189 protein-coding genes, 2 tRNA genes and 1 riboswitch (2 of these 192 only partly in view) are annotated in these 230686 nt (G+C 53.7%); of the genes, 92 read left to right on the top strand and 99 right to left on the bottom strand.

Annotated features, from left to right (window positions below; translation table 11 throughout):
• The 3 genes in view from RBB63_RS01190 to RBB63_RS01180 are tightly spaced (at most 42 nt apart) and all read left to right on the top strand, a layout consistent with a single transcriptional unit that may run on beyond the window.
• Positions 1-8332: the 3' portion of a choice-of-anchor D domain-containing protein gene (locus tag RBB63_RS01190; protein ID WP_309380272.1), read on the top strand. Its footprint begins 314 nt before the window's first position; only the last 8332 of its 8646 coding nucleotides appear in the window; its start codon lies beyond the left edge, outside the window; it ends in the stop codon at positions 8330-8332.
• A gap of 42 nt (positions 8333-8374) precedes the next feature.
• Positions 8375-8839, top strand: coding sequence for a hypothetical protein (locus RBB63_RS01185; protein WP_309380269.1), 465 nt, complete (start codon positions 8375-8377; stop codon positions 8837-8839).
• A gap of 16 nt (positions 8840-8855) precedes the next feature.
• A complete protein-coding gene (locus RBB63_RS01180) occupies positions 8856-9947 on the top strand; it encodes an integrase core domain-containing protein (RefSeq protein ID WP_309380267.1) in 1092 nt (363 codons plus the stop codon).
• A 250-nt stretch (positions 9948-10197) separates the two neighbouring features.
• Here RBB63_RS01180 and RBB63_RS01175 read toward each other — a convergent pair whose 3' ends face one another.
• The 8 genes from RBB63_RS01175 to RBB63_RS01140 all read right to left on the bottom strand — a co-directional run bounded on the left by RBB63_RS01175 (position 10198) and on the right by RBB63_RS01140 (position 23431).
• Positions 10198-11199 (bottom strand): hypothetical protein, encoded by a 1002-nt coding sequence (locus RBB63_RS01175; RefSeq protein WP_309380265.1) that lies wholly within the window; start codon positions 11197-11199, stop codon positions 10198-10200.
• A 324-nt stretch (positions 11200-11523) separates the two neighbouring features.
• Complete coding sequence (locus tag RBB63_RS01170; protein WP_309380263.1) at positions 11524-12321, bottom strand: IS630 family transposase; 798 nt, start codon at positions 12319-12321, stop codon at positions 11524-11526.
• A 65-nt stretch (positions 12322-12386) separates the two neighbouring features.
• Positions 12387-14132 carry a hypothetical protein gene (locus RBB63_RS01165; protein ID WP_309380261.1) on the bottom strand — a complete coding sequence of 582 codons (1746 nt, stop codon included), beginning with the start codon at positions 14130-14132 and terminating at the stop codon, positions 12387-12389.
• A 57-nt stretch (positions 14133-14189) separates the two neighbouring features.
• Positions 14190-14954 (bottom strand): hypothetical protein, encoded by a 765-nt coding sequence (locus tag RBB63_RS01160; protein WP_309380259.1) that lies wholly within the window; start codon positions 14952-14954, stop codon positions 14190-14192.
• A 19-nt stretch (positions 14955-14973) separates the two neighbouring features.
• Positions 14974-18201, bottom strand: a complete 3228-nt coding sequence (locus tag RBB63_RS01155) for a pilus assembly PilX family protein (protein WP_309380257.1) — start codon at positions 18199-18201, stop codon at positions 14974-14976.
• A gap of 131 nt (positions 18202-18332) precedes the next feature.
• A complete protein-coding gene (locus tag RBB63_RS01150; protein ID WP_309380255.1) occupies positions 18333-20213 on the bottom strand; it encodes a sodium:solute symporter family protein in 1881 nt (626 codons plus the stop codon).
• Between the two features lie 224 nt (positions 20214-20437).
• The gene (locus RBB63_RS01145; RefSeq protein WP_309380253.1) at positions 20438-21445 is read right to left on the bottom strand and encodes a glycoside hydrolase family 130 protein; all 1008 of its coding nucleotides are present in this window, start codon (positions 21443-21445) and stop codon (positions 20438-20440) included.
• A gap of 204 nt (positions 21446-21649) precedes the next feature.
• Complete coding sequence (locus RBB63_RS01140; protein ID WP_309380251.1) at positions 21650-23431, bottom strand: hypothetical protein; 1782 nt, start codon at positions 23429-23431, stop codon at positions 21650-21652.
• A gap of 173 nt (positions 23432-23604) precedes the next feature.
• On the opposite strand from RBB63_RS01140, the gene RBB63_RS01135 reads away from it, so the two are divergent.
• On the top strand, positions 23605-24666 hold the full coding sequence (locus RBB63_RS01135; RefSeq protein ID WP_309380249.1) for a LacI family DNA-binding transcriptional regulator: 1062 nt from the start codon (positions 23605-23607) through the stop codon (positions 24664-24666).
• Between the two features lie 31 nt (positions 24667-24697).
• Here the strand turns inward: RBB63_RS01135 and RBB63_RS01130 are convergent, their stop codons facing one another.
• From RBB63_RS01130 to RBB63_RS01120, 3 genes are all read right to left on the bottom strand, one after another.
• Positions 24698-25537, bottom strand: a complete 840-nt coding sequence (locus RBB63_RS01130) for a helix-turn-helix transcriptional regulator (protein WP_309380247.1) — start codon at positions 25535-25537, stop codon at positions 24698-24700.
• A 184-nt stretch (positions 25538-25721) separates the two neighbouring features.
• Positions 25722-26582, bottom strand: coding sequence for a PEP-CTERM sorting domain-containing protein (locus tag RBB63_RS01125; protein WP_309380245.1), 861 nt, complete (start codon positions 26580-26582; stop codon positions 25722-25724).
• A 95-nt stretch (positions 26583-26677) separates the two neighbouring features.
• The gene (locus RBB63_RS01120; protein WP_309380243.1) at positions 26678-27829 is read right to left on the bottom strand and encodes a GntR family transcriptional regulator; all 1152 of its coding nucleotides are present in this window, start codon (positions 27827-27829) and stop codon (positions 26678-26680) included.
• 235 nt (positions 27830-28064) lie between these two features.
• Here RBB63_RS01120 and RBB63_RS01115 point away from each other — a divergent pair, with 235 nt between their 5' ends.
• The 3 genes from RBB63_RS01115 to RBB63_RS01105 are packed head-to-tail and all read left to right on the top strand — an operon-like array spanning position 28065 to position 33681.
• On the top strand, positions 28065-30599 hold the full coding sequence (locus RBB63_RS01115; protein WP_309380241.1) for a glycoside hydrolase family 38 N-terminal domain-containing protein: 2535 nt from the start codon (positions 28065-28067) through the stop codon (positions 30597-30599).
• A gap of 14 nt (positions 30600-30613) precedes the next feature.
• The gene (locus RBB63_RS01110) at positions 30614-32911 is read left to right on the top strand and encodes a hypothetical protein (RefSeq protein ID WP_309380238.1); all 2298 of its coding nucleotides are present in this window, start codon (positions 30614-30616) and stop codon (positions 32909-32911) included.
• A gap of 59 nt (positions 32912-32970) precedes the next feature.
• On the top strand, positions 32971-33681 hold the full coding sequence (locus RBB63_RS01105; protein ID WP_309380236.1) for a prepilin-type N-terminal cleavage/methylation domain-containing protein: 711 nt from the start codon (positions 32971-32973) through the stop codon (positions 33679-33681).
• A 141-nt stretch (positions 33682-33822) separates the two neighbouring features.
• On the opposite strand, the gene RBB63_RS01100 is transcribed toward RBB63_RS01105, so the two are convergent.
• Positions 33823-36054 carry an alpha-L-rhamnosidase-related protein gene (locus tag RBB63_RS01100; RefSeq protein WP_309380234.1) on the bottom strand — a complete coding sequence of 744 codons (2232 nt, stop codon included), beginning with the start codon at positions 36052-36054 and terminating at the stop codon, positions 33823-33825.
• A gap of 382 nt (positions 36055-36436) precedes the next feature.
• Between RBB63_RS01100 and RBB63_RS01095 the strand changes: the two genes are divergently transcribed.
• Positions 36437-37453 carry a vWA domain-containing protein gene (locus RBB63_RS01095; RefSeq protein ID WP_309380232.1) on the top strand — a complete coding sequence of 339 codons (1017 nt, stop codon included), beginning with the start codon at positions 36437-36439 and terminating at the stop codon, positions 37451-37453.
• 42 nt (positions 37454-37495) lie between these two features.
• On the opposite strand, the gene RBB63_RS01090 is transcribed toward RBB63_RS01095, so the two are convergent.
• On the bottom strand, positions 37496-38521 hold the full coding sequence (locus RBB63_RS01090) for a LacI family DNA-binding transcriptional regulator (protein ID WP_309380230.1): 1026 nt from the start codon (positions 38519-38521) through the stop codon (positions 37496-37498).
• A 125-nt stretch (positions 38522-38646) separates the two neighbouring features.
• On the opposite strand from RBB63_RS01090, the gene RBB63_RS01085 reads away from it, so the two are divergent.
• From RBB63_RS01085 to RBB63_RS01040, 10 genes are all read left to right on the top strand, one after another.
• Positions 38647-39390 (top strand): hypothetical protein, encoded by a 744-nt coding sequence (locus tag RBB63_RS01085; RefSeq protein WP_309380228.1) that lies wholly within the window; start codon positions 38647-38649, stop codon positions 39388-39390.
• A 202-nt stretch (positions 39391-39592) separates the two neighbouring features.
• The gene (locus tag RBB63_RS01080) at positions 39593-41440 is read left to right on the top strand and encodes an FAD-dependent oxidoreductase (RefSeq protein ID WP_309380226.1); all 1848 of its coding nucleotides are present in this window, start codon (positions 39593-39595) and stop codon (positions 41438-41440) included.
• Between the two features lie 153 nt (positions 41441-41593).
• Positions 41594-42754: a glycosyl hydrolase family 28 protein gene (locus RBB63_RS01075; RefSeq protein WP_309380224.1), complete on the top strand. Its 1161-nt coding sequence runs from the start codon at positions 41594-41596 to the stop codon at positions 42752-42754.
• A gap of 240 nt (positions 42755-42994) precedes the next feature.
• Positions 42995-43603 carry a Gfo/Idh/MocA family protein gene (locus RBB63_RS01070; RefSeq protein WP_309380222.1) on the top strand — a complete coding sequence of 203 codons (609 nt, stop codon included), beginning with the start codon at positions 42995-42997 and terminating at the stop codon, positions 43601-43603.
• Between the two features lie 51 nt (positions 43604-43654).
• Entirely contained in the window at positions 43655-45937 is a 2283-nt protein-coding gene (locus RBB63_RS01065) for an FAD-dependent oxidoreductase (RefSeq protein ID WP_309380219.1), read from the top strand.
• Between the two features lie 87 nt (positions 45938-46024).
• On the top strand, positions 46025-46366 hold the full coding sequence (locus RBB63_RS01060; RefSeq protein ID WP_309380217.1) for a hypothetical protein: 342 nt from the start codon (positions 46025-46027) through the stop codon (positions 46364-46366).
• A 7-nt stretch (positions 46367-46373) separates the two neighbouring features.
• On the top strand, positions 46374-46721 hold the full coding sequence (tnpA, locus tag RBB63_RS01055) for an IS66 family insertion sequence element accessory protein TnpA (protein WP_309380215.1): 348 nt from the start codon (positions 46374-46376) through the stop codon (positions 46719-46721).
• Between the two features lie 4 nt (positions 46722-46725).
• Entirely contained in the window at positions 46726-47121 is a 396-nt protein-coding gene (tnpB, locus tag RBB63_RS01050; RefSeq protein ID WP_309380212.1) for an IS66 family insertion sequence element accessory protein TnpB, read from the top strand.
• Between the two features lie 5 nt (positions 47122-47126).
• Positions 47127-47267, top strand: a complete 141-nt coding sequence (locus RBB63_RS01045; RefSeq protein WP_309380210.1) for a hypothetical protein — start codon at positions 47127-47129, stop codon at positions 47265-47267.
• Positions 47268-47332: 65 nt separating this feature from the next.
• Entirely contained in the window at positions 47333-48427 is a 1095-nt protein-coding gene (locus RBB63_RS01040; protein WP_309380208.1) for an integrase core domain-containing protein, read from the top strand.
• A gap of 480 nt (positions 48428-48907) precedes the next feature.
• Here RBB63_RS01040 and RBB63_RS01035 read toward each other — a convergent pair whose 3' ends face one another.
• Both RBB63_RS01035 and RBB63_RS01030 read right to left on the bottom strand, forming a co-directional pair.
• Entirely contained in the window at positions 48908-49333 is a 426-nt protein-coding gene (locus RBB63_RS01035) for a hypothetical protein (RefSeq protein WP_309380206.1), read from the bottom strand.
• Between the two features lie 174 nt (positions 49334-49507).
• A tRNA-Pro gene (locus RBB63_RS01030) sits at positions 49508-49584 on the bottom strand.
• 115 nt (positions 49585-49699) lie between these two features.
• On the opposite strand from RBB63_RS01030, the gene RBB63_RS01025 reads away from it, so the two are divergent.
• Positions 49700-50386, top strand: a complete 687-nt coding sequence (locus tag RBB63_RS01025) for an acyltransferase (RefSeq protein WP_309380204.1) — start codon at positions 49700-49702, stop codon at positions 50384-50386.
• On the opposite strand, the gene hisN is transcribed toward RBB63_RS01025, so the two are convergent.
• Positions 50383-51159 carry a histidinol-phosphatase gene (gene hisN, locus RBB63_RS01020; RefSeq protein ID WP_309380203.1) on the bottom strand — a complete coding sequence of 259 codons (777 nt, stop codon included), beginning with the start codon at positions 51157-51159 and terminating at the stop codon, positions 50383-50385. The genes RBB63_RS01025 and hisN overlap by 4 nt on opposite strands.
• A gap of 114 nt (positions 51160-51273) precedes the next feature.
• Between hisN and RBB63_RS01015 the strand changes: the two genes are divergently transcribed.
• From RBB63_RS01015 to RBB63_RS01005, 3 genes are all read left to right on the top strand, one after another.
• Positions 51274-52800: a sulfatase family protein gene (locus RBB63_RS01015; RefSeq protein ID WP_309380201.1), complete on the top strand. Its 1527-nt coding sequence runs from the start codon at positions 51274-51276 to the stop codon at positions 52798-52800.
• A gap of 3 nt (positions 52801-52803) precedes the next feature.
• Positions 52804-53475, top strand: a complete 672-nt coding sequence (locus RBB63_RS01010) for a 3'-5' exonuclease (RefSeq protein ID WP_309380199.1) — start codon at positions 52804-52806, stop codon at positions 53473-53475.
• 75 nt (positions 53476-53550) lie between these two features.
• On the top strand, positions 53551-54279 hold the full coding sequence (locus RBB63_RS01005) for a hypothetical protein (protein WP_309380197.1): 729 nt from the start codon (positions 53551-53553) through the stop codon (positions 54277-54279).
• Between the two features lie 129 nt (positions 54280-54408).
• Here RBB63_RS01005 and gyrA read toward each other — a convergent pair whose 3' ends face one another.
• Together gyrA and gyrB are read right to left on the bottom strand one after the other, a co-directional pair.
• Complete coding sequence (gene gyrA, locus RBB63_RS01000) at positions 54409-56856, bottom strand: DNA gyrase subunit A (RefSeq protein ID WP_309380195.1); 2448 nt, start codon at positions 56854-56856, stop codon at positions 54409-54411.
• Between the two features lie 108 nt (positions 56857-56964).
• The gene (gene gyrB / locus RBB63_RS00995) at positions 56965-59472 is read right to left on the bottom strand and encodes a DNA topoisomerase (ATP-hydrolyzing) subunit B (protein WP_309380193.1); all 2508 of its coding nucleotides are present in this window, start codon (positions 59470-59472) and stop codon (positions 56965-56967) included.
• Between the two features lie 385 nt (positions 59473-59857).
• Between gyrB and RBB63_RS00990 the strand changes: the two genes are divergently transcribed.
• The gene (locus RBB63_RS00990; RefSeq protein WP_309380191.1) at positions 59858-60298 is read left to right on the top strand and encodes a hypothetical protein; all 441 of its coding nucleotides are present in this window, start codon (positions 59858-59860) and stop codon (positions 60296-60298) included.
• Positions 60299-60319: 21 nt separating this feature from the next.
• Here the strand turns inward: RBB63_RS00990 and RBB63_RS00985 are convergent, their stop codons facing one another.
• A complete protein-coding gene (locus RBB63_RS00985; protein ID WP_309380189.1) occupies positions 60320-61147 on the bottom strand; it encodes a mechanosensitive ion channel family protein in 828 nt (275 codons plus the stop codon).
• 52 nt (positions 61148-61199) lie between these two features.
• Here RBB63_RS00985 and RBB63_RS00980 point away from each other — a divergent pair, with 52 nt between their 5' ends.
• On the top strand, positions 61200-61613 hold the full coding sequence (locus RBB63_RS00980) for an RrF2 family transcriptional regulator (protein ID WP_309380187.1): 414 nt from the start codon (positions 61200-61202) through the stop codon (positions 61611-61613).
• A 25-nt stretch (positions 61614-61638) separates the two neighbouring features.
• On the top strand, positions 61639-61731 hold the full coding sequence (locus tag RBB63_RS23620) for a PEP-CTERM sorting domain-containing protein (RefSeq protein ID WP_425503857.1): 93 nt from the start codon (positions 61639-61641) through the stop codon (positions 61729-61731).
• Between the two features lie 49 nt (positions 61732-61780).
• Here RBB63_RS23620 and RBB63_RS00975 read toward each other — a convergent pair whose 3' ends face one another.
• From RBB63_RS00975 to RBB63_RS00925, 11 genes are all read right to left on the bottom strand, one after another.
• Complete coding sequence (locus RBB63_RS00975; RefSeq protein ID WP_309380185.1) at positions 61781-62206, bottom strand: DUF4826 family protein; 426 nt, start codon at positions 62204-62206, stop codon at positions 61781-61783.
• A gap of 33 nt (positions 62207-62239) precedes the next feature.
• On the bottom strand, positions 62240-62728 hold the full coding sequence (locus tag RBB63_RS00970) for an SMI1/KNR4 family protein (RefSeq protein ID WP_309380183.1): 489 nt from the start codon (positions 62726-62728) through the stop codon (positions 62240-62242).
• A 483-nt stretch (positions 62729-63211) separates the two neighbouring features.
• Positions 63212-63790 (bottom strand): hypothetical protein, encoded by a 579-nt coding sequence (locus tag RBB63_RS00965; protein WP_309380181.1) that lies wholly within the window; start codon positions 63788-63790, stop codon positions 63212-63214.
• 155 nt (positions 63791-63945) lie between these two features.
• Positions 63946-65739 carry an assimilatory sulfite reductase (NADPH) flavoprotein subunit gene (locus tag RBB63_RS00960; RefSeq protein WP_309380179.1) on the bottom strand — a complete coding sequence of 598 codons (1794 nt, stop codon included), beginning with the start codon at positions 65737-65739 and terminating at the stop codon, positions 63946-63948.
• Between the two features lie 94 nt (positions 65740-65833).
• Positions 65834-66529 carry a hypothetical protein gene (locus RBB63_RS00955; RefSeq protein ID WP_309380177.1) on the bottom strand — a complete coding sequence of 232 codons (696 nt, stop codon included), beginning with the start codon at positions 66527-66529 and terminating at the stop codon, positions 65834-65836.
• Between the two features lie 25 nt (positions 66530-66554).
• The gene (locus tag RBB63_RS00950; protein ID WP_309380175.1) at positions 66555-66980 is read right to left on the bottom strand and encodes an acyl-CoA thioesterase; all 426 of its coding nucleotides are present in this window, start codon (positions 66978-66980) and stop codon (positions 66555-66557) included.
• A gap of 59 nt (positions 66981-67039) precedes the next feature.
• Positions 67040-67837: a hypothetical protein gene (locus RBB63_RS00945; RefSeq protein WP_309380173.1), complete on the bottom strand. Its 798-nt coding sequence runs from the start codon at positions 67835-67837 to the stop codon at positions 67040-67042.
• A 110-nt stretch (positions 67838-67947) separates the two neighbouring features.
• Positions 67948-69165 carry a hypothetical protein gene (locus tag RBB63_RS00940; RefSeq protein WP_309380171.1) on the bottom strand — a complete coding sequence of 406 codons (1218 nt, stop codon included), beginning with the start codon at positions 69163-69165 and terminating at the stop codon, positions 67948-67950.
• A 43-nt stretch (positions 69166-69208) separates the two neighbouring features.
• Positions 69209-69661 (bottom strand): hypothetical protein, encoded by a 453-nt coding sequence (locus RBB63_RS00935; protein ID WP_309380169.1) that lies wholly within the window; start codon positions 69659-69661, stop codon positions 69209-69211.
• A gap of 5 nt (positions 69662-69666) precedes the next feature.
• Complete coding sequence (locus RBB63_RS00930) at positions 69667-71439, bottom strand: adenylate/guanylate cyclase domain-containing protein (protein ID WP_309380168.1); 1773 nt, start codon at positions 71437-71439, stop codon at positions 69667-69669.
• Positions 71440-71445: 6 nt separating this feature from the next.
• Positions 71446-72090, bottom strand: coding sequence for a hypothetical protein (locus RBB63_RS00925; RefSeq protein WP_309380166.1), 645 nt, complete (start codon positions 72088-72090; stop codon positions 71446-71448).
• 271 nt (positions 72091-72361) lie between these two features.
• Here RBB63_RS00925 and RBB63_RS00920 point away from each other — a divergent pair, with 271 nt between their 5' ends.
• From RBB63_RS00920 to RBB63_RS00895, 6 genes are all read left to right on the top strand, one after another.
• Positions 72362-73438: a DUF481 domain-containing protein gene (locus RBB63_RS00920; RefSeq protein WP_309380164.1), complete on the top strand. Its 1077-nt coding sequence runs from the start codon at positions 72362-72364 to the stop codon at positions 73436-73438.
• 426 nt (positions 73439-73864) lie between these two features.
• Positions 73865-75577, top strand: coding sequence for a dihydroxy-acid dehydratase (gene ilvD, locus RBB63_RS00915; RefSeq protein WP_343219109.1), 1713 nt, complete (start codon positions 73865-73867; stop codon positions 75575-75577).
• A 223-nt stretch (positions 75578-75800) separates the two neighbouring features.
• Positions 75801-77165: a GH1 family beta-glucosidase gene (locus RBB63_RS00910; RefSeq protein ID WP_309380159.1), complete on the top strand. Its 1365-nt coding sequence runs from the start codon at positions 75801-75803 to the stop codon at positions 77163-77165.
• Between the two features lie 136 nt (positions 77166-77301).
• Positions 77302-78993 (top strand): hypothetical protein, encoded by a 1692-nt coding sequence (locus tag RBB63_RS00905; protein ID WP_309380157.1) that lies wholly within the window; start codon positions 77302-77304, stop codon positions 78991-78993.
• A 78-nt stretch (positions 78994-79071) separates the two neighbouring features.
• Positions 79072-80394: a Gfo/Idh/MocA family oxidoreductase gene (locus tag RBB63_RS00900; RefSeq protein WP_309380156.1), complete on the top strand. Its 1323-nt coding sequence runs from the start codon at positions 79072-79074 to the stop codon at positions 80392-80394.
• A gap of 371 nt (positions 80395-80765) precedes the next feature.
• On the top strand, positions 80766-82034 hold the full coding sequence (locus tag RBB63_RS00895; protein ID WP_309380154.1) for an amino acid permease: 1269 nt from the start codon (positions 80766-80768) through the stop codon (positions 82032-82034).
• A 10-nt stretch (positions 82035-82044) separates the two neighbouring features.
• Here RBB63_RS00895 and RBB63_RS00890 read toward each other — a convergent pair whose 3' ends face one another.
• From RBB63_RS00890 to RBB63_RS00865, 6 genes are all read right to left on the bottom strand, one after another.
• Positions 82045-82803, bottom strand: a complete 759-nt coding sequence (locus RBB63_RS00890; RefSeq protein ID WP_309380152.1) for a hypothetical protein — start codon at positions 82801-82803, stop codon at positions 82045-82047.
• A gap of 99 nt (positions 82804-82902) precedes the next feature.
• Positions 82903-83862, bottom strand: a complete 960-nt coding sequence (locus tag RBB63_RS00885) for an AEC family transporter (protein ID WP_309380150.1) — start codon at positions 83860-83862, stop codon at positions 82903-82905.
• Positions 83863-83916: 54 nt separating this feature from the next.
• Complete coding sequence (locus RBB63_RS00880; RefSeq protein ID WP_309380148.1) at positions 83917-84717, bottom strand: peroxiredoxin-like family protein; 801 nt, start codon at positions 84715-84717, stop codon at positions 83917-83919.
• 38 nt (positions 84718-84755) lie between these two features.
• The gene (locus tag RBB63_RS00875) at positions 84756-85913 is read right to left on the bottom strand and encodes a glycerate kinase family protein (RefSeq protein WP_309380146.1); all 1158 of its coding nucleotides are present in this window, start codon (positions 85911-85913) and stop codon (positions 84756-84758) included.
• A gap of 59 nt (positions 85914-85972) precedes the next feature.
• Positions 85973-87046 carry a response regulator gene (locus RBB63_RS00870; protein ID WP_309380144.1) on the bottom strand — a complete coding sequence of 358 codons (1074 nt, stop codon included), beginning with the start codon at positions 87044-87046 and terminating at the stop codon, positions 85973-85975.
• 88 nt (positions 87047-87134) lie between these two features.
• Complete coding sequence (locus RBB63_RS00865) at positions 87135-88505, bottom strand: MFS transporter (protein ID WP_309380142.1); 1371 nt, start codon at positions 88503-88505, stop codon at positions 87135-87137.
• A 164-nt stretch (positions 88506-88669) separates the two neighbouring features.
• Between RBB63_RS00865 and RBB63_RS00860 the strand changes: the two genes are divergently transcribed.
• On the top strand, positions 88670-89161 hold the full coding sequence (locus RBB63_RS00860; RefSeq protein WP_309380140.1) for a hypothetical protein: 492 nt from the start codon (positions 88670-88672) through the stop codon (positions 89159-89161).
• 15 nt (positions 89162-89176) lie between these two features.
• Here the strand turns inward: RBB63_RS00860 and RBB63_RS00855 are convergent, their stop codons facing one another.
• Both RBB63_RS00855 and RBB63_RS00850 read right to left on the bottom strand, forming a co-directional pair.
• On the bottom strand, positions 89177-90085 hold the full coding sequence (locus RBB63_RS00855; protein WP_309380138.1) for a hypothetical protein: 909 nt from the start codon (positions 90083-90085) through the stop codon (positions 89177-89179).
• Positions 90086-90094: 9 nt separating this feature from the next.
• Positions 90095-91042 carry a hypothetical protein gene (locus tag RBB63_RS00850; protein WP_309380136.1) on the bottom strand — a complete coding sequence of 316 codons (948 nt, stop codon included), beginning with the start codon at positions 91040-91042 and terminating at the stop codon, positions 90095-90097.
• A 985-nt stretch (positions 91043-92027) separates the two neighbouring features.
• Between RBB63_RS00850 and recF the strand changes: the two genes are divergently transcribed.
• The 3 genes from recF (at position 92028) to RBB63_RS00835 (ending at position 94011) form a co-directional block, all read left to right on the top strand.
• Positions 92028-93116: a DNA replication/repair protein RecF gene (gene recF, locus RBB63_RS00845; protein WP_309380134.1), complete on the top strand. Its 1089-nt coding sequence runs from the start codon at positions 92028-92030 to the stop codon at positions 93114-93116.
• Positions 93116-93874: a sulfite exporter TauE/SafE family protein gene (locus RBB63_RS00840; RefSeq protein ID WP_309380132.1), complete on the top strand. Its 759-nt coding sequence runs from the start codon at positions 93116-93118 to the stop codon at positions 93872-93874. The genes recF and RBB63_RS00840 overlap by 1 nt, the downstream gene beginning before the upstream one ends.
• Positions 93875-93937: 63 nt before the next feature.
• Positions 93938-94011: transfer RNA gene (locus RBB63_RS00835), tRNA-Gln, on the top strand.
• An 84-nt stretch (positions 94012-94095) separates the two neighbouring features.
• On the opposite strand, the gene RBB63_RS00830 is transcribed toward RBB63_RS00835, so the two are convergent.
• The 9 genes from RBB63_RS00830 to rplM all read right to left on the bottom strand — a co-directional run bounded on the left by RBB63_RS00830 (position 94096) and on the right by rplM (position 108711).
• The gene (locus RBB63_RS00830; protein WP_309380130.1) at positions 94096-97272 is read right to left on the bottom strand and encodes an Lcl domain-containing protein; all 3177 of its coding nucleotides are present in this window, start codon (positions 97270-97272) and stop codon (positions 94096-94098) included.
• 185 nt (positions 97273-97457) lie between these two features.
• A complete protein-coding gene (locus RBB63_RS00825) occupies positions 97458-102056 on the bottom strand; it encodes a PKD domain-containing protein (RefSeq protein WP_309380128.1) in 4599 nt (1532 codons plus the stop codon).
• 279 nt (positions 102057-102335) lie between these two features.
• Complete coding sequence (gene argF, locus RBB63_RS00820; RefSeq protein WP_309380126.1) at positions 102336-103265, bottom strand: ornithine carbamoyltransferase; 930 nt, start codon at positions 103263-103265, stop codon at positions 102336-102338.
• Positions 103265-104461: an aspartate aminotransferase family protein gene (locus RBB63_RS00815; protein ID WP_309380124.1), complete on the bottom strand. Its 1197-nt coding sequence runs from the start codon at positions 104459-104461 to the stop codon at positions 103265-103267. Before RBB63_RS00815 ends, argF begins: the two co-directional genes overlap by 1 nt.
• Before the next feature lie 8 nt (positions 104462-104469).
• The gene (gene argB, locus RBB63_RS00810; protein WP_309380122.1) at positions 104470-105411 is read right to left on the bottom strand and encodes an acetylglutamate kinase; all 942 of its coding nucleotides are present in this window, start codon (positions 105409-105411) and stop codon (positions 104470-104472) included.
• Positions 105389-106618 carry a bifunctional glutamate N-acetyltransferase/amino-acid acetyltransferase ArgJ gene (gene argJ, locus RBB63_RS00805; RefSeq protein ID WP_309380120.1) on the bottom strand — a complete coding sequence of 410 codons (1230 nt, stop codon included), beginning with the start codon at positions 106616-106618 and terminating at the stop codon, positions 105389-105391. Before argJ ends, argB begins: the two co-directional genes overlap by 23 nt.
• A gap of 10 nt (positions 106619-106628) precedes the next feature.
• Positions 106629-107666: an N-acetyl-gamma-glutamyl-phosphate reductase gene (gene argC, locus RBB63_RS00800; protein WP_309380118.1), complete on the bottom strand. Its 1038-nt coding sequence runs from the start codon at positions 107664-107666 to the stop codon at positions 106629-106631.
• Positions 107667-107869: 203 nt separating this feature from the next.
• Positions 107870-108271: a 30S ribosomal protein S9 gene (gene rpsI, locus RBB63_RS00795; protein WP_309380116.1), complete on the bottom strand. Its 402-nt coding sequence runs from the start codon at positions 108269-108271 to the stop codon at positions 107870-107872.
• Between the two features lie 14 nt (positions 108272-108285).
• The gene (rplM, locus tag RBB63_RS00790) at positions 108286-108711 is read right to left on the bottom strand and encodes a 50S ribosomal protein L13 (protein ID WP_309380114.1); all 426 of its coding nucleotides are present in this window, start codon (positions 108709-108711) and stop codon (positions 108286-108288) included.
• A gap of 340 nt (positions 108712-109051) precedes the next feature.
• Between rplM and RBB63_RS00785 the strand changes: the two genes are divergently transcribed.
• Positions 109052-111928: a hypothetical protein gene (locus tag RBB63_RS00785; protein WP_309380112.1), complete on the top strand. Its 2877-nt coding sequence runs from the start codon at positions 109052-109054 to the stop codon at positions 111926-111928.
• Between the two features lie 2 nt (positions 111929-111930).
• Here the strand turns inward: RBB63_RS00785 and RBB63_RS00780 are convergent, their stop codons facing one another.
• Positions 111931-112710: a hypothetical protein gene (locus tag RBB63_RS00780; RefSeq protein ID WP_309380110.1), complete on the bottom strand. Its 780-nt coding sequence runs from the start codon at positions 112708-112710 to the stop codon at positions 111931-111933.
• Positions 112711-112959: 249 nt separating this feature from the next.
• Here RBB63_RS00780 and RBB63_RS00775 point away from each other — a divergent pair, with 249 nt between their 5' ends.
• Complete coding sequence (locus tag RBB63_RS00775) at positions 112960-114771, top strand: phosphoenolpyruvate carboxykinase (GTP) (protein WP_309380108.1); 1812 nt, start codon at positions 112960-112962, stop codon at positions 114769-114771.
• 102 nt (positions 114772-114873) lie between these two features.
• Here RBB63_RS00775 and RBB63_RS00770 read toward each other — a convergent pair whose 3' ends face one another.
• The 6 genes from RBB63_RS00770 to RBB63_RS00745 all read right to left on the bottom strand — a co-directional run bounded on the left by RBB63_RS00770 (position 114874) and on the right by RBB63_RS00745 (position 119984).
• Complete coding sequence (locus tag RBB63_RS00770; RefSeq protein WP_309380107.1) at positions 114874-115158, bottom strand: hypothetical protein; 285 nt, start codon at positions 115156-115158, stop codon at positions 114874-114876.
• Between the two features lie 262 nt (positions 115159-115420).
• Positions 115421-115822 (bottom strand): hypothetical protein, encoded by a 402-nt coding sequence (locus tag RBB63_RS00765; protein WP_309380105.1) that lies wholly within the window; start codon positions 115820-115822, stop codon positions 115421-115423.
• Between the two features lie 666 nt (positions 115823-116488).
• Positions 116489-117421 carry an IS110 family transposase gene (locus tag RBB63_RS00760; RefSeq protein WP_309380103.1) on the bottom strand — a complete coding sequence of 311 codons (933 nt, stop codon included), beginning with the start codon at positions 117419-117421 and terminating at the stop codon, positions 116489-116491.
• A 343-nt stretch (positions 117422-117764) separates the two neighbouring features.
• Positions 117765-118319 (bottom strand): AlkZ-related protein, encoded by a 555-nt coding sequence (locus tag RBB63_RS00755; RefSeq protein ID WP_309380101.1) that lies wholly within the window; start codon positions 118317-118319, stop codon positions 117765-117767.
• A gap of 21 nt (positions 118320-118340) precedes the next feature.
• The gene (locus RBB63_RS00750; protein WP_309380099.1) at positions 118341-118997 is read right to left on the bottom strand and encodes a DKNYY domain-containing protein; all 657 of its coding nucleotides are present in this window, start codon (positions 118995-118997) and stop codon (positions 118341-118343) included.
• Between the two features lie 150 nt (positions 118998-119147).
• Positions 119148-119984, bottom strand: a complete 837-nt coding sequence (locus RBB63_RS00745; protein WP_309380097.1) for a thymidylate synthase — start codon at positions 119982-119984, stop codon at positions 119148-119150.
• Between RBB63_RS00745 and RBB63_RS00740 the strand changes: the two genes are divergently transcribed.
• From RBB63_RS00740 to RBB63_RS00675, 14 genes are all read left to right on the top strand, one after another.
• Positions 119983-120501, top strand: coding sequence for a hypothetical protein (locus RBB63_RS00740; protein ID WP_309380095.1), 519 nt, complete (start codon positions 119983-119985; stop codon positions 120499-120501). The two genes, RBB63_RS00745 and RBB63_RS00740, sit on opposite strands and share 2 nt — an antisense overlap.
• A 128-nt stretch (positions 120502-120629) precedes the next feature.
• Complete coding sequence (locus RBB63_RS00735) at positions 120630-121298, top strand: hypothetical protein (protein ID WP_309380093.1); 669 nt, start codon at positions 120630-120632, stop codon at positions 121296-121298.
• 38 nt (positions 121299-121336) lie between these two features.
• Positions 121337-122350: a hypothetical protein gene (locus tag RBB63_RS00730; protein WP_309380091.1), complete on the top strand. Its 1014-nt coding sequence runs from the start codon at positions 121337-121339 to the stop codon at positions 122348-122350.
• A 509-nt stretch (positions 122351-122859) separates the two neighbouring features.
• Positions 122860-123513, top strand: coding sequence for a cytochrome c3 family protein (locus RBB63_RS00725; RefSeq protein WP_309380089.1), 654 nt, complete (start codon positions 122860-122862; stop codon positions 123511-123513).
• A complete protein-coding gene (locus tag RBB63_RS00720) occupies positions 123510-127028 on the top strand; it encodes a TAT-variant-translocated molybdopterin oxidoreductase (protein WP_309380087.1) in 3519 nt (1172 codons plus the stop codon). The genes RBB63_RS00725 and RBB63_RS00720 overlap by 4 nt, the downstream gene beginning before the upstream one ends.
• Positions 127029-127065: 37 nt before the next feature.
• Positions 127066-128550, top strand: coding sequence for an NrfD/PsrC family molybdoenzyme membrane anchor subunit (gene nrfD / locus RBB63_RS00715; protein ID WP_309380085.1), 1485 nt, complete (start codon positions 127066-127068; stop codon positions 128548-128550).
• Positions 128550-129086 carry a DUF3341 domain-containing protein gene (locus RBB63_RS00710; RefSeq protein ID WP_309380083.1) on the top strand — a complete coding sequence of 179 codons (537 nt, stop codon included), beginning with the start codon at positions 128550-128552 and terminating at the stop codon, positions 129084-129086. Before nrfD ends, RBB63_RS00710 begins: the two co-directional genes overlap by 1 nt.
• A 1-nt stretch (position 129087) precedes the next feature.
• Positions 129088-129744: a c-type cytochrome gene (locus RBB63_RS00705; RefSeq protein WP_309380081.1), complete on the top strand. Its 657-nt coding sequence runs from the start codon at positions 129088-129090 to the stop codon at positions 129742-129744.
• Positions 129741-131048 carry a hypothetical protein gene (locus RBB63_RS00700; protein ID WP_309380079.1) on the top strand — a complete coding sequence of 436 codons (1308 nt, stop codon included), beginning with the start codon at positions 129741-129743 and terminating at the stop codon, positions 131046-131048. The genes RBB63_RS00705 and RBB63_RS00700 overlap by 4 nt, the downstream gene beginning before the upstream one ends.
• 13 nt (positions 131049-131061) lie before the next feature.
• Positions 131062-131388: a hypothetical protein gene (locus RBB63_RS00695; protein ID WP_309380077.1), complete on the top strand. Its 327-nt coding sequence runs from the start codon at positions 131062-131064 to the stop codon at positions 131386-131388.
• A gap of 60 nt (positions 131389-131448) precedes the next feature.
• Entirely contained in the window at positions 131449-131655 is a 207-nt protein-coding gene (locus tag RBB63_RS00690; protein WP_309380075.1) for a cbb3-type cytochrome oxidase assembly protein, read from the top strand.
• A 3-nt stretch (positions 131656-131658) separates the two neighbouring features.
• Complete coding sequence (locus RBB63_RS00685; protein WP_309380073.1) at positions 131659-133155, top strand: cbb3-type cytochrome c oxidase subunit I; 1497 nt, start codon at positions 131659-131661, stop codon at positions 133153-133155.
• Positions 133156-133197: 42 nt separating this feature from the next.
• Positions 133198-133788 carry a cbb3-type cytochrome c oxidase subunit II gene (locus RBB63_RS00680; protein ID WP_309380071.1) on the top strand — a complete coding sequence of 197 codons (591 nt, stop codon included), beginning with the start codon at positions 133198-133200 and terminating at the stop codon, positions 133786-133788.
• Between the two features lie 4 nt (positions 133789-133792).
• Positions 133793-134455, top strand: coding sequence for a c-type cytochrome (locus RBB63_RS00675; protein ID WP_309380069.1), 663 nt, complete (start codon positions 133793-133795; stop codon positions 134453-134455).
• A 17-nt stretch (positions 134456-134472) separates the two neighbouring features.
• Here the strand turns inward: RBB63_RS00675 and arfB are convergent, their stop codons facing one another.
• Complete coding sequence (gene arfB, locus RBB63_RS00670; RefSeq protein WP_309380067.1) at positions 134473-134883, bottom strand: alternative ribosome rescue aminoacyl-tRNA hydrolase ArfB; 411 nt, start codon at positions 134881-134883, stop codon at positions 134473-134475.
• A 41-nt stretch (positions 134884-134924) separates the two neighbouring features.
• Entirely contained in the window at positions 134925-136883 is a 1959-nt protein-coding gene (locus RBB63_RS00665; protein WP_309380065.1) for an ATPase, T2SS/T4P/T4SS family, read from the bottom strand.
• A 136-nt stretch (positions 136884-137019) separates the two neighbouring features.
• Here RBB63_RS00665 and RBB63_RS00660 point away from each other — a divergent pair, with 136 nt between their 5' ends.
• Together RBB63_RS00660 and RBB63_RS00655 are read left to right on the top strand one after the other, a co-directional pair.
• Positions 137020-137757 carry a helix-turn-helix domain-containing protein gene (locus RBB63_RS00660; RefSeq protein ID WP_309380063.1) on the top strand — a complete coding sequence of 246 codons (738 nt, stop codon included), beginning with the start codon at positions 137020-137022 and terminating at the stop codon, positions 137755-137757.
• 2 nt (positions 137758-137759) lie between these two features.
• Positions 137760-139268 carry a sulfatase family protein gene (locus tag RBB63_RS00655; protein ID WP_309380061.1) on the top strand — a complete coding sequence of 503 codons (1509 nt, stop codon included), beginning with the start codon at positions 137760-137762 and terminating at the stop codon, positions 139266-139268.
• 83 nt (positions 139269-139351) lie between these two features.
• On the opposite strand, the gene RBB63_RS00650 is transcribed toward RBB63_RS00655, so the two are convergent.
• The 9 genes from RBB63_RS00650 to RBB63_RS00610 form a co-directional block, all read right to left on the bottom strand.
• A complete protein-coding gene (locus tag RBB63_RS00650; RefSeq protein WP_309380059.1) occupies positions 139352-139978 on the bottom strand; it encodes a bifunctional 4-hydroxy-2-oxoglutarate aldolase/2-dehydro-3-deoxy-phosphogluconate aldolase in 627 nt (208 codons plus the stop codon).
• Between the two features lie 18 nt (positions 139979-139996).
• Positions 139997-140785, bottom strand: coding sequence for a 3-ketoacyl-ACP reductase (locus tag RBB63_RS00645; RefSeq protein WP_309380057.1), 789 nt, complete (start codon positions 140783-140785; stop codon positions 139997-139999).
• 10 nt (positions 140786-140795) lie between these two features.
• Positions 140796-141170 (bottom strand): four helix bundle protein, encoded by a 375-nt coding sequence (locus RBB63_RS00640; RefSeq protein WP_309380055.1) that lies wholly within the window; start codon positions 141168-141170, stop codon positions 140796-140798.
• 54 nt (positions 141171-141224) lie between these two features.
• On the bottom strand, positions 141225-142376 hold the full coding sequence (locus RBB63_RS00635) for a Gfo/Idh/MocA family protein (protein WP_309380053.1): 1152 nt from the start codon (positions 142374-142376) through the stop codon (positions 141225-141227).
• Positions 142377-142415: 39 nt separating this feature from the next.
• Positions 142416-143228 (bottom strand): sugar phosphate isomerase/epimerase family protein, encoded by an 813-nt coding sequence (locus RBB63_RS00630; protein ID WP_309380051.1) that lies wholly within the window; start codon positions 143226-143228, stop codon positions 142416-142418.
• Between the two features lie 41 nt (positions 143229-143269).
• A complete protein-coding gene (locus RBB63_RS00625) occupies positions 143270-144094 on the bottom strand; it encodes a sugar phosphate isomerase/epimerase family protein (protein WP_309380049.1) in 825 nt (274 codons plus the stop codon).
• Between the two features lie 30 nt (positions 144095-144124).
• A complete protein-coding gene (locus RBB63_RS00620; RefSeq protein ID WP_309380047.1) occupies positions 144125-145498 on the bottom strand; it encodes a glycoside hydrolase family 88 protein in 1374 nt (457 codons plus the stop codon).
• A gap of 123 nt (positions 145499-145621) precedes the next feature.
• Positions 145622-146158, bottom strand: coding sequence for a helix-turn-helix domain-containing protein (locus RBB63_RS00615; RefSeq protein ID WP_309380045.1), 537 nt, complete (start codon positions 146156-146158; stop codon positions 145622-145624).
• Between the two features lie 433 nt (positions 146159-146591).
• Entirely contained in the window at positions 146592-146741 is a 150-nt protein-coding gene (locus RBB63_RS00610; RefSeq protein WP_309380043.1) for a hypothetical protein, read from the bottom strand.
• 8 nt (positions 146742-146749) lie between these two features.
• Between RBB63_RS00610 and RBB63_RS00605 the strand changes: the two genes are divergently transcribed.
• Both RBB63_RS00605 and RBB63_RS00600 read left to right on the top strand, forming a co-directional pair.
• On the top strand, positions 146750-146905 hold the full coding sequence (locus RBB63_RS00605; RefSeq protein ID WP_309380042.1) for a hypothetical protein: 156 nt from the start codon (positions 146750-146752) through the stop codon (positions 146903-146905).
• A gap of 164 nt (positions 146906-147069) precedes the next feature.
• Positions 147070-149055 carry an autotransporter outer membrane beta-barrel domain-containing protein gene (locus RBB63_RS00600; RefSeq protein ID WP_309380040.1) on the top strand — a complete coding sequence of 662 codons (1986 nt, stop codon included), beginning with the start codon at positions 147070-147072 and terminating at the stop codon, positions 149053-149055.
• A 15-nt stretch (positions 149056-149070) separates the two neighbouring features.
• On the opposite strand, the gene RBB63_RS00595 is transcribed toward RBB63_RS00600, so the two are convergent.
• Complete coding sequence (locus RBB63_RS00595; protein ID WP_309380038.1) at positions 149071-151023, bottom strand: NAD(+) synthase; 1953 nt, start codon at positions 151021-151023, stop codon at positions 149071-149073.
• A gap of 26 nt (positions 151024-151049) precedes the next feature.
• Here RBB63_RS00595 and RBB63_RS00590 point away from each other — a divergent pair, with 26 nt between their 5' ends.
• The 3 genes from RBB63_RS00590 to RBB63_RS00580 all read left to right on the top strand — a co-directional run bounded on the left by RBB63_RS00590 (position 151050) and on the right by RBB63_RS00580 (position 155219).
• The gene (locus RBB63_RS00590; protein WP_309380036.1) at positions 151050-152018 is read left to right on the top strand and encodes a hypothetical protein; all 969 of its coding nucleotides are present in this window, start codon (positions 151050-151052) and stop codon (positions 152016-152018) included.
• Positions 152019-152285: 267 nt separating this feature from the next.
• Entirely contained in the window at positions 152286-154358 is a 2073-nt protein-coding gene (locus RBB63_RS00585; protein ID WP_309380034.1) for an ATP-dependent DNA helicase, read from the top strand.
• A gap of 123 nt (positions 154359-154481) precedes the next feature.
• Entirely contained in the window at positions 154482-155219 is a 738-nt protein-coding gene (locus tag RBB63_RS00580; RefSeq protein WP_309380032.1) for a PP2C family protein-serine/threonine phosphatase, read from the top strand.
• Between the two features lie 136 nt (positions 155220-155355).
• On the opposite strand, the gene RBB63_RS00575 is transcribed toward RBB63_RS00580, so the two are convergent.
• From RBB63_RS00575 to RBB63_RS23615, 9 genes are all read right to left on the bottom strand, one after another.
• The gene (locus RBB63_RS00575) at positions 155356-155970 is read right to left on the bottom strand and encodes an FKBP-type peptidyl-prolyl cis-trans isomerase (protein WP_309380030.1); all 615 of its coding nucleotides are present in this window, start codon (positions 155968-155970) and stop codon (positions 155356-155358) included.
• Positions 155971-156145: 175 nt separating this feature from the next.
• Positions 156146-156799: an HAD family hydrolase gene (locus tag RBB63_RS00570; RefSeq protein WP_309380029.1), complete on the bottom strand. Its 654-nt coding sequence runs from the start codon at positions 156797-156799 to the stop codon at positions 156146-156148.
• 116 nt (positions 156800-156915) lie between these two features.
• The gene (locus RBB63_RS00565) at positions 156916-161832 is read right to left on the bottom strand and encodes a beta-1,3-glucanase family protein (protein WP_309380027.1); all 4917 of its coding nucleotides are present in this window, start codon (positions 161830-161832) and stop codon (positions 156916-156918) included.
• A gap of 170 nt (positions 161833-162002) precedes the next feature.
• Positions 162003-162983 (bottom strand): thiamine-phosphate kinase, encoded by a 981-nt coding sequence (locus RBB63_RS00560; RefSeq protein WP_309380025.1) that lies wholly within the window; start codon positions 162981-162983, stop codon positions 162003-162005.
• Positions 162984-162991: 8 nt separating this feature from the next.
• Positions 162992-163855 carry a CPBP family intramembrane glutamic endopeptidase gene (locus RBB63_RS00555; RefSeq protein ID WP_309380023.1) on the bottom strand — a complete coding sequence of 288 codons (864 nt, stop codon included), beginning with the start codon at positions 163853-163855 and terminating at the stop codon, positions 162992-162994.
• Between the two features lie 3 nt (positions 163856-163858).
• On the bottom strand, positions 163859-165142 hold the full coding sequence (locus tag RBB63_RS00550; protein WP_309380021.1) for a dihydroorotase: 1284 nt from the start codon (positions 165140-165142) through the stop codon (positions 163859-163861).
• Positions 165139-166092, bottom strand: coding sequence for an aspartate carbamoyltransferase catalytic subunit (locus RBB63_RS00545; protein WP_309380019.1), 954 nt, complete (start codon positions 166090-166092; stop codon positions 165139-165141). Before RBB63_RS00545 ends, RBB63_RS00550 begins: the two co-directional genes overlap by 4 nt.
• On the bottom strand, positions 166089-166628 hold the full coding sequence (locus tag RBB63_RS00540) for a bifunctional pyr operon transcriptional regulator/uracil phosphoribosyltransferase PyrR (protein WP_309380017.1): 540 nt from the start codon (positions 166626-166628) through the stop codon (positions 166089-166091). Before RBB63_RS00540 ends, RBB63_RS00545 begins: the two co-directional genes overlap by 4 nt.
• Positions 166629-166742: 114 nt before the next feature.
• The gene (locus tag RBB63_RS23615) at positions 166743-166904 is read right to left on the bottom strand and encodes a glycosyltransferase (protein WP_425503854.1); all 162 of its coding nucleotides are present in this window, start codon (positions 166902-166904) and stop codon (positions 166743-166745) included.
• Positions 166905-166989: 85 nt separating this feature from the next.
• Between RBB63_RS23615 and RBB63_RS00535 the strand changes: the two genes are divergently transcribed.
• Both RBB63_RS00535 and trxC read left to right on the top strand, forming a co-directional pair.
• Complete coding sequence (locus RBB63_RS00535) at positions 166990-167490, top strand: NYN domain-containing protein (RefSeq protein ID WP_309380015.1); 501 nt, start codon at positions 166990-166992, stop codon at positions 167488-167490.
• Positions 167491-167535: 45 nt separating this feature from the next.
• Complete coding sequence (gene trxC / locus RBB63_RS00530) at positions 167536-167982, top strand: thioredoxin TrxC (RefSeq protein ID WP_309380013.1); 447 nt, start codon at positions 167536-167538, stop codon at positions 167980-167982.
• A gap of 80 nt (positions 167983-168062) precedes the next feature.
• On the opposite strand, the gene RBB63_RS00525 is transcribed toward trxC, so the two are convergent.
• Positions 168063-168437: a hypothetical protein gene (locus RBB63_RS00525; RefSeq protein WP_309380011.1), complete on the bottom strand. Its 375-nt coding sequence runs from the start codon at positions 168435-168437 to the stop codon at positions 168063-168065.
• A gap of 322 nt (positions 168438-168759) precedes the next feature.
• On the opposite strand from RBB63_RS00525, the gene RBB63_RS00520 reads away from it, so the two are divergent.
• From RBB63_RS00520 to RBB63_RS00510, 3 genes are read left to right on the top strand one after another with little or no spacing between them, the layout of a single operon-like run.
• A complete protein-coding gene (locus RBB63_RS00520; RefSeq protein ID WP_309380009.1) occupies positions 168760-169926 on the top strand; it encodes a SpoIIE family protein phosphatase in 1167 nt (388 codons plus the stop codon).
• A 32-nt stretch (positions 169927-169958) separates the two neighbouring features.
• A complete protein-coding gene (locus RBB63_RS00515; protein WP_309380007.1) occupies positions 169959-170384 on the top strand; it encodes an ATP-binding protein in 426 nt (141 codons plus the stop codon).
• A gap of 2 nt (positions 170385-170386) precedes the next feature.
• On the top strand, positions 170387-171190 hold the full coding sequence (locus tag RBB63_RS00510) for an enoyl-ACP reductase FabI (protein WP_309380005.1): 804 nt from the start codon (positions 170387-170389) through the stop codon (positions 171188-171190).
• Positions 171191-171206: 16 nt separating this feature from the next.
• Here RBB63_RS00510 and RBB63_RS00505 read toward each other — a convergent pair whose 3' ends face one another.
• The gene (locus RBB63_RS00505; protein WP_309380003.1) at positions 171207-172496 is read right to left on the bottom strand and encodes a 3-deoxy-D-manno-octulosonic acid transferase; all 1290 of its coding nucleotides are present in this window, start codon (positions 172494-172496) and stop codon (positions 171207-171209) included.
• A gap of 113 nt (positions 172497-172609) precedes the next feature.
• Here RBB63_RS00505 and RBB63_RS00500 point away from each other — a divergent pair, with 113 nt between their 5' ends.
• The 4 genes from RBB63_RS00500 to RBB63_RS00485 all read left to right on the top strand — a co-directional run bounded on the left by RBB63_RS00500 (position 172610) and on the right by RBB63_RS00485 (position 179449).
• Positions 172610-175444, top strand: a complete 2835-nt coding sequence (locus tag RBB63_RS00500; RefSeq protein ID WP_309380002.1) for a M16 family metallopeptidase — start codon at positions 172610-172612, stop codon at positions 175442-175444.
• Between the two features lie 50 nt (positions 175445-175494).
• A complete protein-coding gene (locus RBB63_RS00495; RefSeq protein ID WP_309380000.1) occupies positions 175495-177504 on the top strand; it encodes a heavy metal translocating P-type ATPase in 2010 nt (669 codons plus the stop codon).
• 45 nt (positions 177505-177549) lie between these two features.
• Positions 177550-178011 (top strand): hypothetical protein, encoded by a 462-nt coding sequence (locus RBB63_RS00490; protein WP_309379999.1) that lies wholly within the window; start codon positions 177550-177552, stop codon positions 178009-178011.
• A 64-nt stretch (positions 178012-178075) separates the two neighbouring features.
• Positions 178076-179449: a sulfatase family protein gene (locus RBB63_RS00485; protein WP_309379997.1), complete on the top strand. Its 1374-nt coding sequence runs from the start codon at positions 178076-178078 to the stop codon at positions 179447-179449.
• A gap of 353 nt (positions 179450-179802) precedes the next feature.
• Here RBB63_RS00485 and RBB63_RS00480 read toward each other — a convergent pair whose 3' ends face one another.
• The 6 genes from RBB63_RS00480 to carA form a co-directional block, all read right to left on the bottom strand.
• Positions 179803-180615, bottom strand: coding sequence for an alpha/beta hydrolase (locus RBB63_RS00480; protein WP_309379995.1), 813 nt, complete (start codon positions 180613-180615; stop codon positions 179803-179805).
• A gap of 1 nt (position 180616) precedes the next feature.
• Positions 180617-181618 (bottom strand): 3'(2'),5'-bisphosphate nucleotidase, encoded by a 1002-nt coding sequence (locus RBB63_RS00475; RefSeq protein ID WP_309379993.1) that lies wholly within the window; start codon positions 181616-181618, stop codon positions 180617-180619.
• Between the two features lie 67 nt (positions 181619-181685).
• A complete protein-coding gene (rny, locus tag RBB63_RS00470) occupies positions 181686-183221 on the bottom strand; it encodes a ribonuclease Y (protein WP_309379991.1) in 1536 nt (511 codons plus the stop codon).
• A gap of 201 nt (positions 183222-183422) precedes the next feature.
• A complete protein-coding gene (locus tag RBB63_RS00465) occupies positions 183423-186200 on the bottom strand; it encodes a tetratricopeptide repeat protein (protein ID WP_309379989.1) in 2778 nt (925 codons plus the stop codon).
• 1 nt (position 186201) lies between these two features.
• A complete protein-coding gene (locus tag RBB63_RS00460; RefSeq protein ID WP_309379987.1) occupies positions 186202-187389 on the bottom strand; it encodes a hypothetical protein in 1188 nt (395 codons plus the stop codon).
• A gap of 198 nt (positions 187390-187587) precedes the next feature.
• On the bottom strand, positions 187588-188745 hold the full coding sequence (carA, locus tag RBB63_RS00455) for a glutamine-hydrolyzing carbamoyl-phosphate synthase small subunit (protein WP_309379985.1): 1158 nt from the start codon (positions 188743-188745) through the stop codon (positions 187588-187590).
• A 130-nt stretch (positions 188746-188875) separates the two neighbouring features.
• Between carA and RBB63_RS00450 the strand changes: the two genes are divergently transcribed.
• The 3 genes from RBB63_RS00450 to RBB63_RS00440 all read left to right on the top strand — a co-directional run bounded on the left by RBB63_RS00450 (position 188876) and on the right by RBB63_RS00440 (position 191201).
• A complete protein-coding gene (locus RBB63_RS00450; RefSeq protein WP_309379983.1) occupies positions 188876-189559 on the top strand; it encodes an exopolysaccharide biosynthesis protein in 684 nt (227 codons plus the stop codon).
• A 108-nt stretch (positions 189560-189667) separates the two neighbouring features.
• The gene (locus RBB63_RS00445; protein WP_309379981.1) at positions 189668-190570 is read left to right on the top strand and encodes a phosphatidylserine decarboxylase; all 903 of its coding nucleotides are present in this window, start codon (positions 189668-189670) and stop codon (positions 190568-190570) included.
• Between the two features lie 193 nt (positions 190571-190763).
• Complete coding sequence (locus RBB63_RS00440; RefSeq protein ID WP_309379979.1) at positions 190764-191201, top strand: hypothetical protein; 438 nt, start codon at positions 190764-190766, stop codon at positions 191199-191201.
• Between the two features lie 346 nt (positions 191202-191547).
• Here the strand turns inward: RBB63_RS00440 and RBB63_RS00435 are convergent, their stop codons facing one another.
• Both RBB63_RS00435 and RBB63_RS00430 read right to left on the bottom strand, forming a co-directional pair.
• On the bottom strand, positions 191548-192498 hold the full coding sequence (locus RBB63_RS00435; protein WP_309379978.1) for an ADP-ribosylglycohydrolase family protein: 951 nt from the start codon (positions 192496-192498) through the stop codon (positions 191548-191550).
• A 72-nt stretch (positions 192499-192570) separates the two neighbouring features.
• A complete protein-coding gene (locus tag RBB63_RS00430; protein ID WP_309379976.1) occupies positions 192571-194064 on the bottom strand; it encodes a coiled-coil domain-containing protein in 1494 nt (497 codons plus the stop codon).
• 285 nt (positions 194065-194349) lie between these two features.
• Between RBB63_RS00430 and RBB63_RS00425 the strand changes: the two genes are divergently transcribed.
• Together RBB63_RS00425 and RBB63_RS00420 are read left to right on the top strand one after the other, a co-directional pair.
• Complete coding sequence (locus RBB63_RS00425; RefSeq protein ID WP_309379974.1) at positions 194350-195339, top strand: malate dehydrogenase; 990 nt, start codon at positions 194350-194352, stop codon at positions 195337-195339.
• Between the two features lie 97 nt (positions 195340-195436).
• On the top strand, positions 195437-196513 hold the full coding sequence (locus tag RBB63_RS00420; protein WP_309379973.1) for a hypothetical protein: 1077 nt from the start codon (positions 195437-195439) through the stop codon (positions 196511-196513).
• A 6-nt stretch (positions 196514-196519) separates the two neighbouring features.
• On the opposite strand, the gene RBB63_RS00415 is transcribed toward RBB63_RS00420, so the two are convergent.
• The 3 genes from RBB63_RS00415 to dnaG all read right to left on the bottom strand — a co-directional run bounded on the left by RBB63_RS00415 (position 196520) and on the right by dnaG (position 200867).
• Positions 196520-197080, bottom strand: a complete 561-nt coding sequence (locus tag RBB63_RS00415; protein WP_343219108.1) for a sugar O-acetyltransferase — start codon at positions 197078-197080, stop codon at positions 196520-196522.
• A 67-nt stretch (positions 197081-197147) separates the two neighbouring features.
• Entirely contained in the window at positions 197148-199004 is a 1857-nt protein-coding gene (rpoD, locus tag RBB63_RS00410; protein WP_309379969.1) for an RNA polymerase sigma factor RpoD, read from the bottom strand.
• A gap of 21 nt (positions 199005-199025) precedes the next feature.
• Positions 199026-200867 (bottom strand): DNA primase, encoded by a 1842-nt coding sequence (gene dnaG, locus RBB63_RS00405; protein ID WP_309379966.1) that lies wholly within the window; start codon positions 200865-200867, stop codon positions 199026-199028.
• A gap of 156 nt (positions 200868-201023) precedes the next feature.
• Between dnaG and RBB63_RS00400 the strand changes: the two genes are divergently transcribed.
• The 5 genes from RBB63_RS00400 to RBB63_RS00380 all read left to right on the top strand — a co-directional run bounded on the left by RBB63_RS00400 (position 201024) and on the right by RBB63_RS00380 (position 205108).
• Positions 201024-201800, top strand: a complete 777-nt coding sequence (locus RBB63_RS00400; RefSeq protein ID WP_309379964.1) for an FkbM family methyltransferase — start codon at positions 201024-201026, stop codon at positions 201798-201800.
• A 495-nt stretch (positions 201801-202295) separates the two neighbouring features.
• Entirely contained in the window at positions 202296-202856 is a 561-nt protein-coding gene (locus RBB63_RS00395; protein ID WP_309379962.1) for a hypothetical protein, read from the top strand.
• Between the two features lie 75 nt (positions 202857-202931).
• A complete protein-coding gene (locus RBB63_RS00390; protein ID WP_309379960.1) occupies positions 202932-203585 on the top strand; it encodes a glycoside hydrolase family 3 protein in 654 nt (217 codons plus the stop codon).
• A 117-nt stretch (positions 203586-203702) separates the two neighbouring features.
• Positions 203703-204041: a hypothetical protein gene (locus tag RBB63_RS00385; RefSeq protein WP_309379958.1), complete on the top strand. Its 339-nt coding sequence runs from the start codon at positions 203703-203705 to the stop codon at positions 204039-204041.
• Positions 204042-204100: 59 nt separating this feature from the next.
• Positions 204101-205108 (top strand): uracil-DNA glycosylase, encoded by a 1008-nt coding sequence (locus RBB63_RS00380; protein ID WP_309379956.1) that lies wholly within the window; start codon positions 204101-204103, stop codon positions 205106-205108.
• 9 nt (positions 205109-205117) lie between these two features.
• On the opposite strand, the gene RBB63_RS00375 is transcribed toward RBB63_RS00380, so the two are convergent.
• Together RBB63_RS00375 and RBB63_RS00370 are read right to left on the bottom strand one after the other, a co-directional pair.
• Positions 205118-205711: a type VI secretion system tube protein Hcp gene (locus tag RBB63_RS00375; protein WP_309379954.1), complete on the bottom strand. Its 594-nt coding sequence runs from the start codon at positions 205709-205711 to the stop codon at positions 205118-205120.
• 11 nt (positions 205712-205722) lie between these two features.
• Entirely contained in the window at positions 205723-207225 is a 1503-nt protein-coding gene (locus RBB63_RS00370) for a hypothetical protein (protein WP_309379952.1), read from the bottom strand.
• Positions 207226-207357: 132 nt separating this feature from the next.
• Between RBB63_RS00370 and RBB63_RS00365 the strand changes: the two genes are divergently transcribed.
• The gene (locus RBB63_RS00365) at positions 207358-208278 is read left to right on the top strand and encodes an alpha/beta hydrolase (RefSeq protein ID WP_309379950.1); all 921 of its coding nucleotides are present in this window, start codon (positions 207358-207360) and stop codon (positions 208276-208278) included.
• A 17-nt stretch (positions 208279-208295) separates the two neighbouring features.
• Here the strand turns inward: RBB63_RS00365 and mnmM are convergent, their stop codons facing one another.
• The 3 genes from mnmM to RBB63_RS00350 form a co-directional block, all read right to left on the bottom strand.
• Complete coding sequence (mnmM, locus tag RBB63_RS00360; protein ID WP_309379948.1) at positions 208296-208859, bottom strand: tRNA 5-(aminomethyl)-2-thiouridylate-methyltransferase MnmM; 564 nt, start codon at positions 208857-208859, stop codon at positions 208296-208298.
• Positions 208860-208864: 5 nt separating this feature from the next.
• On the bottom strand, positions 208865-209926 hold the full coding sequence (locus RBB63_RS00355) for an NAD(P)/FAD-dependent oxidoreductase (RefSeq protein WP_309379946.1): 1062 nt from the start codon (positions 209924-209926) through the stop codon (positions 208865-208867).
• Positions 209927-210008: 82 nt separating this feature from the next.
• On the bottom strand, positions 210009-213473 hold the full coding sequence (locus tag RBB63_RS00350; protein WP_309379944.1) for a PPi-type phosphoenolpyruvate carboxykinase family protein: 3465 nt from the start codon (positions 213471-213473) through the stop codon (positions 210009-210011).
• Positions 213474-213721: 248 nt separating this feature from the next.
• On the opposite strand from RBB63_RS00350, the gene RBB63_RS00345 reads away from it, so the two are divergent.
• Genes RBB63_RS00345 through RBB63_RS00315 form a run of 7 tightly spaced genes read left to right on the top strand, consistent with a single transcriptional unit; the run spans position 213722 to position 217872 of the window.
• Positions 213722-214252, top strand: coding sequence for a GbsR/MarR family transcriptional regulator (locus RBB63_RS00345; RefSeq protein WP_309379943.1), 531 nt, complete (start codon positions 213722-213724; stop codon positions 214250-214252).
• Between the two features lie 36 nt (positions 214253-214288).
• On the top strand, positions 214289-214465 hold the full coding sequence (locus tag RBB63_RS00340) for a hypothetical protein (protein ID WP_309379941.1): 177 nt from the start codon (positions 214289-214291) through the stop codon (positions 214463-214465).
• A 24-nt stretch (positions 214466-214489) separates the two neighbouring features.
• Positions 214490-214933, top strand: coding sequence for a hypothetical protein (locus RBB63_RS00335; RefSeq protein WP_309379939.1), 444 nt, complete (start codon positions 214490-214492; stop codon positions 214931-214933).
• Positions 214930-215118 carry a hypothetical protein gene (locus RBB63_RS00330; RefSeq protein ID WP_309379937.1) on the top strand — a complete coding sequence of 63 codons (189 nt, stop codon included), beginning with the start codon at positions 214930-214932 and terminating at the stop codon, positions 215116-215118. Before RBB63_RS00335 ends, RBB63_RS00330 begins: the two co-directional genes overlap by 4 nt.
• A gap of 32 nt (positions 215119-215150) precedes the next feature.
• Entirely contained in the window at positions 215151-215921 is a 771-nt protein-coding gene (locus RBB63_RS00325; RefSeq protein ID WP_309379935.1) for a DUF2071 domain-containing protein, read from the top strand.
• A gap of 51 nt (positions 215922-215972) precedes the next feature.
• Positions 215973-216416 carry a hypothetical protein gene (locus RBB63_RS00320; RefSeq protein ID WP_309379933.1) on the top strand — a complete coding sequence of 148 codons (444 nt, stop codon included), beginning with the start codon at positions 215973-215975 and terminating at the stop codon, positions 216414-216416.
• Between the two features lie 52 nt (positions 216417-216468).
• Positions 216469-217872: an exopolysaccharide biosynthesis polyprenyl glycosylphosphotransferase gene (locus tag RBB63_RS00315; RefSeq protein ID WP_309379931.1), complete on the top strand. Its 1404-nt coding sequence runs from the start codon at positions 216469-216471 to the stop codon at positions 217870-217872.
• Here RBB63_RS00315 and RBB63_RS00310 read toward each other — a convergent pair.
• Positions 217866-218312, bottom strand: a complete 447-nt coding sequence (locus RBB63_RS00310; RefSeq protein WP_309379929.1) for an acyl-CoA thioesterase — start codon at positions 218310-218312, stop codon at positions 217866-217868. The genes RBB63_RS00315 and RBB63_RS00310 overlap by 7 nt on opposite strands.
• Positions 218313-218535: 223 nt before the next feature.
• Positions 218536-218649, top strand: a riboswitch (TPP riboswitch).
• Positions 218650-218736: 87 nt separating this feature from the next.
• On the opposite strand from RBB63_RS00310, the gene thiC reads away from it, so the two are divergent.
• Entirely contained in the window at positions 218737-220659 is a 1923-nt protein-coding gene (gene thiC / locus RBB63_RS00305; protein WP_309379927.1) for a phosphomethylpyrimidine synthase ThiC, read from the top strand.
• A gap of 121 nt (positions 220660-220780) precedes the next feature.
• Here thiC and RBB63_RS00300 read toward each other — a convergent pair whose 3' ends face one another.
• The 4 genes from RBB63_RS00300 to RBB63_RS00285 all read right to left on the bottom strand — a co-directional run bounded on the left by RBB63_RS00300 (position 220781) and on the right by RBB63_RS00285 (position 224556).
• Complete coding sequence (locus RBB63_RS00300; protein ID WP_309379925.1) at positions 220781-221608, bottom strand: type II secretion system protein; 828 nt, start codon at positions 221606-221608, stop codon at positions 220781-220783.
• Positions 221605-222927 carry a hypothetical protein gene (locus tag RBB63_RS00295; protein WP_309379923.1) on the bottom strand — a complete coding sequence of 441 codons (1323 nt, stop codon included), beginning with the start codon at positions 222925-222927 and terminating at the stop codon, positions 221605-221607. The genes RBB63_RS00300 and RBB63_RS00295 overlap by 4 nt, the downstream gene beginning before the upstream one ends.
• A gap of 22 nt (positions 222928-222949) precedes the next feature.
• On the bottom strand, positions 222950-224020 hold the full coding sequence (locus RBB63_RS00290; protein WP_309379921.1) for an autotransporter outer membrane beta-barrel domain-containing protein: 1071 nt from the start codon (positions 224018-224020) through the stop codon (positions 222950-222952).
• Positions 224021-224193: 173 nt separating this feature from the next.
• On the bottom strand, positions 224194-224556 hold the full coding sequence (locus RBB63_RS00285) for a lycopene cyclase domain-containing protein (protein WP_309379919.1): 363 nt from the start codon (positions 224554-224556) through the stop codon (positions 224194-224196).
• Positions 224557-224681: 125 nt separating this feature from the next.
• On the opposite strand from RBB63_RS00285, the gene RBB63_RS00280 reads away from it, so the two are divergent.
• The 3 genes from RBB63_RS00280 to RBB63_RS00270 all read left to right on the top strand — a co-directional run bounded on the left by RBB63_RS00280 (position 224682) and on the right by RBB63_RS00270 (position 227197).
• On the top strand, positions 224682-225458 hold the full coding sequence (locus RBB63_RS00280; RefSeq protein WP_309379917.1) for an ABC transporter ATP-binding protein: 777 nt from the start codon (positions 224682-224684) through the stop codon (positions 225456-225458).
• 67 nt (positions 225459-225525) lie between these two features.
• Positions 225526-226533, top strand: a complete 1008-nt coding sequence (locus tag RBB63_RS00275; RefSeq protein WP_309379915.1) for an MlaD family protein — start codon at positions 225526-225528, stop codon at positions 226531-226533.
• A gap of 4 nt (positions 226534-226537) precedes the next feature.
• On the top strand, positions 226538-227197 hold the full coding sequence (locus tag RBB63_RS00270; protein ID WP_309379913.1) for a PqiC family protein: 660 nt from the start codon (positions 226538-226540) through the stop codon (positions 227195-227197).
• Positions 227198-227344: 147 nt separating this feature from the next.
• Here the strand turns inward: RBB63_RS00270 and RBB63_RS00265 are convergent, their stop codons facing one another.
• Entirely contained in the window at positions 227345-228112 is a 768-nt protein-coding gene (locus RBB63_RS00265) for an exodeoxyribonuclease III (RefSeq protein WP_309379911.1), read from the bottom strand.
• Positions 228113-228450: 338 nt separating this feature from the next.
• Between RBB63_RS00265 and RBB63_RS00260 the strand changes: the two genes are divergently transcribed.
• The 3 genes from RBB63_RS00260 to RBB63_RS00250 all read left to right on the top strand — a co-directional run.
• Entirely contained in the window at positions 228451-229749 is a 1299-nt protein-coding gene (locus RBB63_RS00260; RefSeq protein WP_309379910.1) for an alginate export family protein, read from the top strand.
• Positions 229750-229851: 102 nt separating this feature from the next.
• Positions 229852-230352: an MOSC domain-containing protein gene (locus RBB63_RS00255; RefSeq protein ID WP_309379907.1), complete on the top strand. Its 501-nt coding sequence runs from the start codon at positions 229852-229854 to the stop codon at positions 230350-230352.
• Positions 230349-230686 carry the beginning of a molybdopterin molybdotransferase MoeA gene (locus tag RBB63_RS00250; protein WP_309379905.1) on the top strand. It continues 862 nt past the right edge of the window, so 338 of the gene's 1200 nt are visible here — the first part of the coding sequence; the start codon lies at positions 230349-230351; the stop codon falls past the right edge of the window. The genes RBB63_RS00255 and RBB63_RS00250 overlap by 4 nt, the downstream gene beginning before the upstream one ends.

Raw genomic sequence — 230686 nt, 5'->3', positions numbered from 1 at the left:
GACTGGGACTCGTATTACTTCAGCTCCTGTGGCCTTGCCGGCTGCAAATCCATTTTCGGGATCTGGGACTCAGTTCTACTTTGGTGTAGTTATTGATAGCGGAAATGATGTCGCCGAGTCTAATGAGAGTAATAATAAGAATTCGGGCAATGGAATCGACTACGACTCAACACCATTTACTATTCTCGACCCAGAGCCGGACATTCAGGTGACAGACTCTGACTTGCCAGCAAACGATCTCGTTCTTGATTTTGGTGAAGTTGATGCCGATGGGGTAGGCAATGATAGCGGTCTAGCTTCGATTACTATATCCAATCAAGGGGATGCGAATCTGAATGTCTCATCAATTTCGATAGCTGGTGGTGATGGGCAGTTCCGGGTTTCAGAGTCGCTCAGCAACCTTAGCAGCTCGGAGCCTTTCAATGCTCTTCCCGATGTAGTGAATCCGGGCGGCGAAGAAACTTGGGTTGGGACGATTGAGTTCGATCCTGTGGGTGTGGGTGCTGCAAGTGCGACTTTGACGATTACAAGCGATGACCCTGATGAACCATCGGTCTCGGTAACCTTACAGGGAACGGGTAAACCAATACCTGATGTTCTGATTGAGGATGCCTCCGGAGCACCAATGGATCTCTTAGTCGATTTTGGCAATGTGATCAACGATGGGATGGGAGGCGATGCTTACACTTCCGCAATAACTTTGACGAATGGGGGCACTGGTTCGCTCACTGTCTCTCAAAATGGGTTCTCACTTTTGGATGGCACCAGCTACTCTCTGGTATCGCTCGTGAGCGATGTGCAAGGGGCTATCGATCTCGCAAACGGTAGTGCTAGTCTCGCGGGCGCAAATGCCGAAACTTGGACCGCTACGCTGAATTTTGATCCCAGCGCATTGGGTCAGATTGATGATGGGCTGCAGATCTTGAGCGACGATCCGGACGAGAGTATAGTGACTGTGAGTCTTACAGGTTCTGGTGTCACGGCTATGGATATATCCGTTACTGACTCGCTTGCGCCTACTGATGATCGTATCTTATCTTTTCCTGCGACACAGGCTGATGGAGTCGGTCTTGAATCAGCAATCGGCACAGTGACGCTAACAAACTTAGGTGAAGCCGCACTCCTTGTGCCGATTAATGGTATTTCACTTTCGGACGGAACTCACTTTCTAGTGCTTTCCATTGCTGATGCCAGTGGAAATGTAATTGATCTGACATCTTCTTCAGTGGCACTTCAGCAAAACGAGTCCTGGGATGTCACCATTGCTTTCGAGCCTAGTGCTGACGGTCCACTGCTGGATACATTGGTGCTTCAAAGCGATGATCCGGATGAATCTTCGGTGAGCGTACAGTTATCGGGTGTAGGACTCGACCAGCCTGCGATTCAGATTCTTGAGCCGGACTCCTCTCCAAGTGATAGGCAGTATGATTTCAGCTACACATTGAACGACGGTTCCGGTGGACGAACCCGCATGGCGGTTTTCAGTATTTCCAATGTGGGAACACTGCCTTTAGTTGTGGATTTAGATGGGATTACATTCCAGTCCGGCACTCAGTATGTATTGGGAAGTATTAGCTCTTCTGTGGATGGCCCAGTTGTCCTTTCTGGAAGCGAGGCGCAGCGAACTATAGAGCCACTTGGCGCAGAAGTTTGGGAAGTTAGTATCGAGTTTGATCCAACTTCAACGACGGTGCTGTCTGATGTGCTGCAGGTGAGCACAAATGATCCTCAGACTACAACATCGTTAATCACGCTTACAGGAGAAGGCGAGGTCCCTCAACTGAGCAATCTTGCCAGCAATCTGACTGCGTCGATCCATCTTTCTGCCGGATCGGTTTTTGATATCTCATGGAAAGACCAATACGAAGCGGGTAACGCGCAGATTGATCTTTTCGTTGATACGGACTTTAACCCTACGAGTGGTCTTACGCAGATTGCCTCAGGTATTAGTGAAGATAGCCTTGAAGATTACTATGCTTGGCTGATTGATCTCTCGCTCGTTGGCCAGCAGCTTTATCTTTATGCAACGATTACGGATGGTGGCGTATCCGATAGCGAGTATAGCTTGGTGCCGATTATCGTAGATCCAGAAGACTCATTTAAACTCCGTTCTCCGGTGCGCACGGCAAATGCACAGTATGCCTACGAGTTTGAATACCTTGGTAGGACCTATACAGGCACAAGTTCCTTGGTCGATGGCAGGAATGTCGTTTTCATCACGATTCCGATTACTGAAGATCAAAATGCCAGCTTCCAGTTTGAAGTCGAAAAAGTGGATTCGCTTTTGGATGTCACCGCGACTCAGTACGACCAGAACAATCGGGTTGAGTCGGTCACGACTGCCAATGGCATCACGGTGACCAATATATTCAACCATCTCAATCAATTGGTTCGCCGCGAAGCCAGCAGCGGAGAAGTCGTGGAGTTTGTGTATGATGTTCGTGGTCGCCGAATCGAGATGCACGATCCCTCCGGTTCGACATTCTATGATTATGATGAGCTTGGCCGACTGGTCGGTGTTGTCACTTCGCTGAATCGCACTCGTGGCGATAGCGACGATCTCTTCCTTCAATATGGGTTCGATTTGGATAATCGGATCGACCAGATCATCTATCCGAGTGGCGAAGAAATTACCTATAGCTATGACTCAGCTGGTCGGTTGAAAATGGTTACTAATGTAACCCGTAGTTTGGCATGGACGTATACTTACAATGCCACCTCTGGGCTGTTGGAGACCCTGCTACACGGAAATGGAATTTTGACTGAGTATGGTTATGACGCGATGGGGCGTCTAGACTACATCAAGCACTCCAAAGATGGAACACTGATCGTCGAATTTGACTACGCCTTGAATGCTGCGGGGCAGGCGACAATGCTGACTACAACTCGCCCCGGCGGCATCGTCGAAAAAGAGCAATATAGCTACGACGATTTCAATCGGCTGGATAGCGTTACTTATTCCGATGACGCGGTTATTGATGTGAATGACCGTATTGTCTCCTACGAATATGACGGCAACGGAAACCGCACGCGACTTTTGGAGATTGATGGGGGGGCGGTTGTTAGGGACCACGTTTACCATTACGGTAATGAAAATCGGTTATTGGAGATATTGAGAGAGGGAGATGAAATTGGTAAGTTTAGCTACGACTTAGAAGGCAATATGACCCACTACAGCCTCAATGGTGAAGAATGGTTCTTTGACTATGATTACCGGGGGTTTCTAATACGTATTCATGGAGGAAATGAAGTTGTCGAATTTTTCTATGATGGTGATGGTGTCAGGACTGCTAGTATAGTCGAAAATCAGTCACGCAGGTATGTTGTTGCGCCAAATTCTTCTTCGTATGAAACATATGAATCATATGACCCTTCAGGCCAGAGGCTTAGCTCTTCTACGATCGGGTATTCGAAGTTAGATTATCATTCTGCGGAAGATAATCTTTTACTTCTAAAGGATAGGATTGGTTCTAGTCGGATTCTGATGAGTTCTGATGGGACCGAAAGTTCTGCTATTGATTTTGATGTTTTCGGAAAAAACTTGGGAGTAAATGCTAGGATACCGTGGCTTTTTGCTGGGGAAGAGAGTATTTCTAACAGTAATTTAGTCTTCTTAAGAGCACGTGTGTATTCTGCTGATATTGGAAGGTTCGTTTCTAAAGATCCTTTAGGAATTATTGATGGAAACAATCAATATCAATACTCTTACAGTGATCCAGTTAATTTTAAGGACTCTTCTGGAACTGTCGCTTTTTTGCCTGGAGTTGTTGGAGCTGTAGTTGGTGGAGTCGTTGGAGCTGTAGTTGAGTATAAGACCAATGATGATGCTGGTTTACTGGATTATGTTGGGGCGTTTACGACTGGAGCAATAAGCGGGGCAGTGACGGCATATAGTGGTCCATTAGGTGGCACGCTTGCGAGAGGGGCTAGCCCAATCGTTAGAAGTGCAGTTACTTCACTGCCCAGTGGTGCGCTAGCCCAGGTTGCAGGCGATGCGATTAGTCCATCTCATGATATATCTATCGAGCGTACTGTAATAGGAGCAGCGAGTAATTTTTCCGGGGGATTTGCTCCTCAATTACCGGTTAGAGGGTTTAGCTCAATTGCTCAAGCCAATGCCTTTGCTACAACGACTGTGCGTGGAGCATTTAGTCCTAACTCTGTTAAAATAACATTGAATACAACGTCGTCGATAGCAGTAGGTGCGTCGGCTCAGCATGGTTTTACTAATGCTTTTAGCTCATCGGCAGACTTCTCGCCAATACCAAATTCAAGCTCTGGAACTTACCCGCATACGCCTATTCCTGGTTCTGGAAACGGGTTGCAGACAGATTTTCCTATTAATGAGAACATTTTTGGACGACAGCCAAGTTTTGCATCACTCGACGTTGGTGGTGTCCTTATCGACAAAGCCGCCCAGTTTGTCGGCACTCAGTTGCAAGACCTACAAGGCGCAGTTTACGACCCTGAATCCAAGCAGATCATCTTTGTTGGCAACGAAGGTGCCGCGGGCACCGAGGGGATCAATATGGATTATTTCTATACGGCGATTCAAGCTGTCTATGGTTCAGCAACGCCGCCTTCTGTGACGCTTGATCCACCGGCTTATCCTGTCTCGGAATGGACGGATTACGGTGATGGCGACGGCCTCTTCGAGCCAGGAGAGTACGGTGGGTTTATACTTCGCTACCGCCCCATTTGGAATGAGGAAGACGATGTGATGGAGGTGCGCTTTTTCTCGAATGTGGGAACGTTTGCCTTGAATTTCGAATTTCAAGAGATGAGCAGCACGATCAATGGTGTGAACTGGAAGCGCCCGATCTACATCGATGCTACAGATCTGCCTAGCGGAATCGAAGTCGATGATCGTCCCTGGCTTTCGCCGAATCAGTTTAGCGGTCCGATGCAATTTAGTATCGGCCAAGATGGGCTAGATCAATATGCGTTGTTGCGCTTAGATAACAACGGTTCGAGTACGATTTCGATCAACAACGTGATTGTGATTCCCGGTCGTCAGCATCGAGGCTTTCGGGGAAGAGTTGAAAACACGCGCCTTGGTTGGGTCATGTATGAGGCCGACCGAGTGATGAAGTGCCTATCCACGGGAATCGATAATCTTACCGGGGTTCCCTATGATAGCTCTACGATTTCGATTCCAGGCTACAAGAACCTGCTGGAGTTTTCTGGCGGTGGTGGTGGTCAAAGCCGTATGTGGTTTGTGCCGAATGAGATGAATCTGAAGCGTTATGTGGATGACGAATCGGGAATGGCTTCCGTCGTTTTTGACGCCGCTTCCGTCTCTTTATTAACAGAGGCATCGGTTTTTGGGGCTGTTAGAGATGAATCGCCCAATGCCAAGGCTTTTGCGGATCACTTTAATCAGTACTATGACGATTTCGCAGCGCTTCAATTTCCCGTTCAGGACCCGGACGATCCTACCGGGCAAAACATCATCAATGTTCGCATCTTCGAGATGTTGAAAGAGGTGATGCAGGCGGTCTCCTTGGCGCGCTTTTTCCGTGATAACAATGTGCCCCTTGACACATGGTGGTTAAACAGCTGGCAGCCGCCCTTTGCATACGTTGCAAGGTCCTGCCCGACTGCTTACAATGAAAGTGGGTCAGGAGCAGCATTCATTTATGGCGGGGTTAGTGTCAACAAGCCGAATGATTATGTGCCTTCGCTGACAGCACGTAGTGTCGCACTGGATGTCTGTGGAGATCGCCCGGATACTGTAGTAAACCCCGAGAGTGATATCGACGAACAGACATGGATGGCGACGACTTCGGAGGGCGATTTGCGCGCTGTATCGCTTTCGTCTGCCGCGACGCCTCAGCACAGCAATGTAAATCTGGTCGAGGTGGATTTGAGCTTTGCCAGCCCGGGAGAGCTGCCGCTGCAATTTGCGCGCTATTATCAATCCGGATATATAGCGAGCAACTGCCTTGGCCCGGGGTGGAGGATGCGCCGCTTTGTGCTCGAGTTCAGCAGGCCCTCCTGGTTCGACGAGAGTAGCCTGATGCGCAACTCTTCAGGCGATCCAATCAATACATGGAATGACGATACCCGGCTTCGTTCCGGACAGTTGCGGGTAGTGGATTTGGCCACAGGGAGTGTAATCGATTTCGATTCTTCTCTGAATATCACTTATGCGATCGATGAAGGCGGATACCCTTACATCCTGCTTGAGGGCTTGAATGTAGATGAAGTGCCTACATTCACGTCTGGGGTTCGTAAGGATGGCTCTACTTTGACCCAGCTTGCATCCAATGGTAATTATCAGTTGAACACGCACGAGGGGCATGTCCTTGAGTTTGATTCAGCAGGAAGGCTCGTTCAAACCATCGACCGCCATGGTTACCAGCAAGTCTATGCTTATAACGACCAAAGTTGCCTAGTCTCAATTACAGACGATGAGTCGAATTCGATCGATTTCTTCTACGATTCCGAAGGGCTCTTAGAATACATCACAGGACCTGCGGGAGAACGCGTAGACTATGCTTACACGACAGAAGGCTGTTTGGAGAGTGCAACCCATGAGCGGAGTGGCGCCAGCCTCTCCTATGCGTATAACAATGACTGTCAGTTATGCGAAAAGTATATCTTTAACGGTCAGCGAACGCTCTTCACTGAGCCGGATTTAAGAGGCCGCTCCTCAATGAGTCAGGATCTGCGCGGTAATGAAGCAACCCGCTCCTTTACACGTTCCGAAACTACTGGAGAGAACAAAATGAAGGTGGTGGACCCGCTTGTGACAGACCCTGCTTTTGCGCCGCGCGAGCGTAGTATAGATGACTCTGGTCGATTGCTGATGAGCAAGGATGCGACCGGCGCAATGACCGGCTTTGGTTATGAAGCGGGTTCTTTGCTTCCGAACGAAGTGACATTACCCTTTGCAGGACGCGATCCGATCCGAATTGAACGAAATGAAAATGGCCAGCCGGTTTGCATCGAAGACCCGAGTAATGAAGGAGCACTGCCGATTGATATTCTCTATAATCTCGTTGGTAATCCGACTTCCGTTTCGAGGGAGGACGGTTCTCTAGTTGAGATGGATTATAATGGTGACAATGACTTGGCCTGCTTGAGGCAGTTTCTTGAGGGGCAAGCGGTAGAAACCTTGCTTGGCTATACAAATGGCTACTTGGACACAATTACCTCTCCGCTTGGAAATGCGACGACATTTCACCGTGACTCAAAGGGGCGTGTCGTTTGCGTGGAAGATGCGACTGGGGTTTGTGTAGATTATGAGTATGATTCACTTGGCCGCTTGTTTAGGATTGCCGATCCTAAGTTGGCCGGGCCAATTACTTTTATTTTTGATAACTTTGACCGCGTGATTCAGGTTCAGACACCAGTCGGCGATATTGATTACGTATTTGATCCGACTACAGGATTCTTAACCCAAGTTGAAGATCTTCTCGGTAAGGTAACTCGGTACGAATACGATGCAACGACAGGTGATGTGATGAAGGTTATCCGTGAAACGGTATCTGGCGATGTTGAAACCTCAATGACCTATAATCGATTTGGAGGCCTTGCTTCAGTTACTCCACCAGACTCGAACCCAATTCTCTTTGGAGTAGATGATATCGGACGTTCGACGGGAAGCGTGGAGGTCAATCTGGCTGGTCCTGGTGCTCCGAAGGCTCTAAAGAGTAACAATGCGACCAGTGGAATAGCAACAGATCGCCATGATCACGTCTTCACATGGGGTGCACCTGAAAGTGACAGGGAAATTGTTGGATACAGCGTATCGATTAATTCGCTACCCGATGAAGTCGTCGATACTAATGTTGAAGCGTATTCTTATCCGTTTATAGCCAACGGGAATCATACGATTCAAATACGTGCTGTAGATACTGATGGTATTTGGGGGGCGCCAGCGGTTTTTAATCTAATCATTGACGACACTCTAATGAACTATGAGATTTGGGTTAGAGACTATTTTAATCAGCAAGATATTGAATATGGTGTGTTCACTGCAAAGGATGCGGATCCCGATAATGATGGCTCGTCGAACTTTGTGGAATATGCCGGGGATGTTTCACCAAATGATTCTCTAGCTCGCTATGCCTCAAATATTTGGTTGGGTGAAGATGGGCATTTAAGATATGAATTCATAAGGAGAACTGATCTTTCAGTTCAGCCTGATATTAGTTATAAAGTTGAATTTGGTAACGATTTAATGTTTTGGACAGAAGCGGATGAGGCTGACTTTGAGAGTATTGAAGCCGTTTCTCCATCTGTTGAAAAAATTATTTATCGAGTGCCTAACGTAATCGATGGCCAAACATTCATCAGGTTGGAATTGGAACCTCTGACTGAATAGTTTTGGTGATTTGCGGTCACAACATCTGAAAAGGATAACGTAATGTATTGGGTTTGTTGGCTGTTTCCTGCATTGACGGTTAGCCTGATGGCATCGCCTGGGTTCGATGCGTTTGATTTGAGCTTTACGCTATTTGGCAATACGAACTTGAGTTTCGCTCGCTCAGCAGTCGCAGAACAATACAGCGAGAATTTCTCGGTCAGCTCTCAGAAGCAGGATGACTTTGACATCCCCATCGATTTTGGTGTCGAGAAATACGAATCCCAAGCACGCTGGAGTGGAAATTGGACTCAACACTATGAGGAAACTGAAACCGGCGTGACCCTAATCATCGAAGGGATCTTGGATCCCGCCAACAGCGCTTCCGTTACAACCGATTTTGAGCAGATTGCCGCCTCAGGCACAATGAATGGCTTTCTTGCTCTAGGCATTAGGCCCTCGTATCCCGTACTGCCTAGAAATTCATCCGACCTCATCCATGCAAGGATTGCGGCTTCCTTGTGGTAGCATCAAATTGATTCGAATGGAAGGAAAGGTTTTACTGGCGAAGCTGCTGGCCCTGTTCACGGATCGACTTAATCAGGAACTGTTGGATGCGATTGATTATCTGCAGGAGGAAGTTCGCGTATTGCAGCATCATCTCAAAAAGAAGTGCCCTAAATTGGTGGATGCTCAACGCAAGGTGCTCGCGGAGAAAGCTAAGAAATTAGGCAAAGCTATCGAGAAATACGCGAATCTTGTTTCGCCTGATACGCTGTATCGCTGGCATCGTCGGTTGCTTGCCCAGAAGTTTGATGGTTCCAAGGGGCGGACGTATCCAGGCCGATCGCGAAAGCCGAAAGAAGTGGAGGACTTGATTGTGCAAATAGCTCGCGAGAATCCGCGTTCTGGCTCTCTGGACATCACGAATCGCATGAACAACTTGGGCCATTCGATCTGCAAAGAAACGGTTCGCCAGATTCTGGAGCGTAACGGTATTGACCCCGCGCCAGAGCGTAGGAAACAAACGAGGTGGGCCGACTTTATTGCTCGCCACAAAGATGTGATCTGGGGCTGTGATTTCTTTACCGTTGAGGCTTGGTCTGGATTCCATCTAGCAACCTACTACGTGCTCTTTTTCATTCACTTGGAAAGTCGTCGGGTGATTTTCGGTGGTATGACCGAGAACCCAACTGGTGAGTGGTGCGAGCAGCAAGCCAGAGAACTGACCGGTTTTGATGGTCCGATTCAAGGCTTTAGGCGCAGGGGCTACCTCATTCATGATCGTGGCAGTAACTTTACCAGAGCATTCGGGAAGGTTTTTCGCAGCGTGAATATCAGGCCGCTGAAGCTTCCGGCGCGTTCACCGAATTTGAATGCGTTTGCTGAACGCTTTGTCCGATCGATCAAGCATGAATGCCTGAACCATCTAATCTTGATTGGCGAAGATTCGGTGCGCCGAGCCATTGAGCAGTATCTGGAGCATTATCACTCAGAGCGGAATCACCAAGGATTGGATAATATGATTCCATTTCCTAGCCCGGAACATGAACAATCAGTTGGCGGCGAGGGTAGGGTGGTCAAGCGCTCCAGATTAGGCGGACTCTTGAATTACTACCATCGCGAGGTGGCGTAGGCTTTTTGCCGATCAAATTACGTTGTCTACTGAAAGCGAGTTGTGACAGCTTGTTCTCTGTTGCTGTACGGATTCAATGAAAACGCTTGGTTCAGGCGGAAATTTGCAGGCGATGACTGTCAAGGAACGATGTTTCGGATGAAAGTCTGGCGATTTTTAGAAGCTCAGGCAATCGTTAAGCGCTGATGATTGTTGAGGTTAGCGGTATTTTTCGCCTCGGATGAATTTCTAGGCAGTACGGGTTCATTTTTCATTTACGGGATCTATTCCTATATACTAAAAACAGTATTAATATTAACAGAATTGCAAAAGTAATTAGTATAATTATGTAGTAGCCATGGATATGCTGACTATCCCTGTTCTCTTCTCTCAAAGAAGGTGCGTTATTTGTGTCAGACGAAATTTGTAAGGATGGTTCCCGTTTTGATTTTGGTAGGCTGTTATTTGTTGCAGGTTCTATGTCTTGAGTCTTAGGCGCAGATTTGATTAGGTTTTCCAGGTTGTCTATAGTATAGCCAATTTGCTTAGCCATGTATGCGTTGTCGGCTTGCATATACTGGCTCTGACGATTTTTAATATAATCCAAGCTTTCTTGAAGTGGAACTTTGCTTAATTCAGTAACTAGGCACAGTTGCAAGTAATCATCGCTCTCATCAAAAAAGTTTTGAAGTGCTTCATATCTTTCTTGGGCTGCTTTGTATGTGACTTGGTTTGCTTCCATTGACTGGTAATCCGCAGGGCAAGATCTGGTAATGGCATTTAATGCTAAAAATCTATATATTGGGTTCGGTGAATTAAATAGAGGTTCCCAGTCGGAAATAGTCGTCAATGGAAATTGCTCTTTATCGTGACTATGCAATTCTAACGCAACTGATTGATATCCGATCACGGCATTTGCAATTGCTATATCGCGTTCCCTGGGAGGAAGTATTCGAGATTCAGAAATGAGCATTTCAGGAACTTTACCTGGATCTCCTGCTTTAAGTTGGTTTACGAATAGCATAACCAATTCTCCTTGATCTTCTGCCGCATATTTGCTCAAGCCCGGACTATCTCTTTCATCAATAAATTCTTGGGGTAATAAAGTGCCACTAAATACTGCCGCCTCTTCAGAGCTGGCGAGTGCATCGGCATTTCCTGAAAGGCTATGAAGCTGGTTGATTGCATTTTGCGAATTCTCTTGACCAAAGCAGAATGCACTCAACAAATAGCTGGCGATGATGGGTAGTAGTATGTATGAATTAATTCTCATCTCGAGGTCGTTCAGTTCTGAAAACTAAATATGTATTTATATAATACAGTGGGTTCGGGATCAAATGCTTTTGCCCTAATACAAGCTTTGTCATTTCGCCGTCTGGATATTCAAGGTATAACCCAACAGACGTAGATCCATCTAGCATGAATAGTTTGAGGCCTCCATCTGCAAATTCTGCAACTCCCGATTGGCTTGCATCGTGGTCGGCCTATGGGGATAGATTTACTAACCGCTTTGCAGGATTTCCCCATAGGTCCAGCGATGGGGGAGTATTTGTGAAAATAGAACATCGAGACAATGTCCGTTGGCCCTAGTGTGATGTCAGCGAAGTTTAGCACATAGGTGTGCGACCTTTGCGATAATATCCTCTGCAGTTGCGGTCCAATAAAATGGCTTTGGGTTTTGGTTGTGTCGTTCGATGTATTTGAGGATGGCCAGTTTGAGTTCTTTGACGGATCGGTAGCATCCTCTTCTGATCTGGTCGTTGGTGATTTTAGCAAAGAAGCGCTCGACTTGATTGAGCCAGCTTGAGTGTGTTGGGATGAAGTGGGCGCGCCAACGTGGGTGTCGGGCAAACCATTGTTTCACGCTCGTGGTTTTATGGGTGGCGTAGTTGTCCATGACGATATGGATGTCCAAGTTTGCCGGGGTTTCTCGCTCGATCTTGCGCAGGAAGGAGAGGAACTCTTTCTGGGTATGCTTCTTTTGGCATTGGGCGTAAACTTCGCCGGTTTTGACATTGAGAGCGGCAAACAGGGTGGTGGTTCCGTGGCGGAAGTAGTCGCTGCTCATGGCCTCTGGGGCGCCGGGTTGCATGGGCAATAATGGCTGCGAACGTTCCAAGGCCTGGATTTGGCTTTTCTCGTCAACGCACAGCACCAGCGCGTTGGCCGGCGGGCTCATATACAAGCCCACGACATCCTTAACTTTTTCCACGAAAAATGGATCGGTCGATAATTGGAAGGTCCTGCTCCGGTGGGGCTGTAACCCGAAAGTGCGCCATATCTGCGAGATGCTCTCATGGGAAAGGCCTGTGCGCTGGGCCATTTTACGCGTGCTCCAATGCGTGCCATTAGGGGAGCGCGGATGGCACTTCAACGCAGGTAACCATAGAATCATTCTCAGCCAGCTTAAACACCGGTATTCTGAAACTAAACATTAGCCTTAGCCACTTCAGCCCCTATTTAATTTTGCGATCTCGGATGCCGATATGCGGTTAGCTTTAGATCGCTGCTAAGCGACTGCGCGAAGTGACTGACATAGTTTTCTTCTACTATCGATTTTAGATCGATGGATTCCATTTCACACACGTCGTGTAAGGAGAGGAAGAAGCCTATCCCGACTTTCTTCATTGATGATATTGGAAGGTGAACTTTTTTCCCTTCATTTACAGTTGCAACAACACATACTCGACCTGTTTCACATGCCACGCTCCATTCAACCGGATACGCGTCGAATTCACAATGGAGCGGATGTATGCTAATGGCATGATTGCCAGCCGATAATGTATAGGCACCGCTCTCTTTTTGCGTTACTGATACATCAGGAGCCGATAGCTCAATCGACAAATGTAGCTGATCTAGTTCAAAAGTGCCGTCTGAGGGTTTATCGAGGTGATCGTGCGAATCTCCTCGATTTGTAATGAGAGAGCAAACTGACAAAAGGTGCCCGTTTTTCTGGACAGTGCGCAATGCTCCCGATGCGAAGTCCTGCTCACCGTGCTTTAGTCTCACTCGCAGCACTGCAACATCTTCTCCCGTTCGCCAGTATCCAATAACTGGGTGCCGCTGTGTCCAGAGATTATCGATGTTGACGGAACCTATACAAGCATCGCCATCCAGCCATATCGCTCCATGGCGACAATCTTCTGGATTATCTGACCGGACATACTCTTGCTTTATGAAATGCTTCCTCGGTGTGCTGAGGATTGTTTCGCGAATAGCGCCTGGACAAGGAATTCGTGGTATCAACGCTGGGCTGAATAAATTGATAGCATCTATTTGCTGATCAAACTTATTGGAAATCGGAAAGTATAGTGGCGCCTCTAAGCCCTCCGCCAATATAAAAGTCTGCTCCGACGTGAGAAGGTCATTATAACTGCGTGCATGTGGTCCACATATTTGACGAGTGGGTAGATGAATTGCCTCCGAAAGTCTGCTCCAGTAAATTTCATGTATTTCTAGCATTAGGCGCTTTGCTTGCTCATCTCTGGAAAGAAATAGCCCACGTTCAACTTCAAGCAGCAATAGAATGCCATATGGTGGACTGTTATACTCATTAAAGCCACCATGCCTAAGGGTATGCTCAATAAAACGCTGTAAGCGCTGACGGCCATATGTTAACAGCATGGGGTGTTCAAGTTTTTCTCCAACGAGGATTGTCACCAAGGCGCCCTTTACCGCAATGTTCGTATACTCAGGCCCGACATTACGGCGAAAAATGGACTGGGCTGCTGCAGTTAATGAAGCCTTAATTTCGACTAGCAAATCCTTTGCGAGTAGTTTCCCATATCTGACATAAACGTGGACCAATCTCATACCGATGAAGTCAGCCCAATTCCAATCCGGTGGTCTCATTTTAGAGATGGGTTCCTCAAAGAACCAAGGCCAGATGCCATATGTTGGATTACATGGCTCCTGGTCCTGAGCCTCGATTACTGTATGCAAAATTCGTGAGGCATGGGCAATTGAATCAGCATTGCCTTCCTCTAGCAACGCGAGTGAAAAGTCCATCGCATCTCGAGTCAGTCTCACCATAGTTCCATTTGGAATGGTTGTATGATAATTTTGGCTTTTCGCAGCAGAGAATGGTATATCGCTCCCCTCGAGTAGTCTTGAACGGCAATTGTTTAAATATGCATTTATGATTGCCCGCTTCTGAGGTGTAGAATCTATCTTGAGCGAAGGAATTGATAAGTTTTCTGATATCATTATTAGATGATTTTATTAAATTCTAGAATCTAAAGTGCTATTGCATGTATTCGATCACTAGGTTTCAGAATTACCTTCGCTGAAATCGCTCTCTTGGTTGTTTATTGTCAGTAAGCGAAATTTTCGTGGATTGCCGTCTTTATTATAGATGAATACAATAAGACTCTCGTTTGGATTGACGGGGAGCTTCCGCGCAAAGCGTTCTTTCCAGCGCTCATCATCAATTTGGGAACCCAGGCGAACAAGGACGCTGGTTTCATTGGACGGCCCCAACTTTGCTGCGTTCGAGGCACCGGATTCCAGCAGCATTTTCTGATCATTAAAAAGGCATGCGACTGAGTTCGAGCACAGATTGTATATCCGTGCCTCACCAGATTTCAGGTTGCTGCTGCCAGCATTGACTGGGAATATCTTCGCAAAACCGTTTTTTGCTGGTGGGAAGAAGACTAGAATAACGTCCGTCAGCCCTTCGGGTAAATTGACACTCCCTATCGTTTTGCGTCCTCCGGAATCCGACCGAAAGAACTGGATTGGGCCGACGCCACGATACTCGTAAATTGGTGACATGCGATTTTGCGCCGCTTGAATCTCTTCTACCACTTCGTCGCCGGTTGGACTATATTTTATTCTGGGCGCGACATGCTCGACGCTGGAGTAGGGGTTTCCATCATCGTCTACTTTTTCAATGATTCGTGTATCGCCTCCTTCGGTTGGATACGATGGCCAAAGGAATACCTTGAACTTAACGGGTACTTCTCGTTGGGCCTGAGCCAAATGCGGCAAGATCAGGGAAGTGTAGAAGGCCAAAACTGCTGTTGCCATTCTCATGGGTTTCATCGGCTTACAATTGATTATCCGGGTTTTCAATCCAGCGGAAACCAACAATTTCATAACGGCGGCCGTGGGTGATGTTTTCTTGTTTGGTGAGATCGCTCAACGGGGTATTCGGGGCGTCACTTATGTCGAGAAATTCCGGGAGGCGCTGTATGAAAGCCTCTGCCCATGCCTGGCCTTCTATTTTACCTGTCAGTGGGTTTCGCGTTTCGCCATATGCGACGATGCGGAAAGTATCCGAACGAGCGTTGAGCACTGGGCCTAGTCGCGCTAGCAGATCGGCCTGCGTCAACCAGCCAGGAATTCCCTCTGTGCGCCAACCTTCTTCTGCCTTCTCAATAAAACCGTGGTCGGCGCGAGGAATTGCCTCAATGTATGAGGATTTCAAAGCCGCATTGATCTTTGAAGATTCCTGAGGAATGTCGAGTTCGGTAGCCTCTTCCAATGTAAGCTCATCTGCTGCCTTTATGGCCGCTGCAAGTGTTCCTTGCAGGCGAAATGCATCAACATCTTGATAGCTGGGAGCATTGTGATTTGGGTCACGGTTAACAAAGCTGGCCAAGCTGGTAAATGGGCCACGTCGTTTGACTTCTTTTACAATTTGACGCGCAAGATTAGTAATCTGATTTTGGGTGAGTGTGCGATAGCCGTGATAAGCCGTTTCGCTTTCAAAATCATCCAACTCAGTGTCAAATGCATCGCCGGGAGAAAATAAGGTCCTTACGAAAGGGGAGCCTTCGGGTTGTGTCGCATTCAAACTTTCCCCGTAGAACGAAGCCAGCAGGGCGCGCCAGGCTTTCTCAGAGGTTGAATTCACATTGAACATGCCGTCGACCAGAAATTGCGACGCAACTTCATCTGCAGCTATCGCGTTTGTGCCAATCGGGTGATGGGGCACGATACGCGAGTTTGTTGGTTCGCGGCTGGTTGCGTTGGGCAATGTTGAGAAAAAGAATCCATCCCAGAGGGCTTCATTGAGGAGGTATGAGTGGTCGTAGTGCACGCTGTCGAACTTGTAGAGGGCAGAAAGGTCACTGGGAGGGTTGTTATCCCATTGCATATAAGTGCTATCGAGCGGAATGCGCGAGTCGGCTTGGCTGGAGCCAATGGCGTATGCGGGCATATGGTTGTCGAAGCGGGCATACTCCATCCGATACAGCAATTTTTGCTTGTTGATGGTATTGTTGTCGTTCGTGAAATAGAGAGGGGCGTGCATCAATTGACCAATGCTCTGCAGGTAATTTCGGCCAGGGGGTGACTCGAATAAAATCGATTCTTCGACATAAACTTCATTGGTGTTTAAGCCGACGCCTGTATCATTCCCTATTGCTGGTAATCCGATGGCGATATCTTCACCGTCTTTGAAGACCTCGTAATACAGCGAAGGATTATTGTCATGAGCCTGATTTTGTAGATCTCGTCTATTGCTGTAGGAATTAAATGTATGCGGCGTTGGGCCTTGGGTGACTGCACGTGGGTTGTATTGTGAGATCCATTTTACCTTTGGATCATCACCATCAACAAAGTTTCGATAAATCTTCCAACCGATGCTGCCATCAAGTGAGGATACACCCAGTGTATCAGCCTGCTGGGTTGTTAGTAGATTTGCTTGTGGCGCAGCTACTCTATCTTCGCTGCTCATTCCTGTCGCTTGGCTTAACAGTTCGTTGTCAATAGTTGTGAACCGATAGCCAAAATTAATAATGTCATCGGCAGCGACCATGAAACCGTCGGGATTCAGTAACTCAGATTTTGTTTCAGTGGGAATCGTAAAGCAGGCGGATTCGCGATACCCGGGCTGCAATTCGTTTTGACCGGCTGCGGGTAGAGTATTTCTTGACAGCACGTCCAACTGAGTTCGTCCCGCTGGAGGACTAAATGCCACCGCTTGGCCTGGTTCGAGGCTCACGCTATTGATCGTGAAGCTAAGGCTGGCATCAAATGGTGAAGAGTCTGGCTTGAATACCGTTTTAGCTGAATTTGTTCCGTACTGAAAATGCTTATTGTCTTTATTTCGGACCTGCCACCACGCGAAGGTTTTTTCAAAATCATTACCTAGGGTTCCTGAATTATTACGATTTCGATAACCCTTTCCAATTTCAATCCGGTATTCTTTGCTCTCTAGTGCTCGGTCGTATGGATTCCATAAAACGACGGCAGGCAATATATCGAGCACCACTTGGTAGTAGCCGTCGGTATCTTGAACGGATGCGTCCACACGGGGCACAACATAGAACTGGACTTGAGTGACTACAGGGTGGAAGCCCGCTTGGCTGTCAGTCGTGGGTATAATCGGTAATTCGCCTTGATCATTCGGTAGGGTGGTAGCCCAGCTTTGAAGCTGTGTCCATAATGGTCCGCCAGGATCGTCGTCCGTTCCTTCAGAAATCTGAGGACCAAAGATCTGGCCTGCTGGCAGGTTGTCACCGTCGAACAGAGCACGAGTTAGGTCGAGTTTCAGGCCACCGTCTCGGGTGTTGGTTAGCAGTCCGTAACTTGCAGTCGTTAAGTCGTAACTATTGGTATCTAAAGAGGCTTTTGCGGTTTGATCTGGAGCAAGTATTTTGAGTTCACTATAGCTCTGGGTGAGGGTGCGGGCTTCATCTGGAATTTCATCGAGCCATGCCATGTTAGAGATTTGCGCGATCCCTGGAGTTTGTGCCGTAATTAGCTTTTCATATTGGTTGGAGCCGCTTGTTTTTAGGTTCGTTTTTGCTTTAATACCTTCATCGTCGATCCAGTAGGCATATCTACCATTATCAATCTCTTGTAGCGGAACATGGACCTGGTCGTCTTTTGTTAATTGAATCCAATTTTCATTGCTTGCCTCTGGTGTGATAAAATCGCCGTCATTCGGTTGGAGGCCCTGGTTTCCACTAATGAGCCATGAAAGAAGATTGCCATTCTCATCCCATACACCGGTCCAATAGGGCTCTGCTACATCATCATCAGTGAATGTCTCGGTATCGCTATCTAGCATGGATGCCCTTGCAGTAATGCGTTGATCTGGCCCGGTTAGGCGCTGGAGTTCACCGATTGCCACATTCAGAGCCATTAGTGCATTTTGCCGAGCTGAGTCACTACTTTTGGTTGATGTGGCCACTTGGCTTTCCACGGCAGTCATGCTCGTCAACGAGATCATGAGCAGGAAAAGAAAGGCCATAAGGGATAATGCAATGATGAGCGCAAATCCTTGAGAATATTTCGATAATTTATTGGGGGAGGGCGTTTTCACGACATCGCTTGGGGATATTATTGACACTGGTCTCAGGTTGGCATCCGAGTTGATCCTTCAGTTTGTACTAGATGCAGTTCTTGGGCAATGGTAGTATTTCGTTACACGTAACGATGTGCCCATCCGTGATGTTATTTTTGCTCATCTGCATTGTGGTGATCGATAACAGTGCCATCGTCACGAATATCTACCACTTCACTTTTTAGGCGTGTAAATAAGCGCCTCATGTCTCTAAGGCCTCCCCAGGTAAACCAAATACCGGTAATGAACGCTAAAATTATCGGGACGCCGACCCCTTGGATATGCCAGTAAGTGATCCAGACGCTTTCTGGCCAAGGAGCTATAAGGTACCAAATTGATCCAATGGTAACAATGAAGAACAGCGTCATGCTCCAAGCGAAAATCGAAAAAGCGATCCATTTATCTCCTGTGGTAAAGTTGCCATCGATACCTATCAGACGTTGAATAAAGGGTGGCTTGCCGTGGATGGCGTCACTTTCACCCTCGATTGCGTATTCGCCACGATGCAGCATCCGATCCATATTGAAAGGAGTTTTGCAGGTGATAAATGAAACGATCACGTAAATTACAATCGAAATAAGGGCTGTGTAGAATCCGATTTGAACGCCGTTGAGAGGAAAGTTTGATCCGTAGATCTGACGCAGTAGAATCCCGCCACCTGCAAGTATTGAGCCAGTCAACATGGATGCCCATGCTGCAGCAGTCGTTCCTCGGTCCCAGTAGAGTCCACCAATAATGGCGGATCCGGCACCACCAACAAATATGGCAGTGGTTACGCTCCACCACATTAATATGTACTCTGTTTGGCGGAAAAATATTCCGAACAGAAAAGCAAAAACGGCGACGCCTATTATGCCCAACCTAAGTGCTTTGATGTGGCCTTTGGGGCTAAATGGCTTTTTGCGCAAAGGCATCCACACGTCTTGAACAAAGATGCTACCCCACGAGTGTAAATGAGTCGAGTCGCCACCAAATATTCCCATCAACAGAACCGCACAAAATAGTCCCTTGATTCCGATAGGCAATAGGTAGGATATGGATATTGGCAGTTCCATTTGCTTAGCAATTCGAGCATCATCAATTTGCGTAATAGCTTCAGTTGCCGGTGCTGACTGTGCTGCAAAGTCTGGATTCTGAATGAAGGTGATTGCGCAAATAGCCAGGAGTGTCACCAATGCATATTTTCCCTGTTCTCGCCAGCGCCCTAAAATTCCCGCCATTCGTGATTCGTGTGGAGTGATAGATGCGGAGTTATACCCACTAGCATTTTGCCATGCCATAGTGCCATAAATCCCTGTAAACAGGACCATTGCCACAAACCATAAATTGAAATCCTTGACTTTCATTGAATCGAAGGGATTGAACATTGAATGTCCTGATGGCTTGTTGCCGAGGACTTCAACAATCTGATCCCAGTTAAACATCACCAACAGCGCAACGATGATGATGATGTAAAATATCTGAGAGAAAATTCCCTCAATGCAGTCAGTTATCATGACGGTGATCAGGCCGCCTGAGAGTGTTAGCGCAAGAGTGCCACATAAGAACACCGCCATGAGGGGTATGTATGTAGCCATCTCTAGGCCAAATATTGATATTTCAGTCGGCAGGCCCAAGATGTAGACCATAAAGCGAGCGCCAATTCCAGGTATGATGCCAAAGTTTAGAATTCCTGCCACAAAGCCCAATATCCCTGCAAATAATCGGAATCGATGGCTATAGCGTATCTCGAAGAACTGAGCTAACGTCATTGCGCGCGTTTGTCGGTAGCGGTAAACAACGAAACCAGAAATCGAAACAATCAGCAATATTGGGATGTTGAGCCATCCCCACCACGATATTGCGAAACCTGCCTGCCCGAATTTTTCAAAAAGAGCTACAAATACAACAGCGCCTGCTCCCATTTCTCCCTTAGCAACTGTCAATAAGTAGCGCCCCGCAAGTCGTCCACCAGACATGAAGTCGGCGACACTTTTCATCTGTTTGTTCATCCGTATGGCTACGGATACTAGAATTGCGATCGGAAGGATTAGTAGTATCCAGTCTACAAGGTGCATGGTCAAATAATAACTATACTGGGCCTATTTAAGTTCGGTCCGGCAGTAATGAACTAGATAAATGATTTTGCAGAAATTCTGTGTGATGCGCTTCTGTTGGGATTATTTAGATTGGCCAAGATGAATTTCTAGATATATGAAAAGAAGATTTATTGATTTCACGAACAGATAGGCTCGCACAGTGATAGTAGATCATCGACATGTGCTGTCGCCAACGCTACATGTGTATCAGCTGCGCCATAGTAAATTTTGACTTCACCATTGTCTTCTAGGATCATTCCACCTGGAAAAACTACGCTTCCCCTAAAGCCTTTTAGTTCGTAGGATTTATCGGGAGTTATCAGCGGCTTGCTGGACATGCCTATGACGCGCTGTGGATCAGATATATCCATGAGCATAATTCCGGCGAAGTATGTTTTGTTCCACACTTGATTTCCCCAAGCGTGTAACTGCTCATTCTCGTTTTTCATCACTGCATGAATCGTCGTTAGCCAACCCTGGGGTGTTTTTATTGGTGGTGCGGCGGGTCCTATTTTACAGTTGGCATATGGCACTTCTTCACTCCCTAGCACTAGTCGACTATTGCCCCAATGACGCAGATCGGGTGATGCTGATGACCAAATTTCAAATGCTTCAGGTTTCCCACGGCCATAAGTTGGAAATGGACGCTCAAGTCGATAATACTTTCCATTTATACGCTCTGGAAATAATACCATATTCCGATTATCCGGAGTCGTGATTGATAATAACTCAAAGTTTCTAAAGTCGTCAGTCTTAAGGATAGAACCGACGACGCCATGTTTAGTGTCCATGGCGGTACAGAGGATAATGTGGTTATCAATAACCGTGATCCTTGGGTCATACACGCGTATGATCTCCTCGGGGCCGAATCTATTATCGTGCGAATGACCGAATTGCTCTCGCGCTTGGTCAATGGTAAGTATTGGCTTGGGTTCGACTGTCCAGGATGTTCCATTTTTGCTGCGCGCTAGGCCGAGGCTACATCCGCCGAATATGGTTCCACCTTTATAGTCATAGTCATTCCGGAAGATCATTATGTAATCACCATCAATTTTGGCGACCCCGGCATTGAAGACGCAGTCTGCTTGATATGGGATGTTGTGGGAGGTGAGAATTGGATTATTGGGATACTTTGATACTGACATATTTTGATGGATGTGGGGTTGATGTATGTCTCAAATCCATACGCACCAATGGATTTATGCGATTTGAGTTTACTGGCATATGTATCTGCGCATTGAATTGATTCGGGTGTTCTGTGCAATTGCCCGATATCGTTAGCCGTAACGAAAAGAATGAGGGCGGCCAATTTGGCCGCCCTCGCATGTTGAATGTTTTTCTTACGCCGATTAGTATTCGCGCTCCAGATAGATTGCATCTAGGAAGAAGGCATGTTTGCCGTCCAATGATCTGGGGCTATCCACTTTGAATGTAATGGTTACTGTGCCTGCGGGTAGATTAAAACCGCCAAGATTGCGCCAGGCCATTACATTGGATGTTCCGAAGTATTTGCTGGTGGCTTCGGCTTCGCCATCTTGCATGCTTCCGTAGTCAAATGAACTTCCTATGTTGACGCGGTATTCAAATGGTGATGCCCAGTTTGTGTTTCCGGGTGATGATACGACACGTAAGTTGTAGTGTCCACCGCTTGCAAGGTCGAATGTATAGGATACATAGCGTGTTCCTGATGAGTTTGTGAAGAGTGCTAAATGTTTACCATCGTAGCTATCGCTGTGACTCCACTGGGACCAGGATGATGAGTTGCTCCATGTATAGTCTTCTCCTTCTTTCCAGTAGAGTGCTGGTCCCGTGAGTAGATACTTTTGTTCCAGCGAATACGAGAATGTTACAGCTGCTGTATTATTGTATGTGGATTCCGGGTAGGCGGGTGAACTGCCACCATGTTTTATGACTTGAGCAAAGTCGCTGCCTGTGGGGATTGTTACATGGTTCGTTGACCAGTTCGTTCGCCACGCGACGGCTACTTTCTGACCACCTTCCTTGATGTATTCGTAGCATTTTCCGCCGCTGCCAACGTTGCGCTCTTGCATGAAGCGTGCGCCATCCAGTAGGGAGAAGAGGTTCTGGAGGCCGTGAAAGTGCCACCTTTTTACTTTGCCACTGGATAGCATGCCAAAGCCGTACGGTTCGGCCGCGTAGTCTTTGAGGATGAAGGTGTCGACTCTCTCGACTGGGTAGATGTCCGCGATGTCTTTCGCCCAAAAGCGTATTAGTCGCTGTGTGTTCCAGCGTTGCTGATACCCCGAGTCGGCATAGGAGTGTGCGTATGGTCCGCTAAGTGCATATCCACCTTCTGTAATTAGTAAAGGTCGGAACGGTGCATTTGCAGCATCGACCATATCTCGCACAGCTTGAATTAGGGTTACGTAGTTGTCGTTCGCAGGATTGCTGGCCGAATTGTGCGAATAGGTGTGCAGGGAGTAGTAATCGACATATGCGCCACAACCGGCGTCGAGCATCTCTTCAAGCCAGCCATATATTTTTCCATTATGGGATGCGCCTGCCATAGATGCCATGATGATTTTGGCACCAGGGTCTTCTTCGCGAATAACCTGTGAATAGTCGATGAGCCATTCTTTGTGTTGAGCAATCGTGGTCCAAGGCTTTCCTTGTATGTTGTTGTGTTGATTGTAGAGTGGAATGTCTACTTCGTTACCAAGTTCATAATAATGAACCTTGCCTTTGTATTGTGCTACTTTTGCCCTAAATGCAGCAAGGACGGCTTCTCGGTCGGCTGTTTCAGACCACCATGAGGTATTGAAATGGAATGTGATTTTATATCCATACTGTTCGCAAAAATCCGTTACATCGGACCAAGCATTATCGTATGTGCTTTTATTCGCATTATATGTAGATCCATAAAAAGGTGGGACGCTGGTACGGATATGGCCAACTCCCAGTTCGTCTAGCCAGCCGTGAAGCTCAGTTGTGGGCGTCCCATCGCCTTGGGCTGAATTAACATATGCAAAGAATTCGTCACGCTCAATGCCTATGCCATAAACGTCCTTATCTATTTTACCGCTGAGACCGAATAGGCTAGCCGAGGATAGGGCAATGGTGCATGTTAGTAGGGCTAATCTGCTAAGTGGGGAAGCATTTGATTTATACATTCTATTATGGGGTTGTGTTGAAATCTGACTATGTTGTCTCAGTCAGAAAGGGTAGCTTTTGACCTTTTAGTAAAAAGGTTTGTTTACGGACTTAATTATGAGTGATTGATTTATTGCTAACAAGATGCTTGACTCGTTACACGTAACGAAGATGCTGATTGTAGCGGGGTGCAATGCAGGATTATTCTCCGATTGATTTCACAATCTTAATTGTTTTTATGCATAGTAGTAGACCCACCTTGAGGCAAATAGCGCAAAAATGTGGTGTGTCAGCGATGACGGTTTCACGTGCTCTGCGCAATCATCCTGAAATTCAGATGGAGACAAGGCGGCGTATATTGCGAGAAGCTGAAAAGATGGGATATCGACCAGATCCCAGGGTCTCTTCGCTCATGGTGCAGTTAAAGGGGGGGAAGCAGAATCAAGATGTAAATACTATTTGCTATCTGACCAGTTATCCGACTGCAAATAAGTGGAGGTCTTATCCCTTTACTGTAAATGCATATAATGGGGCAGCTAGTCGCGCTGATCAATTGGGCTATAGGCTTGAACATCTTTCACTGTATGATTCAGGTATGACGCCTCAGCGCGCCAGCAGTATTTTGCGCGCTAGAGGGGTTTCAGGTGTTATATTTGCACCTTTGCCAGAGCCGGGATGCATTAAAATTGATTTGGACTACTTTGCTGCGGCATCTATAGGCTATAGTTTGATTGCTCCCGATTTGCACCGTGCAGTAAATGACCAATACACTTCTGCCAGGATTGCCTATCAACAGCTTCTGAGTTCAGGATATAAAAGAATTGGCCTGGCGGTCTCAGGGGAAAGTGACGAGCGGGTCGAGCGGAAGTGGGTGGCTGGCTATGCTGCTGAGCGGGAGTATCATGCTAGTCGAAAGCTGGTTCCGGTCTGTCGTCCATTGCGTCTAGAGAGAGATGTGTTTTCAAAGTGGCTGCTTAGGCACAATATTGACGCAGTCATGGGGCTTGATGATCGCATCCCCGACTGGATTAGGGCGGCGGGATTGAAGGTTCCAGATGATGCTGGTTTTGCTCACTTGGATTGTGTGGATGCCGTCAAGTCTCACTCGGGTATCGATCAACATCCCTCTGCGATTGGTGAGCTTGCTATGGATTTAGTAGTCGAGCAAATTCTTAAGAATGAGCGCGGTGTGCCTGAAGCTCCAAAGATGGTCATGAATAGAGGGCATTGGCAATCTGGTAGCACTACGCTTTGATGTGTCCGTTAAATTCGTCTTGCAGTGCCTGTTAGTTGGGGCGCTTTTCTCTATAGCTCGCGGGGGTCATTTGCGTGTGGTCTTTGAACCATCGAGAAAAGTGAGATGCCTGTTTGAATCCAAGCGAGTAGGCGATTTCTTTAACCTTCATGTCTCCCTGTCTGAGCATATTTAGCGCAGATTCCAATCTTGTATCCTCAAAATATTGATGCGCTGTTTTGTTGTATGCATCTATGAATAATCGATTGAGCTGAAATGTGCTTAGGCCTAGTGAGCTTGCTAGGTTGCTGGCAGTGAAGGGTTCTTTGAAGCGCCAATTGTGGATCTTGGAGCTGGCGTCGAACGCAAGGGGGTCAACGTCTGGATTGCGGGCATGTATTGCGCCATCGGCTATCATGGCACTGCAATATTTAATAATCCAACTATATAGTAGCTCTTTTAATTTTAAGTACTGATCAATGTGAATTGATGTCTCGGGTAGTGCGTTTTGCGCATCAGGAAAATATCTTGCGATGTAGCTTTGTAGGGGGATTGCGGCTGCTAATAGCGTGGGGTGCTCGTGGTGATTGAGTATGTGGGCGCTTGATTCGTTGAATAGCAATTTGCCGTCTGCCCATGAGGCAGTAAAGCTTATGGACACTATATCTGCATCGTCGCTAAAGGTGCGATAGCTTGGCCCTACTGGTGGCATAAGCCACTGCTCATTGGTTGCTGTTACTCTGGCTTTGCCATACTCAAGTGTGACACTGCCTTGTCGGATGAACCATGCAACAAGACTTTTGATTTCCCTTTCTCCTGAGGATATAACTGGAACTCCTTCGTAGGACCAAATTAATCGAACGCTCAGGGAGGACCATTCGTATAGTGTCATTGGTGTTGTTTTATGGAGCGAAGGTAGGTTAGTTTGGGTATTTTATGAGCTCATTGATAATACCAAGCTGTACTGATTCACTATGTGAACTGCTTATGAGGTTGCAGCATTCCATGGCGTAATGGAATGCTGCATATTTAATGATATTGAAAACTATGGGCGAAATCTAACGACGCCCGATCTCTTACTGCTTTTTGCGTCTTATGGCTAGCGCTCCTAATAGTGTCAGGCTTGCCATCAAGGTGACGTATGTGCTTGGTTCCGGCACGGCTACAATTTCTATACTGTTTAGAAAGCCGCGTCCGTCATTGCCGGCTCCATCTCCACTGATCGCTAATGCAAGGCTCTGGCCTGCGGAGAGTGTTATGGTTAGAAAACCATAATTTCCACCTTCCTCAAAGCCTGTATAGGGCCCGCTTGATGTTGAATTGGTTCCGTTTGCGATTGAGCTTCCGGTGATTGAATTATAGTCAAATGTTGCGTCGGTATTAGAAATCGCGTCGCCAAAAACGGTGGTGGGTTGCGCTGTGAGGGTATTGGTGTTACGTGCTGTAATATATATGTTGTATTCGCCGGCAGCCAGTCCATCGAGTTTGACTCCTATTGCCCACGGTTCGGAATTAAAGCTATTAAAGATGCCATCTCTAGCTACTGAGGTGTTGGAGTATACTCCGCTGAATAGCTGGGTGCCTAGTTGACTGCTACTTGACGGTTGTGATCCAAAGTTGATGATGTTGCTAGAACTAGTTGATTCTACGCCTAGATTTATTCCGACTGCTGATGCGGTGCCTGTTGAGGTGACTAAGCCGGAGCTGATATCCGTGACCTGAACGAGGTTCCAGGATGTATCAGCTCCAGTTAATCCGCCATCCTCGTGCCCGGGGCTGTTGGTGAGGTCAGCTCCTGTGACTGTGGTTGGTCCAAAGTCGAAGAGCATGGTTTGCGAGAAGGCGGGTGCTGCGGAGATGCCTGCTGCAAGAATTAATGATGAGGTAGTTTTATTCATAACTTTATATTGTTTTATGGGAATATCAAAACTTGCCATGAGTATGGGGGGATGTCATGCGAATAGGGTTATCTGATGGGGTAAAACGCATATTGATTGGTTAAATACTAAGAGTTGGTAAGGGGGTGGTGTTGTTAATGAGTGTGGCTAGGGTGATCGCTCGTTCCGCTGGAAGCTCTAAGCTTAAGGCAGGGTTTTAATAATATGTGTTGAGCTCGTTTCGTTTCTGGCTTGCGTTCAATGCTAGAGATGAGGGCATGTGCAGCCTTGCGACCAATTTCTTCGGCGGGTTGATCAATGCTGCATAGGTTTAATCCATTGGCTCTATATATTTCACGGTTTAGGTTATCGTAGCCGGTTAGTCCAATTCCGTTAATGTTGATTGATTTGTGAGATTGGATTGCCATGTGGGCACCGAATGCCATGTTATCCTGCATGCAGGCGATCGCATCGAAAGTGTGCGCATCGCTACTTTCTAAGAGCTTGGTGATCGCTTCTTGTGCGGATTCCTCGTGGCCGTTCGTGCCAAGTTCTATCTCGAAATTTGGTTCAGGTGGGAGGTTATAGTCCTTGAGGGCAAGAAGGAAGCCCTTGCGTCTATCTTTATCGGTGACACCGCCTTCTGGTCCAAAGGAAAGTAGGCCAATTCTGCGGTGCCCAGTTAGTATTAGGTGTTCGGTTGCCATGTACATCCCTTGTACATTATCGGACATTATGGTTGTTGTGTCAGCGCTTGGCACATAGCGATCAATCATGACCATTGGAGTATTGGAATTCTTTAACTTCTGAATAAGCTTTAAGAACTCAGGGCGAAGTATATTCCCGCTGTCGGGGTATATGGCGATGCCGCTGATACCGCTGTCTAGCATTCTTTTAAGTTGGCTGATTTGCAGGTCCATGTCGCCATAGTCGTGGGCTAGCGCCATATTATATTCTGCTTCTGAAGTGTGGGATTCAAAGCCTCTGACTATTCGGGAGATGAAGGAATGTTCGATGGATGGGACGACTAAGCCTAAAAATTTTGTTGGTGTGGCAGTGTTGCTTGTGGGAGGGGCCACTTCTTTTAGGAGTATTGTGCCTCCTCCTTGGCGAGTTTCTAGATAACCCTCGCGGTGAAGCCCCTCCATCGCTTTTCGAAGGGTAACGCGACTCACGCCAAGGTCTTTGCATAGTTGGCGCTCAGCTGGTATTCGATCACCAGCATTCATTGCGCATAGGCGATGCTGTATTTCTATTGCGGCTGTTTCGTAGGCAGGGCGTTTCGCGTTTGGAGTAATGATTCCCATTGCGAGAATGACTAAATGCCAAATTGGTGTTTATGGCAATACCAAAAGTGCCATTCTTGTGCATATGTGGGCGCTTGAGTGTTGATCTGAAGGTTTGGGATTGCTCAAGTTTGGGGCACTATGGTGCTGGGAGGGTTAGAGTGTTAGTTGGCATTCGTTTTTTAGGTGTTTAGGTATTTACAAAGATACCAAAAGAGTGCATTTGTATGCTCTGAACTCTAGCAGAGTTGAAATTATGACCCCTAACTATCAAGCTGTTTCGAAGGAAGTGGGTGCTTCTTTGGCATCATCTGTATCATCTGAGCGTGCCCTTAAGCTGCACTTAATTGGCAATGCGCATCTAGATCCGGTTTGGCTATGGGACTGGCCTGAAGGTATGAATGAGGGGATAGCAACTTGCCGTGCAATGGTCGAAATGCTAAAAACCTTTCCTCGGTTTCACTTTATTCGTGGCGAGGCCGCATTGTATGACTACGTAGAAAAAAATGCTCCCCGGCTTTTTCATGAAATTGGAGAATTGATTGCTGAGGGGCGTTGGGAGATTGTTGGAGGGAATTGGATTCAACCAGACACGAACCTGCCGGCGACTGAATCATTGCTGCGCCAGTTTATCCGTGGTAAACGGTATTTTCGTGAACGCTTTGGCGTCGATGTGACAGCCGCATGGGCTGCAGATTCCTTTGGTCATTCAGCTGGCATGCCCGAAATATTGACTGCCGCAGGTATGGACAGTATTGCTTTTACTAGACCGCAGCAATCTGCATTGCCACTTCGGCAGCAGGCGTTTTGGTGGCAGGGGCCAAGTGGGTGTAGGGTATTGGCATATCGCCCTCATGACGGTTGGTATTCCAGTGAGCGGTCTGGCATCTCTGAGCGGTTGGATACCTGTTTAGCAAGGGCTAGCGTAGAAGGGTTGGACACTGCCGCAATGTTCTACGGATTGGGGAATCATGGCGGAGGCACGTCTAGGACTCATCTAATAGAGATCGAAGAGTGGGCGCAAAGACATCCTGAAGTTGAGGTAGTTCATTCCGGTTTGCATGGATTCTTTTCGGATTTACGTAGTGAGATATTAGAGAAGGGCGAAGATGTATTGGATGTGCATCAAGGTGAGTTGAATTTCTGTCTTCGTGGATGTAGTGCTTCTCTTGCTCGTTTCAAATTTGCATATCGTAGTATCGAAACATCGCTTATCCGTTCAGAGAAGACGCAGTCTGCTCTAATTGGCGCGGGTGTTCAACAGAGAAAAGTTGATCTGGATGAATCTTGGGATCGAACACTCTTTAATGCATTTCATGATATTTTACCAGGCACATCTATCGAGCGTGCGTATGTGGATCAGTTAGCGCAATTGGGGCGCGTGCATGATGATGCTAGGGCCTCAATGCTGGTGTCGCTCACTTCACTCGCTTCAAAGATCAATACACATGAAGGCGCCTGGAAGGTTGGTGATGATGCGCCGCTGCCACAGCCGGTTTTAATTTGGAACCCACACCCCTTTGCCGTTTCCAAGCATGTTGAAGTCGAGGTGTCTCTTGACTATCGGCCTTTGTGGCAATATCGGCCTGGTCAAGCTCCATTGCGTGTAACGAATGCTTCATCCGGTGAGGCGATTGTATTCCAACAATTAAATTGCGAGCATGATAGTTTGCCTGATTGTGCTTGGAGGGCTCGAGTATTAACTCCCGTATCTCTTGCTCCAATGGGCTGGCAGTTGTTGCAAGTCGGCTATTGTGAGTCGGAAAAATGTGAGGAACTTAAAGAGTTTAGTGAACCTCAGCTTTCTGTTGATGCGTCAATTGGTGATCATTCTTTAAAGTTTAAGCGTGATGGTGAAGCCTGGTTGGGCAAGGGGATGCAAGTGCGTCTATATGAAGATGATTGGGGTTCATGGGGGGGCATGAAGGAAGAGGAGGATTCTTGGAGGCTTACCAGTGAAGTTGAGCGACTTACTATTTCTAAAGTCGAAATCCTTGAATATGGTCCCTTGCGTCAGTCGCTATGGGTGCTGTTTGAGGGCGCTCTGTGCAAATCTTCTCTTGAAGCTATCGTTTCAATTTCTATCGGCTCCAATCAAGTTGATTTGAAAATGCGCGCATTTATGGCAGACCGGGGAGTTCGGATGAAGCTCATATTGCCGACAACTCGTAGTGATGGAGCAGCAGAATTTGAGGTGCCTGGTGGTTCTATTGTCCGTAAAGCATGTGGCGAGGTGCCCGGTGGGCGCTGGGTCGTGGCGGATGATGATATAGGATTTGCCAGCAACGCATTGTATGGGTTCGATTCAATCGATAGAGAATTTAGGGCTACAATTGCCCGAACCTCCAGATATGCAAGTGATGTTCGTCGTGCGGCAGACGATCAACGTTGGAGGCCATGTGCGGATATGGGTGAGCATGTCTTTGATGCGCTGTTGACGCCAAATGTTGATGCTCTTCCGCGTTTGTCTAAATTATTAGAAGAGCCCCTATGTGTGCAAACTGTACCTGCTCATCGTCCATTATTGGGACCAAATGAGCAGTTGAATCCTTCTGGCTCACTGCTGGAGATTGATGACGATAGACTGCAATTGCTCGCTATCACTGCTATGGTAAAGGATTCTCTGGATATCCGAATTCAAAATATCTCATCATTTTCGGTAGGATGCGTGGATGGCAAATGGATGGGGCAGCCGATACGTCTGGGACGAATTCTGCCCGGAGAAATTATTACATGGAGGCTCGATTTGCCCAGTTTAACTGTAACGAGAATCAACATTGTTGAAATTTAATGAAATACCCTATAATGGAAAAATACATGAAACCACTTGGCCACTGTATCGCGCTGGCTGGACTCCTTACATTGACGCATTGGACCCAAGCGAGTCCACACGATGATGCATCCATTTACGTCCAAGACACTTTTTCAGTCAAAGATGAGGCGCGGTCACCTTACACGGCTCTTCATCGCTTACAGGTTGAGCAAGGGGGGGGGCAGTGGGAAGTCATTACCTCCGATAAAACATTGGTCATCTCTGAGGAGGATCAAGTAGTGCTTGCAGCTGGTGGAACCAGTGGCGAGGCTAGAATCAGGCTAAACGAACCTGGCGACATCACTACAGTTAGTGCATTGGTAAAGCCGGAAACTGCTGACTGGTTGGCCGTCGCCTTGTTCGCAGATTCTAGTGGGAAAGATTGGTTTGCTAGTAATCAGCAAGGGGCTACCATATGGATGTTGTTCAAGCCAAATGGCCATTGGGCGCTTTACAGCGATGGTGTTAAAAACCAACTTCTGTCAGGAGGCCCGAAAAACTACCCGGAGATCATTTACCAGCAAGGTAAGCCAATTGAGATAGGTCTCAGCTATGATCGCTTAAATGGTAAAGTCTATCCATATCTGAAGCAAAATGAGACTGAAGTGCGGCTGTTTACTCATGATGATGGTTGGCTGTCGACTAGGCTGCCGGCGGGTATTGAAATAGATGCTGCGGGCTTTCGCATAAATGGTAATGCTAATACTCAGGAGAATACAGACGCTCTGGATGACTTCACGGTTTCTCAAGCTGATTCTGGTATGTTGAGGTTTAACCAATTGCCCGAAAATATTCGTAAGCAAGTGCCAGTTGGTACACCACGGAAATCCGCTGAAATTGCGGATAGTCCATTTGGCATTCATACTACGATTATGCATGAGGGCGCTGATTCATCCATGATAGAGCGTCAGGTGGAACTGATGTCGGAAGCTGGATTCAAGTGGGCAATTGATTACCATGCCAACAGTGGAGTTAAAGACCTAACACCCCATGAGGTGGGAGAAAAGTTTTCGAATGTCAGTCGCAGTATAAAATATGCTCAGTTGCTGCGAGAGGCTGACATTAATTTAATGATGCGGATCGACCCATTGCGTTGGGCGCCGAGAGGGAAGGAGGCGGATTTTGATTATGAACCTGGGTCATTGGATATGCAAAAGGCGGAAGTATTTACCCGGCAAATTGTTCGTCAATTGAAGCCATATACAAAGCACTGGCATATTTGGAATGAGCCGAATATTGGAAATGAGACACCTTATGTAACACCAGAGAATTACGTTAAGCTATTCTCGCAGATTTCTGCGGTTATTCGTGAGGAGCAACCTGATGCCGTCGTTTATGGCCCCGGTACTGCGATGCTGCAGTGTATGGCCGATAAGCCTTACCCGTGGATACCGCGAGTGCTTGATGCTGGCCTGATGGAATATTGTGATGTTTTTTCCTTTCATCCGTATCGCCAACCTGCAGTGAGGGCAAACTTGCCAGAATATGCATCCGAATTTCATCCTTGGACTACATGGGGGTCATATGAAGCGCAGATAAACGACCTAAAGGAAATGATCAGTGATCACATTGAGGATGATAAGCCAATTCGTTTGGCTGCTACTGAAGATGGGGTGCCTGACCTCATTAATGGTGCTGGTGAGCAAGAGCTCACTTGGGTGGTTGCTGCAAAGTATGAACTGCGTCGTGCGTTGCAGGATTTTAAGATGGGCATTTACCCGCGCACAATCTTCTGCCTTTACCGGAATATTAGGGATCCCTTTTACAATGAGCAATCTAGCTACAATCTTGTTACTAGCAATTTCCAGCGGAAGCCCGCGTTTAATGCAGCCCAAAACCTAAATGCTGTGCTAGACTCAACATATCAACCGTACCAAGGAGTCGATGTTAGTGTTGAGCCTACCGATGCGTCCGATAATCCTGAAGGAGATATTCAGATTCAAACTTACTACAAAGATCACGGTGAGTTTGAAGAGTTGCTTGTATTTTATTGGTCTGCCGAGGAGGGTAAGGATGTTCATCCGCATTACAATGGAAGATTGGAGATAAGGGATAGTGGCTGGGAGGCTCCCTTAGAAATTGACTTAATGGCAATGCCAGTTCGGCGCCCCTCAAAGGCTCCTGTTGAGATTATTGACTCAAAGTTTATTGATCGTCGTGATCCTCGTCCATTGGTAGGGCATGTGGTTGATGGGGGCGTCCAAATAAAAGCAATTGACGTTCGTGATTATCCAATGCTCATAAAATGGATTCGTGTGGGGGATGGCAAAATGGCTTCGTCAAGTTTGTGAGATCCTCTTGGCAATAGTGGAGAGGTGGTGGACTTGAGTAATTAAATCCGTAGATAATTATGAAAACTATACCCCGATTTAAATATCATGCAATGCTCGCAAAGGCATTTACCCTCACCGAACTACTGGTTGTCATAGCCGTAATCGCAATTTTGGCGGCGATTCTCATTCCTGTAATCGGGCATGTGAAATCTAAGGCCCATGCGGTTCAATGCTCTTCAAACCTAGGTCAGATCGGTAAGGCGGCAATGATGTGGTCAGCAGACAATCAGGGCAGAATCGTCCCCTGCTTTTCGCCGGGGGATGGTCCACAATTGCAAATGCGACATTGGACGGGTATCCTTGCGCCATATCTTGGATGGCAGAGTGACAATGGTCCGAGCAAGAGCTTTAGCTCTTATGAAGACATGCCAGTATATATATGTCCTGAAAGGCCGGGGACATTTGGCTATAGCCATAATTGGCATTATCTATCCTACATTGAATCAGTGAACAAAAGTAATCGCATGGTTGGGTCGTTTCAGGTTATTAATCCTGTTGAAACTGTTTTCATGGCTGATTCATGGGATCCGACAAAATCGGAGACTTACTGGAAGTCAACATTGAGATCCCCCAGTGAATCTACAACCAGCAGTGTTGTCCACTTTCGGCACCCTGGCAACACTGCCAATGTGCTTTGGCTGGATGGGCATGTTTCATCGGTTGAGGAGGATTCTGATTTTATGGAAAGCGATTATTATTTTCAGGTGAGTAAGGGAAAAAAGCCATAAGCAATTTCTATCTGCTGCAGGTGTTTCGCTTGCGAAGGTATGGTGGTGCAATAGCTCGCCATTTGTAGCAAACGTTAGTGTAGCGTGATGTTGAAATGCCATTCTATTTAGTGATTTGCAATTCGTGATAGCTCAATGGCACTATAGTTCAACTTCATACTCGTAGCTCCCGGTGATTGCTTTAGATTTATGATTCATTAGATGCACGCTTGCGCTCATCGTATCTGGTAGGTGTAGGTTTCCTTTTATCACTGATTTCTGACGTTGCCATTTAGAAGAGATATTTCCTAAGGGAGTGGGGATGACTATATTTGCTGAGTCTCCATAGAATAGGGGGGTATAGCGAATTGATTCCCACTTTGGAGCTGTTTGGCGTATGCCCCCGATGATCTGCATTAAATGAAAAATTGGATGCGCCGACCATGCGTGTGAATGGCTTTCGTGTCCTTTCTTTGGCTCAAAATTTTCCCATGTGGTCCCATGGGCGACCATTGGCCCCCATCTTTTGAGGATGTCTCTAAGGACATCATATGCATGTCCGGAATCGTTTAATACGGTGTAGACGTATGTAATCCAATATGCTGAAGGGTGGATACTAGTCTGGTGCGTTCCATTCAAGTAGGCTAGGAGGCGCTTGTTTATCATTGCGTCATTGTTAGCCGGGCTTAGTTGAGTCATTATGGACAACGTTTGTGCATGAATGGATGTTTCGTTGTCAATGCAACCATTTTCCGTGTATCCATCGCGTAGTAGGCCTGAATCCGTAATTAGTTTGTTCAAATGGATTCTGAGACGGTCTGCCCGTAATGTGCAAGTATTGGCCATATCGGTTAGGCCGGCCAAATTACTCAATTTTACTAGTTTATTCAGTGCATATAAATACCAAAGGTTATAAACGCTGGAGTAACCATCTTTCCGTAGTTCAGTCCAATCCAAAAAAAGCCAGAATCGATTATCGTGCTTCAGTAGTCCTAGATCTGGATCGGTCCATTTTTCAAAGTAATCTAAGGCATTTAATATCTGAGGAATGTGTTCCATGAAGGGGGCAAGTGAACCTGTCTGCCAGTAGTAGTCCCATAAGGTTATAATCCAAATCAGGGTAAAATCGGGTAAGATACAATTGTGCGCTATCGTGGGGGCATGACCGTATGTTAGTCCATCGGGTGTCGTTTGGGCGGCGATTTGCCGAATGCCTCGGTTGAATAAACGTGCATCACCGCTCATGTGAAATGTATTCCATGCTTGTACTCGAGCATCACCCCACCATTGTGCTTGTTCTCTCCAGGGGGTGTCTACATACGCATCTAGGCAGCAGACTTCTTGAGTCCATGCACACGTTTCCCATATTCTGTTGAGTTCTGTCTCTGAAGAATGAAATTTACCAGTAAGCTTATGCGGATAAACTGCTGTGCGTAAAGTTGGTTTGATTATCAATTGCTCCAGGTTATCGCGTATCGTCAGTATTAGGTAGCGAAAGCCATATGCGTGATAAAAACTATATTTGAAGCTCCCCGGTCTTGCAGTCAGGCGGTTTGCGAAAGCCATCCGGCAATGTGCATCTGGTGCATAATCTGGAGTTAGTGATTCTTCGTCTATAGTCTCAAAAAAATGAGCATCTATGATTTCCCCACCAATTGCGTTGTCCACTTGTAGCATGAGGCTACCAACATGAACTTTTTCCAAATCAAAAAGGATACTTCGCCAATGCCCTTTTTTTGTAGCTGCCACCTCGGTGTTACCATGGGCATACACAGATTTAGTGTGTTGCAATCCTTCATCGTGGCGTAGGGTGGACAGATTGTAGGCGCGAGTGTAGCTTTTATGGGATATACCCGATTGCTCTCCAATTTGCTTAAATGGTGAGATTTCGTTTTCATGAAGCAATGGGATATCTCTACTGCTCAATGAGTGCCATGGCATTGCATTCCATTCACAGCTTTGTAGGCCATTTGACCAAAAGCTGTCATCATAACCGAGTTGCATCCAGTTCGGATCTTCTTCGTTCAGATCAATGATTTCCTGGCTAAATAGCTGCATGCTTACCGGAGCGCTTGATCGTTGGATGCCAGACTGTCTTCGGCATTTCCATGTTTCATCTGAAATAATCGTTTCATTTCCAATTTTGCCGAAAAACAGTAGGCCAGCATAGCCATGGCAAACATATTGAAAATTGCTGTAGCCTGGATTGTAGGCTCTTATGGCAATCAAATTCTCACCAGTCTTTAGGTATTGGGCAATGTTGACAGCATCAATGGGCCAGTTCTGTTGAAATCCGCGAGCAGGGCCTCGACATACGTAGCGCCCATTGACGTGAAGTTGGTAAGATTGGTCTGCTGTAATATGTATGTCTGCTTTTGAAGGAGTGGTGCTCAAATTGAATCTCTTTCGGAATTGAGCATAGCAATTATGCAAATCCCAGTGCATGCTTTGGGGCCATATCCAACGCGCTGACATAGCATTGTTTATTGGGGGAGATGAGCTCATTTGTTGGGCTGTCGTTATTTTTTATATTATCTAGCTACCTGAAGGTGAATGTTGTGTCGGGTCTGGTGGCTAGGCTTCTACTAAATGACACGCATATGGGGTGATGCTTGAATTATCTATGGCTAATGTAAGCCAATGGTTTACTCAAAAGAATAACGATCTTTGCACCGATCATGTCGAGGATAGAGATATTGTTCGTTACGGATAACGGAACATTGTAGGTGCATGATTTTGGGAAACTGGTATCTTTATTTATAATAAATTTAATCCCATGACCCCAAGACGATCAAACGCTAAGAATACGCTTTTTAAAATTACAATTATCAGTCTGCTGATACACGTGATTGGGCTAATTGCTATCGGAAGTATAACGCTTATCAATGCTCACAATGATAAAGAGGAATCTCAAATGGTGGCTCCACCAATGGTAGAACCCGTTCCTCCGCCTAAACAAATTCCGGTTCAGCTATCTAATAAAAAGCCACCACAATCATCGACTAAGGTCATCGCCCTGGATCCGCGAGATATGCCGTTAGTTGATTTGGATATAGACTTTCCCGTTATTGAGCCGCGTTCAAATATTGGGAGGCGCGGATTTGGACCTGGAATTGGTTCGGGCATTGACTTGAAAAAATTGAATTTACGTTTTGGTGGAATTCGTGATCGGAGTGAAAGTGTATGCTTCATTGTCGATTATTCTAAGTCCATGAAGGATCCGTTGCTGGGAAGCAATATGATGCGAATTGATTTGTTGAAAAAACACCTAATCAGCACATTCAGTGAATTGGATAGTCAAATGATGGTTAGTGTTATATTTTTTTCAGGGCCCGCTTGGAATGCGGGTGAAAATCAACATGCAGTTCGACCGCTCTATACTGGAGGTCCCAATGATATGCATACTCATCGCCCGAAGGATTTTAATGTATTGAGTAAACCAACTTGGCACCCGCTTAATAATAATTTTCGAGCTAGAATTATAAACATTATTGATCGTGAGCCTATATCAGGTGGCACCGTTTGGCAGAATCCCATCAGATTGGCTCGAGCGTTGAAACCGGCACCAGAGGTTGTTTACTTTTTAACTGACGGTGCTACTAGTGATGAAGATATTGAAGAGACGTTGCAATTGGTCAGTGAATGGAAACGGGAAAATAGAGATTTGCGAATCCATACGATAGCACTAGGTGAGCCCAGGGCCGAAGATGGTATGCGTCGCATTGCTGGTCGAACTGGTGGTAAATTTAGACTGATAAGTTCTATTGAAGATATAGAGCATCATGATGGTTAATGCAGCAGTCTGGGGGTGGAATTGCTCTTTTGGGTATGAATGCTAGTCTGTAACGTTCGGCGTGGAGGATTCATCAACCCATCTGCCAGGAAATGAAGTTATTAGGCGATGTTCAGGCAGACCAAGTTCAAAGCGATTTAGTTGGCTTGCTATTTGATTGAATATTACTTGAGCGTAAGCGTCTGGCTCATACAGAATTCCCGGTATGATTTCAGAATTCGTTTCAAATTGCGTGTCAAGGCTTGCTACAAAAGGCCTTTCTGTTTCGTGAACTGATTTTACTGCATCAATGTAATGATGAATGGCGGTTGTGAGAACACCGTCGGCCTTGCTTTCCTTGAGCCAAATTGGAAGTTTTTGAGTATATTCAGTTCTATGGGAGCAGTAAATATTCCCGGATTGCCCCAATAATTTACTTGTTGTTGCCAGAAAGGATCCGTTTGCGTAATTGCCAACATACTCTCCGAAGCGTTTGTGGTATATGAGTATAATTCTACGAAGTCCTCGTTCAACCATTTTTCTGACACACAACTCTATATCGTGAAAGAAATCTCGCTTTATTGAATTCAAATATGGAGCACCGGACCTTGGGCTCAGTGTAATCGCAGAGAAATGTTCCCAGTCTAGTTGAATCCGAGACTCATTGTCTTTCTCTACGCCAATGATAACCCCCCGTATTCCTCTATTTCTTAGGATCTCACTAACGCGCCTGGGAGGCATTTTTTTCGGTTCAATCCAGAATGGATCGACTCTATATCCAGATTTTTCTGCAATCCTTGATAATGAGCGAAAAATAGTGGCGTAGGTTCCGATGCCTTGCCAATCGTGTGGACCATCGAAGTTCGTCAACCATGCGATTACTTCCTTGGATTTATTCTGACGCTTCGCGTTACGATAAAAATTCAATGCATCTAATCGAGCGTCACGCTGGTATCCCATCTCTTGGGCGATGATAAGAATTCTATCACGCGTGTCTTTTTTGACCCTGGGGTCGTTTTTTAGTGCACGTGATACCGTTGTCGCATTTACACCTGCCTTGAGGGCCACATCTCGTAGTGAAGGGCGCATACTAATTACGCTAATGCCACAGTTGGCATTCTATCAAGCTTCAAATTCTGTAAGATATTTAAATAATGAGATTATTCTAATGAGTTTATAAACTCACTAAAACCCAAAGCTAAAAATCGAATACCATGAAAACGTGTATCTATCCCACTATGTTTGCATCTCTTGTTCTGGCAACATCAGCTTCGGCTGCTGTTACGCTTCCCTACTTCAACGACTTCTCCAGTGACGTATCTGACTTTACGACATCTGGGACCTGGGCCCTTTCAAGTGGTGATTATGTGAATACTCTCACTTCAGCTGGCACGCGTACAAGTGCTGCTTTAGATGTTACTGGAGTTGGTGGTGGGGCACCTCAAGATTTTACTATCACTACGAATTTCACCGTCACTTCTGGTATCAATACTGATTCGTTTGGGTTGGCCCTTTTTGGTGATAGTGTAAACAGCCCGACTACAAACTACCTGATTATCGATTTTAATGCGGTGAACACACTTCGCATTCGCAACCTTGGCACTGCTCAGGACACTGTGCGTGTTGAGCAAAATGATACAGGCGTGACTTTTGCAAACGGGGAGTTGTATACCTTTACAGCTGACTTTGATTATACTGGAACAGACCTAGTTGTCTCTTTGACTGTGGCTGGAAATGGTGGTTCTGGAACAATTGTAACACCAAGCTTTGATACCATTACTACTGGCTTGAATACGTCCATAGTAGCATACACGAACCGAACCGAGCCTGGTGATTCCGATATGTCAGTCGCATATGGTGATTTGAGTATCGCAGCAATCCCCGAAGTGAGTACGTACGGTTTATTGGTCGGGATTCTTGGTTTGGGCGTTGCAGTTATTAAGCGTCGAAAGAAATAATCTAGGTGCTAGGCAATCTATTGTGATCGTCATTCTCGATCACTCCTCGGTGGCGCGCCATATGTTTTAGCAAAGTATGGCGCGCCATTTTCTTTGTTGAATGCTCTACATGGCGGGTGAATGCCAGTGCCGAGAGAATCTTTTGATGGGCTACATGTCTATTCTCTACGTAAGATATTTTAAATTATTAAAAATTTAAATTATGAAATCCGAGTCGGATTCTACATTAATGCCAGTGATAACACGGGCTCCGATCGAAACAATTGAAGCTGATATATGCGTAGTGGGTGGCGGTATATCAGGTATCTGTGCGGCGATATCAGCTGCTCGCCAAGGGGCTAGCGTTTTACTTTTACAAGATAGGCCTGTACTTGGTGGAAATGCCTCTAGCGAAATTCGAATGTGGATATGTGGTGCTCATGGTCGATACTTTAAAGAGGCGGGTATCTTGGAAGAGATTCAGTTGTTGAATTATTATAGAAATCCCAATCTTAAATATCCCATTTGGGATACTGTATTGTATGAGATGGTTGAACGTGAAGTAAATATCCAGCTGTACCTTTCTTGCTCTGTATGTGATGTATCTGCTAGCTCAGGAAGGATTACGGGGTTGCGTGCATGGCATCTCACTAGGCATACTTGGATTGATGTAAAAGCTACCAATTTTATCGATTGTTCTGGCGATTCAATCTTGAGATTTTCTGGGGCGGGATACCGATGGGGCCGCGAGGATAGTTTGGTGCACGGTGAGCCTCACGGAAAAGAAATGGCTGATCGGAAGACTATGGGAAGTTCGATTTTGCTACAATTGAGAGAAATTGATCCGAACGATCATATACCTTTCAATCCGCCATCATTTGCACGAAAGCTTGATGATGATCATCCTCATTCGGCCCGTTTTTGGCCTACTGGAAACAACTTCTGGTGGATAGAAATTGGTGGCGAAATGGACACAATCAAAGATGCGGATAGTATTCGAGATGAACTTTATTCGATCGCTTATGGAGTGTGGGACTATATTAAAAATCATACTGACGGCAGGGGACACAAATGGGAATTAGAGTGGATCGGTTCGTTGCCAGGGAAGCGTGAGAATGTTCGCTATGTCGGTGACTACACTTTGACTCAGCAAGATATTGAGTCACGCGGGCAATTTTATGACATAATTGCCTATGGCGGATGGACCATGGATGATCATGCGCCTGCCGCATTTGATAATAATGGACCATCGACAATTTTTCATGCTGCTCCCTCTCCTTACGGCATTCCTTTCGGCGTGCTGTGTAGTGCTGACGTCGATAACCTTATGTTTGCCGGTCGTAACATATCGGCTACTCATATGGCCCTGTCATCAACTCGAGTGATGGCTACATGCTCGATGCTTGGACAAGCCGCAGGCGCAGCTTGTGCAATGTCAGTAAATAAGTGTATAAAGCCGTCCGATATTAAAATGCATATTCATGAGTTGCAGAACCGACTTATGGATGATGACCAATGGCTACCTTGTTTTACGAGAGAACAGCCTACGCTGACAAGGGATGCGAAACTCGACGGGTCTGGTATTCGCTCGGGGAATCTCGTAAATTTGACCGATGGTATCGAGCGTGCGCTAAAGGATGCAGAGCACAGTGTTAAAGTCGATCAAGGTGGATATCTGGAGCTGTCTTGGCCGAGTGAAGTGGATCTGTATCGAATTCGCATAGTGGTACAAACAAATTTACATGACCAGAAGCGTTTACCTTGCTCATTCCCGAAGAAATCTAAAAACGCAAAAATGCCCAAAACTATGCCACGTGATTTGGATATTGAAGTCCTTCAAGGTGGGAAATGGGTGTTGGCTAAAAGTATCAAAGACAATTGCCAGCGATGTATTAAATTGCCATTAGAAATCGCAGGATCTAAGTTAAGGTTGAAATTGCTGACAACTTGGGGAGGCGTAGCAGGGGAGTTTTTCAGTCTGGAAGTTGGCGAACCAAATTATTCGGAGTCGCCGAAAAATACTTCATGGCCTGAAGCTCATTGGACTGGAGAACATCGAAACCATGCTTAGTATTTTAGGCATTAGGAAATTTCCTTAGAGCAATGATCTGCATGCTTTCTAGGCTTGTGGCTGTAGAGCCAAGTTTTTCAGCTGATCATGCTTTAGATGGTTTCGGCAATGCTTTTAGTTAATTGTGGCATTTGATGTAATACATAGTAAAAAATGAAAAATTATATAAGCGTATTGGAGGGGATTGAAGGGATTAAGGCAACAAATGATGGATTCACGGCATGTGCCTCTTTCCTAAATCAACTGTTTGAATCGTCTATTAGAAATTGGAGATTCCCACCTGGGACTTATATTATTGAAAAGACTTTACGACTCACATCGGATCTAAGTATTCAGTTTGACCCGGGCGCTAAATTGATCCTTGCGGATGGTGCAGCAACAGAGCCAGGAGATTACTTGATGACAAACGCCGATCACGAAGAAGGTAATCAAGATATTGAGATTGTGGGAGGTGTTTTTGATGGAAATCAAATAGGCAATCCACGTCCATCAGGTTTATTTGATTTGGGCTATACCGGTACAATGCTTCATTTTCGAAATGTTAAAAATTTGAAGGTGCAGAACGTCTTGCTGAAAAATGCCGAAGCGTATTATTTACGATTAACTTGTGTGAAGGAGTTTGAGATCGAGAATATTCATTTTGATTCTGATTTTATTCGCCCGAATAATGATGGAATTCACTTGGGAGGTAATTGTTCTTTAGGCAAAATTAAAAATATTTTTGCCACACGTGAGAATGTGACCGGAGATGATCTTATTGCGCTCAATGCAGATGACGCGTTAGACAGAACTGAGGTTCGAGGCATGACGAATGGAGATATTTCTGATATATGTATAGAAAATATACAGGCTCATAGTTGCCATACGTTTATTCGATTGTTGTGTGTTTCATCTGTGATAAGAAATGTTTCTATTAGCAAAGTTCAAGGAGGCTTTAGTCAATGTGCCATTAATGCAGATGGGGCACGAGGTTGTAGGGTGCCATTATTTGATGAGAGCGATGCTGCATTCTTTGATGGCGTCGGGTTGTTAAAGGACATAACGATCCAGGATATAAATGTCTGGAGAACATCTGAGCGAAGCACCGCACCGATTGAACTGCAGGAGCGAATGAGTAACCTCCAGATTCGGAATTTTTTATTTAGTATTCGTGATCATTCGCTGACTCAAAACATTGTCCTTCGATATAGGCACGTATTCGTGCGGAATAGTTTTATTAACGGCCAAGAGGTTTTCGCTGATACTAGGAGTGGCAATCCAGCATTCGAGTTCATTGATAATCGTATAGAGTCGGCAATCTTGAGTAGTCTGTAAGATAAAGTTATGTGGTTTGTGTAGGGAAAAGTTTTTAGATCAGTTATGATTGACACTACAGGGCTGGATAAACCGAGGCAGCAAAAATCCATTGAATGCTTGCTAGAGGAAAGCCGGGTGCATCAAACAGCAGTTGGATGCTTGGGGACTCAAACTACGTTTGACTGATGGGGTGCGCTATTGAACTTGTAGACTCGGCCACTAGCTTTAAAAAATTTACTTCAGCCTTTCGAATGGATCATGGTTAAAATTGCTCTCATTGGTGTAGCCGGATTTGGATCCGTGTACCATGAGGCGTTGAGGACGCTTCAAGATAATGGCTTGGTGCAGATTGTTGCGGCTACGGTGATTAACCGGGTGGTAGCAGTCAAATCCTGCCATGAGGTGGAAGCAGTGGGTTGTCGGATTTATGATGACTATCGAGAAATGCTCTCAGCAGAGCATGGCAACATTGACCTTTGTGCAATCCCAACTGGCATTGCCTTGCATTGTCGGATGACCATCGCCGCGCTGCAGGCTGGATGCCATGTGCTTGTTGAAAATCCGGTTGCTGGCAGTGTGGAGGAAGTCTATATGATGATAGCGGCGCGTGATCGTGCGCTGCGGTGCGTATTTGTCGGATTCCATGACCTGTATCAGAAGTCTATAATGGAGACTAAAAAGCGGATACTTGCCAGAGAGATTGGCGAATTGCGTAGTGTTCGTGTTTTAGCCAGTTGGCCTCGGCCAGATATTTTTTACGACCGAAATAATTGGGCGGGAAAATCGAAGGTAGGCGAAGATTGGGTGTATGATTTTTCGGCGAATAATGCCTTGGCTCATTTCCTCATAGCGACTCTCGTTCGCTAGCTCGGTTTTTATATTTTGGACCACCGATTAACTTAAAAAACACTAAATACTATGATTGTTTCCGAACCAGCGTTTGCGCGCTCCTTGAAGAAGAAAGAAATCGAAGTAGACCTTGCCATTGTTGGCGGCGGCATGGCAGGTGTGTGCGCAGCGATCACAGCAGCTCGCGAAGGTATGAAGGTCGCTCTGGTGCAGGATCGCCCAGTGTTGGGCGGCAATGCTTCGTCAGAAGTGCGCTTGTGGGCGTTAGGCGCTACATCCCACATGGGGAATAACAATCGCTGGGCGCGTGAAGGTGGGGTGATCGATGAGATCATGGTGGAAAACCTTTGGCGCAACCGTAAGGGAAATCCGATCTACTTTGACGCGCTCTTGTTGGAGAAGGTGCGCTTGGAGCCCAATATCACCTTGCTCCTGAACACGGCGATGGTTGGCCTGGAGAAGGACGGCGAGACTCGTATCAAGCTGTTGCATGCGTTCTGCAGCCAGAACAGTACTCTGTATGATATTAGTGCGCCGCTGTTTTGCGATGCTTCGGGTGATGGCATTATGGGTTACTTGGCAGGCGCGGCTTACCGTGTGGGAGCCGAATCCGCCGATGAGTTTAACGAGCCCTTTGCTCCTGATGAGTCCTATGGCGAACTGCTTGGGCATACAATTTACTTTTATGCCAAAGATACTGGCGCAGCAGTCAAGTATGTAGCGCCTGACTTTGCGCTGAAAGATATCAATAAGATTCCGAGACATGATCATATTGAAGTGAAGCAGTATGGATGCTCACTGTGGTGGCTGGAATATGGCGGCCGCATGGATACGGTTCACGACACTGAAGAGATAAAGTGGGAACTCTGGAAGGTGGCTTACGGTGTATGGGATTACCTGAAAAACTCAGGCAAATTCCCAGAAACGGAGAATCAGACCTTGGAATGGATTGGTACGATTCCCGGCAAGCGTGAGAGCCGCCGCATTGAAGGCGACTACATGTTGCGCCAGTCGGACATCGTGGAGCAAAAGCGTTTCGACGACGCGGTGTCATTTGGTGGTTGGGCGGTTGACTTGCACCCTGCTGATGGCGTTTACAGCACGCAGTCTAGCTGTACCCAGTTCCATAGTAAGGGCGTTTACCAGATCCCATATCGCACGATGTATAGCCGTAATGTGGAGAACCTCTTTACCGCGGGACGCCTCATTTCGGTGTCGCACGTTGCGTTTGGTTCAACGCGGGTAATGATGACATGTGCGCACAATGCACAAGCCGTAGGCATGGCTGCTGCAGTATGTCTCGAGAACGATTTAATGCCCCGTGACTTGGTAGAGACTGGCCGAATGGGCGTGCTGCAGCGTCGTCTACGTCGCAAAGGACAGTTCATACCGCACTTGTCGCCTCTGGAAGATACCCAGGATTTGGTGCGTTCGGCACGCTTGTCGGCATCGAGCGAATCGAAGATTACGGGCTTTTCGGCTAATGCTGGCTATGCCAAGTTGGATTGTTCGCGCGCATTGTTACTGCCAGTTCAAGCGGGATCGATGCCTGGGTTGACATTCTACTTTTCTTCGCAGGATGATAAGGAGTTGACGTTCGAATTGCGTCGCTCAGTTCGTGAAGGCAACTTTACACCAGATCAAACCTTGGAGATATTGAAGATTCCGTTGGCTAAGGGCGATGGCGTTCCAGTGAAGGTTGAGTTCCAGTCAATCGTGCATCAGAGCGAGTATGTGTTTGTTTGCATTCACCGATGCCCTGGTGTGACGATTGCGCAGTCGGAAGAGCATCACACTGGCGTAATGGCTTTAATACATCGAGCGAATAAGGCGGTGGCCAAGGGGGCGGTGCAAATACCAGATGAAGGCAGTGGGTTTGACCGGTTCGAATTCTGGCTCCCGGAGAGACGCCCAGTTGGGAAGTTGCTAGCAGTGAAGTTTGAACCGCCTTTATCAGGTTTCGGTGTGGAGCAGTTGAAGAGTAAATACGTGCGACCATTCATTCAGAGCAATGCCTGGGTGGCAGATGCCAATGACTCCAAGCCAACGCTACAAGTGCAGTGGGAGGCACCACAGCGGATTTCTGAATTGGTGTTGTATTTCGACGTTGATTACGACCACGCGATGGAGTCCGTACAGTTTCAGCATGCAGATAGTGTAGTGCCATTTTGCGTTCGGAGTTTTCGCTTATTGGATCAAGCTGGCAACTTGTTGGCTGAGAACGAGGAGAATTATCAAGGCCGCGTAGTTATTACTTTGGAGGAGCCTGTGAGCACCAGTGGTTTAACGCTTGAGCTGTTGGCGACGCATGGCGCTCCAGCTGCGTTATTTTCCATTCAAGCTTTTTCCTGATCGAAGAGGCCGTACTGCCTAGTAATTCATTCGACCGCATAAATGCAAGGATTGCGGACGTCATGCTTTAGTGTCAAATTGATAGGGATGGTAGGAAAAGTATTGTTGGCGAATCTGCCGGCGTTGTTCACCGATCGACTGAATCAGGAACTGTTGGATGTGATTGATTATCTGCGGGAGGAAGTTCGCGTATTGCAGTACCATCTCAAAAAGAAGCGTCCTAAACTGGTGGATGCTCAACGCAATGTGCTCGCGGTGAAAGCCAAGAAATTAAGCAAAGCTATCGAGAAATACGCTAACCTTGGTAAGCGTCACGCCAAGCACCGTCAGATAAGACTCCCGAGCAAGCTTTGGTCGTCATATTCTTCGTATTATGACGGCTACGACATCTATGACGGAGTGCAATGCCCCGCAACTAATAGCTGCTGAGTTAGAGTTGCTGAAAACTGATGCTCTGGGGCGGGTGAAGGTGCCGCCGAAGAAACGTGAGACCATCCTGGACGCCTTTGAGCAGAGCGGGATGAGTGGTTCTGCGTTTGCCTCGCACATCGGAGTTACGTATCAGACCTTTGCAACTTGGGTGCAAAAGCGTCGGCGTCAGCGGGAAGCTCCGATATCGACTGCTGAGCGCAAGCAGCCTTTGGAACTGATTGAGGCGGTGATCGATACGGGCTCAGCAGATGCGTTGCTAGAGATGGAGGTGCTGGGCGGGATTAAATTGCGCCTGAGTCGCCGCGAAGACATCGCCTTGGTAGTCGAGTTGCTGCGAGCATTACAGGATTGAGGACGTGCTGAGTTTTAGCGGCAGTATGCGCGTGTTCGTGGCGCTGGAGCCCTGCGACATGCGCAAGGGCTTCAATGGACTGGAGGCGTTGGTGGCGGACCACTTGAAGGAGTCGGTTCGCGGCGGTGCGTTGTTCGTGTTTACGAACAAGCGGCGCACGCGGCTGAAGGCGCTTTACTTTGATGGCAGTGGGTTGTGGGTTTTGAATAAACGCTTGGAAGAAGGTCGTTTCAGTTGGCCGTCCTCAACGGACTCCAAGGCGGTAAAGCTGCGTCTGCGCCCGGAGGCTTTTGCGCTGCTGTGCGATGGAGTGGATATGAAGGTGCCAAGTTTTTGCCCTGGTATGAGCGCGAAAAGCGATTATCTGCTGGACATGATTTATGGGACAACGCATGGATAACGGCCATGACCGAACGCGAAGCCCAACTCGAATCCGAGCTCAGCGATGCGCGTTTGAAGATTAAGCTATTGGAAGAAAAAATCGATGCCCTGGCGCGGATGATTTACGGTCACAAAAAGCGAGCGGCTCGACCCCGTACTACCTAGAAATTCATCCGAGCGCATAAATGCTAGGATTGCGGACGTCATGCTTCAGCGTCAAATTGATTCGAATGGAAGGAAAAGTATTGTTGGCGAAGCTGCTGGCGCTGTTCACTGATCGATTGAATCAGGAGTTACTGGATGCGATTGACTATCTTCAGGAGGAGATTCGCGTGTTGCAACATCATCTGAAAAAGAAGTGTCCCAAATTGGTCGATGCTCAACGCAAGGTGCTCGCGGAGAAAGCTAAGAAATTGGGCAAAGCCATCGAGAGATACGCTAACCTTGTGTCGCCCGATACACTGTATCGCTGGCATCGTCGGCTGGTCGCGCAGAAGTTTGATGGTTCCAAGAAGCGGACGTATCCAGGTCGACCGCGAAAACCGAAAGAAGTGGAGGACTTGGTTGTGCAAATAGCTCGCGAGAATCCGCGTTCTGGCTCTCTGGATATTGCCAATCGCATGTGTAATCTGGGCCATGTGATCTGCAAAGAAACGGTTCGCCAGATTCTACAGCGTAGCGGCATTGATCCAGCGCCTGAGCGTAGAAAGCGAACGAGTTGGGCTGACTTCATTGCTTGGCACAAGGAGGTGATCTGGGGCTGCGATTTCTTTACGGTTGAGGCTTGGTCTGGATTCCATCTGGCAACCTACTACGTGCTCTTCTTCATACATCTGGAAAGTCGTCGGGTGATCTTCGGTGGTATGACCGAGCACCCAACTGGCGAATGGTGTGAGCAACGAGCCCGAGAATTAACTGGTTTCGATGGCCCGATTCAAGGCTTTGGCCGCCGGGGTTTCCTTATTCATGATCGTGGTAGTAATTTTACCAGAGCATTTGGTGAGGTTTTTCACAGCGTGAATATCAGGCCGCTGAAGCTTCCGGCGCGTTCACCGAATTTGAATGCGTTTGCTGAACGGTTTGTCCGATCCATCAAGCATGAATGCCTGAACCAGCTAATCTTGGTCGGTGAAGGTTCAGTGCGCCGAGTGATCGAGCAGTATCTGGAGCATTATCACTCTGAGCGGAATCATCAGGGCCTAGATAATGAGATTCCGTTTCCTGATCCAGAGTGTCATGGGCAATCGGACAGCGGCGAGGGGAGGGTGGTCAAGAACGCTCGATTAGGTGGACTCTTGAACTACTACCATCGCGAGGCTGTGTAGGTTTTTTTGCCTGATTTGATTCTGCTTGAACAGTAAGCAAGTTGGTTCAGCTTGCTCGTTATTACTGTACAAATTCGGTGAAAACTTCTGGTTCTGGAGGAAATTTGCCAGAGATGACTGTCAAGGAACGATGCTTCGGATGAAAGTTTGGTGGTTTTCGCGGTCTCCGGCAATCTTCATTGCATGATCGTTGCTACGATTGTTGACATTTTAAGCTTCGGATGAATTTCTAGGTAGTACGAGAAATATTCGCGCTTGCGTCTTCAAGGCACCATTTTGTAGAGTTTCGTAAAAGGCTGTCAATCAGCTTGTTCATCCTGTGCGGCCTAAGTTTGAACCCACCACGATGTTTCGGATGAAAGTTTGGCTATTTTCGGATTCTCAGGCAATGCTCAAGCATCGATGACTGTTAGGTTTGCGGTATTTTCCTTCTCGGATTAATTTCTAGGTAGTACGAGTACGACCACCACCAGTCAATATTCAACCCTCTCCCTTTGGCCAATACAACATCCAAGCAGAATCATGCATCTCTAAATAAAATATCCGCTGCGTGGGCAGATCATTAGCTCTACCCGTAGCTACCACCATTATAATATCATGATACTTTCCTCTCCGCATCTTAAACTCCCTGAATCCAGATTTAGCTACATCTGAAAAAAAATTATTTATATCTCCAATGTATCGATTCTGCTCCATGCGAACAAGTGAATCTTCAGTCCAAAATGTTTGAGCTTCGTCATAGTCCCTAATTTGGCAAGATTTCACAAACGATTGAACAATATCCGTAGGAGTTCTGCCTAATGCATCGACCTCCTCATCAAGATAAAAAAATATAATCGATCTGTAGGCAACAAACGTGATCCCTACAATCAATATCAGAGCGATTAATTTATTTCCTACCTTCATATGCCAAACCATCTATTGGAACATCCTCACTGCATAAACACCGCGCAGGGCTGCCCATCTGATAAGTTCTCCCACGTTGTATACTAGTTGCGCCATGATATTGATTAGCTTCAAATCTTTTTAAGTCCTCCTCGAGCCATTCTTCAACTGTCTTTCCATCAATAATTTTTCCCGTGGTCGGGCTGCAGGGATTCGAACCCTGGACCTCGTCGTCCCGAACGACGCGCGCTACCAGACTGCGCTACAGCCCGTAAATGGGAAAACGATGCTTCTCCCGTAAAAGCTTCATACTGGCAAGAAGAAATTAAGAATTTTCTAAGAACAGGATTTCTCGACAGAAAATGCGGATGCTGGCAGCGTAGGGCGATGATTGCCTCAGACGTATTAACTCTTCCCGAGTCACTGGCTCATTTTGCTGAATCTTTTGTCGCTGATGCTGCTCCGTGGGCGTGGATTCCCATGGTGGAAAAGGCTTTGGCTGCTTTTGATTGGGAGAAGGCGCAGGGGCTTGGAGAAATCCCCTCCGGAGTGCATATTAAGGGCAAGGTCTACATCCACCCGACTGTGAAGCTGCCTCCGATGGCGGTGATTGAAGGTCCGGCGTGGATTGGGCCGGGGACTGAAATTCGTCCCAACGCCTACATACGAGGCAAGGTGATTATTGGCGCCAACTGTGTGATCGGCAATGCCTGTGAGCTCAAAAACTGCCTAGTGCTCGATGGCGCGCAGGTCCCGCACTTTAACTATGTGGGCGATTCGATTTTGGGGCAGGGGGCTCACTTGGGCGCTGGGGTAATCTTGGCGAACCTGAGGCTCGATCAGGCAAATGTTCCGGTGCGGTTGCCCAGTGGCTCAGTCGATAGTGGCCTGCGTAAGTTTGGCGCGATCTTTGGGGATCATGCGGAGGCTGGCTGTAACGCTGTTATCCAGCCAGGGACTATCTTGGGGCGCAAATCCGTAGTGATGCCCTGCATGCCTTATGGCGGCTATTTGCCAGAGGGAAAAATCGTCTATGGCAAGCTTGAGACACGCGTGATCGACCGCCGTTTTTAGTCCGGCTTACGAAGCGCCCGGATGACTTCCTGGTGCAGATAGGGGTGGGCAGCTACGGCGGAGGATGAATGCTCAAGATTCGGGGAGCGTCCTTGCCAGTCGGTGATCATGGCTCCTGCGCCTCGGACGACCGGCACGAGGGGCAACAAATCCCATGGCGCCAGAATCGGATCGAGCATGATGTCAGCTCGTCCAGTCGCGATGAGCAAGTAGCCGTAGCAGTCTCCCCAGGTGCGGCGAAGGTAGACGTCTTTCACCAGCTTTTTTAAGCCTGGGATGTCGTCCGTCATCTCGATCAGGTTGGGGTCGGTGGTCAGGAGAATTGAGCGATCAATTTTGCTCTGCGGGCGCGCTTTGACGGGTTTCCCGTTCAACGTAGTCGTTTGGTTATCGCCGATCAGGCATTGACGAAGAATGGGTTGGTTGATGACGCCGACGATTGGTTCGCCATGGCGCAGCAGGCCGATGAGCGTTCCAAACAGCGGCACATGGGACACAAAGGATTTCGTGCCGTCTATGGGATCTAGTATCCAGACAAACTCGGCATTTTCGTTTTCGTTGCCGAACTCCTCGGCGATGATGCCATGCTCAGGGAATTTCTTTTTGATCATGGCGCGCATGATTTCCTCAGCCTCGCGGTCGGCGCGGGTCACAGGGGTGTCGTCTTCCTTGAACTCCAGGCCAACGTCATCTTGTTCCCACACTTCGCGAATACGCAAGGCGCTGGCGTCGGCCAACTGCTGGGCAAATTCTTTGAAAAGCGCAATGTCCATGGGCGGTATTTTTAGTGAATGCGGAAAAAACACACGCATAATTCTACAATTCGACAAATTTTAACCTGACAACTCGCCTTGACTCACTCAGTTGCCTCTTGCTCAATGAGGTCGATGAAACGCCCGAACATACTCTTCATTACGAGTGACCAACAGCACTGGAACACGATCGGTAAGCATTTTCCCGAGGTTAAGACGCCAAATTTAGATCGTTTAGCGGATGAGGGAATGCTCTTCAAGCGCGCCTATTGTCCGAACCCAACATGCACGCCAACTCGTGCTTCGCTGATCACCGGGCAATATCCCAGCCAGCATGGCGCCTGGTCTCTCGGCGCTAAGTTGCCTGAAAATAAGACGACGATTGGTGAGCTGTTGCAAGGCGTCGGTTACGATGCTTCGCTCATCGGTAAGGCCCATTTTCAGCCATTGCTTGGCACGGAGGAATACTCCTCGCTGGAGTCCTACCCCTTGCTGCGCGATCTGGATTTCTGGCGTGGTTTCAATGGGCCTTTTTACGGTTTTAATCACGTGGAGTTGGCGCGTAATCACTGCGACGAAACGCATGCTGGGCAACACTATGCAATCTGGATGGAAGAGAATGGCCTGAAGGATTGGGAGCAGCATTTTCAAAGTAAATGGGGAGATTTCAATTTCGTCGATCCACCTACATCGCCCCAGGAGCATAGCTGGTCTTTGCCCGAGGAATATCATTACGACAAATGGATTACCGAGCGCTCCATTGCGCGTATGGAGGAATGTCGCGAAGCAGGGAAGCCTTTCTTTTGCTGGGCTAGTTACTTCGATCCGCATCCGCCTTACCTTGTGCCGGAGCCGTGGGCGTCCATGTATGACCCCAGTGAAGTGACGGTGCCGCAGGCTACGCCGGGCGAACATGAAGACAGCCCGCCCTATATCCAACTAACCCAGACAGAAAATCCTGACTTTGGCTTCCCGCCAGGTGAAGAAATGCACAACCATGGCATGGGCAGTCACCTGCAGGATAAAGAGTCTCTGGCCAAGGACATCGCTGTTTACTATGGGATGATTAGCATGATGGATCATTACATTGGCAAGCTGCTGGATTATCTGGATGAAACAGGGCAGCGGGACAATACCTTGATCGTCTTCACGACGGACCACGGGCATTTCTATGGCCATCATGGGCTCAACGCGAAGGGGCCGTTTCACTACGAAGATGAAATTCGAGTGCCGATGATTGCGCGTTGGCCAGGGCAAATTCCGGCAGGGGCGGAAAGCTCTGCGTTGCAAAGTTTGGTCGATGTGCCGGTGTCATTCCTGAAGGCCACTGGCGTGCGCGTGCCGAATGATTGGCAAGGCGTGGATCAACTGCCGGTATGGCGTGGGCAGGAAGAAGCAGTGCGTGACCATTGTGTGGTGGAGTTTCGTCAGCAGCCGACCAGCATCCATTTACGGACTTACGTGGACGAGCGTTATAAAATCACGGTTTACTATAACCAAAACTACGGCGAAATCTATGACCTGCAAGAGGACCCGGGTGAGATCAAAAATCTTTGGGCGGCGCCGGAAGCAGCGTCTCTGAAAACTGAACTTTTGCAAAAGTTGATCTTTGCCGAAATGGGCAAGGAGCCGATGTGGATGCCACGTATGGCGGGTGCTTGATGAATGGCTCACTGGGCGGACATTCCGATTTACGTAATCGATTTCGAAGGCGCGACCAAGACAGGCGTTGTAGAATATGGAGTCGTTGAATTATGCAACGGGAAGATTGCGTCGACCGCTACCAGGCTATGCGCCCCAATGGCGGAGTTGACTCTTCGGGACACGCGTTTACACGGCATCGCCCAGCGTGACGTGTCTAACTGTGCGCCTTTTGCAGACGAGTGGGAGCGTTTTCGCAACTGGCGTGGGCAGGGGGTGTTTGGCGCTCATCATGCCAGCGTCGAGCAGGGCTTACTCAAGCAGCAGTGGAGCTATCCGCCGACGTCACCTGATTCGCTGCATGGCGGGAAGGTTGCCGATTGGGGGCCTTGGGTGGATACCCGTCGCCTATATGAAGTCGTCTATCCGGACTTGGAGAGTTACAAGCTGGGGGCGTTGGTGGCTTGCTTTGCACTGCAAAGTAAGCTTGAAGAGCTGGCGCATGAGCATTGCCCAGACAGCCGTCGCAAGGCTCACTGCGCGCTCTACGATGCGCTGGCGTCAGCGTTGCTGTTACAACGGTTGGGGGCAGAACCGGGCTTTGAGGCGATGACGATTGCCTGGCTCCTGGAGCATAGTTTGCCATCTCATGAAAAGCGTCAAGCGGCCCAGCAGCAACAATTGTTCGACGAATAGCCGAGGGGATTTGCACTCCTGAATTGACGCACCGAAGTCCTGCGGGTATGTTTAGCGGCAACTTACCCTTTATCTATGAAAATACCCCCTTTGGTTTACTTGGCAGTAGCTGCGCCAACGGTTGTTTGTGCTCAGACCATTTATATTGATTTTGGCGGCACTGCGACTGCGGCTGGAGCAGATACTTGGAACCCATTTTCACTTAGTTCCACCGTGCGTGATAGCGTTGGCAATGGCGATGGCACGCCGCATGTCTACACGAGTGATTTGTTGGATTCCAGCGGAGCCAGCACAGGTATTGGTTTCACCATGACCGATACGATGAGCGGAACGAACAATAACGGCTCCACCGACTCAGGAGTCTATCCGAGTGATGCGACGTCAGATTCCTTTTATGGAACTGGTGATGGTATAAGCTTTAGCGGCTTTACGGACAATGGCCAAGGCGTCTTTGTCTTCTCCAATATGAGTGTTGGCCAGACATATAATTTTACGTTTTATGCGTCGCGCATGGGAGTTTCCGATAATCGGGAAACGGTCTATACGCTGGATGGTTCTAACTCCGGTAGCGTGAATTTGAATCCTGCCGGTAATATCGGCAATACCGTTAGCCTGCTGGGAATTGAACCAACTGCTGGTGGTGATGTTACGCTCACGGTGAGTGTTGGCCCCAATAATACGAACGGAAATGAGTTCTATTACGTTGGGGGCGTGGAGATTGTGGCCGTGCCAGAGCCTGGCGCTTACGCTCTACTGGCAGGTGTGCTCATGCTGGGCCTCACGATTGCCTACCGTCGTCGTTGATTCGATTTTTTAAAGATAACATGAAGTTGCCGGGTTGAGCAAGTGCTGGATCCGGCAACTTCATGTTATCTTTAGGGATAAAAAAAAGGCCGCTCGATGTGAGCGGCCTTTTGCTTGAAATGAATTGGCTTACTCTTCGCCGTCGCTGTCGGCATCGGAGTCTTCGACCTCTACCACGCGGCAGAGTCCGACAAGCTTGTCACCGTCAGCCAAGTTAATCAGACGGACGCCTTGAGTGGTGCGACCGATGACGCGCACGTCCTTGACGGGGCTGCGAACCGCTTGACCGCCGACAGTGAACATCATGATCTCGTCACTCTCGTGAACGCTCAGTGCGCCGGCCACCTTGGAGGCGGTCTTGAGCGCAATGATGCCCGAGCCGCCACGGCTTTGCGTGCGGTATTCCGAGTATTCGGTGCGCTTGCCGATGCCGTTCTCGCCTGCAATGAGCAGTGTCGCATTTTCGTCTACGACTTCGATGGCCTTCACCGCGTCGTCCGCCTTCTTCAAGGTGACGCCCTTGACACCGCGGGTTGCGCGGCCCTGGTCGCGGAGGTCGGTTTCCTGGAAGCGGATGGACATGCCTTCACGGGTGACGATGACCAGCTCGTTTTCGCCATTGGTCAGCTTGGCGCCGATCAACTCGTCGTCGTCGTCGATCTTGATGCCGATAAGGCCGCCCTTGCGGTAGTTTTGGTATTCCGCGAGGTTGGTCTTTTTAACGATGCCTTTCTTCGTGCACATAACCAAGTGGTTGGTGTCTTCGAAGTCCTTAATGCAGATCATCGAGGCGATCTTTTCGTCCTTCTGCATTTGCAGCACGTTGACAATTGAACGGCCCTTGGAGGTGCGGGTGCCTTCGGGAATTTCGTAAACTTTTTCCACGTAGACGCGGCCATTGTTCATGAAGAACATAATGTAGTCGTGCGTCGATGCCGTGAAGAGGTGCTCCACGAAATCGTCGTCGTGCTGACCGCTGCCAATGACGCCCTTGCCGCCGCGCTTTTGCGAGCGGTAGCTGCTGACCGGCGTGCGTTTGATGAAGCCGTTGTGGGAAATCGTGATGATGCAGCCTTCGTTCGCGATGACGTCTTCCATGCGGAATTCACCTTCGGCGGCGAGGAGCTGCGTACGGCGCGGATTTTCGAACTTCTGGGTGAGCTCGTTGAGCTCGTCCTTGATGACGCCGAGTAGGATCGATTCGTTCTCGAGGATCGACTTGTAGTACTCGATCTTCTGCATGATCTCGCGGTACTCTTCTTCGATCTTTTCGCGCTCCATGCCGGTGAGCTGATAGAGGCGCAGGTCGAGGATCGCGTTGGTCTGGCGTTCGGAGAGGGGATATTTCTCCATCAAGCGCTCACGCGCTTCGTCGCGGTTCTTGGACGCGCGGATGATCTTAACGATGTCATCCAGGTTCAGCAGCGCGATCTTGTAACCTTCGAGAATGTGCGCGCGGTCTTCAGCCTTGCGGAGAAGATATTGCGTGCGGCGGTAGACGACATCGCGGCGATGCTCGATGTAGCACTCGAGCATTTCCTTGATGTTCATCTGCTTCGGGCGACGTGAGTCGAGCGCGAGCAGGATGACGCCAAAGGACGATTCAAACGGCGTGTGCTTGGCGATCTTGTTGATAACCACGCGGCCCGGTTCGCCCCGTTTCAGCTCAATGACGATACGGGTGTTTTCGTCCGATTCGTCACGCAAATCGCTGACTTCGTCGAGCACCTTGTCGTGGACGAGGTCGGCGATCTTGGTGACGAGGTTCGCGCGGTTGACGTTGTAAGGAATCTGCGTGATGACGATTTGTTCCTTGCCGTTCTTGAGCTCTTCGGTGTGCGCAGAGCCTTTGACGCGGACAATGCCGCGGCCAGTGCGCATGTATTGGTCGATGCCCTTGCGGCCGGCAATGGCGCCGCCAGTCGGAAAGTCGGGGCCGGGGAGGACCTTCATGATGTCGTCGATGTCGCAGTTGGGCGTATCGATGATCATGTTGATCGCGGCGGTCAGCTCGGTCAGGTTGTGCGGCGGAATGTTCGTCGTCATGCCGACGGCGATACCCGTGGAGCCGTTCATCAAAAGGTTGGGCAAACCACAAGGCACGACGGAGGGCTCGGTCGTTTCTTCGTTGTAGTTGGGGACGAAGTCGACGGTTTCCTTGTCGATGTCGCGCATCAGCTCTTCGGCGATGGCGGCCAGGCGGCTTTCGGTATAACGATAAGCAGCGGGCGGGTCGCCGTCGACAGAGCCGAAATTACCCTGTGGATCAATGAGCGGATAGCGCATGACCCAGTGCTGGCCCATACGGACGAGTGCGTCGTAAACGGATTGGTCACCGTGTGGGTGATATTTACCGAGCACTTCACCCACGACAGCGGCGCACTTACGGTGAGCGCGGTTGTGGGCGAGGCCGATCTGGTTCATCGCGTAGAGGATGCGGCGCTGAACGGGCTTCAGGCCGTCGCGTGCGTCAGGCAACGCGCGGGAGACAATGACCGACATCGAATAATCGATGTAGGCCGTCTCCATAATCTCGGTGATTGAACGGGCTTCGAGGCGTTCTTTATCAGTATACATGGGATTTCGTAAAAATTATGAATTATGAATTCTGAATGATGAAAAAACGAATTACGAAACAGGCCCGGAGACTCATTTCATAATTCATAATTCTGCATTCATCATTACTTACACATCCAGATAGCTGGTGTTCAGTGCGTTGTCTTCGATAAAGGCGCGGCGGGAGGGGACGTCTTCGCCCATGAGCATGGAGAAGGTTTCGTCGGCCTTCGCGGCGTCGGTTACGTCGACCTTGAGCAGTCGGCGCTTTTCCGGGTCCATCGTGGTTTCGTAGAGCTGCTTCGGGTTCATTTCACCAAGACCCTTATAGCGCTGGAGGGAGAGACCCTTGCGACCAAATTCACGAATGGCGGTCACCAATTCAAGGATGGTGGACATCTCGCGAACCGACTCGTTTTTCTGGCCTTTCTTTTCGGTCAGCGTGTAGCGCGGCTCTTCGGTCGGTGTGAACTGTGAGAGCTCAAGGCCAGTCTTGGACAGCTCACGAAGCACCTTGGCGATTTGTGGCGCCTCAAAGATTTCGTGAACGGAAATGCGTTGTTGGACAGTGATGCCATTGAGCTCCGTTTCGCGGACGACCATACCGGCAAACATGTCTTCGGTAATATCCTGCTCGACGTAAAAACGGCTGCGAGCTTCATCCCCCTTAAGGAAGACGAATTCCTCCTGATTGCCGGTGCGAATGCGCGCCATGTATTTGGGTAAATCCATGGTGGCGGAGTCGTGCTGGTCGAGGAACAGGTGAGCCGGGCAACCATAGCGGGTGACGCCGCGCAGCAGGTTTTCCATGCGCGAGAGTGTTTCCACCATCTTATCCACTTTGGAGGGAGAAAACTCGTGACCATCGCGCAGGCGGGTCAAGACGACGTCTTCACTGCCTTGATTGAGCAGGTATTTACCCATCTCCGCATCATTGTCGATGTACTGCTCCTTCTTACCGCGCTTGACTTTGTAGAGCGGTGGTTGGGCGATGTAAACGTAGCCAGCCTCCACGAGGGGGCGCATAAAGCGGTAGAAGAACGTCAGGTAAAGCGTCATGATGTGCGAGCCGTCGACGTCCGCGTCCGCCATCATGATGATCTTGTGGTAACGCACCTTGGAGATGTCGAATGCGCCGTCTCCATCGGTGCCGATGCCGGTGCCCAGCGCCGTGATGAGCAAGCGAATGTTCTTGTTGCCGAGCATCTTGTCGAGGCGGGCTTTTTCTACATTCAGCGGCTTGCCGAAGAGGGGGAGAATCGCCTGATAACGGCGGTCGCGGCCTTGCTTGGCGGAACCACCTGCAGAGTCACCCTCAACGATGAAAATCTCGCACAAGGACGGATCTTTCTCGGAGCAGTCGGCCAAATTACCGGGGAGACCGCCGCCGCTCATCACGCTCTTGCGAACGGTTTCGCGGGCCTTACGGGCGGCTTCACGGGCGCGGGCGGCGCTGGCGCACTTGTCGACAATGCGTTTGGCTTCCTTCGGGTTTTGGTCGAAGTAAAGCTTCAGCTTGTCGCCCATGACGCGCTGCACGACGCCATCGACTTCCTGGTTCAGAAGCTTATCCTTGGTCTGGTTGTTGAAGCTCGGGTTGAAGAGCTTCACGGAAATGACTGCGGTCAAACCTTCGCGGACGTCGTCACCCGAGATCTTCGGGTCCTTGTCCTTCACCAGCTTGTTGGCGTTGGCGTAGGTGTTGACCGCGCGGGTGAGGGCGGTGCGGAAACCGGAAAGGTGAGTGCCGCCGTCGCCGTTGAAAATCGAGTTTGCGTAGGGGTAAATCGCCTCGTTGTAAGAGTCGTTGTACTGGAGCGCAACGTCGACGGTGATGACGTCTTCAGGATCATCGTCCTTGGGGGCAATTTCACCGGTGAACTGGACGGGCTCAGAGGTCAGCGTCTGCTTGTTGCGGTTGAGCCAGGTGACGTATTGCGCCGCGCCTTGGTCGAACTTGAAGGTCTCACCGCGCTCATCGCGCTCGTCCTTGAAGTTGATGATGATGCCCGGGTTCAGGAACGCGAGCTCGCGCAAGCGCTTGGCTAGAATGTCATACTTATATTCGTGCTCGGTGACGAAGATTTCCAGGTCGCGCAGGAAGGTAATTTTCGTGCCAGTCTTTTGGCTCTTGCCGACGACGTGGAGCTTTTCCGTGACGTCGCCGCGGGAGAAGGAAATCTTGTGAATTTCGCCTTCGCGGCGGACTTCAGCTTCCATCCACTCCGAAACGGCGTTCACGCAACTGGCGCCCACGCCGTGGAGGCCGCCGGACACCTTGTAACCGCCCTGGCCAAACTTACCACCCGCGTGCAGGTCGGTGAGCACGAGCTCGACGCCGGACTTGCCGTGCTTGGTCATTTTGACCGGAATGCCGCGGCCATCATCCTCGACCGAGCACGAGCCGTCGTTGTGGATGGTGACGTCGATTTGCGTGCAATAGCCCGCCAGGTGTTCGTCGACAGAGTTGTCGACGATTTCGAATACGCAGTGGTGAAGTGCGCCGCCGTTGGTCACGTCGCCAATGTACATGCCTGGGCGCTTGCGCACTGCTTCGAGCCCTTCGAGCTTACTCAGCGAGTCTTCGGTGTATTCGGTGGGCTTTTTCTTTTTAGAGTCGGAGTTTTCTGATGCCATAAAATCTGTAGATTAGTAAGGGGTTTTTGGCCCTTCGCCAACTAAAAAAATGACCAATTCGACCACTAAATGTAGTTTTTAGGCCTTTTGCTGCCCCTACATCTAGCAGGAAGACCCCGGAAATGCCGACTTATTCACAATGCCTTAATAAAAGTCGAAAACCTCACTTTAAAAAATCCCTTTTAGCGACTTGTTTGGATTTCTGAATAAGCCAGCGAATTACCCCTAATTTGTAACTTGAATTAGCACTTCATTCGCGATGTGAATCAAGTGTCAGTGGCGCTGGTTAGATGGCAAAAGAGATCATGTGAATGGTTGAGCGTTTAAACAATATGTATTTTTCTATCCTTGCGGGCTGCTCTCGCCAGAGCTTGAATTTGGCTTAATGAAAAAGTGGCTTAATACCTACTCACGGATTGACGGTGGAAAGTTTCTGGTGGCCTACCTGATGTTGCTGGCAATTGCCGACCCGTATTGGTTTTGCCTGTTGCCGCTGCTCATTCTTTCCGGACCCATCAGACTCATTTGGAGCAAGCCAGTGAATCGCCGGAAGTGGAGGTTCGCAGTGCTGGCCTGTTTGTTGCTTTCAGCCGGCATCGCGTATTTCTGTGCGTTTCACCTCACCTATGTAAAGGATGGGCTGGTGTATTGCAGCCTGCCCGTCAGCTATTCTTTCGGTGAGATCGATCAAGATCCTTCCTATATGAATTGGGTTATGAGCCGGTGGATATCGGCGATCAACTTCTCGTCCGTCTTGGGATTGCTCATGCTACCGCTGACGATGGCTTCGTATGTGGAGACCAAATTACGCATTCGCAGCCTATGACGCCGCTGAGTGGGAGTCTGGCTACTGCTTTACCTTCACATCCAACTGCGGGAACGGAATATCCGCGCCGCAGCCCTTGATGGCCGCGTAGACCGCGCGGTTCACCTTGAAGCGCGTGGCGTGGTAAATCTTGGTCGGGACCCAGCAGCGGTAGGCGATGTTGACGGATGAGTCCGCAAATTCCTCGATGCCGACCTGGGCGGCGGTCGTTTGACTCACCTCAGGGATGCCCGCCAGGGCCTCGCTAACGGCGGCTATGGCCGCGTCAGGATCGCTTTCGTAGGAAATGCCGATCACGCCCTCAATGATGCGATTCTCGCGCGAATTGACGAAAATTTCGCCCATGATCTGCTTATTCGGGATCGTGATCACCTCGCCGTCCTCGTTTTCGAGCTGGGTGTAGGCTAGGCTGATGTCCTTCACGAGACCATACTGACTTTGGACGGTGAGGGTGTTGCCGACCACGAAAGGCCGCGTCAGGATGATCATGAGGCCAGCGCCGTAGTTGGAAATCGGCGCCTGGAAGGCCAAGGACGCGCCGAATGCGCTGGCCCCAATCAACGCCACGAGCGGCGCGATGTCATAAAATTTGGCGAAGGCGAACAGGCACGCCATCGTCAGGATGAGTAGCTTGACTAAGCCTGCAACAAACTTGGCCAGCGTGATGTCGGTGCCTCGCTTTTCAAAGCGCCGCATCAGGAAGCCATGCAGCCACTTGGCGATGTAGAATCCAATCGCGAGCACGATCAGCGCCGAGGCGATTTTGGCGCCGTTCTCGATGAGAAAAGCGACAACCATTTCGGTTGTCTTGCTGATTTGTTCGATTTCGTTGTCGATGGGTGTAGCCATGGTGATCGCTTTTCGTTGCCAAAGTTTGGTAACTAACTCAACTTTGGCAACGTTGAAGCTATCACTCAAAGTCGAATATGCCCTGCGCGTCCTGGCGCAGTTGGGTCGTTATCACGGGAGCCCTAAGCTGGCGCACATCGAGGACCTCGCCGACGCCGAAGAGGTGCCCTCGAATTACCTCGTGCAAATCTTAAACGAGCTGCGCAACGGTGGCGTGATCACCAGCCGTCGCGGCAAGCAGGGTGGCTATGCGTTGGCCAAAGAACCGGAGACGATCTCGCTTTTCGATGTGATGATGGTCATCGATCCGGGCTTGTTTTCCAATGCGCCATCGCGGGCTGGTCAGTCGGGGCCGCTCGTGGCGGAATCCTTGAATAAGATCGGCGCCGCATTCGAAGCCAGCGCCAAGGAATACACCATCCGCGACCTCATGCCCCGCGACGCCGGACCGATGTATTATATCTAAGCTGCGATTGGTCAGCTGTAACGCGATGATCATCGCCGTCGTCCCTGAGCCCGGAACTTGGGCCTTGTTCGCCGGCGCGATTGCTCTGGGCCTCGTCGTGTGGCAGCGTCGGGGGTGAGTGGGTCGGGGCAAGTAAACATCTGTTTTTCGTTGGGGGGGCTGAAAGCTCAGCGATTATCCCAAAGGTCGTTGTCGTTCAGCCAGTCTCGCAGGATCGAAACTCGCTTCTCCAAAAGATCCCCGAGGTCGGGAAGGTTGGAGCCATTTCCAATTTTGCATTCTGCAGGCTGTCGTCCCTCTTTCATTTCAGGAATGTAGCTATCCCAAGTCTTTAGTAGATCACGGAGAGCTTCACGTGGGTGACATTTTCCATTTTCGGAAACATAGTCTGTAGGGCAATCACCGGCGAACACCCACCATCCGATTTTTCCTTTCACCTTCTTGGATTCAACGCACCAAATTGCAAAATTGGGCGCCATATCGAAAGCAGGCCAAGGCGCTACTTGTGGGTCATCAATTCCCTGAGCCTCTAGATAGCTGATACAGCGATTGCGATTTAGGCTATTCCATTTACTAAATTCTTGATCGGTCATTGCGGTCGAGAGGAGTGTGTTGTTGTTCTGGGCCTACTTTGATCGGTTTGAGATTAAGTGCTCTAAGAAGTCTGAAAAATCTTCGAAGACCTTTGTGACTTCTTCGAACTCTGGTTCGGCGCCATGAACAATGACACCAAAATCCTCCTTCCTGAGTGACGCTGCATAAAACTGATATTCGCCATCTACTGAGAAATAAAATGGAAAGTATTCGCTCCAGAATCTTGTGATCTCAGTGGTCAGGTCTGTATCACCATCAGCAGCTTCTAAGGACATATTTTCCCATTCGTTCCAACTAAATGAGGCGTCGCTTGTTTCTGCAAAGTCAGCTTCACAGAGAAACCATGATTGTTCAGAAGGAGAGACACATTCAGAGATTCCACTTAGGAAATTCTCAATTGGTTTGGGGATCTCCTTGTACCTGTCTGCGACCTCGCCGTCGATAAACCTATTTCTATTTGTCCTCGGACGGATACGCCAACCAAGGGCGCTTAACGATTTATAGGCATCCTCGTAATGCATCTTCTAAGAATTAAATATCTCGTTGTATCAATGAGCTGCGGATCATTTCTCAGTGAGGTTGTTGGATAAAAATTACACTGTTTGAAGTCGGTCAGGGCGTCAAGGTTTGGGTATGCTTTAGCGTGTTTGTTAATGATGGTAGCCGATGGCTAATGCTTTGCATCTGTATGCAGTATTGCAGGAAATTTATCCGCTTAGTCCTGCCCCAACCATCCCCATGGTTCTGCTGCAAACAACCACTTGGCTGTGACCAAACCCTTACTACGTACGTGCGGAAACGTCGGCGATGCTCCGGGGAAGTGTCGGCGACGCTTCGTGCTACAGTCGGCGACTCTTGGTCGCGCAGTCGGCGATACTTAAGCGCCTCGGAGATCGTCTGGCGCGCCGACTTTTACGTTGGAAATACTGTCAGAAATGCTGCGTGGAGGCGACACAAAACGGCCAAATTCAACCCTCTGCCGCAGTTGGTATTTGCTTTGCTGGCTAACTGCGGTTTTTCGCGCGGAATTTTTTCCACATGACAAACATGAACAGCGGGGCGGCCATTAGCGCTGCTGAAACGGCGGGCTCCGGAACCGGAGTAAAATCAAATGTGCCCTCAAAACTGGTCACGTAATCGCGCTCAACTGAGCCTTCACCAAAGAAATCGTCGTTGTAGATGCCATATTCCCAAGCTAATTCATTTAGCGTAAACGAGATTGATATCTGCTCCATCTCCGCTGCGCTTCCGAGGATTGTAGATTCTAGGGCGGAAAAGTAAATGTATCCGCCATCAGCATCAACCGAATTGACTAATAGGGCGTACAGGCGGCCATTATTCCCATCCGTTAGGACGGCGTTGAAGGCGGTCCAATCGGGTTGTTCGCTGCCAACAACGATGGTTGACCCAAGGTCCAACTTATCCAGTGTGCCAAAGCTCAACGAAATGAGTTCCGATAAGTCGGGATCTTCAAAGTAATCAAAATCCATGTCAATATCCACGACTAAATACACCTCAATGTAGTTGGGGTTTAGCATTTCTTCGACAATATCGCCGGCGATTACGGGAATGGTATAGCTCATCTCACGAAAAATACTTAGGCTTAACTTTGAAGATGTAAAGTACGATTAAACGCTTATCATTACGGGTTGGCTTTTTTCGAATTAGTAGCAACAAAAAAACGGCCGAACACATCGTCCGGCCGCTTCTTTAATTTTTTAATTTGCTTACTTTAATCTCAATACACGTCCCGCTGGTAACGCTTGTCTTTTTGGAGCTGCTTGACGGCGGCTGCTGCGTCTTCGGGGGAGAGGCCGCCATGTTGTTGGTAAATCGAGATCAGCGCTTCGTTGACGTCGTGCGCCATGCGGGAGGCGTCGCCGCAGACGTAGAAGTGCGCGCCGTCCTGGAGCCAGGCGTAGACGTCCTTGCCTTCTTCGATCAGGCGCTGTTGCACGTAGATCTTCTCGGGCTGGTCGCGGGAGAACGCCGTGTTGAGCTTGGTCAGGACGCCATCCTTGAGGTAGTCCTGCCACTCGAGCTGGTAAAGGAAGTCGTAGGAGAAACGCTGGTCGCCAAAGAATAGCCAGTTCTTGCCCTTGGCGCCGTCGGCGGCGCGGTCTTCCACAAAGGAGCGGAATGGCGCGATGCCGGTGCCCGGGCCCACCATGATGATCGGCGTGTCGCCGCTGGCGGGCAGCTTGAAGTTCTTGTTGTGGTGCGTGTAAACGGGGAGCGTTTCGCCGATGGCCACGCGGTCAGCGAGGAAGGTCGAGGCAACGCCCTTGCGCTTGCGCCCGTAGGCGTCGTAGCGAACCGCGGCCACCGTGAGGTGGACTTCGTCTGGATGCGCCTTCATGCTGGAGGCGATCGAGTAAAGGCGCGGCGGCATCTTGCGGAGCAGGCCCACGAAATCCTTGGCGGACAGGCCGATCGGGTAGTCCGCGAGAAGGTCGCAGATCTGGCGGCCCCATAGGTAATTTTGCAGCTTTTCCTTGTCGTCGAGAAGGGCAGTGAGCTCGGCGCTTTTGGCCAACTCGTTGTACTTCTTAACGATGTTCTTGGTGAGGCCGGTGATGTCGTAGTACTGCGCGAGCACTTCGTTGAGGGGGCCTTCGCTGCCATCAGGCGCGGCCACGGCGTCGTCCGCCTTGAACTTGCCCGATGCGATCACGTGTTCAACGTCGTCCGGGCAGTTGGTCGGGATGACCGCCAACGCGTCGCCTGCGTCGTAGGTCAGGCCACTGCCGGCGAGGGACATTTCCAGGTGGATGGTTTCCTTGATGGAACCGCGGCCATTGAGGAGCACGCGCTCCAGGAGCTCGGACGGGAAAGGATTCTTCTTGCCGTATTCGATGGCCGGCGCGGCGGGGGCCAGGACGGCGGCGCCATTGGTCGCGGGAGCCGCCGGGGCAGCCAACTCGCTCAAATCGTGGAGTGCGCCATCGAGCCACTTCTTGAACGGGCCCTCGTAGTCGAGGTCGCAATCGGTGCGCGGGTGAAAGCGCTTGGCGCCGAGCTTTTCGAGGCGGGCGTCAAAGTCTTTGCCGGTCTGGCAGAACTTCTCGTAGGCGGTGTCGCCGAGTGCGAGCACGGAGAAGCGGGCGCCTTCGAGCTTGGGGGCCTTGTCGCCCATGACGAACTCGTAGAAGGGGACTGCGCGGTCCGGCGGCTCACCGTCGCCCCAGGTGCTGCAGATGACGAGGAGGTTCTTCTCCTTGGCGAAATCGCCCGTCTTGTAGTCGCCCATGTCGACGATCTTCGCCTTAAAGCCCTTGGCGGCGGCGGCCTTCTTGGCTTCTGCGGCGAGGGTCTCGGCGTTGCCGCTTTCGGTGCCGTAGAGGATCGTCAGCGGGATGCTGGATGGCGCGGCGGGGACTGGCGCGGCTTCGGCGGATGCGCCGCCTGAGGCTTGAGCGCCCGCGAGAAAACCACTCAGCCAAGTGACCTGCGGATCAGTCAGTGTCGGCAGGATTTGGTTAAGGGAATTGCGTTGCGGTTCGCTGAAAGGAGCGTGTGACGGGATTTTCATTGTGCGCAAAACTCATTAGTAAGGCTGCTCCCGCCGTTGAGTTCAAGTATTACTTCGACGTAATTAGCTGGGCTGATGGGCTCCCGCAGGCGCGCTAACGGGGCGTAACGTCAGGCATTACAAGAGTTTGCAGGGACTTGAGCTTAAATTTGCCGCCGCCGTAGAGGCGAAGCTTCGGGGGAATCTTCTCGCGATTGCACCACCATGCCGCGCCGAAACTTATTATGGTCAAAATCAGAGGCGCGAGGAATGCCCACTTGGTCTGTGGCGGGGTTACGTTGTCCAGCAGTTGAATTAATTCAGCAAGCGTCCAGAAGAGAGAGCAGACGCCGATAACCTGAGCGAGCGCTTCGCCGATTGCGAGTTTGAGGCGTCGTTTTTTGAAGTTATTGACCACTCCTGCGGGCATGCGGTGGACGGATAGAAATGTGATTTCAGTCGTTCGATCACCACGGGTAACGTAGCTATACAGAATACCAAAAATTCCAAAGAAAAACATGAACAGCTGATCGCCTTCGCCAGGCTTTTCTTCGTGTCGGGCGACCCATTTCGCCTGGCAAAGCATGCCGCTGCTTTCGGTTGACGTTTCGATATCCGCTGTCCTTTGCGCCACGTCAGCAAATTGACGCAAGGCATGGGGCTTGAAATGAAACTGCTTTGTCAGGCGCTTCATCAACTTGCCGCGGGTAAGCAGCGCTGAATATTCCGCAAAGCGTTCCTCTTCCCGGAGCGCCGCCGCGTCGATGACCTGCTGTGGGAGTTTGGTGGGAAGCTTGGAGGGCGGTTTCATCGTAACTTAAGGTTACGATAAACTATCATTGTTCCACCAGCGGATAGCAAGCCCGCACTGCTTCCGGGATTGGAATGGGGCGGCCGGTCTGGGCGTCGACGTACACCCAGTCCGTCTCGCCACGGGCAATCAGGGCGTCATCGCCCTCACGGTAAAAGTGATACCGGCGCCGTGAGCGCACTTTGGTGGCGTCGCACACCCAGGTTTGCGCACGGATGACATCGCCCTCGCGCGCGGGTTTTAAATACTCGATGTGATGTGAGCGGGCGACCCAGGAACCATCGGCGGCTTCCATCGCCGCGTAGCCGCCACAGGCGCGCGAATGGGCAATCGCCACATCTTGCATCCACTGCACGTAGACGACATTGTTCACGTGCTGCTGGCGGTCGATCATGTCCGCCGTCACGGGAAACTCGTGCGTGAAAACGCCTTCTGGGCTCGGTGTAGGCATCGGGTGCGATTAAAGCTCGTTGCCCTTTGTCTGCGCGCATCCTATCGGACGCAATGTTTTTAACTGCGCCGCCGAGCGATCAGGACAATGAAAGCCGCCAAGCCGCAAAGGACGGCGTAACTCGACTGCTCTGGCACGACCTCGATTTCCAAAGCGGTCCCATGGTAAAAGCCGCCGTAAACATCGACGCCATCGACCACCTGATCCGTGGTCTTGTTCATGAAAATCAACTCGGCTTCATAATCGCCCGCGCTTGCGAAGGGGAAATCGATCAGGCCGGTGGACTGGGCATCGCCGTCGTAGAGGCCGTAGAAGATCAACTGGTAGTCTGAATCGAACAGGGTGAGCAACACGTCGGTCACGGAGCCGCCCGGGTCATTCCAGTCAAAGCTGATTTGGCTCGTGGTGAAGGGGATCGACAGCTTGCCGTCGACAAAGCTGGAACCGGTGACGGAATCCAGAGCGGGAATGGCGTCTGGATAGGCGTCGGCATAGGTCGGGGAAACGCCGATGGCGACTTCTGCAGTGGTTGGCGTCCCGTTGCTCGTAATGGAGTAGGGGCCATTGGGGAAGCTGGCGTCCATGTCGTCCTGCTCCGAGAAAAGCTCGCTGTAAGACCAATTGTTGGCGACGCCGGTCATGGTTTCGGTTTCGGCGCCTCCGGCAACGCTGGGCGCCGCAGTGGCCCCGGTTTCCAGGGCCCCGGAATCAAAAAAGTAGGAGTAGGGTGTCGTGGAGCCGAAATCGCTTTGGAAAAATATTTGCGACTTCAGCGCCCAGGTGGAGTTGTCGTTCATCAGGTCCGCCTGGCTGCAGAGGGGGAGTAGGGCGATCAGCGAGAGGGTGGCGATTCTCATTCGTTTCGATTCTGTTAAGTTGGGATTCAGTAATCGAAATTAATATATTCGGTTCGGAACTGATGCAAGCTCCAAAAGCGAACTCGCAGCGAATACGCTTCGCTTACGGTCTAAAATTTAATCACCAGTTGGCCGGCTAATTGGTTCACGCCGTCCTGAAAATCGGCGAACTGGTGTTGATACTGATACTGGAGCTTGAGGAGCAAGTGGCGGTCAAAACGGTAGCCCACGGCGGCTTCGGCGCGGAGCATGTCGTTGTCCCAGCGCTGCTTGCCAGCGGGCGTGTCGATCTCGTTGTAAAACTGCATGCCATAGCGCAGGGCGCCGTAAAACTTGGGCGTGAACTTGTATTTGCCCTCCACGTAAAAACTATAGATCTGCGCGGGGTCGCTGACGTTGGGCACGTCGAACTCGGAAAACATCGCCTCGGCCCAGACTTGCCACGGTCCGCTGGCCCACGATGCGTCGAGCCCAACCGCGACTTGCTCGTAGTCGCCAATGCTCGTTCCGGGCGGCAGGGTTGATTGGGCGATGTCTTTTAAATATGCGCCAAATGAGCCCGACAGGCCAAAGCTCCATTCGGTGACCGGCGTCCAGCCAAGTCGACCGGTAAAGGTCGGGTCGCTCCAGTCGTAGTCGTCCCAGAGCGAGGGGCGCGAGGAGATGGCGCGGTTGGTGAACGAGGCGGCGAGGTCGAAGTCGCGCCAACTGCCAAAGCCCGCCGCGCCTTGGGTGTAAACCGGCGCCCAGATGATGGGCAGCCAGGTGTGGTTATTGGCGACCACGTTCCGACGATTGGCGAATGCGGTGGCGTTGGGCGGCGCGGCGTCATCGGTGACGCTGGTCGCCTGATAGTAGGGCAGGGGCGGCGAAATGAACGGGTTGTCCCACGAGCTTTGCCGTGGAATGTAGTTGCCGAAGATCGTCGCAAACCGCCCGATGCGCACATCGAGATTGCCCGGCACAATGACGGTGTCGAAGAACAACTCATCGATGCGGACCTGGTTGTCCATGTAGCCGGGGTCGATGCCGTCGTCCCAGCGAAATTTAATCGAGCCGGAGAGACGTTCGCCGAGCCAAGCGTCGGCGGTCAATGTAAGCCGCGGGCTGAAAAGCGTGTGGTCGGTGGGCGGATTGGGGAACACGAAACCAACCGGTTCTTCGTTAAAATAATAGCCCGAAATGTCGATCGACCCGCCACCTTGAATCGCGAAAAATCCGTCTTCAGTTTCGTAGAAGAGATTGTTGCTCAGTTCTTCCAGAGGGTTGACCAAGGCGCTGGCGTAGAATGGTATCAGGGCAACTGTAGTTAGTAGGCTGGCTTTCATTGAAGGTCGATTGGGGGGGCGGATTTATCGCAGCGATGTGGTGTCATGCATTATCTGGCACTAGCTCTATCATAGAGCAAAAGGTAGAAAATGTAGGTGCGATTTCTCTCCACATACACTCATTCTCTGACCAGTCAGATGCGATAACTCTAGGATCATCAGAACTCGTTCGATAATCTAGAGCTATACCTAGATCGTCACCGATGGATCTATTGACTGCGATCATAATCGACTTTTCGACATCAATCCAAGGCAAGTCGCGAACGTCTGAAAATGCTGAGCCTCGATATTCATGAAAAAAGCAGCTTTCTGTTTCATTATTATCCATCAGTGGACCGCTATTAAAATCCATCTGTTCTTTCGAATACAAGAAATCGATCGGCTCACCTAGAAATGGAACCAACTCTTTCAACTTATCGTCGCCTGGATGCTTCCACGCACCTTTTGAAATCAGATAAAGCAGTTGGGACGGCAGCTTGAGTGATTCCTCATTCATTATGATCAATCCACGGAAATGACTTTGAACACAGGCACGGGGTCTTTAAAACCTTTGAGCTGCACGCTGTCAATTTTCTCTACCACGGCAGTTTTGGGCAGGCGGTTGCGGATGGCTTGGTCGATGATGACTTCGCCGGGGCCGGCCTTGGAGCAGAGGCGGGCGGCGAGGTTTACGCGGTCGCCCAGCACGGTGTAATTCCGCCGTCGCTCGGAGCCCATGTAGCCGGCCACGACTTCGCCCGCGCCGATGCCGACGCCGATGTTGATCGGGCGCGCGACGTCGTCGTTGAGCTGCTTGCGCATCGCGCACATGGCGAGGCCGCAGCGCACGGCGTTCACCCAGTCATCACCGTAGGCGTGGGGCGCGCCGAAGAGCACCATGATCTCGTCGCCCACGTATTTATCGACAACGCCGTTGTGCTCTTGAGCCAGGTCGGCCATGACGCCCATGTGCGCGTTGACGAGGTCAACGACATCGCACGGGTTCATGCCATCGGTCAGCGGCGTGAACCCGCGGATGTCGCAAAAGAGCGTCGCCACTTCGCGCATTTCACCGCCGAGCTCGATCTTGCCTTCGAGCATTTCTTTGGCGACGGCGGGGTCGGTGACCATGTTGAGCGCCTGGTGAATTTTCTCCTTCTGCGCGAGCTCGCTGGCGGCGCTTTTGATGGTCGTGGAAAGCTGGCCCAACTCGTCGTTGCCGGGTGGTGGGCTGACGTCGAAATCGCCATGCCCGATCTGCCGCATAACGCCAACGAGTTTCTCGATGCGATGGGCGAAGCTTTGCGATACAAAGTAACTCAGCGCGAGGCCGAAGAGCAGCGCCGCGCCGAGGAACCAGACCGCAAGCTGACGAATGCGCTCCACCAGCGCTTCCAGACCCGCGAGCGAATAGAGCTGCACGCGCCAGGCGCCGGGCATGCCTTCGGTGGATTGCAGTTGGTAGGCGAAGACCAGGTAGTTCACGCCGCTGAGGCGGTATTCGGGCAAGTCGCCCTCGCGGCGGTTCTCAATGATGCGCGCGATGTCCGGGTCGGCATTGTCGGGAATGGACTGCGAGAAGAGATGCCCGTCGGCGAATATGCCGCTCTCAATCGTGGCGCTGTCGGTGTCGAGCATGTCGCTGCCGAGGTGTTGGCCGAGCACAATCCAGCCGACAAAATTGTGCTCCGCGATCTCGCCGCCCAGGTAAACCGGCGCGACGAGCAGCTCGTAAAGGCTAGGCTCACTGGCGGTGGGAAAACTGACGTAGCCGAGGCTGAAATAGTGGTCCAGGTCGGCATCCTCTGGCGGCATGACGAGACAGGGCGCAAGCAACTCCGCCACCGTTGCTTCGCTGACTCCGTTTACGGCGCCGGCGTTCATCTCAGGTGGAATCTGCATGACGCCCTCGGCGTTAAACAGTCGGAAAAACGCGCCCGTCATGCCGCCGGAATCCGAGCGCAGGGACGACTCCAGCTCCACGCTGAAGTCCAGGTAAGCGCGGTCAGCGGCGCCGGACATGAGGGCGGCTTGCGGGCGCACGGCGTACTGCGAGGCGCTGATGATGTCTTGCTCCAGCTTGCCGCGGCGGAGGTTAAATTGCTTTTCGAACGACTTGATCTGGTCGTTGAACCGCTCTGTGACAAACTCGCGGTAAGCGGCGTTGAAGCGCGCCTGCACAAGCGTAATCAGCCCAAGCGTCACCACGGCCACAATGCCGAGAATGGCCACCGTCAGCCGAAAGCTGAAGCGATGCCAGAGCGGCGGGCGGGAGAGGGTGGCGTCGGCGGGCATGCGAGTTTACGGCGCGACGGGCTCAACGGTCAGGGGTTCATCGCCAGCGGGCACGGTGATTGGCTGGCGGCTGCTTTTGCCCGGTCCGTACCAGACCACGAGCTCGTAATTGCCTGCGGGCGCGTTGGGCAGCGTGAATTTCCCCTCGCTGTCGGCAATGGCGAATACCGGCGTGTCGAGCACGAGAATCGTTGACCGCATGTGGCGGTGGATCTCGCAGAAAACAGCGATCTCCCCCGGCTTTTCAAAGACCACGGTGCCGGGCTCCTCGCCCTTGCGATAGCGGCCGAGATCGAAACTTTTTTCCGGCGAATAAGAAAAGACATTGTGGAACGTTTCGTCCTCATTGGGAAAGACGACCATCGCGCCCTTGGCGACCGGCATCACGCTGACCTCAAACTGCAACCCGCGCTGGATCAGCTCGCCGGACTTCGGCGCGTTGTCCCACAACTCCTGCGGGAACTCGCCCTCCAGGTAAACCACGGCTTGCGGCTCCGGCGGCGGGGCCACGGGCTCGGATGCGCCGCGCTGGTAGCGGTTGGCGGAGCGCTTGGCGCCGGGCAGCTCATCCACATCGATAACCCCCGTCACCGTGGCGGCGTGGGCGTGCATCGCGAGCAGGCAGGCGAGGGGGAGCAGCAAATGTTTCATGGCATTGATTTTAACGAAATAGAACGGGAGGACGCGTCGTTAATGCCGCACAATGTGGTCAAAATTGCGCCTGACGGCAATACCTGGTTCGCAGGAATGTTCGGCGCGTCGGCGCCCGTCTTCTGCTTGGACCCCAACGCTCAACGGACAGCGCAGACTCAAATGCACCCCAGTTCGTAAAGCCTGGCCAATAGACATTTGACACGCCGTCGCTGGCCGATTCGATCTGCCTACGGTGGAATCTACTATACATTTTCGTGTCTTGAGGACTATGGCGGCGCTCGTATTGGCGTTGACGGCAACCCCGATGTGGGCCGCAGATGCTGCGCCCGACCAGGATCAAAGCTGGATGCCGCCAGCGGCGCGCAACGATACCCAATACGACTGGATCGAGCTCAAGTCCGGCGAATGGCTCAAGGGCACGTTTTCCCACATGTATGAGGATTCGGTGGAGTTCGACAGCGACGTGCTGGACGACTTGACCATCGACTGGGACGACATCAAGCAAATCCGTTTTCATCAGCCGATGGGCGTGCGACTGGACAATCGCACCGTGCACTACGGAAAAGTCGAGATGGTCGACGGCGTCATCACGTTTGAAGAATCCGGCGAAACGGCGCCGCGCGACCAGGTGGTCTCCATCATCCCGCTCTATCACAAGGAGATCGACCGCTGGGAACTGGAGGCCAAGCTCGGGCTCGATTTCCAATCCGGCAACACCGACGAAACCCGCTACACTGCTACGATCAACGCCGAGCGCCGCACTGTGAGCACGCGTCTGAACCTGGATTACATCGGCAACTACACCAAGACCGATGGCGTTGAGTCCGCCAATAACCATCGCGCAGGCTCCAACTTCGACTACTTCTTTGATGAGCGCATGTTTATCCGCGTGATCGATATCGAGTATTACCGCGATAAATTTCAAAACATCGACACGCAGTTGACCGTCGGCGCCGGCATCGGTTACAAGGTCATCGACACCAAGAATCTGGACTGGGAAATCCAGGCCGGACCCGCTTACCAATATACGGAGTTCTCTCAGGTGCAGGCGGGCACCGGGAAAACCGCGCAAAGTCCGGCGGCCATCTTTTCTTCGAGCCTGGACTACGACATCACCGACGACCTTGAATACAAGCTCTCCTACCAGGGCGTTTTGACCAATGAAGAATCCGGCCTGTTCACCCAGCACATTGTCACCTCGCTGGATTATTCGCTCACCAGCATCTTCGACGTCTTTGTCATGCTTCAACTGGACCGCGTGCAGGACCCGCGTCAGCGCAGTGATGGCTCCACGCCGAAGAAAAACGACATTACGCTGTCCTTTGGCCTCGGGGTGGACTTGTAACGCCCCACTGGCGCCGCCGAATTTTTTTTGAAAAAATTTTCCCAGGCAGGGATTTGAGGCGCATTTGAGGCCAAAATACTTGTGGCTAAGCACGAGTGAAAGCCACTGAGTATTAGCCAGAGCCAGTGGCTAATAATTTTCGGCGCCAAAATCCCCGCGAAGGCGGCTCAAAGCAGCCAACTGAGCCAATCAAGCCAACTGAAGCAACTGAGCCAACTGAGCCATTTACGGATTCGGGAGTCTGCGGTATAATGATGAGCATAGTCAGGAAAGCTCCTGAATGTGAACCTCCCACCATCTATAAAACTCTATCGACTCATGAAAACCACATCCCCCCATCCCTCCGTTAAACGCCGCCAGGTCCTGGACGACACGCAATATTTTTGCTCGCCTCACGCCTCTGCGCATGGCCATGTTAATCCCGCTATGGCTTTAGAAAACACCCGAAAGCATTCCTCCATCGTTGTTGACGGCACTGATCGCGCCGCCGCACGCGCTATGCTGCGCGCCGTTGGCTTCGACGATGAGGACTTTAAGAAGCCGCAGGTTGCGGTGGCCAGCTCGCCCAGCGACATGACCCCCTGCAATGTTCACCTCGGCGAACTCTCCGACCACGCCCGCAAGGGGATCGACGCAGCTGGCGGCAAAGCCGTCTCCTTCAACACCATCACCGTCACCGACGGGATCAGCATGGGCACGAAGGGCATGCGCTACTCGCTCGTCTCGCGCGATGTGATTGCGGACTCCATTGAAACCGCCTGCGCGGCGGAAGGCTTTGACGGCCTTGTGGCCATCGGCGGCTGCGATAAGAACATGCCCGGCTGCATGATCGCCATTGCGCGCCTAAACCGCCCGGCAGTCTTTGTTTATGGCGGCACCATTCTCCCGGGCTTCCTGCCCTCCGACGAAAAGGAGTGCAACCCGATGGACGTCGTTTCCGTGTTCGAAGCCGTGGGTAAGCACGCCAAGGGCGAGCTGACTGACGAGCAACTGAAGGAAGTTGAAAAATACGCCATCCCTGGCCCGGGTTCCTGCGGCGGCATGTATACGGCCAACACCATGGCCAGCGCCATCGAAGCCCTCGGCATGAGCCTCCCCGGCAGCAGCGCCCAAGTCGCCGTCGGCGAAGCCAAACGCAAGGACTGCGAAAACGCTGGCGCCGCTGTTTGCAACATGCTCGCCAAGGGCATCAAGCCGCGCGACATCATGACGCGTGACGCGTTCATTAACTCGATCACCACCTGCCTCGCGCTCGGCGGCTCGACGAATTTAATTCTCCACATGCTCGCCATCGCCCACAGCGCCGAGGTCGAGCTGTCCATCGACGACTTCAAGGAAATCGGCGAACGCATCCCGCTGCTCGCCGACATGAAGCCCTACGGCAAATACAGCATGAGCCACCTGATCCGCATCGGCGGCATCCGCCCGATGATGAAGATGCTGCTCGACCGCGGCCTCCTCAACGGCGATTGCCTGACCGTGACCGGCGAGACCGTGGCCGAAAGCCTCAAGGACGTGAAACCTTACGGCGCTTACCCGTCTGAGCAGGACATCGTCCGCCCGTGGGATCAGCCGATGAAGTCCACCACGCACCTGCGCATCCTGCGCGGCAATCTTTGCCCCGGCGGCGCGGTGGGCAAAATCACCGGTAAGGAAGGCACGTATTTCAAGGGCGTGGCCAAGGTTTACGAAGGCGAAGAAGAAGCGCTGGTTGGCATCTTGAAGGGCGACGTTGTCAGCGGCGACGTGGTCGTGATCCGCAACGAAGGCCCCGTTGGCGGCCCCGGCATGCGCGAAATGCTTTCCCCGACTTCCGCTGTGGCCGGTCGCGGGCTGATCAAGGAAGTCGCGCTCATCACTGACGGACGTTTCTCCGGCGGCAGCCATGGTTTTGACGTGGGTCACATCACGCCGGAAGCCGCGAAGGGCGGCCCAATCGGCATTGTGAAGAACGGCGACATCATCGAGATCGACGCCGTGAAGAATCAGATGAACCTCCTCATCGACGACGCGGAATACGACGCCCGCATGGCCGCCTACACTCCCCCCCCTCCCAGCGAGACGCGCGGTGTGTTGGCCAAGTATGCGAAGCTCGTCGCCACCGCCTCCGAAGGCGCCGTAACCGACAAAAACCTGTAAGCTTTTAAATTAACCACGAAGGACACGAAGAGCACGAAGCCGAAAGGTTGGCTTTGACCTCACGCCAAGACCCGAAGACCCAAAGTTTTTAATTTCCTTTGCGCCTTCGCGAGAACAACAACTTTGCCTCTTCGCTTTCCGGTCTTCCCGATCTTCCTGTTTAAATCAAGTTCGCTGGCTTCGCGTTCTTCGTGTCCTTCGTGGTTTAAAAAATCCTGATCCAATGAGTAACGAAAATTTCATCTGGGGCGTCGCGACAGCCGCCCACCAAATCGAAGGCGCCTGGCTGGAAGGCGGCAAAGGCCTCAACACGTGGGATGTGTTTTCGCACACCCCGGGCAAGATCGCCAATGGCGACACCTCGGCCGTGGCCTGCGACCACTACCATCGCTACGAGGAGGACATCGAGCTAATGGCCCAGCTTGGCGTGAAAGGCTACCGCTTTTCCATCGCCTGGTCGCGCATCCTCCCCCAAGGCAAGGGCGCGGTGAACGAAGAGGGCATCGCGTTTTACAACAAGCTGATCGACGGCCTGCTCGCCAAGGGCATTACGCCGTTCATCACGCTTTACCACTGGGACCTCCCCGCCACGCTTCAGTTTGAAGACGATGGCTGGCTGAGCTACTCGACCGCCGAATACTTTGCCGAATACGCCGACGTCTGCTTCAAGGCCTTTGGCGACCGCGTGAAGCATTGGATGACCTTTAACGAAAACTGGTGCTCCGCGGTCCTCGGCCATGGCATCGGCTGCTTTGCGCCAGGGCGTGTTTCCCGCACCGAGCCCTATATCGCGGCGCACAACCTGTGCCTCGCGCACGGCCTCGCGGTGCAGAAGTTCCGCCAGGGCGGCGATTGGGGCGTGATCGGCATTGCCAACAATTGCGACTTCCGCGCACCGCTCACCGACAAGCCCGAAGACATCGCCGCCGCGCAAGAGGCGTTGGAGTTTTTCTTTGGTTGGTTGACTGATCCCGTCGTCTTCGGCGAATACCCGGCGATCATGGTGGAGCGCCTCGGCGACCGCTTGCCGAAGTTCACCCCCGAGCAAAAAGCAATGCTCAAGGGATCGTGCGACTTCCTCGGCCTCAACCACTACACGACGCACTACGCCTCCCGCGAAAAGCCTACAGCGAACCTGGTTGGCGGTGACGAAGGCAATGGCGGCATCGACGAGGATCAGCAGGTTTTCCTGAGCCGAGATCCCGACTGGCTGCAAACCAGCAACGGCTGGTTCGTCGTGCCGTGGGGCATTCGCAAGATGCTCAACTGGGTTTACGACCGCTACAACCAACTGCCGATTTACGTGACCGAGAACGGTTGCTGCGTTGCTGACAACGACGAGAAATCGGCGATCAGCGACAGCTTTCGCGCGGACTTTATCCGCGGCTACACTGAAGCCGTCGTGCAGGCGCGCGAGGAAGATGGCGTCGACGTGCGCGGCTACTTCGGCTGGACGCTCATGGACAACTTCGAGTGGGCCAAGGGCTACGAAATGCGCTTTGGCATGATCTTCTGCAACTTCGACACCCTGGAGCGCACGCCCAAGGAATCCTATTACGCCTACCAGGAGATCATCCGCAACAGTTGACCTCCCCCCCGGAGCGCGTCACGGCCACCCCGTGAAACCGATTGCAAAATCTTTATCGTGACGCGCTTCAGCCCATCTACACGTTAGCTTGATTGAGGGGCAATGTCAGTGAGCATTGCCCTTGCATCCCCCCATCATGAAAAAGCGTTCCCAACTCTACGCCGCCATTGCCGACAAGCTGGCTGCGACCTGTGACACAACGATCGACCCTGAAGGGCGCCAGCATGGCGACCCCGCCGCCCATGGCCCGCTGTGGGATGGCACCGTCTATTATTGCATTGGCGAAATGATGCGCGTGCGCGGGGTCCCCCCCCACGAGATTCAGGGGCGCGATTATGTGGCGATTGCGCAGGCGCTCATCTCGCGTTGGGAAGCGTTGGATGCGCTGAAGGGCTGCTTTGCCGCCATGGGCCTGGCGATGCTGGGTCCGGATGGCCCGGAGCATCCGATCCTCGGCGGATTGTCCGCCGAACAGCGGGCCAAGGTCGAGCAGACGCTCCGCGTGACCCAGGAGTTTCCACACAATTGGGAAGTCTTCAATGCAAGCCTGCGCGTGGCGCGGCACATCCTCTGGGGCGATGATCCCGCGCTGGCTTTACCGCATCTGCGCAAGCTCGTGAAGAAGTACGAGGAGTCCGGCTATTTCGACGATTCCGCCGCCAGCGGGGATTACAACAACTACGGCTTGATGACGATTAACTTCGCGCTGCGCCTGTCGGAGTTCCTCCCCCCCCACCATGCAGTGCGCGAAGAGATTGAGGCGCTCTTTCGTCCGCATGCATTGCGTTACTTCGAGTTGCTCAAGCTGTTCATCGGCCCGCGTGGGGAAGGGTGGTTCTTTGGTCGCAGCTCGGGCGTGCTGGGCCAGATGCAATGCCTGTCGTATCTGGAGCAATTGCTGAGCAAGGGCTGGTTTTCGGCTGATGACGCCGCTTGGGCGCGCCGCGCCTGCCGTTCGCTTTTGCAGTACATGGAAGATGTTTTTTGGGACGAGGAAGGGCAGTGGTTTTTGTTTCGCGACGATCATCGCCAGTGCTACGTCTACCGCACCACGCTCCCCATGAACTGGGATCTGTGGCGCTACTTCCTGCAGCTCGAAGCCTACGCCAAACTCGACGAAGAGCTGCCCCAGGATGCCCCCCCCAGCGTGCCCTGTGAGCCCGTGTGCCAAGAGGTCATTACCAATGCCGAGCGCCACACGACTTACCTCGTTTGGAGCGATGGCGAGATCAAGTGGCAAATGCCAGTTATGGGCGGCCCCAAGGTCATGGCGGGTGACAATTTGCCGCGGCCTTACCTCCCCGGTCTCTTCGAATGGGTGACTGGCATGGACGTCGTCCCCGCGCTTTGTCCGGAGTTCGTGTTCGACGGCGTGAAGGGCTGGCCTGCCTGGTGGCCTGCCTCGACCAAGCTGACTGCCGATGGCGATAACTGGCGCTACGTTGTGGAGTATCCATCGCTCTGCAACGCCGATGGCGAGGCGTTGAGCTGGCCCATCGCGATCACGGCTGAATACCATTTCGGTAAAGGCTTTTTCGAGCGCATTGACCACATCCATGTTCGCGATGATTTGACGCTGGACTCCATGCGCATCGAGGTTTTGCAAGGTGCGCCGCACCCGAAGTCGAGGCGTTACCCGACGGTCTATCCGCTTAACTCTGCGATGCAAAGTAACTTGCCTGGAGTCGCAACGAGCGAAGTCGATGTTTCAGCCGATCCGCGTTACCGCAACTACTATGCGCATCCGACCAAGAGCTACGTGCTCAGCGGTAAGGGTGTTGTGTTGGCGCCTGGTGAATACGAGCTGCGCACGCTAATTCGCTGGTAGCAAGATGGTGAGCGAAAATGTCAACTGAATGATCGTTGGCGTTATTCCACTGTGCGCCATAATCTGTTAGATTAAGGCATGCCCAAGAAATCCCCAGTGAAGAAATCGACCGCCAAGAAACGCTACGCCATCGTTGGAACAGGCAGTCGCTCATTCATGTTTGCTGAAGCGTTGCTGCGCACTTACCAGAGCACGAGCACGCTGGTCGCCATCTGCGATCTCAATGCGCAGCGTATGGCTTACCACAATAAGCGATACGTCGAAGAGTGGGGCTGCAAGCCCGTTAAAGCCTACGAATCAGCGGATTTCGATCAAATGATCGCCAAGGAAAGGCCGGATGTTGTCATTGTCACGACAATGGACCGGACGCATCATTTGTACATCATCCGCGCCATGGAGTTCGGCTGCGACGTCATCACCGAAAAGCCGATGACGACCGACGCTGAAAAATGCCAGGCGATCATCGATGCCGCCAAACGCACGGGGCGCAATGTGCGGGTGACGTTTAATTATCGCTATGCGCCATCGCGCAGTAAAGTGAAGGAACTGATCCAGTCCGGCGTGATCGGCGATGTCAAGTCGGTGCATTTTGAATGGCTGCTCGATACACGTCATGGCGCGGATTATTTCCGTCGTTGGCATCGTGATAAACGCAACTCCGGCGGCTTGATGGTTCATAAAGCGACGCATCACTTTGACTTGGTTAACTGGTGGTTGGGCAGCGAGCCGAAGGTCGTATTTGGGCTGGGACAACTCGGCTTTTATGGCCGAGCCAACGGCGAGAAATACGGTAACTACCGTCCATATTATCGCGCCAGTGGGTCGGAAGCGGCAAAGGATGATCCCTTCGCCAAGACAATGGATGACCACGCAAACTTGAAGGGACTGTATCTGGACGCCGAGCATCTCGACGGCTACATCCGCGACCAGAATGTCTTCGGCGACGGCATCAGTATAGAGGACACGATGAACGTGAATGTTCTCTACCAAAATGGCGCTCAGATGTCTTACTCGCTGACTGCCTTTTCGCCTTGGGAAGGCTACCGGGTCGCGTTCAATGGCACGAAGGGGCGCATTGAATTGGATGAGCTGGAGAGCTCTTACATCAGCGCGGGAGACAGCCATATTTCCGACGGCTGCACGCACAGCACGCGCCTTACGTTGATGCCTTTGTGGGAGAAACCCACCCATGTTGAGTTTCCCCAGGGCGAGGGTGGTCATGGCGGCGGCGACATTAATTTATTGGCGGATTTGTTCGCCCCTCAAAAGAGCAAGGACCCGCTGGGCCGCGCGGCTGGATTCCGCGATGGCGCGATGTCGATCCTGACAGGCATTGCCGCGAACCAGTCCTTCGCGACAGGGCAGGCAGTGCAGGTGAAAGACTTGGTGCAATTGGACTAGAGCACTTTTCATCTAGATTGGCCGATTCAGGTGGGGTAGAGATTGGATGCAGCGCAAGGCGGCTTTGATTGAGCGGGCTGGAAGCCCGTGATTGAAATGCCAACGCCGCGAACTTCCAATCTGGCCCCAAGCCCAAAACCGAGTGCTTTTCCGCGCCAGCGTTGTTGGCTTTTCGCTCACAGGCTTCCAGCCTGCGACGCTCAAGCCGCCTTGCTGAACACGAAAAATCACTGCGGCCTGAATCGGCCAATCTAGATGAAAAGTGCTCTAGCCAAGCTGGCTTGCAATGTGCTTGTGGGGAGCGCAGTTAGGCGACAAGCTGGCTACGCTACTTCATGCACGTTACCGGAAATAAAAAGTTGGGCCTTTTCATGGCCACGATGCTGGTCACCGTCAATATGGTGGGCACGGGTATTTTCCTGCTGCCGGTCACGATGGCCAGTGTGGGCAGTATTTCGATCTGGGGCTGGCTGGTGGCGGCGGTAGGCGCGGGCGCGTTGGGGCTGATGTTTGCCTACCTTGGCGCCACCGATCCTCAGCCAGGCGGTCCCTATGCCTATGCGCGTTCAACTTTTGGGCCATACCTTGGTTTTCAGACAAACTACGTTTACTGGACCGCAAATCTGGTTGGCAACATTGCCGTCGCAACGACCGTTACGAGTTACTTTACGGAGTTCATTCCCGTGCTCAAGTCACAGTGGATGGGGGCGGGATTTACGATTATCCTGATCTGGCTCGCGACCGCCTGTAACATTATTGGGCCGCGCTGCGTGGGCATTGTAACTGGTTGGACAACGGCTATCGCCATCATCCCCCTAACGGCGGTTGCAGTCTGCGGGTGGTATTGGTTCGAGCCTAAAATCTTCCTGGAGGGATGGAACCCCAACCACATCAGTAACATGGATGCGCTGGCGACGAGCGCGACGTTTGGCCTGTGGGCTTTCATTGGCATCGAGAGCGCATCGGTGGCGTCGGGCGTCATTGAGAATCCGAAAAAGAATGTCCCGCTGGCGACCTTACTGGGGCTCTTGATCGCCACGGCGCTTTACGTGAGCACTTGCACGGTTTTGATGGGTATTATTCCCGCCGAGCAGTTAGCCAAAAGCGATGCTCCATTCAGCATCGCGGTCAAGCAGGCAATTGGTCCGATTGGGGCGATGGTGATCGGTGTCGCCGCCATTTTAAAGGCGGGCGGGTCCTTGGTTGGCTGGACTTTGACCATCGCGCAATCGGCGGAATCCGCCGCCAAAGACGGGATCTTTCCCGGCATTTACGGGCGACCCAATCGCTTTGGCGTGCCGGTCTGGAACTTCATTATCTCTGCGGCGTTGATGAGCGTCATCGTGCTCTTAACGGCTTCGCCTTCCCTGACTCAGCAGTTTAACAAGATCATCGACACCGCTATTATTTTAACGCTCTTGCCGTATCTCTACTCGGCGGTTTCGTTCATGGCGAGCTGCCGGAATCGTGAGTTTAAGGGGTGGCGCGGCGTCGGCGCGTGGTTGGTCACCATACTCGCGATGAGCTATTGTCTGTTTGCCTTGGTCGGCTCAGAGAATGAGCTGGTGCACGATGCGATGTTCCTGCTGTTCCTCAGCGTGCCGATTTACTTGGCGTTCCTACCGCGTAAGGGGTGCTAAAAAACACTACCTAATTTTTATTCAACAGACTGGAGGGGTCGGCGAAGCTAGCGATTTGAATGCCCTGATAGTAGAGGAATACCGTAATGCCAATGAGCTCCTGTCGGCCGCTGCCGCCTTTGTATTTGATCCCGTCGATTTCCATCTCGGTCCGTGAGTTATAGAGAGACTCGGACCTTGTCTGGAATTCAACGTCTTGATTTGGTCTAATGTGGGTCGTATTGGAGGCGCCTCTTCCGAAACGCATGGGAGATCGATCATGGCTGGAAAGTGGCGTATCGACATGGCCTGTGGTGGAGATGTGATAGTGATATTGAACATGCACGCCAGGTAAGTCGCGGTTAGTCAAGTTCCTCAAGCGCAGGACGTAATGAAATGAACGGCTTTTCCCTTTGGTGTCGATATCAGTGTAGCTTTTAGTGTCGCCTATGACTTTACTCGCGGAAATGCTCACGAGCTGATTATTTGCCCCGAGGTCCTGCAATTCCCACCGGGTAAAGTAGGCCTGGTCTTCATCGGAGAAAAGGTCGATTGGAGCACGAAAGACGACGTAATCTTCACGCATGAGCCGAACGGTGTCTTCGGATATTTGCAGCACTTTGGCTTTGATCGTGACTCCTTCTTTGTTCTGGAGATTGACGAAACCATTTTCGTCGACCTCCTTGCCTAATGACTTCTGGGGGCGGTCAGGGGCGATGGCTATCGTTTCGGCATTCGTTGGAATCATCGCCCAGATTACCGAGAGCCAGATTATTAGAAATAATCGCATCGGAAGGCATCATAATATAAAATCTGAATCGGCAAAGCCTTTTCGTCATGCTTGGCATGGAATCCGATGCGAGCCCTGCGCATGCGGCTTATTTAAAAATCAGTTCCATCCGTTCCAGGCCAGCCCCAGTTGAATCCAGAGCGGGATCGTCAGAAGGCTGAGCAGGCAGGTCGGAATCACGGTGCGCAGGGCTATGTCGGTGCGACCGCCGTAAACGCTGGTCAGCACTACAGGGAATACGCCACATGGCATGACGGCATGGACTAGTGCGGCTTCGCGAAGGGGGAGGGGTGCTGGGATCACGAGGTAGGCGGACACCAGGATCAGCGGTAAGATCGCCAGTCGCGTCACGCAGGCGCCGATTGCCACCGATGGGCGCGTAAAAACCGGTTCCCGCGACATGAGATCCCACATCGTGGCGCCGATCATCATCAGGCCGATGGGGATGGCGCAGCGTCCAAACAAATCAAGGCTTTTGCTGGCAAATTCCGGAATTACATCGGTGAGCCCAAGCAAGTTGACGGGGATTGCGAAGAGAATCGCCACGAGCGGGGGCGATATGATGCGCTTCAGACTGTTGCGGTTGAATTCACCGCTGACGATCAACACGCCGAGGCTCCACATCGCCAACTCCACCCCAACGCTGATGACCAAAAGCACGCCGGTCGTATCCAGGCCAAAAAGCGGTTCGCAGACCGGAATAGCGAAGTAACCGTAATTATAAATGCCGCCGGTAAAGCTGAAGGTCCGCCGCTCGGCATTATCTTTGATCCCGAACAACGGGCCAATGCCATAGAAGACCGCGTAGCCAATGACGACGAAGATGAAGCCGGTGAGCACCGCGCTGATGATCAGCCCCTCGGTGCGCAGCGATTCGTTGCGCGATACCATCCAAAACAGAAATGATGGATAGAGAATATTGACGACCAGCTTGAGCAGGGTTTTCTCACCTGCGTTGGTGATCCACTCTAGCTTACGCGCCAGCCCGCCAGCGCCCATGATCAGGAACACCGGAACGATTGCGAAAAACAAGTCCGTAAAATCGAGCAAGCCACTCACCCTGTGCAGGGATGAGTGGCTGTCGAAATAATTTTTCAGCCTGACGGCTGTAGATTAGCTGGCGGGGGCGGCTTCCTCGCCATCCAGTGCTTGGACAGCTTTCAGGATATCAGCGGGTTCGGCGCGCTTCTTGTAGTCGGCATCCACGAAATCCCAAGCAATGGTCCCATCCTGCTTGATCACGTAAGCGACTGTGAGCGGGAGTTCCTTGGATTCGCTGTCATTGTATTCTGAGAGGTGAAGACGGCTTTCGAGGATGTTATAAGTGTCGTCATCCAGTGAGTAAACGATGCCGTATTGATGGGCGACGGCGTTGCCGTTATCACTCAACACATGGAATTGCAGGTCGTTCTTTTCGGTGGTGGAAAGCGAATTGTCCGGCGTTTCCGGGCTGATGGCGACGAGCTGTGCGCCAGCTTCCTTGAGCTGTGGGAGGATGCCCTGCATGGCGTGAAGCTGCATGTTGCAGTAGGGGCACCAGCCGCCGCGATACCATACCAGGACAACGGGGCCTTCCTTGAGCAGATTAGAGAGGGACACTTCCTCGCCCTTGGCGTCGGGCAAAGTAAAGTCGGGCGCCTGGTCGCCGGTGTGCTTGGCCGACTCGACTGCGCCAGAATGCGCGACATGCTCGATGCCTTTTTTGAAGGTTTCCTTCATTGATTCTGGAGCGGTTGCCGCGAACTTGTTGGCTCGGTCATCCAGCTCTTTTTGCAGGCTGGGCACGTCTGCAGTCTTTGTTTCGGCCGAGCAGCAGGATGGTGCTGCGATTGCTTGGCTACTCGCGTAAATTAGGCCGAGGACGGCTGCGGCGACGACTTTGATCGTCAGGCATGGAGAAAACATTTTTAACATGGCGCAGTAGTCGATAGGAGATCAGTAAACCTTACGGTTTATTTTGAGAAAACTTCGAAAATCTTCTTAGCGAGCAGCTTCTTGCCGTCGGCAATGGAGCGCTCACGCGTGTAGTTGGCCGGGGCAAGGACGTCGCCAGTCGCTTTGTCAGGCAGCTTGATGCCGCTTTCGATGATGCCGGCCATGATTTTGGCTGGCTTGCCTTGGCGGGCGGTTTCCTTGAGAATGGAGCCCGGGCCCTTACCTTGGAGGGACGATGAGTCAAAGCGACCTTCGCCCGTCACTACCAGGTCTGCGGCGGAAATTTTCTTTTTCAGATCCAGCCAGGCCTCCACCAAGTCAAATCCGGGCACGAGTTGGGCGTCGCAGGCCACGCTGAGGCCAAAGGTAATGCCGCCAGCCGCGCCTGCGCCGGGCTGCATCATTTCGGTGCGCTCCTTGTCGAAAAAACCACAGAGCTTCTTTGCCATTTCGCCAAAGCCCTTTTCAAAGTTCGTCATGTCACTGGGCTTGAGGCCTTTCTGCGGGCCATAAACACTGACGGCGCCGTTTGGCCCAAGGAGTGGGTTTTGGACATCGCAAGCAATGTAAATGGGGGGGATGTGCGGCCAGATCTCGCCGCGCAGGCGGGATACACGATGCCAGTCGCGCGGGACGGCGTGGTCCATGAGGTCCATGCCTTCGTCGAGCAACTCCAGCCCAATCGCCTCCAAGGCGCCCAGGCCGAGGTCGATCGTCGCGCTGCCGCCTACGCCTAAAATAATGGCGCTGGCGCCAGCGTCCGCAGCTTCGGCGATGAGTTGTCCGGTGCCATACGAGGTGGCGATCCATGGGTCACGCGCAGGCTCCGGGATGGCTTCCAATCCACTGGCCTGGGCCATTTCAATGATGGCTATTTTGCCAAAGGAAGGCAGCCCCAGCATTTTCTTGACTGCGGCAGGGACCTTGGCGGCTTCCACGTAGCCCATTTCGGCGCGCATGGGCTCCAACTGAGGGCCGATGATGGGCTTGGTGACGATTTCGCCATAAAGAGCGCGCGTGAGTATCTGGCAAAAGCCTTCACCGCCGTCTGCGAGCGGAGCCACGGTCACCTCCCAACTGGGGCGGGCCTTCAGGAGGGCCTCCTGGGCAATGGCGCAGGCCTCGAAGGCGTTCATCGAGTCTTTAAATTTATCGAATGCGAACAGAATATGCATGGCGTGGCAGGCTCCGTTTGAGGGGGGTAGAAAACGGGTCTACAATCAACGAGTTCGGCCTATTCCTCCTCTTTGTCGCCAAAAAGGATGGTTTCGCTTTGGGCCAGAAATTGTTCACGTGCGCGAATGAGCTTTTCAGTTTTGGCGAGGGACTTCTCACGGGCGGCGAGTTCGTCTTCCTTCTCCTTGATTGCCGTGCGCATGTTTTCAAGCTCGCTGAGCTCTTCGGGGGAGAGGCCTTCGCCGCCACCACCGCCAGAGCCGCCGCCTTGCTTTTGCAGGTCTTCGCGCATTTGCTCGAGCTCGGTTTCGATTTCCTGCAGGCGCTGACCTTTTTCGAACAGGCTTTCCTCGCTTTCCTGCAGGAATAGTTCGCGCTCCTGGATGTTGGTTTCCATGCTCTGCAGCTCGGTCTCCTTCATCTCCAGCTCTTCCTTGAGGCGCTGAAGCTCAGCTTGCGCATCGGCTGAAAGTCCGCCGCCGCCTTGCTCCTTCTCGGCGCATTTGAGGGCTTCCATGCGCTCTTTCATGACGTTTTCCATCGTCTTCATGGCGCCTTCCTTCAGCTCAAGCTCGGTCAGCTTCTGCTTCAACTGCTTGTCCTGCTGTTTGCGTTGGGTGAGCTCGCTGCGCACCATTTCCAGTTCAGCGGCGAGTTGCTCGTTCTGCGCTCTGGTGTCTTCGAAACTATCGAGCTCATGCTGCAGACGCTCCATTTCCTCGATCAGATCTGGATTCGCCCCGTCGGCGGTGGCGACTTGCAGGCGCTGTTGGCGCTCCTGAATGCCCTTTTGCACGATCTCGATGAGTTCGTCTTCGTCGTAGGGCTTCTCGATGTAATCGTATGCGCCGAGTCGGAGAGCCTTGAGCACAAAATCACGGGATTCGGCGGCGGTCATCATAACTACGACAACGCGCTCATCCATCTTCTTGAGCTCGGAAAATAGCTCCAGGCCAGACATGCCGGGCATTTCAATATCGGTCAGCACCAGGTCGATCGTGTTGTTGCAGAAGACTTTAACCGCTGCTTCGCCGGAGAGCGCATGCAGCAGCTCAATCCCTGTCTCCTCAAAGACCAGATCGAGCATTTCATGCACGCCTTCAATGTCGTCGACTATTAATACCTGTGCCATTGCAGTAATTTCGTAATTGCCACACTAGGAAAACCTTCCCCCTGACGGCAAGCGTTATGATGAATCCCTTTTCACCGAAAAACACGAACTATTTACGGCGTTTGATGATCGGCGCGACGAAACTGGCGTTGGCCAGGAAGTTCAGGCCTTGAATCTGTAGCATTTGGCGGACCATGCGCATGGCGCCCATGATTGAGCCTTCGCCATAGATTTCCGGCTCCTTAATGCGCCGCAATATGAACAAACCGAGCAGGATGGCGGTTGGGCTGATGGCGAAGCCGATGCGGTAAACCATGAGCGTGGACCAGCCGTTTACCTCGCTTAGCTCGATAATTTGCCCCGCCAGGATGGGCGCCAGGCCCGAGGCGACGGACGTGATGGCCATATTGGCGCTGATGGCGGCGGCGCGGCCTTTTTCCGGGATGACTTTAAAGAGCAGATTGAAAAGCCCGAGCATGTAAGCGTTGCCGACCATGCCGCCCCAGAACCACATCGGGTAAAGCAGCCAAACAGAGCCCGGAGTCAGGATGCACCACAGGAAATTCTGCAATTGCCAGAGAAACATGCCGAGCAACATCACCGGAATGCAGCCGTGACGGTCGATCACCTTGCCCCAGAGGGGGAGGGTGAGGGCGCCGGAAAGCGTGGCTAGGATGTTCATGAGGGCGAACTGCCACGGCGCCACGGACAAGTGCTCGTAGACAAAGCGCGGGATGAACGGCCCAGTCAGGCTCATCCAGAAGCCGCACCAACTGGCGAAGACCAGCAGCCAAATGAATGTCTTGTGCTGGCGCAAACTGAGGAGGTCACGCATCCAACTGTCAGTAACCAGCGAAGTGTTGGCTTCCGGCGGGATGACGATCAAATGTTGCCAGAGGAGCGAGAAAAACCGGCAAACGAGCGCGAAGATGATCAGGGATTGGTAAGCCCAGATCGAATCGGAAAACCAGTTGAGCACGCCCATGGCCACGAGCATGAACACCACCGTCACAATGCTGATCAGGCGGTTGCGGTTGCCAAAGTAGGACCCGCGAACCTTGGTGGGCGTCCATTGCTGCACCCAGGCGGTCCAGCCCACGCCGATCAGCGATTGGCTGAGCGAGGCCAGCGCAAAGAAAATGAGAAACAGTTGTCCGGCGGCCTTGGGATCATCGGGCGGCAGGTAGCCGAGCACGGCGGTCATCACGGCCCAGAGGCCAAGGTTCATCCAGCCGGGGGCCAGCGCCAAGTCGCGCGCGTTCAGGTATTTCGCGACCACGGGCGTGAGCACGATCTGCAGCGCATTACTCCAAGCGGGCAGCGAGGCGATCAGGCCGTAGACGACTGGCGAAATTTCGTAATAGAGCGTCAGTAGGGCTGAGATGAGAAATCCCGCTGGCAGGCAGAGCAAAATCCAGGGGGTAGCCAACAGTCCTTCCAGAACGCCCAGGCGCAAATTACGTTGCTCCGTGGTTTCCATCGTTTCACCCGTTTCTCATTTTGCCAAATGCGTCAAGACTGTTGGCGCGCATACGCTAAGAAAAGTGGGTTGGTTAATGAGCTTCATTAAAGGATCGCCTGAGCAGGGTGGATAATGACGGCGAAGGTTATATCATTATCGCATAACCCTAAACTTGTTGCGCCATGATGAAAAAGTTGATGCTTCTGGCCGCATTGTGCGGTTGCCTGATGAACGGGTTGGCTACGGTCGCCGTTGCTGATGACGAGGTAAACCCCAACACCGTCACGAACCAGAAATTGCAGACCATCCGCATTCCCTACCTGAAATTTAAGGATGCGCCGCTATCGGAAGTCTTGAACTACATTGCCGCGGAATCCGTGAAGGAAGACCCGGGGCCGGTGGTGACGGGCATTGAGTTCATTTACATGCCGCCCAAGGGCGAGGAGCCGACGGTGAAGCTTTCGCTGCGCAACATTAAGGTCGGCATGGCGCTGGAAATTATCTGCGAGCAGACCGGCATGCAGTGGGATTTCAATAAGGGGCTGATCGTTCTGAAGGCAGATCCCAATCCCGGCAGTAAGACTGCCCCTGACCAGACGATGAAAACAGAGGTCTTCGATTTCAGCCGCCAAATGGTGAACCGCGCGAAGTATAGTCAGCCGCAGTCAGAGTAGTTGAAAGGCTTTGGGCTAGGTAGTGCGACGCCGGAAATGCATCGCAGCGCCCAACGAAAGTACGGCGATCCACACGGCGTAAGTAGATGGCTCAGGCACGTTGGGGATGACGAGTAGATCATCGCCGTCCGAGGAAGTGGCAAATATCAGGTCGTAAATATCGTCCAACTGATCATCGGAAAAATCGCCACTCAGTTCGATGACGGATTCCAGAAATATGCTGCTGCTGACTTCTGCGAGATAGAATTCGTAGTATTGCGTGCCATCGTCGACGCCGGAATCCACTTTCCATTTGAAGTGGTAACCTTCAGTTGTGATCGTGCCATCATCACCATAGGCAACTTCGAATTCCTCATAGTAATCACTGTACCCGCTGGTGACGCCGACATCATCGAGTGTGTAGCCGGTTGCCTTGGAAAAAAATGCCATTTGGCTGCCACCATAGCCGCTCTCGGTGGAAACTACGAGTCCATATCCACCTGCGTCGTCTGTGGGATCATATTTATAAAGTGAAGAAACTGAGGTGGCGTATGTGGATCCTGAATCAAAGATGATCTTGCTGCCTGATCCGAAGTCTGTATCGCTTGAACCGTCTAGCTCATCACCATGAAGTACATTCGAGATGGTATTCGTGGCGCCGGTTTCCCAAATATCAGTGTTAAAGGAATCAGCTGTCTCGGATGAGTCGAGAAAGGCTACTAGTCCATCTGAGGGAATTATGTAGGTAGTGAAGTTCGTGAGGGTGCCACTTCCACTAAAGAAATTGCCAGCGATGATGTCATCCACGGTTTGCTGCTTTCCATACATCGACAGGTATAAATTACTGTCGTATTCGATGATGTAGAAATAGGTATAGTGATTGGCCAGGCAGCTCGCAGCTCCCAGGAAATGGGCAATCGCGATTGAGTAGTAAGACCTTTTCATGATGTTTACCTAGCATTTGTTGGCGCGTTTATTGTGGGAACGAAGGAGCGTGGTTGTCACCACGGATAGGATGCCAAAACACAGGGCATAGGTGGATGGTTCTGGAATGCCGGGGAGCTCTATCAGGTCATCGCCGCCGCTCGATGTGCCGGTGGTGATGAGGGCGTAGATATCGTCCAAATCGTCGTCCTCAAACTCCCCGCTCACCGCCGCAAAGTACTCAACGATATCCCGGCTACCGGCATCAATGATATATATTTTGTAATGCTGTTCGACGGTGCCAAAAAAGTCTTCCATTGAGACTGAATATTCGTAGGCGTAGAAGGTCAGCGTGGCATCGTCGTCATAGGGAATGGTAAGCTCGGTAGTGGTGTAGAAAGTATCGCTCACATCCCAAAAGCCGACGTCATCCAGGGTGTAGCCAGTTGCTTTGGCGAAGAACGCCATGTTATCCTGCGCATAATCCGTCTGGGTTATGGCTATGGTATAGTTGAGATACGTATCGTCTGAAGGGGTGTAGTAGCCGTTGACTAAGGTGTATAGGCGGGAGCCAGAGGTCGAGTAAGTGGAGCCTGAGTCGAAGATAATGCTATCTGCAGTGCCTACGGGGATGCCGACAATATCGCCATTATCCAGGCTCGGATCTATTTCTTCCTCGATATCCAGACTGGTGTACCATTCATCCACGTCGTAGGAGTCATCGGTTTCTTGAGAGTCCAAAAAGCTGAACACGCCAGATGATGGGTAGAGCGCTGTTTGCAGGGTGCTGTTGGAGTAGGTGTCATTTTCCTTATTGAAGGCGCCGAACAGTCCATCATCGGTGCTTTGCCGACCATACATCGTCATGTAGAGGTTGCTATCGTACTCGATGACGTAGATGTTGGTGGTTTCGCTCGCCGAACAGATACTGACGACGGAAGTTAAGGTTAGGGCTAGTGTGAGAACTTTGCTTGTCATGTGTGCCTCCAGTCGTTTCGTGCGCGTTGGTGTGTTTCTATGGCCGCTGCGACTGATCGCCGAGCCATGTGCAGTAAAAGTAGGATTTATGCATAGCCGTATTATACACCATAGAGATGAAGATAAACTTAATGGTTTTTTGGGCTTGGCCCTAATGCGGGATTGTCTTGGTTGTCGGAGCATGAAATCAAAAGCTTGCTCGGAGCTCGGTCAGAATACTTTTCCTCGCATTTCCTTTGGGGCTTCGCGTCTTTGCGTGAGATTTAATAACGCATGAGTGGTTCACGCCAAGACCCGGAGACCCCAAGCCACTCTAATACAGAAAAGGTATTCCTATCGCTCTGAGGGATTGCCATCTGCCTGAAATTCACCTACAAACAATTCCACTCCTCCAACTTGCAAACGCAACCAGCAACCGGACCAGGAGAGATCGCTGACCCTTCATTCCGCGCCTTACCGCGCTCCATGACGGTCAGCTACTCTTGAAACTAGGTGGAATGGCTTGAAAGGGCCTAAGGTCTGGTTTGTGGGTGCCGTTTTGCCTTGTTTTGAATAAATTAACCACATTAACTATCGCTTAACTTTCGATATGGTAGGCTTAGGACCGAATACGAAAGGAAGCGGATATGAACATTAAATATTTTCCTATAGCCATACTGGGACTACTCGTCGCATTGCTGGCCTACCGCTCTTGGGTTGGGCCCAATTCGGAGGCGACTGAGTCCTCGATTCGGCGTTCCATTTCGAGCGAATCCCTGGCCCCTGTTAGTGCGACACAACACTTCGTGTATAAGAGCTCCGATCAGGCTGCCTAATTGGTTAGTCCTTGGTCATCGGGAACGCGCTGTATCGTTTAAAACATGACAAGTGCTCCTGACTAATCGGCCGGCATGATTTCGCTATAGATGGATCGATTGACTACTCTCAGGCGCTGGAGCTAAGACTCGGCTTGCATTCACAACGCGGCTTGTCACGTTGATGCGGAATGCGCCTGCTTCGCTTACACGCTGAAAATTTCCGCAACATCGCCCTGGCCGCTGTGGTGATGGAGGCGGATAGTGTGTTCCTGCTTGGGCCGAACGGGCAGGGGAAAAGCAACCTGCTCGAAGCAGCGGGACTCGTGACGGCCGCGCGATCGTTTCGCACCACCGAAACGCGGCCACTCATTCGGCAAAACCAGCAGCAAGGTCGCGTGTTTTTCCAACTGGATCATGAGCAGCGGGGCGAAACGGAAATAACGCTGACTTTGGCGAGTGGCGCGAAACAGATCGAAGTCGATGGTGAACGGGCGCCGCGACTGGCGGACTTTATCGGGCAATTTCCGACCGTCGTGTTTTCGGCGGAGGATATCCAGCTACTACGTGGATCGCCTGGGCTGAGGCGACGTGCGTTGGACCTGACCCTTGCCGCCACGGACCGGGATTACTTTACGGCGCTTTCACGCTATACGCGCGCTTTGCGGGACCGGAATAAACTCCTGAAGGATGAGGCGCCAGCGTCGTCGCGTCGACCGTTTGAGCGTCTATTGGCGGCGGAAGCGGTGAGGCTGATTGCGGCTCGGGCCAAAGGCGTAGAGCAGTTGTCGGCATCGCTGGTGGAGTGCTATTCCGAATTGTGCGGGGTGGATGAATCTCCGGCCCTGCAATACAAGGCGGACTGCCAGGCCGACACTGCGGAAGCATTCCTCAAAGTCCTGGAACAGAATACCCGCCGCGACGAGGCGATGGGGTCTACGCAGAAGGGGCCGCATCGTGATGATTTAGCGTTTAAGCTCAAGGGGCGGCAAGCGCGCGACTTTGCTTCAGATGGTCAGCAACGCGGGCTCGTGGTGGCGCTGCGGTTAGCGCAGTTGCGCTATTTTCAAGCGCAAACGGGCTTGGCCCCCGTGGTGCTCGCGGACGATGTGCTGGGCGAGCTTGATCCTGTGCGCCGGGCAGGCTTCTGGCGAGCGGTCGGGCCAGATTTGCAGGTTATCGCGACGGGCACTGAACCGCCTGAAGGCGATGCGCGTGAATGGAAGATTGTCCATGTAAAGGATGGAGCATTCAGCGAGGCGATGGAGGAAGCAAACTAATGGAATTTCTGGGCTTCACCATGCATGAGTGGCTGTTTGCGGCGTTGGGCGCGGCTTTGATTGGCCTTGCCAAAGGGGGATTGCCTGGCGCCGGCAATGTCAGCATTTGGATTTTTGCTGAAGTCTTTGGGGCCAAGGAATCCGTGGGCTATTTGCTGCCGGTATTGGTGTGCGGCGACATCGTGGCGATTATCATTTACCGTCGCAATGCAGAGTGGCCGTACGTGTGGCGGCTATTGCCACCCATGGCGATCGGCGTTGTGGCGGGGTGGATGCTTTTTCATCAAATTCCGGCCCAAGAGTTTAGGATAGTGATGGGCTTTCTGTTGCTGGTGATGACTGCGCTGCATTTTGGGCGTAAATGGATGCTGCGCAAACAGCAGGCAGGAGAGGACAAAGTGCCGCATAGCAAGTGGTTTATCTGGAGCACTGGCGTCGCAGGCGGCTTGGCCACGATGCTGGCCAATGCGGCTGGCCCGGTGGCGGCGTTTTACCTGATGGCGGTCAAGTTGCCGAAGTTTGCGTTCATCGGAACGACGGCGTGGCTATTCTTCATCATTAACCTGTTCAAGCTGCCGTTTCAGGCGGAGCTTGGGATGGTGAACATCACTTCGATCCGCGTTAGCCTGATTCTAGGCACGGTGGCGGCCTTGGCGTGCCTGGTGGCGCCCAGAATTGTAAAATACATCCCACAGAAGCAATTCGAGTGGCTGGTGTGGGGCGTGATTATCTTTGCGGGGCTTCGTTTAATTTTTTAGAAAAAATCTTTCGATCCATGCTTGACGAGCATGGTCTCAGATGTAGTTTACAGCGCTTACGTTAGGCCCATGGTGTAATGGTAGCACAGAGGTTTTTGGTACCTTTAGTTGGGGTTCGAGTCCCTGTGGGCCTGCCATCCAAAGCAAAGCTTTGGAAATGAGATGCGCGTGCATCTCACGCGGCGAGGACAGATATGCGCTCAACGCGCCGTCTCACCGCATCACTCGTTGATGATGCGATAAAAGACGACGCTCGAACTTTGTTCTGCCGGGGTATAGCTGTTGAGCGGAGGTGTGGCCAGTATGTTGGACTGGAGGTCGGTGAACGTTTCAAGGTCCGTTGAGTATTGCACCGTATAGGTCTCGTCCAGCTCGCTTGTCCAGGTAATGGTTGGGCTGGAACCGTCGAAAGCAATGGTGAGCATTTCAAAGACCGAGGCGCTGTCAGTTGGGTCGGTTCCTGCGCGGATTTCGTCCTCATTGGTCATGCCATCGGAGTCATCATCGTTGCTGGCTGCCAAGCCGGTCGTGCTGCCGGTGTATTGGTATTCCACCCAATCAGAAATGCCATCGTCGTCGGAGTCCGTCGCTGGCGCTTCAGCAGCTCCACGGACGCAGCGGACGTAGTTGTAGAACCTCATTGCATCGCCTTGCGGCGCGATGCTTGAATAGTAACCGTTGTCCTGAGCAACCACGTTATCGAGGGAAAAGACTTTCTCGTCACTACGCTGGGCACCAGCCCCATGGACATCCAACCAAGTGTTGTTCATGTAGCCCATCGCGCGGCCGAAGCAGACATAGACCGCGTAGTGGGCGCTGCCGCTCTCACTCATGTGAGTGGTGCTGCTCCAATACCAAGGGTAGTCGACTGCGTAATCTTCATTTAAGATCGAGGTGCAGTTGAAGACCGGATCAATGGCTGCCGAGGAAGTCGTATCTGGAGAGCGACTGTAATCCAGTATGCTTTGCAGCTCCTTGGCGTTGGGGAGTCGCCAGTCAGTGTAGCCGCCCAGTTCAAGATCTTCGGCATAGGCCAATGCATCTTCCCAGATCATGCCAGCTCCGCTGTCGTCCTGCTGCCACATGAGTCCCGTAGCGGAGTCAGTTACTGTGCCATCCCCGTTTTCGGTAAAGCTGTTCTGGCCATATCCCTCGCCTCCACGAACATAATACACATAGAAGTCGAGTACAAGCGGATATCCCTTAATGCGCCCATCGGCCATATTCAGTCCAAACACGCCTGTTTCGCCAGTTAAGATTTGCGCCACGGAAATAGACGTTGTGGCGAATTGAGAGTCGATAATGCGCTCGCCAGCGTCGGTGTCGCCGTAGCCATAGTCGAAATAGTCGGTATCAATGAAGGGCTGGGCGCTGCTGGCGTCGAGATCATCAGTTTTGATTTCCGTGCCCGCAAAATTCATCAGCGAATAGAGCTCTTTGATGGAGGGGAGGCGCCAGTCATTATAGCCGCCGAAGTTTTCGTCGTTCAGCGTCTCGGCGTAGGACAGTGCTTCAGATTGGGTAAGCTTGTCATCGACATTAATGACTCCATCTCCGTTCAGGTCGGGCGTTTGGGTCCAAGTCATGCCGGTAATGTTATCGTAAACCGTTAAGCCATCGTCGCTCAGTGTATAGCTTGTGCCGTAGCCAGTGTATTGCGCGTCCTGTCCTGCAAACGATTCACCAGGAGCGGGTTCACTGATTTCATCACTGGCGTCATAGCAGTCCACTTGATCGGTGTCGACGACTGCGTAAGTGAGGTATTGATAGACCGCAGCATCATAGTACCCGGTGCCGATGAATCCTGCATAGGTTGGGCTGTAGCGTTTGACGCGAAAATCTGACGAGCCTTCATCATAAGCCCAGACAGTCTCGCCATCCTCAGTAACTTCAAAGAAATAGCCAGCGGGTCCATTGCAGATCAGGGTATTCCCGTTGGAGAGGCGTTGAGCGCTGGAGGTGCTTGCCGCATAGAAATCGGTAGGTTCATCGGCCGTATAAGTCCAGGTGCTGTTTTCGGGATCATAGGTTCCCGTTACATCATTGAAGCTGTAGCTGCGGTCTGGATTGATCGGCGTGGTGATTTGATTGATCGATGAGTAATCACCATCTGGACGGCCTTTGCCGTTGTTGAAAATGAGTACGTCGTTCGCGCCGGGATAGCCTTCGGGTATCCACTCCGCGTCGTGTTGGACAAAGAGGATTTGGTCGTCGTCATCACCAGCGTCATAGGTTTGTGGATTCCCCCAGCGGTAAAGCAGGTCTCCGCCAATACCGAGATCGCCTCCTGAGTGGCTTGCGGCTTCCGCCGTAGTGGTGCTGTGGTCGATGATCCAAATCTCGCTAAAGTTATGCACGGAAAGAAGGATTTGATCCAACTCCTCATTGTAATCGACCGAATTGATGTGCAGCCAGTCGGCCTTGTCATTGAGGACGTAATTTAAGTCGATTAGCTCAGGATGATCCCCGACTGTTCCATAGTTGGCTTGGCTGGAATCGTAATCCTGGATGAGGTGATCCCATGCGCGCCATTCCCAGACGATGGTGGCGTCGGAATCGCCCGAAGGCTCCAGTTCGACAATCTTTTCGGACCAGAGTTCGCCTTCGCCAAGCACATCGGGATCACGCCCTGCCGCGATGGCGTCTGATTCGCTGATCAACTCCCACGAGATGAGGAGCACGTTGCCATTGGGCATGACTTCTATGTCGTGATGCTGGCAATACTCGTCACTGTAGTAATCATATTCCCAGATCAGGTTGCCATCCCAGTCATACTGTTCGACGCGGCCGCCTGAGCCGCCAGAATCGAAGTCTTCACTACTGACGTTGCAGGTGCGAATCAAGGAGCCGTCTTCCAGAAAATAGACGGATAGCCCCGGACGGTAGCTGCTGCTCCACGTGTTGATCAAGTTGCCGTCGTTGTCCATCAGGTAGGTGTCGGTATCGCCAATGGGGGCAAAGAGATTGTAGCCATCTTCTGCTTCACTCGACGTAAATGTGCCCGTACCCGTGACCGTGAACGCGTCATCAAGCGTAAAAGTAAGTGTGTTACCGCTGATTGTAAATACGACTTCAGCATCCAGCGCGCCGACTGTTGCGTCGTCCGGTATCGAGAATTCCGCAGTAACGACAGTCTGGGACTGATGCACTAACGAAGAGCCACTGATGCTGCCCAGCGTGACACTGGTCGGGGAAACATTGGATGGAGGAGGGGCAGGCGTATCGTCATCCAGGGTAAAGGTAACCGTGACGGTATCTCCTTGCGCGGCGGTATCGGGTGAAACGGTGAGGATTTGGTTTTGCGCGGACAGGGAGCCGCTGAGGCCAAATAAGGTGAGCGCGCTTGCGCACAGCAGTGAGCGCAGACGGCTGGGGGCCAGATGATTACTAGGGAGCATGGTATAATGGCTTTCCGGTTGATCGGTTTCAGCGCAATCGACACAGCAATCGCGACTACGGATACCCCCTTAAAAACTGCTCAGCGTAATTAGTTTCAGTCGCCGCAATATTATGAAACTCTTTTCATGTTCGCGTGCGTAAATCACGCCAGCTAGCCATGCCAACGACCCCAGTGAGGTCCATGTTACTCCGTATAACTTGCCTCAACGAGCAGGAAATACTGGTTCTCGCTGGTGGTGAAGTTGAAGGAAAATTCCCACAGGCCCGTTTCAACCTCAGTTGCGCTTGCAACGGTGAGCAGTGAGGGGTGGTCTGATTCCCATTCACCGCTGCCGCTGTTGTAGCTGAGTGACACATCAGTCCACGCGATTAGGTCATCTGAAACGTTGATTGTGATGGCCACATTGGGATCGTCCATACGCAAACGCAAGCCGCTCGCAGTTAGACCAGAAAAATCCCAGGAGAGTTCGAATGTATCGGCCGTTTGCGGGTCGAGCCCGAGCACATATTCAAGGAGATTGCTCAGCGTATCGTAGTCCGGATTAGCGGTCGGGGTGCGATCAGCCGGATTGGCCACATTGGCCGTCATCCAGTCTTCCAGTTGGTCGACAGCTGCGCTAAGTAATCCAGAAGTGCGAAAGTAACCGTTTGTCCCAACGATGTAGAGCTGGTCGTTGGCAAACGTTGATCCGCGCCGGGTAGCGGTTGAGTCAATTTCGAGCTGGGTGAAGCTTTCACCGTCTTCACTGAAGAGGTCAAAGTTCACCCAGGACCCGATGTCGAAATCGAAATCTCTCGCCGAAAAATAGAATAAGCCATCTGCATAGGAGCCCGTGCGTATGGAGCCATTCGTTAATGGTTCGTAGACGTACTGCCAGGTGGCGCCATCATCGGTCGAAACGCTGATGCCCTGGCTTCCAATATAAAGCGCGCCATTGAGCAGCGTGATGCTGTAGATCGTGTCGTTTTCATCGAAAGGAGTGTTGCCCGAAATATCCGTCCAATTCTGGCCGTCCGTCGAGCGGAGCAAAGTGCCTTCGTAGCCGCCGACAAAGAAGAAGCCATTCGCAAAGGTGACGGCGTTAAGGTCCACCGTGGTTTGTGCGGGGCTGATCGTAGTCCAACTGCCAGCCGAAGATTTATACAGGATGAAACCATCATCGCCAACCGCCACCCATACGTCGTTGCCGTAGGCAATGTCATTGAGCGGGGGGAGGGCAGCAGGTACGGTTTCAGAAGTCCAGGTCTGGCCATCATTGGAAACAGAAATGCTGCCGAACCACCCACCGTTGTAACTCTCTCCGGCGATTCGGAAAACGCCGTCGCCGCTCTCGATGCGGTAGTAGTAGCCATTCGTGCTGTGCGGCGTCCACGTTGTCCCATCGGTTGAACGATAGACGCTGTAAGGCAAGAGTATTAGGAACTGCGAGCCGTCGTAGAGAATGTCATACATGCTGGAGCTCGTGCCGATGTTTGGATAACTCCAGGGCTCGAGCGGTTCTTCGACGCTGATGTTGAGCGAGTCCTCGACGATGTTGCCCCGGGTGTCCGAGACGACAACCCGCAAGGTGTAGTCGCCACCGTAGACATAGTGTGTCGAAAAGGTTGAAGCGCCTGGCCGCAAGATGCCATCGCCGGTATCCCAGAAATAGTAAAGCGTATCGCCATCTGGATCACTGGCCGTGCAAGTGAAGGTCACATCGCTGCGTGCATGAATTTCTGCTGGGGCGGTGAGGTCGACGCTGGGTGCCTGGGAGTCCCTGAAGATGCTGGAAACCCAAAGAGTATGAGTCGATCCACCGGTTACAATGCGCCCATTGCCAAAAGCCGCATGACGTTGAGCGCTCGATGACGGGTTGGCGGCTTCGCCAGTGCTTAGTGTTGCTTGATCGGTGATGGTGTAGAAATACTCCCATAGGCCAGATCGGTAATCCTCCTGAGATACGAAGAGAAATTCATCGCACACGCTGAATGCCAACACGCTTTGGTTAATGGATTCCGCATTCAGCTCAAGCGCCGTCCAACTGTCACCGCCATCATTTGAAATGGCGACGTCTTCTGATACTAGATAAAGCACGTCATCGACCAATTCGAAATCGGTGAAGTAGGCATAGCTGCCATAGGGGTTGGTGTCAGAGACATCCTGCCAACTGAGGCCGTCAGCGGATTTGAGCAAGGTGTTGCCGCTGCCGCAGACGAGGAAAGCTCCGTCGACGTAGATGATGTCTTCCAAATACTCCGTGCTCAGCCCATGGCTGATGTTGCTCCAGACCCCATTACTGTCACGGCGGATGATGGTTCCATCATAGCCAACCGCCACCCAGACGTCACTGCCATAGGCGGCGCCGCGTAGCTTGGGTAATCCGGCGGGAATCGATTCTTCGGTCCAGGTCAGGCTATCGTCGGAAAAGTAGATGCTTGGCGTTAAAGTCCAGTACTCATATACGATCGCACAGAATTGATCATTGCCCGTGGTGATGCGAACATCCTCCATGTTGGGCAGGCCTGAGATGCCGTCGTTGCTCCACGTCACGCCGTCTAAGGATCGATACAAGCCTCGGTAAAAACTGCCGAGCAGGAATTGTCCATCATGGTAGATGATATCTTTCGTAGTGTAACCAGAGCCTACGGTGGTCGAGGACCAGGGAGTGATCGGGTCGGCTACGGTGATTGCGAGTGTGTCACTGTCGACGCCGCCACGTCCGTCCGAGACGCTCAGACTCACCGTGAAATCGCCGCCTGCCGGATAGGTATGCTGCACACTGCTGCCGCTGCCGGTATTGCCGTCGCCAAAGTCCCAACTGTAGGTGAGGGTGTCGCCATCGATGTCGGAGCCGCTGCCCGTAAAGGTGATTGGCTCACGCGCTTGCGGCGAGCTGACGGGATCGATGCTGACGCTGGGCGCAGTGTTGCCCGGCACGCCGACGATGACGCGGACGTCAATCCACTCGCTGGCGCCCGAACCACCGCGAGCAGTTGGCGTTATGGAGACAAGTCCGGTAGGGTCCACGAAGGTGTCGCCGACTTCAAGGGGCGCATCAACTCGGTCGTTGTAACTGGAGGCGCTGGAGTCCGGCGTCATGTCGATGAGTCGCGCGCGGTCCGTCCGGTGCGCCCAAATGACGTAGGCGCCGTTGCTCAGGTAGCTGTTGCTGCTGAGGTTACGCCGATGCGAGATCCAGTATGTCTCGGATTCGTTGATTTGCACTTTAACCGCGAGCGTGGGATTCGCGTCTGCGTCGGGATCGTCGAAGCGATAAATGCGGATAGTCTGATCGGACAGGCTGTCCAATTCAACCACTTGGTCGTCAGTAACCCAATTCAGGCGGTTCTTGGCGAAGGCATGATAATCGCACTCATCCGGCCCGCTCCCCATGATGTCGAAAATATCGCCATACTCGTTGTGCTCGGGGGCGTCGTCAGAGGTGTCTTCACCGGGGGCGGGGACGATGGAGCCGTCGTCGGCATCCCACGAGCTCGCATGCCAAAGCCCGTAATTGTGCCCGAACTCGTGGATGTAGGTGCCGGTCGAACGGTCGCCATTGATCCAATGTTTGGAGCCACCGACTGAGGCGCGCCCGGACCAATCGCTGTAGATGTAATCGAACACAATGCCCACAATGTCATAGCTGTCTGGATTGTACCCTGCGCTCGTTGCGGCGGCAAGCGCGTCGTCATAAAGTAATTGGTAGTCTTCGGAATACGTGGTGCTGGGATTGGCCAGGGTGATGGCCGTTTCGTTAACGGTGATCGTCGAGAACGTTGTTTTGCCGTAGGAGTTGTTTTCGATCAGCGCTTGGCAATCGGTGAGCTTGGACACGACATCGGCGTAGCTGTCGACCGTTGAGTTGTCGGGGAAATTTATGCGGATGAACAGGATGTCCTTCGGAGTCTCGGACCACGTCGAGTCGGCATATTCCAGTGCTGCATAGAAACTCTGCTCGGAGTAATCACCGCCATCCATCAGCGCCATGGCAGCTGTCACTGCATTGGGGGTGATGCTCCGCTCTGCTTGCACGATGCGCTGGCTGAGATCTTCAGCGGAAATATGGTAGGCATCGACAAAACGGTCGCCTAGCAGGACATTGCCTGGCGCCGGTGAATCGAGTTCGAGAACATTGATGGCAGCCAGCCTTTCACTGCGCGACAATTCCTGAGCCGGGTCATTGACCAGCGCGGCGATGGCGCCAACGCGAATGCCCAGTACGGGCAGGCCTTTTTGCGAAGTCAGGCCCACCCGCGTAGAAGGCAGGTAAAGCGTTACTTGGAAGCCCGGCAGTTTGGCAAAGTATTGCGTGCTATGCTCATGATCTTCGTGATGGTCATGTGCGCCTGGATCGGCGCAAAAGGGCAGTGCGCTGATGTCGGCCTGCCCCGCGAACGGCAGCTCGATGATGTTGGCAATTTCCTCTGGCAGCGCTTCGTACTCGGCAAAGGAAAGCATCGCATCAATGGCGCGGTCGGGATCGTTTTGAATCCAGTTCAGCATTTGGGCGCGTCGGCTCTCTGCGATTTTCTGGCCTTCAGCCAGCAGTTGTGGCGTAGGCTGTTGGAGATAGTCAGCTTGCCACTCAGCGAAAGTTTTACTGGGGGGCGTCGTGTTTTCCGCAGCTGAATCAGCAGAGGTTGCCGGTTTCGGCGTTTTGGAGTGTTCGACCTGCGTCTCCGCCAGTGGCGTACTGGGTTGCGCATTGTTTTCGGAAGGCTGTGGTTTCCAGAGGGCGAAATAGGCAAGGGCTAAAATGGCTAACGCCGCTAGGACCAGGGACTTCCAAGGTTTCATATGAATACACCCTAAGATATCCAGTAATTCCGGGCGAATACTAAATGCTTAACCTTGAGGTTTTAACAATCTTTGAAAATAGGGTGTCTCCTTGTAAAAGCCTTATGCTGTGTTTCGAAAAAGCCTACTCGGTTGTTTTGAAAAAGCCTTATGCTATGTTGGGGAAACAACCGGTGCTATGTTGAGGCAACAACCGATGCTATGTTGGACCAACAACCGAGGCTGTGTTGCGCTAACATCCGCTCGGTTGTTTTGAAAAGACGTCTAGACTGTTTTGCCTTACTTCGCGGTCAGAACCGTGAGGATTGCCTTTTGGACGTGGAGGCGGTTTTCCGCTTCGTCGAAGACGATGGAGGCCGGGCTGTTGTAGACGTCTTCGCTGACCTCCTCGCCGAGGTGAGCGGGGAGGCAGTGCATGAAGTAGGCGTCCGGCTTGGCGACGGACATTACGTCGGCATTCACCTGATAAGGCTGGAGCATTTTCAGGCGGTCTTCCTTTTCGTCTTCCATGCCCATGCTGACCCACACGTCGGTGTAAACCACGTCGGCGTCCTTGGCGGCCTTCAGCGGATCGGTGGTGAACTGCTCCGTGAGCGGCTTGCCCTGAGAGGCGAGGTCGTCGATGACTTCCTGGCCGGGCGCGAGCTCTTGCGGTCCGCCGAGAGCGATGTCGATGCCCAGGTGCGCGCCAGCAAGGAGCCAGGAGTTGGCCATGTTGCAATTGGTGTCGCCCATGAAGGCGATCTTGCGGCCCTGCACGGCGCTCAGGTAGTCGCCATCGGTCACCTTTTCGGCGAGCGAGAAGATGTCCGTGAGGATCTGGCACGGGTGCGAGTAATCCGACAACGCATTGACGATCGGCATCGTGCCGAACTCCGCAAAGTCCTCGAGCAGCGAGTGCTCGTAGCAGCGAATGATCATGCCATGCAGGTAGCGCGACAGCACCTTTGCGGTGTCGGCCACGGTTTCGCCGCGGGAGATTTGCGTATTGCTCGCGCTGAGGATCACCGGATGCGCGCCAAGCTCATGCAAGCCGACTTCGAACGACACGCGTGTGCGGGTGCTGTTCTTGTAGAAGAGCATGCCCCAGCTTTGCCCGTCGAGGGGCTTCGGGGTGGCGGTGCGCTCGCGCTTGTATTGGGCAGCCAGCTTAAAAACCTCGCTGATTTCCTCGACGCTGAGGTCGGTAACTTTCAGGAAGTGCTTCATTACAACTCAGAGAATACCTTGAAGATAATGTCGGTCGCGGCCTGGAGGTCGTCCTCGGACGCGATGAGGGGTGGAAGTAAGCGCAGGACGTTGCCGCCGGCGGGGATGGTCACTAGGCCAGCTTCCCGCAGCTTCACGACGATGGGCCGTGGATCGGTTTTAAGCGCCAGGCCAACCATGTAGCCCCGGCCCCGGACTTCGTCCACGAGGTTCGGGTAAGACCGGATCAAGGTCTGTAGCCGGGCAATCCACGGCTCGGAAAACTTCTGCACGTGGCTGAGCAAGTCTTCGTCTTCAATGACGTCGAGCGTGGCCAGCGCCGCAGTGCAGGCGAGGGGACCGCCGCCAAATGTGGTGCCATGCGAGCCCGGTGTAAAGAGGCCCGCGTGCGCGTCGGCAATCCACACTGCGCCAATCGGGAAGCCGCCGCCGAGGCCCTTGGCCATGCCGATGGCGTCCGCCTTGATGCCAGCTTCTTCGAAGGCAAAGAACGTGCCGGACCGCGCGATGCCGCATTGGACTTCGTCGATCATGAGCAGCAGGTTGTGCTCGTCGCACAGCTTCCGCAGACCCTGAAGGAACTCTGGAGTGCACGCGTTGACGCCGCCTTCGCCCTGGATGGTTTCCACGAGGATGGCCGCAGTCTGCGCGTCAATCTTGTCCGCAAAGCTGTTCAGGTCGTTGAGCTTGCCGTGGGCAAAGCCGTCGAGCATCGGGCGGAAGCCGCCTTGAATCTTCTCCTGCGGAGTCGCCGCCATGCCGCCAAATGTCCGGCCGTGGAAGGCGTTCTCAGCAGTGATTACTTTGTAACGCAAAGCTTCCTGGCCTTCGCTGAGCTTCCGGCCGTGAAGGCGCGCCAGCTTGAGGAGGGCTTCATTGGCTTCGGCGCCGCTGTTGCAGAAAAACGCTTTGCCCGGGCCGGCCTTTTTCACGAGGCGTTCGGCGAGCAGACCTTGGGAATCGTGCGCATACAGGTTGCTGATGTGCGCGAGCTGGGCGACTTGCTTCTGGACGGCGTCGACCCAATGCGGGTGGCAGTGGCCGATGTTGGTCACGGCGATGCCGGAGCCAAAGTCGAGCAAGCGGCGGTTGGCGTCGTCGTACACATAGACGCCTTCACCCCGCACAAAAGTGGTGCTGGGCGGGCCGTAATTACCAAGAACGTATTGTTCGTAAAGTGATGTTGCAGTGGTCATTAGGGGAGTTAGCGGTTCACGATTTCGGTGCCGATGCCCCGATCCGTGAAGATTTCCAAAAGAATGCTGTGTGGCTGCCGGCCATCGACGAAGTGGACGCGATGGACGCCGTTGTGGAGCGCGTTGACGGCGCTGTCGACCTTGGGGATCATGCCCTTACCAATGGTGCCATCGGCCTTGAGGCCGGCGACTTCATCGACGTGCAGCGTGGAGATCAGCGAGCTTGGGTCGGAGGGATCGCTTAGGAGGCCGGGCACGTCGGACATGTAAACTAATCGTCGTGCTCGGAGGGCCCCGGCCACGGCCGCAGCGGCCACGTCGGCATTGGTGTTGTGCGGCTGGTCGTTGTCGTCAACGGCGACCGGGGAAATGATCGGCGTGTAGCCGTCGGTCAGGGCCTTCTTGATGAGCTTGGCCTTGACGAACTTGATGGAGCCCACGAAGCCGAGGTCGATCTCGTTGCCGTCAGCGTCTTCGGAGAGCATCTTTTCGCAGTTGAAAACGGAGTTACCGGGGATGCCGAGCGGACGTCCGTTCTTTTGCTGAACGAGCTCGCAGATGTCGAGGTTGACTTGGCCGTTGAGCACCTTGTCGACGATCTTCACCGCCTCGGCGTCAGTCACGCGCAGGCCGTTCTTGAAGACCGGTTCGAGGCCGGCTTCTTCCATGCCCCTGGTGATAGCCTTGCCGCCGCCATGGACGACGACCACCTTGATGCCAACTGCGGCGAGGAAAACGATGTCCGTCGCGACCCGCATCCGGGTTTCCGGATCTGGATCGTCCATGAAGCTGCCACCGTATTTGATGACGAAGATCGAGCCGCGGAAGCGCTGGATATAAGGGAGCGCTTCCAACAAGACTTTGGCCTTGGTGGTGATGTCGATTCCGTCGAGGGAGGGGGTTGCTGCGGTGGGAGCCATGGTGGTGTTATTCGGATTTATTAAAGTCAACGTAGCCGGTCGAGAGGTCCGTCGAAAGCAATTCGTAGGCCCCTTCGCCGACATTCAGGTTCAGCGTGATGGAAAATTCCTTATTCGCGACAATCGCCTTCCATTGCGCGAGGTTGTCATCCTGCGGCGTGCCCTGAAGCAGGGCGGGGACGTCGTTGTAGTGCAGGTCAACTTTGGCTTCGACGAGGCCCACCCGGGCGTAGCCTGCGGCGTCCATCAGCCGGCCCCAGTTGGGGTCGCTGCCGAACCAGGAGGTCTTGACCAGCAAGGAGTTGCCAATCGTCCGCGCCACCTTTTCGGCGGCTTGATCGGACGGCGCGCCCTTGATGTAGAGCCGGACAAACTTCGTAACCCGCTCGCCGTCGCCGACGATCTTTTCCGCGAGCTTTCGGCAGACGATGCCAACGGCTTGCTGGAACAGCGCGAGTAGTTCGGCCTGATCTTCGGTCACTTCGATGCCGCTCACGCCGTTGGCGAGCAGCAGCACGGTGTCGTTGGTGCTCATGTCACCGTCGACTGTAATTTGGTTGAATGATGTTTGGTTGGCGGTCGAGAGAACTTTCTGTAACAAGGGTTTCGCAACGGCGGCGTCGGTCGTGACGAAGGCAAGCATCGTGGCCATGTTGGGCTCGATCATGCCCGCGCCTTTGCCCATGCCGGCGACGGTGATCGTCTGGCCCTGCCAGTCAAACCGCGTGGTGACGGTCTTCGGCTTGGTGTCGGAGGTGAGGATCGCGTAGGCGGCCTTTTCACTTTGCGTCGCAGAGTCTTCCAGCGCCAAACCCGCATCAGCAATGCCCTTCCGTAGGTTGGCCATCGGCATCTGCCGACCAATCCGGCCGGTGGAGCAAACGAAGAACGAGCCCGCTGGCGCGCCAGCAGCTTGTTCGGCGAGGGCGATCATTTCCTTGGCGTCGGCCATGCCTTGAGCGCCGGTGCAGGCGTTGGCGTTGCCGCTGTTGGCGACGAAGCCGTGGATCGGAGCGCCGCTCTTTAAAACTTCCATGTCGAGGACGACGGGCGCGGCCTTGACGTCATTCGTGGTGAAAACGCCCGCGGCGGTGCACGGTGTTTTCGAATAGACGAGCGCGAGGTCGAGCCGCTCCTTCCCATTGCAGCGCACATCGCACGCTACGCCTGAGGCGACGAATCCAGGGGTGTCGCCGATGCCGGGGGAAGGGTTGGTGATTTGGATAGCGTCGCTCATGGTCGGATATTTAGAAAAGGCCAGCGGTTTCGGGATAGCCCAGCCAGAGGTTCATGAGTTGAACCGCTTGGCCGCTGGCGCCTTTAAGCAAATTGTCCTCGGCGCTCGTGATGACCACGTTGCCGGTCCGCGGGTCGTAGACGGCGGAGAAATCGATCCGCGACGTGCCGGTGACGTGGGCGGTGTCGGGCGTCTTGCCGCTGGGTAGCAGGGAGACGAGGGGCCGGTCGCCGTAGGCTTTTTCCCACTCGGCGTAGATGGGCTCGATGCCGGCTTGCTTCGCCTTGGCGACGATGGTCGTGGCGATGCCCCGCTTCATGGGGGCGAGGTGCGGCGTAAATTGGATGATCACCTGGTCGCCAGCGGCGGCGCTGAGCTGCTCCTCGATTTCGGAGAGGTGCCGGTGCTTCGGCACGCCGTAGGCCTTGGCGGACTCGTTCCGCTCGCAGTAAATGTAGTCTTCCGCCACCTTCTTGCCCGCGCCGCTGACACCGCTCATCGCGTTGACGATGATGCCGTCTTTTTCGAGCAGGCCTGCCTTGAGCAGGGGGGCGAGGGGGGTGATGACGCTGGTGGGGTAGCAACCCGGGCAGGCGATCATTTTGGCGTTTTCCCAACCGCTGCCATGCACCTCGGGGATGACGTAGGCGGCGTCCTTAAGTAGTTCCGGGGCAGGATGTTCCGCGCCGTAGAATTCCTTGTAGGTCTCGGTCGAGCTGAGCCGGAAGTCCGCGCTCAAGTCGAGCACCTTCTTGCCTGCGGCGACGAGGGCCTCTGCGTATTCGGCGGCCACGCCGTGGGGGAGGGCCAGGAAAAAGACGTCGATATCGTCCCGCGCGGCGAGGGCCTGGGGATCGGATTCCGTGAAAACAAAGTCTTTGGGCAGCAGGCCCCGGAACCGCGGCATGACTTCCACTACCGGCTTGCCCGCGAGGGACCGGGAGGTCACGGCGGTGAGGTTGGCGTAAGGGTGCCCGGCGATAAGCCGTACGATCTCTTCGCCGGAGTAACCGGCGGCGCCGACGATGCCTACATTGACTTGTTTCATAGCGGTGGTGGTGGTCGGTTAAATTGTCAGTGGTCGATGGTCAGTTTTCAATCATCAGTTGGAAATGAGTAGGAATTGAAAATCGAAAACCGACCTTTGATAATTGAAAAATCTTCGTAACGGTCGTGGTAAAAACGCAAAAACCCTCCCAGGCAACGGCCACAGAAGGGTTTCGAAAGTGAAGTAAACCTTCGCGGGTTGCGTTAGCGCTTGGAGAACTGGAAACGCTTGCGAGCGCCGGGTTGACCGGACTTCTTACGTTCCTTCATGCGCGGGTCACGGGTGATGAGACCAGCCTTCTTGAGGGTGGGGCGAAGCTCAGGATTGAACTTCTGGAGAGCGCGAGCGATGCCGTGCGCCATGGCGCCGGTTTGACCGGTCGGGCCGCCACCTTCTACGAGGATGACTACATCGAAGTCTGCCTTGGTCTCAGTGATGTCGAGGGGGCGTGCGACGCCGCGCTGCATCATCTCGGAGTAGCAGTAGTCTTCGAACTCACGGCCGTTGATGGTGATCTTGCCGCTGCCGCCCTGAATCAGGCGAACGCGTGCAGAGGAGGTCTTGCGACGGCCAACGGCGGTAAAAACTGTTTGAGTCTCGGTCATGGTAGGTAACTAAATTACTTGCTGAGCGGTTGCGGGTTTTGTGCAGCGTGCGGGTGCTCGGAACCAGCGTAAACTTTCAGCTTGCTCATCATGTGGCGAGCCAGCTTGTTGCGGGGGAGCATGCCCTTGACGGCATTTTCAATGAGGAAGGCTGGCTTCTTGGCGCGGAAGTGCGCAACATTGCGGCGGTATTCATTACCAACCCAGCCAGTGTGGAACATGTATTGTTTGTCCTCTTCCTTCTTGCCGGTCAGGACTACCTTCTCGGCATTGATGACCACTACATAGTCACCTGCATCGACGTGCGGCGTGAAGGTGGGCTTATGACGGCCGCGGATGATATTGGCGATCTCTACGGCGAGGCGGCCCAGGACTTTGCCCTCGGCGTCTACGAGCACCCACTTCTTGTCGGCGTCTGGTTTTGCTAAAGTTGTCTTCATCGAAAATAGGGAAAAGCGGAGAAAGTAGGCTAACCGGGCCCTCTGTCAACCACTTTTCTGATAGAATTTAGATTAATTTCAGCGTCCATGCGACTAGTCGTGAGCAGCCAGTGTTGGGCGCCTGATTGCGGAAGCGGCACACAGAAGGCAAATTGTGAATAACTTGCCAGCAAATTTTTTCATTAGTGGCGTTTTTTTCACCAAGAAGTAAATATGAGCGCTGTTATCTCTAAGGAAATGTAAAAGTTAGATCAGGCGCTGTCACACCTTGACCGACTGTAGGTGGGGGAATAATTGTCAGTGCCATCCAGATCTGCTGATTATGTGTTTTCGCTACTCCATGTTTCGCTCTCTGATGTTGGCCGTGCTCTTGGGCCAATCTTCAGCTTGGTCAAATCCGCCGCCGTCCGAGTGGCAAATCATTACTCCGGCTGGCGCGGGTGCGGTGACCGGCGGCGCATACTTTCCGTTGCAAAATGCTTTCGATGGCGAACCGACCTGGGATGGCGTTGCTGCGGAGGTTGGCGGGGCGGGCGGGGCTAACTCAGCGCCTGGCTACAACGACCGCTATGGCTACATTGATTTTGGGCCAGACTACGATGAGGTCCACATTATGGAGACGTGGACGCGCTACTGGACTTATTCCGGCGGCACGCACTTGGGCTACGTGCAGATGTGGTGGGACGATGATACCGACGCAGTCAATGATGACGGCGTGGTCGAAACGCGCCTCAATTTCAACAATGGCCAAGGCGTCCCCCACCTGAATGAAGTTCTCTGGTATCGTGATAAGCGGATCAACGATTTGGGCGGCGTTATCCCGCAGCGGCGGTACCTGATCATGCAGTTTTCTTCAGTCTACGATGGGCGGTCCTATGAGTATGCGATTGTCGGCTTTCTCTATGATGGGCTGGTTCCGCCGGAATATGCGGACCTGCCGCAGCTCACGCTGAACAATGACGAACTGGAGGAAAACGGTCCGTGGGAGCAGTTGGTGGGGACGTTGAGCTTGTCGGGCGGGGAAGTTGGCGAGACTTACACCGTGGAATTCGATAACTCCAGTGGCGACAATCAATACTTCCGCTTGGAGGGAATGGACCTCTGGGCCACGCGCTCCTTCGACTTTGAATCACAGGCGGGTTACAATCTGGATTTGCAAGTCGTGGACAGCGGGGGGGAAGTGACTGACATTCAGCTCGAAGTGCGTATTTTGGATCGCTCCGGAAAATGGGATACCAACGGTTATGCGGACGCCGAAGTTGCCGCTGCCTATCCCGAAGTGAACGAGGGCGATTTCATCATCTGGAGCGCCACGGATTCGAGCGGCCCGCATATCTATTATAATAGTGGCATTGCATTAACGCCGCCGAACAAGCTGCTCATCAAGGCTGGCATTTATAAAAAGATCAGCATCGATCTATCAGATGTGAACGGGACGAGCGCCAGCAATCGGGTGCCGATTACGAATTTTCTAGGGCAGGTTTATGCCAATCAGGTTGGGCTGCGTAATGGGCAGTTCTGGCGATTGACAGGGCAATACGATACCGCCAACGGCCTGGGCCATGAAGACTTCCCCGGCTGCGATACGGATGTCAGCTCGGTCGATTTCGGGTTCTCGCACCAGCGTTATGGTATTTGGGTGGCGAATGAGTGGGTCAATGAGAGCGATAGTTGCGTGTATGTGAATGGGCAGGCCTATGGCTGGGAGATTGATCACATCGAGGTGTCGGATGGCGGCTTTGCGGGCATGTTGCTCAAGCAGGACAGCGGTTCGTTCGACATGAACGAGGTCTACCTGCACCATCTATATATACACGACACCGGATCGGAAGGCATTTACCTGGGGTCCACGCAGGGTGACCCGCAGCATATGTTTCACGATTTGACGGTCGAAAATTGCCTCATCGTGCGGACCGGAACCGAGGCGATGCAACTCGGGCAGCTCGGTGCGAACTGTTTGATTCGCAACAATGTGCTCTGGGGCGCATTGGACTGGATGTCGCCGTTTCAGCGCTACCAGGACAACACCGCGCAAATCGGCACGCGGCAGGGCGGGGTGACGTTCCGTGGGAACGTGCTGCTAGCCTCGGCGGGTAACTTCTACAATGTGTCCAATGCCGCAAAGTCAGGCGTCACGCCAAATGGCGATCCGTTTCTCTTTGAAAACAATGTGCACTGGGCCAGCCGCAGTGGCAGCGGGGGGTATCAGTTTGCCAACACCGATGGCGTGACGCCTTGGATCTGGCGAGACAACTTCTTTGGCGGATTTGAATTTACCTACGACTTGGTGATTCCCTCGTCTTGGGATACGGGCAGCATACACCTGATTCCGACTGCGAGCGTCGATGTGACCGTGGAAAATACCGTTTACGACGACACGCGAAGCAGCGCCTATCTGCGTTGGGCCAGTGGCACGGCGAATATCATCGCGAGCAACAATGTGCAGAAAACGGTGCTGCCGCCAGCATTTCGTAATTTCCTGGGGTTGGGCGAGGTGGACGACTTTTTACGCTGGAGTCGTTGGTCGGCAACCATTGGTGAAGAGAATGGTTTTCCTGCCAGTGGCACCAACAAGGGCGATCCCATCACCTACGCGGTGGGCGACATCGTGCAGCACCATCAGAGTGGTGAAACGCGATTCTACCGTTGCTTGCAGGAGCATACCTTGCATGAGCCTGCCGCCGATGGCGATGCTTATTGGGAGCTGCTCACTTGGACGGACGGGGAGCGCACGCAATACATTCCGCCCGATGACGCGCGGCTAGCGGCGGGTAGTTTCTATGACCAACTGGGCATCGGACTCGGAGGCGAGTCGACCTATGACGCCGATAGCGATGGGCTGCCCGCGAGTTGGGAGCGGGAGTATGGCCTGAGCGATGCAAATGGAATTGCGAACTCGGGGCCCGATGGCGATCCCGATGGCGACGGTATGAGCAATTGGGATGAGTTCCTGTATGGCGCTGACCCGCTGAAGCCCGACTTGCCGCCTGCCATGGCGCTTCTATGGACCGGAGCAAGTTTCCAGGTCGATTGGACGCCGCCCAATGGTCGCTTGTGGAAACTGCAGATTAGCGAAAACCTCACGGGCTGGACCGACCTGACGGAGTTTGCGCAAGGCAGTCATGGCCCCATAAGCGAAACGGGACCCGTTTCCGGATCCCGTTTGTTAATTCGTGCGGTGGTTGAGGATGAGGCCGTTTTAGACCTGCTTCCGTAGCCTTAGCTGCCCGGCTGCTGAGGCGCGTTTTCCTGCGCGTAGCGGCCGACCGACTTGAATAAGGTGTCGAGGAAAGAGCCGACTGTCAGCACAAGCTGCTGCAGCTCGTCCTTGCTGAAGTAGACTTTCTCGCCTTCACGGAGGACTTTGCGCTGGTCGACGAGGCGCGCTTGGCCCGGTTGGCCTTCAGCGGGCGCCTGTAGGATTTCCACGGTCTTGAGGTCGAAGGCGAGTTCGCCGCTGTCATCAAGGTGGGCCTGTTGGATGATGCCGCTGTGCTGCATCATGGCCTGGATGGCAAAGCCGATCGAGATGATGGTGTCCTCCAGCTCGCAAAGGATGCCGTAATTTTCCTCAAGGGTGTTAAACTTGGCGTCGACTTGGGCCTGGGCAAATGCCTGCTGGGCCTGCTGCATGTTTTGCTGACCTTCCGGGGTTTGACCGAAGTCCTTCTGGGTCTTGATGGCGGCCAGGAACATGTGGAAATTGTTCAGGCCGGCAATGCAGAGGTTGATCATGTCGCCGAGGACATTGCGCATCATGATGTCGGCGGCAAAGGCCTGCATCTGCTCGAAATTCTGGTGCGCCGGGGGGGCGGGCATCATCTTGGTCGCGTGCGTGCGTGTATTGTAGGCCTCTTCTGTGACGCAATCGTGGGCAGCGAGATTGAAGGACAGCATGTCGTAGTGACGCTGCAATCCGCCCATCAATTGCTGGGCCATTTGTTGAAGATTGATCTGGCGGGGTTGACCGCCGGGTTGGTTGGGTTGCTCGGGATTCATGGTCGGAAAGATTTAACTACAGCGCCCGGTCACCGGGCGGGCAAGATTTTCTTCAGTGTTTGGCGGTTTACGATTGTGTGACGATATGGAGAGTTATTCGGAAAACAGTGATGAATGGATGGATGATTGGACAAATCTTATGAGCGCGCCTAATGGTGGCTAGTAGGGTATTTTTCGGAACTAAAGGTTGTTTCGCTGCGCGCTTTGATGCACGATAAGCTTTTCGAATCAAACCTAGCGTTCTTCATAATGTCACCCATCCTCGCGAACTCGGAACCCAAGACTAATCACAAGGCCCTGCTCAAGTGGGTCGATAAAATGATCGCCATGTGCCAGCCGGACAGTGTCCACTGGTGCACCGGATCGCAGGAGGAGGCGGATCAGCTTTTTGCCGAGATGATCGAGAAGGGGAGCTGCATTAAGCTCAACGAGGAGAAGCGCCCGAACAGCTACCTGTTCCGCTCCGATCCCCGCGACGTGGCGCGCGTCGAATCCCGCACGTTCATCTGCTCTTTTAACAAGCACGACGCCGGCCCCACCAACAATTGGGAAGAGCCGCGCAAGATGCGCCGCAAGATGAAGAAGCTGTTTGACGGCTGCATGAAGGGACGCACGATGTACGTGATCCCGTTCAGCATGGGCCCGATCGGCGGCAATATTTCACAGATCGGCGTGCAGGTGTCCGACTCGCCATATGTGGTGGTCAACATGCGCATCATGGCGCGCATGGGCGACGCCGCGCTCGAAGTGCTCGGCAAGGACGGCTTCTTCGTGCCGTGCTTGCACTCGGTGGGCATGCCGCTGGAGCCCGGCCAGAAGGACGTTGCCTGGCCCTGCGACCCGGACAACACCCACATTGTTCATTTCCCGGAGGAACGCACCATTGTTTCCTACGGCTCCGGCTACGGTGGCAACGCCTTGCTCGGCAAGAAGTGCTTTGCGCTCCGCATTGCGTCCACCATGGCGCGTGACGAAGGTTGGCTCGCCGAGCACATGCTGATCCTCGGCGTGGAAGAGCCCAACGGCAACAAAACCTACGTGACGGCGGCGTTCCCGAGCGCCTGTGGCAAAACGAATTTCGCGATGCTCATCCCGCCGGAAGGCATGAGCGACTACAAGGTGACCTGCGTCGGCGACGACATTGCCTGGCTCAAGCCTGGCCCCGACGGCCGCGTGTATGGCATCAACCCGGAGGCCGGCTTCTTTGGCGTGGCGCCCGGCACCTCGGCCGACACCAACCCGAACGCCATTGCCTCCTGCGCCAAGGACACGATCTTCACCAACGTGGCGTTGACCGACGACGGCGACATTTGGTGGGAGGGCATGACCAAGGAAAAGCCCGCGCACCTGATCGACTGGAAGGGCAAGGACTGGACGCCAGATTCGGACACGCCCGCTGCGCACCCGAACAGCCGGTTCACCGCGCCTGCCGCCAATTGCCCGGCCATTGATCCGGACTGGGAAAAGCCCGAAGGCGTGCCGATCAAGGCAATCATCTTTGGCGGCCGCCGCATGACGGATATTCCGCTCGTCTTCCAGTCCTTCAACTGGAGCCACGGCGTCTACCTCGGCGCCACGATGGGCAGCGAGCGCACCGCCGCCGCCGAAGGCAAGCAGGGCGAACTCCGCCGCGACCCGATGGCGATGTTGCCGTTCTGCGGTTACCACATGGGCGACTACTTCCGCCACTGGTTTAACTTCCAGAAGGGCCTCGACCAGACCCCGCGCATCTTCCACGTCAACTGGTTCCGCCGCGACGAAGACGGCAACTTCCTCTGGCCGGGCTACAGCGACAACATGCGCGTGCTCAAGTGGGTCGTCGACCGCTCCAGCGGCCAAAGCTTTGCCCAGGAAACGCCGCTTGGCTGGATGCCTCACTACGAGGACATCGACTGGCGCGGCATGGACTACAGCGAAGAGCAATTCAAGAAAGCGATGTCCTACGATCGCCAGCGCACCCGCATGTCCATCCTCCAGCACGAAGCGCTCTTCCTCCAGCTCTCCGACCACCTGCCCAAGGAGCTTATCTTCGAGCGCGAGCTGCTGATCAGCAGACTCTAAGCAACGGACTCACCGGATTGCGGAGCTAGTGCTCTGTGATCTGGTGGAACGTCGATGAGTGCTGGGACGGCGTTAGTCGTTCCTAGACACATCTGGTTAGAATCATTTACTTTTCCCCAAATCTAGAAACTTTCTGAACTCAAATTCAATATTTTTGAACTCTGAGTTGAGAGACTTTTTCAAATCCCCAATCTCTCTAGCAAGTCTTGAGCGTTCTTCACCAACCGGTAAATCTTTCATTTCGAATTGTTTAGTTTCTAAGTCTATTGCTCGCTCCCATATGGACTCTACTACTCGAGAAATTTTTTCATCAAAGAGAAAGCTTGCTCCCTGTATACCGGTCCGAAAATCAGCTTGAGCTTCCAATGTTGCTTTTCCTTCTCTCATGATTGAACCCAAGAACTCACTTACCGATTTAAATACAGCGAACCTTTTCTCGAAGAGCTCATGCCTCAATCGCAGTTTGTTTATTCGCATTTGTACTAATGCGATATAAACTCCTAGTAAGGCAATTACTGGAGTTACCAATGATAGCGATAGCTTAGTCCAATCCATTTATTTTTGATAACGTGGAGGTGATACGCGTAGGTCAGCGCGGAGCGATGGCCGGAGTTGTATGTGCCGCCTGGTTGGAAATATTCATTTTTTCCTATCGCACATCTTTGATGTTTGTTGGACTGACATCCATGTAAGGAAGGAAACGTTTTGAATAACCCTTCAGGAATACGAAGGAGCTAGGTGATCCGATCTTCTGAAAATGGTATGCTGCCCACTCTTCATTCATTCCCCAGTTTTCAATGGCTAGATCAATTTTTTCTTCATTCGTGAGGTTTAAGATTCTGACAAACGTATCATCGTAATCATCCCAATTTTTATGTTTTAGAACATCTTCGATATCGAGTTCGCCAATGTCGGTGAGCGACAAGATCGTGTATTCGCCATCTGTTTCGACCAAGAAGGTTTCTTTGTCAGATTTCGCTATTACTTGTGATTCTATCATTTTGATTCTTCCAACAGTATTTTTTAAGCGACGCGAACGTTCACTGAACAAGGGTGGTCTTGTTTCGGGTTATGCAGTGATAATAACAAAGGCGCCATGGATCGCGAGGCTTGTTGGAATGAGGGTTATGGGACGGGAGGGTTTAACACCGTTCCATCCAACGTGGTAAAGTACTTTACTGTTGTTTCCGGCAAAGATGACAAGAATGAAATATGAGTAACCGCAACAATTTAACACAGGATGCGGTTTCAAGTGCCTGTCGTGTCACCGCCAAAACCTACCCCGTGGTTCTGCCCCAACCCTCCCCATGGTTTAGGTGCGAACAAGCACTTGGTTGTGAGTAAACCCTTACTAGGCTTTGGTCGAAGCGTCGGCGACGCTCCCAGGAAGTGTCGGCGACACTTCGAGCTACAGTCGGCGACGCTGGGTCGCGCAGTCGGCGATACTTGGCCAGCTTTGGGGGCTTCTGGCGGGTCGACTTTTCATGCTGAAAGTATGCCGATCTTGTGCGCTGAAGGCGAACCAAAAAGGCGGAGTAAAAAGATTAAAGGTAAAAGGGGAGGCGGCTGGATTGCTTGGAGGGCTACGCTCCGTCGTAGCCGTTGTGGTAGAAGCGGCTTCCAGCCGCTTTGGTTTCAGTTGGATTGGGCAAAGCGGCAAGATGCCGCTTCTACGTTTGGTGAGGCAAACGCTGCGGAAGGACAGAGCAACTGTGTCTTAATCAAGGTCATAATTGATGTTTTTGACTATTGAGCTGAGGTGCAGGAGGAGCTTTCGCATGGCTGCGGTGATTGCGCATTGGAAGGGTTTGTTTCGCTCGTGCACCAAGCGACTGACATAAGCCTTGATGACGGGATTGTGGATGGCGGCGGTTCGAGCGGCCATGTAGAGACAGCGTCTGACTTTGGCTCGTCCGCCCTGGATGTAGCGCTTGCCTTGCTTCTTGCCGCTGTCGCGATTGTAGGGCGCTAGCCCTGCTAAGGCTGTGAGTGGGCCACGCTGCAGGAAACGTATTTCGCTCAGGTAGGCCAGGATGGTCCATGTGGTGACCGGGCCGACGCCGAGGACTGTTTGCATCGCCTTGGCTTCAAGGCGCATTTGCTGGTCAGCTTGGATGATGGTTTCAATGGCCTCGTCGACTTCGGCCAGTTGCTCTTTAAGCACGTCGATCATCGTCTGGATTTGGCGGGCGATGGGCGAGGCGGCCTTTTGCAGTCGGTTTTTCTCCCGTGTGAGCTGTTCACTTAGATGCGCCCGGCGATCCATCCAGCTGGCCAGTTCACGCTGGCTGGCCGAAGGCTCCGGTGTCGGATCCAAGCGCTTTTCCTCGGCAAACTTCAGGATCAAACGCGCATCAATCGGATCGCTTTTAGCTCGCAACCCTTCGCTCTGGGCAAAGCCGCGGAGACGCCTTGGGTTGAGCAGACAATGCGGGATGCCGCAGGATTGCAGCGCTTCGAGCAGGGGGCGCTCATAGCCGCCGGTGGCTTCCAGCGCCACGAGCGGGTTGGCCAAACGGGCAAGGCGTCCGGTGAGTTTTTTCAGAGACGCCGCATTGACGTCGACTTGCTCAGCGCCATCGGCGCTTTGCACTTGCAGGGTGTCCTTGGAGACATCGATGGCGATGTAGGTGTAGGCTTTGGTGGGCATGACTTTCAATCGGGCTTGTTGAGTTGAACTCGGCGTGCTAGCCTGTTCGGGCAACTGTTTGATATAGCGCCAAGTGGCCGAAGAGGATCACCGCTCCGTCATGAACTCCAAAGGTTCGAGCATCGCACCAGATCTCTCTAAGACCTGCTTCGGGACGGTTAGGCTCGTCCCGAAGCGCCTTGGCTGCTGCCAAGCATAAGCCCAGCAGACGCCATTTCGAGAGATTCCTCCGACGAGTTGTAAACTTACATTCTCGGAATCTCTCGAAAAATTGACGATACGTTGAACCTACAAGCGTCACCCCTCCTGCTCGGGTGGCACAGTTCCTGACTGCGGGTGCCTTTTAGGAGTCGGTTTGGAGCTCGGGGTAGGCTTCGACGATGTCGAGGTTTGCTTCGCTGAACAGTATCCAGGTGTCGCCGTCGCATTGCGGGTCCATGGAGCGGGCGATGTTCAGGCTGCTTTGGAGTTTCTTCAGGGAGGTGTCGAAGCGGCTCTTGGTGGTGTTGAATTCGGCAACGGCGTGTTTGCGCAGCGCGGTGGTGGTCCACGGCTCGATGCGCACGCATTCGTAGATTTGTTGGCAGAGCAGGGGAAGCTCGCTGACCGGCTTGAATGCCTGTGGGTAATGCGTGGTGCGCAGGTATTCGCGCTCCATGAGGACGGCGTCGCCGTTGGGCAGCTTGCCGTAGAATATCTCGTCGGGAAAGGTTTCCGGGATGCGCGTTTTCCAATCCCAGACGGCAACGACTCGCGGGCTCCATCCGCCGCCCTTGGGCTTATCGGCAGAGAGGTCGGTGTTGTCCCAGAGCGAAGGATGCGGAGACCCCTTGCTGCCAAACACCGTGACCACCTTATGCTTGAGCACAAACTCGGTCGCTTCTTCGAAGGTTTTCATGTTTTTAGACTGTTGTGGCAGTTATAGCCTATCTTGAAGGACTTTCTCACTATCGAGCATCTCTTGGTGATACTCTCTGTAATCTTTGAAGTAAGCTTCCTTTGTGCTGATTTGGTCTTGGTAATAGAAATTCAACTTATCCTTTGCCCAGAAACTATTATTCGGCCAAAGTGTCATGAACGATTGGGGATCGGCTTCCTTGATTATTCTGCTTAGATAAAATACTTTTTCGCGATCTTTGCTGAAGTGTTTCGAGAGCTTGTGCCACGTTTTAGCGTCTGCTCCATTCAAAGCATATCTCTCACGGAACACATTTTTATGGTCGCGGCCATAAGCGCCGTCGATGCTTACAAAGGTATCCCGATTTGCTCTCTTAACTATACAGGGCTTTCCGCTCGCAGAATTGCAGAACCATACTGAATTCTTATCCCTCCCGTAGCCTTTGTGGGAAATGGTGTTAAAGCCTGGGCCGTTGCAATAGATGCCAGAGTCGCAAGCTTCAAATGTCTCAGCATCGACTCCCTTTATTCGACCTTCGATGTAGAATACATCTAAACCATCAGTGGCGAATACTTCACTGAGAACCCGAAAGCTTTCGGCAGATACATTTCGAAGTTTGGAGCCCATGGCATAGACATGCTTTTCATCTATCGACCAAATGCGGCTTAGTTGTTTCATGTGCCTTAGGCTATTGCGCACAAATATTCTGGAAAGGTTAAATTATATTTTTCGATATCAATTTTAACACCTTCGTTGCCAGTTCGAATTACTTCGCGAATTGTGTGTGTTGGCCCCATGGTAAATCTCTCCGGTCCAGCCAGAGGCTGGTTAAACCGCGATGGGGGCTTTGATGCCTTTGTGGGGGTCGTAGCCGATGAGCTCGATGTCGTCGAAGTCGAAGTCTTCGAGCTTGGTGATGCTTGGGTTGAGCTTTACCTGGGGGAGGGGGCGCGTGTCGCGGGCGAGTTGTTTTTCCACTTGCTCGAAGTGGTTCTTATAGATGTGGAGGTCGCCGAAGGTGTGGATGAACTCCTTGGGCTGAAGGCCGGTTATCTGCGCGACCATGCAGGTGAGCAGGGCGTAGGAGGCGATGTTGAACGGGACGCCGAGGAAGAGGTCGGCGCTGCGCTGGTAGAGCTGGCAACTGAGACCGCCGTCTTCGGACACATAAAATTGGAATAGGGCGTGGCAGGGCGGGAGCGCCATTTTGCCTTCGCGGGCGTTGTCTTGCGGCGGGCGTGATTCGTCGGGCAGGTCGGCGGGGTTCCAGGCGCTGACAATGTGGCGGCGGGACTGCGGCTTTTTGCGGAGGCCTTCGACGAGCTCATCGAGCTGGTTGATGCGGCGTCCGTCGGCGGTTTGCCAATCGGTCCACTGAGCGCCGTAAACGCGGCCGAGGCTGCCGGTTTCGTCGGCCCACTCATCCCAGATGGAGACGCCGCGCTCCTGGAGCCACTTGACGTTGGTCTCGCCACGAAGGAACCAAAGCAGCTCGTATACAACGGACTTCCAGTGCACGCGCTTGGTGGTGACCATGGGGAAATCCGGCGAGAGCGAATACCGGGCCTGCGCGCCGAAAACGGATCGCGTGCCCACGCCGGTGCGGTCTCCGCGGTCTTCGCCGTTTTCCATTACGTGACGGAGCAGGTCCAAGTAAGTCTTCATGCGCTGCGACTATTTCGGGGCAGGGGCGGGGAGTCAAGTTTGGCGTGGACAAGAGGATGGGGACGGTGTTTGGCTGAATGTGATGGCACGTGTTGCGCAATATTTGGGGTTGCTGGTTGCTTTGCTGGCAGCCTTGTATTTTGGAGCATTTTTGGTGTTGGGGCACATGGCTTCGCGTTATCCAGCAGTGAATCGGTTTTACTCTGATTTTTACTATCCCATGCGCGAATGGAAGGAGCGCAGATACTTGGATGCGGTTTCTACGTATCGTGGGCAGTTTTATTTAGGTGAGGAATTTGGGAAAGGCAGTATTTCGACCGGACCAGGTAAAGGCGTGGGGTTTCTTGTGCCGGATGAGCTAGTGGACAAGGTTTACTCGATTGAAGAGCAGTCGACTGTCGAGGTGGAGATTGGAATGCAGTTAGATCGCGAGACGATTGGCGTTTATCATTATGAGCTCAGGGCAATTCGTGTAATGAGTGGCCCTGCTGGGCAAAAAGCGGCTCCTGGCGCTTAGTGAAAAATCGGTCAACGTGGTGCGTGCTCGTAAAAAGGGTTCTCAGATTTCGACTGATGTGATACACTAATGTGTTTATGACTTTTCACCGTGTGCATATCGTTTGGGCTGTAACTGTTCTTTTGTCCTTGGCGACGCTTGACGCCGCCCCGCGTCGGCTGGCCGACCTTGGTGGAACCAACAACCTGACAGACAAGAAGTTCGATGCTGGCAGCCTGTCTTCGCCACGCTCGGATGAGATGTTTGGCACGGACAAGGAGAAGGTGCGTTTTCAGGAGTGGCACGGGACGTATTCCAGCATTGGCGATAAGCGCATGAACAGCTTGCAGGGCCGAGGCGGAAAGGAATTCGCGACTTCGGAACTCTCCTATGACAATATTCCCCGCAAAGAGGCGCACATCACGTTGGATTCCGATGAGCGCAAAATGGCGAATGTGCAGAACTGGAACCGCTTGCGCGACAACGTGATGTCGCATAAATTTAGCGGCACGGAGCTGAATACGCCGGACGCCAAACATTTTTCGGAGATGGTGGATGAGGTTTCCCTGCGTGACATCAATCGCTACCAATTTTGGCAAAACAAGACGAGTGAAGGCATTCCAGTGCAGACCGCTGGTTCCACCGAGGGGCCACAACTCAGCTCCGAACAGCGCCGCGTGATGGCGCGCATTAAGGGCGACGAGACTGAGGTCGGTAGTTACCAGACGCTTGAAGGCCAGACAGTGAGCAAACAAACGGCTTCGTCCAAATCCCAGGCGAATGAGCCGGGCTTTTTCGAAAAGCTCTTTGACTGGTAGGGCTTGCCCCTCACTGAGTCTGGGCTTTTGATGCCTGAATGGCTGACCAGATTCCTGCTGCTGACCTGCCGTCCCATGTTACTTTTCCTCCGTACTGGGAGCATGTCGCGACCCATCGAGTAGGCCCATTCATCACCCGGGTCGTGCATCGCTTGCCAGATGGCTCGCTGCATGTGTGGTCTTCGAGGCGACACCGCAAACGCCGAGGCCCGGAGATGCATCCCAGCGAAAGTCCGTTGGCGCAGCGGGCAGATGGGCATCAGGTTGATCAGGTTAACCAAGCGGGGAGTCCGCATGCGTTGCGTTGGAAACTCTGGGGGTGGCGCTTGCGTAGTCTCTCCTGGTGGTTGGGCTGCATTTTTATCGTTGGCTCGCTTTGTTTCGTGGCGGGCACAGTGCCGATGGCTTATCCTGTGGTTTTGGATTGGTTGGGCATCAGGCCGTTTAACTACGCGCTGACTTGTTTCATTGGTTCGCTCTGGTTTACGATTGGCAGTTACTTGCTCTTGCTTGAGGCGCTGAATGCTGATCTTGACGCAACGGTGCAACTGAAGGCGCATGAGTTGGAGCGCTATGTAGAGCGAAAGCCGCAAGATCGGCGCGACCGGCGAATTCGCTGGATAGGCTTTGCGCCGAACCGACTGGATTTCTGGATTGCGTCCGTGCAATTGATCGGCGCCCTCACGTTTAACATCAACTGTGGGATGGGGCTGGTGGAAGGCATGAACTGGGTGTTTGCGGATATATTGGTTTGGACTCCCAGCACGGTGGCTTCGTGTTTTTTTGTGACTGCAAGTTATTTGGGACTGGTGGAGGTTTCCCACCGTAAGTGGGCGTGGCTCTGGTGGGACATAGCTTGGTGGATTAATTTTTTCAGCCTGCTTGGATCCTTTGGCTTTCTGACATCCAGCGTGGTTGGTTACTTTGGGCAAGGTCCGGTCGAACTTCCGCAGTGGTTTGGTAATTATTTCGCGTTAATGATGGGATCGTGGTTTTTTCTGTTTGGAACCTATTTGATGGTTCCTGAGTTGGTGATCGATGACGCGGGCTAAGTTTGATTGCGCATCGGCCAGTGAGTGTGAGTGTCGATTTCTTCAGCCAGCGTTGTGTGAATCCGATGGGGTTGGGCTGTAGCCCGTATTATAGAGGGTTTTTTAGGGCGCCTTGCACGGAATATTGGCATAGGGGAAGCGAGGCGTACTGAAGCACTTAAGCTAATACGCAGATCAACGATCGCTAATGAATGCCATCTTCTGCAATAAAGTGACGTTTTGCACTCATTTTGGGGTTGATTAGAAAAACGAATCCGCCTTCTATGCTTCCTTTCTTGCTCATGGCTGACTCGAATACGCATCGGAAAACCTTTTTACAGGCTCTTGTCGCGGCAGCGGCTGGTTTGTTTTTATTGCCCCGGAAATCGGGCGCAGCCCCTACGCGTGACCTAGCGTCGGCTGAACCCGAACGCGCGCGCTTCCCAGTGGAAGCTCGCAAAGCTCCTCGCGCAGTCGAGCGCATGAGCAGTTAGTCCGCGACTCTTTAGACGCAGATTCCGGTTCAAACAATGGCCAATATCTTTCCTAAATGGAGCAACACAGCGCCGATCAAAATAGTGATTTGCCTGTGCCTGGCAGTCGGCACCGTCGTGGCCGGCGTCACCTATTACGCAACGCCCAAGTATTTGCGCGTCGGTTATCAACCGATTCAGCCGGTGTCGTTCGAGCACTCGCTGCACGTTGATCAATTGGGGCTGGACTGCCGTTATTGCCATACCTTCGTGGACCGCTCGGAGCACTCAAATGTTCCAGCCGCATCTACTTGCATGAACTGCCACAGCCTCATCAAGACGGACAGCCCGAAGCTTGCGCCGATCCGCAACAGCTATGAGTCAGGCGAACCAGTGCCGTGGGTCAAGATACACCGCACGCCGGACTATGTATACTTTAACCACTCGGTGCACATCAACCGTGGCGTATCCTGTGTTCACTGCCACGGCCAGATCAACGAGATGGAGGAAGTTTACCACGCGAAGCCGCTCTCCATGTCCTTCTGCTTGGAGTGTCACCGCAATCCCGAAAACTTCATTCGTCCAGTCGACGAAGTCACTAACCTTAATTTCCGCTACGATAGCCGCGAGGAACAGATCGAGCAGGGCACGAAGTTCGTGCACGATTGGAAAGTTAACCCGCCACAGAGCTGTTCCGGTTGCCACCGATGAAGCGCAAATTCCACCATCCCGAGCCCACAGAACGCGAGCTGGCCGCGCCGAAATACTGGCGCAGCCCGGGCGAGCTGGCGAAAACACCCGAATTCCAGGAATGGCTCGAACGTGAGTTTCCTGAAGGCGCCACTGAGGCCAACGAAACAGATCGCCGCAGCTTCCTGAAGCTGATGGGCGCATCCGCTGGTCTTGCAGGCATTGGCCTTGCCGGTTGCCGCATGCCCACGCGCCACATCCTGCCGTATTCCAAGCAGCCTGAGCTGATGGTGCCCGGCGTGCCGATGTATTATGCGTCATCGTACCCCGGTTCGGCAGAGAATATTCCGTTGGTCGTAGAGACCAATGACGCCCGTCCCACCAAGATCGAAGGCAACCCTTCTGATCCTGGTTATGGCGGTGGATCAGACTCCTATGCCCAGGCCAGTGTGCTGGATCTTTACGATCCTGATCGGGTGCAAAAGTCTTTCGCCAAGGGTGGTAAGCCGATCGATCAGGCCCGTGTCCGTTCCATGCTAGCCGAGCTGCAAAAGAAGTATGCTGCGGCGAAAGGCAAGGGGCTTGCGGTTCTTGCTCGTCCATCCACTTCTGACACCCGTCGCCGCTTGGTGGCTTCGCTGAAGAAGCAATTCCCGGAAGCAGTCTGGGCTGAATACGAGCCAGTCGACACCTCGGCGCCAATCCGCGCCATGGCCAAGGTCATGGGACAGCCAGCGCGTCCATTCTACCAGCTCGACAAGGCGAAGCGCATTCTCGCGCTGGATAGCGATTTCCTCTCCACCGAGCCCGGTCAATTGCACTACAGCAAGGGTTTCGGCAAGAGCCGGAAGGTGACAAATTCTTCCGAAGCCGACCAGATGAACCGCCTCTATGCGGTTGAATCCAATTTCTCGCTAACTGGTGGTATGGCTGACCACCGTCTGCGCGCCGCTACCGCTCATATTCCGGCCTTCACTGCCGCGATCGCGGCTGAGCTGATGAGCCAAACCGGCGGCAGCAGCGCAATCGTCGCCAAGCTCAAGGACCAAGCCAAGGGCATTTCAGGCAACGAAAAGTGGATCAAGGAATGCGTCGCTGACTTGGCGGAGCATAAGGGTGAGTCACTGATCATCGCCGGACCGCATCTTCCTGAGGAAGTGCACGTTCTCGTCTATGCGATGAACGAAGCCCTTGGCGCCGATGGACACACGATCAAGTACATCGAGCAGCCTGAGTTGGTGGATGCGGGCATCGCCGACATCGTTGACGGGCTGAACGGCAAGTCCATCGAGACTTTGGTTATTTTGGGCGGTAATCCTGTTTATGACGCACCGGCGGATTTGAAGTTCGGCGAAGCGCTCAAGAACGCGGAAAACGTCATTCGCCATGGCTATTACGACGACGAAACGTCCGAGGCGTCCTCTGTTACCATCGCCGCCAATCACTACCTTGAAAGCTGGGGGGACGGGCGCGCCATTTGCGGTGACTACCTGCCGGTGCAGCCGATGATCCTTCCCCTGTTTGACGGGTTCTCGGAAGTCGAAGTCATTGCGCTCATGCAAGGTATCGATCCGGCAGGCGAGGGGTATGATCTCGTCAAGGAGACCTTTAGCCTAGTCACCGGAAAGACCGACACCATTACTTTCGAAAAGTGGCTCGCTGAAGGCGTTTGGTTGGATGCGCGTTATTCGACAGTAGGCGCAACTTCAGCTGGCAAAAAAGCTCTGGAGCTTGTTTCTGCCGCAACGATTTCGACGCCTGCTGTTACCGCAGAAGCGCTTGAGGTCCGCATCATTCCCAGCACGCATGCCTATGACGGCAGCTTCAACAACAATGGTTGGCTGATGGAGTGTCCGGATCCGATGACCAAGCTTACTTGGGACAACGCGATCATTATCAGCCCAAAGCTGGCGAAGAAGCATGGTATTTTGCCTCAGCAAACGTTGTTGAGTGATCCGCCCGCGCTCTTGGCGAAGCAGGCCATTAAGCCGAATGCCAACGACTTTAAAATCGGCAAGGAGCAAGCCCGTCTTGGCACGCTCGAGGTCGGCGGCCAAAAAGTTACTGGACCAATTCATGTGCTGCCCGGCTTGGCAGACAATACGGTGGTCGTATCCCTCGGCTTTGGCCGCAAGAAGACTGGTCGCATCGGCACAGATGTTTTTGCGCCGAACGTTGGCAAGGGCATTGGCTTTGACGCGTATCCGCTGACCACTACAGGTTCGATGGGACTGGCGACTGGCGTGAAAATCAGCGTCACTGACGAGCGTTACCAACTTGCGAACACCCAGGAACACTGGTCGATGGAAGGCCGCGCGATTATCCGCGAAGCCAACAACACCGAATACCAGGAAGATCCGGAATTCGTCAATAAGCTGGGGATGGAGTCTCACTCGCCGCCAGTTTATGGCACGGCGCGTAAGGATTCGCTTGCCGAAAAGGCGCTCGATATTCCACGTGGCGGCTCTCTCTACAAGACACCTGATTTCGGCAAACCAGCCCCCAATGTGGACGTCTGGAATTCGGAAGAAGGGCTTAAGCAATTTAAATCTCCACAGCAGTGGGGGATGAACATTGACCTCAACACCTGCACGGCTTGCAACGCTTGCGTTATCGCATGCCAATCGGAGAATAACATTCCGATCGTGGGTAAGGATCAGGTGCTCCGCGGCCGCGAAATGCACTGGATTCGTTTGGATCGTTACTTTGCGTCGGACCCAAGCTTGCCGAATACTGAGCTGCCGGAAGATCCCCAGGTCAATTTCATGAGCATGTCCTGCCAGCATTGTGAGCTGGCGCCATGTGAATCGGTTTGCCCGGTTAATGCAACGGTTCACGACGAGCAGGGGCTTAACACCATGGCATACAATCGCTGCGTTGGCACGCGATACTGCGCAAACAACTGCCCATATAAGGTCCGCCGCTTCAACTTCTTTGATTACAACAAGCGCGAGCGCAACAGCCTCTACGCTGGCCCACTTGGTCCCAACAAGTATAAGACTGAAGCCAGCCAACTGACGCGCATGCAGAAGAATCCGAACGTCACTGTCCGCATGCGCGGTGTGATGGAAAAGTGCACTTACTGCGTTCAGCGTATCGAATCGGCGAAGATTAACCAGCTCAACAAGGCTAAAGATTCATCCGACACCCACGTGCCGGATGGAACGATCAAGGTGGCCTGTCAGCAGGTTTGCCCGACCGACGCGATTACTTTTGGCGACATCAGCGACCCGAACAGCGCCGTTTCGAAGGCGAAGGAGTCAGACCGCAATTACGCGGTGCTCGGCTACCTGAACATTCGTCCGCGCACCACATACTTGGCCAAGCTGCGCAATCCGAATCCGAAGATGCCGAAGGCTGGCAAGCCGCTTTCGCGCCAGGAATACGATTACAAGAGTGGTCACGGTGCAGATCATGGCAGCCATGACAGTCACGACTCTCATGCAACCGAAGGCGGACACGATTCGCATGGCGATTCACACGCCCCGGCAGCCGAGTCTCACGACAGCCACAGCCACGAAGAACACACTCACTAACTCTTTCTAACCTGAAACCTTTACATCTGACCAAACCATGTCCGATTCCACCGCAGAATTGACCCTCAGCCCCGAAGCCGCGCGCCGTCGCGACGAGGTGCTGGCGAAGGTCAAGCCGGTCGAAGTGCCACGCCCCGAGCTGGTCACCGGCGATCGCGACTTCCATTGGGTCACCGAAAAGATTTGTGGCATTCCTGAGTCCAAAACCCCTCGCTGGTGGTGGATCATGTTTACGATTGCTGCAATGATGGCGACCTTCACCCTGTTCGGCTTGACATGGCTTGTGTCTTCCGGCGTCGGTGTTTGGGGTTTGGCCAATCCGGTTAACTGGGGTTGGGCGATTGTGAACTTCGTGTTCTGGATCGGTATCGGCCACGCTGGCACGCTGATCTCCGCTATTCTTTGTCTCTTGCGTCAAAAATGGCGCACATCGATTAACCGCGCTGCGGAAGCGATGACCATTTTCGCGGTGGTTTGCGCAGGTTTGTTCCCGCTCTTTCACGTTGGTCGTGTTTGGTTTGCCTGGTGGCTCTTCCCGCTGCCGAATAGTAACTGGATCTGGCCGCAGTTCCGCTCTCCGCTGGAATGGGACGTGTTTGCGGTTTCCACTTACGGAACGGTTTCGGTGCTCTTCTGGTACATGGGCTTGATCCCTGACCTCGGCACCATGCGTGACCGCGCCTTAAAGGGCGGACGTAAGATCAAGGCGCTGGCCTACGGCTTGTTCGCCATGGGATGGCGCAACAGCAACCGCCACTGGCGTAACTATGAAATGGCCTACTTGCTGCTGGCCGGTCTTTCGACGCCGCTCGTGCTCTCCGTGCACACCATCGTTTCGTTCGACTTCGCGGCTGCGAATTTGCCCGGTTGGCACACCACGATTTTCCCTCCATACTTCGTTGCGGGTGCTATTTTCTCCGGCTTCGGTATGGTGCTGACCCTGATGCTTCCAGTGCGCGCCATCTATGGTTTGCACGACCTGATTACGCAGTACCACATTGACTGCATGTGTAAGATCATCCTGGCGACTGGCTCCATGGTGGGTTACGCATACTCGATGGAGTTCTTCATCGCCTGGTATGGTGCGAACAACTTCGAAGTCTTTGCCTTCGTCAACCGCGCATTTGGTCAATATGCCTGGGCTTACTGGATCATGATCGGCTGTAACGTGATCTCGCCTCAGCTCTTCTGGTTCAAGAAGATCCGCGAAAACACCTGGCTGGTCTGGATCATTTGCGGATTTGTGAACGTGGGTATGTGGTTTGAGCGTTTTGTGATCACCGTTACCTCGTTGGCCAATGACTTCCTGCCGTCCAGCTGGGGTTACTACTCGCCCACCATCGTTGATATCTTTACGTTCTTTGGGACATTCGGACTGTTCTCGGTTCTGTTCCTCTTGTTCCTGCGCTTCCTGCCTATGATGCCCATGGGTGAAATCAAGGCGGTGATGAAGCAGGGCGATGGACACGGCCATGGAACTGGAACTCAAGGTCAAGGTTACGCGGAAGGAGGCCACCATTAATGAGCTCTAAAGCCACATATGCTCTGCTGGCCACGTTCAGCAAGACACCCGAATTTTTCACCGCAACCGCGAAAGTTCGCGATGCTGGATTCAAGAAATGGGACACGTTCACACCGTTCCCAGTGCACGGACTTGACGACCAGATGGGAGTTGGGCGTTCGAAAGTGCCTATTTTTACCCTGTGCGGCGGTCTCTTCGGCTTCTGCCTGGGCATGCTGATTACTTTCTACATGAACGGTTTTGACTACCCGCTGATCGTGGGCGGCAAGCCATACTGGAGCCCTGTGTTCCCGTTCCCCGTCATGTATGAGCTCACTATTCTCAATGCGGCGTTTGGCACGCTGGGCGGCATGTTCATCATGAACTTGCTACCCCGTCACAATCACCCGTTGTTTGAGTTTGAGGACTTCATTAAGTCCGGGGATGATACCTTCTTCATCGTAATCGAAAAGGCGGATCCGCAGTTCGATCTCGATAAAACCAAAGCTTTTCTAACTGAAATCGGGGCCGAAGAGGTCCACGTCGTCGAAGCTTAAAATGCGCATATTTCTGGCAGTCTGGTTATTTGTGGTCGTCGCAACGGTCTCCATTCTTGGATTCCGTGGCGAGAAGTTCCGCAAGCCTCCGATCTGGTTGTTCCCTGACATGGACATTCAGGCCAAGTATTTGCCCCAGGGGCAAAATGAATTCTTCGCCGACGAGCGTAATGATCGCCCGATGGTGCCGGGTGCGGTGCTCCGCGGCTACAACTGGGATGTGAAGGACGTCTTCGACGGCGAGTATGAATTCGCCAAGGCTGAGAACCCCAGTGCTTGGACTGGTCAAAGCGAAAGTGGGGACTTCGTAAAGGACATCCCAATTGAGGTTACTTACGACCTGGTTCAGCTGGGTCAGAAGAAATACACGATTTTCTGTCAACCATGTCACGGCAAAGTGGGTGATGGCAACGGCATCACCAAGAAGTATGGCATGGCTGCAACGCCAAGTTATCACGATGATCGTTTGCGCGACATGCCTGACGGCGAAATATTTAACACCATTACCCACGGTAAGAACACGATGTTCGCCTACGGTATGAAGCTGAACCCTGAAGAGCGTTGGGCGGTAGTTTCCTACGTCCGTGCGCTGCAACTGGCTCAAAATGCAACTGTGGAAGATGTTCCTGAGCAATACCGGAAGGAGCTTGGACTATGAGCGCTAACGCTACAACCGCTACCGCTAGCGTCGCCTCATCCTCAGGCGGCAAGAAAGACTTTTCGACCATTGCGCTGATCATCGGCGTGCTGGGCATTGTCATCGCACTCGTTGGCTTGGTGATGGACCTGAGCCATGGCCATGGTCGCGTGGGCCAAAGCTGGCTGATCGGCTTCGGTTTCTGGATGGCCATGCTGATTGGCATGCTCTTCCTGACTCAGCTGACCTACCTGTTTAATGCCGGATGGGCGGTTATTATTCGCCGTCAGTGGGAGAACGCCTTTGCCGCGTTCCCGTTCATGGCGCTCCTTATCATTCCTGTCGTCATTCTCCCTTTCTTTGTTGGAGATAACAGCTCTGGCGCCATCTGGAAGTGGATGGACCCGACCTATATGCTGCCGGGCATCCACGGCCACACTGTTGAGCATGATGCGCTTTACATTGCCAAGGCGCCATACCTGAATACGCCGTTTTTCATTGCGCGTTTGATCGCTTACTTCTTGGTTTTCTGTGGACTTGGCGCCTTGCTTCGCAAGCACTCCATCACCAATGACACGCACCCGGACCCGAAGCACTTCCTGGCTTGCCGTAAGATTTCCGCCGTTGGCATTTTCTTGACCGCTTTTGCCACGACCTTCATGGCCTTCGACTTGTTCATGAGCTTGAGCTACCACTGGTTCTCGACCATGTTCGGTGTTTGGTTCTTCGCAGCATCGATGCGCGCTGGCTTGGCTGGCTCCGTTCTTCTTTGCAACTTCGCTGCCTGCAAGGGGTGGCTGCAGGGCTTCTATAACAAGAACCACAACTACTTCTTGGGCTGTCTTTGCTTGGCGTTCACGGTGTTCTGGGCCTACATTAGCTTCTCGCAGTATTTCTTGATCTATAACGCGAACATTCCTGAAGAAACCTTCTGGTTTAACATACGCGAACTGAATCTTGACGGCAGCAAGAGCACTTGGTGGTGGGTGTCGATGGCTCTGATTTTCGGCCATTTCCTGATTCCGTTCCTGGTTTTGCTTTTCTATAAGACCAAGGTCATCCGCAGCCGCCTGATGGGCATCTGCACCTGGATCTTACTTTTCACGCTGCTGGATATGTATTGGAATATTCTGCCGAAGCAGAAGAACGCCGATAACATCCTCGGCTACGATGTGCAGCAATTTGTTCCCAACGGATGGGACCTCGCCGCAATCATCGGTTTTGGCGGTATTGTTATCTGGGCGACACTGCGCAGCGCCGCCAAGCATATGCCGATTCCTGTTAACGATCCCCGCATCAAGGAATCGCTCCACGCTCACCAGTAATTAATCAACGATCATGAGCGACGAACACGATTTACACGGAGCACCTGAGACCAGCCATTCGAACTTTACGCTGTCGGTTGTCGGCGCGTTGGGGACAATGCTGCTCTTTGGCCTGCTGATCTACATTGCCTACTATGTGCCTGCCAGCGATCGCGAACCGGCGGACGCCGAGATCGTGGCTCAACGAAAAGCCACTTTGGAGGAAATGCAAGCAACGGAAGCCAACACTGCTTCCAGCTACAAAATGCTCAATAAAGAGACCGGGCAGGTCCAAATACCCATCGACGAAGCCATGAAGCTCGTCGTTCCAAAGTTGAGTGGGGACAAAGAAGATAAATAAACCCTAATTGCCAATTGGCGTATACGAGTTGTCTAGATGTTTGAATGGAACCTATACCTGATGATTATCGCTGCTTTTGGCGGAGTGTTCTTCGCTTCAGCAGTGTGTGCATTGGTATGGGCCGCCAAAAACGGGCAACTTCGCAATTTTGAACAAGGCTCGCGCGTGGTTTTTGACGAAGAAGAACCTGAGGGTGTGCATACAGACTACTTTCCCGGCGAGGCCGCCGATGCCGCACGGAAGCTGCGTGAGGCTGAAAAGAGCTAAATAATGAGTCCACTTCTTTCATTTTTCAGCAATATCGATCCACAAAGGGAGACGCAGGTCTCGCCGAAGGTCGCGTTGAGCGAGGTGGACCAGCAGATGCGCGCGCCTGCCATCATGTTCACGACCTGTGCCGTGCTTTGGTTGTTGGTGGGGACATTCTTCGCCATCGTTGCGTCGTTCAAGTTGCATAGCCCAAATTTTCTGGCGGACTGGGAATTCCTGACCTTTGGTCGCGCACGTTCCGCCCACTTGAACGCGATGGCATACGGGTGGTCAAATAACGCAGTATTTGGTGTCGGCCTGTGGATTATGGCGCGTTTGTGTAAGGCGCATATTCGCTATTCCAGCATGTTGATCATTGCTGGTTTCTTTTGGAATCTGGCAGTCTTTGTGGGCATTGTTGGCATTCTCAGTGGTGGATTGACCTCTATTGAATGGCTTGAGATGCCGATGCAGGTTGCGCCGTTGCTGGCTTTCTCCTATGTGCTGATTGGCATGTGGGGAATTCTGATGTTCCGCTACCGTGAGCGTGGTCATGTTTATGTGTCACAATGGTACATTTTGGGCGCTTTGTTTTGGTTTCCCTGGCTTTATGTCGTGGCCCAAACCATGATTCTCTTTGAGCCCGCGCGCGGCACAATCCAAGCACTGACTAATTGGTGGTTCGCGCACAACGTGCTTGGTCTTTGGATGACACCCATGGGCTTGGCTACGATCTATTACCTGATGCCTAAGGTGTTGGGTCGCCCGATTTACAGCTACTATCTGTCGCTGCTCGGTTTTTGGTCACTCGCTCTATTTTACAACTGGGCTGGCGTGCACCACTTGATTGGTGGTCCCATCCCAGTATGGTTAATTTCCTGCGGCATCGTGGCCAGTGTGATGATGGTTATTCCTGTCGTGGTGACAGCGATCAACCACCACATGACTGCGGTCGGCAACGCCCGTGCGGTTTGGTGCAGCCCGACACTGCGCTTCATCGTTTTTGGCGCAATGAGTTATACGCTCGCCAGCTTCTTTGGGTCTTGGATGGCGCTACGTGATGTGAACGTTGTCACGCACTTCACGCAATTTACCGTAGGTCACGCTCACCATGGCGTTTATGCCTTCTTTGCGATGACGATGTTTGGAGGCATTTACTTCATGATGCCTCGCTTACTTGCTCGCGAATGGCCGTCGGCGAAATTGATCAAAGTGCACTTCTGGTGCTCCGGCCTTGGAATTGGCATCATGATTGTCGGCCTGCAATTGGGCGGTTGGATTCAAGGTTTGAACCTGAACAATCCAGACATTCCATTTACTAGTTCTGATCCGGAGGCGATTACGGTCATCAAGGCGCTTGTTCCTTGGCTGTTTTCCCGCTCAGTTTCGGGTATCTTGCTCACGATTGGTCACTTCGCGTTTTTTGTTAATTTCCTTTGGATGCTGATAGGCCCACGCGCTGTCCGCTACAAGGAAGGCCCGACGCTACTCGGTAAAGTTGAAGGGAAGGGCGCCTAAGCGATGAAAAATCTCCCACTGCTTTTCTTTGGAATTTTCTTCATGCTGGCCTTTTCCTGGTCTGGCTTGATCCTGAGCTCGGTTATTCAGTTTGGCGACCTTAAGCCAATCGCGTTGAACGAGGGTGAAACCCCGATGCCAATTGCCCGTGTGGGTGTTGCGCAGCAGGGAAAACAGATCTATATCAATCAAGGTTGTTTGTATTGCCACTCTCAGCAGGTGCGTCGTAAAGGTTTTGGCGCGGACTGGGAGCGTGGCTGGGGTGATCGACAAACTGTGCCTCGTGATTACATTTTGCAGGAACGCGTGCTCTTGGGAACAAGCCGAACCGGGCCGGATTTAATGACGATTGGCCAGCGCCAGCCGAGCGCCGATTGGCATCACCTGCATCTTTACAACCCGCAGATTACGTCACCAGGTTCGATCATGCCTCCATTCCGCTATCTGTATAAAACACAGAAAATAGGCGATGCTCCTTCACCGAATGCGTTGACCATACCAGACACCTTCCCTGAAGAGCAGCCACCGGAAGGCTATGAAATTGTGCCTACTGAACGTGCTAACCAACTGGTTGAATATCTGCTGAGCCTCAAGCTCGACTACGAACTTCCCGAATCCCGGTTTGCCCAATAACTCAATGAGCGACACCCAAAAAGAGCGTCTACCCGGAGACAGCGTTCCTTACGAGGACGATGATATTCACATCGTACACTCCCAGCTGTTACGTGAGAAAGACGAACCAAGTGAAGGTTTTTCCCCGGTGCCCATGTTGTTGCTCTTCCTCTTTGGAGGGTTGGTTTTTTGGGGTGGTGTTTACATTGCCAACTATTCTGCGGAATTTCGTTGGGACGTGTATAATCCACATTGGAAGCCAGGCATGACTGAGGCGGTTGCGGAGAAACCGCCATTGATGGTGACTGGTGAGCGACTCTTTAAGACCAATTGCCAAGCTTGCCACCAAGCGACTGGCGCTGGCGTTCCGGGGGCGTTTCCTCCGCTGGCTGGCTCTGCCTGGGTCGTTGGAGACGAGGCTCGTGTTGTGAAGATTGTCTTGCGTGGTCTTTCCGGACCAATCGAAGTCGAGGGTGGCTCTTACAATGGCAACATGCCGTCCTACGGTGAAAATGGCGCCGGTTGGAATGATTACCAGATTGCTTCGGTTGTTACGTATGTTCGCGCCTCTTGGGATAATGGAGCCTCTGAGGTTACCGAAGAAAGCGTTGCAGCGATTCGAGCTGAAGTTGCTGATAAGTCAGGCGCTTGGTCTGGCGAGGAAATCCTTGGCGCGCACCCACTATAGTCAATCGGAGACTCTGCTTAGTCGAGCTTTCGACGCATAGCCTTTTTTTCTCCCTGTTGTTTCTTCTTGTCGATACGACGCTTTTGCGAATTGCGGGTTGGCCGAGTAGGTCGACGTTTCTTTTGAACCTTCGTTGCTTCGAGGATTAAGTCGCGCAAGCGTTCCAGAGCTAACTCACGGTTCATCTCCAGCGAACGTGTCTCTTGCACCTTGATAACCACTTTGCCTGCTTCAGTGATGCGCTGGTCATTTCGCTGTAAAATTCGTTCTTTGTAGTAAGGTGGCAATGACGAGGCTTTAACATCAAAGAAAAGCTGAACTGCTGTTGAGGTCTTGTTGACATGCTGGCCGCCTGGACCTTGCGCCCTGACCATATTCCACTGGATTTCATGGGCGGGTATTTCAACTCTGGCGGATATTTTCAACATAGTGACGAAGTTACTGTCTGGGTTGCGATTGGCAAGGTTCGCTATACCGGCTGCACTGTGGGCGATTCAGGGAAGACGCTTAAAATTGTCGCAGGAGATACCAGTTGCTCCAGTAGAAGGTAACGAGCATAGCGTTTCATGCTGATAAAGTTGCGAGGAGTCAGGCACGCTTCCAATTGCTGGCTGGTTGCAGTGGTTTCGATTGCGTTACGTATGGCTTGATCCACTCCCAGCAATTCAAACAAGCCGACTCGACCAATTTCCGCAGGTACTTCCGGCGAGTTCAGTGAACCTCGACAGATGTTGCCGGTTACTTCTTCGAGCACATCGATTTGTAAGAGCCGCTTAATTTCTTCATCGCTCTCCTCCACCTTGATGAGCGCTTGAGGATTGAGTCGTGGCAGCAGCCGTTGGCTAATCACGCCATTCAGCGCAGTTGCGATCAAATATGGTTCGCCGCCCAGCTTGCGAAGCCGCGCAATGGATTCAGTCGCGCGTTTTGTGTGTAAGGAGGAGAGCACGTTGTGGCCGGTGATCGCAGCCTCCAGTGCAATGGAGGCTGATGCTTCGTCCCGTATTTCGCCGATTAAGATCACGTCTGGGTCTTGGCGTAGCAGTCCACGCAGGACAGCTGGGAAGTTCAGACCAACTGTAGGGAGGATCTGGGTCTGTGTTGCGAAATTGAGACGCTGGTCGATGGGGTCCTCTGCGCTCACAATATTGAGGAGTCTGTTCTGCTCCCAGATTGTGCGCAGTCCGGCATAAAGCGTGGTTGTTTTCCCTGATCCAGTTGGGCCCGTAACAAGTGTGAGGCCTGCGGCTCGTGTGAAGAACTCGGTCGCCATGGCGTAGACGGGTTCACTTGATATTATCTGATTCAAGTGATGTAGCTGTGCGCGTGGATCAAGCAAACGGACAACTGCTTTTTCGCCGTATTGAGTGGGCATCAGCGAAAGCCGTGCATCGATTTCCAGATCGTCTGCTTGGATGACGAAATTGCCGTCTTGAGGTAGTCGGCGCTCAGCGATGTCGAGGTTGCCCAAGACTTTGATCATCGAGGTTACTTGGCGGATGAGTTTGTGGGGCACGTCATCACGGACCGGGAGGAGGCGCCCATCTACACGCGCCCGAATTTCCAAATGATTGCGCTTGGGCTCAAAGTGGACATCGCTGGCCTTGAGGTCGATGGCCTCTCGCAATGCTTCGCGTAAAACCTTGGCTGCATCGTTATCTGTGATATCTATCAGTTGCCCATCAGGGCCGCGAAAGTCTAATTTTACGCTGGTTGGCTTCTTTGTGCGGTAACCATGTTTCGCGGCCATGCGCGCAGTAAAGGTGGCCATATCGTCTGCGTTCGTTGCGGCGAATTCTGGTTTTAGCGGTCTTAAGGCCTGTTCGAGGAAGTTGCGCTTCTGTGTGTCTTCGGGATTTACCATGACCACGGTTACCAAGTCTCCCTCGCGATCGATCGCGACGGCTTGGCAAACGTTGGAAACTTCGTCTGGTATCAAGCGAAGGACACCAGGCTCTGGGTTCGCGTCGGTGAGCCTGATGAACGCGATGGTGGAACGTTGGCGGGCACTTTTTTGAATGTAGCCCGTGAGCGCCTGGCATAGTTTAAGCGTCAGTTCGGGCGAGCGTTTGCACTGCTCTAAAAATATGTCGCGAGGTAGTGAAAGGAGTTTGCCGTTCGTCTTGGCGCGTACGGATGCGGTGCGCTTCTTGCCAGAAATGAGTGCGATTTCGCCAAAGTATGCGCCTGGCTCCAGGAGTCCGATTTCTTTTTCAAAGCCCAGTGATTTCTGGCTCAGGAATACCTCAAACTCGCCTTCGATAATGAAGTGCATTTCGTCGCCCTCACCATGTTGCTCGACGACTAGTTCGCCAGCTTGAACACTGATTTGTCGGCAGCCTAGGCTAAGCGCTGTAATCTCAGAGTCGTCTAAATCACGGAACAAGCGGACATTGCGAAGCCGTTGCTTTTTCTCATCTGGGGTCATGCTTTCGCACTATAAGTTTCCGCGAGTGTTGCGCAAAGCAAAAGGAATTCATTTTTCCTGTTTGAGATGCCGCAGATTGAGTCTTGATTTATCTGACGAAGTTCCCAGTATGAAATATGAATTCTATATATAGAACATGGAGTTGATCGTTGAAACACCTCGTAAAGCTGATCCGGCGCCGGCATTGACGCGTGGTTTAGAGCTGCTCTCATTGATTTGTCGAGATGGGCAGATTTCACTGGAGGCGCTGGTGAGAAAAACTGCATGGCCGAAATCCTCTGTTTGGCGTTACTTGCAGGCTCTGGAGGCCTTTGGCGCAGTACAGCAAGATGCGACCACTAAACTTTGGGGGGCGCGGCTCACTTTGCGTCCTGTCGATGTTGCCTCGTCGGCCGCCATGATTGATGCGAAAAAGCTGTTACCTCAATTGGCGACCAGCGTTCATTGCTGCACGGAACTTTACAGCGTAGAAGGAAGAAGAATTTGCCTAATTGATAGAGCGGAACCTGATGATGAACTGGTGGCGTTGCGCGCACGTATTGGCTTTGAGCGGGAGTTGAGCGAACTGGATTCTACAGCGCTGATATTCTTTGCATTTCAAGATGAGTTTCAACCGTTGGCCAAATCGTGGATCTGGCGTGAAGGTCGCCGTCATAAGCTCGGGCAGCGCATTGTCCAAATGCGTATTCAGGAAGCGCGTGAGTGTGGTTGGGCGCTGGATTGTGATTTCAACGAGAATGGTTTCCGCCGCTTTTCACGACCCGTCCTCGAAGGCCAGAAGCTGACTGGCATCCTCTCTATTGTGCAACGGCAGACGCCATTGGCGGAGAGAGAAAAAGTAGCAATTATCAAACACCTAAAAACAACCCTGTAAGCATGAATATCCTCTACATCGATATCGACTCGCTGCGGCCTGACCATCTCGGCTGCTATGGTTACCACCGTAAAACCAGCCCCAACATTGACGCTTTGGCTGCCGAAGGACTGCGTTTCACCAACTGCTACGCGCCAGATGTGCCTTGTCTACCAAGTCGCACGGCGATGACTACGGGCCGATTTGGTATTCATACGGGAGTCATTAACCATGGCGGCGTTGCCTCGCAGCCTTTCCTTTGGGGCGAACAGCGTGGCTTTAGTTGCAACATGACCGACCCCAATTGGGCTAAACAATTTCAAGACAAGGGCTACCACACCGTGGCGTTTAGTCCCTTCGCGCAACGCCATGGAGCCTGGCACTGGTACGCCGGTTTCATGGAAATCCACAATACTGGCGGCAATGGTCAGGAAACTGCGGATGCAATCGCACCGCAAGTAACCGATTGGTTGGAGCGTAAGGGAGGAGACGAGAAACCTTTCTTCATGTGGCTCAACGTTTGGGACCCCCACACTCCGTATCGCACGCCTTTGGATTTTGGCAACCCATTTGAAAACGATCCCATACCGGACTGGTATACCGAGGAAACGCGTCAGTTGCATTGGACGCAGCCAGGGCCACACTCAGCGCAAGAGGTAAATGAGTTTGTCCCTCTTCCAAAATGGATGGAGAGACACGTAACTCCCTCGGTTGTGGAGCGTCAGCCGGTTTCCATTTCTAGCATGGAGCAAGCTAAGCGCATGTTCGATGGCTACGACTGTGGTGTCGCTTACGCCGACTACTATGTGGGCCAAATTATCCAGTCCCTGAAGGATCAGGGCTTGTATGAAAATACCGCCATCATCATCTCGGCTGACCATGGTGAAAACCTCGGCGAGCTGAACGTCTACGGCGACCACCAGACCGCCGACCAGTTTACCTGCAACATTCCGATGATCGTGCGCTGGCCGGGCGTTACGGACAGCCGTGCAGGCGAGTCCGATGATCGCCTCTTGTATTCGCTCGATATGGCCGCGACGTCGCTTGAGCTTTCCGGCATGGAAGTGCCAGACGTTTGGGACGGACAAGGTTTTGCGCAGAACCTGAGCGAGCCGAACAAGGCGCACCGCGAGCACTTGGTTACCTCGCAGGCAGCTTGGTGCTGTCAGCGTGCGGCGCGTTGGGATGACTACATCTGCATCGAGACTTACCATGACTCCTGGCATGACTACCCGGACCTGATGGTGTTCGACTTGGCCAACGATCCGCATGAGCAAAACAATCTCGCGAAATCCAATCCGGAGCTTGCGGCGAAGGGTAAGGCGATGATCGCCAAGTGGAAGCAGGAGATGATGGAGAAGTCCCGCTACGACGTTGACCCGATGGATACCGTGCTCAGTGAGGGTGGTTCCCTGCATTCTAAGACAGACCCCGTCACTTACCTAAAGCGTCTACGGGAAACAGGCCGCAGTGAGGCGGCAGATCGCTTAGCAGCCAAACATGGTGTGCAAGATACAACGCCTACCGCATAAGCTTTCTACCGCAAAGTAACTTTGCGAAACAAAGCGCCCGGGTGAATGACCCGGGCGCTTTGATGTTTATCTGAAAAGTTGGACTACGCTTCAGCCGCCTTGGCGAGCGCTTCCTTCACTTGTTGGGTGATGCCGGACCAATCCTTGTTGGCGATTTGATCTTTGGTCGCGAGCCAGGAGCCACCGATGGCGAAGACTTCCTTCATCGATAGATACTCCAGCATGTTGTCGAGCGATACGCCGCCTGTTGGGCAGAATTTAATGCCGAGATTTCCGTAGGGAGCCGACATCGCCTTGAGCAGCTTGGGGCCGCCAGCCGCGCCTGCCGGGAAGAACTTCAGCCGCTCACATCCAGCCTTGTAAGCTGCTTGAATGTCCGACGGCGTCATGATGCCGGGGATGAACGGGACGTTCTTGCCCTTGAAGTAGGCGATGGTCTCCGGATCGGTGCCCGGCGCGAGGCCGAACTTGCTGCCCGCGTTAATCGCACGCTGGGCCTGCTCGTGGGTGACGACGGTGCCGGCGCCAACGAGCATTTCCGGAAACTTGTTCGCGATGCGCTCAATGGCGTCTGCCGCCGCCGCAGTGCGGAAGGTGACCTCGATAATGTTCAGGCCGCCGTTGAGCAGAGCTTCGGCAAGGGGTTCGGCGTCGTCAGCATGATCGATGACGATGACCGGAATGACAGGGAATTGTTCTAGATTTACCATGGCTTTAATCTTTCCATATTAAAGACGTGGCATCGTCAAGGCGCCGTCAATCATGATTACCTGACCGGTCGAGTAGGGGAAGTCGCCCTTGGCGAGCGAACCCACAGCCTTGCCGATGTCTTCCGGGAAGCCCCAACGCTTGGTCACGCAAAGGCCATCGCCGATCAACTTGTCATACTTGTCGGTGACGCCGCTGGTCATGTCTGTCTTGATGACGCCCGGGCGAATTTCGTAAACCGGGATGTCATACTCGCCGAGGCGCGCGGCAAACAACTGGGACATCATGGCGATGCCAGCCTTGGAGACGCAGTATTCGCCGCGGTTGGTCGATACGACGGTTGCCGAGATCGAGCCGACGTTGATGATCGTGAAGAACTCGTCCGCGTTGGCGGCCTTTTGCTCGATCATCCAATTGGCCGCACTTTGCGATAGAAAGTAAGGCCCCTTGACGTTGGTGCCAACGACGTAGTCGAAGCTTTCCTCGGTGGCTTCCAGGATGTCCTTACGTTCCTTGGGCGCGACGCCTGCGTTGTTCACGAGGACGTTGAGCTTGCCGAAGCGTTCCTTGATCTTGCCAAGCATCGCAGCGCGGGCATCGGCGGAACCGATGTCACCCTGGCAATAAAGCACCTCAGCGCCGAGCGCCTTGAGCTTTTCGATTGGCTCCGAAACAGCGGATTCGTCGCGCATCCCGTTGATGGCGACATTGAATCCCAATTCCGCCAGCTTGGCGGCACAGCCGAAGCCAATGCCACGCGAACCACCGGTCACCAGTGCGACGGGTTTTGAAGATTTTTCATTACTCATTTGAAATTGGTCATTTGTCATTTTTCGAACGCAGGGTTTTTATCGAGGCTTGGATGATACGGGAAAGCTCGTGCGCTTCGGTAGTTATTGGTTGTAGTCGATCTGCGGAAAGTAGTTCAGCTCGTTCGATTATTCTAAGCCACACCTTGGATTCATTAAGCTCTTTTTGAACGATGCCCAGCTTGTGAATGAAATCTGCCCGACTTTCAGCGCCCCTAGCTTCTGCATAATTTGGCGCTGGAGAAGTGCCTGAGCGCATCAATTGTTTTGCAATGTGTATTCCGACTTCATCTCTTGGTAGCGCCTTGGTCAGGCGAATAATACGCACCGCAAAGTCAATTAGTCGTTCCTCGATTTGATCCGCAAGTTTCTGGTCCTTAGCCATTCTTCAATTGGAAATGAAAAATGACTAATGACCAATGAAAAATGCGAAGCTAATTTAGGCCTTCAGTTCCGGCAGCTCCAGCCACTTGCGCTCTTCCGAGCTCTTGAGGCCGTACTCGGCGAGCTGTACGCCCTTGGCGCCTTCGAGCAGGTTCCAGCGGAACGGCTCGTCGAGCACGACGTGGCGAAGGAACATTTCCCACTGAATCTTGAAAGCGTTGTCGTAGGTTTCCTGTTCTGGAACCTTCTGCCAGCCGTCAAAGAAGTTGATCGGGTTTTCGATGTCGGGATTCCAGACCGGGCGGGGCGTGTTGCCATAGTGCTGGGTCCACACGTCGCGCAGGCCGACGATGGCGCTGCCCTTGGTGCCGTCGATCTGCATGGTCAGCAGGTCGTCGCGGCGGACGCGGACATTCCAGGAAGAGTTGAAGTGGCAGACGACGCCGTTTTCCAGTTCGAAGGTCGAGTAGGCGGAGTCGTCAGCGGTGCACTTGTAGGGCTTGCCTTCTTCGTCGATACGCTCGGGAATGTGGGTTGCGGCGAGGCAGGACACGGCCTTGACCGGGCCAAAGAGGTTGTCGATCACGTAGCGCCAGTGGCAGAGCATGTCGATGATCATGCCGCCGCCGTCTTCTTTGCGGTAGTTCCAGGAGGGGCGCTGCGGCGGCACCGTGTGGCCTTCAAAGACCCAGTAACCGAACTCGCCACGGACAGACATGATGTCGCCGAAGAATCCGTTTTCCATGAGGCGCTTGGCCTTCACGAGGCCGGGCAGCCAGAGCTTGTCTTGAACCACGCCATTCTTTACGCCAGCGTCGCGGCAAATTTCGTAAAGCTTGTGCGCGTCCTCGGTGGTGATGGCGGTCGGCTTTTCGCAGTAAACGTGCTTGCCTGCGGCAGCGGCTTGCTTGACGGCGTCGAAGCGGCGCAGCGTGCTTTGTGCATCGAAGTAAATCGGGTAAGCCGGATCGTTCATTACGCTGTCCAAGTCGGTCGTGTACTTGGTGACCGAGGTCTTCTCGATGAGCGCCTTGAGCTTGGTTTCGTTACGGCCGACGAGGATCGGATCGGGCATGATGACTTCGGTCGGGGAGACCTTAACGCCGCCTTGCTTGATGATCGCGTCGATGGAACGAAGCAGATGCTGATTGGTGCCCATGCGTCCCGTGACGCCGTTCATGATGATGCCGATGTGGTGAGTTTTCATAATAAGTTGGAAGGTTTGGAGGTTGGGAAGTTGGAAGGTTTAGACGTGGGTTTTGTAAGCGGTGATGATTTTTTCGAGATACTCGTCCTGGTCAGTTGCCCAGTGGCGAGTGGAGAAAACTTCGACTTCGATCGGGCCGTCGAAGCCAGTCGCGTCGACGAGTTCGCGGATGCCGCGGTTGTCGATGCAGCCTTCGCCCATGAGGCCGCGGTCGTTGAGCATGTCGGCGGTGGGGGTCATCCAATCGCAAACATGGAAACCGATGATACGCTTGCCCGCGCGCTTGATTTCCTGCTCCAGCTGCGGGTCCCACCAGATGTGGTAAACGTCGGCGGCGATGCCGACCCACTCGTCGCCTAGTTGGTCGATCATGTCGTTGCACTGGCCGATGGTGTTCACGGCGCTGCGGCAGTCGGCATACATCGGGTGCAGGGGCTCGATGGAAAGCTTTACGCCGACCTTGCTAGCGTGGTCGATCAGTGAGGCGATGCCATCGGTGATTTGCTTGCGTGACTCTGTGATGCAAAGTTCGGGCTTGGCGCCACAGACTAAAACAACTTGCGGTGCGCCAACGGCAGCGGCTTCGTCGAGCGCCTTGATATTGTCATCGAACGCGGCCTGCTTTTCGGCTTCGTTGAGATACGGGTAAAAGCCGCTGCGGACGAGGGACACCGCCTTGAGGCCGTGGTCGTCGAGCATCTTCTTGGATTCGGCCAGTGGACGGCCTTCGAGCCACTGACGCCAGAGCCCAACGCCGGGCACGCCGACGGCGGAATATTTGGCGCAAGCTGTGGGGAGGTCCCAGGGCTTGGTGGTCATCGTGTGAATGGCGAGTCGGTCGAGGTTTTCCATGCAAGTTGCGAGTTGTGAGTTACGAGTTCGCGAGTTGGTAGTTAAGCGTCGGCGATGAGCTGCTTGAGGACTTTGGCGTCGGCGCGGTATTGGTCAGGCGTGTCACCGGCGACGAATTCTGTGATGACGTAGCGGTCGCCGTCGGCTTGTTGGATGAGCTTCAGATATTCGGTCCACGGCGCGATGCCGTCGGCCAGTGGACGCTTGTCGTTCCAGCCGCCGGGCCCCCAGTGGAAGCAATGCACGTGCGCCATGACGGGGAGGGCGGCCTTGAGTTGGACGAGGTCGTCTTCCAGCGTGCCACCGGAACGCGGCTGCCAATAGAGCTTTAGCTCGTCGCGATCAACTTCCTTGAGCAGCTGATGCGCGGACGCCTGCGTGTCGGTTAGCGTGTTGCCATGGTATTCCAGTGCAACGGTGACACCCGCAACCGTGGCCATATCCACCGCCTTGCGCAGGGACTCAATGACCTCGGCGCGGTAGGCGTCATCGGCGACATCGGACCCCTTGCGGCCAGCCCAAACGCGGACCACCGTGGCCCCCAGGGCTTGCGCGGTGGCAAGGTCGTCATCGAACAACCCGGCCTCGATGTCGCAGCGGTAATACGAGCCGAAGGACGGGCAGTCGATGCCAGCGGCATCGCACTTAGCCTTGATTTCCTTTGCAACGCAAAGTTCGCCGGGCTTGGCGTGGACGTCGCCCCCCCACTCAATGCCGTCGATGCCGCACTCCTTGACGAGTGCAATGATTTCATCGACGGGTAGCGGGCGGAAGGTGATGGAGGTGAGGCCGGTTTTAAGCATGACTGCGGTGTTGAAGTTGGGAGGTGTGGAGGTGTTGAAGTTAATAGTGGAATCAACTTCCACACCCCAACACCTCAGCACGTCTACACTTTCTTAAGCGAAGAACGTGTAATACGGCTTGTCGTTGATGAGGCGCTGCAGGTAAACCGCCAGCTCCATCGCGTGGTAGTCGCCCCACATGGAGGACTCGCCGTAGGCCGCCTTGCCGGCTTCGGGCTTGTGGTCCCAACCGTTGGGCTCGTGGTAAATGGAGTGCAGCAGGAGGCCGTGGTGCTTCGGGTCGGTGGAGAGATACGGCTCGCTGAAGAGGCTGGACGCCATCTTGATGCCGGCCTTCGTGTATTTCTCGGCAGCGGCGGTGTCGCCCTTGGCTTCGAAGTATTTGCCGAGGCGGAACATGCCTTGCGCGCTGATTGCGGCGGCGGAGCTGTCGACGGGCTCGTAGGCGTTGTAAGGATCGGCTGGGCGGTCCATGTAGTCGCCGAGCAGGTGGAGCTTTGGCGCGCCGGTGTCCCAGTAAGGGATGCCGCAGACGGGTGAATTTTCGATGCAGTGGTCGGCCGTGGCGGTGGCGCCCTTGAGCATCATGGCTTCGATCTGCGCGCGGCCGCCGAAGGGCTCCAGCTCTGCATCGGAAAGTTCGGCCAGCAGCTCCAGCTCTTCGGCGAAGCCGACGATGGCCCAGGCCTGACCACGGGTCCAGGTGGAGAACCCGGTGTAGCCCTGCTGGCTGTTCGGGCAGCGGTAGGCGCCATCCTTGGTGTTGAACACGGCTTCGTGCGTGGTGCGTCCGCGCTCGTCGTAGCTGTCGCGGCCTTCACCGTAGAACACCGAATACTTCGCGGTGGAGTCGATGTGCTGCAGCGCGCGGTCGAGGAGGGAAATCGCCTTGTCGCCTTCGCCCATGAGGACGTGGCCAAGGCGGTGCGCCACCATTAAAATGCGGCAGCTGCGGATCGTATCGACAAACAGCGAGTGCGGTCCGTTGAAAGAGTGAATGAAGCCGCCGCCTTGGCGCTCGGTCCAGCGGGCAGCCTGGACGGCGCCGGAGACCTTGATCGCGAGCTCATAAAAATTCTTTTCCCACTCGTTCTCCGGGATGCGGCCTTCGAGCATGAGGCGGCGCAGGTTGCCGTAGGTCGAGAGGTTGTTAAAGCCGTGGTCGTGAACGCCGATGTGGCTCACGTGGTTGGCCATCTTGGCGACGGTGCGGTCGCGGCCAGACTTGAGGCTTTCTTCGTCGCCGGTGGCGTCAAAGTGGAGCACGGAAATGCCGTAGCGGAAACCTTCGGTCCACTCGGTCCAGCCGCGGGTGGTGTATTTGCCCTCAACGGTGAAAACGGGCGAGCCTTTGGCGTCGTCGTATTCGGCGTCGATGGCGGCGATCTTGGTCTTGGCCAAGTCGAAGAATTGGTTGAGCTGCGGCTCGAGGGACTTCAGTTCGGGAGCGGAGTTTAGGTCGATCATTGTCGGTAAGGTGTGGAGGTTTTGAAGTGTTGAGGTGGGGAGGTGATGGCCGCGAAAAGGCGCAAAAAACTCAAAATTGAAGGTGGAAAGTTTTGTGTGTTTTGTGCTTCTTCGCGGCTATTCTTAAAAGCGGTGGGATTTGTTGAGGTGGATGATGGTGATTTCGCTGTCGTCGAGGATCTCGTAGGTGTGCTCCAGAGCGGCGTCGAATTTGAGCGCTTGGCCGGGCTCAAGGAGGTGCTTCTCGCGGGGGAGGTTGATCTGCAACTTGCCGGACTTGAGCCAGCAGATTTCAAAGTCGTCGCCGTGGGCCTCGGGCTTGGAAAGCTGTGCGCCGGCCTTGGCGGTGGCGTGGTAGCACTGGATACCCTTGAAGTCGACGCGGTCGAAGTCGAAGGGGCCGGAAATGTAGCTCTCCTGATCCTTCTTCGTGGCGGAGCAGGATTCGGCGAGGTTGAGCAGGTCTGTCGCGGAGAGGCCAAACACCCGCGCGAGGCGGTACAGGGTGTCCAGCTCGATCATGTTCTGGTTACGCTCTAGCTTGGACAGACCGGCAATGGTGATGCCGCAGAGCTTGGAAACGTCCTCCAGCGTCATGCCGGCGCGCTTGCGCATATCGCGGACGACGGAGAAATCGAGGGTGGTTTCGTTAGAGGCCATGGTAAATGCAACTAAGGAGTAAAAAAGCAGCTTAAATTTATTTTTCAAGCTAAATAATGAGCCGTTTTTGCGCGCAACGAAAATATTCGGCTGTTTTTAGTGCCCACGAGTAAATCCATGCGACGGATCGCCGGTGGTCCATCTCACACCAGAGCAGGGAGGTGTGCTCAAAGTCAGTCGGTGGTTGGTTTGGCACAACTAACTGTGTTGCAATAACCTACGCCCGGTTGTCGGTCATTACGTCCGTGGACGTAAGGGGTCTACGTCCCGGGACGTAACTATGCTACGCCCACCGACGTATGACGGCTACGTCCATGGACGTAGCATGCAACATAGCAGGGGATGTCACTGCGACATCCGGACGTAAGTTAACCCAACAACCGGTTGGGTATGGGCCACAAGGCTGTCCGTTATTGATTGGACAGCCTTAGCCTTAGCGTGCCTGCAAGCGGACTTTGCCCAGCTCGACTTTGCGCGATTCGTCCATCACGAACGTTACGTGCTTGAGCGGGACGTCCTCATCGGCCTGGACGAGGATATTGGGCTTGTTTTCCTGACGCGCGGCCTCCCAGCTCTTATACATACGTTTCCTTGGTCGCACATCAGCTTACGCTGCGCATCCGACCATGCGGCGCTCCCAGCGCTTCGTGGCTGCGCGTGGCGCCAGGCCCAGCCAAAGTAGCTATCGAGCAAGTAGCAGGCAAGAAACAGGTCCGCCGCGCCAACGAAGATCCCGTTGTCGAATAAATTGCAGGTAGGACTCGGAGAGGTAGAGATCGGGCATCCCACTATTCGATGCGGTGGCGAGTGCGAATGTAAGGATAGCTAGTTATATATCGAGTTTTTACGTTGATATAGGCTAAGAATGTTATTGTATTGAAAACGTATAAAATATTAATTTGTTATTAATCATGAAAGCCATCTCAACGATTTTACGTAAGGAACTATTTATTGGAGTAGTTGCCTTTTTCACGCTGAATACTCATGCTGACACCACTATTGGAAACGATACGGAAGCGACTATTATCAAAGGCACTTCGATAACTTTTGAAGGTCCGGCGGTTGCGGATCTTGGTGTTGAGCATCAGAAGGAGGCTTTTTCGCTAAGTGGCAGCTCCAGCACGTATTATCCGGTCTACTTTGAAATGTCTGGCAACGGAGGAAGTCCGAATAATCGGCCCATTCAGGAATTAATCATTTCACAAACTGGCGCTGCTTCTAACTCACCGGAATTTAGATTGATAGCGCAATTTCGTTTCCAACCACACGGTTGGGGACATGGGCCGCGCTTTGCTGAGATGTTTATCAAAACTAAGAGCACCAACACTGCTACCGATTACTTGGTCGCCGATTTTCAGGAAACAACGTATGCAGCTGGTATTGTTGTTTGGTTACAAGGAGGCCGAAGCTATAGTTTCTCGAGCCCAACCTACATCACCGAATACATTGAAAATTCTGATGGCGCTCTTGGTGGCACTACTGGCGAGATCATTATCGATAATGGAGAGACATATTCTCCTCGGACGGATGTTGCAGATGGGATTATCAACAATGGACGGGTTTACCGCACGCCAATCTCGTTTCAGGATTCTTCTGGAAATCCTTCTGTAATCATAGACCCAGAGACGGGAATTATTACCGCAAGCGAAGTCATTATTGATGGCCCTGATAATAAATTTGTATTTCAGGACTCCTCAGCCACAGGCAATGCCTCAATCGAAGTTGGAAGCGGTAATCCAATTATTCAGATTACTGGCACCAATTTGGCCTTTGGCCATAACGCGGGCAATGCATCGGTAGTCACTGGAACTGGTAATGTTTCATTGGGCAGCAATGCTGGTTCTAATTTTGGAACAAATTCAAGTGACGTCGCAATTGGTTTAAACAGTCAATCTGTGAGGACATCTGGTGGTGGGAATGTTGCCATTGGCGTTGACTCAATGAAAGATGCGGACATCGGATCAGACAGCGTGGCGATTGGCGATCGTACGCTGCGTTTCTATGAGGGCGACTTTTCTGTGGCCATTGGGCATGTGGCGCTATCAAACTACGTAGGCCCAAGTGATTTCCTTGTAGCATTAGGTAAAGATGCAATGGCCATGAGTGGTACGGGCACGAATCCCGATCCTGCCGGTAGCCCATTGACTCCTGGAGCTCTGAATGCGAGTGCAGCTTTGGGATATCGCGCGCTATGGCATATTAATGATGGATTGCAGAACACTGCAGTTGGAAGTAATGCTGGGGTTAATTTTACTAGCGGAAATTACAATGCATTTATGGGGAATCACTCTGGTGCTACCCTCTATACAGGAGGTCATAATACTTTTATTGGCCCTTTTTCTGCGTCTAATCTTACGACGGGCAGCCGAAATATTGCTATTGGTGAGAATACGATTATGCCCGATTCTGAAGGTAGCGATCAGCTAAACATTGGAAATACGATTTACGGGGATTTGGCCAACGGACAAATCGGTATCGGCGTTACAGATCCAGTTTCAGCGCTTCAAGTTGCAGGAAATGTTAATGTGGGGTATTCTGGTGAGAACATTGATCGTTCAATACTCATTCACGGTAGTGCTGGGGGAAAAACTGGGGTGATCGAAATGAAAGCTGCAGAGTTTACTATCAGAGGTTCAGTCTCATATCAGAAGTTGAGATTAGGAGGTGATAACAGCGTATTTAATAACATCTATTTTGATATAACAGGCGATAATCCGACTAATCTTGGAGAATACAAGTTTAGGGCCAATGGAACCGATTTACTGGTGCTTGATGGAGATACTGGTAACATGGATGTGAGCGGCAAACTCACCGCCAGTGATCTCGAAGTAGCGGGAGCTATTACGCTTGCACAACCAGCCGGAGATATATCGATGGGTGTATTTGGTGCGCAGTAAATTCAAGGGTCCCAATCACGCTTCCCAAGCTTCCACTTCTTCCAGCCAGAGCTTGCTGACGGCGTCGCTGGGCATGCGCCAGTCGCCGCGGGGGGAGAGGGAGACGGTGCCGACCTTGGGGCCGTCGGGGACGCAGCTACGCTTGAATTGTTGCGAGAAGAAGCGCCAGTAGAAGGTCCGCAGCCAGTGCTTAATCGTGGCTAAGTCATAGGCGCCGTCGAAGGCGTGCGTGGCCAGGAAGAGCACCTTGCTCGGGCGGTAGCCGAAGCGCGTGATGTAATACAGGAAGAAGTCGTGGAGCTCGTAGGGGCCGACGCTTTCCTCAGTCTTTTGGGCGAGCTGGCCTTCGTCGTCGAGCGGCAGGAGCTCGGGCGTGATCGGTGTGTCGGCGATGTCGTGGAGCAGGTCCTTGGCGACGTCTGCGTAGCGCTGGTCTGCGCACCAGTCGACGATGTAGCGGACGAGGGTCTTGGGCACGCCGATGTTCACGTGATACATCGAAATGTGGTCGCCGGCGTAGGTGCACCAACCGAGCGCGGCCTCGGAGAGATCGCCTGTGCCGAGGACGAAGCCGCCGACCTGGTTCGCCACGTCCATCAGGATTTGCGTGCGCTCGCGGGCCTGGGTGTTTTCGTAAACGACGTTGTGCTCGGACTCGTCGTGGCCGATGTCGGCAAAGTGTTGGCGGCAGGCGGCGTCGATGGAAATGGTGCGCAGCTCGGCGCCGAGGACTTCGATCAGCTGGGTGGCGTTGTTCTTGGTGCGCGTGGTGGTGCCAAAGCCCGGCATGGTGATCGAGACAATGCCGCTGCGGTCGAGGCCGAGCTTGTCAAAGGCGTCGACGGCCACGAGGAGCGCGAGCGTCGAGTCGAGCCCGCCGGAGATGCCGACCACGAGCTTTTTCGCGCCGGTGTGGCGGAGGCGCTTGGCGAGGCCGGTGGACTGGATGGCGAAGATTTCCTGGCAGCGGTCGGCGCGGCGCGCGAGGTCGCTGGGCACGAAGGGGTGGCGTTTCACGCGGCGCTGGAGGGGCAGGGGGCTGTCGCCGTCAAACGGCGCGGCGCGGATCACGCGGTATTCACTGCCGACGAGGCTCTCGGTGAAGCTGCTGTTGCGCAGGCGGTCCTGGTTGAGGTGGTCGAGGTCGATGTCGGCGACCAAACTTTGCGTTGCAAAGTTAAAGCGCTCGGTTTCGCCGAGCAGGTGGCCGCCTTCGGCAATGAGGCAATGGCCGCTGTAAACGACGTCGGTGCTCGACTCGCCGGGGCCGGCGCTCGAATAAAGGTAGGCGCTGTAGGTGCGCGCGGATTGCTGCGCCACGAGGCTGCGGCGGTAGTCGGCCTTGCCGAGTAGCTCATTGCTCGCCGAAGGGTTGACGATCACGTTGGCGCCCGCGAGGGCGAGCTTGCTGCTGGGCGGCTGAACGCTCCACAGGTCTTCGCAAATTTCGACGCCGACCACGCATGGCGTTTCGCCGCCTAGGTCGAAGAGCAGGTCTACGCCGAAGGGCACGTCGTCGCCCTCGATTTCCACGATGTCGGCCAGCGTCTCGGTGGCCGCGGCAAACCAGCGTTGCTCGTAGAACTCGCCGTAGTTCGGCAAATGGGTCTTGGGCACGAGGCCGAGTATTTCCCCGCCGGCAATGACGGCCGCCACGTTGTAGAGGCGGTTCTGGCTGGCGATGGGCAGGCCGACGACGATGGCAGTGGGCAGCTTGACGCTTTCGGCGCGGAGGTGGCTCAGGGCCTTGAGCGCGGCGGCGCGGAGGGCGGAGTCGTAGAACAGATCGGCGCAGGTGTAGCCCGTGAGGCAGAGCTCGGGGAACACGGCGAGGCGCACGCCGGAGTCGGCCAGCTGACGCCATTCGGCGATGATGGCGTCGCGGTTAAAGGTGACGTCGGCCACGCGCAGCTCGGGCGAGACGGTGGCGACGCGACAAAATCCATGCTTTTCTAGTTGGTTGGACACTGTTATAGCTGGCTGTAAATTAATTGATGAAGTTACTCAAAAAACACGGAAATTCGGTGTTTGTCCATAGTCTGTGGCGGACGGCGAACACATATTTTCTGGGTAAATTCTCGGGTTTGGATGAGACGATGGTATTCGCCGAACCCTTTAATTATCAACTGTCTATTGTCGACGAATCGATCTGCGCTGCAAGCGAAGATGATGGCGTAGGGCTGAGCGCTTATCGAGGGCTCGTGGATGCGCGGTCCAAGATTGGCGGCGTGGGCATTCAGTTTTATGACATCCGCTACGCGCTCAACTTCTGGTTTGATCATAAAGACCACGGGCAATTGCGCTACATTCAGAGCCTGATCGATTACGCTGCGGACAGGGATAAAGCGGCAGTGCTGGGCTTTGTGCGTTCACTGGGTCGATTGCCGCTTTTGCGTGAAATGAGCGGGGTCCACATTATGCTGATGCGTGATCCGTTTGACCTCTTTTGGTCGAATTACTTAAAGCTGCGCGATGAAGACACCTCGTTTTTCGCCCTGCAATACGTGATGCTGGCGACGCTTTGCCGCGAAGTTCCCGCTCTTGAAGCCCTGGCAATGAAGCATAATTTGCCGAAGCTAAAAATTAAGGGAGCGCACGACACTTTTACGGAAGCATATGCGCAAATGCGTTCTATTTGCTCAGATAATATCGAGCTGTTGCGTGAGTCCTTTATTCTGGTTTACCTGCTGTCTTATGGCGCGGCGATGACGCATGCGGATCTTGTGATCAACGTGGATCGCCTGTCGGTTGACGCTGCTTATCAGGCGCGCCTCAGTGAGCTGATAGCGGACCGGACGGGGCATGAACTCGATTTCAGCGACTGTGCTTGCACCCGCTACGCTGAGCCCGGCCCGCGCATGGAGTTTTACGAAACCTACCGAGCCGAACAATGCACGCTGGAGGACTCCAAGCAGGCGCGTTGGCTCAGCGGCGGACGGTTGATTGATTCGCTGTTGGCGTAGGGGCAGGCGAATTATTTAACCACGAAGAGCACGAAGGACACGAAGTTGGATATTGGTTTTCTACCACAGAGACGTGGAGAAGCAGAGGAAGAATTAAAAAACACCGCATCTTTGCGCCACTGTGGGAAACTATTTTTCGTCCTGTAGGGGCTTCGGGTCCTTCGTGCACTTCGTGGTTAAACAGCGTTTGGCTGGAAATTGGATTTTTGCTCATTGGAGAGGTTTTCCTTGGCCTTGGGGCGGGGATGCCTGAGACTGCCTTGCTGAATGATATCCTTTCGGGAAAATGCGGAGGCGCCCAGCGCTGCTGAATACGCGGGGGCGCTGGTCAAGGCCTGCGACCATGTGTTTGCGCCCGATGGTTGGCTTGCTGAGAATCTCGATCTGGAGCATCGTCCACAACAGGAGGCCATGGCGCAGGCGGTCATTCGGAACTTTATCAGCAACCGCTCACTGCTTTTCGAAGCGGGGACGGGCGTGGGGAAATCCATGGCCTACCTCGTGCCGGGCATCATGCGCGCAGTGCTGGCGAAGCGGCCGTTTTTGGTGTCCACGCACACGATCGCGCTGCAGCAGCAGTTGCTGAACAGCGACATCCCGCTCGTGCGTTATCTGTTTCAGCAGACGCCCGAGTTGGCGGACTACCGGAATTTCAAAGCGACGCTGCTCGTGGGGCGGGGCAATTACCTGTGTGGGCATCGCTTGGCGCGGGCCATCGCCACGAAGAGCGATTTGTTTGGCGGACCGCAGGTGGAGGACCTGCAGCGCATCGCGGAGTGGTCGACCGTGACCAAGGCCGGGCTGCGCGACGAGCTAACCCCGACGCCGGACCCTGAAGTCTGGGAGTGGGTGAACGCCGATTCCTCCTCATGCAACAAGAAGAATTGTACGCCCGACACCTGCTTTTATCGCAAGGCACAGCAGGCGCGGCGCGAGTCGCAGCTCGTGGTGATGAACCATAGCTTGCTGTTCAGCCTGATTGCTGCAGGTCTGGCTCCGGGGGATGGTGTGGGCGTACTCTATCCTGAGGATTATCTGGTGCTCGATGAGGCGCACACCGTGCCCAGTATCGCGACGGATCACTACGGGCTGGGGATTAGCAGCTACGGCATCGACCGTGCGCTGAAGCTGCTCTACAATCCTACCCGCAAAAAGGGCAAGGGTTTGCTATCGAAGGTGGGGACTACTCAAGAGCAACGCGCTGTGACCGAGGCTTTGGAGGCGAGTGAAGGGTTTTTCAATGACCTGCGTTCGCGCTTACTGCGCCGCCGGGACATTGTGCGCTTGCATGAGCCGAATTGGGCGGAGCCGGTGCTGCATCGACCGTTGGGACGAGTCGTTGATCGTCTGGGCATGCTTCGTGCGAACGTCAAAGACGACAACTTGAAGGACGAACTGGGCGACCACCGTCGCCGTCTACACGAAATGTTGACGGGTATGCAGCACGCGCTGGAGCTGAAGCACAGCGAGCATCATGTCTACTGGCTCGAATTGGCAGGGCGGAAAAAGAGCATCGTGCAGATCCGTTCGGCGCCGCTTGATGTAGCTGAAGCATTACGGAAGACGTTGTTTGATCGTGGGACTTCGGTCGTGATGACCAGCGCGACCCTAGCCAGTGGCGGTGACATGAGCCCTTTTGCGCGCCGTGCGGGCGCGGATACCGAGGATTTTTCAGTCGAAAGTTCGCCCTTTGACTTTGAGAGCAAACTTCAGATTTACATCGCCGAAGACGCACCCACGCCAAGTCGAGGTGAAGGCTCGTTGGATCATAAGTTCATGCAGGAAAACATAGCCGCGTGTGTGGACCGTGTTGTAGGAGGCACGCTAGTTTTGTTCACGAGCTACGCGGATTTACGCGCGATGGGCGACGCGCTGGGGCGGCATTTTCACAAAGCTGGCCGGGAACTGCTGATGCAAGGGCAGGGGCTTTCGCGAGCGGAGATTAAGGAGCGGTTCATGGAGGCGGGCAATGCGGTTCTTTTCGGAACGGAGAGTTTCTGGACGGGCTTTGATGCGCCGGGGGACGCGTTGTCACAGGTCATCATTACGCGCCTACCGTTTGACGTGCCGACGCATCCGGTGTTGGAAGCGCGCGCAGAGTGGATTCGGGAGCGTGGGGGCAGTCCGTTTGCTGAAATGACCTTACCCGATGCGATCATGCGCTTTCGCCAAGGGGTGGGGCGACTTTTGCGGAAAAAGACTGATCGTGGGCGGCTAATTATTCTCGATAGTCGGATATTGCATAAGGAGTATGGCCGATATTTCCTAGGCGCCTTGCCTAAACGTGAATACGTGCGTTATTCGCGCGAAACCCGGGATGATTTGCTAAAAATCTCGTAACACCCTTATTAAAGATGTGTAATCTCAACATTAGAAACTTCAGCGGCTTTACATTTGGTCGATAATCGTCTATAAGATTGATTTTAAACACATTGTGCGACCACTGCTGCCCGTGTTTTAACTATGTCTACATCTGTATCCAGCTTTTCTATTCGTGCGTTTGGGCAGACCGATCAAGGTCTCATGCGTAGTGAAAATGAAGACAGTTATTATGTATCAGAGGCGCATCAATTGTTTGCAGTTGCGGATGGATTGGGCGGTTTACCCGAGGGCTCAGTAGCGTCTGGTCTCGCGACGAGGGTGATCGATGAGTTTCTCGCGGACTTGGCTCCGGGCGAGGCCGTTGATTACGCGCGTCTGTTTGAGAAGGTGAATACGCGCGTTTTTGAAAAGGGCCGTACAATCAGCGCCGATATGGGCATTGGCACCACGCTGACTATTGCACAGTTCCTCCAGGATCGTTTTCGCATCGGCCACGTGGGCGATACCGGTCTCGTTGTCTTTGGCCCGGATTCCTGGCGTCAAGTAACACGTGACCACACGATGGCCCAGGATATGTTGGACCGTCTACGGCCCGGCGAGCATGCGTATATCCCGGAATATTTCTCGCATACGTTGACGCGTTGCATTGGTCAACTGGCGACGATCAAGGTCGATACCTATGAGGACATCATTACGCCTGGTGAACGCGCGTTACTTTTCTCAGATGGTGTAACCAAGACCATGGAAATGGACGAAGTACATGAGAAGATTCTGAAATCCGCCTCGCCGAAAGAGCTGGTTAACGAAATCATCGAGACCGCTAATTATCGCGGAGGCCCGGACAATGTCACTGCGATTGCGGTCTACTTCGACGAGTAAGCTAAAGTAGCACTGGCGTCTCGCCTGTGTTGTTTCAATAAGCTGGAGTCGGGGTAAGTCAGGTGAGACGCCTGTGCTACGACAACAAAAAGGCGGCCCCACTGGAGCCGCCTTTTAAAGTAACCGGATACTCGGATTAGGAGCCGGGATTAACTTCGATCATTTCGACTTCGAAGATCAAAGTGCCGTTCGGCGGGATCTGGCTGCCTTGTGGCGGGCGTGGGCCATAGCCTAGGTTACCAGGAATGTAGAGCTTCACTTTGCCGCCTGCACCCACGAGGCGAACACCTTCGCCGAAGCCAGGCACAACGCCAGCAACCGGGAACGTAGCGGGTTGACCGCGCTTGTAAGAGCTATCGAATACAGTGCCATCGATCAAGCTGCCCTTGTAGTTGACTTTCACTGAGTCAGCTTCACCTGCTTTAGTGGCGTCGCCTTCCTCGATGATTTCGTAGTAGAGGCCGCTTGGGCTTTGCTTGACATTCGGGTTCTTCGCCAATTCTTCAAAAAAGCTCTTTGTTTCAGCTTCTTGAATGCTGTTGAAGCGCGTTTGCAGGTATTGCTGCACTTGCATGGCGGCGGCTTGCTTGTCTTCCGGGCCTCCTTCGTTATTGAGCGCATTTTTGACGCCAGTGAGGAATGCTTCCTTCTCGGAGTCATTCAGTTCCAGCTTCTGCGTGCTTTCAGCGACGAACCAGCCAAAGTTTTCCAGAGTTTCCATATTATCATTGCTTGCTGCGTCCTCTGCCATTGCGAATAGGGGCAAAGAGAGCAGGGTGGCGGCTGCGAGGGGACGTAGGTGCTTTAGTATCATAAGCGGGCGATATTTGTTAATACGGCGGGGAGGTCAATGGAATTCCCCTGTCCGTTTTCGGGTTAATTGTAGGGGTAAGAGAGGCGACAGGCTGTTTTGTTCCCGGAAAAATCTATCTGACGAGGTCCAACATCGCTTCGTAATCAAGCTCATTCAGGCGGTAAACCTGCATGTGGGCCGCGCCTAAATCTTCGATTGGGTTCGTGGTCGCGACAGCGACGACTTTCATGCCGCCGCGGAGGCCGGCCTCGATGCCGTAGTGGGCGTCTTCAAAGACCAGGCAGTGTGCGGGGTCACGTTTGATTTTCTGTGCTCCTAGGAGGAACACTTCAGGGTCTGGCTTGCCGTGCGTGACGTCTTCTGCGGAGACAATCCCGTCGAAATACTCACGCACGCCGAGCGCGTCCATGATGGTTTCTACGTTGATGCGGGGCGTGGAGGTGCCGACGACGCAGGGAATTTCCTGTTCATTGAGGAATTTGAGCAGTGCGTGGACGCCGGGCAGGGCTTCGATGCCTTCCCTTTTAATGATTTCCCGGTAGAGTTCTTCTTTGCGGAAGCTAAGAGCTTTGATTTCGTCCGTATCTTGTGTCCAATTCAGCAAATTGGGGATGATGTATTCGTTTTTCCGCCCAAAACCCTTTTTGAAATGATCTTCGGGTAGGAAGAATTCTTTTTCTGCCGCCAGGAGTTCCCAGCTACGCTCATGCGCCGATGAGGAATCAATCACCACGCCGTCCCAATCAAAGATCGCTCCAATATTCATGGTCAATGAGCTAGCAACGCCAGTGGCAAAGCGCTACCTAAAAACGGTCGCGTGTTAAATTACCCGGCAATATGGCTGAGTAAAGCTGTTGGCAGGTGGGGATGCCTGCTGACCGCTTATTCGGAATAGGACAGGTTTAGCTTGAGGAAGAGTTGTGTGTCGTCGTCATTTATAGGTACGCGTGCGGTGCGCAGGATATAGCTGCCCATATCGACGTCTGCTTCATAATAGACATCGAGGTCATACCAATTTTCCATATCAACTGACCAGACAACTTGGTCGGCCACGTCTACGACTCCCTTGCTGACCTTGTATTGCATCAGCATGTCCGTGTAGCCAAGGATACTGGGATCGGGCGCAATGCCTACGAGTTCGAAGGCCGTATTACTGCCAGGATTGCCCACAGTGGGATTATAGCCATGGAAATACTCCTCCAAATTGGTGAAGTGGTCCGAGTCTTGGTCAGCCGATGGGTGGATTTCAGTTAGACCTGGGTATAGCCCTAGCCAATCCAGATAAGTCCTGGTGCTCCCTGCTCCACCACCGGAGATCGGCGACACCGCATAAAAGGCTTTGAGCGGTTCAGGATTAAAGGCGATCGTCGCATTGCCAGTTTCAGACGAAGTGATCGTGCCGCCAGATACGGAGACTGGCCCACTGCTGCCATGCAGTGTGGAGTCGCTGGAAAACTGATATCCATTGGTTTCGGTGATTAATGGAATCGACAGGATGTTCTGAAAGGCAGTCTGGGAAGTTCCACCTGCGGTTGAGGAATAGGTGACCTTCAGTGCGTATTGATTATTGTCGCCGATGACGCCAGTCAGCTCCGTGTCAGTCCAGCTGGTAGCCTTGGGGCCACTGTTCTGGTAGTTCATCGTGCCTGCCACGCTGCCGGTAGCGTCGGTCACCGTTGCAGATACGTAAGAGAAGTCATCGGGTGGGGAAATGGTCACCAATGGGCCCGTGTAGCCGCTTCCGGTGTTTTGCATAGTAACGCCCGTAAGCGCCCCGGTCGAAGTTATCGAATTCGGGTCGATCACAGCCACCGCGCCGTTCCCATAGGGGCTTTGAATAGTGATGGTCAAGTCCTGTGTCGTCGTGTAACCTGCTCCAGCATCCGTTAGCAGCACTTCGGCGAGAACCCCGCCCACGACAACGGGCACCGCAGTTGCTTGAACAGAGGTGATGCCGCTAATGCCAGCAGGTGTAGGCATTTCAACTTTCGGCAGTGAGTAGCCACTGCCTCCGCTGACTTTGGTGTAGCCGATCACACTGCCATTGGCAATGTTGGCGGTGTAGCTGGCGCCACTACCAAGGGACTGAGTCACGCTCTGGGTTGGCGAGCTTGTGTAGCCACTGCCGGGGACGGTTATTATCGGGATGTTGAGGGCGCCGCCGTTGACGCTGTAGTAAACTTTGCCATTCCCGCCAAAATCGGCAGACGGGTTGTCCAGATAGCCGGACCCCTGGTCGGTTATTAAAACGCCGAGAATGTTCTTTTCCGAGTCCACTACCAATGTGCCACTAGCGCTGGTGTTACTTTGGCCGCCAGAACCTTGGCTGATGGTCACCGTCGTGCCGTTGGTATAGTTAGTTGGATCGGGATTCGTGGGGCTTTGAGTATATACCCCTAAAACTTTGCCGCCCTCAATGACCGGCAGCAGCGTTGCGACGTCCACCCCTCCGATTTGGGCCGTGGCTGAAGTGTAACCGGAACCGGGCGAGGTCGCGGGCGCTGCGGCGATGACGCCATTGCCGACGGACAAGGTGGCGCTGGTGGTCGTTGGTAGCGTTGTCGTTCCATCTTTGAAGCTTACGGTAGGCACGCTTGATGGATTAAATGGACCGCCATTGGTTACGAAGACATAAGCGCTGATCTGTCCATTGGCGACCAACGGCTGGATTGAATAGCCTGCGGCGGTCGTGTCGCTAATGACAACGGTGGGAATCGTTGTTAGTTGAGTCGTGAAAACGGGCAGAGATAAACCAGAAATGTAAGCGTCGCTGCTGGGCGTGCCATAGCTGTTTACGGTCGCCGTCGCCGTGCCGCCGCTGGCGCCGCCGGAAATAGTGACAGTGGGCGCCGTTTGATAGCCGAATCCGGCGCTGGTTGGGAATATCGAGTCGATTTCACCAGCGTCTGACACCGTTAGCCCGGCAGTTGCCATGGCGGTGGGAATCCAGCTGAAATTCTGTTGAAAGGTGACGGTGCTGCTGGTCGTCGCTTCAGTGCTGGAGGTTCCGGTCAATGTGCTGGCTTGGATTGCTTGAGCAGGAGTAAAAACAGTTTTGCTGCTGTCACTTGTCTGCTTCCCGAGGGCTGAGACTTCGATGGTGTAAGTCCAGTCTGAAACCAAAGGGGACGTAATGCTGGTGGATATGACTGCTCCATTGCCCACCCGGCTGGCGATTTGCACCGTGGGTTCGCTCTCATAGCTGCTGCCTCCGTGGATGAGGTTCACGCCCACGATTACGCCGTCCACAATGACTGGCTCAGCAAGGGCGCCATTGCCGCCTCCACCACTGACAGTGATTTGAGTGCTGCTGGGATCATAACCGGAACCGCCATTGACGACTTCAAAAGAGGACACCTGTTTGCCGAGCGTGTAACTCGTGGCCGTGCTGGCGAGGGTCACGTCATCAATGCCTTGCGGGTATTTTACGGAAACCTTGTAGCCCGTTACTGTGTAGTTGGTCGTGTGGGGCACTGCGTTCCATTGGATTGCGATAGTGTCGTCGGTGGTGGAGGTCACCCATGGTTTGGGTGAGTCGAGGCGCTCATCCGGCAGAATCGTGATGCGCATGATGTATGTTTTATCCGTGGGCAAGGTCAGCAGGGGGGAGGGACCGCTGCGGTCACTGAAGGCAAATCCATAAGCGTCGCTGCTGTTATACATGATGGCCGCCCACGGATTATAGTACCCATCATTGGAGGTCAGTTTACCCGTTGTGGTCGAGGGAGACGGAGTGCTGGTCCGTGCGCCCCCGAAAGGATAGGCAATGGGCGCTGCGGAGTACCAGCGAACGCTGGTGTCGTCCCAGACCCCATTGAGGTACCCGAAATTTAAAGCGGCCAGGACATCGCGAACGATTGCGCCGTAGACAATGTTGGTGTCTTTGTTCAGGTCCGAGTTGCTGATGCCTGCAACGGAAAATGATTCGCTGCTGAGCGTCGCGCCGTAGATGAAGAAATCACCACTTTGCTTGTTTTTCCCCTGAGAAGGGCCGCTTTGATAGACAGGCGGGGTAATTTCGACAGTGGTCCCGTCCGGGTAACCCGTTCCACCGCCACTGACGGAGATGCTGCTAACTGCGCCATTGCTAACAGTTGCAGTCGCGGTAGCGGCCGATACGCCAGCAGTGTCTGCGATAGTGATGATCGGAGAGGAAAAACCTGAGCCGCCATCAATTACGTTAACGCCAGTGACTTTACCGCTGGTTGCGTCCACCACCAGTTCACAGGATGCGTCTGTGCCGCTAGAAGGGCTGATGGTAAAGGTCGCGCCATAATCGCTGCTGGTGTAACCTGTGCCTCCACTGGTAATGTAAAAATAGCCCAAGCTGCCATCGGCAGTTGCAGAAGCGACTGCTGTAGCGGTTGTCCCGCTGCCGGACGATGGTGCTGGCAGAGAAATCGATGGCATGCTGTATGTCGCATTGGCATTGTTGTTTGCAGTGATGCTTTGGATCGCACCTCCATCTTCAGTGAGGGTTGCTGTGCCGGTTGCCTGGTCTTTGGCGGCTACGCCGGATTGAACGAACTCAATGGTCAGGTTTTCTGACTTGGTGTAACCTTCACCGCCATTGATGAGGTACACATTAGAAATGCTGCCGCTCGTTACATCGGCGACCGCAATGGCGCCACTGCCGCGAGGATACTGGAAACTCACGGTAGGCGGCGAAGAAGTGTCATAGCCTGCGCCGTTATTAGTGATGTCGACTGACTGAATCACGCCTCCGCTCACCGAGGCCGTACCTTGGGCTTGCAGGATGTTAGGAAAATTGACCGTGACCTTGGCGTTCGATGGAATAGAAAACGAGAAAGGCGCCCCATCATGTGTGCCAGACACGACTGAAGGCGCGGGATAGGTGATGCCAGGATTGTCCGTATCGCCTAATATTGCTTGATAGCCACCGTTGCCATCTGACTGAATTTTACACGGATAGAAGTAGTTGCTGCCATTGGCGTTGCTGCTGACGGTGAAGGTGTAGCTGCTGTCCGAAAGCTCTTTCAAGTAGCTGAGAAAGCTCGGGTAGGGGGCGGGAGCGCCAGCTTTGCTCGCCACCTGATTGGGGCCCAAGGCTCGCACAAACTCAGACATGCCATCCGTGGAGGCCCAGCCGGGCTCCGGCAAGTTATCGTTGCCCAGTTTAAAGAGCGCGTTCTCAGCGCCGTAAGTGGCGAAGTCCTGAAGAATCGATTCAGTCGATTTATAATATGTGCGCGTCCCCAGCACCTCGTTGGTGTCGGGGTCGATTAACTCCAGTTGCATCGGCATACTGAAGGCGTCGATGCTGGTTAAGTCTGCGCCGCTAACGATGGCTGTATTGTAGGTAAACTCACACAGATCGAAGCGGAAATTGCTGGTGACGTCGCTGGGGTTGGCGTTGTTAATATAGGTATACGGCAATTCGCCTGAACCATCATTGAAAAACGTATAAAAGCCGCCTGAGCCAATCGAGATGATGTCGAATCCGTAAACGGTTCGGCTCTCCCCGGTAAACTGAGAGGTGATTGTTTTATTGCTGCCGCTATCCTGAATGACTGGCAGGAAGTCGACTGGGAGTGGCGTTACCGCGTTGGTCGCGTTGTCCGCATGCGCGATGGCCAATTGGCCTCCATCGACGGTGACGTTCAGGGCGTCGCCATTGGCCTCCTTGCCAACGAGCATGACGTAGGGAGGGTGCGTAAAGCCGGTATCGTTAACAACTTCGACTTGTAGGTGGGTCACAGCGGTTGTTGCTGCATTTGCTAATGTGCTGATGGCGCCGATGGCGGCAAGCAGGCTCATGCGTTGAGTAGAAAAGTGCATGTACGTCTATGAGTAGGGTTTCGTTATGCCGTAAGCTATGCTGAGGTGGCCATTATCGTAATTAAGACGCGTGAGAACAAGGAATATTCCCTAGTCGTGTCTCGGGCATACCTCAAAATCGATGAATATTAGTGCGCTTAATCCCCCGATGGCGGGCCATGAAATGTGCACTAAGCCTTGAAGTGCTGGAAAGCGCTCAGGTCGATCAATTGACCAGTTGCGGCGTTCAGCAGCTTCCTGTTCTGGTCATCGGAGGCTTCGGCCAAAGTTCCGATCAAAGTCAGAGGAATGTCGTGAGCCTTCGCCCACTCACCAATCATCAGCGCCGGATCGACTTCACGGTCAAGGATGATGAGTAACTCGTAGTCCTCACCATCACATAGCGCGTGCTCCAGTGCGGACTTTCCGGATACTGCCGCCAAGTTTTTTGCCGCCGAGCTAATCGGGAGCTCATCCAGTTTGAGCAAGGCGCAGGCCCCATTGGGTAACAGTGCTGGCAAATCTTTTGCCAAACCGTCGGTCACGTCGATCATGGCCTTGACGACATTCTGTTCGCCGAACCATTGCCCTTCACGAAGCCGCGGCAGAAAAGTCTTCTCCTTGCCATGCCTGGTGCCGCCCAGCTCGCCAGTGACCAGAATGTGATCCCCAGCTTGCTGCCCGCCCTGTCGGCGGATTGCACGTGTGGCGCTGCCCATCAAGGTCAGGTGCGAGCCAAAGAAATCACGGGCGCCGCCGCGGGTTACATCACCGCCAACGATCAGGAAATAGTTGTGAATCGCCGTTTCGCGAATGCCGACGTAAAAACGCTCCAGCCAGCTAACGCTCACATTATCAGCCAGCGTCAGGGCGATGACGGCGCCAGCGGGCGCGCCACCCATGGCGGCAATGTCGCTCAAATTGCGTTTGACGAGTTTGGCGCCGGCTTCTTCGGGGGTGAAGGTGTCATCGAAATGCTCATTCCAGATCAGCGCGTCAACGGTGGTAATGATCGTGCCAACGTCGCCGGAATCCATCACCGCGCAATCATCGCCAATGCCGAAGGGGGGGGGAGGCGAGATCGGCTCCATCCACTCGGTGATTTTTTCGATCAGGCGCACTTCGCCCAAATGGGCGATCTGATCTTCAGGTTGTTCGGTAAATGGTGTCACGTGCGTAGTTAGGAAATGGCGTCCAGATCTGGGGCGAGAAAGATGATCATAATCGTATTCGCATTAAAGACTGCGTGCAGGCAAATGGGCACCAGTATGTTTGCGTTTTTTTCATATGCCCAACACAAGATCATGCCAAGCAGGAATAATGGCGCCGCGGCGAGCCAATTGAAGTGGATCAGCGAAAAGATGCCCGCGCTGACCACCATGGCGACCACCATGGGCATCCGCCCCTTGAGGTAGCGATAGATGAACCCACGAAAAAGTAACTCTTCACTGATGGGCGCCACGATTACTGCCAGCGCGATGAGGCTCAGTGTCGCGAATGAAGTTTCGCTACTCGTAAACAAATCAACTTGCGCCTGTCGCTCCAGCGAAAAATTGAAGCCATGTTCATTGAGCAAGATCAGCACTTGCTCCCAACCGGTGCTCGCTAGCCCAATGATTGGGAACGCGGCCAGAAACATGATCACGGCACGCAGCAGCGCTTGGTGAAAAGGCAATTGGTTGACGATTAATGTGAGCGGCGTTTCGACTAGCTTGATCTCATTCCACTCGCGAAGCGGCCGGTAAAACAAGAGCGCCATCAGCAGGAGAATCGAGCCATGTGCGGCGTAGCCGATGGCTGTAACACGCCAAGGGTCGAGTGCTGGGTTATTTGCCCAGTCTTTGGTCGCTTCGGCGGCGATCAGGCTGCTCATGAAATACAAGGCAATCGCCAGAGCAAGCAGCTCTAGGAACTTGATGAACGTGATATTCCAAGCGAGCAGGGGAGGCTGCCGGTAAGTTCCCAGGTCCCGCACCTCTTTGATCAGACAGGCAATGCCAGCTAAAAAAAGGAAAATAAGGTATGGGGTGATGAGCGATTCCACTGCTTAGTCGGCAAGTGAATATGCCAGGCGTCCTTCCGAGTAGGTCGCTTGGACTGCGCCGCGTAGGGTCAGGCCCAGCCAAGGAGAATTATGCGACAGACTGGCCAAGTTCTGCCGCGAAACTTCCCAGGTCTCCTCCGGGTTGAAAATGGTGATGTCCGCAGGAGCGCCGACGCTCAAAGTGCCACGGTCGAGCCCGAGAATGTTGGCAGGCTTGCAGGTCATCAGGGCAATCAACTTTGGCAGGTCGAGGAGTTGAGAGCGCACCAGCGTATCCAGGCAAACGGAGAGCGCAGTTTCGAGGCCATTCATGCCAAAGGGCGCGTAGTCGAATTCTTTATCCTTTTCGATCTCGGTGTGAGGCGCATGCGCCGTGGAAATGCAGTCGATCGTGCCGTCCTGCAGCCCCTCGATGAGCGCCTGGCGATCCATTTCGGTCCGCAGTGGCGGGACTACCTTAAAGTGGGTGCTGTAATCTTTGAGCGCTGCTTCGGTAAGCGATAAGTGATGTGGCGTCGCCTCGCAGGTTATCTTCAATCCGCGTTGTTTGGCGCGGCGAATAATGTCCACCGAATAGCCTGATGAAATGTGCTGCAAATGGATATGCGCGCCATAATGCGCGGCCAAAACGACGTTGCGCGAGACCATGATGTCTTCGGCTGCCCGTGGCATGCCGCGCAAACCGAGTCGGAGCGACCAGACGCCTTCGTTCATGACGCAACCATCGGTCTGGGTAATGTCTTCGCAGTGATCCATCACAACCAAGCCAAACATCGCGGCATACTCCACGCCGCGCCGCATGATTTCGTTGTTCTGAACGCAATGGCCACCGTCGGTAATCGCCACAGCGCCAGCGCTTTTTAACGAACCGATTGGCGCAAGCGCCTTACCTTCGCGATTCTGAGTCAGGCAGCCTGTGGGCAGCACGTTGATGACTGCGTCCCGGTGAATCAGGTCCACTACCTGACGAATGGCGCCAACGGTGTCCGTTGGCGGCTTGGTGTTCGACATGGCGACGACGGTGGTGAAGCCACCCTTGGCCGCCGCGCGGCTGCCGGAGGCAATCGTTTCCTTGTGCCGGTCTCCAGGCTCACGTAGGTGGCAATGCAGATCAACGAAACCGGGGCAAACCACGCAGTCTTTGGCGTCGTAGACTGTGGCGTCGTCCTTCTGTTGCTGGCTCAGCGAGTCGACGATTTTGCCGTCCACGGCGTAGACGTCGCCTTGGGCGTCGCGGTTGTTGGCGGGGTCGATGACGCGACCGTTTTTGATCCAAAGTATGCTCATGCGGAACGTTTTTTCGCTGCGTAGGAGGCGCAAAGGTAAAGCACGGCCATGCGGACAACGATGCCGTTGGTGACTTGTTCGAGGATGACGGACCGGCCTGAATCGGCGAGCTTGGAGTCTAGCTCGACACCGCGATTGATCGGCCCTGGGTGCATGATGATGGCGTCATCTTTAAGCCATTTTTCTCGCTTTTCATTCAGGCCAAACATACTCGTGTACTCGCCCAGAGATGGGAAGTGGGTGGAAGACTGGCGCTCGTGCTGAATGCGCAGAAGCATGACCGCATCGGCGTCGTGCAGGGCTTCCTTCAGATCGTGGATCACCTTGACTCCGAAGTGTTCGAAATCGTGAGGCACTAGAGTGGAAGGGCCCGCCAGCGTGACTTCAACCCCCAGCTTGCGCAGCGCCCAGATGTTGGACCTCGCCACGCGGCTGAAGAGGATGTCGCCCAAAATCGTGACTTTTTTGCCCGTCAGGTCTTTGCCCAGTTTTTCGCGTAAGGTAAAGGTATCCAGAAGAGCCTGTGTCGGGTGCTCGTGAGCGCCGTCGCCCGCATTGATGACCGGGATGTCGATCTGGCGTGATAGGTAGCGCGCCGAACCAGCGGCGGAGTGCCGCATAATGATGATATCGGCGCTGAGCGCTTCGATATTCTTGGCGGTGTCACGCAGGCTTTCACCTTTTACGAGGCTGCTGGCGTTGCCTGAAACGGTGAGCACATCGGCGCTCAGGCGGGTTGCGGCGACTTCGAAAGCCAAGCGCGTGCGGGTGCTCGGCTCCATGAAGAGATTGACGACTGTGTAACCGCGCAGCGTAGGCAGCTTCTTTTGGGAGCGGTTGAGCGTCGCCTTAAATTCTTCGGCCTTGGTGTAAATAATTTCGAGTTCCTCGCGGCTGAGCTCTTCAATTCCCACGAGGTCCTTGCGTTTCCACTCTGCTTCAGTGCTCATTGTTTGGGGGAAATAGTAATGCGATTGCGTGAATGATCCATTGGGTCGAGTTCGACGGAGACGCTTTGTGAGCCGTCGACGGTTTCGCAAAAGCCAGTGCTGTCAGTTTGAATCGGCAACTTGCGGCCACCGCGATCAAACAGAGCGACCAGGCGCACGCAGTCGGGGCGCCCTACATCGAATAATTCCGCCAGCGCCGCCCGCACGGAGCGGCCAGAGAATATGACATCGTCCGCCAGGAGCACCGTTTTGCCCTTGAGTTCGAAGGGCATGTTGGTGCGGTATTTTTCCGTGGGAATGGGATTAGTCGCCAAATCGTCTCGCTGAAAGGTAATGTTTAGCTGCCCAAATGGAATTTGCGCCCCATAGCGCTCGCTCAGACGTCGTGCGATTATTTCGCCGAAGGGGACGCCGCCATTGGCGATGCCGGCTACGATCAGGTCGCTCGGAGAGGGCGTGAAGGCCACAATGTCATCGACAACGCGCTCGATGGCGGCGTCGATCTTTTCCGGGCCGATGCAAACTTGGGTTTCCATTGGCGGCGAAGTTTGCAATGCCCCTAAGCGACGCGCAATGGTTTTTCGCACTAACTGACGAGAATATAGCGATCAATTTCGTCCAAGTAACATGCGCAATCGATTTGATACGTTTCAAGGGCTCCAACAGTAAGCAACAGGCACCTTTGGGGATAATGAATCGTCGTCGCCAATTAGGATTTCAAATGCCTGCTTATCCTGGCTGAACACAGAATTCAGGGCTTCCAGAAGCATTTCAGGACGCTCATAAGTCGGTATGCAAACGCTGATTTTCATCTAGTGGTTAGGGTCCCAATGCTCTATGCGTATTAGGTAGTTTTGGAGCGTTGCAAAATCAGGTTTGCACGGCAATGAATAATTAATGGCAGGGCAAAATCATTTGCTGATCGACGGCTACAATGTGATTCATCAGTGGCCTGAGTTTGCCGACCGCTTTAAGCGTGACCCAGCGGGCACCTGTGACCACTTGGTGGAATCGGTGCGTGTGATCCACGACGTGGACAACTACCGCGTGACGATTGTTTTCGATGGGCGTGGGGCGATGGTTGATGTGCAATTCCCCGGTGAAATCTCCACTTTTGCCGTGCTGTATTCGCCCAGTGATCTCTCGGCCGACGGTCTGATTGAGCAGATCGTGAAAAACGCCAAGAACCCGAAAACATGCACGGTGGTCAGCCGGGACAACTTGATCGCAGAATCCATTCGCGCCAGTGGAGGCTTTGCGATTCGTCCGGAGGAGCTGCTGGACTGGGTGCGACGCTGTGAGTCGCGCAGCCAACAGACTATCCGCCAGCGGCAGAAGCAGGTGAAGCAGCAGTGGAAGGAAACGAGCCCCTGGGATGCGCTTGATGGGCTGAAGTGAGCTTTGAGCTTTTCTTGCAGGCGCGCTTCGTTCAAAGATGCGGTTATGTCTACCGAGCCTGTTCAAATCGTCTGCCCAAGTTGCAACGCGATCAATCGCGCGCCTCAGGAGAAATTGGCCGCCGGTCCCAAATGTGGCAAATGCCAGGCGCCGCTTTTACCGGGAAAGCCAATTAACGCGACTGACGCAACATTCGGTCGCTATCTGGGCAAGTCTGGCCTGCCGGTAGTCGTGGATTTCTGGGCCGATTGGTGTGGCCCGTGCCAAATGTTTGCGCCGGACTATGCGGCGGTTGCAGCAGAAATGGCGACGGAGGCTGTATTCTTGAAGGTGGACACCGAGGCATGTCCGCAGACTGCCAGCCTGTTTCAGATTCGCTCGATTCCGACATTAATGCTTTTCTCGGGAGGCAACTTCGTCACCAAGCAACAGGGGGCGCTGCCCAAAGCGCAGTTCATTCAGTGGCTTCGCGGTCATACTTCTGGACGATAGCTCCTGAAATGCGTACACAAAAAACGGGTGGGTTGACGGCCCGCCCGTGTTTCCGCTAACTGAACTGAACCTTATTGAGGTCAGCCTTTGTTGTCTTTACTCCAGAAGAAGCACGTCCCCTTGGTCTCCAGTTGGAATACGGCGGCCTTGTAGAGGGGGAGGATGATGTGGTTAACGATCGCGAGTAGGTCCTCTTTGTTGTCGGCTTCTACTTCATAGGTTTCAATGTCGATGGTGGCGTTGCGTGGCTTGAAGTTGTCTGCAAGCAGCGTCCAGCGTGCATTGAAATCATCGGGTTCGCTGATTACGATGTTCAGCGGCACATTTGCTTCGTCGCACTTGGTGATGGGCCATTCGCCTAGATCGTCAACGCGGTCAACGATTTCAGCGAGTTCGGGTGACGTCTTGGGCTTGGGGGCCTGACGGGCTTTTGGTGTCTCGAGTGTTGCTGGCATGGTCTTGTTTGGTTTAGTTAGTTAACGGCGCTCAGCCGACAGGTATACAATCGTATGAAAGTGCTTCTGCGTCAAATGATTTTTGGTCAATTTTACGTGAAAAACTAGTAGCTAGGCCCTAAATATAGTAAATTCGTAAATGCCTAAGTCAATATGTTGTGGTATTAAGCACCCAACATGCCATTAGTGCACTATTTTAAAAATCAGTGCTATTCTGCACATTTTTCGAGTGGATGAGCCAATTTTTAGCGCTTTATCTGCTCAATTTGTGACTGAACGCTTGTGCTGGATGCGAAGGGCGCTATGGTGAGCGCATATTGCTATGAGTGAAGCCCTCGAAGCTGCGAAACAGGATTTTAAAATTAAGGTGCTGATGGTCGATGACCAGGGCATGGTTTGTGAGGCGGTGCGCCGGATGCTGGTGGACGAGCCGGGCATCGAATTCCACTCCACGACCGAGCCAACGAAAGCCATCGAGTCCGCCTTGCACATTCAACCTACGGTCATTCTGCAAGACCTGGTGATGCCAGACGTAGATGGTTTGACGTTGGTTAAATTTTACCGTGGCAAACCCGAGCTTCGCGACGTGCCAATCATCGTTCTATCTTCCAAGGAGGAAGCCGAAACGAAAAAGAAGGCCTTCGAACTCGGAGCGAACGATTACATGGTCAAGCTTCCCGACAAGCTGGAAGTTATTGCCCGCATTCGCTATCACTCTACGGGGTACATCCGCCTCTTGGAGCGTAATGCAGCGCAGGCCGCCTTGCAGGCTGAGCTGGATGAAGCTGCCCGCTACGTACAGTCTCTTTTTCCCGCCAAGCACGAAGACGACATCGTCAAGACAGACTGGGTGTTCATTGCGTCAACGGATCTTGCGGGCGACACCTTTGGTTACCACTGGCTCGACGACGAGCACTTCGCCATTTACCTCCTCGACGTTTGTGGCCATGGGGTAGGGGCGGCCTTACACTCCGTTTCGGCGATTAATGTCATGCGCGCTATGTCTTTGCCGGGAGTGGATTTCCATGATCCCGGCGCCGTGTTGGGCGGCCTCAATGAGGCTTTTGACATGGAGAAGCACAACGACATGTACTTCACCATGTGGTACGGCGTCTATAATAAGAGCACACGCGAAATGGTCTATAGCTCCGGCGGACACCCTGCGTCGGTCCTCGTTCGCGAGGGAGCAGAGCACCAGCGCCTGTCGACGCCAGGGATGATTGTCGGCGGTATGCCGGGCCTGACCTACATGACGGAAACCGTGAAAATCGAGCCCGGCGACAAACTGTATGTCTTCAGTGACGGCGTCTACGAAGTGGATTACAAGGATGGATCTGGCATGATGACTGACGACGAGTTTGCCATCGAGCTCGACAAGCCAGCTGGGGGCAAGTCCAAGGTTCAGGCCATGGTCGACTGGGTGCGCGCGGCGCAAGGTCGGGACGCCTTTGAAGACGATTACTCCCTCGTCGAAGTCATTTTCAAGTAAACGCCATCTCTCGACAACCCTGACACCTGCTGATGCATTTTACTTATCACAATGATTTGTCTGAGCTGGAAAAGCTGGCTGCAGACCTCGAAACTTTCGGCGACGAACACATGGTCAACCCGGCCGTGGTGCACGCCTTTAACCTGTGCCTGGACGAGATCCTGACCAACATCATTTCCTATGGATTTGAAGACGGTTCGGATCACCGTGTCGATCTCGATATCGAGATGCAAGACGACTTAGTCGTCGCAAAGATGACCGATAACGGGAAGGAATTCAACCCATTGACAGACGCCAAAGACCCGGATTTGGACGCGGCGATTGAAGACCGCGAAATTGGCGGCTTGGGCATTTTCTTTCTCAAGCAAATGATGGATGAGCTGGAATACGAACACGTCAATGGTTGCAATTGCCTGACGATGAAAAAGAAAAACGTCGCTCTACCCCTCGACGATTAATCATGTCTTTGTTGGATCTCAAAAACCGGCGCTACCTCGTGTTCGGCGTCGCCAATCGTAAGAGCGTGGCTTGGGCCATTGGCAAATCCCTGGAGGAGGAAGGGGCGGAAGTCGTTTACTCGGTTCGTTCCGAGTCGCGCAAGGAGTCCCTCGCCAAGCTGATGGCCGACCGCTCGGTTCACCTTTGTGATGTTGAGCGGGGGGAGGAAATTGCTGCGCTGGCTGAAGCCTTGAAGGAAGGGGGGGGGGCGCCGTTCGACGGCATCGTCCATTCCATTGCCTTTGCGAATTACAATAAGGGCATTCGCCCGTTTCACGAAACGGATCGTGAAGATTTCCTGCAGGCTACCGCGATTTCCAGTTTTTCGTTGGTGGAGATTGCCCGCGCGTTTAAGCCATTGCTCAAGCCGGATGCCTCAGTGGTGTCCATCGGCATATCCAGCCAGGTTTTGGCGGAGAATTACGGCTACATGTCGCCCATTAAGGCGGCGCTCGAAAGCACTTCGCGCTTTTTGGCGAAGTCCTTCAGCGCAGATTCACAAGTCCGCTTTAACACCGTCAACGCCGGGCCGCTCAAGACGAGCGCCAGTGCTGGCATACCCGGATACTTGGAGAATTATCTCTACGCTGAAAAGCTCACTTTGCGCGGCAAAGCAATCACCACGCAGGAAGTGGCGAATACCGCCGTGTTCCTGCTCAGCCCAATGAGCAGTGGCATCAACGCGCAGGGGATTGTTGTCAATCAAGGCATGGACTTGAACTACTTCCAGAAGGATGTTGTTCAGGCTTCAACGCGATTGGATTGACGCCAAGGACGACACCTTACCGGTCTAGTTTCGCAATGATGCCCGCGATGACCCGATCTGCGGCGCCTCTGTTTTTCGTGTGCCAGCGTTGGGCGGATTCTGTCATGGCTTTACGCTCTGCGGGCTCGTAGAGCAGCGTGAGAATCTTCTGCTTGGCGTCGTCAGCATCTACTGCCCGACGTGCAGCCGACTCCGCTTCCAGTGACTGACAGACTCGGCGGAAATTGCCCATTCCCGGACCGTAAACGATGGGGAGACCCAATGCAGCGGCCTCAATGGGCGTCTGGCCCTCGGTATGCGGGGGCAGGCTTTTGCCGATGAATGCAACGTCTGCCGCCTGGCTTAGCATCGCCAATTCGCCAGTCGTGTCGCCCACGTAGATATCCAACGACTCGGGCGCATCCTTTGTCTCAGTGCGGAAAGCGAATGAAAATGCGAACTGCTCCAAGTCGCGGCGTATTTCTTTCCGGCGCTCAGCGTGACGTGGGATGATGAGCAGGCGGGTGTTAGGATTGGTTTTCCTAATTTCCTGTAATGCTTGCGCCAGCATGATTTCCTCGCCTGGCCAGGTGGATGAGCCGAGTAGAATTAGCGCATCGGCAGGGAATCCCAATTCCATGCGCAGCTTTTGGAGCTCGGCTTCATTGAGGAGTGGTTTGACTTGAACGTCGAACTTGATGTTGCCGGTCGTTTCGAGCCTCGATTCCTGAACGCCCAATTGGGCAAAGCGATCAGCGTCCTGACTTGAGCCAGCGTAGACCGTGTCCAATTGCGTAAAAACCCATTGAGCGAGGCCGCTGACTTTTTGGTAACGCTTGAATGAGCGGTCGGACATACGGCCGTTGATGAGCATCACTGGCACATTTCGCTTTTGTGCTTGTTGTAAATGCTCCGGCCACAAGTCACCTTCCATTAGGATGGCGAGATCGGGATCTATACGCCGCCAACTTTTTTTTGAAAAAAGAAACCAATCGATGGGAAATAGGCCAACCTGTAGGCAACTCTTACCGTAGTGTTCACGGGCTAGTTGGTAGCCAGTACTCGTGGTCGTCGTGAGGACAAGCTCGATGTCGGCGCGCTGGCTAAGCCCATCGATAATCGGTTGCATGGCGCGAATTTCCCCCACACTGACGGCTTGTATCCAGATGCGTTTGACGCCGGGATCAGGCCGAGGGAGGGGGGGGATGGCTCCGAAGCGATGACGCAAATCCTTCCCATACCCGCCGCGCTTAAGCATGCGCGCGCCATAATACGGCAGCGCCAGCAGCAGCATGAAAGGGAAAAGTATGCGGTAAAGGATGATCATCGTTACGGTAAAAGACGCTAAAAGGGGAACTTGATAACGTCCTGGGCGTCAAAGGAAACACAAACTTTTTGGCCTTGGCTTGTGATCCAGGTCTGTGCGTGAATATTTCCTTTATGCCAATTCTCAAAAATCCCATTCTCGTTGCCTTAATTGGCTGGTGCGCCTTGAGCATTGGTCTGATCGCCGATGAACCGCAAGCCAGCGATTTGCCTGCCGATCAGGCTGTAACCTTTGGTCAGTTGGACAACGGCCTGAAATACGCGATCATGCCTAATAACGAACCGCCTGGCCGCGTGAGCTTGCGGCTCTTGGTTGAGGCCGGTTCGTTGCAGGAGACGGAGTCACAGCGTGGTTTGGCCCACTTCCTGGAGCACATGGCTTTTAACGGTTCTGAGCACTATCCGCCCGGGGAACTGATCGAATACCTGCAGCGCCTGGGGATGAGCTTTGGCGCCGACACCAACGCGCACACCGGCTTTGACGAAACGGTCTATAAGCTTGAGCTGCCGGAAAACACGCCTGAGCTCTTCCACGAAGGCATGCAGGTTTTGCGCGACTACGCTGGCAGTCTGTTGCTTCGCGAACAGGAGATCGATCAGGAGCGCGGCGTTATTTTAAGCGAAAAGCGCGATCGCGATTCGGTCGACTACCGTACTTTTATCGCGTATTGGGAGTTCTTGTTCCCCAAGGCGCGCATGCCGCAGCGTTTTCCAATCGGCCTGGAGGAAGTGATTAAGGAAGCCCCGCGCGCGGAATTCGTGTCATTTTATGAAACCTGGTATCGCCCCGATAATATGGCGGTTGTCGTAGTGGGTGATGTGGAGGTTGAAAAAACCGCTCAAGCCATTCAGGCGATGTTCGGCGACCTCGTTAACCCCAAGTCGAGTCTTCCTGAGATTGACATGGGCGAGCTCACCACGCCGGAGCTTGAGGTGTTGCTGCATTCCGAGGCGGAAGCGACATCCACCGAAGTCTCCCTGATGACGCTGCGTGCCTATCACGGTGATCCCGACAGCCGTGCGGTGCGGGTCCGGGATTTAATCACCAGCGCCGCTAATCGCATTATCACGCGACGCTTGGAAATTCTGGCTAAAAAGGAGAACGCGCCCTTCACCTCTGGCAGCGCCTACTCGTGGGATTACCTGGACTATTTTGAAATCGGCGGCCTCGACCTGACCTGCAAGCCAGAGCAATGGAAAGACGCCGTAACCGTCATTGAGCAAGAGTTGCGGCGTGCGCTTGAGCATGGCTTTACCGACGCCGAAGTCGCCGAAGTGAAGGCCAAGATCATCAACGATTACCAGGAGGCCGTTAAAGCGGCGCCGACGCGAAAGTCACGTGACCTCTCTGCCGGACTGGTGCGCAGTTTATCGCGTGCACAGGTTTTTACGTCGCCAGAAACGGATCTCTCCATTGCTGAAGAAGCAATGGCGCAGCTTACGCCAGCTACAGCGCAGTCCGCTTTGGAAAAACTCTGGGATGGTGGTGGCCGCTTCCTATTTGTCAGCGGCAACCTCGAGCTGGATGACGCGAATACACAGTTGAAGGATGCTTTCGCCTCAAGCGCGCAAACTGCTGTCGAAGCACCTGCTGTCGGTGAAGAATTATCTTGGCCGTACACCGACTTTGGTGAACCTGGCGAGGTCGTGAAAAAGGAATTCATTAAAGACCTCGGCATCTGGCAGGTCGTCTTCGCCAACAATGTCCGCTTTAATTTTAAGCAAACGGACTTTGAGGCAAACTCGGTCGGCGTGCTAGCTCGATTTGGCGGTGGCGAAATGTCCATGAAGCCCGAGCAAAAGGGCATCGCCACGTTTGCGAATATGGCGTTTTCCGCAGGTGGACTGATGGACCTCTCAGTCGATGAAATGGAGCGGGTGCTCGCCGGGCAATCCGTCGGCGGCGCTTTCTCTGTGGGTGAGGAAAACTTCACCCTCGCCGGCGGCACCACGCCCAAAGATTTGGAGCGTCAGTTGCAGTTGCTCACCGCTTACTTGACTGCGCCGGGCTATCGGGAAGAAGCCGCGCGTCAGGCGCGCAAGGCATACGACGAAATGTCCATTGAAATGGCGCGCACTGTCGAAGGCGTATGGAGCGATCAAGTCGGGAAGTTCATTGCTGGAGGTAATTTCCGTTTTGGCTTTCCAACCGAAAGTGACTTTGCATCGCAGAGTATGGAAAAGCTGCGTGAATGGTTGGAGCCCGCGCTGACGAAGTCCTACCTCGAAGTCAGCATCGTCGGCGATGTCGATTTTGAGACAGCGCTGCCCCTCGTCCAGAAAACAGTCGGCGCATTGCCCGAGCGGGAGGCCAAACAGGATCTCTACAAGTCCGAGCGCACCGGCGTCAATTTTCCAACGACAACCGATCAGCAGGTCTATACATTCGACTCCGATATTCCGCGCGCAATGGCGACGGTCTACTGGCCCACAACGGATTTCTGGGACATCAAGCGGACTCGCCGTCTCAATGTATTGGCCAGCGTATTTCGGGACCGCTTGCGCCTCGAAGTGCGCGAAAAGCTGGGGGAAGGTTACAGCCCCTATGCACGCAATAGTTCGAGCGAAATTTACGATAACTATGGCTATCTCTTTGGCCTGAACTTTGCGGATCCAAATAAAGTGGAGACTGTGGTCGACATCATCCGCGAGCTCGGGGTCGATCTGGGCAAGGGCAATGTCACGGAGGATGAGCTTCAGCGCTCGGTGTTGCCGATGGAGAAATATGTCGAAGAATACGTTCGCAAAAACAGCTACTGGCTCAGCCGGGTGCTTGCGGGCTCCACGGTCTATCCTCAGCAATTCGATTGGGCGCGGACATTGGCCACTGACTACAGCACAATCAAACTTGATGAAATCAACGAGCTGGCGTCGGAATTCCTCGGTGCTGGGCCTGGGCTCCCGATCATAATTAAGCCCGCCTCCGCCGCACCGGCTGGCGCTGAGTAGTGAATCGCATGGTTGCCATTTCCCTTTAAACCAGTTCGCTTATTGGTGTTATGGCTGACGAATTGCCCAATAGCTGTTGCCACACCGATGCCGCGCCCGGGGTAACGGAGGATGAGCGCGCGTGGACGATGACTTGGCTTAAGGTCGGCATCGCCGCCGTGATGGCCGGGCAGGGAATGATCTTTGGGCTCGGCCTGAACACTTCGGAAACACCACTCACGCGCGAGCAGGCCATCTACTGGGTATTGCATGGCGGGTTACTGATCTCCGCATTGGTCGTGTTGGTGCTCTTGGCGCCTCCTCTAATCCGGAATACATGGGCTGCCTTGCGCGAGCGGCGCATCACGGTGGAGGCCTTGTTCCTGATCAGCGCGCTTGGAGCGCTTGGCGCATCACTCACCGCAACATTGACTGGCGAAGGCTCTGTTTATTACGAGGTCGTCGCCATCGTGCTCGCAATTTACACCGTTGGCAAAACCCTGGGTTCGCGCTCTCGGGAGCGTGCGTTGGATGCCGTGCGCGAATTGCGTGACGCCTTCGATTTCGCCTATTTGGAGACCTGTTGCGGGCAGCGACGACGCATTCCGGTGGCCGAGCTCGCAGCAGATTCTGCGATCTCGGTTGCGCCTGGTGAGCCGATTCCCGTTGATGGCGTGATTCGCTCCGGAATTGGTGACGTCACTGACACCGCCGTAACGGGAGAACTGACGCCAACGCGACGTCAGCCTGGCGATCAAGTGTGGGCTGGATCATATTCGGTGGATGGCGCCTTTGTGATCGAGCCACGAGCGCTGCTGGGCGAGCGTCGGATCGATGGTGTGCTTGAGGCTGTTGAGCAGGCCCGCTTAAAGCCATCAGAGTTACAAGTTCAGGCGGATAAATTGATGCGCTGGTTCGTGCCAAGCGTCATTGCCATCGCGTCGTTTACGTTTATCGGTTGGGCCGCCGTCGGGCCATGGACGACGGCCTTGTTTAACGCCATGGCTGTGCTGTTGGTGGCGTGCCCCTGCGCTCTTGGGCTGGCAACACCGATTGCGGTGTGGAGCCAGTTGCTGCAATTCTCACGGCTTGGTCTCACGGTGCGGACTGGAGATTTTGGCGATCAACTCGCCCAGGCAGATCGGATCGTTTTTGATAAAACCGGCACCCTTAGCTTTGAGTCGTTGAAGGTGGAAGATATTGAAGTGTCGCCCGACTTTGCATCGCAAAGTAATGAGCTGCTGGCTGCAGTGCGTGATGTGGAAAGCCTGAGCCCGCATCCGGTGGCGCGTGCGCTTGCGCAAATCGAAGCGCCCGCATTGGACGTAGAACCCTTGGAGATCACTCAGCATCCCGGGCGCGGCGTCGATGCGCAAGTGCGTTTGCTAGGTGGTTCTGTTACGGCGCTGCGTATCGGTTCGCGCGACTTCGTAGAAGAGACTTTGGGTGGCGGATTGCTAACGCGCACGCGCAGCGCCAACAGTAAGCGCGAAGTCTTGGTGAGTGTAAATGGTCAGTGGGCCTTGGCTTTTGACCTAAGCGAACAACTGCGTCCAGATCTCGAACCCGCTTTGACGTCGTTACGATCACAGGGAGTTGCTCTGTCTATATTGACCGGTGACCCGGAACCCGTTCAACGTGAGTTGGCTGGCGTTGAGATCGACTTTGGGCTGAGTCCAGAGGAAAAGCTTGCGCGTGTGCGAGCCTGGCAAGCAAGCGGGGAGCGCGTGGTGTTTGTGGGGGACGGCTTGAATGACGCTGCCGCCATGAGTCATGCGGACGCCTCCATTGCGATGGGGCAGGGGGCGGACCTGAGTCGCGCGACATCCCCTGCGGTGCTGATGGGAGACTCGTTGACGCCGATTGCGCGTGGCCTGACTTTGTCTCGCAAAGTTCGCCGCGCGGTACGCGGCAATTTGTTATTTGCTGGCGCATACAATTTTCTGGGAATGGGTTTGGCGGCGGCTGGTATATTGCACCCTGTCGTCGCTGCGCTGCTGATGCTGTTTTCCAGTGTTGGCGTTTCGGTGAGGGCGGCGCGCAGCGCCCGCATGGAGCCTGTTGCCGCCGCAGCACAATAGGCATTGCGCGCGAACGTTATTCCGATAAGCTAATCTTTTTCTTACATGAGCCAATTAGTCCCCCCCGCAAGCGAAGAGCAGCCAGTCAGCGAAACCGCCGAGCCAGACACCACGCCCTGGATCGGCGTTGACTTGGATGGCACGCTTGCGAAATTCAATTCGTGGCGCGGCATAGGCCACATCGGCAAGCCGATCAAGGACATGATGGAACGCGTGCGGCGTTGGCGGGCAGAGGGCCGAAAGGTGAAGATCTTCACGGCGCGCGCCGCCCATGAGGAATACTTGCCGCCCATTCGTAAGTGGCTCAAGAAACACAAGCTTGAAGACATGGAAATCACGAACGAGCTCGACCCTTACGTGATCGAAATCTGGGACGACCGCGCGATTCAGGTGATCTCGAATACCGGTCAGATTTGTCGCCATCCTTCAGTGACCGCCCGGCCCAAGGCCCCATTACTTGAAGAGGCTTTTCCTCATGAGGGACGCCCGACACTGAGCTTCATGTGAAGCAAGGAAACTGGTTACAGTAGAATTTGTTTGAACCGCTTGAGCTTGGTTATTGATTTAAGGGATGACCAGTTCCGCTCGCCCCAATATCATTCTCATTAATTGCGACGATCTCGGCTATGGAGATCTTGGCTGCTACGGTTCTACGGTGAATCGCACGCCTGCTTTGGATCAGATGGCGGCAGAGGGCTTACGTTTTACTGATTTCTACATGGCTTCACCGGTCTGTTCGCCATCGCGTGGGGCGATGATGACTGGATGCTATCCGCCGCGCATTGGCTTTGGCGAATTCAATGGTCGGCCAGTATTATTCCCAGGTGATGACTGTGGGCTTAACCCGGACGAAATGACCATCGCCAAGGCGCTTAAGCAAAGTGGTTACAAAACGAAGATGGTGGGCAAGTGGCACTGTGGCGATCAGCCCGAATTTTTACCCACCGAGCACGGTTTCGATAGCTACTTTGGCATCCCCTACAGTAATGATATGGGACGCCAGTTCGAGGATGACAAGTATCCGCCGTTACCTCTGATTCGCGATCAGGAGGTCATACAAGAGCAGCCGGATCAAGCGGGTATTACGGAGCGTTACGTTGAGGAGTCTGTTCGTTTCTTGCGTGAAAATAAGGATGAGCCGTTCTTTCTTTATTTCGCCCACATGTATGTCCATGTGCCGATTTACGCGCCCGAAAAGTTCATGCGCGAGTCGCAGAATGGGCGTTATGGCGCCGGCGTCGAAATGATCGATTGGGCAACCGCCGCAATTCTCGATGAACTAAAGCAGTTGGGCATCGACGAGAATACCCTGGTCATCTTTACCAGCGACAACGGTTCACGCGCTCGAGGCGAGGGCGGCAGCAATGGGCCTTTGCGTGGGCATAAAGGGCAAACTTGGGATGGGGGACAACGCGTGCCTTGTTTGATGCGTTGGCCCAAGGGCATTCCAGGCGGCCAGACCACGAGTGGCCTCGCGACATCGATGGACTTCCTGCCAACGCTTGCTAAACTTTGCGATGCAAAGCTTGCAGAAGGTCGGATGATCGATGGCAAAGATATCTCGGTTTTATTGGCGGACGCCACTGCGGACTCGCCGAATGAGGTGTTCTTTTATTACTGGAAAAATCGCATCGAGGCGGTGCGCGATCACGAATGGAAACTGCATTTCTGTAAGCGAGATGAAGAAGGCGCGGTAGTAGAACTCTATAACCTCATCGAAGACATTGGCGAAACGACCAATGTCTTCGATGAGCACCCAGACATCGTCGCCTCACTCATGGCGAAAGTAGAGGCTTGCCGTGAAGACATCGGCGACAGTGAACTGGGCATCATTGGCGCCAACTGCCGCCGCATCGGTCGCGTCGACAACCCGGACACGCTCACGCATTACGATCCGTCACACCCTTACATCGTTGCAATGTATGATTTGAAGCAGCGCGGGTAGAAGGCAAGAGCTTCGGCATCTGCTCGGGGCTAGCGACCACGAACTCCGAATTTTTTCTCAGCGTGATTCGCTGGACTTGGAGCACGGTGAATAGGCCCTAGCTTCAGTGGACTGGTGCGGGTGCAAAACAAACTTTATGAGTTTCTCTGGGTTCACCCGCAGTATAAGGGTGAGTATTAAGGCGCTCGGTTGGCCTCAAAAAAGGCACATGGTCGTTTTCAAAAACAACCGCTCGGTTGTTGTGCAAACATAGCATAAGGCTTTTTAGCGAAGCGCCTAGATTGGTGGGCTAGCCTGGATAGCGTCTGAGAAGCTTGTTGCTTGCTTCACCTTTCTGCCTGTAGCGGCTGATCCTAAAGGCGGTTCTTCAACCAACTGAGGAACGCGGGCCCCCAAGGGTGATTATGAGCCAGTCCAATGCCGTGGCCGCCTTTTTCGTAGATGTGTAACTCGGCGGGGACGTTGTTTCTGCGCAACGCCTGGTAAAAGGTAATGCTGTGCTCGGGCACAACCACCATGTCTTCGCTGGTGTGGACCATGAAACAAGGCGGCGTGGTTTCATTCACTTGGCGCTCTGGTGAAAGTGCGGCGACAAGCTCCATATCCTCCGCCTTATCTCCCAATAAATTTTGGCGGGAACCGAGGTGAGCGTAGGGTTCAAAAATGGAGACGACGGCGTAAATAGGAGCCGCAAAATCCGGGCGGGAACCGAGCTGATCGATTTCGTCGTCGACCATGCCTTCCTTGATTGGTTTCATCGTGGCGGCGCAGGCAGTCAGGTGTCCACCGGCGGAGAAACCCATGATGCCGACTTGCGTCTGATCGACACCCCATTCTGCGGCGTGGTAACGCACCATGCGGATCGCGCGCTGAGCATCGATCAGTGGCACAGGATGCCGGTAAGGCGAATAACGATACTCCAAAACGGCGGCTAAGACGCCTTGGCTGCTCAGAAAGCGCGCCACGCGATGGCCTTCGTGAGCAATGGCCAGATGCCCATAACCGCCGCCCGGGCAGACGACCATCGCTTGACCGGTGCGGTGTTCCTGACTGGGCAAATAAACCGTGAGGCGGGGCAATCCGGGGAGGGCCTCATCCGCAAAGGGAATGTCTTTTTCCCAGAGCGGAATGGTAACGGGTAAGCCCGTTTGGAGGATGTCGTGCATGCTATTTGGGGGCGTACTCGTCTTGGGTCTCTGCGATTGCCTGCAGGACGAAATCATGGATGTGGAGATTGGTGGCGACGACGCCCTGATTGAGGCTCAGGGTTTGGCCTTGGCCGAAATCGAGTGGTTGGCCATTAATATCCGTCACCCGTCCGCCCGCTTCCTGAACGGCGAGCATGCCTGCCGCGTGATCCCAGATCTTCTCCTGGTAGCCGGGCCGGGTCGGTAGGCGTAAATAGACGGAGGCGTCACCACGGGCGACTGCGGCGTATTTGCACTGGCTGTCCATGCGGACGGATTCCGTTGTAACGCCAAGCTTTTCGGCGATCGCTGCGGCCCAGTCGTGCTTAGAGTGTCCACTTTCGACGGACTCGCAAATCGTCGCCAGAGCTGGGTTAAAATTATCATCCACGACCGCGCCGGAAATCATTTTGCCAGCCATGTCGTAGATTTCGGCGCCATGGCCTTTTCTTGAAACCAACAGGCAGCCAACTTGGCCATGTGGCATGTCGAGAATCTGGGGCAGGGCGGGACAGCCGAGCACACTCAAGACAACTTGACCGTCTTCGATGAGCGCCAGAGCCACGGCATACTGATCTTTCCGGAGAAAACCTTTGGTGCCGTCAATCGGGTCCAGCGTCCAAAAACGTCCGTCCTTGCCGCCATAGTTGCCTCGGTCAATCGCCTTGATGACGCTGCCTTCGTTCGCAGTTGGGTCAATGGCCTGCACTTCTGCGACAACCTTAGCCCGTAGCTCAGCCTGGGCGTCGCCAGACAGCTCAGTGGCGTCTTCCTCGGCAACCACAGGGTCGTTTGGAAAATGCTTGGCCAGGTGGGCTAGCACGATGGCTTGGGAGCCGTAGTCGGCAATCGTTACCGGAGAGCGGTCTTCCTTTTGCGCGGAATCGCCAGCGCCAAGCTTTTGGCGGACATTCTCGCAGAGCTCGCTGGCCGCAATGACGGCCTCAATGGCGGCCGCTTTTTCTTCGTTCCAAATTTTCATAGCAGAGTTATTTGCTGACGTAGCTTACGCCCAAAGACCGCAATGAAAACCTTAAATCAGTAAGAATTTACTTCGCTGTTTCGACGAAGCGGCTTTCGCGAATAACCGTGACCCTGATCGTACCGGGATATTGCAGCTCTTCTTCGATACGACGGCGAATGCTCCGGGCCAGCCGACGGGCTTCCTGGTCGTCCATCCGGTCCGGCTCTACGATGACTCGGATTTCCTTGCCCGCCTGCACGGCGTAGGCTTCCGAGACGCCTCCCATGTCACGGGCGATGTCTTCGAGGCTACGGACGCGCTGCAGATAGCCCTCCAATGCATTGGCGCGCGCGCCTGGGCGGCTGGCTGAAAGTGAGTCCGCTACACGCAGCAGGCCCGCATATACGCTGGTCGGCGCGATTTCATCATGCGATGCGGCCACGGCGTTGACGACGCGCTCGTCTTCGCCATAGCGCTTGAGCAGCATGGCGGCGCTGGAGGCGTGGCTGCCTTCATAGTCGTGGTCAATCGCCTTGCCCAGGTCATGGAACAAGCCGCAGCGCTTCGCAATATCGGGGTCCAGGCCAAGCTCGGACGCCAGCAGCGAGCAGAAATACGCCACTTCGATTGAGTGCTCCAGCGTGTTTTGATTGTTGGAAAGCCGGTAGTGCAGCTTACCCAGCAAGGAAACGATTTCCGGATGCACGCCATGAAGACGCAGCTTGAGCAGCGAGCGTTCGCCGAGCTCGATGACGCTGTCTTTGAGCTCATCGCGAACTTGGGTCACGGTGTCTTCGATGGAAACCGGGTGGATGCGGCCGTCCTTAATGAGGCGCTCCAGAGCGATGCGGGCAATTTCGCGACGAACGGGATCAAACGACGAAACGAGCAGGGTGCCGGGTGTTTCATCGATCATCAGGGTAACGCCGGTGCAGGACTCGATGGCGCGAATGTTGCGGCCTTCGCGCCCAATCAGGCGGCCCTTCATGTCTTCATTGGGCAGGTCGACGAGGGTGGCGCTGATCTCATTCGGCGGCGTAGCCGTGATGCGCTGCATGACGTCGATTAAAATTCTTTGCGCTTCACGGCGGTAAGCCTGCTCACTTTCCAGCATTACTTCGCGTTTGATTTCCTGCACGGCCTCATCATCACTCGAACGAACTTCCTCGCGCCAGGCTTCCTCCGCTTGCTCTTTCGTCAGGCCGTTGATTTTACGCAGGCGATAACGGTAAGCGTCGCGATAGCGCTTCACGCGGCGCATTTCTTCGGCTAATCGTTTGCTGGAAGCAACTTGCCGGTCTTCACGATTGATGACCTGCGTTTCTTTTTCGAGCGTGGCGTTATCGCGATCGCGCAGCTCATTTTCGCGCTGTCGCAACTGGTCTTCGCGCTCGATGATCTCCTTTTCCAGATCCTTGCGGCGGACCTGTTGTTCTTCGAGCAGCTCTAGTTTCGTGAGGCGGGTGGATTCCTGAGCGTCGCGCTCGACTTTTGCCAGCTTCTCTTGGTTTTGCTGCCGTTCGCGTTTCAGTTTTTGGCCGAGCAAAGCCCAAATCAAGCCACCAAAAACGAGCGCTCCTAGTAGGAACGCAAAAAAAATCTGCGAAGTTAGATCAAACATGCGAGGTTTGCCAGCAAACCTGCGGGGATGGGACGTGCAAGGGGTAATCGCAAAGTTGTGACATAATTTTATCAATAGCAAGCAAGATTCGCGAAGAACCCACTGACCAATGAATTAGGCTCATGCTCTTGCTCATTGGGTCGTTCGCTAAGGGGCCCCTTGGACTTGGATACTGAGAAGCGTAGCATGGTCTGAAAACGTTTATTCGGCGCCTTCGGTGGTGGATTCCAGGCCCAACGCCTGGGCGAGGATGCGGCGCTCTTCGGAGGGCAGATCAAGGAGTGCGGATTCATCTTCGCCCTCGACGAAGTAGTTGATCGCGGTGTGCAGCAGGCGGGCGGGGAGTTCTAGTTCCGGATGAATCTTTGCCCGCTCAGCCCAAAGGGCATGCCATGCTGACAGCCCCTTCGGGGAGAGGCTGGATTGGCGCAGTCCAGCGAGGCTATCCACCAAGCCCGCCGCGAATTCCGTAACCGCCTCATGCTCAGCGTAGACGCCGAGCAGCATATCCAATCGCGGCGCCCAGGCGTCGGCGTGTTGACCAGAGTTCAAGACAGCGCCGATGTATTGAGGAATCGGGCCCAGATAGGAAGATTCAGCAGGCTCTCTCTTAGAAAATCCGGATATCAAGTGCTCTTCTGCTTCGGCCCAGTGGCCACGCTGCATTTCGAGGTTAGCGATACGGAAATGGGCATTTGAAACGATCGCTTGAGGCACATGGTTGAGGGTGGTTACAGCAGTATAATCAGTATTCGCCGCCTCACGGTCGCCGCGCTCTTCATGAGCAAAACCACGGTTTACTAGCGTCTTGGCAACCAGTTCGGCGGGGGTGTTTTCGCGGTTGATCACCGTGGTGTAGTCGGCAATTGTCGCCTTGATCTCTCCCCGCCATCTGTAGGTGGCACCGCGGTTAAATAGCGCTATGGCGAGCTGCTCGGCGGGGGCATCTTCGCGATTGATCACGGCGGTGTAGTCGGCAATCGCCGCTTCGATATCGCCACCCTGTCCGTGGGTGAAGCCTCGGTTGACTAGCGCTAAGGCGAGTTGCTCGACGGGAGCGTCTTCAAGGTGGATCACCGCGGTGTAGTCGGCAATCGCCGCTTCGGTATCTCCTCGTTTTCTATGGGCAACACCGCGGTTAAACAACGCCAAGGCGAGCTGTTCGGCTGGGGCGTCTTCGCGATTGATTACCGTGGTGTAGTCGGCAATTTCCGCTTCGATATCGCCAACCTGTCCATGGGCGACACCTCGATTGACCAGCGCCAAAGCGAGTTGTTTGGCTGGGGCGTCTTCGTGGTTGATCACGGCGGTGTAGTCGGCCATTTCCGCTTCGATATCGCCGCGCTGTCCATGGGCTATGCCGCGGTTGAATAGCGCCTTGAAGAGCTGTTTGACTGAAGCGTCTTCGTGGTTGATTGCGGCGGTGTAGTCGGCAAGCGCCGCTTCGATGTCGCCCCGCTGTCCATAGGCTAGGCCGCGGTTAAATAGCGCCCAGACGAGCTGTATAGCGGGGGCGTTCTTACGTTTGATCAAGACGGTAAATTCATGAATGGCTTCGTTGAGCCTAGTCGCGTGGGCTAGGGCAACTCCGTAATTAATCATGTCTTGCGCATCGTCGGACTCGTCCTTGACGTCACGAAGGAGATCTAATTGCTCTTCGTCGCATTGGGTGAGGTCGATCCCATCAGCTTCGTCCCGAAACAGTTGCAAGCGAAGATTTCCAGTTGCCTCAAAGTGTTCGTAAGCCTCACTGAGATACATGCGGGTGATCGCGGCTTCATGGGGCGCCGCTTGAAGCCGGTCTTTCAGCTCTTCTTGGTCGTACCAGACTCGGAGGAAATCGACGAGAATACGGAGTGGGGTGCGGCCCTTGGCCTCCTTGACCTCGTGGCTGAGCCGCATGAGTGGTTCGGCGAGTTCGTAGAGCGATTCTTTTCCGCGTTTCCGGCTTTGGACGTATCCCATCCGTCGCAGGCTGACCAGTTGGCTGGAGATGGTCTGGGAACTGGAGAAGAGCTGCCGGGAGATCGCCTTGACCGGCTGAGGTTTGGCAATGGTGCACAGGAACTCAACGATCTTGCGCTGCAAGGTCGGGAGCCAGCGCAGGCGTTCCTGGTAGTAGGGGGTGAGTTGTTCGTCGACGAGCTCCTCGAATGGCCTGACGAGCTCCTCGAGTGTCTTCCGGTTGATGAATTCGGAGAGGATGATGAAGAGGCGTTGGTTGCCGCCGGTCAGGTGGTGCAGCGCCCGGATGCGCGCCCGGCCTCGTGGCGAGGCGATGAAGACGGCCAGCTCAGCGTCGTCCTTTTCTCGAGCGACCTTGACGAGGAGCTCGGTGGCGTGTTCGACCGAGAAGGGCTTGAGGTGATGCACATCGAAGAAGCCGAAAAACGGGGCGTCGCGGTCCGAGACCCCATCAAAGAGCCGTTGGGCGGTGGCGACCGTGCAGAAGTGCGGGTGATTCTGGATCAAGGCCCGCCAGCGTTTTTGCTCCACATCGTTGAACTCGGCGAAAATCGCATCCAGGTTCTCGACGAGGATGAGCAGGGTGTGCTCCGCGAGTTGTTTCAGGACGAGTTTGGTAATGGCGTCGCTTGCTGCATTGACATCAGAGAGATCGTAAATGGCCTCCGTGGAGTCCGCCGGGAATTCCTGCGGATATTCCCGCGCCAAAGCGCGGTGAACGCGGAGGAGGAGTGATAGCAGCGTGTCGCTGGTTTCGTCCTCATTGAGCCACGCAATGCGCAGCTTTTTCATGACCTCGCCCATGCCGCTGATCCGGTGATGGACCAGGGTGATCAAGTGGGTTTTCCCACTGCCCCGGGGCCCGACAAAAAGGAGGTGATGCTTGTTCTTGGTCAGGCTGCTGTCGTGAACCGCGTCTACGGCTTTGGAGATCAGTTCCTCCCGCGCTACCGTAATTGCTTCGAGCGCGGACGGGTCGGACCAGTTGGGGGAAAATCGGGAAATGCGTGGCATGCTAGGAAACTTGTGGGTTCAACAGGTCGCGGTCGATTGCCCACCAGCGACGGACGATCTCGAGCCGGAACACGTAGCCGCCATTGGCGTCACGTGTCAGGTAGTGATCGGCCAGGAGCAGTTTGAGCAGGCCTCGGATCTGTTCGTCGTCGGCGCCTGCAACGATCGATTTGGCTTCGTTCGCTAGTTCACGAAAGGGTCGGGGAGCCTGCGATACCGCGAGGGAATCGAGCAACGCGAGCACAACCGCTTCGTCGTTTCCCTCCGGATAGTATTTGGGAATCCGGTTGCGGTAATGAGCGAGGTCCCAGTCGCTGTTGGCATCGATCAGTTCATTGACGAGGCAAGCATCCAGTGAGTCGGGCGTCGCGCCTTGGCTTTTCGGTATCCGGGCAATGAGCCGGTGAATGTAGAAGGGGACGTCGCCAGTGAGCGAGGCGATCGATTCCGCGGCCAGGTCGGGGTCGTCGGTCTTTAGCTTGGCGCCTAGGATGAGCTCCCTCGCGAGATCGACGGCTTCGGGGTGATTCAATGGGCCGGGCGCCACCCGCTCAAAGGTGTTCAGCGGGGAGTTGTTGTAGCCTTCTTTCCGGAGTTGGGAGAGCACATGATGAATGCCGATGGACCCAGTAAAAAGAAAGCGGATGCTGGGGTAATCCTGGCTGAGAGAGCGTAAGGTATCGAGCACTTCCATGGCGCGTTCGGCGCCTTCTGCAACACGAATGTTGTCGAGGAGGAAGGGGACCTCATCCCAGAAAAATACGACGCGTTCATTGAGGGTCTGATGTTCCTCATGAAGGTCGGCAATGGTACGGGTAAGGGTTTCCTTCCAAGGCGCAGCAGAACCATCCTTGAGCTTAATTACGCCAGCAACTTCGTCTATTCCTCCTACTAATTGCTCCATTCTCCGCAATGCTCTCTTTTTCTTGCTTAATAGTGCGTGGGCATCTCGATAGACCTGCGATGCGAATTCCGCCCCGGTTCGCAGGCCACCCAAGTCGCGTTTCAGGACCAGCCATCCTGCTGGGGGATGTGCCGCCATCTTATTCAGGATCATCGTCTTTCCAATGCGACGAAGGTCATTCATGTAGATGTTACGCCCTTCGAGAATCTCCCAAAGCTCATCAATGAGCTCGTCGCGCCCAACGATATCATCCGGATCCAATTGACCACCAGGGTTTGGTTTCATGGAATCATACTTACGTTAAATTTAACGTGCGTCAAGAAAAACGTATGTTCTAGGGTGGGCATCGCGTCAGAGCGGTTACGTTGTGAAGCAAATCAGTAGACGCTCCCCCCCCCCTGATGGACTGGCGCCAAAATTGTACAGGGTCAAACCAGGAGCTTAATTGCTCCCAGCTTGGAGCGTGAAATGCTTTCCGGCGACTTAGCCTTTTGTCTTAGCGACCATGTCGTAGAAGTTGGCGAACAGTGGGTCGGCGTCATTCGGGCCGGGTGCTGCCTCCGGGTGATACTGCACGCTGAAGACCGGCAGATCCTTGTGGCGTAGACCTTCCACGGTGTCGTCATTCAGGTTGATTTCCGTCACGACAGCGCCACGGGCTTCCAGGTCTTCGCGCTTGGCGGCGAAGCCATGGTTTTGTGCGGTGATGGCGACTGCGCCGGTTTCTAAATTCTTGACTGGCTGATTGCCGCCGCGATGGCCGAATTTCAGCTTGTAGGTCGGGGCGCCGAGGGCATGTGTGATGACCTGATGCCCGAAGCAAATGCCAAACGTCGGGTAGTCTTCCATGACGTTGGCGACCGTCTTGTGCGCGTAGGTTACGGCGGCAGGATCGCCTGGGCCATTGCTGAGGAATAGGCCATCCGGGTTGAGTTCGCGGATCTGCTCCGGAGAGGCGTCCGCAGGCAGCACCCAGACATCGAAGCCATGCATCCGCAGCTTGCGGAAAATGGAGCGTTTGGCGCCGAAGTCCAACGCTGCAACCTTGAAGATTTTTTCTTGATGCGGGTCCGGGTAAAGCGTGGTGCCGGGGACAGTGAACGGGCTGCGGTCCACATTGGGCTCAAACTGGTAAGCTTCCTTGGAGGTCACCGCCTTCACGTAATCCACGCCAACCAGACCGGTCCACTCGCGGGCGCGCTCGACGGCTTCACCGTCGGTCAGTCCCTCGGTGGAGAGGCATGCGTTCATGGCGCCGGCTACCCGGAGGCGCTTGGTGATGGCGCGGGTGTCGACGCCGGAAAGACCGGGAATGTTATGGCGCGTCAGGTAGTCGGGTAGGGATTCCACACTGCGCCAATTACTGACCACCGGGCTCAAATCGCGCACAACGAAGCCGGACGCCTTCGGGCCGTCCGATTCCTCATCGTCGGGATTGATCCCGTAATTGCCGATCTGCACGGCGGTCATGGTGACGATTTGCGCAAAATAGGAGGGATCCGTGAGGATTTCCTGATAGCCGGTCATCGATGTGTTGAACACGGCTTCGCCCACTACGGTGCGGGCGGCTCCAAATGCGCGGCCCCGGTAGACGGTGCCGTCTTCCAGGGCGAGAACTGCGGGCTGCGGGTCGCTTGACATTAACCGGCAGACACAAGACAGGCCCCGCCCATCCCGCAAGCGGAAAAACGGATTTTTCGTCGCTTTGCTAAAAAATGACGAAATCCCCTGGTCGTTTGACGAATAGGCGAACGCTCATTCAGTGCCCAATATGAGCCGCCTCTTCATAAATCCGCCTGACGATATCCATTTATCGCAGCGATTCGACGTGGAGTCACAAACGGAGACGCCGTTTAGACCGAAAAAATACCTCAAGGCGCCCCAAAACCTGTGCCAGTTGCTTGATCGGCTGGAAGATAACGCCAGCGGATGTGAGCGGGTGACGCTCGACACCATGTTCAACGCTGTAGGACGCCGGTCATTTGGCGCATTAATTCTTTTGCCTGGCTTGATCGCCATGTCGCCGCTGAGCGGCATTCCCACGCTGCCTTCAATTCTCGGGCTGCTCATTGTACTGATCGCAGGTCAATTGCTCGTTGGGCGATCTCATTTTTGGCTGCCCGACGCGATTCTCCAGCGTTCTGTCGACTGCGATAAATTTCTACGGGGAATCAGCGCCATAAGGCCGATTGCGCGCTTTGTTGACCGACTGATTGGCCCGCGCTTGATGCTGCTCACTCGCGGCGTGAGCGTATATGTCATTGCCCTGATCTGCGTGGTGATTGGCGCGACGATGCCACCGCTGGAGATTGTGCCGTTCCTGGCCACCACGGCTGGCGCCGCGCTCACGGTATTTTCACTTTCGTTGATCGCGAGGGATGGCCTGCTTGCCCTGATTGGCTTCGGCTTCACCGGCGGCGCGCTCTACTTGATCGTGACTCAGTGGCCTTTTTAGGCTGGGAGGTGATAGGGAGAGCATTGCCTAACGCTACCGGTTCGGATCATTTTCCGATCGTGGTTGATTTCCTGATGCGGAGGCCGTAGGCATGATTGTTTGCGCGGCATGGAACCCATTGAATTTTACAATCGCTACACTGGAGAAATTGAGACCGAGCAGGTTTTTGGCGAGGCCTGGCTGGCTTGGGCCTACGGCACTCCGCTGGGGAAATTAACCGTCGAACTTGCCGCCAAGCGCGCGCTCTTTTCCCGATGGTACGGCTGGAAAATGGGGCGCAAGGCGAGCACCGCCAAAGTTGTGCCGTTCATTCAGGAGTATGGTCTGGATATCGCCGAGTTTCTGCGCCCGCCGGACTACTTTGAGTGCTTCAATGATTTCTTTACGCGTCAGCTCAAGCCCGAGGCGCGGCCCATTGATGTTGATCCCGAAAGCGTGGTTTTTCCCGCTGATGGTCGGCATTTGGGTTGGCAGGATTCATCGCAGATCGATCAGGTATTTGTGAAGGGGCAAAGCTTCGATCTCAATGCCTTGCTGGGTAGCGCATCGCTGGGGCAGCAGTTTCGGGGGGGAGCATTGGTGCTTTCCCGCCTTTGCCCCACGGATTACCACCGCTTTCATTTTCCCGCCGCCGGCGTCCCGGGGACCCCGCGTGAAACCCCACGCGAGATTTGCGGACCGTTGTATTCGGTCAATCCGGTCGCGCTGCGCCAGCGCATCGATATCTTTTGGACTAACAAGCGCGTGGTGACCATCCACCACAGCGATAGCTTTGGCGATATGGCGCTGATTGAAGTCGGCGCCACCTGTGTGGGCACGATCCAGCAAACCCACGTATCTGGCCAGTGGACCGAAAAGGGGGGGGAGAAGGGCTACTTCGCTTTTGGCGGATCAAGCACGATCACGCTTTTTGAGCCCGGAGCCGTCGCCCTTGATGCGGACTTGATCGAACACACGGCTGCAGGACGCGAACTTTACGCGCGCATGGGTGATCATCTGGGCAAAAGATAAGAGTAAGGTCGTTTTCCTGATGAAATAGTTGGGGGCATTCCACTATTTAGTGGGAATATTTTGTCTGGAAAGGCGTCATACCTTTACTATGCAAAAGTATGTCACCCTGTCTTCTTTACGCCGGGAAATGGAGTTTCATAATCGGCGAGATTGTTGGCGATTGGCCCGAGATGGCCAAGTGATTCAACGCCCCATGTCCTTATCTTTAATCGAGGAGTCGGTGAAATGGGACCACGATGCCGTTTACTGCATCCGCCATGCAGATGAGCCGGATGAGCCCGTTTCCAAATGGCGTAAAATCGCCCAACGCAGTGGCCCAGCGATGCCGTCAAAAGGCCACACGAGCTTCTTTCGCGCACCGAAACCACCCACGCCGCCAGCCAAAACCAATAATAGCCCAACCGCCAGTCAGGAGCTGGAGCGACGCATAACAGCTTGTGAAGCGCATTACGCCTCGATCATTGAAAGCATTCAACGCATGCAGCAGGACATTGCATCGATGCGCGAATTCGCCGTCATGAAAAGCGATTTGGAGGACGTCCGCAAACAGCTGGATGATGTCACGGATTTCGTCGAACGTCGGCATTATGACCTCTCAGGCGTGCGAATGGAGGTTATTGGCGCGGCCTAGAGCACTTGTCATCTAGATAGGCCGATCAGGCCGCAGTGATTTTTCGTGTCCAGCAAGGCGGCTTGAGCGTCACAGGCTGGAAGCCTGTGAGCGAAAAGCCAACAACGCTGGCGCGGAAAAGCACTCGGTTTTGGGCTTGGGGCCAGATTGGAAGTTCGCGGCGTTGGCATTTCAATCACGGGCTTCCAGCCCGCTCAATCAAAGCCGCCTTGCGCTGCATCCAATCTCTACCCCACCTGACTCGGCCAATCTAGATGAAAAGTGCTCTAGACATTTTGGTCAGAGAATTGATCATCTATCGGATACTGAGTTGGCGGGCTTCGGCGTATTGCGTCGGAGCCCGCATTTACTTGCCCGCAAGTTCCCTGGAGGTCAGGTAGAGACGCTCAGCCAGACGCAGTATCTTCTTGCGATAGAGAATGGCGTCGCGCCATTGGTCCGGTATGCCGCTGATGCCATAATATGCTCCGGCGAGCTGGCCGTAAACGGCGGCGGTGGTGTCGGCGTCTTCACCCAGATTAACCGCTGCCAGAACGCCGTCGGCAAAATTGTCTGTGCTGGCGAAAGCCCACAAGGCGGCTTCCAGGCAGGAAACGACATCTCCTCGGCCACGAATGGCGGGGGGGGCCTTTTCCCAATAAGATCCGCGCGCCACGGTTTCTATTTCGCCCGTCAGCGGCTGGCAGAGCCAAACGCCACGCACTGGCGCGTAGCCCGGCAGGAGAAGCTCTTCCTTGTCCACACCGTGGACAGCGCCAACGATCAATGCGGCAAAATAACGGCATGCGTCGATGCAAAGGCGAGTCGCATGGGTCAGGCGGCTACTTTCCCCGGCAAATTCCAAGGCTTCCCTCGGTGTTTCGGCGTAAAACAACGGTACCGGCGCCAGTCGCATCAGTGAGCCGTTGCTGGAACTGCCTTCGCTGGACAATCCGGCAAAGGGCGCTCCCTCAGCTTCGTAATATTCAATTGCGGCCTTGGTCGTGGAGCCAATGCCGAAAGCGGCTTCGCGGCAGCTCCAGTAACCGGCGCGCCACCATTGCCGAATGCGGTCCATGGCGTCAGGCGCGTCAAACCCGCCTTTGGCGACAAGGCTTTCGGCCAGGCACATCGCCAGTGCGGTGTCATCGGTCCATTCGCCGGGTTCGATTTTATGAAAACCGCCAGCGGCGAAATTCGAAACCGGGGGGAACATGCCGGGGGCAAGACCTTCTACTGGGGCGCCCATGGCGTCGCCAATCGCCAAACCCAACAAGCTTCCGTAATAGCGTTCCAATGGGTCCATCTCTCGCGACATGCCCGAAGACTAAGCTAGCCGCGCGCCAATTCAAGGCCGGAAATCGAAGAAGTGTCCGCTCGCCGAGACGCGTCAGCGCAGGCCCGGGGGGAGGGTGGAGGCATTGGCTTGTATGCGCTGCTGGTAGGCGCGGTAATCTGTCTCCGAAAATTTCGAACCCAGCGTGACTTTTGTCGTCGTACTGGCCGTTGGCGCGATGACGGCGTATTGGCGATTAACCATCGCGCCGATGACATCCCCGGTTTGCGAGAACACGAGGTCTCCTTCGCGGGGGTTGAACTCGCCAAACAGCTCACTGAAAATCGACGTATCCATGTCCAGATACTCTGGGTGGTCGGGGACGACCTTAAAGCCGACCTCGCCGTATTTTCCCTGGTTGCTGACAAGAACTGCCTGCGGAAATTTCAGCGGTTCCTTGGCTAAATTGAAGGCAGTGACCCCCCATGTCTCGGGGAAATTTCCCGGCAATCGTAGGGCGAGGATGCGCGGATCGGCGGCTAGGGCATTCAGGGTTTCAAAGCGGCCAACTTTGCCGCCAAAGCGAATCGTACCTGTCACCGCTTTGAGCCCGCTCTTGGTGAAGGGTGTTTTGTTGGCCGGTATCAGGGCGTAAATATTGGCCCCGTCGCGAATCAGGATAGTGTCGAGTGTGTATTTTTCCGAGGTCGCGCCAAAGACCCCTGATTCGGTGGCGTCGAACTGAATGTTGATACGGTTCTTCTGATAACGGTCAAAAATGGTGTTCATTGACAGCGGTTGCGCGCGCTTCACTTCCTCGCGAATTTGGTCAGTCGACTCAGCCAATTGGCCCACGCCTTGCGCCAGCGTTTGCGTTGTTTCCTGGAGCGATTGCTTTTCCTGCCGGGTAATCTCGATATCGCGCTGGGCGAGGGCGAGTTGCTCTGCCTTGGTCCGCGCCTCTGCCTTGGTCACTTCCAGTTCTGTGGTCAAAGTCTGCTTTTCCAGCTCAGCGGTTTTGACCTCCGAGGCAAGCCGCTCGCGCTCTGCGGCGAGCTCTGCGGCCAACGTCGCCTTTTGCTCCAGTTCGGATTGCAGCGAACGCAGGCGCTCAGTTGAAGTCGCGGCGGTTTCTTTGACTTCGGCCAAAGTCTTGGCCAGCTCAACCCGATCTTGCTCGGCGGCGGCGAGCTTTTCCTGGGCGAGTTTACTTTGTTCGGCGAGCTTGGCTCTTTCCGCTTCGGCGGTGGCGTTTTGAGCGGCAAGCTCCTCGCGCTGTTTTTCGAGTCGCGCTTTTTCTGCGGCGAGTTGCTCAGCGGTCTGCTGAGTTTCTTCGAGCTTGGCCTCACGCTCGGCAAGCGCTTTGGCGCGGGCTTCAAGCTGCTCCTGGGTTTCCGCCAGCTCCGTGGAAAGCTCATCACGGTTCACCTGCTCGGCGTCGAGGGACATTTTCAAGACATCGATGAGGTCTTGATTCGCCACGGCGTCCTGCTCAATCGTCTGCTCGGCCTCGGTCGCTGTCTGGTCCGCAGGCTCGTCAAAGCGCGCCAGCGCCAGCAAGCTGAGCAGCAGGAAATCGCAAATGACGAGAAGGAGAGAACGGTTCATGGTTTTAAGTTAAGGTGTATGCAGCCTTACTGACAACGCAATCGTGGAATCGGCTTCCTCGGATTACTATCGCTGTTGGCGAGTGACGTTTTTGCTAATATGGCCAGCGCATCAGAGTTTCTGCTTTCCGTCGGGCCCAATTAGCGGCATTAATGCTCATTCGCTCGAGGTGGGTTATTGACATGCTAGAATGAAATCTCTCATATTCTTTCAAAACCTCTCAACCCGATCTCGGCTATGAGCGCTTACGTTCTCTATAAAAACAACCCTTATCGCACTAAAAGCATGAGCAAGAAACCCATCCGTGTCGCCGTAACGGGCGCAGCCGGCAACATCGGCTATGCACTCCTATTCCGTATCGCATCCGGCCAAATGTTTGGCCCGGACCAGCCCGTCGCGCTAAACCTCATTGAGATCGAACCCGGCATGAACGCCCTCCGCGGCGTCGCCATGGAACTGGATGACTGCGCCTTCCCGCTGCTCACCGAGATCGTGCAGACCTCGGACCTGAACGTTGGCTTCAAGGATGTAAACTGGGCGCTGCTCGTTGGCTCGGTGCCGCGCAAGCAAGGCATGGAGCGCGCTGACTTGCTCGGCATCAACGGCAAAATCTTCGTTGGCCAGGGTAAGGCAATCAACGACAATGCAGCGGACGACGTGCGCATCGTCGTTGTGGGCAACCCCTGCAACACCAATTGCCTGATCGCCCAAAAGCACGCGCCGAAGATCCCGGCTGACCGCTGGTTCGCAATGACTCGCCTGGACGAAAACCGCGCCATGACACAGCTTGCGCAAAAGGCTGGCGTTCAGGTGAAGGAAATTTCCAACCTTGCGATTTGGGGCAACCACTCGCCGACGATGTTCCCGGACTTTTACAATGCCAAGATCGGGGGCAAGCCCGTCACGGAAGTCATCACCGACGAAGCCTGGCTCAAGGAAACCTTCGTGCCGAAGGTCGGCAAACGCGGCGCCGAGATCATCGCTGCTCGTGGCGCTTCCTCCGCTGCTTCCGCTGCGAATGCCGTGGTCGACACTGTGGTTAGCTTGACTACGCCGACTGCGCCGGGCGATTTTCACAGTGTTTGCGTGCTTTCCAGCGGCGAATACGGCGTGCCGGAAGGCATCATCACCTCGTTGCCGATCAAGAGCGACGGCTCGAAGTGGGAAGTCGTTAAGGGCATCCAGCTCAACGAATACGCCAAGGAGCAGATCGCCAAGTCCAACCAGGAACTGCTCGACGAACGCGAAATGGCGTTGGCCGGTCTCCAAGGCTAAGCAAAACAACTTTGCAAGACAAAGCCCGGCCAATGCGGTCGGGCTTTTTTGTTTCGCCAAATCCCATCCTCCGTGGCATACCAAGAACCTGATCAGCGTGAAAGCAGAGCACGACATCGGCATCTACATCCTCACTTATCCGGGTGATTTTTATATGGCGCAGGCGCTCATCGAAAGCCTGCGTTACTTTAGCCCGGGAACGCCCATCCAGATCATTCCGGGGGATGGCTTTGTCCGCAGGCAATCGCCCTTTGGCGACGTTCCGATCATGGAGGAACCAGGCGGCTTTTGGAGCGAGCTGCGGGCGATCGATAAGAAGTTCTGGGCTTTCGCCGGGCCCTTTGAGCGGTTCCTTTACCTGGATGCCGACATCCTCTGTTTGAAACCTTTGGAGCCTTTCTGGGAACGGCTGCGCGCCGCTAGCGACGAGAAATTTCTGTTCGCGAATCTTTACTATGACGTCGCTGAATGGCAGGCGGTTATGGCTAATCCCGGAGACCCGCGCCATGCGGATTGGCGAGCTTGGGTGGCGCGCGGGATGGGCAACCCTGAGCAGGCGATGGACTTTGATCCAAGCTACGACCCTTACGCGCGCAGTCCGTTCAACGCCGGTATTTTCGCCGCTTCGAAAGCCGCGATTACCGAAAAGATGCTGCGCGAGCAATATGAGGCCGAGGTGCGTTATTACCGCGAAGTGCTGGGCAAAGAATACGCCTGGCGCGCGAACGATGTCTTCTATGCCGATCAGGGGCGGCTGAACTACTACGTGGATAAATTCAACATTGCTTTGCATCCGCTGGGCAAGGAAGGCGGCGACTTATGGTCAGGCGACTTCGATGCGCAAATCGACCTCGATGCCGTGCTCGCTCGACGCTGCGAGCATGCATTCATTCATTGGGCGGGGCGTCGGCGTCCGTCGCCATCATACTTTTCGCAAGGACCGCTCTACCGCTTCATCGCCAACACGGAGACTGACGGACATTTGGTCGCTGCTGGGCAGCAGCGTTTTCAGGACGTAGTGGGCAATGACGTGTATCGACATTTCGCCAAGCAGGCTGGCGTGAACATGAGCTTGGGGACTCGTTTGCGGCACACTTGGCCGGATGCGGTTCGCTTGGCCAAGTATCATTGGTGGGAGCTTAAAAAGCCGTTCGTGAAAAGAACTGGTCGGTAGTTCGAGTTAAGGGGTAATTGCGCGGATGACTTTTGCCGGGACTCCTGCAACGACGGTCCTTGAAGGCACGTCTTTTGTGACCACAGCCCCAGCGCCAATTACGGCGGCATCGCCGATTTTGACGCCCGGGTTGATGATCGCGCCAGCGCCGATCCAACAGTTGTCTCCAATGGTGATGGGCGAGCCGAATTCGAGACCGCTGTTGCGTTCGGTGGGATCGAGCGGGTGGGTGGCCGTCAGGATTTGTACGCGCGGCGCGCACATGCAGTTCTTGCCAATGTGCACTTCGCAAACGTCGAGGATGATGAGGTCGAAGTTGGCGTAAAAATCTTCACCCAGGTAAATGTTGCTGCCGTAGTCGCAGCGAAAGTTCGGCTCAATGTTGAAGCGCTCGCCCGTTGCGCCCAATAATTGGCGTATGGTCTCCTCGCGCTGGCTGAGCTCCTCGGGCGGTAGGAGATTGTAGCGGTGGCAGAGTTGGCGAGCGCGCAATCTTGCCGCGGCCAGTTCGGGGTCAGCCGGCGCATACAGTTCACCGGCGAGCATCTTTTCTTTCTCGGTAAGCATTGTGCTCATAAAACAAAAACAGCGCCGGTAGGTTCCGACGCTGTTTGATTAAAAGGGTGAAGCTTGCCTACTTTTTGAAGTGCTCGAAGCCGGGGCCGCTGGTGTCCATCTCGCCTTCGAAGAAGCCGTGGAGCTGGCGAATACGCGTCGGGTGACGCATCTTGCGCAGGGCCTTGGCTTCGATTTGGCGGATACGTTCGCGGGTGACCTTGAACTGGCGACCGACTTCTTCCAGCGTGCGGCTGTAGCCGTCAACGAGACCGAAGCGGAGCGAAAGTACGCGGCGTTCGCGCTCGGTCAAGGAGTCGAGGACGTCCATGATCTTCTCACGCAGAAGCGAGTAGGCGGTCATGTCGTAAGGGTTTTCCGCGCCCTTGTCTTCGATGAAGTCACCGAAGTTGGTGTCGTCGGAATCACCTACCGGGCTTTGCAGCGAGATCGGCTGCTGGGCCATCTTCATGATCGCTTGCACGCGCTCGACCGGCAGGTCCATTTCGTCGGCGACTTCTTCCGGGGTCGGCTCGTGGCCGAGTTCCTGAAGGAGCTGCTTCTGCACCTGCATGACCTTGTTCAAGGTCTCGATCATGTGCACCGGAATACGGATCGTGCGGGCTTGGTCAGCAATGGAGCGGGTGATCGCCTGGCGAATCCACCACGTGGCGTAAGTGGAGAACTTATAACCGCGGCGGTACTCGAACTTTTCAACCGCCTTCATGAGGCCCATGTTGCCTTCCTGGATCAGGTCGAGGAAAGAGAGGCCGCGGTTGGTGTATTTCTTGGCGATCGAGATCACGAGGCGGAGGTTGGCTTCGACCATTTCGGTCTTGGCGCGGTGGGCCTCACGCATGTTGCGGCGCACGTCGCGGATGAGCTCCAGCATCTCGGCGGCGTCCAAACGATACATCTGGGTGATGTCGTTGAGGCGCAGCTTGATGGTGGCCGGGTCGTGCTTCTTGTGCTTGCGCTGCTGGACCTTCTTGGAAATTTCGAGGTGATCGAGGTGGTCCTCAATCTCACGCAGGGTGGGGGAGAGGTTGTCCAGGAACTCTTCGAAGACCTTCATCTTGAAGCAGAACTTCTTGAAGATCGGCTTGAGCTGGCCTTCGTACTTTTTGAAACGGGTGACGGCGCGCTTTTCGTTGGCGGACTCGTCGTCGTGCTTCTGAATGTCGGCCCAGGCCTTTTCGCAACGGGCTTCGATGTCTTCGGACTTCTCGATGAGCTGCGGCAGGGACTTAAAATACGCTTCTCGGCTTTCGATCTTCTTATCGAGGACGACGCGGTCAAAACGCTCTTCGCGGTCGATGAGCTTTTTGGCGAGGTCGATCTGGTAAGTGGTCGTGAGGCCAACGGAGAACAGCAGGTCCATCGCCTTGGACTCGGCCTTCTCGATGCGCTTGGAAATGGAGACTTCCTGCTCGCGGGTCAGCAGCGGCACCTGGCCCATCTGCTTGAGGTACATGCGAACCGGGTCATCGAGGATGTCCTGGTTGGCCTGGCGGCTTTCCTCTTCTTCCTCTTCTTCAAGGCGGGCCTTGTAGTTTTCGACTTCTTCGTTGTCGAGGATGTCGATCTCGAGGTTTTCGAGGATGGAGATGACGTTCTCGATCTCTTCCGGATTGTTGATGCTTTCCGGAAGGGCGTCGTTGATGTTCTGCACCGTCAGGTAGCCCTGCTCCTTGGAGGTGCGGATCAAGATGCGGATCTTGTCGTTGAGGTGCGCGGTGGCTTCCGCAGCGGCCTCAGGCGACTTCGTTCCGTCTGATTTTTTGGTGGCGCCGGTCGCCTTGGTCTTCTTGGCGGGATCGGTAACCTCCTGCGCCTTGGCGGCAGCTTTTACCTTCGCCTTGGTGGCGGAGGCAGTCTGCGGCTTGGTGGATTTAGTGCTACGGCTTTTTGCGGTCTTTTTAGCTTTGGACGGCATGTTGTTGCTGGGTGGACTTACTTAGGTGGGCAATTCTATGGTGGGCGGGTGAAGCTTGAGTCGGCGGAGGCGAATACGCTCCTGATGCAACGCTCGCGTCTCCTCGGGGGGGGAGGCGTTCGCGTTTAAAATACGCTCTTCCAGGTTTTGTTGCGCGCGGCGCAGGTAGAGCTCGAATAAGCGGCGAATGCACTCGTTGATTGCTTGAACCGGGTCATCAAAGTTGAGCTCACGCGTGAGCAATTGGTAAATGTAATTTCGTTCGTCCTCATTTTCAAGCAGCGGTTCCAGTGTTTCGACGCCTTCCCATTGATCATTCTCTGCTTCGGCCAGGACAACGCCAAGCAGCCTCCCGTCCTGACGAGAGGCATCAAGCCATTCATGGTCAATGGTTTGTGCATAAAACTGGGCCAGATCTGGCCGATGTAAAGCGATGAACAATAGCACCGACTCGGCGCTTGTCAATTTTTCAGTGGACTTGTTTTCAGGTTGCGGTGGAGGCGGGGGCGCCCCTGCCGCGCGTTGATCGCGTTTGCGGTGGCTACGGAAATCCGTCTCCAGCGCGGTGCGGTCAGTTCTGGTTAGATGCGCTAGCTCATCCAGATATTCCCCGCGTACAACGGCAGAATCGCAGCCGGATAAAGCGCTAAACATCGTTTCGAGCACGGCGGCCTTATCCCGGGGGGTGGCTTGTCCCGGGTTGGGCATCAGCGAATTGACCGCAAAACGGATGGCGGTCAGGCGATTTTCACGGAGCTCATCGAGGGCTCCGGCGCCTTTTTCGCACAGGAGATCGTCGGGGTCCAGGCCGGGGGGGAGGGGGAGGAAGTGGACTTCAAGCCCGGCGGCGAGGGCGAGGGGGAGCATGCGCATGGCGGCTTTTTGGCCGGCGCGGTCGCCATCGAGCAGGACTTCAACCTTGGGCGTGTATTTGCGCAGCAGAGAAAGCTGGTTTTCGGTGATCGCCGTGCCCTGCGGCGCGACGGCTTCGTGGACGCCCTGTTGGAAGCAGCGCAGGCAGTCGAGCTGTCCTTCGACGAGGACGAATGGCTTGGTTTCGTCGATGTGCTTGCGTGCGTGATCGAGGCCAAAGAGCACATTGGACTTCGAAAACAGCGGCGTCTCGGGCGAATTGACGTACTTCGCCTCCTTGGAATTGTCGTCGTCGGGGACGAGCTCGGTCTGACGCGCGGTGAACGCGATCACGCGCCCCTGAATGTCGCGAATGGGGATCATGAGGCGGCCTCGGAAGCGCGGGCGGGCGCGGGAGGCGTCACGGGCATTGTCGTAAATATACAACAAGCCGCAGGCCTTGAGCGCATCGATGGAAAAGCCTTTGCCGACAATGTATTTGACGAAGCCTTCGCCGGAGGAGGGGGCCAGGCCGATTTTGAATTCGTCCGCGAGCTCCAGTGGGAATTTCCGCTTCTCCGTCCAGTAGTTGCGGATGAACTCGGCCTCGGGGTGCTCGGCGTGAAAGGCGCGGTGAAAATAATCCGTGGCGACTTCGTGGATTTGGAACAGCTCTTTGCGCAAGGAGGCGCGTTCGGGCGTCATGCCGTCGCTGTCATACTCCAGGGGGACGTTGTAGCGTTCGGCCAGGAACTCGATCGATTCGTTGAAGCCGAGGTTCTCCTTGAGCATGACGAAGCGAAATAGATCGCCCGCATTGCCGCTGGAGTAGTCGTGGAAGACGTTCTTTTCGGGGTGGACGTAAAAGCTCGGCGTTTTCTCGGTGTTAAAAGGCGACAAGCCGCGCCACTGCGCGCCAGCGCGCTTCATTTGTGTGTACAGCCCCGCAACGTCCACCAAGCTGACCTGCTGGCGGATGGTTTCGATGCAATTGCGGGAGATTCTCGGCATAACGGGTAAAGATGGCAAATATCGCTTCGAGCGCCAAGCACGCACGGAAGTTTTTTTAATGGTTGGGGATATTATCGGGAATTTGGTTGGCTGGGGGGAGGGCTTGGGCTTGGCATTGTGCTGGCAGGCGTTAGTGGTTGAGTCAATCACACTGCTATGATCAAAAAAATCGCGAAGCTGCTCGCCCCCAGTAAGTTATTGGAAGAATTTCGCCAGGTGCGGCATTTCTACCGCTACGCGCGCTACGATCCGTTTCGCGGGTTTCCCTCGCAGGCCAAAACTTTTCAGGCGCTGAGGGACTTGGGCTGGCGGCCAGGCTGCTGCATCGATGTCGGCGCTTATGAAGGCAAGTGGGCGGAGTTCTTTGTTGGCTGTTTCCCGGATTCGCACGTGCTAATGGTGGAGGGGCAGCCAGGAATGTCCGCGCAGATCGACAAGGTCGTGGCGGAGCATCCAGATCACTTTGGCTACGAGATCGCACTGCTGGGGGCGGAGGATGGCGCCGAGGTTGTTTTCCACGAAATGAAAACCGGGAGCTCGGTGTTTGAGGAAAATAGCAGCGTGGCCCGCAATTCGGTGAAACGCTCATTGACGACTTTGGATACATTGCTCGAACGACACCCCGACTTCCAGCAAGCGCAGTGCCTAAAGCTGGATACGCAGGGCTATGAGCTGGAAGTGCTCCGGGGGGCGGCCCGACTGTTAAGGCAGGTGGAGGTGGTGTTGATGGAAGTTTCATTGGTGGCGGTGAATCAAAATGCCCCGCTTTTGGCGGAGGTCGTGGCGTTTATGGATGAGCGAGGGTTCAAGGTGTTTGATTTTTGCAGTCAGATTCGACGAAAGGACAAAGTGCTTTGGCAGACGGACCTTTTGTTTATTCGAAAGGGTTCGGCGCTGGAGCCGGAGGCGCGCCTGACGGAGATAAATTGGTGATTTAACTGCCAGAGGGGAGGGGGGGGCTGAATGTGAATTTGAGCCGTGGATTGCGGGATTTGGGCGCAAAGAGAGGCACGCGACGCTTTGTTGGGAGCATTGCGGAGGAGCTGGCGCAAGCCAGTGGCGGCAACGTTTCGGGTGAAACAATGCAATGATTGACTAGGTAGTGTTTGGATTCGGGGCGATGCTGGGGGAGCGGCGATCATGGCCGGCCGGATTTAATCCCGCACAGCGGGACCAGCAACGCGCTCGCGAATGGCGCGCTAGGCATAGGAGGAAGCGGGCTAACGGACGCTACGGCGGCCGCCCGCCAAGGGAATGTTGGCGATAATGAGATGGCATGATGTGAACAATATAGCATTGTCCGGCGGCGTCAATAGGTTTGTGGTAAAATGTTCACTTTTTTATGCTCATGGACTGTCCCTTTGCAACACTCCCGAAACGACGTTTTTGTTGGTTGACGCATGTTGGGCGTCACCTTTTCATACGAAAATGTATTTCCGCCCACTCTCTTATTTACTCGTATGGCTGTTGTGTAGTCAGGCGGGCGCGGTGCTCAATTTCACGCTCTATCAGTACGCCACGGATGTTGTGCTGGAGGTTGAGGGGAGCGTCAATTTAAGCGGTCTGGATTTTGAGGCAGTCGGTGTGATTAGCGCCTCGATCAATCCTGGCGAAGGCTCTCTCGGCGCCACGAGTGGCGCGGTCTGGGGCTATTCCGGGATGACGGGGCCTGACAACTTCGGCTCCGGAACGTCCATTGGCGCAACGAATTTCGATGGTGATGTGGTGGGCATTCTGGGCGGCTATGGCTTACTCGTTCCAGAAAACTACGACAGTGGCGATCCAATCGCCGCGCAGGCAGTCTGGGAGTTAACGACTTTGGCCGAATTAGGCGTAACGCCGGGAACCTATGAATACACATGGTCGGGCGATTCGGTCATCCTGACGATTGTCCCCGAGCCAGCTTACTCCGGGTTGGGAATCGGCTTCGCTATGGCGGGTTTGTTGATTTGGCGCTGTCGGCGTAAGGTGGGGGAGTATTCAGCGTAATCGTTGGCATCGCGCATTTCTTTCTTTTAAAGCTAAGGAGCATGACCTGTACTAGTGGAAATCTCTGGTTGCGTCATGATAAGATACCTCCTGTTTACACTCTCGACTTTATTGTGCTGGAATGCGCTGTGTGCCCGCACGTGGACGGACGCGCAGGGGCGCACATTTGACGGCGAATATATCAGCGCCGATGTCGACGAAGTGCGCGTGCGGCGAGGCGTTGATGGCATGGTGTTTCGTTTGCCGATTGCTCAACTATCACAGCAGGATCAGGATTTCGTTTACGAAAAATTGGGACTGCATTGGCTAAAGATCGATTCCATGAAGGGAAAGGGCGCCTTTCGCGGGGTCATTGACGCCTATTGGGTCGCCCATGAAGACCGGATAACGATTACCGTGCGCACTTGGAGTGTCCGCTTTCCGGGTGGCCAGCACAGCGATGAAACGTTGGTGGCGGTTTACTTTGCCTTCGCCGCCTACCGTTACGGACATTGGACGACCGTCGAGGAATCCGAGCGTGTGAAGCTCGATCTTCGCAACCATACAGGTGAACTGCTTATGCTCAAGGACCTGAACTTCACGCTGGATCTGAATGATCCTCAGCGTAAAGGCTATGCATTAGACGAGCTCTGCCTGGTGGCAAATTACATCGGTGATGACAATGGGCAGGAGTTCTTCAACTCCGATTACGCGGACACCTATGCTTTTTCCGGCAAGCCCCGGAAATGATAGCGTTGTTTTCCCAGCTGTCGGAACGCGCATCAGGATGGAGCATGACTATTAGTAGCCCGCCTACTGGTCCGGCTTGGATTTTGATTTTGCCGCTGATGGAGTTTGATTGGCAGGATGACTAATTATCAACCGCCCGTCTTACTCGACTCACTCCGTCCACTGCGTTCGGTTTTTCTGATACTCGCCATACTTGGCTTCTGTCTGATCAATGGCCCATTTCTCTATGTCGCGCTCTTTGATCGGGCGACTTATGACGCGGGCATGAGCAATGGCCTGGCTCAAATCTTCATGGCTGAGGCGTTCTTGCTGATGTTTTTCTTTGCCTTCCTGATGGCCAAACTTGGCCTGAAAAAGCCGGGCTGGGTATTTTTTATCGTGATGTCATTACTTGGCAGCATGGCCTTCAGCATTCCGCTGCAGATCTACCTTTGGCTACGACCACGAAATGCCTGATTAAAAGAGTCCGCGCGTTTTTCCTTTAATCTTTTTCCTTTAATCTTTTTCCTCTTCCTATGCGTGCGCAGTTGGAAGCAGTCATTGATGAGCTCAAGCGCTGGCGGGATGCCGGTCAGGGGGCCGTTTATTTGCAGCCAGGCACGATGGAGGCCATCAACGCCAAGGTGGAGGCCATTCGGGCTGCGGCGCCGCCGGAATCCCTGCCAGAAAACCAACGACGCGAGATTGAGCCTGCCTTTGAGGGGCGGCATGCGCCGGGCCGTCGCCCCCGGATCAAACAGGATGCCGACCTGATTAAGAATTTCATCGCTGAGGCGGAGAAATCTCCTGGCTCAGCGCCAGTCAAAAAGAAGGCCGCCAAGAAAACCGTGCAAAAGGGACAGGGCTTGCCGCCGGGCGTGAAGGAAATCCCTGCGCCCTCGGCCTTTGAGTTGCCCGAGGGCGACAAGCAGGCGCAGTGGGATTGGCTCCGTGAAAAGGTCTTGGCGGACGAAGTTTGCAACGAGCACCTGCGCCCGGGCAAAAAGGTCGTCTTCGGCGTTGGCAATATTGATGCGGATATTTTCTTCTGCGGCGAAGCGCCGGGCGAGGACGAGGAAATCCAGGGCGAGCCGTTTGTTGGCAAGGCCGGGCAACTGCTCGATAAGATCATCGGCGCCATGGGCGTGAAGCGCGAGCAGACCTACATTGGCAACATCATGAACTGGCGGCCCGAGCACGATAAGCCCTATGGCAACCGCGCCCCCGTCGAAGCCGAGATCAATTACTGCCTGCCGTACCTGATCGGCCAACTGGAGATCGTGAAGCCCAAGGTGATCGTGGCCCTCGGCCTAACTGCAGCCAACGGTTTGCTGGGCTACGACCCCGACCGCCGCATGGGCAAAGTTCGCGGGCAGTGGCTGGAGTTTTCCGGCGTGCCGCTGATCATTACCTACCACCCTAGTTACCTGCTCCGCAACCAGACCAACCAAGCCAAGCGCCTCGTGTGGGAGGACATGCTCCTGGCGATGGAAAAGGTCGGCCTGCCGATCTCGGAGAAGCAGCGCGGGTTCTTTCAGAGCTGATTGATCAGCTTATTCCACTGCGTATTCGGCAGCATTCTTTACCCGGCTCCAGATGGCAGATGGATTGGCTACGGGCTCGCCGGTTTGTGGATTGGTGCTGAACGTTTTTAAATCCATGGCGCCCCATTCAAGGACGACATTGAACACGCCGCGATCACCCTCGACGCCTTCCAACTGAATTTCACTCACGTAAACCAGCAGAAGCTTCAGCTCCAGGAATACTTCCAAATTAGAGGTAGTGTTGCTGGAGTCATTGTCACGAACGCCTCTCAAGATGACTTCAGGGATATGGGTGCCGCGCAACATGTTTTGAAACAGACCGGGCAGGGCTTTGCTATCGGTTTGAATCAGCAGATAAATAGGCTCCAGGGCAACCTTGCCAATTGGACTTCCGCTGGCCGCTGCGCCGATATCGACCGGCAAATTCCCGCCAAAGTTAAATGTGGTGACCTCAACCTGTCCTTCATAGTCTGCGGCGGTCACCGATCCCTGGACGGTGTCAGTTGGGAACTCCAGATAGTAGCTGATGCTTTGCGCGCTGAGCGCCGGGCATAGCAGGCCGAGGAGGAGGGCGGATAGTGGAAGTGCTTTGCGAATATTCATGAGCATAATGATTAGTTGGAAATGGGTGGCAGGTATTCGATGATGATGCGACCGAAGCGGGTGGGGCCAGGGGATGGATCATCCACAGCGAAAATGGCGCGTCCGCTGTCGGACTCATCCCGATAGGCGATGCCGATGTCGGAAACGCGGTCCCATTGGACCATGTCGTTGGAGAATTCGGCGTGGTAAAGGACGGGCGCGTCCGTGCGGGCGCCCAGCGCGATGCGCAGCGCATTGCCCTGCAGAAAACCGTTGGGCGCAAACGCGAAGTCCTGCGGCTCGCGGTTTTCGCGGGTCGGATCATGGCCGTAGGCGAACTCCTCGAGGAGGGTCAGGCCATCGCCGTCCTGATCGCTGTCGAGTTCGGCATTTTCGCCGACCAAACCCATGGCCGCAACCCATTCCAGGAATGCGAGGCGCTGAATGTGGCTAATGCGGACAGAGAGCGGGCCGCCCTCGGCGACTGGGATTGCTTTGGAGAAGAAGACATAGCGGGCCCTCGGGGGAACGGTGACAATGGATTGGTCGCCGATGAGGAAATCTTGCGCGATGTTCGTTGGCGTGCTGATGGTTGAGTCCTCACCCTGGACAAAGGAGGTGTAGAAGCCGACGCCAGCGGCGATGGCCGTGGGCAGGCGTTGAAACTGATCACTGGGCCGCAGCTCTTCGGTCGACATGAACACGCCGAGCAGATTGTTCAGCCGATCATTGTAGAGCGATACGCCCAGGCGCTCAAAGAGCAGGATGTCACCCGCCCGCAGAGCTGGAAAATAATCGAGCAGGTCATGGGCGTTTTCGTGGTCTTCCGTGGCGGTCAAGGTGGTGTTGGTTCGGTAGCGTGCGCCGAGTCCTTTGTGCAGATAGGTGTCGGTGGGGGAGATTTCCACTGTTTCGGAACTGACAATTGGCAGCTCGGGCAAGGGCAGGGTCTCGGGCTTGAATTGAAACTCCAGATCGCCAATGAAAAACGGCACGCGCTGCTGTGTCGTTTGGTCAACCGCGTAGATCAGGATCAGGAAAAGCTGTGAGTCTGGGTCGATGCCGCCGACGTAAACCGGTTCGCCATCGCTGAAAACATTGGTGCGGTAAACGAATTGGTAAGAGGGGCTGAAGAATTCGATGACAAAGCGGGTGCTGCCGACCGTAGCTGGCTCCATGACGGCGCCAAAGCCCTGGACTGCACTGGAAAGGTTGAGCTGAAAGCTGCTCTGGGAGCCGTTGACCACATAGACGCCGGGTAGCGGCGCATCGGAGCGGTCAATGAGTTGTGGGACGTCGCCTCCGTTGGCGGGAATGGTGACGGTTGGCCCGCCTATGTCGGTGGGAAAGGGCTCAGTGAGCGGCAACGTTTGGCTGGGAGGCTCTGTCAGGTAGTCCGCCCAGATTATCACGCTGTCCGAGCGCAGGTTATTGATGTTGGAGACTGCAAACGGCTTGCCGAAGCACTGGCATGATAATGCCAGGAACAGCATTATCCCCAAAAAACGCGGACCAAAAACGCGGTGGGAAATCATAGAGTAGTGTTAGCGAGTAGTTAGTTACTTTATACCTTAGCTAGGTTTTGGCTAATCACGAGCTTTTTCACGCGCAAAATGTATAGTATGATTGACAATCATAGGCTTGATTGAGTTAGTCGTGATATCTACATGAAGTCCCCTTGCTTGTTCATTTTGCTCCTGCTTGTAATCCCCGCCTCGATGAATGCCCAAAGCTTTCAACGTTCAGATGTGCAAACGGAGATCAGTGAGCAAGGCTGTCAGGTGGATCGTTTTACGCTCTACTCCCGATCGATGGAGCGGGACATCAAGGTGGTCGTTGTTCTGCCACCGGTCTATAATCGCGAGCCCGCTGCGCGCTTTCCGATCCTCTATACGCTGCATGGCTACGGTGCGCCCTACGACACCTGGGCGGTGATGTCGAAGCTGCAAAAGGAGCTCAAGACCAAGCCATTCATTTACACCTGTTTCGACGGTGATGTCGGCTCGTATTACATCGATTCGTTTTATCCAGCGAAAACAGCGCGCAATCAGGAAGCGCGTGCGGACGAGACGCCGAAGAAATCGCTGTTCAAAACGTTTTTCTTCGACGAGTTTATGCCCGCAATCGACGAATGGTATCGCGTTAATCCGGACAAGCGCGCGGTCACTGGTTTTTCGATGGGCGGCTGTGGCGCAATGAGCTTTATGCTCGAAAAACCGGCTCAATTTTCCTCGGTCAGTGGGCTGTCTTCCACGTATTTTGACTACATGGACCCCCATGCGAAATCGACAAGGATCATGCTCGAATACCTTGGGCCACAGAATGAGTTTCCCGAGCGCTATGCTGCGCACGACCACTATCAGCGGATAGAGAAGCATCTGGCTGCCGGTGGAACGTATCCGCCGATTTATCAGCACATTGGGACGGAGGATTTCCTGCTGGAGCAAAATCACAAGTTCCGCGACTACGCCGAGGCGCAAGGGCTCGACCTGACTTACATGGAATCACCCGGTGGGCATGACTGGAAATTCTGGCATCCGGCCAGTGTCGGCGTCGCCGAGTTTCACTGGGCGCATTGGCAGGACTGAGCCCTTGGACCTGCTACTCAGCGGTAGCAGGAAAGTAGACGTGGGCTGGTTTCGGTGGGGAATTCGCCGTCGTTCCACTCTACCTGGGCAAAGGCGCCATCGACTTCGGTGAGCCAGCGGGTAATCATGCGCTCCTCGTCGTGACCGCCCTCGTGGCCGCGATAGATTAGCACGGACAGGAGCCCGCCGGGCGCCAGTAGCCTGATCGATGTATCCAACGCCATGCGGGTCGACTCTGCCTGCGTGATGACTTCTTTGTCCGAGCCTGGCAAGTAGCCGAGGTTGAACACAATGGCCTTCACGCGGTGGAGCCAATTTCCGGGCAGCACTTCGAGCATGTCGGCGTGGTCCGCCTGAATCAGCTTAACTTGCTCCGTTTGCTGGGCGTCTGTCAGGCGCTGCGCGGTAGTCTTTAGGGCGGCATTTTGTCGGTCGATGCCGAGCACCAGTCCGGTTTTGCCGACTTTCTGGGCGAGGAAAAGCGTGTCGTGGCCGTTGCCGGCAGTGGCGTCGATGGCGTAGTCCCCAGGTTGCAAGACTGCGTCCAGTTGCTCGTGCACGATGTGGGTGAGGCGAGGCATGGTAATCATTTTTTCTTCTTGTAGGGCGGCCTTTGGCGGAAGTCGCATTCTTCCGGCAGCGGGGCGCCGTTGATCAAGTTTTCCGTAAACTGAAGGGCCAACCAGGGGACAAACACGTTGCCCTTGGAGCCGAAGCCATTGAACACGCCGAGGCGTGGATGCTCTGGATGAAAGCCTGCGCGTGGCACGTGATCTCCGGTGGAGCAGCGCACCCCAGCGCGTCGGTTAACGACCGTTAGGCGATGCTCGGGCAGGGTGGCTGCGACTTTGCTCAGGATTTCCTCACAGCCTTCGTCGGTCGTTTCGAAATCCGTCTGACCACGCCCATAAGTGGAGCCGCACCAAGCTGTGCCGTCGGGTTGCGGGATGATCCACTTGCTGCGGTTGATCGGGTGTGTGGGAAATGCCTGATCGGACGACACCGTCAGGATTTGGCCTTTGTTGGGCTGGAAATTGAAGTCTTTAAACCAAGGGTTTTCCAGAATGCGGAACCCCTCGGCGAAGATGATGCGCTCGGCGGATTCGTCGCGCCAGCGGACGCCATTATCGGTCAATTCCAGCTCCTCGTAAACAAACTCTGCGGCGCAAAGCATGCCTGCGGAATCAAAATGATCCCGCAAACAATCCAGCAACGGATTCATCTCGACGTAGCCGCTGCGAAAAATCTTCAGGCCGCCGAATTCGTCGCTGAGAGGCGCGTTGGAGCCGGGTGGTTCGAAAGAGCCGAGGAATGGCTGAAATCGCTCATCCGCCTGCCGTTGCTCGAGGAAGGCGGCTTCCTTCTCGTTGTTCACCAAGCGGAGGATGGGCGTCTGGTGGAAAAAGGTCCGCCCAAATTCATGTTCCATCCGGGCGAAGAAATCCAGCGTGGCGGGCAGGCAGTCTTCGATGCGCCAGGCAAGGTTGAGCCGTTGCCCCTGGACTGGGTTGACCATGCCTGCCGCGACGCGCGAGGAACTGGTCCGATGCCCGTTATCGATGATGCGCACGTGGTGGCCACGCTGAGCGAGTTCCCACGCGAGAACGCTGCCAGCCAAGCCTTGGCCGACGATTAGGGTTTGAGTCATTGGGATTTTGAAAGTCTCTTGCCGAGCCCTCAGCTAGGGTCATTCCTGGACTGAGGGCAGGGCGAAAGACGGGGGCTGATGCTTACTGATAGAGGTAAGGATCAGCGCCAATGGTGCCTTCGAGCTGCTTGACGCGGCCTTCCGCGCGGAAGACGCCCAGCGTTTCGATGGCGTGTTGCAGGCGTGCGTTGAGCTCCGTGCATGCCTCGGATTGGTTGTGAGGGCAGAGTTTTTCGATCTCGGCCTTCAAGTAAGATTCGTGGCGCTCCCAGAGCTTGACCTCGACGTCCTTGCGCTGTTTCAGGCGGGCCTGATACCAGTCGCTCTCCATGAGCGCCTTGCGCGAGAAGAGGTTGCGGATATCCGGATCGGATAGGCCTTTGCCCTCGAATTCACCGTCCCTCATGATGTGAAGGAGGGCTTTGAGTGGTGGGCAGGCGCCTTCGATGGAGCCGTCCTCAAAGTAGAGTTCGGCGACGCGCTTGTGGACGCCCAAGATGTTGTCCATGCCGTCGGCGTAAACGTCGAGGCCTTGCAATTCGGGCTTGAGCATTTCATCGGTCAGCACTGCGGCCGGGTTGCCGAAGACGCGGCCAAAATAATGGCGCACAAAGCGGTCCGTAATGCGGTAACCGAGGATGCTGGACTTAATCGTTTTGCCTTCGAACTCGACGTCCGGCACCGGCTCAAGCATGCCGTCTTCGATCAAGGCTTCCGGGTCGCGTTCGCGTGGCTTCATGCGGCTCCAGACTTCGGGCACGAGCAGTGAAATGTCGTGGTCAACGCGGTTCTTCGGGCCAACGTATCCGGCGGCGGTGATGAACGGCTGATAGCCGGTGAGGATGAAGGAAACGAGCGCGTTGTTCAGGTCGACAATCGGAGGCAGGCAGTTGAAGGGGCCCTTGGTCAAGGCGCCTTCGGAACCGGCTCCAGTTGTTGACGGGCTCTTGCCAGTCATCGAGGAGATGACTTCCATGAAGAACTCCGGCAGCGGCAGGAAGTGAATCGGGTTGAACACGGCCAGCGAACGAATGCCTGGCTCCGGTGGATTGTTGCGGCGGCCCGGCAGTACGGCGTTGACCGGCATGGGGATTTGCTTGCCGTTTTCGATCCGACGGAACAGGCGCACGCCGATGTTGCCAAGGTAGAAATGGCGCGGATCGACCAAATCGTCGCGGTCCTGCAGGTAGCGTGGGTTCTTGGTCGGCTTACCGTCGACTAGGCGCGGGTTGGAGTTGACGACCATGTATTGGCTGCGCTCGTCGGCGAGGAATTCCTTCATTGCCGTTTGCATCGGCTCGGTGAATTGCTCGAAGCGAATCGCGTCTTCGGTCATGTCCTGCACGAATGCGCGGCTCAAGCCCTCGTAGTTCGAGAAGAAGTTGCCGGCCTTGGACATGTCGAGCTCGGTGCGCTTGTCATAACCACGGGTAATGGCGTCATCCGGACGCTGGAACAGGCGGAACTCGCAGTTTTCGATGAACTTGACGGACGAGTTATTGTAACGCGTGTTCAGGTTCTCGATTTTGTCTGCGGGCATGACCACTGCGGCGGAAATGTCGTCTTCGGTCTGGAGCTTGGCGGCGGGGTGGAAGTCCTTGCGGAGCCCAAAGATACGCCACGAACCATCGGCATTGTAGCCTACGCGCAGGTATTGCGTGATGAGGCGCATATCCTTGTATTTGAGCCAATTGCCGGAGGAACCATTGACCGAGTCCACGCTGAAGCGGCTGCGCCATTCGCCTTCCCAGTCTTCTTTATAGAAGCGCTTGAGGATGAAGACGAGCTCCTTGATGTAGAAGGGAATCTCGCGGAGCCACTCGTTGTAATCGTCGGTGTATTCCGGCGCGGGGGTCAGCAGTTTGATGACCGAGCCAAGCGTGCGCTCTGGGCCGAGGATTTTGCGGCCATGCTCGCGATTCTTGGAATCGTCCTTGAAGCGCATGCCGTATTCCTTGCTGATGATTTCCTCCACGCGGTCGAAGTCGGCCTCGAAGTCAGCCACGATCACCGGCGCGTAAATAATCGCGTCAGAAATGGACTTGGAAATTTCGGATTTACCGCCGCCCGATACGGTGCAGGGCTTGTGGCAGAAAGTGCCTTCGGCGGAGGTGCCCACTAAACGCCAACGACGGCCTTCGGTTGCGGGACGCAGCATCTCAATCTTGTATCCGGAAGGCAGGACGTAAGTGACATGAGGTTTCAGGCGCATGCAGACGCGGCCGTCTTCCTTGCCCCAGCAAACGGTTTGTTCAGCCAGGGAAATCTCGGTGTCTTCGGGCACGTAATGGATGTCCGGATACTCCTTGTCGACGGCGTAACCTTCGGGTTGACGAATGACCTTGTCGCCGAGGAGCTGCATTGCCTGCTCAAAGGTGTGGTCGAGCTCGGGGATGAACTTCGCCAGTCGAAATTCTTCACCAAGGTCATAGCTGGGGAAGGCGATGGCGCCGCCTGCGTGCTCTTCTTCGGCCAGACCATAAAGGTTGGCGGCAAAGCTGATCTGCGTCTTCACCTCCTTTTTGCAGTAGCCGAAGTAATTGTCCGCAATGATGGTGATGACCACGCCGGAGGCATCGCGGCAAGTCAGCTTGAAGGCGCCGCCGTCATTATAGAGTTCATCTTCCTTTTCCCAGCACATGCCGTCGCGCTTTTGCAGGTCGGTTGCCTCTTCGATGTGGGGCAGGCCGAGTTCGCGCTTGGTGAGGGTAATCAGGTGTGGTGCGAGGATTACGCAGCCAGTATGGCCAGTCCAATGGCGAACATCGAGCGCGGCGTCATTTTCCGGCAGGAATGGGTCGCCGGCATTGCCGAAAATGGATTCCACGAAGTCGAGGTTGGCGACCATGTTGCCCGGGGCGAAGAAGCGGACTTCGTAGCGCTTTTCCGAGATGATGCCTTCGACGCCGGGGCAAACGACCGGACGCATGAGCAGCGAGGTCCAAACTTCGGCTGGCTTGTCCAGCGAGGACGTGAAGGGAAGCTGTTTAAGCGCTGAAGGCGGCTTGAGCGCCGCAGTCAACATGCGGGCGAAGGTGACCTTGGGGACGGACTTTTTGTCGGCTGGAATGGGCAGGCCGCCTTCGGTTACGTGGAAGACGCCTTTGGTGGTGCGGCGATCATTCTTCGGGTTGTGCAGCACGCCATTGTGGACGCGGTAGCTATTAATGATGTCTGAGGCGAAGTCTTCCTTGTCCGGCGGGATCGACAGCACGCGGGCGAGGCCATGGCGGTCCAGGCAAAGGGTGTTGGAGGGCAGGCGTGGGCGCGGCTCCTCGGCTGGCAGGTCTTCCAAATACTTGTCGATAAAGTCCTGCGCGCGCTGATCAACTGGGCTCAGGTGGCCGGAAAGCAGGCGCGATTGCTCCTGATACTCAGCCAGGATGCCCTTGGCCAGGCGCATGAACGGGTAATTCGACAAATCGCCAACGATTGGCTGCTTGAGCGCGGCGAGCTTCAGATTGGCGTACTCAATCAGGAAGGGGTCGCGAGAAATGGCGCGGCGTTCTTCATTCGGTAATAGTCCGATAGCGGTTTCCAAGTTCATTAGGCAGCTAGGTTGGTGGTTTCTTCGGTTACAGTGAAAGTCTTCGTCGACAGAGCAAAAACAGGGCCAAGTATCAGCACAATGATATTCGAAATTGCTTCAGAATTTTTGCTTTTGCATAAGCTAAAGTAATGCATTAAATGCATAGAATTAGGTAAATTGAGTTCATGTCAACCTTTCCCGACGAGAATTTCTGAATTAATTGCGCTTGACGAATTTGTATTTTCGGTAAATATTGAAAATGAAGAATGAAAAAAGAAGAGACAGTCGTAACAGAACTTGAACAGGCTCGCGAAGACTTCATCCGCCAATGGGGCGCGATGGGCAGCGCCTGGGGTATTAATCGCACGATGGCGATGATTCATGCGACGCTCATGACCAGCACGGGGCCGATGAATACGGACCAGATTATGGAATTGCTCCAGATCAGCCGTGGCAACGCCAACGCCAATCTGCGCGAATTGGTAGGGTGGGGCTTGCTGCGCCCCACCGCGCTCAAGGGCGAGCGCAAAGACTATTATGAGGCGGAGAAAGACGTCTGGAAGATGTTTTGCGCGATTACACGCGAGCGCAAGCGCCGGGAGATTGAGCCCGCGATGGCGGTGCTCGATGACTGCGCGGCACGCACCAGCAAGCTCCCCGGAGCCGAGGCCAAAGAGTTTTCCCAAATGATGAAAGATCTCGGAGAATTCGTTTCCGTCGCGTCTTCCGTAATGGATCGTATTTCTCGATCTGAGCGCAGTAAAGTCGTTCCCACCGCCCTGAAGTTCTTCGGATAAGGGTTAAAGCATCAACATTCTATTGAAATCAACGTCATGAATATAATTTTCAAAATTAATCGAAAATACGAAAACAATGAACGCCCATTGGATCGCGCCATCGGCATTGCGCCAGTCGCGAATCGTAAGCGTCGACGTCGTCTTGGGCATGCTCTGGGCTACTTCAACGGCGACAACTGGGTAACCTTTTATTTGAACTTAATTTTCAGATAATCCTGAAAATATAGAACTAAAATTTTGGAGGAAAAGATGAAAGACAATTTTGATATTTTGGACCTACGAGCCCGCCGCATTGCACTGACAATGGCCATTGCGAACACTTTGCTGGGGATCGCGATTGTGGTTCATGCGCTCTACCTGGTGGCAACGCTGGTCTTAGCGATTGTGCCGATCATGGGTTATGGGATGCTGATCGGCTATTGGCAGCGCTTCGCTCATAAGGGTGCGCCACGGAACTGGCTGTGGATCAACACGATCTGGTTTAATCTAATCCCGCTCTTGCTGCCACTGTTAGCGCCGGAGCTGTTCGGTGAGCCATGGCTTTACGCTGTGCTTGCCTGGAACGGATTGATGGTCACCGGCGCCTATTTTGCAAAGAAATGGGACGCCAGATTAATCACGCTGCTGACCGCGCCCAAAGCCGGTTGGCTGGAACGCATCGAGGAGGAACTACCGGCATGAGAGCGCTTCCAGGCATGCTGTTGCTGATGGTCGGCGCGGCCTACATGGCCTTTCCAACGATTCTCGTCACCGGGGCCGCGCAATTGCTCTTTCTCGGCATTGCTGGTCTCGGGCTGCTTCCGGTTGGTTTCTTGATCGGAGCCCTGCTGATGATGGCGGGCGCCCGAGCGTTGAAGACCAGATGAAGCAAAAACCAAACGCTTAACGAATACTCGCCATGCTACTGAAACTAACCGAACCACCCCGCCACAATGCGCCTCCTCACGAGCGCGCGGTGGAAACCATGAACGCAGAAGGCGGCCCGCTGATGTATGCTGGCTGGCGTGACGTGTTGATGCTGCATTTTATCATCGAGCCGGAGGAGTTGCAGCCTCACACGCCGTTTCCACTGGATTTGTTCGAAGGACAAGCGGTGATTACGCTGGTCTTTTTCCAGATGACAGATTTGCGACTGGCGCGTTGGCCAAACTTGCCGCATTGGCTGCTCAAGCCTGGCGAGCACATCTTCCTGAATGTGCGAACTTACGTACGCGTAAATGGCGAACCCGGCATTCATTTCTTGCGGGAATATGTGCCCAAGCTTCTGGCCCGGATTGCGGGCCCGATTACCTATGGATTGCCCTATAAGTGGACCACGATGCATTATGCGCACGAGCAGCATAACCGTCGATTTCAAGGCGAACTGGCTCGCGGCGGCATCGCAATTGTCGCCGACTATGCGTTCGCGCCGGACCCTGCTGACGAGGACGGCTTCAACGAATTTGTCTTGGAGCGGTATATTGCTTTCAATCGCCGGTTGAGGCAGACACTGCGTTTTCGCGTTAAGCACCTGCCGTGGCAAATGCATCGGGCGCGGCTAAACGTTTGGCGTGATGACTTGTTGCGCGCGGCGCTGCCTTTTTGGACAAAAACAGAGTTTGTACGGGCCCACTTCACGCCTGGATTTCCCGACGTTGGAATGGGGAAGCCGCAACGCATCGCAGCCTGACTTTGTTAGATAAAAACAACTGAACTAAGCTTTGCATAACACCGAAGAACCATGAATACGACACTGACCACAAATTTGCTTTATGTCGCGGGAACGGGGCAAATCTTCATCGCCCTGATCTATGAATGGGTGCGCCGCATTCTGTATTGGGATGCAGGCATTGCCGCGATGCCGACTAGGCTGAATCAGCAAATTGCGCACACCTACAGCCGCTACATCCAAGCCTTGAATTTCTTCTTTGGCGCCATCACCATCTTATTTGCAGACGCTTTTTTGCAAGAACCCCGCTTGGGCGCTGCGTTGGCGGGTCTGTTGACACTCTATTGGGGTATTCGAACAGTCATTGCGCTGACTTATTACGACATTGGTCCAATCGTTAAGCAACGGACGTTATTCCGCTATGGGAATTATGGCTTTAACTTGTTGTTTGCCATGCTGGCGGCGATCTACGGTTGGACAGTCGTAAATGCATGGTTCATTCTGAAATTGCAGTGAATTTTACCGGTTGCCTTGTGTAAACTGACTCCTACGTTAGGGTATAGTTTCTATGATTGATCGTCGCTCTCAGGGACTATTGACACTCCATGGATGCGTGGTAATCGCGGTGCTTAATGCGCTGTTCGTCTGCCAGGCAGTTATTGGCGTCGAATATACGGAACGCTATAACTATGAGCTGATTAACTTCCCGCTCTACTTGATGGGGATTACCGCCAGCGGCATTATTTTTTTCCAGTTCTACACGCTGTTGGCGCCTGGATTGTTCCGCCGACATCAGGCGCGGATATTTCAAGTGACGAATCTGCAAACGGCCGTGTTGCTGGTCATGATGTTTGGCATTATTTTCGCAACGAAAGACAAGGGGATTTCCCGTATCTTCGTAGGCGCCTACCTCGTTTTCAGTTACTTGCTGCTGTTTGCGCTCAATTCTATGCTTCCGCGCATCATCTCTCAGCTTCTGTTTAAGCGTGGCAACACGCGCCGCTGCCTCGTGGTGGGCAGCAGGCAGAACTTTGACCGCATGAGCGAGTGGATTGAGGGGAAGAAATCACTGGGTGTTGAGCTAATCGGCCTGGTGGACACTGCGGTGGAGCCAAGTGCGGAAGTCGCCGAGGGCTTTGTGGGTAATGTTGGGCAATTGGAGGAGCTGGTCTCGAAGTATTACGTGAATCAGCTAATCCTATTGGAGACCAAGCAGTCCAAACTCTGGGTCCAAAAAATCATGGGTGTGGCGGAAGAGCAGGGCTGTCAGGTGCTCATTTACAATCCCTGGGCCGAATTCTTCGAGCAGCCGTTGACCTCGGTCAAGGACGGGCCGCACACTTTTTTCATTCCCCGCGAAGAACCGCTGGAGAATCCCTTTAACCGCATAGTGAAGCGTGCGCTGGATCTGATCATCGCGACGCCGGTCCTGCTCCTCATCCTGCCGCCACTGATCTTATGGGTGCGCAGTCGTCAGCGTAAGGAGTCGCCGGGCTCCGTCTTTTTCCGCCAGGAGCGTCGCGGCTACAATAAGACCATTTTCACGATCTATAAATTTCGCAGCATGCATGTGAAAAACGACGATGAAGCGCGCCAGGCCAGCAGGGGAGACCCGCGCGTTTTTGCGTTTGGCCAATTTCTTCGGCGGACCAGCTTGGATGAGTTGCCGCAATTTTGGAACGTATTCAAGGGCGAGATGAGCATTGTCGGCCCCCGCCCGCATTTGCCGCAACATGACAAGCTATTTGGCGAAGCGGTCCGCATCTACCCTCAGCGCCATTTCGTGAAGCCAGGCATCACTGGACTGGCGCAGTGTAACGGCTTTCGGGGAGAAATTACCCAACCGGACATGATTCGCGACCGGGTGCAATACGACCTGGAGTACATCACGGAGTGGTCACTCTGGCTGGATTTGGAAATCATGGCCCAGACGTGCAGGATTCTGCTCCATCCCGACGAGAAAGCTTACTGATCAACCGCTTCGGCCAGCTCGACCAATGCTTTGGCGAGCTCGGGGGAGATTTCTGCCGATTCGATGGCGCCGGTATCTGGGTTTCGTTTAGCGAAAACGGTGGTCATTGAGGCCGTGGCGACATGGACTGGCGCATCTTCCCCTAGGCGATAAATGCGGAAAGCATACTCCACAGCGCGGATTTTTACCTGCTTAACCGTGAGTTGCACCTCGACAATGTCTCGAAAATGCACGGGTGCATGAAACTCTGCGCTCACGCGAACGCGCGGCCAGCCGGCCGTGACGCCGTTCTCGCTCTCAATCATTGGCGCGCCCAGGGACTCGAACAGTTCAGCTTCGGCGGCCTCCATCCAGCAGAAGAAATTCGTAAAATGCGCAATGCCAGCCATATCGGTTTCACTGAATTCGACTTTCTTCTGAAAGGTAATGGATGCGCTCATACCGTTAGTGTGGCGTAAAGTTTTTACTGCACAATGGAAATTCCCCTTTAATTTAACGGGGAAAAGCCGATTAAATAGGTATGCAAGATAGTGATAAAGGCAGTGAACGAGTAACGCCATACATCCTCCAAGGCATTGCTTTGGCTGTAATCGCGGTTATCTTACTGGCGTTGATGCCAGGCTGATTTTTCCATTGCCTAGTTCTGTTAGTTGATTTTCGCTAGTAGCACAATTGGGGAGCCCGGCGCGACGGGCTGAGATGGCAGGGCGAGCGCCCGCCGAACCCTTGGAACCTGATGCGGGTAATGCCGCCGAAGGGAAAAATTATGGAACTCACTCTGCGACAATCGACCCATTGCGAATCGGCGACGTGCCGGGGCGTAGCGTTGTCGTCCAACGAAACTTGCAACCGGCTTTAATTACGATGAGCGAAAATAACGGCGCCGCCAAAACTTCTCTGTTCCCGAACTCTCAGCGCGTCTATGTGACGGGCTCCCGCGAAGACATCCGCGTGCCGATGCGCGAGATCACCCTCAGCGACACCAAGCGCCCCGACGGCTCCACCGAGCCCAATGCGCCCGTCCGCATCTATGACACCTCCGGCCCTTGGGGGGACCCCGATTTCCATGGCGACGTGACCCAGGGCCTGCCAATCGTGCGCCAAAAGTGGATCACGGAGCGCGGCGACGTTGAGGAAATCGAAGGCCGCGAATTCCGCCCGATTGACGACGGTTACCTGTCCGAAAAGCACCGCGAGCGCGCCGAAAAGGAAGGCGCCCGCAACCGCATCGAATACTTTGCCCGCGGCAGCCGCAAGGTGCTCCGCGCCAAGCCGGGCGTGAAGTCCGTCAGCCAGTTGCATTATGCGCGCCAGGGCATCATTACGCCCGAGATGGAATACATTGCCATCCGCGAAAACATGAAGCGCCAGCAGTTGCGCGAGGAGATGATGTCGTCCGCCGAATGCGCTGGCCTGCCGTCCACCGACCTTCGCAAGCAGCACCCGGGCGAAGGCTTTGGCTGCTCGATCCCAGAAGAGATCACTGCTGAATTTGTCCGCGACGAAGTGGCCCGCGGCCGCGCAATTATCCCGGCCAACATCAACCACCCGGAGCTCGAGCCGATGATCATTGGGCGGAACTTCCTGGTGAAGATCAACACCAACATCGGCAACAGCGCCGTGGCTTCCTCGATCGAAGAAGAAGTCGAGAAGATGCGTTGGTCGGTCAAGTGGGGCGGTGACACGCTGATGGATCTTTCCACCGGCAAAAACATTCACCAGACCCGCGAGTGGATCCTGCGCAATTGCCCGGTGCCGGTCGGCACAGTGCCGATTTATCAGGCGCTGGAAAAGGTCAACGGCAAGGCCGAGGACCTGACTTGGGAAATTTACAAAGATACCCTCATCGAACAAGCGGAGCAGGGCGTTGACTACTTTACGATCCACGCCGGCGTGCTCCTGCGCTACGTACCACTGACCGCCCGCCGTATGACGGGCATCGTGTCGCGCGGTGGCTCGATCATGGCCAAGTGGTGCCTCTCGCATCACAAGGAAAACTTCCTCTACACGCACTGGGACGAGATTTGCGAAATCTGCGCCGCCTACGATGTGTCGTTCTCCATCGGCGACGGCTTGCGTCCAGGCTCCATTGCCGACGCCAACGACGCCGCGCAGTTCGGCGAGCTGAAGACCCAGGGCGAGCTCACCGAGCGCGCTTGGGAATACGGCGTGCAGGTCATGAACGAAGGCCCTGGCCACGTGCCGATGCACATGATCAAGGAGAACATGGAAAAGCAGCTGGAGTGGTGCCACGAAGCGCCGTTCTATACGCTCGGGCCGCTAACCACCGACGTCGCTCCGGGCTACGACCACATTACCTCGGGTATTGGCGCGGCGATGATTGGCTGGTACGGCTGTGCGATGCTTTGCTACGTGACTCCGAAGGAGCACCTCGGCTTGCCGGACAAGGACGACGTCCGCGAAGGCGTGATCACCTACAAGATCGCCGCCCACGCTGCCGACCTCGCCAAGGGACACCCAGCGGCCCAATTCCGCGATAACGCACTCTCCAAGGCCCGCTTTGAATTTCGTTGGGAAGACCAGTTCAACCTCTCACTCGACCCGGAAAAGGCCAGAGATTACCACGACGCCACTTTGCCGATGGAAGGCGCCAAGACTGCGCACTTCTGCTCGATGTGTGGCCCGAACTTCTGCTCGATGAAAATCACGCAGGACGTCCGCGACTACGCCGACAAGCAAGGCCTCTCCGAACAGGAAGCCCTCGAACAAGGCATGCAGGAAAAAGCCAAGCAATTCTCCGAAAGCGGCGCCGAAATCTACCAGTAGGCAGCGTCCCGGCAACGTCCGGTTGCATCGAAAGATTTTGCTGCGCAAAATGGCTGTGAGGCAGGCTTCGGTTGGATCATTGCGCCAACCGAAGCAGCAGCTGTATTGGATGAAAAGTGCTCTAATAGGCGCGTTGGAGGTCGGAATTGGGGTTCCATGGGCCGTTCCAATCAATGTCACCGAACCAACCAACGCTATGTGGGGAGTTATCGTCCGAATAGACATTGTGTTCAGTTGAAACATCATTTTGTTCCTCGAAGGTGACGTGCCCATCGCCCCAAGCCACGATTGCCTGGCCGCGAAAGCGAAAATGGCAGGTTGGGGTGGCGATTTCGCCGAGATTGCCGTTTTGCAAATGTCGGTAGGGCACAGCGTTGCCGGTTTCCACGACACCGCCGCCTTTGACAATCGCGGTGGAAGTAAACATGACCGTGTTCGTGGCGTTTTCGATTCGGGACGGCAGGTTTCCACGGCAATACCAGGGAATGTAATCGTCGCGGCTTGCGCCGACTGCGACGGGGGCGTTCCAGAGATCGGCGCGCGCGCCATAGTAGGTGGCATTGTAGCCGTAACCGCCAGTGCCTTCGTCAAAATGATCGCCCGCGCTCGCTTCCAAAATGTCGGCAAAGACCGGGCAGATGCGCACTTGGCCTCCGTCAAGATAAGGGCTTAAATAACCGTCAGTTCCATCAAACTTGCTTCCATATCGCTTGCCATGCCAGTGAACTACATCACGGAAATCTGCATTGGGCGCAAAGCTTCCATTATCATTGGCGTAGAGTAAATTTGCGGAGGCAAGCTCACGAATATTGCTGGCCGACTCTGTTTTCTGCGCGGCAAAACGCGCCTCGCCTACGGCCATGGCCACCAATCCAGATAGTATGCCAATCACCGCTACGGATGTCAGCAGCTCAATCAGGGTAAAGGCCGGTTGGCGTCGGGACGTCATTCAATTGGCTCCAATTTGAGTCGGAAGAAGCGCCCGCCTGCACCAGCTCCAGGCATCACGACTTCCAGGTAAACATCTTGTAAGACCCCAAGACTGGCTTGCGGGGACTGGTTGATCGTTTGGTAAGCTGCAATCACGGTGTCGTCGAAATTCACAGCAGTCAACGGGCCAAAGCGAGCGGCTTCAATCCAGCTCTCTGCATCGAGATTCGCCAGTTGAGTTTCAACGACATAGATGACGTCTGCGTTTCGTTCGTCACGTGGGAAAACAAAGTGGAGGACGCCATCTTCAGCTTGCTCGATTCGCGTAACGGCATAGCCATCGGTTGTTTCGGGATCAAGCCGGAAGGCGTATTCAGCAAAATTGTTCCAACCGTCACCGTCGGGGTCTTCGCTGGCGATGAGTCCGCGGCCGTCGTTCCACTCATCATAGGTCAATGCTTGGCCAATGGCGCCGAGGGCCTCGATGTCTGCGCCACCGCTCCCCCAAGTCACCCAGCCATCGTAGATCGGGTTGCCCAAGCTATCGAGGAAATCACCGCTGCCGGGCACGTCCACCAACTTAATATGGGTGATCGCATTGATATCCAACTTGCCTTCGGCGACTAGCTCGTGATCGGCGAGCTCGGACAAGTCAAACGGCGTGCCCCAGCTATTGCCATAGGCATTTACATGCTTGCCTGCTAGGTTATAGACGTTTCGCGCATCGATGGTTCCGTAGGCGCCGACGGCTGACTCCGTTAGCGAGACACTGGGGAAACGGGCGAAATCTACGCCATTACTGGATACTTCGACGTAAGCCAGTTCCGCCCACACGCCGCCAATACCAGTACCGCCAGTATTATAGTTGGAGATGAATCCGTTTTCAAAGACAGCGAAATCGGCCCCAGTGAAATCCCGGATCGGCTCGCTAAAGCTCACGATCAAGGAGCCCGGTTCAAAATTAGCGCTAATGGCCTCGGCGTCGAGATCTCCCAGGGATGCGATGGCGAAATTGTCGCCCGTCACGGGGCCCAGTGTTTCGCCTGAAAATTGCCAAAACGGATCCACGACGGTTGTGCCGTCGGTGTGCGTGCCGAGGGCGGGGGAGTAGTTGACCACATCGTCCGCCCAGTTCAGGAAAATTGGATTCACGTAGGTTTCACCATTTGGGTTTTCATAGCCCGGCAGGTCGACCTTGCCTTCACCTCCAGGCCCAGTGAAGCCTGGTATCGGCGCATCGTATGGGTTGCTGTTGTCGTCAAGCCCAAGCGAATAGGGCTGAGCCGCCAAAGGCGCGCCCAACCCTATAAACAAGACTATGTGATAAAAGGTCTGCATCACGTTAACCATTTCTATCGTCCTACATACTAGTAGCAGAAGCACTACTTTTCTTGCGCTTTCGGCAGTAAACCAATCCGAATACCGATAAGCCGCCCACCAGTGCGTAATGCGCAGGTTCTGGCACCTGCATGGTGACTTCGATTATCGAGCCATAGGGTGAAAAGTAGAGTGGGTCGCCCTCGGTGAAATCACCTTCGATTGAAATGGGGCCATACCATCCATAGATGCCATCATCGGCGCTGCTCACAATGGTTTGATAGCCATCGGGAGAAGAGTCATCCACCATTCCCAGGATCGAAGACGAACCATTGGTAGTGAAAAATACATTACCCGCATCATCAACTGCGACCCCATTGCTGGTGCCTGGAAGCTGAAGAATAACTTCGGCATTGGCTAGTGTGAGGAAGGTGTCTTCTGCCCCGCCGGCTAAGTCGTTGAAGACGTTGGCGACGTCAGCTGCATCCCAGCGATAGAGGATGTTGTTGCTGGCTATCGCGTAATCGAACCTTGCATAGTATATGTCTCCGTTGGGTGCGATTGCCATGTAGGAAGAGTTGCCTCCAGTCTCGATGAGCGCGTCGTGCAAGCCGTCTTCACTGAAGCCAAAAATGAACGTGGACTGCCCATAGCCACCATTCCAAGGTTCACCCAAGCCGCTAACGTACAGCGTGTTATTATAGGTGGCGCCGCCGTAGGCATTGGTCATCTGCACACCGTCGCTCCAAGTGCTGGTCGAGGTGTTGTAGCTGTATATGTAGCTGTTGCCACCGTCCAAATAGGTTGCTCCGTAAAACATGCCTGATGCCGAGTCGTATATGCCAAATGGATCGCCAAACCCATTCGTCAATGCTCCATCTGGCTTGCCGATCGTGTTGGTCACGCCGGTGGCGACATCGTAGGTCGAGTAGCCTTGGCTGCCAGTCCAGTAGTGGATCAAGCCGCTACTGTAGGTGAATTGTCCATCAGCGCTTACGGATAGGCTTTGTGTGCTAATGAGACCGAAGGCCGATGATGATGATGCGGCTAGCGCTGCAGTAGCGGCAAAGAAGCGGCGTGACTTATTGAAGTTGAATGGGTGTAGATGTTTCATTGCTTTCATAATGGCAGTATTGTGCCAATAAGAAAAGATTCTGAACCTCATACGGCTAAGTCAACTTAGAATCATTGCGTTAGGCGCCCCTGCTGGAAATCAGTAGAACTGAATTAACGGTGCGTAGTTTTACTTATACAAAATTCTCTCAGAATAAGGAGTCGACTGGTGGCTCATTGAGCTTTACTGCCTGGCGCTGGTAAAAATCGCACGACCAATAAACAGACGAGGATCGATTCGATGACAAAAAACGAATACTCTTCGAAGGGGATATGTCCCAGCCAGGTTAGACCTTGTGGATTCTCCGGGCCAATGGCCATGCTACTGGCAGGGTAGCCCAGGCTGACGTCATCGCCAAACCCCCATACGCCAAGCCATACCGCATAGTTATCCCAGGGCGTGGTGAAGATAAAGGCAACGAGGCAGACGATCCCCATGCAAACCCAGTGCGCCCGCCGCAAACGAGGCCAGTTCCAGGCGAAGAGCGCCGCCACGAGCGGCAGGGTGAAGATTAAGTGGTAACTCCAGTAGGTCATGTTGGCGAGCCTGAGCCAAGAGAATGTTGCACCCTTTGTCGATGTAATGTGGGCGTCCTGGCAATTTGCGCATCAAAAACCTTGCCTTGCAAGGGCTTAACGGTGATGTTTGAGCGTGTTCTGCTATGGCTACTGGTGAACCAAAGATACGCGTCGAGCATCTGGATATGGCTTATGGAAGCTTTGTCGTGATGAACGATCTCAACTTCGAGGTCAACAAAGGCGAGGTGTTCATCATCATGGGTGGTTCTGGCTGTGGCAAGAGCACGCTGCTCAAGCACCTGATCGGCATCAAGGAACCTGCACGCGGAGAAATTTTCTACGATGGCGCCAACTTCACCTCAGCCGATGATGATGTGAAGAAAGAAATGCTCAAGGGCTTTGGCGTGACTTACCAAGGGGGAGCTCTCTGGAGTTCGATGACGTTGGCGGAAAATGTGGGTTTGCCTCTGGGCGAATACACGAATCTGAAGCCCAAAGAAATCCGCGAAGTCGCCAGTTATAAGCTATCGCTCGTTGGTTTGCGCGGGTTTGAAGACTTCTACCCTTCGGAGATTTCCGGCGGCATGTGCAAGCGCGCAGGGCTGGCGCGCGCAATGGCGCTCGATCCGGACGTTTTGTTTTTTGACGAACCATCTGCTGGCTTGGACCCGATTAGTTCACGTTTGTTGGACGACTTGATCCTTGAGTTGCGCGACTCTCTGGGCGCCACGTTTGTCGTGGTGACGCATGAGCTGGCCAGCATCTTTGCCATCGCTGATCGCGCGATCTTCCTCGACGCCAAAACGCGCTATCAGCTTGAGGTGGGAAATCCCAATGAGATGCGAGATCACAGCGAATTTGAAACGGTTCGCAATTTCCTGCTGAGAGGGGAGCTGGAGAATTCGGGCGCCGCTGTATAGATGAGATATTTTTCATGAAAATCTTTGCCAATCAACGCACGATCATTAATTACCTATCCATCTTTCTATGAGCAAGAAAGCTAACCCGGCAGTAATCGGAGGATTCGTTATCACGGCTATCGTTTTCGCGATTGCGGCGGTGGTGGTGTTTGGCTCAGGGAGTTTCTTTAAGCAACAGGCGGAGTTCGTCCTTTATTTTGACGACTCGGTCAATGGCTTGGCCATCGGCGCTCCCGTTAAGTTCAAGGGCGTGCCGATCGGACAGGTTAAAGACATCCTCATCCGCTTTAATCAAAAGGATAGCTCGGACGACAGCATACCCGTCATCATCGAAATCGACTTGAGCCGTTTACGGACGAATCTCGGCGTGGATGTCGATTTGGGTGACCCTGAGGTGTTAAAAGGGCAGGTGAACGACGGGTTGCGCGGAACGCTTCAGCAGGCCAGCTTTGTAACCGGTCTTTTGTTTGTGGAATTGAATTACGTCAACCCGGCTCCCCCCCCTCGGTACCGACAAGAGGGTGGTCTCGATGAAGAGTATCTTGAAATTCCCACGCTGCAATCGGGCCTCACTGAGATCATCAAGAAGGTCTCCTCGATGGTGAACCAGATATCGCAAATTGATTTTCGCGGACTTGGCATCAAGCTCAACGCGACCTTGGACAAACTGGATCGCGGCATAGGCCAAGTTGATTTCAAGGGCATTAGCGACCAAACCAAGCAAACCCTGAAGTCAATTGAAGATTTAGCGGATAATCCTGACCTGAAGAAAGCCTTTACCAGTCTCGATAAGACACTGGACGACCTGCAGGTGCTAATCAACAACCTGGACGGAGATGTCAGCGAGTTGGTGGCGGATATCCGGGTAACGCTCACCAGCGCACGTGGCACCTTGGATAAATTTAGTGTGCTGGCGACGGATGCAGACGGTATGGTCGCGCCGGACTCCAAGACGCGGTACGAGCTGAACAGTGCCTTGTCTGAATTTGCTGGCGCCATGCGTTCACTGCGCGTGCTACTTGATTATTTGGAGCAGAATCCAAGCGCAGTCCTTACCGGCAAGCAGGAGAATTAAGCATATGAGAGAGTTATTCTTTAAGTTCGCACTCCCAGTCATCGCTCTAGGTCTGCTATTCACCCAGCAGGGGTGCAGCTTGGGTAAGCAATCAACGCCATCCAAGTTCTACGTTTTAACTTCCTTGCCTCAGGCTACGGAGCCGCTTCCCGTTTTTCAGGATTCGCCACCCGATGTCGGCGTCGCTCAAATTGAGATTCCTAAGTATCTTGACCGCCCGCAAATGGCGTATCGCGTTAATACCAACGAAGTCAGGTTCAATGAGTTTGCTCGTTGGGCTGAGCCAATCGGCTCCGGCGTTACCCGTGTGACGCGTGAAAACCTGACTCAATTGCTTGGCCCAGGGAAAGTTGCCGCATTCCCCTGGATGCAGCCATTTCCTCGCAAATACATGATCAGCGCTGTAGTGACTGATTTTTGTGCGAACGACGAAGGCGTCGCGGAATTAAGAATCATCTACCGTATCGCAGATCGCAAAAATGATGAAACCTTCTTGATCAGCGAGGCCACATATACGGATTCATCAGGATCAACGCTATCCACCACCAATGCAGTCAATGCACTGAGTGATACGCTGACGCAGTTTTCCTATGCTGCTGCCAAGGATATCGCCAAAGTTGACGCCGAGCAATTGGCCAAAAGCAGTAGCGCGCCTAGCAACTAAAGCACTCGGTTCGAGCTTTGGAGCCAGATCGGAAGTTTGCTACGTTGGCATTTCAATTACGGGCTTTCAGCCCGCTCAATCAAGGCCGCCTTGCGCTGCATCCAATCTTATCCCCACCTGATTCGGCCAATCTAGGTGAAAAGTGCTCTAGATTTTCAGGGTGATCGCGATGGGGCAGTGATCGCTGCCCATTACGTCACTGAGAATTTCAGTCTTTTCGATGTTCGGCGCCAAGCGTTTCGACACCAGGAAGTAGTCAATTCTCCAGCCGACATTCCGCCCCCTGGCTCCGCCTCGATAGCTCCACCAAGTGTAGTGGTCGGGTTCGCCTACATGTTGCGCCCGGAAAATATCAACGAGCCCTGCATCTAAATGTTTGGTGAATTGTTCGCGCTCTTCATCGGTGAAGCCAGCTGTGCGACGGTTGGCTTTAGGGCGCGCGATGTCGATTTCCTGGTGCGCGACATTGAAATCGCCACACACGATCACCGGCTTTTTTGCATCTAACTCCTTTAAGTAATCGCGGAAGGCGGGGTCGAACTCGGTAGTCCGGTAAGGCAATCGGCGCAGCTCATCCTGTGAGTTCGGCACGTAGACATTGACCAGGTAAAAAGCCTCGTATTCAAGCGTCAGCACTCGGCCTTCTCTTGGGTGGTCGGGCAGTCCCGTTGTTTCATCCAGAAATGGCAGCTTAGAGAAAGTTGCTGTGCCTGAGTAGCCCGCACGGTCAGCGCTGTGGTAGCACTGTTGTTGAAAGGGCATCTCCAGTTTCGGTATCTGATGCTCACTCGCCTTGATTTCCTGCAAGCAGACAATGTCTGGACCACGCTTGGCGATGAAATCCAGAAAACCCTTCTTCAGAACCGCGCGCAAGCCGTTCACATTCCACGAAATAATGTCTATTGTTTGACTCATATGATCAAAATTGGGGCAAAATTTGATCAATCAGTTTCAATAAGCGAGGAATTAACCGAAAACCGGGGTAACTTTTCCAGTTGGCTAGATTCATTGGCGCCATGAAGGAAATCAATGGACCTCGCGTCGCCAGAACCGACGCCAGTATGGGATGGCTATAGAAAGCTCTGTCCATGTCGAGCAGCTAGCAATCTAAGTCATGTATGAATTTAGCTCATGTATGTAATTACTTTTAATCACTGGCATAAATGACACATTCAGCATCTTTGGCACGGTCGGAGCTTAAATGGCATGCGAAAGGTCATTTCTGAACAATCTTTACAACTTACTAACTGAAAATGAAAAACACACTGAAACAACTCACTACTCTGGCGTTACTTGGCGTTACTACGGCCACAGCTGATGTCATTGACTTTGGCGAAGCGCCTGAAAAATGGGAAAACGCCAAGCCAAACACCGAACTTGGGCAGGAAATCCTTGGCTACGCCGGGGAGCCGGCTACGCAAGGTCGCTTGCTGTTTAATCAAAGATTGCGCTACGAGTATGCGGACGTTCAGGGGCCGCTCTCTTCGTCTAACGCATTAACTTTACGCACGCGCATCGGCTACGAGACGCCCAAGCTTTATGGCATGTATTTGCTGGGCGAGTTCGAAAACACCTGGGCGATTAACTATTCTGACTACCAGGCCTTTCCGGGGCCAGGCACCCAAACGCTGATTCCAGACCCACGCAACAATGAGCTGAATCAACTTTTCTTCGGTTTTGCCGGCTGGAACAGTGACTTTAAAGGTGGGCGACAGGAGATCAATTTAGACAACCAACGCTACGTAGGCGCAGTTGCCTGGCGTCAGAACGAGCAGACGTTTGACGCGCTTCGCTTTCAAACTGAGATCATCCAAGACACTTGGTTTTCCTATGCCTGGGATTGGCGAGTAAATCGCATTTTTGGGGTGTATGCTCCGACCGCGAACCTTGAGCGTTTTCACTCGAACAACCACTTCTTTAACGTTCATTACAAGGGCGTGCCCTATGGAACGCTGGCGGCATATTTCTACTATCTGGATCTGGATGGCGCTGCAGCTGCTTCCGGCAACACCTTCGGCCTCTATTATGACGGCAAGGTAGAGCTAAGCGATGGCCTGAGCATGCCTTTCCGGGCTGAGTACGGCTTCCAAACCGAGAATTCTGCCTCAGGCGCAAATTCTGACTTCTGGTTGAATTACTTCCACACGGTTCTTGGATTGAACTATGAAGGTTACGAAGCCGGGTTCGGATTTGAAAACCTGGGCGGCAACGGCACGCGTTCGTTCCAAACACCTCTCGCCACGCTCCATAAGTTCAACGGTTGGGCCGACGTGTTCCTAAACACGCCAGCCGCTGGCTTGCAGGATTTCTACATTTATTACAAGGCCAAGCTTCCCTACAAGTTCGGTCTGACTGGCGCCGTGCACTACTTCACTGCGGAAAGCGCTAATAACACTTATGGTAAGGAGTTCGACATTGGGCTTTCACGCCCGATCACGGACAACCTTACCGCATTGGTTAAGTTTGCCTACTATGATGGTCATGGTGGCCCATCAGTTCCTCTCGGGGCTGACGTCACCAAGCTTTGGGTCCAAATCGACTTCAAGCTCTAGTTTAGGTTTGCTATAGGTTAGAGAGAGGCTGTCGGCGAGGAATACTTGTCGACAGCTTTTTTCTGTAGTTGAATCATCATTAGCGATAAGTATCGTTTCTCAATGCTATCCGAGCGCACCATGGTGAAGGTTATGGCCATCTGGATTTCGCCTGGTCATGACTTCCGCGGGCGTCATGGGCTTGGGCGTGAGGACCACGGAGTCGTGAAAGCAGACTTCATCGATTGCCACGCAGGCAAGGGAATCGCAGGTGACCGCTACTACGACTACAAGCCGGATTATAAAGGGCAGTTGACTTTTTTTGATGAGGCCGTCGCCCGTAAATTGGAGCTGGCGTTTCAGTTACCCACATTGGATAGATCGCTTTTTCGTCGCAATGTGCTCTTAAACGGAGTCGACCTCAATTCGCTCATCGGTAGGGAATTCCGCATGGGTGACGTAGTTTTCTCGGGCAGCGAAGAATGTAGCCCCTGCTATTGGATGGACGAGGCTGTTACGCCAGGAGCGTTTGAGTGGTTGAAGGGGCGGGGAGGTCTCCGTGTCCGTATCTTGGAATCCGGAAAACTATCGCTGGGCGAACAGACGTTGGAGGTGTTGTCATGAGCGATCTAATCAGCGTCACCACTGCCGACGAATTGATTGCCAGCTTCGGCGACCAAAGTCCCGCCATTAGTTGCCCGCTGGGAAAAGCAGCGGGGCGCATTCTACGGGAAAATATTTATGCCGATCGTCCGCTTCCACCGTTCGACCGGGTGATGATGGATGGCTATGCGGTTCGATTTGATGATGTGGCGCCGACGACAGGAAAATTCTTAGTCTGTGGTCAGCAAATGGCTGGTGATCGCGCATGCGGGCTGCCTGATAAATCTGGAGCGGCGATTGAAATCATGACCGGGGCCAGTTTACCTGTGGGCGCCGATGCAGTCATCCCCTACGA

Origin of the sequence: Cerasicoccus frondis (genome assembly GCA_031296915.1) — a bacterium.
GTDB lineage: Bacteria > Verrucomicrobiota > Verrucomicrobiia > Opitutales > Cerasicoccaceae > Cerasicoccus > Cerasicoccus frondis.
The sequence above is the reverse complement of the archived record's forward strand: the minus strand, read 5'-3'. Positions and strand labels throughout refer to the sequence as shown.

Coding starts and splice junctions, on each gene's coding strand:
- RBB63_RS00525 (WP_309380011.1), bottom strand. CDS start 168,437: ATGCCAGCAACACTCGAGACACCAAAAGCCCGTCAGGCCCCCAAGCCC.
- RBB63_RS00315 (WP_309379931.1), top strand. CDS start 216,469: ATGATTGATCGTCGCTCTCAGGGACTATTGACACTCCATGGATGCGTG.
- RBB63_RS00480 (WP_309379995.1), bottom strand. CDS start 180,615: ATGCACGACATCCTCCAAACGGGCTTACCCGTTACCATTCCGCTCTGG.
- RBB63_RS00425 (WP_309379974.1), top strand. CDS start 194,350: ATGAGCAAGAAACCCATCCGTGTCGCCGTAACGGGCGCAGCCGGCAAC.
- RBB63_RS00280 (WP_309379917.1), top strand. CDS start 224,682: ATGGCTACTGGTGAACCAAAGATACGCGTCGAGCATCTGGATATGGCT.
- RBB63_RS00905 (WP_309380157.1), top strand. CDS start 77,302: ATGAAAAAGCGTTCCCAACTCTACGCCGCCATTGCCGACAAGCTGGCT.
- hisN (WP_309380203.1), bottom strand. CDS start 51,159: ATGGACATTGCGCTTTTCAAAGAATTTGCCCAGCAGTTGGCCGACGCC.
- RBB63_RS01145 (WP_309380253.1), bottom strand. CDS start 21,445: ATGTCAGTATCAAAGTATCCCAATAATCCAATTCTCACCTCCCACAAC.
- RBB63_RS00320 (WP_309379933.1), top strand. CDS start 215,973: ATGAATACGACACTGACCACAAATTTGCTTTATGTCGCGGGAACGGGG.
- recF (WP_309380134.1), top strand. CDS start 92,028: ATGCGCCTGCTTCGCTTACACGCTGAAAATTTCCGCAACATCGCCCTG.
- gyrB (WP_309380193.1), bottom strand. CDS start 59,472: ATGGCATCAGAAAACTCCGACTCTAAAAAGAAAAAGCCCACCGAATAC.
- RBB63_RS00500 (WP_309380002.1), top strand. CDS start 172,610: ATGCCAATTCTCAAAAATCCCATTCTCGTTGCCTTAATTGGCTGGTGC.
- argJ (WP_309380120.1), bottom strand. CDS start 106,618: ATGAGCGACGCTATCCAAATCACCAACCCTTCCCCCGGCATCGGCGAC.
- RBB63_RS00880 (WP_309380148.1), bottom strand. CDS start 84,717: ATGTTAAAAATGTTTTCTCCATGCCTGACGATCAAAGTCGTCGCCGCA.
- RBB63_RS00485 (WP_309379997.1), top strand. CDS start 178,076: ATGACCAGTTCCGCTCGCCCCAATATCATTCTCATTAATTGCGACGAT.
- rpsI (WP_309380116.1), bottom strand. CDS start 108,271: ATGACCGAGACTCAAACAGTTTTTACCGCCGTTGGCCGTCGCAAGACC.
- RBB63_RS00840 (WP_309380132.1), top strand. CDS start 93,116: ATGGAATTTCTGGGCTTCACCATGCATGAGTGGCTGTTTGCGGCGTTG.
- RBB63_RS00970 (WP_309380183.1), bottom strand. CDS start 62,728: ATGCATTACGAGGATGCCTATAAATCGTTAAGCGCCCTTGGTTGGCGT.
- RBB63_RS00450 (WP_309379983.1), top strand. CDS start 188,876: ATGAGCCGCCTCTTCATAAATCCGCCTGACGATATCCATTTATCGCAG.
- carA (WP_309379985.1), bottom strand. CDS start 188,745: ATGTCAAGCGACCCGCAGCCCGCAGTTCTCGCCCTGGAAGACGGCACC.
- RBB63_RS00590 (WP_309380036.1), top strand. CDS start 151,050: ATGAAGTTACTCAAAAAACACGGAAATTCGGTGTTTGTCCATAGTCTG.
- RBB63_RS01060 (WP_309380217.1), top strand. CDS start 46,025: ATGGTAGGAAAAGTATTGTTGGCGAATCTGCCGGCGTTGTTCACCGAT.
- RBB63_RS00385 (WP_309379958.1), top strand. CDS start 203,703: ATGACTAATTATCAACCGCCCGTCTTACTCGACTCACTCCGTCCACTG.
- RBB63_RS00330 (WP_309379937.1), top strand. CDS start 214,930: ATGAGAGCGCTTCCAGGCATGCTGTTGCTGATGGTCGGCGCGGCCTAC.
- RBB63_RS00875 (WP_309380146.1), bottom strand. CDS start 85,913: ATGCATATTCTGTTCGCATTCGATAAATTTAAAGACTCGATGAACGCC.
- RBB63_RS00620 (WP_309380047.1), bottom strand. CDS start 145,498: ATGATCGACCTAAACTCCGCTCCCGAACTGAAGTCCCTCGAGCCGCAG.
- RBB63_RS00730 (WP_309380091.1), top strand. CDS start 121,337: ATGGCTGACCAGATTCCTGCTGCTGACCTGCCGTCCCATGTTACTTTT.
- RBB63_RS00565 (WP_309380027.1), bottom strand. CDS start 161,832: ATGCACTTTTCTACTCAACGCATGAGCCTGCTTGCCGCCATCGGCGCC.
- RBB63_RS00445 (WP_309379981.1), top strand. CDS start 189,668: ATGGAACCCATTGAATTTTACAATCGCTACACTGGAGAAATTGAGACC.
- gyrA (WP_309380195.1), bottom strand. CDS start 56,856: ATGTATACTGATAAAGAACGCCTCGAAGCCCGTTCAATCACCGAGATT.
- RBB63_RS00825 (WP_309380128.1), bottom strand. CDS start 102,056: ATGAAACCTTGGAAGTCCCTGGTCCTAGCGGCGTTAGCCATTTTAGCC.
- RBB63_RS00775 (WP_309380108.1), top strand. CDS start 112,960: ATGTCACCCATCCTCGCGAACTCGGAACCCAAGACTAATCACAAGGCC.
- RBB63_RS00865 (WP_309380142.1), bottom strand. CDS start 88,505: ATGGAAACCACGGAGCAACGTAATTTGCGCCTGGGCGTTCTGGAAGGA.
- RBB63_RS00890 (WP_309380152.1), bottom strand. CDS start 82,803: ATGCGATTATTTCTAATAATCTGGCTCTCGGTAATCTGGGCGATGATT.
- RBB63_RS00640 (WP_309380055.1), bottom strand. CDS start 141,170: ATGGCTAAGGACCAGAAACTTGCGGATCAAATCGAGGAACGACTAATT.
- RBB63_RS00575 (WP_309380030.1), bottom strand. CDS start 155,970: ATGGCAGAGGACGCAGCAAGCAATGATAATATGGAAACTCTGGAAAAC.
- RBB63_RS00720 (WP_309380087.1), top strand. CDS start 123,510: ATGAAGCGCAAATTCCACCATCCCGAGCCCACAGAACGCGAGCTGGCC.
- RBB63_RS01035 (WP_309380206.1), bottom strand. CDS start 49,333: ATGAAGGTAGGAAATAAATTAATCGCTCTGATATTGATTGTAGGGATC.
- RBB63_RS00550 (WP_309380021.1), bottom strand. CDS start 165,142: ATGAGCATACTTTGGATCAAAAACGGTCGCGTCATCGACCCCGCCAAC.
- argF (WP_309380126.1), bottom strand. CDS start 103,265: ATGAAGCACTTCCTGAAAGTTACCGACCTCAGCGTCGAGGAAATCAGC.
- RBB63_RS00505 (WP_309380003.1), bottom strand. CDS start 172,496: ATGATCATCCTTTACCGCATACTTTTCCCTTTCATGCTGCTGCTGGCG.
- RBB63_RS00935 (WP_309380169.1), bottom strand. CDS start 69,661: ATGAATGAGGAATCACTCAAGCTGCCGTCCCAACTGCTTTATCTGATT.
- RBB63_RS00540 (WP_309380017.1), bottom strand. CDS start 166,628: ATGGAAACCCAAGTTTGCATCGGCCCGGAAAAGATCGACGCCGCCATC.
- RBB63_RS00355 (WP_309379946.1), bottom strand. CDS start 209,926: ATGACTCAAACCCTAATCGTCGGCCAAGGCTTGGCTGGCAGCGTTCTC.
- RBB63_RS00680 (WP_309380071.1), top strand. CDS start 133,198: ATGCTGGCCTTTTCCTGGTCTGGCTTGATCCTGAGCTCGGTTATTCAG.
- ilvD (WP_343219109.1), top strand. CDS start 73,865: ATGGCTTTAGAAAACACCCGAAAGCATTCCTCCATCGTTGTTGACGGC.
- RBB63_RS01130 (WP_309380247.1), bottom strand. CDS start 25,537: ATGACACTATACGAATGGTCCTCCCTGAGCGTTCGATTAATTTGGTCC.
- RBB63_RS00495 (WP_309380000.1), top strand. CDS start 175,495: ATGGCTGACGAATTGCCCAATAGCTGTTGCCACACCGATGCCGCGCCC.
- trxC (WP_309380013.1), top strand. CDS start 167,536: ATGTCTACCGAGCCTGTTCAAATCGTCTGCCCAAGTTGCAACGCGATC.
- RBB63_RS00510 (WP_309380005.1), top strand. CDS start 170,387: ATGTCTTTGTTGGATCTCAAAAACCGGCGCTACCTCGTGTTCGGCGTC.
- RBB63_RS00710 (WP_309380083.1), top strand. CDS start 128,550: ATGAGCTCTAAAGCCACATATGCTCTGCTGGCCACGTTCAGCAAGACA.
- RBB63_RS01065 (WP_309380219.1), top strand. CDS start 43,655: ATGATTGTTTCCGAACCAGCGTTTGCGCGCTCCTTGAAGAAGAAAGAA.
- RBB63_RS00830 (WP_309380130.1), bottom strand. CDS start 97,272: ATGCTCCCTAGTAATCATCTGGCCCCCAGCCGTCTGCGCTCACTGCTG.
- RBB63_RS00780 (WP_309380110.1), bottom strand. CDS start 112,710: ATGAATCCCGAGCAACCCAACCAACCCGGCGGTCAACCCCGCCAGATC.
- RBB63_RS00990 (WP_309380191.1), top strand. CDS start 59,858: ATGAAAAAGTGGCTTAATACCTACTCACGGATTGACGGTGGAAAGTTT.
- RBB63_RS01095 (WP_309380232.1), top strand. CDS start 36,437: ATGACCCCAAGACGATCAAACGCTAAGAATACGCTTTTTAAAATTACA.
- RBB63_RS00665 (WP_309380065.1), bottom strand. CDS start 136,883: ATGACCCCAGATGAGAAAAAGCAACGGCTTCGCAATGTCCGCTTGTTC.
- RBB63_RS01175 (WP_309380265.1), bottom strand. CDS start 11,199: ATGAGAATTAATTCATACATACTACTACCCATCATCGCCAGCTATTTG.
- RBB63_RS00295 (WP_309379923.1), bottom strand. CDS start 222,927: ATGCAGACCTTTTATCACATAGTCTTGTTTATAGGGTTGGGCGCGCCT.
- RBB63_RS00610 (WP_309380043.1), bottom strand. CDS start 146,741: ATGTATAAGAGCTGGGAGGCCGCGCGTCAGGAAAACAAGCCCAATATC.
- RBB63_RS00965 (WP_309380181.1), bottom strand. CDS start 63,790: ATGAGCTATACCATTCCCGTAATCGCCGGCGATATTGTCGAAGAAATG.
- RBB63_RS01165 (WP_309380261.1), bottom strand. CDS start 14,132: ATGATATCAGAAAACTTATCAATTCCTTCGCTCAAGATAGATTCTACA.
- RBB63_RS00325 (WP_309379935.1), top strand. CDS start 215,151: ATGCTACTGAAACTAACCGAACCACCCCGCCACAATGCGCCTCCTCAC.
- RBB63_RS00580 (WP_309380032.1), top strand. CDS start 154,482: ATGTCTACATCTGTATCCAGCTTTTCTATTCGTGCGTTTGGGCAGACC.
- thiC (WP_309379927.1), top strand. CDS start 218,737: ATGAGCGAAAATAACGGCGCCGCCAAAACTTCTCTGTTCCCGAACTCT.
- RBB63_RS00950 (WP_309380175.1), bottom strand. CDS start 66,980: ATGCCTACACCGAGCCCAGAAGGCGTTTTCACGCACGAGTTTCCCGTG.
- RBB63_RS00945 (WP_309380173.1), bottom strand. CDS start 67,837: ATGAGAATCGCCACCCTCTCGCTGATCGCCCTACTCCCCCTCTGCAGC.
- RBB63_RS00975 (WP_309380185.1), bottom strand. CDS start 62,206: ATGACCGATCAAGAATTTAGTAAATGGAATAGCCTAAATCGCAATCGC.
- RBB63_RS01180 (WP_309380267.1), top strand. CDS start 8,856: ATGGAAGGAAAGGTTTTACTGGCGAAGCTGCTGGCCCTGTTCACGGAT.
- mnmM (WP_309379948.1), bottom strand. CDS start 208,859: ATGCCTCGCCTCACCCACATCGTGCACGAGCAACTGGACGCAGTCTTG.
- RBB63_RS01170 (WP_309380263.1), bottom strand. CDS start 12,321: ATGATTCTATGGTTACCTGCGTTGAAGTGCCATCCGCGCTCCCCTAAT.
- RBB63_RS00440 (WP_309379979.1), top strand. CDS start 190,764: ATGTCCTTATCTTTAATCGAGGAGTCGGTGAAATGGGACCACGATGCC.
- rny (WP_309379991.1), bottom strand. CDS start 183,221: ATGTTTGATCTAACTTCGCAGATTTTTTTTGCGTTCCTACTAGGAGCG.
- RBB63_RS00310 (WP_309379929.1), bottom strand. CDS start 218,312: ATGAGCGCATCCATTACCTTTCAGAAGAAAGTCGAATTCAGTGAAACC.
- nrfD (WP_309380085.1), top strand. CDS start 127,066: ATGTCCGATTCCACCGCAGAATTGACCCTCAGCCCCGAAGCCGCGCGC.
- RBB63_RS00475 (WP_309379993.1), bottom strand. CDS start 181,618: ATGAAAATTTGGAACGAAGAAAAAGCGGCCGCCATTGAGGCCGTCATT.
- RBB63_RS00850 (WP_309380136.1), bottom strand. CDS start 91,042: ATGACAAGCAAAGTTCTCACACTAGCCCTAACCTTAACTTCCGTCGTC.
- RBB63_RS00430 (WP_309379976.1), bottom strand. CDS start 194,064: ATGAACCGTTCTCTCCTTCTCGTCATTTGCGATTTCCTGCTGCTCAGC.
- RBB63_RS00655 (WP_309380061.1), top strand. CDS start 137,760: ATGAATATCCTCTACATCGATATCGACTCGCTGCGGCCTGACCATCTC.
- RBB63_RS00685 (WP_309380073.1), top strand. CDS start 131,659: ATGAGTCCACTTCTTTCATTTTTCAGCAATATCGATCCACAAAGGGAG.
- RBB63_RS00920 (WP_309380164.1), top strand. CDS start 72,362: ATGGCGGCGCTCGTATTGGCGTTGACGGCAACCCCGATGTGGGCCGCA.
- RBB63_RS00855 (WP_309380138.1), bottom strand. CDS start 90,085: ATGAAAAGGTCTTACTACTCAATCGCGATTGCCCATTTCCTGGGAGCT.
- RBB63_RS23620 (WP_425503857.1), top strand. CDS start 61,639: ATGATCATCGCCGTCGTCCCTGAGCCCGGAACTTGGGCCTTGTTCGCC.
- RBB63_RS00675 (WP_309380069.1), top strand. CDS start 133,793: ATGAGCGACACCCAAAAAGAGCGTCTACCCGGAGACAGCGTTCCTTAC.
- RBB63_RS00265 (WP_309379911.1), bottom strand. CDS start 228,112: ATGAGTCAAACAATAGACATTATTTCGTGGAATGTGAACGGCTTGCGC.
- RBB63_RS01045 (WP_309380210.1), top strand. CDS start 47,127: ATGACCGAACGCGAAGCCCAACTCGAATCCGAGCTCAGCGATGCGCGT.
- RBB63_RS00600 (WP_309380040.1), top strand. CDS start 147,070: ATGAAAGCCATCTCAACGATTTTACGTAAGGAACTATTTATTGGAGTA.
- RBB63_RS00345 (WP_309379943.1), top strand. CDS start 213,722: ATGAAAAAAGAAGAGACAGTCGTAACAGAACTTGAACAGGCTCGCGAA.
- RBB63_RS00340 (WP_309379941.1), top strand. CDS start 214,289: ATGAATATAATTTTCAAAATTAATCGAAAATACGAAAACAATGAACGC.
- RBB63_RS00365 (WP_309379950.1), top strand. CDS start 207,358: ATGAAGTCCCCTTGCTTGTTCATTTTGCTCCTGCTTGTAATCCCCGCC.
- RBB63_RS00700 (WP_309380079.1), top strand. CDS start 129,741: ATGAGCGCTAACGCTACAACCGCTACCGCTAGCGTCGCCTCATCCTCA.
- RBB63_RS01125 (WP_309380245.1), bottom strand. CDS start 26,582: ATGGCAAGTTTTGATATTCCCATAAAACAATATAAAGTTATGAATAAA.
- RBB63_RS00660 (WP_309380063.1), top strand. CDS start 137,020: ATGGAGTTGATCGTTGAAACACCTCGTAAAGCTGATCCGGCGCCGGCA.
- RBB63_RS00930 (WP_309380168.1), bottom strand. CDS start 71,439: ATGCCCGCCGACGCCACCCTCTCCCGCCCGCCGCTCTGGCATCGCTTC.
- RBB63_RS00520 (WP_309380009.1), top strand. CDS start 168,760: ATGAGTGAAGCCCTCGAAGCTGCGAAACAGGATTTTAAAATTAAGGTG.
- RBB63_RS00545 (WP_309380019.1), bottom strand. CDS start 166,092: ATGAGCACTGAAGCAGAGTGGAAACGCAAGGACCTCGTGGGAATTGAA.
- RBB63_RS00350 (WP_309379944.1), bottom strand. CDS start 213,473: ATGAACTTGGAAACCGCTATCGGACTATTACCGAATGAAGAACGCCGC.
- RBB63_RS00750 (WP_309380099.1), bottom strand. CDS start 118,997: ATGAAACAACTAAGCCGCATTTGGTCGATAGATGAAAAGCATGTCTAT.
- RBB63_RS00815 (WP_309380124.1), bottom strand. CDS start 104,461: ATGACCACTGCAACATCACTTTACGAACAATACGTTCTTGGTAATTAC.
- RBB63_RS00300 (WP_309379925.1), bottom strand. CDS start 221,608: ATGACGTCCCGACGCCAACCGGCCTTTACCCTGATTGAGCTGCTGACA.
- RBB63_RS00870 (WP_309380144.1), bottom strand. CDS start 87,046: ATGGCACAGGTATTAATAGTCGACGACATTGAAGGCGTGCATGAAATG.
- RBB63_RS00705 (WP_309380081.1), top strand. CDS start 129,088: ATGCGCATATTTCTGGCAGTCTGGTTATTTGTGGTCGTCGCAACGGTC.
- RBB63_RS01160 (WP_309380259.1), bottom strand. CDS start 14,954: ATGGCAACAGCAGTTTTGGCCTTCTACACTTCCCTGATCTTGCCGCAT.
- RBB63_RS00725 (WP_309380089.1), top strand. CDS start 122,860: ATGGCCAATATCTTTCCTAAATGGAGCAACACAGCGCCGATCAAAATA.
- RBB63_RS01105 (WP_309380236.1), top strand. CDS start 32,971: ATGAAAACTATACCCCGATTTAAATATCATGCAATGCTCGCAAAGGCA.
- RBB63_RS00435 (WP_309379978.1), bottom strand. CDS start 192,498: ATGTCGCGAGAGATGGACCCATTGGAACGCTATTACGGAAGCTTGTTG.
- RBB63_RS00740 (WP_309380095.1), top strand. CDS start 119,983: ATGCGCTGCGACTATTTCGGGGCAGGGGCGGGGAGTCAAGTTTGGCGT.
- RBB63_RS00645 (WP_309380057.1), bottom strand. CDS start 140,785: ATGAGTAATGAAAAATCTTCAAAACCCGTCGCACTGGTGACCGGTGGT.
- RBB63_RS01005 (WP_309380197.1), top strand. CDS start 53,551: ATGAAAATACCCCCTTTGGTTTACTTGGCAGTAGCTGCGCCAACGGTT.
- rplM (WP_309380114.1), bottom strand. CDS start 108,711: ATGAAGACAACTTTAGCAAAACCAGACGCCGACAAGAAGTGGGTGCTC.
- RBB63_RS00390 (WP_309379960.1), top strand. CDS start 202,932: ATGATAAGATACCTCCTGTTTACACTCTCGACTTTATTGTGCTGGAAT.
- RBB63_RS00395 (WP_309379962.1), top strand. CDS start 202,296: ATGTATTTCCGCCCACTCTCTTATTTACTCGTATGGCTGTTGTGTAGT.
- RBB63_RS00770 (WP_309380107.1), bottom strand. CDS start 115,158: ATGAGAGAAGGAAAAGCAACATTGGAAGCTCAAGCTGATTTTCGGACC.
- RBB63_RS00370 (WP_309379952.1), bottom strand. CDS start 207,225: ATGATTTCCCACCGCGTTTTTGGTCCGCGTTTTTTGGGGATAATGCTG.
- RBB63_RS00460 (WP_309379987.1), bottom strand. CDS start 187,389: ATGAAACCAAACCCTGGTGGTCAATTGGATCCGGATGATATCGTTGGG.
- RBB63_RS00270 (WP_309379913.1), top strand. CDS start 226,538: ATGAGAGAGTTATTCTTTAAGTTCGCACTCCCAGTCATCGCTCTAGGT.
- dnaG (WP_309379966.1), bottom strand. CDS start 200,867: ATGCCGAGAATCTCCCGCAATTGCATCGAAACCATCCGCCAGCAGGTC.
- RBB63_RS00955 (WP_309380177.1), bottom strand. CDS start 66,529: ATGAAACCGCCCTCCAAGCTTCCCACCAAACTCCCACAGCAGGTCATC.
- RBB63_RS00285 (WP_309379919.1), bottom strand. CDS start 224,556: ATGACCTACTGGAGTTACCACTTAATCTTCACCCTGCCGCTCGTGGCG.
- RBB63_RS00910 (WP_309380159.1), top strand. CDS start 75,801: ATGAGTAACGAAAATTTCATCTGGGGCGTCGCGACAGCCGCCCACCAA.
- RBB63_RS00415 (WP_343219108.1), bottom strand. CDS start 197,080: ATGCTTACCGAGAAAGAAAAGATGCTCGCCGGTGAACTGTATGCGCCG.
- RBB63_RS00860 (WP_309380140.1), top strand. CDS start 88,670: ATGATGAAAAAGTTGATGCTTCTGGCCGCATTGTGCGGTTGCCTGATG.
- RBB63_RS01070 (WP_309380222.1), top strand. CDS start 42,995: ATGGTTAAAATTGCTCTCATTGGTGTAGCCGGATTTGGATCCGTGTAC.
- RBB63_RS23615 (WP_425503854.1), bottom strand. CDS start 166,904: ATGAAAATCAGCGTTTGCATACCGACTTATGAGCGTCCTGAAATGCTT.
- RBB63_RS00900 (WP_309380156.1), top strand. CDS start 79,072: ATGCCCAAGAAATCCCCAGTGAAGAAATCGACCGCCAAGAAACGCTAC.
- RBB63_RS00695 (WP_309380077.1), top strand. CDS start 131,062: ATGAGCGACGAACACGATTTACACGGAGCACCTGAGACCAGCCATTCG.
- RBB63_RS00465 (WP_309379989.1), bottom strand. CDS start 186,200: ATGCCACGCATTTCCCGATTTTCCCCCAACTGGTCCGACCCGTCCGCG.
- RBB63_RS00585 (WP_309380034.1), top strand. CDS start 152,286: ATGATATCCTTTCGGGAAAATGCGGAGGCGCCCAGCGCTGCTGAATAC.
- RBB63_RS00690 (WP_309380075.1), top strand. CDS start 131,449: ATGATTATCGCTGCTTTTGGCGGAGTGTTCTTCGCTTCAGCAGTGTGT.
- RBB63_RS00290 (WP_309379921.1), bottom strand. CDS start 224,020: ATGAAACATCTACACCCATTCAACTTCAATAAGTCACGCCGCTTCTTT.
- RBB63_RS00925 (WP_309380166.1), bottom strand. CDS start 72,090: ATGAAACATTTGCTGCTCCCCCTCGCCTGCCTGCTCGCGATGCACGCC.
- RBB63_RS01080 (WP_309380226.1), top strand. CDS start 39,593: ATGAAATCCGAGTCGGATTCTACATTAATGCCAGTGATAACACGGGCT.
- RBB63_RS00960 (WP_309380179.1), bottom strand. CDS start 65,739: ATGAAAATCCCGTCACACGCTCCTTTCAGCGAACCGCAACGCAATTCC.
- RBB63_RS00400 (WP_309379964.1), top strand. CDS start 201,024: ATGATCAAAAAAATCGCGAAGCTGCTCGCCCCCAGTAAGTTATTGGAA.
- RBB63_RS00615 (WP_309380045.1), bottom strand. CDS start 146,158: ATGGCCTCTAACGAAACCACCCTCGATTTCTCCGTCGTCCGCGATATG.
- RBB63_RS01075 (WP_309380224.1), top strand. CDS start 41,594: ATGAAAAATTATATAAGCGTATTGGAGGGGATTGAAGGGATTAAGGCA.
- RBB63_RS00785 (WP_309380112.1), top strand. CDS start 109,052: ATGTTTCGCTCTCTGATGTTGGCCGTGCTCTTGGGCCAATCTTCAGCT.
- arfB (WP_309380067.1), bottom strand. CDS start 134,883: ATGTTGAAAATATCCGCCAGAGTTGAAATACCCGCCCATGAAATCCAG.
- RBB63_RS00745 (WP_309380097.1), bottom strand. CDS start 119,984: ATGAAGACTTACTTGGACCTGCTCCGTCACGTAATGGAAAACGGCGAA.
- RBB63_RS00275 (WP_309379915.1), top strand. CDS start 225,526: ATGAGCAAGAAAGCTAACCCGGCAGTAATCGGAGGATTCGTTATCACG.
- RBB63_RS00630 (WP_309380051.1), bottom strand. CDS start 143,228: ATGGAAAACCTCGACCGACTCGCCATTCACACGATGACCACCAAGCCC.
- RBB63_RS00255 (WP_309379907.1), top strand. CDS start 229,852: ATGCTATCCGAGCGCACCATGGTGAAGGTTATGGCCATCTGGATTTCG.
- RBB63_RS01135 (WP_309380249.1), top strand. CDS start 23,605: ATGCAGGATTATTCTCCGATTGATTTCACAATCTTAATTGTTTTTATG.
- RBB63_RS01090 (WP_309380230.1), bottom strand. CDS start 38,521: ATGCGCCCTTCACTACGAGATGTGGCCCTCAAGGCAGGTGTAAATGCG.
- RBB63_RS01140 (WP_309380251.1), bottom strand. CDS start 23,431: ATGTATAAATCAAATGCTTCCCCACTTAGCAGATTAGCCCTACTAACA.
- RBB63_RS01110 (WP_309380238.1), top strand. CDS start 30,614: ATGGAAAAATACATGAAACCACTTGGCCACTGTATCGCGCTGGCTGGA.
- RBB63_RS00985 (WP_309380189.1), bottom strand. CDS start 61,147: ATGGCTACACCCATCGACAACGAAATCGAACAAATCAGCAAGACAACC.
- RBB63_RS01085 (WP_309380228.1), top strand. CDS start 38,647: ATGAAAACGTGTATCTATCCCACTATGTTTGCATCTCTTGTTCTGGCA.
- RBB63_RS01040 (WP_309380208.1), top strand. CDS start 47,333: ATGGAAGGAAAAGTATTGTTGGCGAAGCTGCTGGCGCTGTTCACTGAT.
- RBB63_RS00515 (WP_309380007.1), top strand. CDS start 169,959: ATGCATTTTACTTATCACAATGATTTGTCTGAGCTGGAAAAGCTGGCT.
- RBB63_RS00490 (WP_309379999.1), top strand. CDS start 177,550: ATGAGCCAATTAGTCCCCCCCGCAAGCGAAGAGCAGCCAGTCAGCGAA.
- rpoD (WP_309379969.1), bottom strand. CDS start 199,004: ATGCCGTCCAAAGCTAAAAAGACCGCAAAAAGCCGTAGCACTAAATCC.
- RBB63_RS01015 (WP_309380201.1), top strand. CDS start 51,274: ATGAAACGCCCGAACATACTCTTCATTACGAGTGACCAACAGCACTGG.
- RBB63_RS00570 (WP_309380029.1), bottom strand. CDS start 156,799: ATGAATATTGGAGCGATCTTTGATTGGGACGGCGTGGTGATTGATTCC.
- RBB63_RS00635 (WP_309380053.1), bottom strand. CDS start 142,376: ATGAAAACTCACCACATCGGCATCATCATGAACGGCGTCACGGGACGC.
- RBB63_RS00940 (WP_309380171.1), bottom strand. CDS start 69,165: ATGAAAGCCAGCCTACTAACTACAGTTGCCCTGATACCATTCTACGCC.
- argC (WP_309380118.1), bottom strand. CDS start 107,666: ATGAAACAAGTCAATGTAGGCATCGTCGGCGCCGCCGGTTACTCCGGC.
- RBB63_RS01115 (WP_309380241.1), top strand. CDS start 28,065: ATGACCCCTAACTATCAAGCTGTTTCGAAGGAAGTGGGTGCTTCTTTG.
- RBB63_RS00760 (WP_309380103.1), bottom strand. CDS start 117,421: ATGCCCACCAAAGCCTACACCTACATCGCCATCGATGTCTCCAAGGAC.
- RBB63_RS00375 (WP_309379954.1), bottom strand. CDS start 205,711: ATGAATATTCGCAAAGCACTTCCACTATCCGCCCTCCTCCTCGGCCTG.
- RBB63_RS01025 (WP_309380204.1), top strand. CDS start 49,700: ATGATTGCCTCAGACGTATTAACTCTTCCCGAGTCACTGGCTCATTTT.
- RBB63_RS00380 (WP_309379956.1), top strand. CDS start 204,101: ATGCGTGCGCAGTTGGAAGCAGTCATTGATGAGCTCAAGCGCTGGCGG.
- RBB63_RS00260 (WP_309379910.1), top strand. CDS start 228,451: ATGAAAAACACACTGAAACAACTCACTACTCTGGCGTTACTTGGCGTT.
- RBB63_RS00755 (WP_309380101.1), bottom strand. CDS start 118,319: ATGAAAACCTTCGAAGAAGCGACCGAGTTTGTGCTCAAGCATAAGGTG.
- RBB63_RS01185 (WP_309380269.1), top strand. CDS start 8,375: ATGTATTGGGTTTGTTGGCTGTTTCCTGCATTGACGGTTAGCCTGATG.
- RBB63_RS01150 (WP_309380255.1), bottom strand. CDS start 20,213: ATGAACAAACAGATGAAAAGTGTCGCCGACTTCATGTCTGGTGGACGA.
- RBB63_RS01010 (WP_309380199.1), top strand. CDS start 52,804: ATGGCTCACTGGGCGGACATTCCGATTTACGTAATCGATTTCGAAGGC.
- RBB63_RS01120 (WP_309380243.1), bottom strand. CDS start 27,829: ATGGGAATCATTACTCCAAACGCGAAACGCCCTGCCTACGAAACAGCC.
- RBB63_RS00895 (WP_309380154.1), top strand. CDS start 80,766: ATGGCCACGATGCTGGTCACCGTCAATATGGTGGGCACGGGTATTTTC.
- RBB63_RS00535 (WP_309380015.1), top strand. CDS start 166,990: ATGGCAGGGCAAAATCATTTGCTGATCGACGGCTACAATGTGATTCAT.
- RBB63_RS00650 (WP_309380059.1), bottom strand. CDS start 139,978: ATGGTAAATCTAGAACAATTCCCTGTCATTCCGGTCATCGTCATCGAT.